The sequence below is a fragment of the Bifidobacterium sp. LH_558 genome (assembly GCF_056356295.1).
The window spans coordinates 288123-518808 of record NZ_JBKETZ010000001.1 but is presented as its reverse complement, the minus strand read 5'-3'; the positions used below and the strand labels follow the sequence as shown (position 1 = coordinate 518808).

225 protein-coding genes, 4 tRNA genes, 1 pseudogene and 1 riboswitch (2 of these 231 only partly in view) are annotated in these 230686 nt (G+C 62.8%); of the genes and pseudogenes, 155 read left to right on the top strand and 75 right to left on the bottom strand.

All coding sequences use genetic code 11. The features are described from left to right. Positions 1–935 carry the 3' portion of an aldehyde dehydrogenase family protein gene (locus tag AC1AV0_RS02475; protein WP_476570817.1) on the top strand. 445 nt of this gene lie to the left of the window's left edge, so 935 of the gene's 1380 nt are visible here — the last part of the coding sequence; the start codon falls outside the window, past its left edge; it ends in the stop codon at positions 933–935. A gap of 138 nt (positions 936–1073) precedes the next feature. Here the strand turns inward: AC1AV0_RS02475 and purD are convergent, their stop codons facing one another. From purD to purF, 3 genes are read right to left on the bottom strand one after another with little or no spacing between them, the layout of a single operon-like run. Then, positions 1074–2342: a phosphoribosylamine--glycine ligase gene (purD, locus tag AC1AV0_RS02470; protein ID WP_476570942.1), complete on the bottom strand. Its 1269-nt coding sequence runs from the start codon at positions 2340–2342 to the stop codon at positions 1074–1076. Between the two features lie 18 nt (positions 2343–2360). Next, a complete protein-coding gene (gene purM / locus AC1AV0_RS02465; RefSeq protein ID WP_476570816.1) occupies positions 2361–3395 on the bottom strand; it encodes a phosphoribosylformylglycinamidine cyclo-ligase in 1035 nt (344 codons plus the stop codon). A 48-nt stretch (positions 3396–3443) separates the two neighbouring features. Continuing rightward, positions 3444–4976, bottom strand: coding sequence for an amidophosphoribosyltransferase (purF, locus tag AC1AV0_RS02460; protein ID WP_476570815.1), 1533 nt, complete (start codon positions 4974–4976; stop codon positions 3444–3446). Between the two features lie 233 nt (positions 4977–5209). Here purF and AC1AV0_RS02455 point away from each other — a divergent pair, with 233 nt between their 5' ends. Further along, on the top strand, positions 5210–6898 hold the full coding sequence (locus AC1AV0_RS02455; RefSeq protein WP_476570814.1) for a Y-family DNA polymerase: 1689 nt from the start codon (positions 5210–5212) through the stop codon (positions 6896–6898). Continuing rightward, positions 6895–7113, top strand: a complete 219-nt coding sequence (locus tag AC1AV0_RS02450) for a hypothetical protein (protein ID WP_476570813.1) — start codon at positions 6895–6897, stop codon at positions 7111–7113. The genes AC1AV0_RS02455 and AC1AV0_RS02450 overlap by 4 nt, the downstream gene beginning before the upstream one ends. A gap of 270 nt (positions 7114–7383) precedes the next feature. On the opposite strand, the gene AC1AV0_RS02445 is transcribed toward AC1AV0_RS02450, so the two are convergent. Further along, positions 7384–11121, bottom strand: a complete 3738-nt coding sequence (locus tag AC1AV0_RS02445) for a phosphoribosylformylglycinamidine synthase (protein ID WP_476570812.1) — start codon at positions 11119–11121, stop codon at positions 7384–7386. Between the two features lie 97 nt (positions 11122–11218). Beyond that, complete coding sequence (gene purC / locus AC1AV0_RS02440; RefSeq protein ID WP_476570811.1) at positions 11219–11971, bottom strand: phosphoribosylaminoimidazolesuccinocarboxamide synthase; 753 nt, start codon at positions 11969–11971, stop codon at positions 11219–11221. A 241-nt stretch (positions 11972–12212) separates the two neighbouring features. Here purC and zwf point away from each other — a divergent pair, with 241 nt between their 5' ends. From zwf to pgl, 3 genes are all read left to right on the top strand, one after another. Beyond that, on the top strand, positions 12213–13775 hold the full coding sequence (gene zwf / locus AC1AV0_RS02435; RefSeq protein ID WP_476570810.1) for a glucose-6-phosphate dehydrogenase: 1563 nt from the start codon (positions 12213–12215) through the stop codon (positions 13773–13775). Beyond that, entirely contained in the window at positions 13772–14842 is a 1071-nt protein-coding gene (locus tag AC1AV0_RS02430) for a glucose-6-phosphate dehydrogenase assembly protein OpcA (RefSeq protein ID WP_476570809.1), read from the top strand. The genes zwf and AC1AV0_RS02430 overlap by 4 nt, the downstream gene beginning before the upstream one ends. 121 nt (positions 14843–14963) lie before the next feature. Then, positions 14964–15758 carry a 6-phosphogluconolactonase gene (gene pgl / locus AC1AV0_RS02425; protein ID WP_476570808.1) on the top strand — a complete coding sequence of 265 codons (795 nt, stop codon included), beginning with the start codon at positions 14964–14966 and terminating at the stop codon, positions 15756–15758. Positions 15759–16014: 256 nt separating this feature from the next. Here the strand turns inward: pgl and AC1AV0_RS02420 are convergent, their stop codons facing one another. From AC1AV0_RS02420 to purT, 8 genes are all read right to left on the bottom strand, one after another. Then, positions 16015–16557, bottom strand: coding sequence for a hypothetical protein (locus AC1AV0_RS02420; RefSeq protein ID WP_476570807.1), 543 nt, complete (start codon positions 16555–16557; stop codon positions 16015–16017). A 44-nt stretch (positions 16558–16601) separates the two neighbouring features. Continuing rightward, positions 16602–17786: an ABC transporter permease gene (locus AC1AV0_RS02415; protein WP_476570806.1), complete on the bottom strand. Its 1185-nt coding sequence runs from the start codon at positions 17784–17786 to the stop codon at positions 16602–16604. Beyond that, complete coding sequence (locus tag AC1AV0_RS02410) at positions 17780–18466, bottom strand: ABC transporter ATP-binding protein (protein WP_476570805.1); 687 nt, start codon at positions 18464–18466, stop codon at positions 17780–17782. The genes AC1AV0_RS02415 and AC1AV0_RS02410 overlap by 7 nt, the downstream gene beginning before the upstream one ends. A 9-nt stretch (positions 18467–18475) precedes the next feature. Continuing rightward, positions 18476–19567 carry a hypothetical protein gene (locus AC1AV0_RS02405; RefSeq protein WP_476570804.1) on the bottom strand — a complete coding sequence of 364 codons (1092 nt, stop codon included), beginning with the start codon at positions 19565–19567 and terminating at the stop codon, positions 18476–18478. Positions 19568–19791: 224 nt separating this feature from the next. Further along, positions 19792–20688, bottom strand: a complete 897-nt coding sequence (locus AC1AV0_RS02400) for a sensor histidine kinase (RefSeq protein ID WP_476570803.1) — start codon at positions 20686–20688, stop codon at positions 19792–19794. Positions 20689–20989: 301 nt separating this feature from the next. Beyond that, positions 20990–21649: a response regulator gene (locus AC1AV0_RS02395; protein WP_476570802.1), complete on the bottom strand. Its 660-nt coding sequence runs from the start codon at positions 21647–21649 to the stop codon at positions 20990–20992. Between the two features lie 231 nt (positions 21650–21880). After that, positions 21881–23329, bottom strand: coding sequence for an NADP-dependent phosphogluconate dehydrogenase (gndA, locus tag AC1AV0_RS02390; protein ID WP_476570801.1), 1449 nt, complete (start codon positions 23327–23329; stop codon positions 21881–21883). Between the two features lie 111 nt (positions 23330–23440). Then, a complete protein-coding gene (gene purT, locus AC1AV0_RS02385) occupies positions 23441–24694 on the bottom strand; it encodes a formate-dependent phosphoribosylglycinamide formyltransferase (RefSeq protein ID WP_476570800.1) in 1254 nt (417 codons plus the stop codon). A gap of 201 nt (positions 24695–24895) precedes the next feature. On the opposite strand from purT, the gene AC1AV0_RS02380 reads away from it, so the two are divergent. Next, a tRNA-His gene (locus AC1AV0_RS02380) sits at positions 24896–24971 on the top strand. A 172-nt stretch (positions 24972–25143) separates the two neighbouring features. Here AC1AV0_RS02380 and AC1AV0_RS02375 read toward each other — a convergent pair. The 4 genes from AC1AV0_RS02375 to AC1AV0_RS02360 form a co-directional block, all read right to left on the bottom strand. Then, a complete protein-coding gene (locus AC1AV0_RS02375) occupies positions 25144–25650 on the bottom strand; it encodes a hypothetical protein (protein WP_094636802.1) in 507 nt (168 codons plus the stop codon). Next, positions 25647–25829 carry a hypothetical protein gene (locus tag AC1AV0_RS02370; protein WP_094636803.1) on the bottom strand — a complete coding sequence of 61 codons (183 nt, stop codon included), beginning with the start codon at positions 25827–25829 and terminating at the stop codon, positions 25647–25649. Before AC1AV0_RS02370 ends, AC1AV0_RS02375 begins: the two co-directional genes overlap by 4 nt. Positions 25830–25891: 62 nt before the next feature. Then, a complete protein-coding gene (locus AC1AV0_RS02365) occupies positions 25892–26236 on the bottom strand; it encodes an ImmA/IrrE family metallo-endopeptidase (protein WP_476570799.1) in 345 nt (114 codons plus the stop codon). Positions 26237–26272: 36 nt separating this feature from the next. After that, entirely contained in the window at positions 26273–26740 is a 468-nt protein-coding gene (locus AC1AV0_RS02360) for a helix-turn-helix domain-containing protein (RefSeq protein WP_094636805.1), read from the bottom strand. A 151-nt stretch (positions 26741–26891) separates the two neighbouring features. On the opposite strand from AC1AV0_RS02360, the gene AC1AV0_RS02355 reads away from it, so the two are divergent. The 39 genes from AC1AV0_RS02355 (at position 26892) to AC1AV0_RS02165 (ending at position 44624) form a co-directional block, all read left to right on the top strand. Then, complete coding sequence (locus tag AC1AV0_RS02355) at positions 26892–27155, top strand: hypothetical protein (protein ID WP_094636806.1); 264 nt, start codon at positions 26892–26894, stop codon at positions 27153–27155. Further along, a complete protein-coding gene (locus AC1AV0_RS02350) occupies positions 27152–27613 on the top strand; it encodes a hypothetical protein (RefSeq protein ID WP_094636807.1) in 462 nt (153 codons plus the stop codon). The genes AC1AV0_RS02355 and AC1AV0_RS02350 overlap by 4 nt, the downstream gene beginning before the upstream one ends. Continuing rightward, entirely contained in the window at positions 27610–28407 is a 798-nt protein-coding gene (locus AC1AV0_RS02345; RefSeq protein WP_158217200.1) for a phage antirepressor KilAC domain-containing protein, read from the top strand. Before AC1AV0_RS02350 ends, AC1AV0_RS02345 begins: the two co-directional genes overlap by 4 nt. Positions 28408–28870: 463 nt before the next feature. Next, positions 28871–29269 carry a hypothetical protein gene (locus AC1AV0_RS02340; RefSeq protein ID WP_094636808.1) on the top strand — a complete coding sequence of 133 codons (399 nt, stop codon included), beginning with the start codon at positions 28871–28873 and terminating at the stop codon, positions 29267–29269. Beyond that, positions 29266–29481, top strand: a complete 216-nt coding sequence (locus AC1AV0_RS02335; protein WP_094636809.1) for a hypothetical protein — start codon at positions 29266–29268, stop codon at positions 29479–29481. The genes AC1AV0_RS02340 and AC1AV0_RS02335 overlap by 4 nt, the downstream gene beginning before the upstream one ends. A gap of 20 nt (positions 29482–29501) precedes the next feature. Continuing rightward, positions 29502–29897, top strand: coding sequence for a hypothetical protein (locus tag AC1AV0_RS02330; protein ID WP_094636810.1), 396 nt, complete (start codon positions 29502–29504; stop codon positions 29895–29897). Then, positions 29875–30015 (top strand): hypothetical protein, encoded by a 141-nt coding sequence (locus AC1AV0_RS02325; protein ID WP_476570798.1) that lies wholly within the window; start codon positions 29875–29877, stop codon positions 30013–30015. Before AC1AV0_RS02330 ends, AC1AV0_RS02325 begins: the two co-directional genes overlap by 23 nt. 150 nt (positions 30016–30165) lie before the next feature. Beyond that, entirely contained in the window at positions 30166–30699 is a 534-nt protein-coding gene (locus AC1AV0_RS02320) for a hypothetical protein (protein ID WP_094636811.1), read from the top strand. Beyond that, positions 30699–31346, top strand: a complete 648-nt coding sequence (locus AC1AV0_RS02315; protein ID WP_094636812.1) for an ERF family protein — start codon at positions 30699–30701, stop codon at positions 31344–31346. Before AC1AV0_RS02320 ends, AC1AV0_RS02315 begins: the two co-directional genes overlap by 1 nt. After that, complete coding sequence (locus AC1AV0_RS02310) at positions 31330–32049, top strand: hypothetical protein (RefSeq protein ID WP_143249297.1); 720 nt, start codon at positions 31330–31332, stop codon at positions 32047–32049. Before AC1AV0_RS02315 ends, AC1AV0_RS02310 begins: the two co-directional genes overlap by 17 nt. A 160-nt stretch (positions 32050–32209) precedes the next feature. Beyond that, the gene (locus AC1AV0_RS02305) at positions 32210–32794 is read left to right on the top strand and encodes a hypothetical protein (RefSeq protein WP_094636814.1); all 585 of its coding nucleotides are present in this window, start codon (positions 32210–32212) and stop codon (positions 32792–32794) included. A gap of 14 nt (positions 32795–32808) precedes the next feature. Further along, positions 32809–33444, top strand: coding sequence for a single-stranded DNA-binding protein (locus AC1AV0_RS02300; protein WP_094636815.1), 636 nt, complete (start codon positions 32809–32811; stop codon positions 33442–33444). A 13-nt stretch (positions 33445–33457) separates the two neighbouring features. Then, positions 33458–33619, top strand: a complete 162-nt coding sequence (locus AC1AV0_RS02295; protein ID WP_143249298.1) for a ferredoxin — start codon at positions 33458–33460, stop codon at positions 33617–33619. Next, a complete protein-coding gene (locus tag AC1AV0_RS02290) occupies positions 33619–33861 on the top strand; it encodes a hypothetical protein (RefSeq protein ID WP_094636816.1) in 243 nt (80 codons plus the stop codon). Before AC1AV0_RS02295 ends, AC1AV0_RS02290 begins: the two co-directional genes overlap by 1 nt. Beyond that, positions 33858–34358, top strand: coding sequence for a hypothetical protein (locus AC1AV0_RS02285; RefSeq protein ID WP_094636817.1), 501 nt, complete (start codon positions 33858–33860; stop codon positions 34356–34358). The genes AC1AV0_RS02290 and AC1AV0_RS02285 overlap by 4 nt, the downstream gene beginning before the upstream one ends. Beyond that, on the top strand, positions 34355–34699 hold the full coding sequence (locus AC1AV0_RS02280) for a hypothetical protein (protein ID WP_094636818.1): 345 nt from the start codon (positions 34355–34357) through the stop codon (positions 34697–34699). The genes AC1AV0_RS02285 and AC1AV0_RS02280 overlap by 4 nt, the downstream gene beginning before the upstream one ends. A gap of 67 nt (positions 34700–34766) precedes the next feature. Continuing rightward, complete coding sequence (locus tag AC1AV0_RS02275) at positions 34767–34976, top strand: hypothetical protein (RefSeq protein ID WP_094636819.1); 210 nt, start codon at positions 34767–34769, stop codon at positions 34974–34976. A gap of 11 nt (positions 34977–34987) precedes the next feature. Next, the gene (locus AC1AV0_RS02270; RefSeq protein WP_158217202.1) at positions 34988–35302 is read left to right on the top strand and encodes a hypothetical protein; all 315 of its coding nucleotides are present in this window, start codon (positions 34988–34990) and stop codon (positions 35300–35302) included. 11 nt (positions 35303–35313) lie between these two features. Continuing rightward, positions 35314–35877, top strand: coding sequence for an HNH endonuclease (locus tag AC1AV0_RS02265; protein ID WP_158217203.1), 564 nt, complete (start codon positions 35314–35316; stop codon positions 35875–35877). Positions 35878–35884: 7 nt separating this feature from the next. Then, positions 35885–36829, top strand: a complete 945-nt coding sequence (locus AC1AV0_RS02260) for a hypothetical protein (protein WP_094636821.1) — start codon at positions 35885–35887, stop codon at positions 36827–36829. Continuing rightward, on the top strand, positions 36813–37325 hold the full coding sequence (locus AC1AV0_RS02255) for a hypothetical protein (protein WP_158217204.1): 513 nt from the start codon (positions 36813–36815) through the stop codon (positions 37323–37325). The genes AC1AV0_RS02260 and AC1AV0_RS02255 overlap by 17 nt, the downstream gene beginning before the upstream one ends. Further along, positions 37322–37624, top strand: a complete 303-nt coding sequence (locus tag AC1AV0_RS02250; protein WP_158217205.1) for a hypothetical protein — start codon at positions 37322–37324, stop codon at positions 37622–37624. The genes AC1AV0_RS02255 and AC1AV0_RS02250 overlap by 4 nt, the downstream gene beginning before the upstream one ends. A gap of 116 nt (positions 37625–37740) precedes the next feature. After that, positions 37741–38004 (top strand): WhiB family transcriptional regulator, encoded by a 264-nt coding sequence (locus AC1AV0_RS02245; RefSeq protein ID WP_158217206.1) that lies wholly within the window; start codon positions 37741–37743, stop codon positions 38002–38004. Next, complete coding sequence (locus AC1AV0_RS02240; protein WP_094636822.1) at positions 37997–38260, top strand: hypothetical protein; 264 nt, start codon at positions 37997–37999, stop codon at positions 38258–38260. The genes AC1AV0_RS02245 and AC1AV0_RS02240 overlap by 8 nt, the downstream gene beginning before the upstream one ends. After that, positions 38257–38406: a hypothetical protein gene (locus tag AC1AV0_RS02235; RefSeq protein WP_158217207.1), complete on the top strand. Its 150-nt coding sequence runs from the start codon at positions 38257–38259 to the stop codon at positions 38404–38406. The genes AC1AV0_RS02240 and AC1AV0_RS02235 overlap by 4 nt, the downstream gene beginning before the upstream one ends. After that, on the top strand, positions 38403–38771 hold the full coding sequence (locus AC1AV0_RS02230; protein WP_094636823.1) for a hypothetical protein: 369 nt from the start codon (positions 38403–38405) through the stop codon (positions 38769–38771). The genes AC1AV0_RS02235 and AC1AV0_RS02230 overlap by 4 nt, the downstream gene beginning before the upstream one ends. Beyond that, entirely contained in the window at positions 38768–38986 is a 219-nt protein-coding gene (locus tag AC1AV0_RS02225; protein WP_094636824.1) for a hypothetical protein, read from the top strand. Before AC1AV0_RS02230 ends, AC1AV0_RS02225 begins: the two co-directional genes overlap by 4 nt. Beyond that, entirely contained in the window at positions 38983–39258 is a 276-nt protein-coding gene (locus tag AC1AV0_RS02220) for a hypothetical protein (RefSeq protein ID WP_094636825.1), read from the top strand. The genes AC1AV0_RS02225 and AC1AV0_RS02220 overlap by 4 nt, the downstream gene beginning before the upstream one ends. Next, on the top strand, positions 39255–39623 hold the full coding sequence (locus AC1AV0_RS02215) for a DUF3310 domain-containing protein (protein ID WP_211279922.1): 369 nt from the start codon (positions 39255–39257) through the stop codon (positions 39621–39623). The genes AC1AV0_RS02220 and AC1AV0_RS02215 overlap by 4 nt, the downstream gene beginning before the upstream one ends. Then, positions 39620–39985, top strand: coding sequence for a hypothetical protein (locus AC1AV0_RS02210; RefSeq protein WP_094636827.1), 366 nt, complete (start codon positions 39620–39622; stop codon positions 39983–39985). The genes AC1AV0_RS02215 and AC1AV0_RS02210 overlap by 4 nt, the downstream gene beginning before the upstream one ends. Next, complete coding sequence (locus tag AC1AV0_RS02205; protein ID WP_476570797.1) at positions 39982–40290, top strand: hypothetical protein; 309 nt, start codon at positions 39982–39984, stop codon at positions 40288–40290. The genes AC1AV0_RS02210 and AC1AV0_RS02205 overlap by 4 nt, the downstream gene beginning before the upstream one ends. Next, positions 40287–40529, top strand: coding sequence for a hypothetical protein (locus AC1AV0_RS02200; protein WP_094636829.1), 243 nt, complete (start codon positions 40287–40289; stop codon positions 40527–40529). Before AC1AV0_RS02205 ends, AC1AV0_RS02200 begins: the two co-directional genes overlap by 4 nt. Then, positions 40526–40888: a hypothetical protein gene (locus AC1AV0_RS02195; protein WP_143249299.1), complete on the top strand. Its 363-nt coding sequence runs from the start codon at positions 40526–40528 to the stop codon at positions 40886–40888. Before AC1AV0_RS02200 ends, AC1AV0_RS02195 begins: the two co-directional genes overlap by 4 nt. Before the next feature lie 2 nt (positions 40889–40890). Next, positions 40891–41454, top strand: coding sequence for a 3'-5' exonuclease family protein (locus AC1AV0_RS02190; RefSeq protein WP_094636831.1), 564 nt, complete (start codon positions 40891–40893; stop codon positions 41452–41454). 115 nt (positions 41455–41569) lie between these two features. Then, entirely contained in the window at positions 41570–42505 is a 936-nt protein-coding gene (locus AC1AV0_RS02185) for an MJ0042-type zinc finger domain-containing protein (RefSeq protein ID WP_094636832.1), read from the top strand. Continuing rightward, the gene (locus tag AC1AV0_RS02180; protein WP_094636833.1) at positions 42477–43109 is read left to right on the top strand and encodes a hypothetical protein; all 633 of its coding nucleotides are present in this window, start codon (positions 42477–42479) and stop codon (positions 43107–43109) included. The genes AC1AV0_RS02185 and AC1AV0_RS02180 overlap by 29 nt, the downstream gene beginning before the upstream one ends. Continuing rightward, on the top strand, positions 43106–43768 hold the full coding sequence (locus AC1AV0_RS02175) for a hypothetical protein (protein WP_094636834.1): 663 nt from the start codon (positions 43106–43108) through the stop codon (positions 43766–43768). The genes AC1AV0_RS02180 and AC1AV0_RS02175 overlap by 4 nt, the downstream gene beginning before the upstream one ends. Continuing rightward, a complete protein-coding gene (locus tag AC1AV0_RS02170; RefSeq protein ID WP_094636835.1) occupies positions 43765–44274 on the top strand; it encodes a hypothetical protein in 510 nt (169 codons plus the stop codon). Before AC1AV0_RS02175 ends, AC1AV0_RS02170 begins: the two co-directional genes overlap by 4 nt. Beyond that, entirely contained in the window at positions 44274–44624 is a 351-nt protein-coding gene (locus tag AC1AV0_RS02165; RefSeq protein WP_094636836.1) for a hypothetical protein, read from the top strand. Before AC1AV0_RS02170 ends, AC1AV0_RS02165 begins: the two co-directional genes overlap by 1 nt. Positions 44625–44705: 81 nt before the next feature. On the opposite strand, the gene AC1AV0_RS02160 is transcribed toward AC1AV0_RS02165, so the two are convergent. From AC1AV0_RS02160 to AC1AV0_RS02060, 21 genes are all read right to left on the bottom strand, one after another. Beyond that, positions 44706–44897: a hypothetical protein gene (locus tag AC1AV0_RS02160; RefSeq protein ID WP_143249302.1), complete on the bottom strand. Its 192-nt coding sequence runs from the start codon at positions 44895–44897 to the stop codon at positions 44706–44708. A 79-nt stretch (positions 44898–44976) separates the two neighbouring features. Beyond that, a complete protein-coding gene (locus tag AC1AV0_RS02155; protein WP_094636837.1) occupies positions 44977–45558 on the bottom strand; it encodes a hypothetical protein in 582 nt (193 codons plus the stop codon). 721 nt (positions 45559–46279) lie between these two features. Beyond that, entirely contained in the window at positions 46280–46594 is a 315-nt protein-coding gene (locus AC1AV0_RS02150; protein WP_476570796.1) for a hypothetical protein, read from the bottom strand. Between the two features lie 12 nt (positions 46595–46606). Beyond that, positions 46607–46939, bottom strand: a complete 333-nt coding sequence (locus AC1AV0_RS02145) for a hypothetical protein (RefSeq protein WP_143249303.1) — start codon at positions 46937–46939, stop codon at positions 46607–46609. Further along, positions 46917–47282, bottom strand: a complete 366-nt coding sequence (locus tag AC1AV0_RS02140; protein WP_094636839.1) for a hypothetical protein — start codon at positions 47280–47282, stop codon at positions 46917–46919. The genes AC1AV0_RS02145 and AC1AV0_RS02140 overlap by 23 nt, the downstream gene beginning before the upstream one ends. Before the next feature lie 173 nt (positions 47283–47455). Then, a complete protein-coding gene (locus AC1AV0_RS02135) occupies positions 47456–47854 on the bottom strand; it encodes a hypothetical protein (protein ID WP_094636840.1) in 399 nt (132 codons plus the stop codon). A gap of 348 nt (positions 47855–48202) precedes the next feature. Further along, entirely contained in the window at positions 48203–48376 is a 174-nt protein-coding gene (locus AC1AV0_RS02130) for a hypothetical protein (protein ID WP_158217208.1), read from the bottom strand. Positions 48377–48384: 8 nt separating this feature from the next. Then, on the bottom strand, positions 48385–48705 hold the full coding sequence (locus tag AC1AV0_RS02125) for a hypothetical protein (RefSeq protein ID WP_094636841.1): 321 nt from the start codon (positions 48703–48705) through the stop codon (positions 48385–48387). A gap of 20 nt (positions 48706–48725) precedes the next feature. Further along, on the bottom strand, positions 48726–48956 hold the full coding sequence (locus AC1AV0_RS02120) for a hypothetical protein (protein ID WP_094636842.1): 231 nt from the start codon (positions 48954–48956) through the stop codon (positions 48726–48728). A gap of 243 nt (positions 48957–49199) precedes the next feature. Next, entirely contained in the window at positions 49200–49520 is a 321-nt protein-coding gene (locus tag AC1AV0_RS02115) for a hypothetical protein (RefSeq protein ID WP_094636843.1), read from the bottom strand. 13 nt (positions 49521–49533) lie between these two features. Continuing rightward, complete coding sequence (locus tag AC1AV0_RS02110; RefSeq protein ID WP_094636844.1) at positions 49534–49719, bottom strand: hypothetical protein; 186 nt, start codon at positions 49717–49719, stop codon at positions 49534–49536. Positions 49720–49721: 2 nt separating this feature from the next. Further along, on the bottom strand, positions 49722–50087 hold the full coding sequence (locus AC1AV0_RS02105) for a hypothetical protein (RefSeq protein ID WP_143249304.1): 366 nt from the start codon (positions 50085–50087) through the stop codon (positions 49722–49724). 3 nt (positions 50088–50090) lie between these two features. Next, complete coding sequence (locus AC1AV0_RS02100) at positions 50091–50852, bottom strand: hypothetical protein (RefSeq protein WP_094636846.1); 762 nt, start codon at positions 50850–50852, stop codon at positions 50091–50093. Further along, complete coding sequence (locus tag AC1AV0_RS02095; RefSeq protein WP_094636847.1) at positions 50852–51199, bottom strand: hypothetical protein; 348 nt, start codon at positions 51197–51199, stop codon at positions 50852–50854. Before AC1AV0_RS02095 ends, AC1AV0_RS02100 begins: the two co-directional genes overlap by 1 nt. Positions 51200–51211: 12 nt before the next feature. Next, positions 51212–51346, bottom strand: coding sequence for a hypothetical protein (locus AC1AV0_RS02090; protein ID WP_264299044.1), 135 nt, complete (start codon positions 51344–51346; stop codon positions 51212–51214). Then, a complete protein-coding gene (locus tag AC1AV0_RS02085; RefSeq protein WP_094636848.1) occupies positions 51343–51624 on the bottom strand; it encodes a hypothetical protein in 282 nt (93 codons plus the stop codon). The genes AC1AV0_RS02090 and AC1AV0_RS02085 overlap by 4 nt, the downstream gene beginning before the upstream one ends. Further along, complete coding sequence (locus tag AC1AV0_RS02080; RefSeq protein WP_094636849.1) at positions 51611–51937, bottom strand: hypothetical protein; 327 nt, start codon at positions 51935–51937, stop codon at positions 51611–51613. The genes AC1AV0_RS02085 and AC1AV0_RS02080 overlap by 14 nt, the downstream gene beginning before the upstream one ends. Before the next feature lies 1 nt (position 51938). After that, positions 51939–52115: a hypothetical protein gene (locus AC1AV0_RS02075; RefSeq protein ID WP_158217209.1), complete on the bottom strand. Its 177-nt coding sequence runs from the start codon at positions 52113–52115 to the stop codon at positions 51939–51941. Positions 52116–52117: 2 nt separating this feature from the next. Continuing rightward, positions 52118–52708, bottom strand: a complete 591-nt coding sequence (locus AC1AV0_RS02070) for a hypothetical protein (protein WP_094636851.1) — start codon at positions 52706–52708, stop codon at positions 52118–52120. Positions 52709–52815: 107 nt separating this feature from the next. Further along, positions 52816–52980: a hypothetical protein gene (locus AC1AV0_RS02065; RefSeq protein ID WP_158217210.1), complete on the bottom strand. Its 165-nt coding sequence runs from the start codon at positions 52978–52980 to the stop codon at positions 52816–52818. Between the two features lie 184 nt (positions 52981–53164). Continuing rightward, entirely contained in the window at positions 53165–53395 is a 231-nt protein-coding gene (locus AC1AV0_RS02060) for a helix-turn-helix transcriptional regulator (protein WP_094636852.1), read from the bottom strand. A gap of 1097 nt (positions 53396–54492) precedes the next feature. Between AC1AV0_RS02060 and AC1AV0_RS02055 the strand changes: the two genes are divergently transcribed. The 4 genes from AC1AV0_RS02055 (at position 54493) to AC1AV0_RS02040 (ending at position 55336) form a co-directional block, all read left to right on the top strand. After that, positions 54493–54563: transfer RNA gene (locus AC1AV0_RS02055), tRNA-Gly, on the top strand. A 117-nt stretch (positions 54564–54680) separates the two neighbouring features. Next, positions 54681–54751, top strand: a tRNA-Trp gene (locus AC1AV0_RS02050). A gap of 5 nt (positions 54752–54756) precedes the next feature. Beyond that, positions 54757–54841, top strand: a tRNA-Ser gene (locus tag AC1AV0_RS02045). A 162-nt stretch (positions 54842–55003) separates the two neighbouring features. Beyond that, the gene (locus AC1AV0_RS02040) at positions 55004–55336 is read left to right on the top strand and encodes an HNH endonuclease (protein WP_094636853.1); all 333 of its coding nucleotides are present in this window, start codon (positions 55004–55006) and stop codon (positions 55334–55336) included. Positions 55337–55463: 127 nt separating this feature from the next. Here AC1AV0_RS02040 and AC1AV0_RS02035 read toward each other — a convergent pair whose 3' ends face one another. Continuing rightward, complete coding sequence (locus AC1AV0_RS02035) at positions 55464–55652, bottom strand: hypothetical protein (RefSeq protein WP_094636854.1); 189 nt, start codon at positions 55650–55652, stop codon at positions 55464–55466. A 182-nt stretch (positions 55653–55834) separates the two neighbouring features. Between AC1AV0_RS02035 and AC1AV0_RS02030 the strand changes: the two genes are divergently transcribed. The 24 genes from AC1AV0_RS02030 (at position 55835) to AC1AV0_RS01915 (ending at position 83250) form a co-directional block, all read left to right on the top strand. Continuing rightward, complete coding sequence (locus AC1AV0_RS02030; protein WP_169714264.1) at positions 55835–56284, top strand: phage terminase small subunit; 450 nt, start codon at positions 55835–55837, stop codon at positions 56282–56284. Continuing rightward, positions 56284–58158 carry a hypothetical protein gene (locus AC1AV0_RS02025; protein ID WP_094636855.1) on the top strand — a complete coding sequence of 625 codons (1875 nt, stop codon included), beginning with the start codon at positions 56284–56286 and terminating at the stop codon, positions 58156–58158. The genes AC1AV0_RS02030 and AC1AV0_RS02025 overlap by 1 nt, the downstream gene beginning before the upstream one ends. Positions 58159–58170: 12 nt before the next feature. Further along, the gene (locus tag AC1AV0_RS02020) at positions 58171–59760 is read left to right on the top strand and encodes a hypothetical protein (RefSeq protein ID WP_094636856.1); all 1590 of its coding nucleotides are present in this window, start codon (positions 58171–58173) and stop codon (positions 59758–59760) included. Beyond that, positions 59760–60851, top strand: coding sequence for a hypothetical protein (locus AC1AV0_RS02015; protein ID WP_226805690.1), 1092 nt, complete (start codon positions 59760–59762; stop codon positions 60849–60851). Before AC1AV0_RS02020 ends, AC1AV0_RS02015 begins: the two co-directional genes overlap by 1 nt. 21 nt (positions 60852–60872) lie before the next feature. Further along, complete coding sequence (locus tag AC1AV0_RS02010; RefSeq protein WP_094636857.1) at positions 60873–61472, top strand: hypothetical protein; 600 nt, start codon at positions 60873–60875, stop codon at positions 61470–61472. A gap of 4 nt (positions 61473–61476) precedes the next feature. Further along, positions 61477–62163 carry a hypothetical protein gene (locus AC1AV0_RS02005; RefSeq protein WP_094636858.1) on the top strand — a complete coding sequence of 229 codons (687 nt, stop codon included), beginning with the start codon at positions 61477–61479 and terminating at the stop codon, positions 62161–62163. 66 nt (positions 62164–62229) lie between these two features. Then, a complete protein-coding gene (locus AC1AV0_RS02000) occupies positions 62230–63294 on the top strand; it encodes a major capsid protein (RefSeq protein ID WP_094636859.1) in 1065 nt (354 codons plus the stop codon). 12 nt (positions 63295–63306) lie between these two features. Then, positions 63307–63741 (top strand): hypothetical protein, encoded by a 435-nt coding sequence (locus tag AC1AV0_RS01995; protein WP_094636860.1) that lies wholly within the window; start codon positions 63307–63309, stop codon positions 63739–63741. A 2-nt stretch (positions 63742–63743) separates the two neighbouring features. Next, on the top strand, positions 63744–64268 hold the full coding sequence (locus AC1AV0_RS01990) for a hypothetical protein (protein WP_226805689.1): 525 nt from the start codon (positions 63744–63746) through the stop codon (positions 64266–64268). Next, positions 64256–64615, top strand: a complete 360-nt coding sequence (locus AC1AV0_RS01985) for a hypothetical protein (protein WP_094636861.1) — start codon at positions 64256–64258, stop codon at positions 64613–64615. Before AC1AV0_RS01990 ends, AC1AV0_RS01985 begins: the two co-directional genes overlap by 13 nt. After that, entirely contained in the window at positions 64599–65120 is a 522-nt protein-coding gene (locus AC1AV0_RS01980) for a hypothetical protein (RefSeq protein ID WP_094636862.1), read from the top strand. The genes AC1AV0_RS01985 and AC1AV0_RS01980 overlap by 17 nt, the downstream gene beginning before the upstream one ends. Before the next feature lie 113 nt (positions 65121–65233). After that, positions 65234–65857: a phage tail tube protein gene (locus AC1AV0_RS01975; protein WP_094636863.1), complete on the top strand. Its 624-nt coding sequence runs from the start codon at positions 65234–65236 to the stop codon at positions 65855–65857. A gap of 104 nt (positions 65858–65961) precedes the next feature. Continuing rightward, positions 65962–66441 (top strand): hypothetical protein, encoded by a 480-nt coding sequence (locus AC1AV0_RS01970; RefSeq protein WP_094636864.1) that lies wholly within the window; start codon positions 65962–65964, stop codon positions 66439–66441. Positions 66442–66485: 44 nt separating this feature from the next. Then, positions 66486–66881, top strand: coding sequence for a hypothetical protein (locus tag AC1AV0_RS01965; protein ID WP_143249305.1), 396 nt, complete (start codon positions 66486–66488; stop codon positions 66879–66881). Between the two features lie 147 nt (positions 66882–67028). After that, positions 67029–72368 carry a hypothetical protein gene (locus AC1AV0_RS01960; RefSeq protein WP_094636866.1) on the top strand — a complete coding sequence of 1780 codons (5340 nt, stop codon included), beginning with the start codon at positions 67029–67031 and terminating at the stop codon, positions 72366–72368. Positions 72369–72442: 74 nt separating this feature from the next. Beyond that, positions 72443–73537 (top strand): fibronectin type III domain-containing protein, encoded by a 1095-nt coding sequence (locus AC1AV0_RS01955; protein ID WP_476570795.1) that lies wholly within the window; start codon positions 72443–72445, stop codon positions 73535–73537. A 216-nt stretch (positions 73538–73753) separates the two neighbouring features. Further along, a complete protein-coding gene (locus AC1AV0_RS01950; RefSeq protein ID WP_476570794.1) occupies positions 73754–75274 on the top strand; it encodes a hypothetical protein in 1521 nt (506 codons plus the stop codon). Beyond that, on the top strand, positions 75274–76380 hold the full coding sequence (locus AC1AV0_RS01945) for a hypothetical protein (protein ID WP_094636868.1): 1107 nt from the start codon (positions 75274–75276) through the stop codon (positions 76378–76380). Before AC1AV0_RS01950 ends, AC1AV0_RS01945 begins: the two co-directional genes overlap by 1 nt. Before the next feature lie 26 nt (positions 76381–76406). Then, positions 76407–77006: a hypothetical protein gene (locus AC1AV0_RS01940; protein WP_476570793.1), complete on the top strand. Its 600-nt coding sequence runs from the start codon at positions 76407–76409 to the stop codon at positions 77004–77006. A 331-nt stretch (positions 77007–77337) separates the two neighbouring features. After that, on the top strand, positions 77338–77781 hold the full coding sequence (locus tag AC1AV0_RS01935) for a PRTRC system protein E (protein ID WP_094636871.1): 444 nt from the start codon (positions 77338–77340) through the stop codon (positions 77779–77781). Between the two features lie 2 nt (positions 77782–77783). Next, positions 77784–79037, top strand: a complete 1254-nt coding sequence (locus AC1AV0_RS01930; protein WP_094636872.1) for a hypothetical protein — start codon at positions 77784–77786, stop codon at positions 79035–79037. After that, positions 79037–81916, top strand: coding sequence for a hypothetical protein (locus tag AC1AV0_RS01925; protein ID WP_476570792.1), 2880 nt, complete (start codon positions 79037–79039; stop codon positions 81914–81916). Before AC1AV0_RS01930 ends, AC1AV0_RS01925 begins: the two co-directional genes overlap by 1 nt. 297 nt (positions 81917–82213) lie before the next feature. Beyond that, positions 82214–82921 (top strand): SH3 domain-containing protein, encoded by a 708-nt coding sequence (locus AC1AV0_RS01920; RefSeq protein ID WP_094636876.1) that lies wholly within the window; start codon positions 82214–82216, stop codon positions 82919–82921. Positions 82922–82974: 53 nt separating this feature from the next. Next, positions 82975–83250: a holin gene (locus tag AC1AV0_RS01915; RefSeq protein WP_094636877.1), complete on the top strand. Its 276-nt coding sequence runs from the start codon at positions 82975–82977 to the stop codon at positions 83248–83250. Positions 83251–83345: 95 nt separating this feature from the next. Here AC1AV0_RS01915 and AC1AV0_RS01910 read toward each other — a convergent pair whose 3' ends face one another. Further along, positions 83346–84770 carry a tyrosine-type recombinase/integrase gene (locus AC1AV0_RS01910; RefSeq protein ID WP_094636878.1) on the bottom strand — a complete coding sequence of 475 codons (1425 nt, stop codon included), beginning with the start codon at positions 84768–84770 and terminating at the stop codon, positions 83346–83348. Positions 84771–85427: 657 nt separating this feature from the next. Next, positions 85428–85982 (bottom strand): hypothetical protein, encoded by a 555-nt coding sequence (locus AC1AV0_RS01905; RefSeq protein ID WP_476570791.1) that lies wholly within the window; start codon positions 85980–85982, stop codon positions 85428–85430. A gap of 484 nt (positions 85983–86466) precedes the next feature. Here AC1AV0_RS01905 and AC1AV0_RS01900 point away from each other — a divergent pair, with 484 nt between their 5' ends. Together AC1AV0_RS01900 and AC1AV0_RS01895 are read left to right on the top strand one after the other, a co-directional pair. Then, positions 86467–87282: a DUF1206 domain-containing protein gene (locus tag AC1AV0_RS01900; RefSeq protein WP_476570790.1), complete on the top strand. Its 816-nt coding sequence runs from the start codon at positions 86467–86469 to the stop codon at positions 87280–87282. 78 nt (positions 87283–87360) lie between these two features. Continuing rightward, positions 87361–88386 carry a threonine aldolase family protein gene (locus AC1AV0_RS01895; RefSeq protein WP_476570789.1) on the top strand — a complete coding sequence of 342 codons (1026 nt, stop codon included), beginning with the start codon at positions 87361–87363 and terminating at the stop codon, positions 88384–88386. A 121-nt stretch (positions 88387–88507) separates the two neighbouring features. Here the strand turns inward: AC1AV0_RS01895 and AC1AV0_RS01890 are convergent, their stop codons facing one another. Then, a complete protein-coding gene (locus AC1AV0_RS01890) occupies positions 88508–89674 on the bottom strand; it encodes a glycosyltransferase (protein WP_476570788.1) in 1167 nt (388 codons plus the stop codon). A gap of 819 nt (positions 89675–90493) precedes the next feature. On the opposite strand from AC1AV0_RS01890, the gene rpsL reads away from it, so the two are divergent. From rpsL to gmk, 15 genes and pseudogenes are all read left to right on the top strand, one after another. Continuing rightward, positions 90494–90865, top strand: a complete 372-nt coding sequence (gene rpsL, locus AC1AV0_RS01885) for a 30S ribosomal protein S12 (RefSeq protein ID WP_003813881.1) — start codon at positions 90494–90496, stop codon at positions 90863–90865. Between the two features lie 5 nt (positions 90866–90870). Continuing rightward, on the top strand, positions 90871–91341 hold the full coding sequence (gene rpsG / locus AC1AV0_RS01880) for a 30S ribosomal protein S7 (RefSeq protein WP_172143806.1): 471 nt from the start codon (positions 90871–90873) through the stop codon (positions 91339–91341). 30 nt (positions 91342–91371) lie between these two features. After that, on the top strand, positions 91372–93498 hold the full coding sequence (fusA, locus tag AC1AV0_RS01875) for an elongation factor G (protein WP_476570787.1): 2127 nt from the start codon (positions 91372–91374) through the stop codon (positions 93496–93498). 134 nt (positions 93499–93632) lie between these two features. Continuing rightward, entirely contained in the window at positions 93633–94832 is a 1200-nt protein-coding gene (gene tuf, locus AC1AV0_RS01870) for an elongation factor Tu (RefSeq protein ID WP_476570786.1), read from the top strand. A gap of 227 nt (positions 94833–95059) precedes the next feature. After that, positions 95060–95662: an RNA polymerase sigma factor gene (locus AC1AV0_RS01865; RefSeq protein WP_476570785.1), complete on the top strand. Its 603-nt coding sequence runs from the start codon at positions 95060–95062 to the stop codon at positions 95660–95662. Further along, a complete protein-coding gene (locus AC1AV0_RS01860) occupies positions 95646–96650 on the top strand; it encodes a hypothetical protein (RefSeq protein ID WP_476570784.1) in 1005 nt (334 codons plus the stop codon). The genes AC1AV0_RS01865 and AC1AV0_RS01860 overlap by 17 nt, the downstream gene beginning before the upstream one ends. Continuing rightward, on the top strand, positions 96650–97510 hold the full coding sequence (locus tag AC1AV0_RS01855) for an ABC transporter ATP-binding protein (RefSeq protein ID WP_476570783.1): 861 nt from the start codon (positions 96650–96652) through the stop codon (positions 97508–97510). Before AC1AV0_RS01860 ends, AC1AV0_RS01855 begins: the two co-directional genes overlap by 1 nt. 30 nt (positions 97511–97540) lie before the next feature. Further along, positions 97541–98953 carry a hypothetical protein gene (locus AC1AV0_RS01850; RefSeq protein ID WP_476570782.1) on the top strand — a complete coding sequence of 471 codons (1413 nt, stop codon included), beginning with the start codon at positions 97541–97543 and terminating at the stop codon, positions 98951–98953. Then, positions 98950–100194: a hypothetical protein gene (locus AC1AV0_RS01845; protein WP_476570781.1), complete on the top strand. Its 1245-nt coding sequence runs from the start codon at positions 98950–98952 to the stop codon at positions 100192–100194. The genes AC1AV0_RS01850 and AC1AV0_RS01845 overlap by 4 nt, the downstream gene beginning before the upstream one ends. A 107-nt stretch (positions 100195–100301) precedes the next feature. Next, the gene (gene efp, locus AC1AV0_RS01840; RefSeq protein WP_476570780.1) at positions 100302–100868 is read left to right on the top strand and encodes an elongation factor P; all 567 of its coding nucleotides are present in this window, start codon (positions 100302–100304) and stop codon (positions 100866–100868) included. A gap of 81 nt (positions 100869–100949) precedes the next feature. Further along, positions 100950–101504 (top strand): transcription antitermination factor NusB, encoded by a 555-nt coding sequence (nusB, locus tag AC1AV0_RS01835; protein WP_476570779.1) that lies wholly within the window; start codon positions 100950–100952, stop codon positions 101502–101504. A gap of 113 nt (positions 101505–101617) precedes the next feature. After that, the gene (gene carA, locus AC1AV0_RS01830) at positions 101618–102814 is read left to right on the top strand and encodes a glutamine-hydrolyzing carbamoyl-phosphate synthase small subunit (RefSeq protein WP_476570778.1); all 1197 of its coding nucleotides are present in this window, start codon (positions 101618–101620) and stop codon (positions 102812–102814) included. A 1-nt stretch (position 102815) separates the two neighbouring features. Beyond that, the gene (gene carB, locus AC1AV0_RS01825; protein ID WP_476570777.1) at positions 102816–106199 is read left to right on the top strand and encodes a carbamoyl-phosphate synthase large subunit; all 3384 of its coding nucleotides are present in this window, start codon (positions 102816–102818) and stop codon (positions 106197–106199) included. 1 nt (position 106200) lies between these two features. After that, positions 106201–107112, top strand: a pseudogene (gene pyrF, locus AC1AV0_RS01820) (orotidine-5'-phosphate decarboxylase); the annotation flags it as partial. A 161-nt stretch (positions 107113–107273) separates the two neighbouring features. Further along, the gene (gene gmk, locus AC1AV0_RS01815; protein ID WP_476570940.1) at positions 107274–107894 is read left to right on the top strand and encodes a guanylate kinase; all 621 of its coding nucleotides are present in this window, start codon (positions 107274–107276) and stop codon (positions 107892–107894) included. Positions 107895–108173: 279 nt separating this feature from the next. On the opposite strand, the gene ilvD is transcribed toward gmk, so the two are convergent. Further along, positions 108174–110033 carry a dihydroxy-acid dehydratase gene (ilvD, locus tag AC1AV0_RS01810; RefSeq protein WP_476570776.1) on the bottom strand — a complete coding sequence of 620 codons (1860 nt, stop codon included), beginning with the start codon at positions 110031–110033 and terminating at the stop codon, positions 108174–108176. A 275-nt stretch (positions 110034–110308) separates the two neighbouring features. Between ilvD and rpoZ the strand changes: the two genes are divergently transcribed. From rpoZ to fmt, 5 genes are all read left to right on the top strand, one after another. Further along, positions 110309–110593 (top strand): DNA-directed RNA polymerase subunit omega, encoded by a 285-nt coding sequence (gene rpoZ / locus AC1AV0_RS01805; RefSeq protein WP_072726508.1) that lies wholly within the window; start codon positions 110309–110311, stop codon positions 110591–110593. Between the two features lie 284 nt (positions 110594–110877). Then, on the top strand, positions 110878–112089 hold the full coding sequence (metK, locus tag AC1AV0_RS01800) for a methionine adenosyltransferase (protein ID WP_476570775.1): 1212 nt from the start codon (positions 110878–110880) through the stop codon (positions 112087–112089). Between the two features lie 195 nt (positions 112090–112284). After that, the gene (locus AC1AV0_RS01795) at positions 112285–114543 is read left to right on the top strand and encodes a primosomal protein N' (protein ID WP_476570774.1); all 2259 of its coding nucleotides are present in this window, start codon (positions 112285–112287) and stop codon (positions 114541–114543) included. Between the two features lie 73 nt (positions 114544–114616). Further along, positions 114617–115321 carry an HAD family hydrolase gene (locus AC1AV0_RS01790; protein WP_476570773.1) on the top strand — a complete coding sequence of 235 codons (705 nt, stop codon included), beginning with the start codon at positions 114617–114619 and terminating at the stop codon, positions 115319–115321. A 9-nt stretch (positions 115322–115330) separates the two neighbouring features. Next, on the top strand, positions 115331–116347 hold the full coding sequence (gene fmt / locus AC1AV0_RS01785) for a methionyl-tRNA formyltransferase (RefSeq protein ID WP_476570772.1): 1017 nt from the start codon (positions 115331–115333) through the stop codon (positions 116345–116347). Here the strand turns inward: fmt and serB are convergent. After that, positions 116335–117045, bottom strand: coding sequence for a phosphoserine phosphatase SerB (gene serB, locus AC1AV0_RS01780; RefSeq protein WP_476570771.1), 711 nt, complete (start codon positions 117043–117045; stop codon positions 116335–116337). The two genes, fmt and serB, sit on opposite strands and share 13 nt — an antisense overlap. 38 nt (positions 117046–117083) lie before the next feature. Between serB and AC1AV0_RS01775 the strand changes: the two genes are divergently transcribed. The 6 genes from AC1AV0_RS01775 (at position 117084) to AC1AV0_RS01750 (ending at position 124248) form a co-directional block, all read left to right on the top strand. Continuing rightward, on the top strand, positions 117084–117833 hold the full coding sequence (locus AC1AV0_RS01775; protein WP_476570770.1) for a DedA family protein: 750 nt from the start codon (positions 117084–117086) through the stop codon (positions 117831–117833). Further along, a complete protein-coding gene (arc, locus tag AC1AV0_RS01770; RefSeq protein WP_476570769.1) occupies positions 117820–119352 on the top strand; it encodes a proteasome ATPase in 1533 nt (510 codons plus the stop codon). Before AC1AV0_RS01775 ends, arc begins: the two co-directional genes overlap by 14 nt. A gap of 367 nt (positions 119353–119719) precedes the next feature. Continuing rightward, on the top strand, positions 119720–121417 hold the full coding sequence (dop, locus tag AC1AV0_RS01765; protein ID WP_476570768.1) for a depupylase/deamidase Dop: 1698 nt from the start codon (positions 119720–119722) through the stop codon (positions 121415–121417). A gap of 11 nt (positions 121418–121428) precedes the next feature. After that, positions 121429–122280, top strand: a complete 852-nt coding sequence (locus tag AC1AV0_RS01760) for an inositol monophosphatase family protein (RefSeq protein WP_476570767.1) — start codon at positions 121429–121431, stop codon at positions 122278–122280. A gap of 166 nt (positions 122281–122446) precedes the next feature. Next, a complete protein-coding gene (locus AC1AV0_RS01755) occupies positions 122447–122638 on the top strand; it encodes a ubiquitin-like protein Pup (protein WP_476570766.1) in 192 nt (63 codons plus the stop codon). Continuing rightward, on the top strand, positions 122638–124248 hold the full coding sequence (locus AC1AV0_RS01750) for a proteasome accessory factor PafA2 family protein (protein ID WP_476570765.1): 1611 nt from the start codon (positions 122638–122640) through the stop codon (positions 124246–124248). The genes AC1AV0_RS01755 and AC1AV0_RS01750 overlap by 1 nt, the downstream gene beginning before the upstream one ends. 32 nt (positions 124249–124280) lie before the next feature. On the opposite strand, the gene AC1AV0_RS01745 is transcribed toward AC1AV0_RS01750, so the two are convergent. The 3 genes from AC1AV0_RS01745 to purB form a co-directional block, all read right to left on the bottom strand. Then, a complete protein-coding gene (locus AC1AV0_RS01745; protein WP_072726362.1) occupies positions 124281–124562 on the bottom strand; it encodes an HU family DNA-binding protein in 282 nt (93 codons plus the stop codon). Between the two features lie 159 nt (positions 124563–124721). Continuing rightward, positions 124722–127220 (bottom strand): lysylphosphatidylglycerol synthase transmembrane domain-containing protein, encoded by a 2499-nt coding sequence (locus tag AC1AV0_RS01740; RefSeq protein WP_476570764.1) that lies wholly within the window; start codon positions 127218–127220, stop codon positions 124722–124724. 137 nt (positions 127221–127357) lie between these two features. Next, positions 127358–128800 (bottom strand): adenylosuccinate lyase, encoded by a 1443-nt coding sequence (purB, locus tag AC1AV0_RS01735; RefSeq protein WP_476570763.1) that lies wholly within the window; start codon positions 128798–128800, stop codon positions 127358–127360. Between the two features lie 264 nt (positions 128801–129064). On the opposite strand from purB, the gene AC1AV0_RS01730 reads away from it, so the two are divergent. From AC1AV0_RS01730 to AC1AV0_RS01715, 4 genes are all read left to right on the top strand, one after another. Next, on the top strand, positions 129065–129847 hold the full coding sequence (locus AC1AV0_RS01730; protein ID WP_476570762.1) for a response regulator transcription factor: 783 nt from the start codon (positions 129065–129067) through the stop codon (positions 129845–129847). A 234-nt stretch (positions 129848–130081) separates the two neighbouring features. Beyond that, positions 130082–131026 carry an ATP-binding cassette domain-containing protein gene (locus tag AC1AV0_RS01725; RefSeq protein WP_476570761.1) on the top strand — a complete coding sequence of 315 codons (945 nt, stop codon included), beginning with the start codon at positions 130082–130084 and terminating at the stop codon, positions 131024–131026. Between the two features lie 17 nt (positions 131027–131043). Then, positions 131044–131856, top strand: a complete 813-nt coding sequence (locus tag AC1AV0_RS01720; protein WP_476570760.1) for an ABC transporter permease — start codon at positions 131044–131046, stop codon at positions 131854–131856. Positions 131857–131889: 33 nt separating this feature from the next. Then, positions 131890–132816, top strand: a complete 927-nt coding sequence (locus AC1AV0_RS01715; protein ID WP_476570759.1) for a sensor histidine kinase — start codon at positions 131890–131892, stop codon at positions 132814–132816. On the opposite strand, the gene AC1AV0_RS01710 is transcribed toward AC1AV0_RS01715, so the two are convergent. Next, a complete protein-coding gene (locus AC1AV0_RS01710; RefSeq protein ID WP_476570758.1) occupies positions 132813–134372 on the bottom strand; it encodes an alpha/beta fold hydrolase in 1560 nt (519 codons plus the stop codon). The two genes, AC1AV0_RS01715 and AC1AV0_RS01710, sit on opposite strands and share 4 nt — an antisense overlap. Further along, positions 134369–134689: a hypothetical protein gene (locus AC1AV0_RS01705; RefSeq protein ID WP_476570757.1), complete on the bottom strand. Its 321-nt coding sequence runs from the start codon at positions 134687–134689 to the stop codon at positions 134369–134371. The genes AC1AV0_RS01710 and AC1AV0_RS01705 overlap by 4 nt, the downstream gene beginning before the upstream one ends. A 377-nt stretch (positions 134690–135066) precedes the next feature. On the opposite strand from AC1AV0_RS01705, the gene AC1AV0_RS01700 reads away from it, so the two are divergent. Next, the gene (locus AC1AV0_RS01700; RefSeq protein ID WP_476570756.1) at positions 135067–135297 is read left to right on the top strand and encodes a hypothetical protein; all 231 of its coding nucleotides are present in this window, start codon (positions 135067–135069) and stop codon (positions 135295–135297) included. Positions 135298–135308: 11 nt separating this feature from the next. Further along, positions 135309–136205 carry a family 43 glycosylhydrolase gene (locus AC1AV0_RS01695; protein ID WP_476570755.1) on the top strand — a complete coding sequence of 299 codons (897 nt, stop codon included), beginning with the start codon at positions 135309–135311 and terminating at the stop codon, positions 136203–136205. Between the two features lie 103 nt (positions 136206–136308). Here the strand turns inward: AC1AV0_RS01695 and AC1AV0_RS01690 are convergent, their stop codons facing one another. The 7 genes from AC1AV0_RS01690 to AC1AV0_RS01660 form a co-directional block, all read right to left on the bottom strand. Next, on the bottom strand, positions 136309–136935 hold the full coding sequence (locus tag AC1AV0_RS01690; RefSeq protein ID WP_476570754.1) for a DUF6466 family protein: 627 nt from the start codon (positions 136933–136935) through the stop codon (positions 136309–136311). Beyond that, positions 136932–137957 carry a VWA domain-containing protein gene (locus AC1AV0_RS01685; RefSeq protein ID WP_476570753.1) on the bottom strand — a complete coding sequence of 342 codons (1026 nt, stop codon included), beginning with the start codon at positions 137955–137957 and terminating at the stop codon, positions 136932–136934. The genes AC1AV0_RS01690 and AC1AV0_RS01685 overlap by 4 nt, the downstream gene beginning before the upstream one ends. Continuing rightward, positions 137954–139021 (bottom strand): vWA domain-containing protein, encoded by a 1068-nt coding sequence (locus AC1AV0_RS01680; protein ID WP_476570752.1) that lies wholly within the window; start codon positions 139019–139021, stop codon positions 137954–137956. Before AC1AV0_RS01680 ends, AC1AV0_RS01685 begins: the two co-directional genes overlap by 4 nt. Beyond that, complete coding sequence (locus AC1AV0_RS01675) at positions 139018–139542, bottom strand: hypothetical protein (protein WP_476570751.1); 525 nt, start codon at positions 139540–139542, stop codon at positions 139018–139020. Before AC1AV0_RS01675 ends, AC1AV0_RS01680 begins: the two co-directional genes overlap by 4 nt. Next, positions 139539–140516: a DUF58 domain-containing protein gene (locus AC1AV0_RS01670; protein ID WP_476570750.1), complete on the bottom strand. Its 978-nt coding sequence runs from the start codon at positions 140514–140516 to the stop codon at positions 139539–139541. The genes AC1AV0_RS01675 and AC1AV0_RS01670 overlap by 4 nt, the downstream gene beginning before the upstream one ends. After that, entirely contained in the window at positions 140513–141589 is a 1077-nt protein-coding gene (locus tag AC1AV0_RS01665; protein WP_476570749.1) for an AAA family ATPase, read from the bottom strand. Before AC1AV0_RS01665 ends, AC1AV0_RS01670 begins: the two co-directional genes overlap by 4 nt. 63 nt (positions 141590–141652) lie before the next feature. Then, positions 141653–142360, bottom strand: a complete 708-nt coding sequence (locus AC1AV0_RS01660) for a uracil-DNA glycosylase (protein WP_476570748.1) — start codon at positions 142358–142360, stop codon at positions 141653–141655. A gap of 125 nt (positions 142361–142485) precedes the next feature. On the opposite strand from AC1AV0_RS01660, the gene AC1AV0_RS01655 reads away from it, so the two are divergent. The 3 genes from AC1AV0_RS01655 (at position 142486) to groL (ending at position 145436) form a co-directional block, all read left to right on the top strand. Next, the gene (locus AC1AV0_RS01655) at positions 142486–143148 is read left to right on the top strand and encodes a LytR C-terminal domain-containing protein (RefSeq protein WP_476570747.1); all 663 of its coding nucleotides are present in this window, start codon (positions 142486–142488) and stop codon (positions 143146–143148) included. Positions 143149–143312: 164 nt separating this feature from the next. Beyond that, positions 143313–143552 (top strand): cold-shock protein, encoded by a 240-nt coding sequence (locus tag AC1AV0_RS01650; protein WP_476570746.1) that lies wholly within the window; start codon positions 143313–143315, stop codon positions 143550–143552. Between the two features lie 261 nt (positions 143553–143813). Beyond that, the gene (gene groL / locus AC1AV0_RS01645) at positions 143814–145436 is read left to right on the top strand and encodes a chaperonin GroEL (protein WP_476570745.1); all 1623 of its coding nucleotides are present in this window, start codon (positions 143814–143816) and stop codon (positions 145434–145436) included. A 151-nt stretch (positions 145437–145587) separates the two neighbouring features. Here groL and AC1AV0_RS01640 read toward each other — a convergent pair whose 3' ends face one another. Then, positions 145588–145881 carry a WXG100 family type VII secretion target gene (locus AC1AV0_RS01640; protein WP_476570744.1) on the bottom strand — a complete coding sequence of 98 codons (294 nt, stop codon included), beginning with the start codon at positions 145879–145881 and terminating at the stop codon, positions 145588–145590. Between the two features lie 73 nt (positions 145882–145954). On the opposite strand from AC1AV0_RS01640, the gene AC1AV0_RS01635 reads away from it, so the two are divergent. From AC1AV0_RS01635 to AC1AV0_RS01615, 5 genes are all read left to right on the top strand, one after another. Beyond that, a complete protein-coding gene (locus tag AC1AV0_RS01635; protein ID WP_476570743.1) occupies positions 145955–146851 on the top strand; it encodes a TPM domain-containing protein in 897 nt (298 codons plus the stop codon). 88 nt (positions 146852–146939) lie between these two features. Beyond that, positions 146940–147671 carry a response regulator transcription factor gene (locus AC1AV0_RS01630; protein ID WP_072726404.1) on the top strand — a complete coding sequence of 244 codons (732 nt, stop codon included), beginning with the start codon at positions 146940–146942 and terminating at the stop codon, positions 147669–147671. Between the two features lie 155 nt (positions 147672–147826). Further along, positions 147827–149605, top strand: a complete 1779-nt coding sequence (locus tag AC1AV0_RS01625) for a HAMP domain-containing sensor histidine kinase (protein ID WP_476570938.1) — start codon at positions 147827–147829, stop codon at positions 149603–149605. A 51-nt stretch (positions 149606–149656) separates the two neighbouring features. Then, entirely contained in the window at positions 149657–150046 is a 390-nt protein-coding gene (locus tag AC1AV0_RS01620; RefSeq protein ID WP_072726406.1) for a cold shock domain-containing protein, read from the top strand. Positions 150047–150051: 5 nt separating this feature from the next. Next, positions 150052–151425, top strand: a complete 1374-nt coding sequence (locus AC1AV0_RS01615) for a DUF3027 domain-containing protein (RefSeq protein WP_476570742.1) — start codon at positions 150052–150054, stop codon at positions 151423–151425. A gap of 276 nt (positions 151426–151701) precedes the next feature. Here the strand turns inward: AC1AV0_RS01615 and AC1AV0_RS01610 are convergent, their stop codons facing one another. Then, positions 151702–152673 (bottom strand): universal stress protein, encoded by a 972-nt coding sequence (locus tag AC1AV0_RS01610; RefSeq protein WP_476570741.1) that lies wholly within the window; start codon positions 152671–152673, stop codon positions 151702–151704. 147 nt (positions 152674–152820) lie between these two features. Between AC1AV0_RS01610 and AC1AV0_RS01605 the strand changes: the two genes are divergently transcribed. After that, positions 152821–155442, top strand: coding sequence for an ATP-dependent Clp protease ATP-binding subunit (locus AC1AV0_RS01605; protein ID WP_476570740.1), 2622 nt, complete (start codon positions 152821–152823; stop codon positions 155440–155442). A gap of 450 nt (positions 155443–155892) precedes the next feature. On the opposite strand, the gene AC1AV0_RS01600 is transcribed toward AC1AV0_RS01605, so the two are convergent. Further along, a complete protein-coding gene (locus AC1AV0_RS01600; RefSeq protein WP_476570739.1) occupies positions 155893–156756 on the bottom strand; it encodes a Fic family protein in 864 nt (287 codons plus the stop codon). 79 nt (positions 156757–156835) lie between these two features. Next, on the bottom strand, positions 156836–158257 hold the full coding sequence (locus AC1AV0_RS01595) for a DUF349 domain-containing protein (RefSeq protein ID WP_476570738.1): 1422 nt from the start codon (positions 158255–158257) through the stop codon (positions 156836–156838). Between the two features lie 100 nt (positions 158258–158357). On the opposite strand from AC1AV0_RS01595, the gene hisS reads away from it, so the two are divergent. From hisS to AC1AV0_RS01555, 8 genes are all read left to right on the top strand, one after another. Beyond that, on the top strand, positions 158358–159743 hold the full coding sequence (hisS, locus tag AC1AV0_RS01590) for a histidine--tRNA ligase (RefSeq protein ID WP_476570737.1): 1386 nt from the start codon (positions 158358–158360) through the stop codon (positions 159741–159743). A gap of 93 nt (positions 159744–159836) precedes the next feature. Next, positions 159837–161633, top strand: coding sequence for an aspartate--tRNA ligase (gene aspS / locus AC1AV0_RS01585; RefSeq protein ID WP_476570736.1), 1797 nt, complete (start codon positions 159837–159839; stop codon positions 161631–161633). Between the two features lie 155 nt (positions 161634–161788). After that, complete coding sequence (locus AC1AV0_RS01580) at positions 161789–161926, top strand: hypothetical protein (RefSeq protein ID WP_476570735.1); 138 nt, start codon at positions 161789–161791, stop codon at positions 161924–161926. A 193-nt stretch (positions 161927–162119) separates the two neighbouring features. Then, complete coding sequence (locus AC1AV0_RS01575; RefSeq protein WP_476570734.1) at positions 162120–162926, top strand: amino acid ABC transporter ATP-binding protein; 807 nt, start codon at positions 162120–162122, stop codon at positions 162924–162926. A 92-nt stretch (positions 162927–163018) separates the two neighbouring features. Continuing rightward, positions 163019–163843 (top strand): glutamate ABC transporter substrate-binding protein, encoded by an 825-nt coding sequence (locus tag AC1AV0_RS01570; RefSeq protein ID WP_476570733.1) that lies wholly within the window; start codon positions 163019–163021, stop codon positions 163841–163843. Between the two features lies 1 nt (position 163844). After that, positions 163845–164522 (top strand): amino acid ABC transporter permease, encoded by a 678-nt coding sequence (locus AC1AV0_RS01565; RefSeq protein WP_476570732.1) that lies wholly within the window; start codon positions 163845–163847, stop codon positions 164520–164522. A 3-nt stretch (positions 164523–164525) separates the two neighbouring features. After that, positions 164526–165593, top strand: a complete 1068-nt coding sequence (locus tag AC1AV0_RS01560; RefSeq protein ID WP_476570731.1) for an amino acid ABC transporter permease — start codon at positions 164526–164528, stop codon at positions 165591–165593. Between the two features lie 230 nt (positions 165594–165823). Further along, complete coding sequence (locus AC1AV0_RS01555) at positions 165824–167920, top strand: bifunctional metallophosphatase/5'-nucleotidase (RefSeq protein ID WP_476570730.1); 2097 nt, start codon at positions 165824–165826, stop codon at positions 167918–167920. On the opposite strand, the gene AC1AV0_RS01550 is transcribed toward AC1AV0_RS01555, so the two are convergent. From AC1AV0_RS01550 to AC1AV0_RS01540, 3 genes are all read right to left on the bottom strand, one after another. Next, entirely contained in the window at positions 167884–168228 is a 345-nt protein-coding gene (locus AC1AV0_RS01550; protein ID WP_476570729.1) for a carboxymuconolactone decarboxylase family protein, read from the bottom strand. The two genes, AC1AV0_RS01555 and AC1AV0_RS01550, sit on opposite strands and share 37 nt — an antisense overlap. A gap of 23 nt (positions 168229–168251) precedes the next feature. Beyond that, positions 168252–169160, bottom strand: coding sequence for an alpha/beta hydrolase (locus AC1AV0_RS01545; RefSeq protein ID WP_476570728.1), 909 nt, complete (start codon positions 169158–169160; stop codon positions 168252–168254). A gap of 162 nt (positions 169161–169322) precedes the next feature. Next, complete coding sequence (locus tag AC1AV0_RS01540) at positions 169323–169763, bottom strand: MarR family winged helix-turn-helix transcriptional regulator (RefSeq protein ID WP_476570727.1); 441 nt, start codon at positions 169761–169763, stop codon at positions 169323–169325. Between the two features lie 229 nt (positions 169764–169992). On the opposite strand from AC1AV0_RS01540, the gene AC1AV0_RS01535 reads away from it, so the two are divergent. The 11 genes from AC1AV0_RS01535 to AC1AV0_RS01485 all read left to right on the top strand — a co-directional run bounded on the left by AC1AV0_RS01535 (position 169993) and on the right by AC1AV0_RS01485 (position 186215). Next, positions 169993–170937: a PPK2 family polyphosphate kinase gene (locus AC1AV0_RS01535; RefSeq protein ID WP_476570936.1), complete on the top strand. Its 945-nt coding sequence runs from the start codon at positions 169993–169995 to the stop codon at positions 170935–170937. Between the two features lie 41 nt (positions 170938–170978). Beyond that, entirely contained in the window at positions 170979–173549 is a 2571-nt protein-coding gene (locus AC1AV0_RS01530; RefSeq protein WP_476570726.1) for a DEAD/DEAH box helicase, read from the top strand. A 69-nt stretch (positions 173550–173618) separates the two neighbouring features. After that, positions 173619–174986: a replication-associated recombination protein A gene (locus AC1AV0_RS01525; RefSeq protein WP_476570725.1), complete on the top strand. Its 1368-nt coding sequence runs from the start codon at positions 173619–173621 to the stop codon at positions 174984–174986. 138 nt (positions 174987–175124) lie between these two features. Next, on the top strand, positions 175125–175862 hold the full coding sequence (gene mtrA, locus AC1AV0_RS01520) for an MtrAB system response regulator MtrA (protein WP_476570934.1): 738 nt from the start codon (positions 175125–175127) through the stop codon (positions 175860–175862). A gap of 18 nt (positions 175863–175880) precedes the next feature. Beyond that, complete coding sequence (gene mtrB, locus AC1AV0_RS01515; protein ID WP_476570724.1) at positions 175881–177554, top strand: MtrAB system histidine kinase MtrB; 1674 nt, start codon at positions 175881–175883, stop codon at positions 177552–177554. Next, the gene (locus AC1AV0_RS01510) at positions 177544–179274 is read left to right on the top strand and encodes an LpqB family beta-propeller domain-containing protein (RefSeq protein ID WP_476570723.1); all 1731 of its coding nucleotides are present in this window, start codon (positions 177544–177546) and stop codon (positions 179272–179274) included. The genes mtrB and AC1AV0_RS01510 overlap by 11 nt, the downstream gene beginning before the upstream one ends. Positions 179275–179474: 200 nt before the next feature. Next, the gene (fruE, locus tag AC1AV0_RS01505) at positions 179475–180467 is read left to right on the top strand and encodes a fructose ABC transporter ATP-binding protein FruE (RefSeq protein ID WP_476570722.1); all 993 of its coding nucleotides are present in this window, start codon (positions 179475–179477) and stop codon (positions 180465–180467) included. Positions 180468–180605: 138 nt separating this feature from the next. After that, positions 180606–182147, top strand: a complete 1542-nt coding sequence (fruK, locus tag AC1AV0_RS01500) for a fructose ABC transporter ATP-binding protein FruK (protein ID WP_476570721.1) — start codon at positions 180606–180608, stop codon at positions 182145–182147. Continuing rightward, on the top strand, positions 182147–183220 hold the full coding sequence (fruF, locus tag AC1AV0_RS01495; protein ID WP_476570720.1) for a fructose ABC transporter permease FruF: 1074 nt from the start codon (positions 182147–182149) through the stop codon (positions 183218–183220). Before fruK ends, fruF begins: the two co-directional genes overlap by 1 nt. Further along, complete coding sequence (gene fruG / locus AC1AV0_RS01490) at positions 183217–184239, top strand: fructose ABC transporter permease FruG (RefSeq protein ID WP_476570719.1); 1023 nt, start codon at positions 183217–183219, stop codon at positions 184237–184239. Before fruF ends, fruG begins: the two co-directional genes overlap by 4 nt. A gap of 485 nt (positions 184240–184724) precedes the next feature. Continuing rightward, positions 184725–186215, top strand: coding sequence for an MFS transporter (locus AC1AV0_RS01485; protein WP_476570718.1), 1491 nt, complete (start codon positions 184725–184727; stop codon positions 186213–186215). Positions 186216–186456: 241 nt separating this feature from the next. On the opposite strand, the gene AC1AV0_RS01480 is transcribed toward AC1AV0_RS01485, so the two are convergent. Next, positions 186457–187077, bottom strand: coding sequence for a TM2 domain-containing protein (locus AC1AV0_RS01480; RefSeq protein WP_476570717.1), 621 nt, complete (start codon positions 187075–187077; stop codon positions 186457–186459). 102 nt (positions 187078–187179) lie between these two features. Further along, positions 187180–187485 (bottom strand): YhbY family RNA-binding protein, encoded by a 306-nt coding sequence (locus AC1AV0_RS01475; protein WP_476570716.1) that lies wholly within the window; start codon positions 187483–187485, stop codon positions 187180–187182. A 310-nt stretch (positions 187486–187795) separates the two neighbouring features. Further along, positions 187796–187948, top strand: a riboswitch (FMN riboswitch). Positions 187949–187977: 29 nt separating this feature from the next. Between AC1AV0_RS01475 and AC1AV0_RS01470 the strand changes: the two genes are divergently transcribed. From AC1AV0_RS01470 to AC1AV0_RS01450, 5 genes are all read left to right on the top strand, one after another. Then, on the top strand, positions 187978–188574 hold the full coding sequence (locus AC1AV0_RS01470; RefSeq protein WP_476570932.1) for an ECF transporter S component: 597 nt from the start codon (positions 187978–187980) through the stop codon (positions 188572–188574). Further along, positions 188571–191087, top strand: a complete 2517-nt coding sequence (locus AC1AV0_RS01465; protein WP_476570715.1) for an energy-coupling factor transporter ATPase — start codon at positions 188571–188573, stop codon at positions 191085–191087. The genes AC1AV0_RS01470 and AC1AV0_RS01465 overlap by 4 nt, the downstream gene beginning before the upstream one ends. 73 nt (positions 191088–191160) lie before the next feature. After that, positions 191161–192177, top strand: coding sequence for a glycosyltransferase family 2 protein (locus AC1AV0_RS01460; protein WP_476570714.1), 1017 nt, complete (start codon positions 191161–191163; stop codon positions 192175–192177). Between the two features lie 384 nt (positions 192178–192561). Next, entirely contained in the window at positions 192562–193329 is a 768-nt protein-coding gene (ppgK, locus tag AC1AV0_RS01455) for a polyphosphate--glucose phosphotransferase (RefSeq protein ID WP_476570930.1), read from the top strand. Between the two features lie 298 nt (positions 193330–193627). Then, positions 193628–194884: a pyridoxal phosphate-dependent aminotransferase gene (locus AC1AV0_RS01450; RefSeq protein WP_476570928.1), complete on the top strand. Its 1257-nt coding sequence runs from the start codon at positions 193628–193630 to the stop codon at positions 194882–194884. A 145-nt stretch (positions 194885–195029) separates the two neighbouring features. Here AC1AV0_RS01450 and AC1AV0_RS01445 read toward each other — a convergent pair whose 3' ends face one another. The 3 genes from AC1AV0_RS01445 to AC1AV0_RS01435 form a co-directional block, all read right to left on the bottom strand. Then, entirely contained in the window at positions 195030–195854 is an 825-nt protein-coding gene (locus AC1AV0_RS01445) for an ATP-binding cassette domain-containing protein (protein ID WP_476570713.1), read from the bottom strand. Between the two features lie 59 nt (positions 195855–195913). Then, positions 195914–197578, bottom strand: a complete 1665-nt coding sequence (locus AC1AV0_RS01440) for an aryl-sulfate sulfotransferase (protein ID WP_476570712.1) — start codon at positions 197576–197578, stop codon at positions 195914–195916. Positions 197579–197774: 196 nt separating this feature from the next. Then, positions 197775–199976 (bottom strand): hypothetical protein, encoded by a 2202-nt coding sequence (locus AC1AV0_RS01435; RefSeq protein WP_476570926.1) that lies wholly within the window; start codon positions 199974–199976, stop codon positions 197775–197777. A gap of 161 nt (positions 199977–200137) precedes the next feature. Here AC1AV0_RS01435 and AC1AV0_RS01430 point away from each other — a divergent pair, with 161 nt between their 5' ends. Together AC1AV0_RS01430 and ligA are read left to right on the top strand one after the other, a co-directional pair. Next, on the top strand, positions 200138–203536 hold the full coding sequence (locus AC1AV0_RS01430) for a tetratricopeptide repeat protein (protein ID WP_476570711.1): 3399 nt from the start codon (positions 200138–200140) through the stop codon (positions 203534–203536). 113 nt (positions 203537–203649) lie between these two features. Further along, on the top strand, positions 203650–206295 hold the full coding sequence (ligA, locus tag AC1AV0_RS01425; RefSeq protein ID WP_476570710.1) for an NAD-dependent DNA ligase LigA: 2646 nt from the start codon (positions 203650–203652) through the stop codon (positions 206293–206295). 147 nt (positions 206296–206442) lie between these two features. Here the strand turns inward: ligA and AC1AV0_RS01420 are convergent, their stop codons facing one another. Then, a complete protein-coding gene (locus tag AC1AV0_RS01420) occupies positions 206443–207570 on the bottom strand; it encodes an Mrp/NBP35 family ATP-binding protein (RefSeq protein ID WP_476570709.1) in 1128 nt (375 codons plus the stop codon). Between the two features lie 269 nt (positions 207571–207839). Between AC1AV0_RS01420 and AC1AV0_RS01415 the strand changes: the two genes are divergently transcribed. Both AC1AV0_RS01415 and AC1AV0_RS01410 read left to right on the top strand, forming a co-directional pair. Next, a complete protein-coding gene (locus AC1AV0_RS01415) occupies positions 207840–208931 on the top strand; it encodes a glycerol dehydrogenase (RefSeq protein ID WP_476570708.1) in 1092 nt (363 codons plus the stop codon). A 324-nt stretch (positions 208932–209255) separates the two neighbouring features. Then, a complete protein-coding gene (locus AC1AV0_RS01410; RefSeq protein WP_476570707.1) occupies positions 209256–210911 on the top strand; it encodes an ATP-binding cassette domain-containing protein in 1656 nt (551 codons plus the stop codon). A gap of 86 nt (positions 210912–210997) precedes the next feature. Here the strand turns inward: AC1AV0_RS01410 and glnA are convergent, their stop codons facing one another. The 4 genes from glnA to AC1AV0_RS01390 all read right to left on the bottom strand — a co-directional run bounded on the left by glnA (position 210998) and on the right by AC1AV0_RS01390 (position 215690). Beyond that, positions 210998–212434: a type I glutamate--ammonia ligase gene (gene glnA, locus AC1AV0_RS01405; RefSeq protein WP_476570706.1), complete on the bottom strand. Its 1437-nt coding sequence runs from the start codon at positions 212432–212434 to the stop codon at positions 210998–211000. A gap of 250 nt (positions 212435–212684) precedes the next feature. Further along, complete coding sequence (locus AC1AV0_RS01400; RefSeq protein WP_476570705.1) at positions 212685–213470, bottom strand: DUF4191 domain-containing protein; 786 nt, start codon at positions 213468–213470, stop codon at positions 212685–212687. A gap of 68 nt (positions 213471–213538) precedes the next feature. Further along, positions 213539–214981: a dihydrolipoyl dehydrogenase gene (lpdA, locus tag AC1AV0_RS01395; protein WP_476570704.1), complete on the bottom strand. Its 1443-nt coding sequence runs from the start codon at positions 214979–214981 to the stop codon at positions 213539–213541. Positions 214982–215078: 97 nt separating this feature from the next. Continuing rightward, entirely contained in the window at positions 215079–215690 is a 612-nt protein-coding gene (locus AC1AV0_RS01390) for a DUF3043 domain-containing protein (protein WP_476570703.1), read from the bottom strand. Between the two features lie 146 nt (positions 215691–215836). Between AC1AV0_RS01390 and AC1AV0_RS01385 the strand changes: the two genes are divergently transcribed. From AC1AV0_RS01385 to AC1AV0_RS01375, 3 genes are all read left to right on the top strand, one after another. Beyond that, the gene (locus AC1AV0_RS01385) at positions 215837–217204 is read left to right on the top strand and encodes a M20/M25/M40 family metallo-hydrolase (protein ID WP_476570702.1); all 1368 of its coding nucleotides are present in this window, start codon (positions 215837–215839) and stop codon (positions 217202–217204) included. A 175-nt stretch (positions 217205–217379) separates the two neighbouring features. After that, the gene (locus AC1AV0_RS01380; protein WP_476570701.1) at positions 217380–217994 is read left to right on the top strand and encodes an ECF transporter S component; all 615 of its coding nucleotides are present in this window, start codon (positions 217380–217382) and stop codon (positions 217992–217994) included. Positions 217995–218092: 98 nt separating this feature from the next. Continuing rightward, a complete protein-coding gene (locus AC1AV0_RS01375; protein ID WP_476570700.1) occupies positions 218093–220567 on the top strand; it encodes an ATP-binding cassette domain-containing protein in 2475 nt (824 codons plus the stop codon). A 27-nt stretch (positions 220568–220594) separates the two neighbouring features. Here AC1AV0_RS01375 and AC1AV0_RS01370 read toward each other — a convergent pair whose 3' ends face one another. Continuing rightward, positions 220595–221734 carry a sensor histidine kinase gene (locus tag AC1AV0_RS01370; RefSeq protein WP_476570699.1) on the bottom strand — a complete coding sequence of 380 codons (1140 nt, stop codon included), beginning with the start codon at positions 221732–221734 and terminating at the stop codon, positions 220595–220597. A gap of 6 nt (positions 221735–221740) precedes the next feature. After that, positions 221741–222418 carry a response regulator gene (locus AC1AV0_RS01365; protein WP_476570698.1) on the bottom strand — a complete coding sequence of 226 codons (678 nt, stop codon included), beginning with the start codon at positions 222416–222418 and terminating at the stop codon, positions 221741–221743. Between the two features lie 219 nt (positions 222419–222637). On the opposite strand from AC1AV0_RS01365, the gene AC1AV0_RS01360 reads away from it, so the two are divergent. The 7 genes from AC1AV0_RS01360 to AC1AV0_RS01330 form a co-directional block, all read left to right on the top strand. Further along, positions 222638–223381 (top strand): hypothetical protein, encoded by a 744-nt coding sequence (locus AC1AV0_RS01360; RefSeq protein ID WP_476570697.1) that lies wholly within the window; start codon positions 222638–222640, stop codon positions 223379–223381. Positions 223382–223693: 312 nt separating this feature from the next. After that, positions 223694–224332, top strand: a complete 639-nt coding sequence (locus AC1AV0_RS01355; protein WP_476570696.1) for a response regulator transcription factor — start codon at positions 223694–223696, stop codon at positions 224330–224332. 4 nt (positions 224333–224336) lie between these two features. Next, the gene (locus tag AC1AV0_RS01350; protein ID WP_476570695.1) at positions 224337–225590 is read left to right on the top strand and encodes a sensor histidine kinase; all 1254 of its coding nucleotides are present in this window, start codon (positions 224337–224339) and stop codon (positions 225588–225590) included. Positions 225591–225608: 18 nt separating this feature from the next. Further along, the gene (locus AC1AV0_RS01345; RefSeq protein ID WP_476570694.1) at positions 225609–226481 is read left to right on the top strand and encodes a TrmH family RNA methyltransferase; all 873 of its coding nucleotides are present in this window, start codon (positions 225609–225611) and stop codon (positions 226479–226481) included. Between the two features lie 139 nt (positions 226482–226620). Next, entirely contained in the window at positions 226621–227676 is a 1056-nt protein-coding gene (gene pheS / locus AC1AV0_RS01340; RefSeq protein ID WP_476570924.1) for a phenylalanine--tRNA ligase subunit alpha, read from the top strand. 7 nt (positions 227677–227683) lie between these two features. Continuing rightward, positions 227684–230299: a phenylalanine--tRNA ligase subunit beta gene (gene pheT, locus AC1AV0_RS01335; protein ID WP_476570693.1), complete on the top strand. Its 2616-nt coding sequence runs from the start codon at positions 227684–227686 to the stop codon at positions 230297–230299. Positions 230300–230323: 24 nt separating this feature from the next. Beyond that, positions 230324–230686 carry the 5' portion of a hypothetical protein gene (locus AC1AV0_RS01330; protein WP_476570692.1) on the top strand. Its footprint extends 309 nt past the window's final position, so 363 of the gene's 672 nt are visible here — the first part of the coding sequence; the start codon lies at positions 230324–230326; its stop codon lies off the right edge, out of view.

Below are 230686 nucleotides of genomic sequence, written 5' to 3'. Positions count from 1 at the left end.
CCGATCTGATCGACCGCTACCTCGACCCCGACGCCTTCGCCGTGGTCGAGGGCGGTCCGGACGAGACGACCGCATTGCTGGACATGCCCTTCGACCATATCTTCTACACCGGTGGCGGCCGCGTCGGTAAGATCGTCATGGAAGCCGCCGCGAAGCATCTGACGCCGGTCACGCTGGAGCTGGGCGGCAAGTCACCATGCTTCGTGGACCATACGGTGAACCTCAACACCGCCGCGCGCCGCATCGCCTGGGGTAAGTTCACCAACGCCGGGCAGACCTGCGTGGCCCCGGACTATGTGCTCGCCACGCCGGGCGTCGCCCAGATGCTCGCCGACCGCATCGCCCTCGCCATTACGGAGTTCTATGGTGATGATCCGCGCCAATCCGCCGATTTCGCGCGCGTCATCAACGAACGTCATTTCGACCGTCTGTCCGCGCTGCTGGCGGACGGAGGGCGGCTGGTCTGCGGAGGCCAGACCGACCGTGCCGACCGTTATATCGCGCCCACAGTGCTGCTCGGCACCTCGCCCGACGCGCCGGTGATGCGTGAGGAGATTTTTGGTCCGATTCTGCCGATTCTCGTGGTGCGCGACGCCGACGCCGCCATCGACTTCATCAACGAACGCAGCCGTCCGCTGGCGGCCTACGTGTTCTCGCGCGACACCGAGACGCGTCGGCGTTTCGAACGCGACACCAGCTCCGGCGCGTTGGGATATGCGATTCCGCTCGGCCACCTCATCTCCAGCCGTCTGCCCTTCGGCGGCGTGGGCGGCTCCGGTATGGGCGCCTACCACGGCAAAGAGGGATTCAAGGTGTTCAGCCATGTCAAAACCGTGGTCGATAAGCCGCAATTCCCCGACACGCTGCGGCTGGTCTATCCGCCGTTCACCGCGCTGCGTCAGACGCTGATCCGCATCATCGCCAAACTCAGCTAGCGCGCGGGCCACAGGCCGGCGCGCTAGCGTCAAAGGGCCGGTCCTTCGCATCATGACGAAGGAACAATCCGATATGAAAATCCCCTGCGAAGATTCTTCGCAGGGGATTTCGCTATTGCCTGATCGGCGGGGGAGAGGTTAGGCGTTCAATGCTTTGGCGCCGATGTCGTGGCGGTAGAACATGCCGTCGGTGACCAGCGGGTCGATGATCGCGTAGACCTTGTCCTGCGCGGCCTTGATATCATCGGCGGTCGCCTCCACCAGCAGCACGCGACCGGAGGACGCGACCAAGCCGTTCGGGCTGTTGGCCACACCCGCGTAATACACGTGGGAATCCTCGTCCACGGTGATTTCGGGGATGGCGGCGCCCTTGACCACCTGCACCGGGTATCCTTCGGCGGCGAGCACCACACCCAGCGTCGCACGCTGGTCATCCCAAGTGAACTCGGGAGTTCCGCCATTCAGCAGCGTCCAGATGCCCTCGCCCAGATCGGAGGTGAGCTTCGGCAGCACAACCTCGGTTTCGGGGTCGCCGAAGCGCGCGTTGAATTCAATCACCTTCGGGCCGTCGGCGGTGGCGATCAGGCCTGCGTAGAGGATGCCGGTGAACGGCGTGCCCTCGTCGGCCATGGCCTGGACGGTGGGGCGCACGATGGTCTCGATCGCGGCATCGACCACATCCTGCCCAATCTGCGGCACCGGGCTGTACGCGCCCATGCCGCCCGTGTTCGGGCCTTCGTCGTTGTCGTAGGCGCGCTTGTGGTCCTGCGAGATCGGCATGGGCCAGAAGTCGGTGCCGTTCACAAAGCTCATCAGCGAGAACTCCTGACCCTCCAGGAACTCCTCGATCACGACTTTGGCGCCGGCCGCGCCGAAGCGGTGGTCCACGAAGATATCCTCCAACGCGGCGTTCGCGGTGTCGATATCCATGGCCACGGTCACGCCCTTGCCGGCGGCCAGACCGTCGGCCTTGATCACGATCGGCGCGCCCTGCTCGGCCACATAACGCTTGGCGGGCTCCAGCTCGTCGAAGGTCTGGTAGCGGGCGGTCGGAATATCATGGCGGGCCATAAGCTTCTTGGCGAAGTCCTTCGATCCCTCAATCTGGGCGGCGGCCTTGCTCGGGCCGAACGCCTTGATGCCGACGGCGGCGAAGGCGTCGACGATGCCTTCGATCAGCGGCACTTCGGGGCCGACGAACACCCAGTCATAATCGTTCTTCTGCACGAAGTCGATCAGCGCCGCATGGTTGGAGGCGCTCAGTGAGGTGGTGTTGATGCCGTCGAGCTCCATACCCGGATTGCCGGGGGCAACGGTCACCTCGTCGACGGAGCCGCCGCGCAACAGCGCATGAGCGATGGCGTGCTCGCGCGCGCCGGAACCAATGACCAGAACCTTCATAACGATGTTTCCTTTCCGGAGATGTCAGACGAGTTCCACGTCGTCGTCGGCTTTGGCCACGACTTCGCCGACCTTGTAGGCCGCCTCGCCGTTGGCCTCGAGCAGGGCGAGCGTCTCGTCGGCGCGGGCCGCGTCCACGGCCAGCACCATGCCCAGACCCATGTTGAAGATGTTGAACATCTCCATATGGTCGATTTCGCCGGCCTGCTCCAGCACGTCGAAAATCGGCAGCACCGGCCACGAGCCGAGCTCGATGCGCGCGGCGAGGCCGTCGGGGAGCATGCGCGGGATGTTCTCGATGAACCCGCCGCCGGTGATATGCGCGACGCCCTTGACCACACCCGCGGCGAACAGGGGTTTCAGCGCCTTGACGTAGATCGTGGTGGGGGTGAGCAGCACATCGCCGAGCTTGGCGCCGTCGAGCGCCTCCAGCTCGGTGTCCACGGTGTAGCCGGCCTGCTCGAACAGGGCTTTGCGCACCAGGGAGAATCCGTTGGAATGCACGCCGGAGGAGGGCAGGCCGATCAGCACGTCGCCCTGGGCGATGGTCGATCCGTCCACAATGGCGGACTTCTCGGCCACACCGACCGCGAAGCCGGCCAAGTCGTATTCGTCCTCGTCGTACATGCCCGGCATTTCGGCGGTCTCGCCGCCGATCAGACCGGAACCGGCCTGAACGCAACCGTCGGCCACACCGGCCACCACCTGCTCCAGCAGCGCCGGATCGTTCTTGCCGCAGGCGATGTAATCGAGGAAGAACAGCGGTTCGGCACCCTGCGCGGCGATGTCGTTGACACACATGGCCACGCAGTCGATGCCGATGGTGTCGTGCTTGCCGGCCATCTTGGCCACCATCAGCTTGGTGCCCACGCCGTCGGTGCCGGAGATCAGCACCGGCTCCTTGTATCCGAGCGAGGCGAGGTCGAACAGGCCGCCGAAGCCGCCGATGCCGCCCACCACACCCGGGCGGTCGGTGCGGGCCACGTGCGACTTGATGCGTTTGACGACTTCGTAGCCGGCTTCGACGCTGACTCCAGCGTTCTCATATGCTTTGGGCATGAGTGGACCTTTCTTGGTGGGTATTCGTATGGGTTGGAATGGTGTGGTTCACAGCTTCGGCTGCCATTCGCCGGGCTTCAGGCCCTTCTGGCAGGAGTATTCGTTGCCTTCGTACTCGCTGGCGTCGAGCGCGAAACGGGGCAGGCGCACGCGGTCCTCCGGGGTGATCGAGGCGAGGAAGTCCTGCTCATAGTCATCCAGCGCGGTGGGGTAGTCGCCGTTGAAGTAGGCGACGCACAGGCCGCCGTAGGGCGCGGCCGCATTCAGGCCGATCGATTCGACCAGCCCGTCGAGCGAGAGGAAGGCGAGCGAGTCGGCGCCGATGAAATCGCGAATTTCATCCACGCTTTGCTTGCTGGCGATGAGCTCCTTGGTGGTGGAGATGTCGATGCCGTAGAAGCAGGGGTATTTGAGCGGCGGGGAGCTGATGCGCATATGCACTTCGGCCGCGCCCGCCTCTTTGAGCAGCTGCACGATGCGGCGCGAGGTGGTGCCGCGCACGATGGAATCGTCGATGACGATCACGCGCTTGCCCTTGACCACGCCGCGCACGGCGGAAAGCTTCATGCGCACGCCCTGCTCGCGCAGCTCCTGCGTGGGCTGGATGAAGGTGCGGGCCACGTACTGGTTCTTGATCAGGCCCATCTCATTGGGCAGTCCGGAGGCTTCGGCGTAACCGGAGGCGGCGGACAGCGAGGAGTTCGGCACGCCGATCACCATATCGGCTTCGACGGGCGATTCGGCGGCGAGGCGCGCGCCCATGCGCTTGCGGGCGGAATGCACGTTGACGCCGTAGATATTCGAGTCGGGGCGGGCGAAGTAGATGAACTCCATCGAGCAGATCGCCAGCTGCGTCTCGTTCGTGTACTGCACGATTTTGTAGCCGTGCTCGTTGACCACCACGATTTCGCCGGGGCGGATGTCGCGCACGAGTTCCGCGCCCACCACGTCGAGCGCGCAGGTTTCGGAGGCGAGCACATAGGCGCCGTTCTTCATCTTGCCCAGGCTCAACGGGCGGAATCCGTTCGGGTCGAGCGCGCCGATCATCGCGTCGGGCGTCATCAGCAGGTAGGCGAAACCGCCGTGCACGGTGTTGAGTGCCTCCTTGAGCTTGTCCATGAAGGTCGGCTTGTCGGAGCGGCGGATGAGATGCATCAGCACTTCGGTGTCGGAATTCGAGTGGAAGATCGCGCCCTCATCCTCCAGTTTGCGGCGCAGCGACGGGCAGTTGGTGAGGTTGCCGTTGTGGCATAGGGCCACATCGCCATCGTGGAAGCGGAAGATGAACGGCTGGATGTTGTCGGTGGTGCCGGAACCGGAGGTGGCGTAGCGCACATGGCCGATGGCCTTGTCGCCCTTGAGGCGTTGGATTTGGCGTTCGTCGGCGAACACTTGGGTCAGGAGGCCCAGTCCGCGGTGGCCGATCAGCGTGCCGTTGTCGTTGGAGACGATGCCCGCGCCCTCCTGGCCGCGGTGCTGCAGCGCGTGCAGACCGAAATAGGTGAGACGGGACGCGTCCGGGTGCCCCCAGACGCCGAAAATACCGCATTCCTCGTGGATATCTTCGAGCTCAGCAGACATGCCCAGCGACTTCCTTCCGTGTGGTGAAAGTTGTAAGAAGTACCGCCTGTTCGATACCCCATCACCTTACCAATCGGGGCTAACAACACGGGGCGTGTGGGCCGATGGGCGGGTGTGCGGCCGCATGCTTTCGTCGGGCGGTTCACTTAGGACACGGGTGTCGAACAAATGTTCGACTGCTGTGGTATGGTGTTGGGCACCGAATACGGAGGAGCGGGGCTGAAAGGAGGTGGATGATGCGCGGCGTGGGCGATGGCGGTGGCACTGTCGGCGGCGGTACTGCGGGCGGCGGAGCATTCGGTGAGGGCGCGTTCGCCGGTGGCGCGTTCGCCGGTGGAGCGTTCGCCGGGCGTGCGCATGCCTATCTCGCCATCGACCTTAAGTCTTTCTATGCCTCGGTGGAATGTCAGGAGCTTGGGCGTGACCCGCTGACCACGCATCTGGTGGTGGCCGATCGCGAACGCACGTCGAAAACCATTTGTTTGGCAGTCTCTCCGTCACTGAAGATGTATGGACTGCCGGGGCGTGCGCGGCTGTTCGAAGTCGAACAGAGAATCAACGAAATCAACGCGGAGCGCCGGTTGCGCGCGCCGGGGCGTCGCTTCGTGGGTTCATCCACCGATGCCGACGAATTGGCCTCGCATCCCGAACTCGCGGTGGATTTCATCGCCGCCAAGCCGCGTATGTCGCATTATCTCGACCATAGCGCGCGTATCTACGGCGTGTATCTGAAATACGCGGCGCCCGAGCATATCCACGTGTACTCCATCGACGAGGTGTTCATCGATGCGACGCCGTATCTGCGCGCTCTGAAGATGACCCCGCATGAGCTGGCTACCACAATCGTGCGCGATATCGCCGAAACCACCGGCATCACCGCCACCGCGGGCATCGGCACGAATCTGTATTTGGCCAAGGTCGCAATGGATATCGTGGCCAAGCATGTGCCGGCCGACGAGCAGGGCGTGCGCGTGGCCGAGCTTGACGAGATGTCGTATCGGCGGCTGCTGTGGGAGCACCGTCCGATCACCGATTTCTGGCGGGTTGGCCGGGGATACGCGAAAAAGCTTGCCGCGCACGGACTCGACACCATGGGCGATATCGCACGATGCTCGCTCGGCCGCGCCTCCGACTATCACAATGAGGACCTGCTATATCGGCTGTTCGGTGTGAATGCGGAGTTGCTCATCGACCACGCTTGGGGTTGGGAGCCGTGCACGATGACCGACATCAAGTCGTATCGGCCAGAAGGGCATTCCATCAGCTCGGGCCAAGTGCTGCAGGGGCCTGCGGATTTTGACACCGCGCGGCTGATCGTGCGCGAGATGGCCGACGCGATGTCGCTGGACTTGGTGGAGAAGGGACTGGTGGCCCGGCATTTGGGGTTGACTGTGGGGTACGACATCAGCAGTCTCGACCCGTCCAAAGCCGAATGTGGGCCGGTCAAACCGAAAGTGCCGGCCAGCGAATACCGTGGGCCCGTCGCCGTGGATTATTACGGGCGACGCGTGCCCAAACCGGCGAACAGTTCGTGTGATCTGGGCGGGCATACCGCCTCGTCCGCGCGTATTCGCGAGGCGATGATGGCGCTGTATGACCGCATCGTCGACCCTTCCTTGTTGGTGCGGCGCATCACCGTGGTCGCCGCCGGACTGGCGGCTCGGGACGAAGCGAAAGCCGCCGCGGCAGCCTCCTACGAGCAGCCGGATCTCTTCGGTGCGAGTGATGATACGGTCGCGAATTCAGCCGACGCGCGTGCGGTGGAGAGCAAGGTGCCCACTGAGGCCGAGTCGGAGGTGCAGCGCGCCATCGTTGATATCAAACATAAATTCGGGCGCAGCGCCATTATCAAAGGTATGAACCTCGAACCCGGTGCGACCGGGCTACAACGCAACCGCCAGATCGGAGGTCATGCCGCATGAGCTTGAAGGAAACCCACCGCTACGACGACATCATCGACCTGCCGCACCACGTCTCGCCGCGTCGCCCGCAGATGCCGCGGCAGAACCGCGCCGCCCAATTCATGCCCTTCGCCGCGCTTTCCGGCTACGAGAACGTCATCGCCGAAGCCGACCGCCGCAACGCCGAAGCCGTCGCCCAAGCCAACGCCCCCACACCCCTTATCGACGGAGCCTGACGGCTTTCGATGCGTCGATCATGAAGGCCGTGCGCGAAGTTTTCTATCTATATTTCGAAAACAGCGTAGTGGAGTCGAAACATCTCGGACTTGAGATGCCTCGACTACGCTCGGCATGACGACGGGTGGGGCACTCGGTACGACAGGAAGGACACTTGACATACCGACAGGTGTGGCACTCGGCATGACGAATGAACAACGACGTGATATGAAAATGTCCGGCATCGTAGGTGATGCCGGACACGTGACATAGGCGGTTGACGCGACGCGTCAGGCGGTGAAGTATTCCACGCCGGCTTCGAACAGCGGCTGGTACTTGTTGCCGGGCACGTTCACGTACAGGCCGTTGCCGGAACGCTCCGAATGGCCCATCTTGCCAAACACGCGGCCGTCGGGGCTGGTGATGCCTTCGATGGCGAGCAGCGAGCCGTTCGGGTTCACGTCGAGATCCATGCCGGGCATGCCCGCCTCGTCCACGTACTGCGTGGCGATTTGGCCGTTGGCCTTCAGGTTCGCCAGCACATCGTCGGAGGCCACGAAACGGCCTTCGCCGTGGGAGATCGCCACCGTGTGCACATCGCCCACGGAGGTCTTCGCCAGCCACGGCGAGAGGTTCGACGCCACGCGGGTGCGCACCAGACGGGACTGGTGGCGGCCGATGGTGTTGAACGTCAGCGTCGGGCATTCGGCGGTCATCGGCACGATGTCGCCATACGGCACGAGACCCAGCTTGATCAGCGCCTGGAAGCCGTTGCAGATGCCGAGCATCAGACCGTCGCGGTTCTGCAGAAGGTCACGCACGGCCTCGGTCACCTCGGGGGCGCGGAAGAACGCGGTGATGAACTTCGCGGAACCGTCCGGCTCGTCGCCGCCGGAGAAGCCGCCGGGAATCATCACAATCTGGCTGGAGCGGATCGCCTCGGCCAGCGCATGCGTGGACTCGACGACATCGGCAGGGGAGAGGTTGTTGATCACCAGCGTGCTCGCCTCGGCACCCGCGCGTTCGAACGCGGCCGCCGTGTCGTACTCGCAGTTGTTGCCGGGGAACACGGGGATGATCACGCGCGGCTTGGCCACGCCCGCACCCGTGTACACGGTCTTCTTCTCCACCTCGAACGAGACGGTCTCCACCACGGCGTCCTTATCCTCGCCATGCGAACGGTAGGGGAACACGGATTCGATGCCGGACTCCCACGCCTCCTGCACCTGGGCCAAGTCCAGCGCCTCACCGGCGGCCACGAACTCGTAGGCCTTGGTCGTCACGCCGACCTCGCCGATCTCGACGAGATTCGAGGCGGCCGGCACCTTCGCGCCGTCGGCCAGCTCCACGAAGAACGAGCCGTACGCCGGGGCGAACAGATCATCCACGGTCACGGCAGGAACAAGCGTGACGCCGATCTGGTTGCCGAGCGTCATCTTGAACAGCGCTTCGGCCGCGGCACCGTATCCGCAGGTGGACACGGCCAGCGCGTCGCCGAAATCGGTGAGCTCCTCGACCACGGAGAACGCCTCGAGCAGACCATCCTTATCCGGAGTGAGCCCATCGGCCTGGTAACGCGGCGCGATACGCACCACGCGGTGGCCGGCCCCCTTGAGCTCGGGGGAGGTGGCGCGCTTCATATTGCCCACGGCCACGGCGAAGGAGACCAGCGTCGGCGGCACGTCGAGATCCTCGAACGAGCCGGACATGGAATCCTTGCCGCCGATCGCGCCCGCGCCAAGGTCGACCTGCGCCATCAGCGCGCCGAGCACGGCGGCCATCGGCTTGCCCCAACGGGTCGGCTCGTCGCGCAGCTTCTCGAAATACTCCTGGAAGCTCAGGTACGCTTTCTCATGCTCGAAACCGGCCGCGACCAGCTTGGAGAGCGATTCGACCACCGACAGATACGCGCCGGTGAACTGGTTCTTCGCCATGATGTACGGGTTGAAGCCCCACGCCATCGCCGAAGCGGTGGTGGTCTCGCCGAACACCGGGAGCTTGGCCACCATGGCCATATTCGGGGTGAGCTGCTTCTTGCCGCCGAAGGGCATAAGCACGGTGCCCGCGCCGATGGTGGAATCGAAACGCTCGGACAGGCCCTTGTTGGAGGCCACGTTGATGTCGGTGACCATGGCGTTCATACGCTCGGCCAGCGAGCCGTCGGTCCACGGCGTCTCATACGTGCCCTGCGCCTCGACGTGCGCGGCCTGCGTCTTTGGCGCGCCGTTGGAGGCGAGGAACTCGCGGGTGAGGTTCACGATCTCGTCGCCGTCCCACGTCATCACCATGCGCGGGTCCTCGGTGACGGTGCCCACCACTACGGCCTCGAGATTCTCCTCGCGGGCGTAGGCGAGGAACTCGTCCACATCCTCGGCGGCCACATCCACGGCCATGCGCTCCTGCGATTCGGAGATCGCCAGCTCGGTGCCGTCCAGGCCCTCGTACTTCTTGGGCACGGTGTTCAGATCGACGGTCAGGCCGTCGGCGATCTCGCCGCACGCCACGGACACGCCGCCCGCGCCGAAGTCGTTGCAGCGCTTGATCAGACGGCAGGCGTCGCCGCGGCGGAACAGACGCTGCAGCTTGCGCTCCACGGGCGCGTTGCCCTTCTGCACCTCCGCGCCGTCGAGTTCCAGCGACTCCACGTTATGCGCCTTGGACGAGCCGGTGGCGCCGCCGATGCCGTCGCGGCCGGTACGTCCGCCCAGCAGGATGAGCTTGTCGCCGGGCGCCGGGGTTTCGCGGCGCACATGGTCGGCCGGGGTGGCGGCCACAACCGCGCCCACCTCCATACGCTTGGCCACATAGCCCGGATGGTAGATCTCGTCGACCTGGCCGGTCGCCAGACCGATCTGGTTGCCGTAGGAGCTGTAGCCCGCGGCTGCGGTGGTGACGAGCTTGCGCTGGGGGAGCTTGCCCTTGAGGGTTTCGCTCACCGGCACGGTCGGGTCGCCGGCACCGGTCACGCGCATCGCCTGATACACGTAGGAGCGGCCCGACAGGGGATCACGGATGCAGCCGCCGATGCAGGTGGCCGCGCCGCCGAAGGGTTCGATTTCGGTGGGATGGTTGTGGGTTTCGTTCTTGAAGAGGAACAGCCAGTCCTCATCCTCGCCGTTGACGTCCACCCTCACCTTGACGGTGCAGGCGTTGATCTCCTCGGATTCGTCGAGATTGGTCAGAATGCCGTGCTTCTTCAGCCACTTGGCGCCGATGGTGCCCATATCCATCAGGCACACGGGCTTGCCGTCGCGGCCCAGCTCGTGGCGCATGGCCAGATACTTCTCGAACGCGGCCTTGACGGCGGGCTCGTCGATTTCGATGTCGGTCAGTTCGGTGCCGAAGGTGGTGTGGCGGCAGTGGTCGGACCAGTAGGTGTCGATCACCTTGATTTCGGTGATTGTGGGGTCGCGCTGCTGCTCGGTGAAGTAGCGCTGGCAGAACTTGAGGTCGGCCAGATCCATGGCCAGGCCGCGCGAGGCGATGAACTCGGCAGCGGCGGCCTCGTCCATTTCGCGGAAGCCCGCGATGATCTCCACCTTGGCGGGCGTGGGCACGGCGGTGCGCAGCGTCTCCTTGGCCTCCAGTCCGGCTTCGCGCGCTTCGACCGGGTTGATCACATAGCGCTTGATGGCGGCCACGTCCTCGTCGGTCAGGTTCATGCCGGCCAGCGCATACACTTTGGCGGAACGCACGGTGGGGCGCTCGCCCTGCGAGATAAGCTGGATGCATTCGGAGGCGGAGTCGGCGCGCTGGTCGAACTGGCCAGGCAGGAACTCCGTGGCGAACACCTTGTCGCCTCCGAAGTCTGGCATGTCGGTCGAGGCGTTGTCCACCGGCGGCTCGCTGAACACGACCGGCACGGTCTGCTCGAACAGTTCGGCGGAGATGCCCTCCACGTCGTAACGGTTGACGATGCGCACGCCCTCAAGCGCCTCGATGCCGAGAATCGTCTTCAATTCGGTGCCAAGCTGCTGCGCTTCGACGTCAAAGCCCGGCTTCTTCTCCACATATACGCGATAAACCACTGATACTCCTGTACTTGCCAATAAGTGGTGCTGGTTCGGATTCCCGGTAAGGGAGGAAAAGCCCGCATCCGATCTTCGGGTGCGGGCTGGGTACGGATTAGTCGTTGACTGCGATGCCTTCGGATTCGGCCAGGGACTTGAGTCGGCCGTAGATCTCCTCATAGGCGGGGATGATGTTGCCCAGGTCGCGGCGGAACAGATCCTTGTCGAGATGCTCGATCTTGCCGGACTTATCCTTGGTGTCCCACAGGCGGCAGGTGTCGGGGGTGATCTCGTCGGCGAGCAGAATCGCGCCGTCGGAGGTCTTGCCCTCCTCGATCTTGAAGTCCACGAGCTTGACGTCGATCTTCGAGAAGATGTCGAGCAGGGCGGCGTTCACGGCGCGCGCCTGCTTGGAGATCTCGGCCATCTCCTCCTCGGAGGCCAGTCCCAGCGCCACCACGCCGTCTTCGGTGATGAACGGGTCGCCCAGCGCGTCGGACTTCACGCAGAACTCGAGGATCGGCTTCTTAAGCGGGGTGCCCTCCTCCACGCCGTAACGCTTGGCGAAGGAGCCGGCGGCCGTGTTGCGCATGATGATCTCAAGCGGGAACATGTCCATCTTCCTCACCAGCTGCTCGGTGTCGGAGAGCTTCTTGACAAAGTGGGAGTCCACGCCGCGGGCCTTGAGCAGGTCGAAGATCACGGAGGTGATGTGGTTGTTCAGGCTGCCCTTGCCCTCGATCTGGGCCTTCTTCTCGCCGTTGCCGGCGGTGGCCTGGTTCATGTAGTCGACCCACAGAACATCCGGGTCGTCCGTCGCGTACAGTTTCTTGGCCTTGCCCTCGTAGAGCTTCTCCAACTTCTCCATGATTCGCCTTCCTGATGCGCCAAATAGGAGTGGAAATACGGTGAACTAACGGAGAATAGGTTACCAAGCGCCGGCTACATTGCGGCAGAAGATGCGAGTGCAATAAATCCGATATTGCGGGATGCGCGTTTTGTTTGGTGGTGAGGCTTGCGATGACCCGCAAGGTTGAATTGAACGAAATGGGTGGCAACATCGTGAAACGAATAGGCTGTGGGATGAACGCGGCGGCTAGACTAGGACCATGACTCAACCCACTAGCAATACGGCAACGATGGCCGAAGAGTGGTCCAACCCGTTGCGCGATCCGCGCGATCTGCGTTTGCCGCGCATCGCGGGCCCCTGCGGCATCGTGATCTTCGGCGTGACCGGCGATCTGTCACGCAAGAAGCTGCTGCCAGCCATCTACGACCTGGCCAACCGAGGCCTTCTGCCGCCGAGTTTCGGCCTGACCGGCTTCGCCCGACGCGACTGGAGCGAAGATGAGTTCCGCGCGTTCGTGCGTGAGAACGTCGAAACGCACTGCCGCACGCCGTTCCGCGAAAGCACATGGAAGCAACTGGCCGCGGGCATCCGCTTCGTGCAGGGCACCTTCGACGATCCGGAGGCGTTCGCACGCCTGTCCGACACGGTCTCCCAGCTCGACCGCGAACGCGGCACGCGCGGCAACCACGCCTTCTACATGTCGGTGCCGCCGCGCGCCTTCCCCATCGTCTCCCGCCAGCTGGCTGATTGCGGTCTGGCGAAGTCCGAAGACGACGCGTGGCGTCGCGTGATCATCGAGAAGCCTTTCGGCCATGACCTCGACAGCGCGCGCGAGCTTGACCGCGTCGTCTCCGAGGTGTTCGACCCCTCCAGCGTGTTCCGCATCGACCACTATCTGGGCAAGGAGACCGTGCAGAACCTGCTGGCTCTGCGCTTCGCCAACGCGATGTACGAGCCGATCTGGAACGCCAACTATGTGGACCATGTGCAGATCACCATGGCCGAGGACATCGGCGTGGCCGGTCGCGCGGGCTATTACGACGGCATCGGCGCGGCCCGCGACGTGATCCAGAACCATCTGCTGCAGCTGCTTGCGCTCACCGCCATGGAGGAGCCGGTGAGTTTCGCGGCCTCCGACCTGACCGCGGAGAAAACCAAGGTGCTGTCCGCCGTCAAACTGCCCAAGGACCTCGCCGCCCACACGGCCCGCGGCCAATACGCCGCCGGCTGGCAGGGCTCGCATGAGGTGGTGGGCTATCTCGACGAGAAGGGCATCGACCCGAACTCCACCACCGAAACCTATGCGGCGATCCGTCTCGACGTCGACACCCGACGCTGGGCCGGCGTGCCGTTCTACCTGCGCTGCGGCAAACGCTTGGGCAAGCGCGTGACCGAAATCGCGGTGGTGTTCAAACGCGCCCCGCATCTGCCGTTCGAATCGACCGCCACACGCGAGCTGGGCAAGAACGCGATCGTGATCCGCGTGCAGCCCGACGAGGGCGTGACCATCCGCTTCGGCGCGAAGGTTCCCGGCGGCACCTCGATGGAGGTGCGCGACGTGTCGATGGACTTCAGCTACGGCCGTTCCTTCACCGAAAGCTCGCCCGAAGCCTACGAGAGGCTGATTCTCGACGTGCTGCTCGGCGATCCGCCGCTGTTCCCGACCACCCGCGAGGTGGAACTGTCTTGGGAGATCCTCGACCCGATCGAGGAGTTCTGGTCCACGCTCGGCCAGCCGCAGCCCTACCGTTCCGGAACGTGGGGACCGGCTGAAGCCGATGAGATGCTCGCCCGCGACGGACGCCAGTGGAGGATGCCATGATCATCGAACTCAACAACACACGAACCCGCGAGATCGCTGCGAAAATCGACGAACTGCACGAGGAGCGCGGCGAAGCCGCCTTGGGTCGCGTGCTCACCCTGCTTATCGCCACCAACGAGGGCGAACTGGAGCACGCGCTTGAGCTCGCGAACAACGCCAGCCGCGAACATCCCTGCCGTGTGATCGCCGTGGTGCCGCATGCCGGCAAAGCCCGCGCGGCGGCGAAATCCGAATCCACGACCAGCGCCGACGGGCAGACCTCACAGGCCGCACAGGGCGCGCAGACGGGCAAAGCCCAAGTTTTCGTCGACACGCAGGGCGGTATGGCTGCCGACGCGGCCAGCGAATCCGGGCGGTCGAATCTGGACGCGGAGATTCGTTTCGGCGCGGATGCCGGTGCCGGCGAGATCATCGTGCTGCGCCCGCGCGGCGGACTCATCCACCATCCGGACACATTGGTGATTCCGCTGCTGGTTCCCGACGCGCCCGTGGTCGCCTGGTGGCCGACCGAGGCGCCGGCCAATCCGAAAGCCGACCTGCTCGGCGCGATGGCCCGCCGCCGCATCACCGACGCCAAACGTTCCAGCAATCCGGCCCGCACCATCGAGGATCTGCGCCGCAACTGGTCGAGCCAGAACATCGACATGTCGTGGACCCGGCTGACCGTATGGCGCGCGATGATCGCCACCATGCTGGACCAGCCGCCGCATCTGCCGATCATCTCCGCGAAGGTGAGCGGGCCGAAGGACTTCATTTCGATGACCATGCTTGCCGCATGGCTGCGGCTGAAGCTCGGCGTGTCCGTCACCATCGAGGATGTGCCCGGCTCAGACGCGGTCACCGGCGTGTATCTGACCCGCGCGGACGGCGTGCTCAGCTTGGAACGCCCCTCCGTCGAGGAGGGCGTGGCCACGATCAGCACCCCCGGTCAGGCGCCGCAGACCATCTCCGTGCCGGCCCGCACCTTGGAGGAATGCCTGAGCGAGGAGCTGCGCCGTCTCGACCCCGACGAGGTCTACGCCGAAGTGCTCACCCGCGGCTGGGACCTCATCCACCCGCAGCGATAAACGGCCATGCCGACGTGCATCGGGCATGTGCGTCGGCAACATCGTGTTTACGGGTAAGAGGCGCGGCTGTGTGCTCCGTGCCATTGCGAACCAACGGTACAACCGCCGAAAGGAAACAGATATGAGCGTTCGACAGACCATCGTCTATCCGGATCCGGAAACGCTGGCGCAGGCCGTGGCCGCGCGCACGCTGCTCACCATCACCGACCTGCTGGCCGAACCGGGCCGCACGCGCGTCGACCTCGGCGTGACCGGCGGCACGGACGGCATCTACGTGCTCAAAGTGATGGGGGAGAGCCCGCTCGCCGCGGCCGTCGACTGGTCCCGCGTGCATATCTGGTGGGGCGACGAGCGTTTCGTGGCCGCCGACAGCGACGACCGCAACGCCAAGCAGGCGCGAGAGGCGCTGTTCGACGCGCTGGTGGAATCGGGTCGCCTGCCTGAATCAAATATCCATGAGATGCCGGCGGACGTGCGTTCGGCGGATGAAATCGCCGCCGCCGACGAGGAGCGGACCGACGCCGTGCTGGCCCAGGCCGCGGCCGCCTACCAGCGAGAACTGGTTGAGGAATTGGGGGAGAATCCGCAACTGGACATCCTCATGTTCGGCGTCGGGCCGGATGCGCATTTCGCCTCGCTGTTCCCCGGCAAGCAGGAGGTGCTGATCGACGATCCGCACACGCTGGTCGCCGGCGTGCGCGATTCGCCCAAGCCGCCGCCGCTGCGCGTCACGCTCACCGTGCCGATGATCGCCAAGGCGCACCGCACTTGGGTGTTCACCTCCGAAACCCGCAAGGCCGAAGCCGTGGCCAAAGCGTTCGCCGCGCCGCGCAATCCGGACGCGCCCAGTTCCTACGCCGACGCCGCCGACGAACTGCTCTGGCTGATCGACACCGCCGCCGCCAGTCAACTGTAGAAATTCCTGCGCTCGTCATTCTGAGCGGAGCGTACCTGTTTTCCGTCATTCTGAGTGGAGCGTAGCGGAGTCGAAGAATCTCATACCGGCAAAGGCAAGAGATCCTTCGACTCCGGCCTAACGGCCTCCGCTCAGGATGACAGGGAAAAGGTCGCCTGCTGCGCTCAGGATGACGGCGGTACTGGTTATTCGTCATGCTGAGCGGAGCGCAGCGTAGTCGAAGCATCTCCGCAGGACGACAGGAAAGACGGAACCGCTACTGCGCGGAGCAGTTCAGATCCACATCCTGCTGCATGCCGGAGGGGTCCGCCATGGCCGCTTTATCAAGCCTGCTCTGCAGCATGTCGCGGGTCGGCTCGTCGACCCGGTCCGACTGCATGAACGGCATGTCTTTGGCCTTGTTCAACTGCTGCAAAGCAGAGCTCGCCTCCTGCTCGTTGGTGGCGTAGCTGTTCAGCCAATCCTTCTCCCACGCGCACATCCATATGAACGAGGCCGAGGATTCTCCGGAACCCTGTTCGAATTGGGTCGCGCCGGAAGTGTCCATTGTGGCCGGCGGAGTGTATCCGTCGGGGAATTCGAGGCTTTCCAGCGTCGAAGCGTATTCCTTCTGTATGCCGTCCGCATCGAGGAACTTCGATGTCGAGCCATCTGCCGAGCCGTCCTCGGTGGTCTGCTGGTCCGCTGTCGAGGCGCTGCTGTTCGTCTGCCCGCCGATCGTGCATCCGGCGAGGCCAAGGGCCATGCAGAGAGCGATTGCTGTGGCCGCGATACCGTGCGTGTGTGATATGCGCATCATATTCTCCTTAGGTTGGATTGGTTATTGCGACAGATGGTGACTTGCTAGCGCAACGCCATCGCGGGTTCGAGCCGTGCGGCCTTGACCGCGGGAACGGCGCTGCCAAGCAGCGCGGTGACTACGGCGCCGGCAAGGGCATAGCCTGCGGCGTCATACGGATATGAGGGATGCGGTATGGGACTGTCCGCCGGCAATATCGAAGGAATGAACGCAACGAACGCCACGGACAACGAGATCGCCACCGCCGCGACGATAAGGGACAGAATGACGCTTGAACCGGAAACCAGCAGCATCACATGCGTTCTGGACGCTCCCAAAGCCCGGCGGATCAGCAGTTCGTGGCTGCGTTGCTTGATATCGGACAAGCCGATGTTCAGCAGTCCCAGCGCCGCCATGGCCAACAACAGCGCGGCGCACGCCGCGAACGCGGTTTGCAGGTAACTCAACACTTCGGTATACGAATCGCTGTTGTCGATGCGCTGCACTCCGGTCGCGGATCCCGAGAACGAGTCATACGCGATGTCTGACACCAGCGATGAGATGTCGTTGGCCGTGCCTTCTAAGGATTGCGGATGCGCATACACGTCGACGGATTGCGGCTCCCATAATTGGGGTTCGAACATGGCGAACGAGGTGGCGTTGATATAGACGCGGGGCGAGTCGTCGGCGTCGTTGATGACTCCGACCACCGTGGCGGAGGTCACGGTCTGCGTGCCCTGCGAGGTGAGGGAGAGCATGCTGCCGACTCCGCCATACCGGTTCTGCCCGGCCTCGTTGACGACGATCTGCAGTCCTGCGGCGTCGGATTCCGCCGAGAACCATTGCCCTGAGACAAGAGGAAGCAGGTAGACGTCGCGGTACCTCGACGTGGTGAGCACGGTTTCGGACACGGTGCTGGGAATGATGGTTCCTCCGCTGTCTGAGGGGACGATGGTCAGACCTTCCGACAATGTGACCACCGGTGCCATCGCCACGCCATCCGCATCGGCCAATGCCGCGGCGAATGCCTGCATCTGGTCGGCATCCAGTCCTTTCGGAGCTTCGACCGACACCAGGTAGGAGGCCGGTCGTCCCGCTATCTGAGCGTTCGTCGCTTCAAGGAAGGTGCTGCCTATGGTGCCCACCAGCGACGCGCCGACGACCGCGATCACACCGATGAGCATGCTGAAGGCGGTCAGCGCCGTGCGGATAGGGGCCAGACGCAGGTCCCGCAGCATCATGATCAACATGGTGTGATCATCCCCCTGTCCATGCGCAGCTGATGCTGGCAAAGCTTGGCGATATCGGTGTCGTGGGTCACCATGACCAACGTGCGCCCTTCCGTCCGTACCAGCCGCATCAGCAGCTCCATCACGGCGTCCCCCGTATCCTTGTCCAGCGCTCCGGTCGGTTCGTCGCAGATCAGCAGGTCGGGAGCGCATACCATCGCCCGCGCGATGGCCACACGCTGCTGTTCGCCTCCCGACAGCGTGCGGGGCCGATCCGCGGCGCGAGCGTCCAATCCCACCTGTCGCAAGCAATCCAAGGCGCGGTGTCTGCGGCGCGAGGATGATCCTTTGCGCGCGTACTGCATGGGAAGTGCGACGTTCTGCCACACATTGATCTGGGGAATCAGAGAATAGTTCTGAAATACGAATCCGATGCGCGTGGAGCGGACCACGGCGCGTTCACGGTCCGACATGGAGCGCATATTCTTGCCGTCGAACATGAGCTCGCCGGAATAGCGCGCGTTCAGCAGGCCGAGAATCGAAATCAGCGAGGTCTTGCCTGAACCGGATTTGCCTACGATTGCATAGGATTCGCCTCGTTGGATGTCGAGCGACACGTCGTTCACAATGCGCAGCGTGTGTTTGCCCGTCGACGCGACATGCGCGGTGAGATGACGCGCGGAAATCAGCATATCGTTCATGTCGGTTGGCTACTGGGTTTGTTTGACGGTCAGATTCGGTGCGGTGGCGAGCACCGTGTCGCCTTCCGACAAGCCGGAGGTGATGACGATGCGCGCGCCGTCGCTGGCACCCAATTCGACGGATACCTGCTCCTGGCCGTCGTCGGTGACTTTGGTCACGGTGCCTTTTCCGCTGCGTCCCGCCACTGCGGACACAGGCAGCAGAAGCGACGGTTGGGTTGCGGACGCGGTGAGTACCAACGTGCCGCTTTCCCCTTCACGCACATCGATGTCTTTGCCGACCAGACAGGCCATGGTGGTGGATGACGACGGCGCTGCGGAGGCGGAATCACCACTGGCGGCAGCGTCGTTGTCGGAGGCCGAATCACCGTTCGAGGATGCTTCGCCGCCATCGCTGGTTCCGCCGGATGCGCTCGCGTCATCTGGGTCTTTGACATACGCGGAGATGGGGATGATACGCGACGGTTCCGCCGCCGGTGTATAGGCGATGCTGCCGGCCGTCGATTGGTCGCCGCTGCTGTCCGTGGTGCTGCTGTCCGTGGAGTTGCCGTCTGCGGTGCCGCTGCTTGAGTCCGTTGAGGATTCCGCCGCCTGCCGTGAAGGGACGACGGCCGCGCAGGAGGTCGGTCCTTGGCCGTTGGTGATTTGGAATTTGCCGCTGAGATTGTCGGATGAATCCGTCATGCGCAGCAGACGGGTCGCGTCGGTTTGCAGCGCGAACCCGCTGTATGTCAGTGTGACGACGGGATAGTTGCGCGGGACCGTCACGCCGGAGCCCGCGACCGAGACGATGGTTCCCTCGACCGGTGACGTGATGGGAGTCGAATCCACCCAACCCAGCACCTGCTGGGCCTTGACGACGTCGCCGACCTTCGCCGAGGCTTGGAACACACCTTGCGCCGAGGCCGTGAGCGTGAACGCCGTATTCGATGTGACGGTGGCCTGCGCGGAGATTGTGGGTGCCAGCGTGCCGCTGGTCACCGTCACCGTATTCGTCGAATCGGAATTCACCGTTGGGTCCGTGACCTGGTCGGAGTCCGAAGTGGGATTTCCGCAGGCCGCGCATCCCGACAGCAGCAACGCGGACAACGCTGCAGCCACTAATTTGTTGCTATTCTTCATAATTCTACGGTTCTGGGTGGCGATGCGATCGCCAACGGGGATGTCCCTCGATCAGTCGGACCGCTGCGGAATGCGTGCGGTCACACCGATCGTGGACGATGGTCGTCCGTCACACGATAGATGGGTGTGATGCGGCGAATGAAATGCCTGTAGTGAAATCTCTGTAGGGTGAACACGCCACAGCACAGATGCCGGTGAACCCATTACCGCTGCTGTGACGTACGTTCCGATGCCGTCGACTCCGGCGAATGATCATCGATAGGGAAGACGGCATGCAGCGTCCATGTGTTGTCTTCCGCTTGTGTGGTCAACGAGCCGCCGAATGACCGGATGATTTCATGGTGCAGCTCTAGTCCGTGACCACGGGAAAGCGCGTGTGCTGTTGGAGAGATGGTGTTCATCTGGATGAGATCCACCATGCGCGGCCGGCAGCGAAGGATGAAAAGGAATTCTTTATGAACGGTGTCGGCATGCTTGGATACGTTTTTGAAAATCTCGCTGATGAGTTGCGCCATCTCATGGCGAATCTCTTCGGTGAGAATGTTCTCGTCGAACTGATCCACTTCATAGTATCCATGGATGTCAAGCTGCTCTAATTCCGCACGTTGTTGTTGGATCAGCGAATGAATGGTTCCCTGAAATAGTGTTGGCTTGGCGTTGGCATCATGCAACAGTCGGATAACCTCATGCGTGGCATCGAATGATTCATTGGCCTTCGTGGAAATATTTCTCCACATCGGCCCTTCCTGTGCGTCGGCTATGGAGATGATGTAACTGAGATTGTTCGCAACCGTATCATGCAGATTTCGAGCTAAACGTAGGTTGCGCTGGTATATGTGCAGTTGAGCATGCAGCTCGGCTTCCTTTTTGGCGTTCTGCTCTCTAGCCAATGAGATTTCCCGATTAAGCTTGCAAGTGTATCCAACCACGATGGCAATAAGATAAATTGGAACTGTTACTAATGCGGCAGATAATGTTTTTTCGTAATATATTTCTGAAAAGAACAGGATTGCAGCTGTTAACGCAGAAATGATTCCTACGGCAAAAATCGGCATAGTATATGCGAATATACCGAATGTAATGATGATGCCAGCAAACATGTACTGGTTATCGCCAAGATCAGGGAATAGACAAAGTATTGATAACAGCAAGATTATTGCACTGCTGGAAAAACGAGGAAATTTCGAAAGTAATGAGCAAAGCAACATGTATATGCAAAACCAGCACCAATCCTCTGTGCTAATAGGCTGAGTCAATCTTGCGATAATGATGACATACCCGTCGAAAACCATTGCCAATATTGAGAAAAAAAGTATGTAAGGGTGTTTAATGTGAGGGGATGATATGACAGGAATAAGCCTGCTCAATTTTTTTCGAATCGATATCAGAGAAGGTTTATTTTTAATTGCCATAATGATGCTGCCGTTCGAGCCATAGGACGACTAGATGCGTGCGGTTGCGCGCTTCGGTTTTTTCCAATGCGCGTTGCAGATGCGTATTGACCGTGGCGACGGCTTTGCCGAGCGTGTGGGCGATTTCGACGGAGGTCATTCCTTGGGCGCATAATTCCACGATTCTCGATTCCATGGGGGAGAGTGTGTCGATGCCTGTGGGCTGGCTTGCCGCCGCAATGTCAAATGCTTGTTGCGCTGTCGGGAAGGTGATTTCGCCAATGGGTTCGCCTACTCCGCCTTGTCCCACGGATAACACCGCCTCCGCGATCTTTTGAGGGTACTGTTTACTGACCAGCGCCTGGCCTCCGGCTTGTGCGACGGCGCGGGCGTACTGTTCCATCGGAAAAGCGGTTATGGCAACGACGCCGAGATGGGAGTCTCGCTGGCGAATCCGGTGGATAAGTTCAATGCCTGATACGTTTCCCATTGAAATGTCGGTCAACAGAACATTCGGACGTTGCCCATTGTGCAGTTTTTGCAGCGCACTACCGGCATCGGTCGCCGTCCATATGATATCGAGCTGCGGAAACCGTGCGCTGAAGAAAGACATCAGACCGGACAGCACCCATACGTCGTTATCCACAATGGCCAACGTGTTCGCCCGCATGCATTCCCCCTTCACATGTCCGCGGATGATTATAGCCGTGCATCCACAGAGCAAAAAGCGATGTAGTCATTTTTCATGACGGGCGTTCAGGGCTTGGTGGGTGACGTCAGAATGTGCCGTGAAATACGAGCGTCCGCCATGCTTTACGGGATCTCCTGACGTTGAACGTCAGAATGTGCCGTGAAACATGGCGGACGGTGGCTGCGGAACTATCCGACGACGAGGCCGGTGTCAGGCCTCGATCTCCTCGCGGTCTTCGGTGGCCCACAGCGTGTGGAACACGCCGGGGGTGTCGATGCGGCCATAGGTGTGCGCGCCGAAGAAGTCGCGCTGACCCTGGATCAGGGCCGCGGGCAGGCGCTTGGAGCGCAGGCCGTCGAAGTAGGAGAGCGACGAGGCGAACACCGGGGTCGGCACACCGTATTCGGCGGCGCGGGCCACTACGCGACGCCATGCGGCCTGCGCGTTCTCGATGGCCTCCTTAAAGTAAGGCGCGAACAGCAGCGACACATTCGCCTCACCCGATTCGAAGGCGTCGGAGATGCGGTTGAGGAACTTCGCGCGGATGATGCAGCCGCCGCGCCAGATGCGCGCCACCGCGGCCAGATCGATATCCCAATCATGTTCCTTCGCGGCGGCTGTGATCTCATTGAAGCCCTGCGCGTAGGCGACGATCTTGGAGGCATACAGCGCCTGACGAATATCGTCGATGAACGCCTGACGGTCGGCCTCGGCCACGTTCAGCGAACCGTCGGGGCCGGCGAAACCACGCTTGGCGGCCTCATCGCGCAGCTCGGTCTGCGAGGAGAGGCCACGGGCGAACACGGCCTCGCCGATGCCGGTGACCGGCACGGCCAGATTCAGCGCGGACTGCACGGTCCACGTGCCGGTGCCCTTCATGCCCGCATGGTCCACGATCACATCGACCAGCGGCTTGCCGGTCTTCTTGTCGACCTGATGCAGCACCTCGGCGGTGATCTCGATCAGATAGGAGTCCAGCTCGGTGGAGTTCCACTGTTCGAACACGTCGCCGATTTCGGCCGGTTCCATGCCCAAACCGCGGCGCATGAGGTCGTAGCTTTCAGCGATCAGCTGCATATCGGAGTATTCGATGCCGTTGTGCACCATCTTGACGAAGTGACCAGCGCCGTCCGCGCCGATATGCGTCACGCAGGGCTCGCCTTCCGCCTTGGCGGCGATGGATTCGAAAATCGGCTTCAGTGTGGTCCAGGACTCCTCGGTGCCGCCGGGCATCATGGAGGGGCCGCGCAGCGCGCCCTCTTCGCCGCCGGACACGCCGCAGCCCACGAAATGCAGTCCACGGGCGCGGATCGCCTTCTCACGGCGGATTGTATCGGGGAAGTACGCGTTGCCGGCGTCGACGATGATGTCGCCCGGCTCCATCAGGTCGGCCAGAGCGTCGATCATCCGGTCGGTCGGCTCGCCGGCCTTCACCATGATGATCGCGGTGCGCGGCTTGGCGAGGCTGGCGACGAACTCCTCCAACGTCTCGGCGGGGCGGAACTCACCTTCGGAACCGTGCTCGGCGATGAGCTTCTCCGTGCGGCCGTAGGAGCGGTTGTACACCGCCACGGTGTTGCCGTGATGGGCGAGATTGCGTGCGAGGCTGCCGCCCATGGCGGCCAGACCGACTACTCCGACGTTTGCTTCAGCGGTCATGCTGAATCCTTCCATGTCAAAAAGAGTACTTTTCGATATCCAGTCTATAACTCGCCCCGCCCGCACGTCCGACGACGTACACAGTGCGGACAAGTGGTATGGAATATGGAATCAGTCCACGGTGATGGTCAGCGCGTCGGCCACACGACCGGCCTTCGCGCGGGCATCCGCCTCGTCCGTGCCAATCGCCAACGCCACCGCCATACGGCGATGCCCATGCACTTCGGGCTTGGCGAAAATACGCAGATCGGTATCCGGCGCGGCCAACGCCTGCGCGACATTGCCGAACACCGCCTCGCCGTCGCCCGCGACCACAATCGCATGACTGGCGGCCACCGCGCCCTCCGGCATCGCCAACGCCACATGCCCCTCGGCAACCGGCAATCCCAGAATCGCACGGGCATGCAAGGCGAACTCACTCAACCGCTGCGAAGCCATCGTCACCATGCCGGTGTCGTGCGGACGTGGCGACACCTCATTAAACAGCACCGAACCATCGGTGAGCACGAACAACTCCACACCGAACACACCCCACCCGGTCTCGCCGGAGGCCTTGGCCTTGGCCACCAAACCCTCCACGGCGGCGCGGGCGATGCGACGAGCCTCATCCAACACAGCGCCAGGCGTAGAGGCAGGCTGCCAGGATTCGCGGTAATCCCCGCTTTCCTGACGCTGGCCGATCGGTACGCAGGTCGCGATACCGGCGCTGGAACTCACCGTCAGCACCGTCAGCTCATAGTCGAGCGGCGCCAACGCCTCCACAATCACCCGCGACACATCACCCTCGCCGGCGGCTCGGCGACCCTCCTGCGCCTCGGTCCACGCGGCGTCGATCGCGTCGGCCCCGCGCACAATGGACTGGCCGTGACCGGAGGAACTCATCACCGGCTTGACCACGCACGGATAGCCCACAGCCAGCGCCCCCTCGCGCAACTCGTCGAGCGAACCCGCGAAACGATACGGCGTCGTCGGCAACCCCAACTCATCATGCGCCAGCACACGCAGACGCTCACGATCCATGCAGATCCCCGCGATCTCGGCGCTCGGCACCACCTGCGCGCCATGGGCCGCCGCGCTCGCCAACACCTCGGTGGCGATGGCCTCCACCTCGGGCACGATGATATCCGGACGAACCTCGTCGAACAGCGCTTGCAGCTCGTGGGCGTTCGCCATATCCAGTACGCGGGACTCGTGGGCCACCTGCTGCGCGGGCGCGCCCGCATAGGAGTCGGCCGCGCACACCCATGCGCCAAGCCGCATCAGCTCGATGGTGACCTCTTTGCCCAGCTCGCCGGAGCCGAGGAACAGGACGCGGGTCGGACGGGAACCAAGGGGAGTGCCCAGCGGGCGGTCGATTTCACTCATACGCAATATTGTGCCATGCGCCCTGTGCAGGCCGCGCGTGGGCGTTGGAGGGAGGCATCTGGCTGATTGGGACTGGATTGAGGTGGCATGGAAGAAGGCGCGACACGACACGTAACACGCCGTGGTCGTGCACGTCCGAGAAATCATGTATAGTATCCATCTGTTGTGTGGATTTCGGTTCACCGAAATAACTCAATAATGGTGGATATAGCTCAGTCGGTAGAGCATCTGATTGTGGTTCAGAAGGTCGCGCGTTCGAGCCGCGTTATCCACCCCACTAGGAAACCCAGTGTTTCCAACGATTAAGCCCCTCTTGGACGATATTCCGAGAGGGGCTTTTTCGTATCCGTGTTTGACAAACGCATGACAAATGACGCGGGAGTGCGGCGCGACACGCCCGGACATGCGAGAAAGGCCCCGCCGAAGCGGGGCCGGGTGAATCTGGCTCATCAGTAGTTCTCGAAGAACCATTCAGTGCATTTCGATGGGTCTCCGCCGACCATCTCTTGCCGGAGGCATCTGCCGTAACTGTCGCTCACCTGCTCCTCGTGGCGCTTCTGCGCGACCGTCGAACCGATCGTTACCGCCAGTGCGATGAACACGATGATGCCGAGTGTGGCGAGGGCCATCGTCAGCTGTTTCCTGTTCTTTCGCGTCTGTGCCGCGGTCGGGGACGCCTCCACCGCACGTATGATGCCGTCGAACACGATGGGCGCTATGGTCGGGTCGTTGATCGTGACCACGCAGTCGTCGCCGTTCGGGAATATGGACGCGGTGAAGCTCCTGCCGTTGATGGTGGCCGACAGTTCCATCGTCACGTCGCTGGCGGACGGGTTCTCCGTATGTTGTTCCGCCCATTGTTTGAGCGCTTGGAACACGGCTTGGGCCGGGCGCGTGTAGTATTTCTGCGCTGGCTGCTGGGGAGTGGGTGCCGGTTGCTGCGTCGGCTCGGTCATTTCTTCTCACCTTTGTTTGCGGCGGGCGGTGCCATGCGTTCGAGCGCGTCGGCGGCGCGGCGCATGTCCTTCGCGAGTCCGCTTTCCCTGATCGAGTCCATGACCGCCTGCTTGACGATGACGAACATGACGCCCAACGCCACGACGGCCACGATCAACGCGATTACGAGTGTCTCCATGTCGGCTCCTTCTCTCTGATATGGGAATGCCCCGCGCGGTGGCGGGGCGCTTGCTGGATATTTTATATGAGGATGCTGAGTTGTTGCCGGTAGTCCTCCAAGACTTGCACGGTGACGCCGAGTTCGCCGGCCATGTGCCATACGTCGGCCTCGTACATTTGTTCGACGGTGGCATAGTCGGCCTGGCTTATAAGCCGTAGGGCTGTCTCCTTGCGGGTGAGGCGTTCCTCCCTCAACGTGCCCACCTGCATGCCTCGTCGGTGGTGTTCGGCGTGGATGATCTCGTGCTGCAGCGCGCAGAGTCTTTGGTTCGGGCTGAGTCCGTCGTGCAGGTAGATGACGCCGTGCCGTGAATCATATAGGCCGTTGCCTCGCGCAAGGGGCTGTTCGATGATGAGCAACCCCATTCGCATGGCCTTCTTCTCCAATTCCCCCTGTCTCAATCAGCCCTCCGTCGGTGTCTCCGATTCGATGTCCCTGTTCTCGTCGATGTTAGCGGCGATTCCGTAGGTTGGAAAATCTTTACCGTCGATGGTGGTCGGGTCCACCTCCATGTCGGGCTCGACGTGGATGGTCTCGCTGTCGAACGAGCTGCTGTAGTCGCCTTGCGAATGGTAGTCGTTGATGCGTCGGGCCATTTCGTTGATCAGCTCGTCGTTCGTCGCGTTTCGTAGGGCGCTTGTCATGGCGGACATGTTGCGTTCCGATTCCTCTAGGTATCCGAAGGCGATCAGTCCATCAACGGGGTCAGCGCCGAAGGCGCGGGCGATTTTAATGACGTTCTCGGCTGAGAAGTTCAGGTCATCATTCCACTGACGCCAAGCGGTCGATCGGGTGATGCCGGTTTTGGCGGCTATCACGTTGGCATTGTCTGCATGTGTTACGGCTTCAAGCCATGTTTTTTTACTCATGTGTTTCATTATGAAACATTTATTGATTCTTGTCAAGACACGCCGGCGTGTGATTTATCTTGACACAAAACGTTTCATGGTGGTACATTCTGTTGCAGAACGAATCACGAAATGATTCACTCTAAGACTACCGCACAAGGAAAGGGGTGTTATGGCAGAAGCAAAGCTCATGTTCAATGACGGTTTTCTCGACCGTGCCCAGAAGATGAGCGGCCTACGGACAGTCGAGGCGTTCGCCGGCGCTATAGGCGTAAGCGAAAGCGTTCTCAACAATGCTCGAAAAACGAACGTGGCTACTCCGGCGATGATCGTCGGCCTGTACAAGGCGTTCGGTTTCCAGCCGGGCGAGGTGTGCAAGGTTCGACCGACCACGCTCGCCAACGCCAGCCAGATGGAAACGGAAGTGGCCGCATGAACGCCGCGAATACCGTAGCCGTCTCCAATCGAACTGGCATCATCAAACGCATTCAAGGCTTCATGGAAGGCGTTGAATACAGGTCTTTGCGGTTCCGTCCACTGGCTAACTCCAAGGAGAACATGCGCGTCTACCGCAACGGGGTTGACATGGTTGCCGACTCGCTGGTTGGAATCAAGAAGACGCTTAACAACGGGGAGTTGGACAAGCTGCTGCCGCTCGTGAGGTCTTTCGGGATTCTATCGACGGTCTGCCTTGAAATGCGCCTTATGGCCGTGGCGGCGAACAACCGCGTTCCGAAGCGGCTTCATTCGGACTACTGCACCAACGCCGATTGCGAAATGAAGAAACTCGACAGGCGGTTCAATCAGGCGCTGGACGATCTTACCGAAACGCTTGCGGTCCACGAGGACATTCTGACCATCGAACAATACGCGAATGGAAAGGAGATTCGATGAGCAGCGAACTGACTCTCACGTTCGAGGGCGTGGATATCACCGCCCTTGAAGTGGACACCGACGAACCGCTGTTCGTGGCAGGCCCCATCGCCAAGAAACTCGGCTATGAATCCGCGAAGGATATGCTCCGTAATTTAGATGCCGATGAAAAGGGTAGGCACATTGTGCCCACCCTTGGCGGACCGCAGGAAGCCAGCGTAATCACGCTCCCCGGATTGAACCACGCTCTCAACAACCGTCGATCCGGCGCGATCAAAGACGAGGCCACGCGCAATATGGTGGTTCGTTTCCAACGCTGGGTGAACCACGAGGTGCTGCCGAGCATCCAGAGGCATGGTGCTTACGCGACGCCGGCGACCATCGAGAACGTGCTGAACGATCCCGAGTTCGGCATCAGGCTGCTGACTGCGTTAAAAGAAGAACGCGACGAGAACCGCACGCTCACGGCACGTAACCGTGAGTTGGAGCCGAAGGCCGCGTTGGGCGACGTGTTCCTCTCCACGGACGGCACATTGAGCATCACCGAGGCCGCGAGGCATTTCCGCACGCTCGACAAGGACATGACCCGGGACAAGGTGTATGGCCTGCTGCAAGGCAGCGGATACATCGTCATGAAGGGCAGGGCTCCGACAGTGAAGGCCATCGAGCCCGGATATCTGGTGCAGCGCCAGTTCGTCCGCAGGGACGGGAGGAAGTGCGCGCCTTACGCGAGGTTCACCCCCAAGGGCATCGACTGGTTCATCCGCCGTTTCATCTACGGCACAAGCCAAGGCGAATTGGATGTGGCGGCATGATTCCGAACATCATCGAACATATCGGCGATAACGGCATTCCAGCCCTCATATGAGGGCCTTGCCCGGAACCGGCGTCACAGCCGGTACGTGGACGCGCCCAGAACGTCGCGCCACCTCTCAACAGGTGTCACTCCTAACTCCGCCGCCATCCCGAACCTTGTCCGGATGGCGGGCATTGCCAATAACCGGAAACGGTGCGGCGAGGGCGCTCGCGGTTCGAATCCGCGTCCGGGCACTCCCGTGAGGGAACCCATAACTGAATATCTTGCCGCCATGCGGTGGCGGGCGGGAAGCATGGCTAGCCGCCGTCCGGCAGCGTTCCGGTTTGGGACTGTCGGCCGGCACACCGTTCGAATCGGTGCCCGTCCACGCTCGAATACAAGTGAACCCCGTGCCAGCGGGGTTCGGTATCCACTTGAAAGGAGATTGAAAGTGAACAGCCCCATTCTACAGGAATACGACGATGAGTAGCCAGCCGTCGTTCGATGAGATAGCGCACGCACGTGCGGGTGATCCCGAGACCTCGTTCATCGCGGCGGAATCGGTGGACGTGAAGGCCAACAGGAGGCTTGTGGTCCTCGCTCTTCATTCGCTGTTGCAGTCCAGCGGGGAACCGCAGATAGCGCCCGACATATCAAAGAAGGCCGAAGAGCTAGGCAACGCCGAGCATCCGAACAAGAAGATTCGTTACGGGGACAGCACCATGCGAAGCCGACTGCCTGAACTGAAACGCAAGGGCTATGTGGAGGTCGTTGACCGTGACGGGCGGGTGAAGGACAGCAGCAGGCCATTCAGCCGCTACCGGCTCACCCAGCAGGGCGTCAGACTCGCGGAACAACTACGCAGAAAGGACATGGAATGAGCGACGAGCCAATAGCGTTCGAAGCGTTGAACGAAAGCGAAGCCGCGAAACGATGCGGCATGAGCCTCAAATCGTTCAAGAAAGTGTATGGCGACCTATGCCGCACGCCGGTGGATCTCGACGGAAGAGAGCTTCGCATGAAGCAGTATTCCAGCGTTCAACTCGCGCAACGGTTCAACGCTTTCAAGTACGCCGAACCGGGAACCTATTAGACATTTAAGGAGAAACGATTATGAATCCGAACGAAACCGCGCACGTGGACGTGACCGCATTGCAGGCGGGCGACCTGTACGAGCGCATGGACGGCGAGGATACCGTCGTGCTCGGCAAGGTCCTAGACCGTGTGGTCGAAGGCTCCGGGCGAATTATCGTGACCGTGATCGAGGCCCGCCAGACGCAGGACGACCTGCATCTGTATACGGAACGCCGCCTTCTGTCCGCGATGGATATGACCGAGGTCGTGCCGGTGAATCTGCAGCAGGCGCTGCAGTTGGCATACCAGTGGCGCGAACCGGTCGAGCACGCCATCGAATTTTTGGAACGTCGGAGCATGGCCGCTCAGGGCATGCTGGCCGAACTGGTGTCGATGACCAAGGAGTGGCCTGATGTTGCGCCGCCAATGGGATGAGGGCATGGAGCAGTTGGAACGCATGGTCAACACCCACGCGGCGCAGCGTGAAACGGTCGTCCTGCCGGTGGAGCGGGTCATGGCGCTCGCCGAAACCGTCGGGAGCCACGCGTTGTGAGACCGCGTAGGCCGGACGTGTTCACGCGCATTCTCTGGCATTTCACGTTCGACAAGGACTTCAGGTACGCGCTCAGGCTTTCGGATCCGGTCATGTACCAGCGGCTCGAAGAACACAAACTCACCACAGTAAGGAAAGGCAGAAACGACAATGAATGAGACATATCCGGACAACGTCCGGGTCATCGACCTGACCGGCCCCGAGGACACGCGCAGCCGAAGCGAGATCCTGGCGGAACTCGCGGCCGGCACCGCCATCGAACGACGGGCCAAGGAACTCAACAAGGCCAACAAGGAGAAGCTGGCCGACATGCTGGATCCCGGCGAGACCGTGAACGCGATGATCGGCAATAAGGTCGGCGCTAAGGTCACGCTCACGCGCGGCTCCGCCGGCGGCGGCTACAAGGTCAAGGACGAGATGGCCTACGGCGTGTGGCTCGCCAATCATGGTCGCGAGAACGACGTGTACGCGGTGCCCATGCCGACCGAACCGGCCAAGAAGAAAGGCTACATCGACTCCCTCGTACAGGAGAACGGCGGCGAACTGCCCGACGGCGTGGAACTCTACACGGGTTCCCTGCCGACGGTCAAGGTCACGATGGACAAGCAGGTCGAGGCCGAGATGTGGGAGCGCAGCGAACTGCCCGAGGCGAACGTGCTGCTCACCGCGGGAGGCGAACTCTGATGGCCGCGCCGATCGTAGAGAAATCACAGACCGCGAACGCGGGCAAATACCAGTACAAGTACGCGTCCCTCGCGGACACGCTGCGCGTCGCCGACGAACAGTACCACGTGCGCGTCGATAACGACATGCAGATGATGGACTGGATGGACCTGCAAGGCGTCATCCGCCGAATGCCGGTCATGATGACCCGCTACAGGGAACGCGACAAGCCCGACGCGGAATGGTCCGAATGGAGCGGCCACGTACCCGTGATGCCGACGGGCGGCTCGAACCCGATGCAGGCGTGGGGCGTGGCCATGAGCTACGCGAAACGATACAGCATCCAACTCGCCCTCGGCATGGCATCCGAAGACTCCGACAGCCAGCCAGCACCGAAACCCCGCCAGCCGAAACCCAGCACCGAACAACAAACCCAAACCATCAACGCCCTCCTGAAAACCGTCGGCATCACCGACGTGCAAGGCGCGCACGACGCCTACCTGAACGCGCTCGCGGGCCAACAGGTGCATAAGGCGAGCGATCTGAACGACATGCAGGCCGAGCAGGTCATCGCGTATCTGAACGCGATGATGCAGCGGATGGCGCAGCAGAACGCGCAGAGGACCATCGAACAAGCGAAGGAGAACAGCAATGAGCAATCGGGTTGATTTTAGGTGTGCGAAGCGTGGCATGTGGGCCGAGTTCGACCATGACGGCGAGCATTGCGCCGGCACCATCGAACTGTTCAATGGTCCGAACGGCGTGTGCCAGTGCGCCGCATGCCAAGTGGCGTACGAGGATAACGTGCACACGTACGGCGTGGTGACGCGTGACGCCGATGGGCTGGCCGACGAGTTCGTCGTACTGTTCGCGAATACCACCGGTTTCGCGACGACCGCCGAACACCTCACCAAGGACGTGCAGAACCTCGTGGTGTGGGATGCGAAGCCCGAGCCGGACGAACCTGCCGTCGAACCCGAAGAGCCTGAGATGGAGCGCATCGAGGACTGGGAGCAGGTGCGGGAAGGCGACATCGTGCACTTCTTCCGTGACAGCGAACCGCTCGCCAAGCTCAGCGGCCCTATGGAAAGACCGCTTTTCGAAGAGCATTGGTGCAACATCGGTGGACAGCATGTCAGCAAACACTGGGTGTTCGATTATGCGCTGCGTCCGAAAACGACCGAACCCGATACGCCTGCGATGCCAACCGAACCGGGCTTGTACAAGGACAAGGACGGCGACGTTTGGATTCTGGACCAAGCCAAAGACTGGTATTTGCTGGGGGGCGCAGGCGGATGGGCGAGCTTAGACAATCGGCGACATCATGTGCCCATTTTCTTTGCCCCGTTCACGCGGATCGAGGTGGACTAGTGGCCTTCAACGACAAGCGTAACGGATGCAGCTGCATCAACTGCCTTCCTCCCGGCGTGACTCCATTGTGTCCGGACTGCGGGCGCATGGATTGCGCGAAACGGTGGGGTCATTGGCTCAGCTGCCAGCACAAGGACGAAGCGAAACAAGGGAGGCGATCATGAGCGAGAACACCGGTGTGAGGAACGGCAACGCCGTGCTGAACCACCGTCAAGGAAAGGCCCTGCTGAAACTGTTGAAGGCCGGCAATCTTTGCAAGCTGTTAAACATCTGGCATATCGGCGGGAAGGCGTATGCGTCGAACCGTTTCGTATGCATCCGCTGGGATCTCAAAGGCGTGCCCGAATTGCCGGATGGCGCGTACATTCCGCTCGACATGGACGGCTCCTGCCGGTTCATGGACTGGCTGCACGGCGAATCCAAAGAGCCGTTCCCATTGTACGACGCGGCCTACTGGCATGAGCCGGACGAGCATCACACGGGATGGCGCGACATGGGCAACGGGCGGACGATGGCCGACCTGTTCAAGAAAGACAAGACGATCAAACGGTTCGAACACGTCGCGTTCGAACCGGAGTTCCTACATCTGATCGACAAGATCATCAACCCGTTCAGGAATCAGGGCGTGTTGAGGCTTTCCCCGACGAAGAAGGGGCTCAAGACGACCAAGGCGCACTGCGTGTGGCATGTGGGCGGCCAACTGGATTCGGTGGACGCGGTCATAGTGCCTTTGCGCGGCAACTAGGAAAGGAGACAATCATGGCTAACGAGACGATTCTCACGATCATCGGCAATCTGACCGGCGATCCCGAGGTCAGGCAGGCGGGACAGTCGCAGGTCGCGAACTTCAGCATCGCTTCGACCCCGAGGGCGTTCAACCGGCAGACGAACTCTTGGGAGGACGGGCAGGCGTTGTTCATGCGCTGCAGCGCGTGGAACGACATGGCGTCCCATTGCGCGCAATCCCTGCGCAAGGGTATGCGCGTCATCGCGCAGGGCCGGTTGCAGCAGCGTTCCTATCAGGCGAACGACGGAAGCAACCGCACCGTGATGGAGTTGCAGGTGGACGAGATCGGCCCGTCCCTCAGGTATGCGACCGCCCAAGTGCAACGCCAACAGGCGGGCAACAACGGTCAGGGCTATTCGGGCGGTGCGGGCTTCGGCGGTAATCCGGGATTCTCGAACAACAGTCCGTTCGGTGGCGCTCAGCCCGCGCAAGGCCAGCAGACGCTGCCGAACACGCCACAGGATCCGTTCAGCCAACAGGCCGCGATGGCCGAGGCGTCACGTCCCGCCGCGTCGGACCCGTGGGGCCAGCAGTCTGGCGGGTTCAGCACGTTCGGCGGAGCCGCGGACTTCGGCGCGCCGGCCGGCAGCGAAGAACCGGAATTTTAGGACGGTGGGAGCAATGAGCCGACCGTTTGAACCGCCGTTGGACGAGCCGGATGTGTGCCCGAAGCACGGATGCGGCCTGTATCCGTTCCGTTCGCAGCCGTGCCCGGAATGCGAAGAGGAAGCACTCGAATACCATGCGTCGTTCAACGACGCGCACGACCTAGGAGGCTGGTGATGGCGCGGACCACATTGGAAAGACCGAAACTCGAACCCGGATTCTACCAAGACGAGGACGGCGACTACTGGCTCAAAACAACCGAAGGCATATGGCTGTACGCGGACATGCTGTGGGGCGACCAGTGGACGGTCGCGACCAGCGACAAAATCCACGTCAACCCGGAAGAGACCCATCTGGAACGCATCAACCCCGCCGAGTTGGACTGTCTCATCTCAGACAAGGAAAGGGACGCTCAATGAGCAAGTCGAAAAAGAAGGGCACCGCGTGGGAATCGGCCGTGGTCGAATACCTTCAATGGGCATTGGACGACAGGCAGATCCAACGCATGGTGCTGTCAGGCAACAAAGACAAAGGCGACCTGACCAACGTGTGGCATCACGGCCAGCGTGTGTGCGTCGAATGCAAGGACACTCAGGAGCTTGCAGTCGATAAGCAATGGTCCGAAGCGGTGGACGAGGCCGGCAACCTCGATGCCACGCTCGCCGTGCTCATCAAACACCGCGAGGGATTCGGCGTCAAGAAGATGGGATCCCAATACGCGATTATGCAGGACATCATGCTCGACCGGTTCCTCGAGCGCAGCGAACCGTCGTTCGCGACGCTCGCGCGCACCGTAAGCCAGCCGTTGAAGTCGTCCAAGCTCGGCCTTGTGTGGATACCGCTGCGCGTGTTCGCGGTCATCCTCAACGACGGATTGCCGTTGGGGCCGGAAGAGGAAACCAAGGAGGAATCATGAACGACAATCGCAAACCTTGGATGAAGGCCATGGACGCTTTCGACCGCGGCTTCAGCTGGGTGCGCCGGCATTACGTGTTGGAGTTCGCGTGGACGCTGCTCGCGCTGACAGGACTCGTGGTCAAAACCATCAACGGCGATACGGGCATGGCCGTGTTCTACATGTTCGTGCTCTGCTGGTTCCTCACCGCCCTCGGCATCGAAGCGTTCTTGGACCATGTGATGCCCGACCTGATCCGCGAAGCGCGGGAAGAGGCGTGGGCCGAGGGCTTTTACGCGGGCGGACGCCACATGTTCAGCATGAGTTCGGCCGTCAACCCGTACACGGAGGCGGAGGAATGATGCAGACCGTCATAGCCGTGCTATTGGTCGGCCTGACCGTGCTCATCGCATGGATTGGAGGCCGATCATGAGCTTGGGTGAAATCATTGCGCCCATACTCGCGGCACTGACCACGCTGATCCTGCTCGCTGGTGGTCTGGCGCTCATATTCATGGCCGCATTGGGCTGCTTCGAGAACACCGCCGGCGCGTTCGATTTGGCTATGGCGTTCGGGTTCCTGATGATCCTGGGCGCGTTCTTCCTCACCATATGCGTCGCCACCTTCCTCACATGCTGAAAGGAACTCGTATGAGACTGCTCCCATGCCCCTACTGCGGGCAGATGCCGAAGCTCGCCTATCAGAAGCGCTGTCTGCCATTCATCGTAGGCGGAATGGTCTGGCATCTTCCTTCGTCCCAGTACTTCTACAACTGGACGTGGATGCGCCGCGACGATCGTCTGCGGGGCATGCGCATCGGCACCTACGGATGGTATCTGCACTGTCCATGCGGCGAATCCGACTGGGCCACGGGATTCCAGAAGTCAAGCCGCAAGGCGTTGGGCCTATACAACCGGTGGGCCGCATACCACTACCGGCACGACGACGATCCAGACATTTTCTAAGGAGAACAAGAATGGCTGTTTCCAAAAGATTGAGATTCGAAATCCTTCGACGTGACAACTACACGTGCAAGTACTGCCATAGGAGCGATGTGGAACTGACCATCGACCACGTGGTGCCACAAGCGCTCGGAGGGCTGGACGAGGCTGAGAACCTTGTGGCGTGCTGCATGGAATGTAATTCAGGCAAATCGTCCATCAACCCGGACGAGCCGCTGGTGTCCGATGTGTCGGAAAGCGCGTTGAAATTCAGGGACTTGCTGAGAATGACGCGCTCATGGGTGGAGGCGGACATTGAGAACGAGGGTGATTACGTCTCGATGGTGTTGGACATGTGGCAATCGATCACCGCCGTGGATGACACGCATTGCTTCGTTCTGCCTGATAACTGGAAAAGCACTGCGCGCTACTGGTTCAAGATCGATGTTCCCGAATCGTACATCGAATACGCGTTCCAGATAGCCAGGGAGAAAAGCGACAACGGTCGATTGCCGCGATACAAGGTGTTCAGGTATGCGGCCGGGGTTGTCGGCAACCGTATGGATGAGGCCATGCGTCTTGCGCAGGAAAGAATGTGAGCGAACCATGAGAATACGAACCATCCGCCCTGAGTTCTACGAGAGCGAAAGCATGGGCAACGTGTCGTGGGATGCGAGATTCGTGTTCGAATGCCTGTGGAGCTATGTGCAGGACAACGGCGTGAACCGTGACAACGCGCGTCTCATCAGAGGCGCGTGCATGCCCTACGACGGCAACGAGGCGCTGCCGCGAATCGAGGCCGCGTTGGACGAATTGGAGCGTGTGGGATGCATCGTCCGATACGAGTATGCGGGGAAGCGGCTGTTGTGGATACCGACGTTCCGCGAGTATCAGAAGATATCGAATCCGAGCGCGTGCCCGCTCAAGTCACCCCCGGAACTGGGGATCGAACCAAGCCGATTCTGTGAGGAACGCGCAGACACTGTGAGTTCCTCACAGACACTCACAGACCCTGACACAAATCCCTACAGCGAAAACGGCGGAATTTCAACGACTGTGAGTTCCTCACAGACACTCACAGACCCTGACACAAATCCGTCTAGTAGTAGTAAAGGGAGTAGTAGTGATAGTGGGAGTGGTAATAACCCTTCCTACGCGCGTGCGCGCGATGTCATTCCCCGCGATCCCGACTTCGAGAAGTTCTGGGCGGTGTATCCGAACCACGACTACGAGGACGCGGCCCGCCGCGAGTTCCACAAGGTCATCCACCGCACGGAGGACCGTCCGTCGATAGCGGCGCTCATCGCGGGCGCTCAGCTCGCCGCCCAATTGGACAATCCGCCGCAGGCCCGCTGGTGGCTGCACGACGGCGGGTGGAAGAACAAGCCCAAACCGGCGCGCAAACCCACCGGCGGCGGCTATGTGCCGAAGGCGCAGCGGGCGCAGGCGGAATGGGACGAGGACCGGCGCATCCGCGAACAACTCGTCCAGCAGGAACAACAACAGCTACAGAACCAGATCGGAGGTGGTTTCGATGCTCTCACAGGTTGACGCGTGGGACCTGATGACCGCGATCAAGCATTTGGACCATCGCAACGCGACCCTTGAGGACGCGGTGCTGTTCGCGCAGGTCGTCAACGGCAAGCTGCCGGACGTGACGAAGGCGGAATGTTTGGACGCGGTGGCGGACTGGTACGGCACGCCGCATGAGTTCGGCATGGTCAGGCCGGGCGATTTGGTGGAGCTGATCGTCAAACGCCGTCCCGCGTCGAAGCTGTCGGACTATGACGTGCAGCGGGCGCTGGAGCGTGCCGGCGCGACCCCTGACCAGTCATGGCCGGGCGCGGCACCGAAATTGGTGCGCGAGGCGGTCAACAGGGGAGTGCCGTTCGAGCGGGCGGTGCGCGAGGCGGTGGAGCGCACGCGAGGTTTCAGTCTCGAATCGGCCCCGCCGAAACCGAAGCCCAAGCGTATCGGCCCGGGCTTCGCGGGCGCGGCCCGCAGCAATGGTTTGTCCCTGTCGGATGTGTTGGGAGGCGAAGCATGAGCGGGTTGACGGAGTTGTGCATGGCGCAGACCGAGCTGATCGAGCGGATGCGCGCGGGCGAATACGAGTACAAGCCGGCCGGCCGGGTCGTGCCGGCCGTGGCGGACCCGAGTCTGATGGTCGGCCAGTTGGATCCCGATACGCGCGAGCTGGTGGCGGTGTTCCCGTCGGCGAACGCGGCGGCGAGGGCGTTCGGACGCGAGGGGCGCGACGCGGGCGCTTCCATCCGCGAGGCGATCTGCACCCGCGGCCTGCGCTACGGCTACCGGTGGATTCGCGGAGTGGAGGACATCATATGAACGCGAATCCTATGGGCGGCCCTCTGAACGGCGTTTACGACCCGACCCTAGCAAGGAGTCGTGTTCGACGGGAACGGCGAACGACACGCATAAAGAATCACGAAACGGGGCATGTGGTGGCCGACCGTGGAAACGGAAACTCGGATTGGTGGACGCGGGCCGCGTGCCTGGGCATGGACACCGACCTGTTCTTCCCCGAACTGGGCGACACCATGGGCGGCGTTCGCGCCGCGTTGGACACGTGCAAAGACTGTCCCGTGAGCGTGGAATGCGGACGCTACGCCGATATGACGCGCGCCTGCGGCTATGCCACGTGCGGCGTGTGGGGCGGACGGCTCAGAAAACAGATACCGGACAAACGAAAGGAAACCGATGGGTGAGAACTGGACGATAGCGGCCAAGGTCGCGGTCGTGGTCGTGTTCATACAGGCGCTCGTGCTGAGCGTCGTGGGCGGCTACCTGCTGGCCGAGGCGAGCGTGCGACCCGCGCAGACGATGGGCGTGCATTCCACGGTCGTGGACGGTGTGGAATACACGTGCCTGACCGTCGAGGAGCCGAATTTCAAATGGCAGGACAACAGCGTCGCGGCGATGAGCTGCACGCCCGACGGGATTCTGGAAGGAGACGAACGATGAGCGGCTATGACGCGAAGATCTTCACGCGCGCGCAGCTCAGCAAGGCGATATCGCGCGCGTTGGACGACGGGATCTACGAGGCGGACTCGCTGGCCGACGCGGTGTACGACGGCGAACTCGGCACCTACACGGAGGTGCTGGAATGAGCATCGACCTGTACGTGCATAGGCCCGACCTGCCCGACGACACGGTGTCCACCCTCTGCAAGGAGGAGGATTACGGCGAATGGTCGGACGCCCGCCAGTTCGGCCGGCGCATCACCGTCAGCATCAACGACTACAGGCCGTGGGCCGACCACGGCTTGGACATCAAGGACTTGGACGGATTGACCGGCCAGCAGGCCGTGAACCGGATCCGTCCCGTGTTGGACGCGTGGCCCGCCACCAGCGTGCCCATCGCATTGCCGCGCGAAACGGCATGGTATCGGGACCATCATTCGCGTTCCGTGCTGGCCGAAATCGAAGCGGTGTGCCGGACGAATCCCGACTGGATCATCTTGGAGGAATCATGAACATCACGGAAAACGAGTTCGACGCGATCATGCAGCGTCTCCACGACGAAATGACCGAAAACGACGATGCGCAGATGAACGCCTGGCTGCGCATGGGCTTCTACATCTGTGAATACCGCGGTTACCCCGAAGAGACGTGGAACGACTGCGAGGACGAGCTGCGCGCGTCCATGCGCCGCATCCTCGACATGGAAGACGTGAAGGAGGAAGTGTGAGCGACGTGCTGTATCTCGACGCGATGAACTCCCGCGGCGTGTACGCGGACCTGAGGCGGCTCGGATTCCGCAAATCGCCGACGGGCGGTGTCATCTGGTATCTGCATCAACGGTTCTTCGGCATACCGGTGCGCCTCATCGCATGGGCGTACGTCTACGAAGACGGCAAATACGTCAGGATCACGAACGAGATGACCAGAGAACACAGAATCTTCTATCCGAGCGAACTCGAAGCGATCGACCATATCGAAATCAGGAAAGGCGGCGAATGATGGGCGACCCGGTCAACCATCCCGAACACTACGAACTGGGCCCGTTCGAATGCATCGAACTGTCCGGACTGTACGACTTCTGCCTAGGCAACGCGGTCAAATACGTGTGGCGGCACCGCCACAAGGGCCAGCCCATGCAGGACCTGAACAAGGCGTTGTGGTATCTGCGCCGGGAACGCATGCACGCCGGCCCGAACCTTCTCGCCTACATGCCGGAGGGCGGCTGCTCCGAAATGGCCGACAAGTTCGACATGTTGCGCGAATCCCATTGGGCCGGAGCCGACCGCTTCTGGACCGCGTTGGAGAACGACGACCTCGAAGCCTGCATCCAAGCGGTCGAACAGCTCATCAAGGAGGAATCATGACCAGTCCGATCGAAACGCTCGCCGAACAGGTCGCGGAGGAGCGCTATCCGGCGCAATACTGGCTGGGCCGTGAGCCGTCCGGCGACCGTCCGGGCAGGCTCCGCTACCTCGAGGGCGTCACCAGCGAGGACATGCGGGAGGCGTTCGTCCAAGGAGCCGTCTGGTGGGCGCGGCACGAGCCGACCAGTGAGGAGTTGGACGTCGCCGCGCTGGCGTTGTTCGTCGGAAACAACATCGGATTCGACGAGGACGACGGCAGGGGACTGTTCGAGCGGTTGCCTCTCTGGCGCGAAGGCTACCGCGTGCAAGCCGGACGCATCCTGCGGGCGGCGCGAAACACGCTTCTCAAGGAGGAATCATGAGACACCGTTACCGTCGCATCAGCCGCTGCCCCGACTGCGGGCGCAAACCCAAGGCCATGCTCAGAACCGTGTCCGTGGACACGATGGACATCCCGCCACGTGTGGAAAACGCATGGTGCTGGCGCATCGAATGCAGGTGCGGATTCAAAAAATGGATGCTCGTGACCCTCCTGCTGGCGAACTATGGCTTCGCGGAGATGATGGCCCGTTCCGAAGCGATGCGCGACAAAGCGATCCGCTACTGGAACATCTGGGTCACCGACGGAACGGGCGGCGCATTGCGCAGATGGAATGAGTGGGCATGACCAGCATCTCGCAAACCGAAGCTAAAGAATACGTCAGTGGCTTGGAGGAATACTACGGCGACCTTGAGATCGCCTCGATGCAGGAGGCCTACGAGGCCGGCCGTCTCTCCGACCCGACCGACACTGAGGTGGAAGCCGCCGCCGAGGCGATGCACGATGCCACGGAATCGCTGACATGGCACGACTGCCGCGACCTCGCGCGCATAGCCCTCGCCGCCGCGCGAAAGGCGGTGGTGTGATGCAGGTGACCAGTGACGAAATCGATGTCGCGTTGAAGGAGCAGGCCGCGCACGCTTGGATGCACAGCGAGGACGGGCGTGCGTGGCGATGCGAGTGCGGGTGGACGTGCGAAAGCCGATTCAACGCGCACGAACTCCAGGAACGGCATCGGATGACGAAAATCCTCGAAGCCGTGAAGGACGTGGCGTGCGGGCCGGAATGCTCGGGCAGGGACGAACCGCACGAACTCATGCCATCCCTTGGCCCGTGGTGCGGCTGCTGCGGCACCATCGTCGAACCATGCGACCCGATCGACGGTTCGCCGGCTTGGGAATGCGAGACATGCCAGCAGGTCTGGCTCGAACAGGAGGAAGGATAATCATGAACGAACGGGACAAGCCGGAACGACTGCTCTGGCTGGATGTGGAGACCAGCGGACTCAACCCCGCCAAGCACCAGCTGCTGGAGGTCGGCATGACCGTCACCGACATGCAAGGCAACCGCGTCGAACACAAGGCCGACTATCGGGCCGTGCTCAACATTCCCAAATGGAAGGTCGGACTCGACGGCGACAACTTCTCATTGTGGGCGTTGCGCGCGCACATGGGCAACGGGCTGATCGACGAAAGCCTCGAACAGGGGAAGACGTTGGTCTCCGTGGCGAGCGACGCGCGCATGTGGCTTTCCGGCCATGCGGGGGAGACGCTGCATCCGGCGGGCACGAACGTGCAGTTCGACCTCGACTGGCTCAAACCCACCGGCATCCTCGACAACGTGAAACTGTCGCACCGCCGTTTGGACGTGACCGCGTTCCGCCTGGCCGACATCGCGCTCGAACGGGATCCGTACAATGACGCGCACCACACGACCCACCGCGTATCCGACTGCATCGAACGCGACCTGCGCGACTACAGGCATTATCTGGAAGCCCTCGGCGAACGATAACGCACGACCCGTTGCAGGACGCGTTGCGGATGGTATAGTGGTGGCCGAGATATTCAGCCATGGTCCCATTGCGGGGAGAGTCAAACACGCTCCAAACCGCGAAAGGACCCGTCTCTTGGCCACCACCTGCCCCAACTGCCATCGCGACAAACCCGACGAACACCGCGTCTGCGAACGATGCGAAACCAAGTTCACCGACGACCTCAAATGGCTGCAAGAGCATCTGCCGGACCTCGAATACCGGCTCAACAAGGCCAACAAGGACGAAGGCAAAGGTTCGGGCGGCGCAAGCCGCGCCAACGCGCCCTCCCCGGTACGCGAGAACATCTGGACGTACCTGTACGGCGTGGACGACAAAGGCAACGACGGCGTGGAGACCACACTGCGCGTCATCCTCCGCTGCCTCGGCAACCCCATGCATGACCGTATGGAACTCACCGACATGGTGCAGCTGATCGCCCAAGCGGCATGCGGATACGACTTCAGAGGCGGCGTGTTGGTGATCCTGCCGCCTAATATCACGCCGGCCATCCTCACCAGTCCCGCGTTCCCCGCGCACGTCGATGAGATCCACCGTCTTCGCGTCACCGGCCACCGGCTGCTCGACACGCGCGACGAGGAACACGTCATCCTCGGCCCCTGCGCCAACAGCGAATGCGGCATCCAACTCAGCGCCCCCATCGACGAACGTGAGGTCAAATGCCCCCGCTGCGGCAACGTGTGGACCGTAGGATACCTCACCCATCTGCGCGAACAACGCATCCTCAACAGCGGCATCACCGCCGGCCAGGCCCGCCTCATCGAACTATTGGCCGAAGTCGCCGGCCTCGCCGTCAACAAAAGCACCATGCGCAGCTGGGTCCACCGCAACCAGCTCAAACAGGCGGGGGAGGACGAATTCAGCAAGCCCGTCTACCGGCTCGCCGACGCGTACCAGCTCGCCACCAAGGATCGCAAGGAAAACGCGGGGGAGGAGAACACGAACCTCTGGAACCTCGTCAACGCCGAATGGAGGAATCACAATGAGAGGACCTCTACCGTCGAGGGATGACATCGAATCAGACGCATACAAGCCGCTGGGCCACGTCAACGACCTCATCGAGGAAGTGATGGAACTATATCCAAACACCATGCGCCTGCTCGCCCACGACGACGGCCCATACCTCCCGGAACCGCACGGTCCGAACCCGCACGTCATCCACGGATTCAAATACTCCGCGAACTGCGAGGTCACGTATCAACGCTGGCATGCGATCCGCATGAAAGGCACGATCAACGAGGGCGACGAAATCATATACCGCATCGACTATCCGGACGTGAACCGGCTTGATCCACGAGACCTTGAATGGCGACGCGGCATCCTCCACGCAAGCTACGAATACAGCTGCGACTGCTGCGACGACGACGTGCTGTTCACCGGCTGGTGGCTCGAAAGCCACGCCCCGCACTATTCGCAGTACATCCAAGACGCGATACTCCCGAATAACCGCATACGCCCGCTCGACGGACCCTTGCGCGTGGCCGCGATCATCCACCCGCCCGAAACCGGCTGGTGTTGCACGCCGGACGGGCCGAGGGAAACCGTCGGCTTCGAAATCACGGAAGTCAATCACGAACTCATACGCGAACTCTACGGAAAGGACAACGACCGATGACGGACGGCCACTACAGCGTCATCACGAACTTCGGATGCCATTGGAAATGCCCCTACTGCGTGGTCAAAACCACCGGCATCGACGTGCCCGAAACCGACATGAACGAGACGACACGAACCATCGAACGCCTCCTGCCGAACATGCGGTTCCTCAGCTTCAGCGGCGGCGGCGACCCGTTGTGGCGCATCGACGACGAACGGCGCGCATGGTACCGGCGAATCACCGAACAATGCAAACAGAAAGGCGTGGCAACCGAAATGCACACCAGCATGATCGCGGCCCCGCACCTCCTGCACGCTGGCACGCCGGACGAACCCATGTTCGACCGCATCGTCTACCACATCCGCCACGAACGCCTCATACCCCGCATCCAACGCATCCAAGGCACGGCCAACCGTGTGGTGTTCGTCGTCGCACCAGATTTCACACCCGACCGCATCGACCGCATCGACCGCATGTGCTCGGGCGTTCAGAACGTGGACGAACTCAGCTTCAGACAGATGATAAACCCCGACTACAGCATCGATCGCACCTGCGAGGACCATCTGCTCGAAGGACATGGGAAACGCTGGCATTACATCACACAAGGCGACTACAACACGTACATTCTCAACGACCAGACAGCCGACACCTACGAATCACTCAGGAGAACCGCATGAACGTCAGCAAACCCAGCAAGCACCGGTGGCAGCCACAGATCATGCCGCACATGAACACGATCCTCGACGGCGACTTCGCCATCCGCGACGGTAAGGTCACGTGCACGAACCCGCGCGCCCTCAGCGTCGAAACCGACGATCCACGATGGTGGGTCAAAGAAACGGCCGAACTCATCTGCCGAGAATACTACGAATCCGCACGAGCCGCCGGATCCCATCGGCGCTGGAAGCAAGCGGTGGAACGCGAATCCGCGCTCCGCATGCGACTGGCCAAACTCGAGAAGCATCCCCTCGGCACCAGTCCCGTCGAACTCGAAATAGACCGTCATGCCGTCATAGGCACCAGTTTCCCCGGCTTCCACGGCATCAACGCCGGAATCACCGAAACCCTCACCGGCACCATCCACTATCTAAACCCCAACGGCATAGATTACGAACCCGACACCACCATCACCATTCCGATCAAATCCATAATCATCCGAAACCACGAAATCGAGGACTACTGATGGCGGGCATCTTCGCGAACTATTGGCGTAGCGTCCTCGGCTTGCCGTTCGACCCGGAAGGAGCAAGCATGAACGGCACCATCGAAGCCGAAAACATCCTCGACCTGAGCGAACCGCCGAAAAACACCATGTCATACCATCTCAACAGGCTCGGCTTCGAGCCTGACCAGAGGCTCGGCTGGTGGGAGATGCGCCGCGGAATCCTCAACAGGATACAAGCCGAAGCGCACGTCGAATGCAGTGCGTGGACGGCGTCCGACATCGTGAAAATCTTCAACCTGCGCAACGGCGTGACCGCGATCCTCACTCTCGAACAACTCGCCGAAATCGACTCGATCAAACTCGCCTGAGTATGACAACGCCACGATAGAACGCCACGCCACCGGCCTCTATTGTTCCTTTTTGACGTTTTGGAACAATAGAGGCCGTTTTCAACGGTTCAAACGCTCTCGCAAATGGTCGAAGAACAACGGGTCGCCCAACTGTTCGACCGTGGGCGCGACACCGCTCAGTTCGATCAACTCCGTCGCATCCTCAGGCCACACACGCCCATCAGGCAACACGCCCTCGGACACGCGCACGTCGAACGGATCCACCACGCCCTCGATAATCCCATCACACATGGGATCGAATGATACTAGACAAGAGAGCCGCCCATAAGGACGGCTCTCCGATTGTTCCCACAAACCAATTAACAACCAATCACTTTTCGGCCGTTTCGGCCAGCAACGCGTCGATCTCCGCGACACGCTCCAACAACCTTGCGCGCTCGGCACGCAACGCCGTCACGTCGGGCGCGTTCGACACCAGCTCATACAAGCCAGTGTCCACGCCCTCCAACACGCTCGCGGGCAGACCACGCGCCTCCAACACGATACCCTCCGTATCGCCGACGCTGGGATTCTTCGCGGAGCCGCCGCTATCCCCGAACCGGCCCTCGACCACGACCACACCCACGGCGAAATGAACCGGCCTGTCACGATCCGTGCGCCACACCAACCGCCTGTCGCCGACACGGATCTCACCCGCATGATAGAAATCCTCGGCCTTGAACCGCACATCAACCAACTCACCCTCACCGGCCGCGCCGGAGGAGGGCGTGTATCCGAAATACTTCGCCGCGATCCGCTCCACACGTTCCATGTCGCGCTTGTCGAACGCCCACGCGCGCCGGCCCGAATCCCATTTCCCGCCCATCTGGCGGCAGTCCTTCACACACTCCGCGTCGTACGGACTGTACAGCAGCACCTTGTCGCCGTCGGCGACCACATTCACATCGACCATGACCCACTCCAATCAGTCAAGCCCGCGGCCATCACCGGCCACGGGCGGCGGAAAGAACAAAACCCACGATGGGCGACCCGCGCGAACGGCGGAAGCCCACGACTAAGAAACGGGCGGAGCCCGAAGACCCCGCCCGACAATGCCACGACCATTCACCATAGCACTCATATAGTTTCGATCCACGCCCGCCTTACGGCGGGCGACACGCGCCCAAGGCTCACGCCCCGAACGTCGCAGATGCACCGCTACATGTACTTGGCATCCTATTTCGATCCACTCGCAAGGAAAGTCGCCCCTCCTTGCGAGACAGCCGGGCGGAGTCCGAGGACCCCGACCGGCGGCGATAAACATATCGTCTATCAGCATGCCTCACGTATGTTTTCGATCCACTCGCAGGAAAGTCACCCCTCCCTGCGAGACAACCAGTCGGAATCCGAGAATCCCATCCGGCATGACACACGCTTCCGCAATGTATAATCCTTAATTTCGATCCGCTCACAGGGGAGTCGCCTCCCCTATGAGACATTCGGTCAAAACCGAATCGGCAACACCGGTGGCGTCGCTTTTTCCATTTCGATCCGCACACGGCCGAAACCGTGAGACATTGGACGGCCGAAACCATCCAAACCACACTATAGCACACGTTGCAACAAACGTTGCGCAAGCATGCGAGACACCAGACAACGGCCTAGACCCTGCTGCAGCCCGACAGTCCAACGCTCTAACAGCGGCTCCTCCAATTGCCTCGACCGGCACGCCAGCCATTGCTCAAAGCATCCATGACCGCCTCGGTCTTCGTGTCGAACATGCCTCCATACCGGTAACTGAACCGCTGCTCACCGATGCCATACTTCACGCCGTCATCCGAATTCACGAACCACACGCGGCGGAACTTAATGTCATCACCGCCATCCTCATACGGGCCAAGACGGGGAACTCTTTCAATCAGATCGAAGCGCTCCGCCATATTCCACGCGCTGCGAACATCATCCACCGACACACCGCACTCGTTGGCAATCTCCACAAACGACAACATTTCGTAACCCTTTCATTTATTCGCACGCCTCAATGCGCGCTCCAACTTCGCGTGAGCCTCGCACAGGCCACGCGACTTCACCGGCCTGTCGCAGCCGCGCTCGCGGCACGTCACATTATGCTTCGCATACCAGGCGGACGGGGCGATGCCGTGATGATGCCTCATATGGTTCGACAGGTTGCCCAACCGTTCGCCGCAGATCGGACACGGCCACCCATCCGGAACGTCGCCCGGAACACGGTACATCGACTGGCCGTAATGGCGGTTGCAGTAGTCGCCGCACTCCCTAGGACGGATGCAGCCGGACACCGCGCACATGCCGCTAACAGGCGCTGTACGAGCCATCGTCGCACCCCTTGCACAGCCAGCAGGGCAACCCGCTCATATCATGCGCCTGATGGGCACCGTGGCGGCCGCACGAATCGCAGCGATGCCCCTTACGGCGGGTGGGATAGCGGCGGCGTTCCTCCCGCTTGGGATAGCCGAACACGTATTCGACGCCATCCCTGCCGGTGAACGGCTTGCTGTATCCGGTGACCTCCACGATCTGCGTGTCGCCGTTGGCCTTTTGGACGGTGAATTCGCTTTCGCCCGCCTCCTCATAGTTGTCCCGCATCCGACGCGGAATGCGGATGATCCAGTCGCCGTCGCGCCCTTTGGCCCATGTGCAACGCGAATCGTTTCCCATGAGAGACTCCTTTCCTTTGTTTCCTCAATGAAGTGCCATGCGCGTCAAGGCATGGCAAGCCCCGTAAAACCGTCCGTCGCACCATTCAAGCCGTGCCAGCGAAGTCCCCGGACAAAGGAAAGGCGGACACGATACTATCGCATCCGCCCCGAAGAAAGCAAACCAACGCCACGTCACAAGCGGCGCAAATCCTCCTCATCCTGCTCTTCCAATTCGCGCAGCACCTGCCGCTCGGCATCCCAATCGTCCGCGTCACGCACATGCTTGGCCTTCCAACGATTGTTCAACGTCTTTTTCACACCCTGATCCAAATGGGACAGCTGTAACTGCAACGTGCCGCGCGTCTGACGATACTCGACGCCCAACGGCGTCTCCACACGCTTGAACTCGCCCTCACCGGCCCTGTTCGTCGTGACCGACACGACATGACCCCACGGGTCAGTGGCCGTCACGGTCGGATACGCCACACGATTGTCGTACGGCTCATTCAACTCCGACAAATCGTATTCCAGCTTCGGCAACGCCTCCACACGACGCATCTCGAAACCGTTGTCATCAAGAATCACGAACATAAGAAACACCTCCATAGTGCAAGCCGTCCGACACGCAAACACGCGTCGAACGGCAATCAGCAATCACAAACCCCACAAGCGTGGGGAACACTATGCGACCCGAAGAATCGACACACATCTTCAAGGGGTCATCCCCGCGTGAGCGGGGAACACATGTATTCCTACATCATATCGGGGTCATCCCCGCCAAGGCGGGGAGCACCATGTAACCCAACATGTTCAGGGGTTCATCCCCACAAGTGCGGGGAACACCACGTAATCCCAATTTTTCAATGGGTCATCCCCACTCGCGTGGGGAACAGGTACCAGCAACGCTACCACCAGGCGCGAGGACACGCCAAACCGGCATCACAACAGACGATACGACGTATCCGCCACGCCCAGATACCGGTCGGCCTGCTCCTCCCACTCGTCGCGATGATCGTCCAACCATTCCTCGACAAGCTCGGCGGGCATGTCGGGAACGTCAAGCACGGCCACGCCCTCCAGCCGCTGCTCATACCACACTTTGACACGCATCACCGCACCTCCTAATCGTTCATGTTCAACTGCAAGCTCATTTCGGTGAGCTGCATGCACACGCCCAGCTCGGTCATCAGATTGACCGCGCCGGACCAATTACCCGCATCCCACCTATGCCGAAACAGATCGGCTCGCTCGACGGCATCCGAGACGCCCTGCCCGGCCAGCCAGTCCGCCAACGGGAACTTGGCGCACCCGCATGCACTCGGCACCGGCATCACCGCATAATCCTCGCCGTCAGCCGACCAGAACCTCAGCTGGGCATCGCAGCTCCACCCGTCCGCCAGCAACCCCAGCAGACAATCCGCATCACCATGCACATCAGCCATTTTCGACCACTCTTCCTTTCCTAAACGATCTCAACATCGACGGGCAGCATGTCCGCCGGCAGCACGTCGCCACGCCACCTGACCATGACATACATCCAGCTCGCGAAACCAAGCCGCGCATGATTCGCGTCGCGCACGACATCACGCAGCCAGTCCAACCACAAGCGGGGGAGACGTACGCGCCGCCACCGTTCACGATTGTTCATAACATCGAACCCGACGTAACGGTAAAATCTTTCACGCCTTAACATCAGCGAACCTCCTTTCGCGCGCAATCCACACACCGGAACACACCCAACGAATCCATCTCACTGCATTCAACGCACAGGAACCGCTTGCATTCCACGCATTCGCAACAGCCGTTCCACTCCAATCCGTCATCCTCGCGAACGACTCGGGAACACCGGTCACACGCCAAACACTCCATAAGACACTCCTTAACCAATGAGGGCCACGCCCACGCGCGACCCTCGAACCAATAAACAACGAAACGGTCAACGTTTCACCAGATGGCAGTCATCCACCCAATCAGGCCAATCAGGCAAATCAAGCGCCGCAGATGACGCGATATCATCCACGGTCAACTCGCCGGCCTCATACTCGGCGGCCAACACCGGCGGCACCAACACCTCAGCGCCCGTCACCCCGTTCACCAGCCAATACCGTTCCTCACCCACGTATTCGCCCTTGAACCAGTGCGCGAAAACGCTCTCGCCCCTGCCGCACACGGCGCAATAGAAATTGCCAACCAAACCACACTCGACACGCGCGGGAACATCCCCGCACATTTCCGTCTCGACAGCTATCTCAGACATAGCCAAAATCCTTTCAGAACAACGCCTCGGCGACGGCCTTGCACGGCAAATCCACCGAAGCCACCAGCGAATCCAACAACGCCGCCGTGGTGGACGGCAACGCCTTGCGAATCCGCCGCACGTTCGACTCGGTGGTCGCGAATCCCGCCCGCTCCAAAGCGTTCACGATGCTCACATCCGTAACGACAATGTTCGCCATGGTCACACCCTCGCCTTCAGCTCACGCGCCCGCCTCTCGGCAAGCATGTCCACATGCTCAAGCCACAACGACAGGCGACACAACACGTCACGCTCACAAGCGCGTTTCCGCGGCTCGGCAAGCACCCGCCACCAACGGTAGGCATCCAACACGGCACGCCACGACGAACGACAGAACGCAAGCAGATGATCGCAATTGAGGACCGAATAGCCACCACGCCCATCCCTGAGCACGAGGACACCATTCAATTCGTCACCGAACACGCAGACGCGCTCCACGTCGTACTCATTGCAGAAACCGCACCTGCCATAGGTCAGCTCTTCGCAACCATCACCGCACACGCGGCAATACAGCATATCGTCTTCCATCTTTCACGCTCCCAACTCGAAACCAATGGAACGAACGTAATCGGCCACGCGGGCCTCTAATTCAGCGTCGCCGCCCGTGTACGTCTCACGCCACGCGACAACACACCTGCCATCGTCATGCGCGACATACACCAGCTTGCGGCCCCTCGCGTCCCGGAAATGCTTCGGACGTTTCAGCCCCGCAAGCTGAGGCAGCTCTTTGGCCGGAATCATGGCCGGCACCGTGCAACGAACAGCCGCCCTACCGTTAACCGTGGGCGGCACTTCGGGAATCTCAGCCGTCACCGGCTCAGGCTCAACAACAACGGCAGCATCAGGCGCGCCACGCAACCGGCCAACGTCGCTGATGTCGCCAACGACATCGTTCACGTCGATCACCCACCGCGCCGGCACCTCATACGCCACCGTATCCGCGCTGGGCTGCACAATCTCAGCCGCAAGATACGTCCAGCCGCCGCTCTCACACGTGGAACCCGACAACAACGCGTCGGGAAACGGCAGCTTGGGTAACGCCTGGAACTGCTTGCTGAACCCGTCGGGCTGCTGCACGCACGACCATCCTTGTGAACGCAGCACCGCAAGATAACCGGCGAACCCATATTCCTTCAGCTCATTCGTGAGCGCGCCGCGCACGTCCCGCCACTCATAGCTATCGAAATTGTCGAACAGTTCCCAAAGCTCAGAACGCTTGTCGGAACCGTTGTCACGCGCCCACAACACGCGCGTATTGCCGGGATTAACCCAAAAACCGGTCTTGACAACCATCAGCAACTCCCATCATCATTGGCCGTCGTGTAAAACACGCAATCGGGGTCCTCACGTATGAACGAGTCGGTCAGACGACGGTCCAAAGCGTCCACGCCGCCCGTGTTGTACAGCCGGCACCACTCGCCGGCCTCATCGGGACGATTCCCGTCCAGCATGTACACCGTCGCAGCCCACTCGGGCTCAGGCTCGAAAGCGGCCAGATAATCATCCTCACGGACATAGCCCCAGTCCCCAAGACGGTAGATGCCCTCGCACGGCTCGAAACCGCCACGCCGCGCCAACGGATACAGCCGGGCGTCAACACGCCCAACCATCTCCTCCACCATTTGTTCCGTCAAAACCATGACCGCTCCCTCTCATTTAATCGACACGCGCCATTTCGCGCGCCCATACCGTTCCACGCCCACCGTGTGGCCGTGCGCCTCAGCGTATGAGGCGTAGGCCACGGCCACAGGCAAACCCGACACCACAACCGACTCAGGCAGCATCACGCATACCCCCTATCGTCGGCCTCGGTGCCGAACGCGCCGGTCTCCGACAAGTACGTCGCCTCAGCCCACTCAGGCTCACCGGCGAACGCCCCATCCCACTCGGCCTCGGTCACATACCCGCCGAAAAACCCGCCAATCCGATACACCCACTCGCACGGTTCGAAACCACCGAACCGCGACACCGGCATCAGACGCGAGTCCACACGCTCCACCATCGCCTGAACCACTTCGGGCGCGACAGCCTCGCAACCATCATCGTCAAGCTCAGAAGCCGACATAAGCCATCTCCTCCTCACGCATGGCACGCCACGCGGCCACAAGCTCACCATCCCCGTAATGACGGCCACCGACATCCCACCCCTCATACAGGGCGCGATTATGGAAATTCAAATCAGACCGCATGAGCGGCAGCACGAACCCGCGCGACTCGGCCGAACGATGCCAATTCTGGTCGAACCGGTCAGCGTCCACCCAAGCGTCACGCTCTTGTTTGGAATCGAACACGCGCACGCTGCACACCGGCGAGTTATCCTCGCTGTGGCGCACGCCCACACCAAACGGCCAATACGCCGCATACCAACACCTGGCCATCTCACACCTCGTTTTCCTCGTAGTAGGCCCGACATTGGGCCACCGTCGTAAAAGGACTGCTGCCGTCCGCTACGGACGCCTCGCAATAATCGGCCGCGCCGACAACACCCGACGCGGCGAGAACAAGAAAGGCGACGGCCATCACAGCCGCCGCCACCAACGTCTGACGATCGGACACGCTCACCACGCCCAACCGTCCACCGGCACACCGTCCACAAGCACATAGGACGCGCCCGCACCGTTGCCCATCGTCAAACCATCCCAATAGCACACCGGCATATAATCGCCGGTGGCCGGGTCTGAACCATCCTCGAACACGCACGCCGGAATCCCCGCAGCCGAAGGCGACGACGCCACCGGCTCAGGCTCAGGCGCGGGTTCCGGAACCGCCGGCTCAACGACGACGGGCGCGGCAACCGGCGCGGACCCCACCACCGGCGCGGGTGCGGGCATCAGCGAATCCACCAACGCCTGAACCTCGTCGTACCGGTCCCCAAGCGCGTCCCTACGCGCCTGACCATTCCCGTACTCGCCGCGAATCACAGCCGCCGCCAATTCCTCAACGGACGGCACCGGCGCGGGTTCCGGCTCCGGCGCGGGCGCGGGCTCCGACACCGGTTCAGGTTCAGGTTCCGGCGCGGGTTCCGGCTCGGGTGCGGGAGCCGCCACCACCGGTTCAGACACCACCGGCCCCGACGCGTCAGCCTCGCCGCACGCGGCAACCGACACCACCAACGACAGCGCCACAACAGCGCCAACGAATCTACGCATGATTACACTACCCCCTAGCAGATAGACGGATTGATCAGAATGTTTGTTTGGAATAACGCCCGAACGGGCAAAGCGGGGTGCGAAGCGCCCCGCGACGCTACAGACGGTCAGTCGTCAGATTCCTGACCGAAATACCGGTAGCCGGATACGGCGTACAGCACGTCACACATGGTGTCCTCGCTGAAGCCGTTGATATCCGTCACCACTTGCAAAGTCTGCTCAGACACGCCGTACCGTTCGCGCAGTGCGTCCCACATGTCCTCTTTGGTCATGATTACCTCACTTCCTTGTGAGGCGTGATAGAATCTACCACGCCTCAAAACTTGTATTCGCATTCAGTTTTCAGGGCAAACACAACGCGGCTAGAGGTACCAGCTCTAGCCGCGTTATTCATTCACCCCACAGTGCGCCCCACGTCCCATAAAGAGACCCGAAGCGCCAAAGGGCACACACAACCTACTCAGTAGGCTTGTTTTCTTTTGGACTCTCCATAGAGTCCTCAACAAGTTTGCGCGGATTACTGACCCGCAAGGCGTCGCAAATCTTAAGCGACGTGCCTAACGTCATATTCTCAGCCGGAATCGCACCAATCTCGTAGGCGCTAATGCGTCCGCGAGTGGTGCCGACACGTTCGGCTAGCTGCTGTTGGGTCAGTCCGCGTTTCTCTCGCAATTCCCTAAGTCCCATATCATTCCCACCTCACTATGTCAGGTGGGAACAATCATACCCAGTATCAAACTCATTCACGCGCGGGCCAATTCCATGGCGGAAACCGCGCAACCTTAACCACTCAGCAAGCGTTCAACGTCCCGACCGGTGAGGATGCCGGCCGACACCGAAGCAGTCGCTTGCGTCTCTGTGATATCCACTGTTCAGTTCTCAAGCTTTGGGACCGTCTGCCTCCGACTCTCTCACCGTCTGAGGTGTCCCGTTCCGTTTGGCTGTCTGCCTTGCGGTAATTACGACTATACACGCTACAGTACTGTAGCGCAAGCTGAGACTGAGAAACGTTGCAAACACTGGCATCTATCGGCGTGTCGCAACACAAAAACGCGACGCGAGACAGACGGATAGGGCGACGTGGATAGGCGAGACAGATAGCCAGGGCGACGATCACGGCAGACGGCACACAGACACGCATAGACGGCGCATAGACGCGCTTACAGAGACTGACACGCACACAGAGGCAGACAGAGGCGCAAGCACGCTCACAGAGGCGCACGCGAGGGCGTATAGAGAGATAACGATAACCAATATCGGTAAGAACAGCCACGATAAAGAGAATCGTTATCAATAACGGGGTGGGGGAGGCTCCCCCCGGGTGTTCGGACCGAGGCCGCTGTGCCTCTGGTTCTGACGCTGAATGCGTTCCCCAGACTTTTTGAGCTATCCGTCACATGTCAAAAACCGGGCGTTCGGCGATCTATTCCATGCAACGTAACTCGCCTATATTGTGCAACGTTTGCGGCAACACGGTTCCTGAGTACGCTTACGCTTGTCGGATGTTGATGGGATGGCGTAGCGGTCGTATCAATGTTCTTCGGCTTGGTAGCTCAGATGGCTAGAGCATTCCCCTCGTAAGGGTTGTGTCGCGGGTTCGAGTCCCGCCCTTGCCTCGATAGGCGTGTATCTGCTCGTCGCGGGAACGGCGGGCGGACGCGTCGAGTGCCGGCCTTGCCCTGTCGAAGGGGCGTGGGTTTCCTAAAGTTGACAGCCTTGGTGCAACTGGCGCGTAATACGGGGCGGGCCTTCCGGTCGGCGCGACACAATAAGTGGGCCGGAATGCACTGGTGGCGTAATGGTAGCGTCTCAGCCTTCCAAGCTGATGGTGCGGGTTCGATTCCCGCTCGGTGCTCTGCCCGTCTGCCTAGTTGCAGAACTGGGTCTCCTGGGTCGCCGCGGCGATCCTTGCATTAGCTCATCCACGGGTTGTGGAGGGAGTCTCTGGCATCGTCTTTTGGGCGGTGCCTGTATGCCGGTGGTCCAGTGGTAGGATGGCGGTCTCCAAAACCGCAAGCGGGAGTTCGATTCTCTCTCGGTGTGCTCTTGGATGGTTGGCAGAGTGGTTTAATGCGGCATCTTGCTAAGGTGCTGACGCTTCGGTGTCCGCGAGTTCAAATCTCGCACCGTCCGCTTGGGATTGGCCGGTGAATCAACAACGGAATAACGTGTGGTTCGTCAGCGGCCGGCCGGTCCTGTTTATGTGCGCGCCCTTGTGCCCATGTCTCTCGATATCCCATTGTTCCATTTCTGTTGACGGTGGAGCCGGGCGCGCATGTTCTTAAAGGGGTGGTTATGGCGTGGTCGAGCAGTCGTCGTAAGGAGCGGTTCGACCCGTCGTGGCCGCGCACCCGTCAGATGATCTTGGAACGGGATGGCTGGCGGTGCCAGTGGCCCGTCAAGGATGAGTTCGGGGTGGAGAGCAAATGCTTGGCCCCGTCGAATGAGGTGGACCACAAGGAGCGTGCCGAGAACGGTATGCCTGATGATGATTCGCCTGAGAACCTGTGGGCGTTGTGCCACTGGCATCATTCGTATAAGACGGAGTTGGAGTCGGCCGACGCGCGCGCTAAGTATCGTGAGCGTCGGAAGGAGAAGCGATGGTATTCTCACCCGGCCTTCCTCTGATGTGCGGTGTCGCCGGTTGCGGCGGTCCGGTGTGTTCCAAAGGCTTGTGCAGGCGTCACTACGATATGGCGCGCAGGAACGGCGCGCCTGTTGAGTTGTCTCGCCAGCGGTTGTGCGCCGCCTGTCATCAGTGGTTCGAGCCGAAGCGTTCCGACCAGTTGTATTGCTCGCATCGTTGCAGGCAGCGGTATTTGCGGTTGAACAGGATGGATGCGGAACGGTATCCGAAGAATCCTCGCACGAAGCTGTTCGTCGCGCCTGTGAGCGCCGCGAGCGTGGATGGCGCGCCGGTGGTGGTGGAGCCGTTCACGGACATGCAGGTGTTCGACCGTTCCGATGGTTTGTGCGCCGTGTGCGGTGGTGCCATCGATGTTGAGGTTGATGTGTTCGATCCGGATGGCTTGTCTTCGCAGTGGCTTGTGCCGGTCGATATGGGAGGGGTGCCGGCGTTGTCGAATCGTGTGCCGGTGCATAGGCGTTGCAAGGGAGGTGTGTCCGATGGCAGGAAACGGAAGAAAGTCGAAGAAGGGCGCGATTCCCGTGCTGAGAAGCGACGGTGAGAAACGCGGCCCTAATCTGCCGTCCACGCGGCCTGACGGAGAGGAATGGTTGGAGCGCACCGTCAAGGAGTATGAGGCGTGGCGGACGAGTCCGCAGGCGCAGCGTATGGGCACCGAACCGGACTGGTATGCGCTGCAGGATCTGATGTTCATCAAGGATCTCTTCTATAGGCGTCCTAGCGCCATTCTGGCTTCGGAGATTCGCATGCGCGAGGCGTTGTTCGGTGGCAGTCCGGCCGCGCGTCAGGCGTTGAAGTTCGATGCGCCGCAGCCTGACGATATGGCCGCGTCCACTGGATTGTCGGACACTCAGGGCGCTCGTAACGAGCGTGTGAACCATGTGCGCGCCGCCGCGTTGGGATTGAGGGTCGTTAACGGAGGTGGCTGATGCATGACCGCATTCCGAACCTTCAAGGCGAGGAACTGTCTCGTTCGATGGGTTGGTTTGCGGTCTGGTGGATCGAGACGTTCTTCCGTGTTGGGCGCGGTGGCGGCGTGGGTTTGCCTGAACGGTTCGACATGGACGAGACGGTGTTCATGCTGAACGCCTACGCGCTGACCAAAACGGGTTCACGCCGGTTCAACCGTGTGTTCTATTCGCGTGCCAAGGGCAAGAACAAAAGCGGTAAGGCTGCGGGCACCGCGGCTTTCGAGGGTCTTGCCCCGTGCAGGTTCGACCATTGGGCCGAAGAGGGCGAGACGTACGAGTTTCTAGGGGAAACATACCATTACCGTCCTGGCGAGCCGGTGGGTCGTATGGTGCAGATGCCCGAGATCATCTGCTTGGCGACCGCCGAGGGGCAGACGGGCAACATCTTCGATTCGATCTACTACAACTGCGACGAAGGCCCGTTGAGCCAGCTCAAGGGCGTCGGCTTGGACGTGGGGCGCACCCGCATCGGTCTGCCGGAGGGCGGCGAGATCATTCCGTCCACGTCCGGCGCGGCGTCGAAGGACGGCGGCTTGGAGACGTTCGCTTGCTGTGACGAAACGCACCTGTACAACACTCCGAAGCTGCGCAACATGTACAAGACGGTGCAACGCAACCTTGGCAAGCGTAAGGGCGATGCCGACCCGTGGATATTGGAGACATCCACCATGTACCGGCCGGGTGAGGATTCCGTGGCCGAATCCTCGTACAAGTACGCTTGGGACACCGCGTCGGGCAAGGTCAGGCATCGTTCGGGCATCTACTTCGACCATGTGTACGCGAACCTCGACATCGAGGATTTCGCCGACGAGAAGAAAACGTTGCGGGCCTTGCAGGTCGCGTACGGCGCTTCGGCGAAAAGCGATGACGGGAAGGATTATCTGATTCTCCCCGACGGGCGCATGACCGTGTTGGATGAGAACGGTTTCGACGCCGAGGGGCATTCGTATTGGGATGGCGAGCTTGGCCCGTCGAAGGACGGGTGGATCGACCTGAACGGGCAGATGGACCAGATCTATCAGCCGGACTCCGATCCGGCCGATTCCATCCGCTACTACATGAACAACCTTTCCAGCGTGCACGACTCATGGCTCACGGAGTCCGACATCCAATCGCACCTGCTGTACAGGGACGAGATGAGCGCAGCTCAGTCGAACTTCAAGCTCGACGACGCTTGGCAGTCCATCATCTCTCCGAAGGAGCCCATCACGTTGGGCTTCGATGGTTCCGTGTCGGACGATTCAACCGCGTTGGTCGGATGCAGGGTGAAGGACGGGATGCTGTTCCTCATCAAACTGCAGCAGTGTCCTGACGGGCCGGAGAAGGCTACATGGCGTGTGGACCGTGATTCATTCGACGGGAAGGCGCGTTGGATGCTTGAGCATTACAACGTGGTCGGTTTCTTCGCCGACGCCGCCCGTTTCGAGAGCATGATCGGCGGCTGGGAGTCGGACTACGACAAACAGCTCAAGATCGGTCCGCGCAAGAGCGGCGACAAGATCAAGTTCTGGACGAACAGTTGGACGCATGACATGCACCGCGCGTTGGAGAACGCGCACACCGGCTTCCGCTACCCGTACGAGAAGCCGACCGGACCGCACGTCAAGGGCGATATAGCGCTTCTGGCGGACCCGCGGCTGGTGAACCATTTCCGTAACGCGCGCCGCCGCGAACGCAGCTTCGGCTATCTCATCTTCAAGGAGACGCCGAACAGTCCCGACAAGATCGACGCGTGCATGGCGGGCGTGCTCGCCTACCACGCGCGATGCAAGTACTTGGAACTGGCCGAGGAAAAAGCGAAACCGAAGGCAGCGCCGCGAAGGCTCTACTAGGAAGGAACGGTCATGGACGCTTCCAATCTGGTCGTTCAGGAGGAATCCGAGGACGCTTTCGTTCTCACGAATCTGGCCCGCCAGCTCGGCCGCAACATTCCGCGTTTCGCCGAATTGAAGGCGTTCAAGGACGGGCGCGAGATGGTGGACGAGTCGAGCGTCCCGCAGGGTGTGGATCCCGATGCGGCACCCGTGTATCAGAAGATACGCCATTTCGGCTCGTTGAATCTGGCCCGCCGCATCAGCGAGGCGGTGACGGACCATCAGCAGCCGAATGGTTTCCGCCGCATAGGTGACGAGGATTCGGAGAGCGAAGCGGTGGACGGCATGTATCGCAGGTGCAGGATGGCGACCATGCTGCGACGCGACACGTTCCCCGACGCCGGCGACTACGGCTGCGCCTACGGATACGTCGGCAGAGGCATGGGAGGTCGGTATATCAGGTCCGTCAGCCCGTGGGAATGCGTGATGAGCGACGACGGAGACAGCGCCGTCATGTATACGTTCGACGCCATGAACCAGCGGGAGTGCATGGACTTGTTCAGGCTCTCCCGCGACGATAGCGGCTATCCGGTGAAAGTGTATTCGCGGACCGCGGTGCGCGAAGCGGAATCCCGTTCCCTGCTCGCCGAATCGGACGATGAGGGGATCGACAAAATACTCGATGACAACAAGGAATGGGACCCCGGCAACGATTGGGAATGGGAAGGCGACGAGAACAACGATTTCGACTACGCGCTCCGATGCGGCTCTCTTCCCATCGTCCAGTATTCGACGCCTGACGGTAAAGGGCTGTTCGAGCCGCATCTTCCCACGTTGAAGCGTATCGACCGGCAGTTGTTCGACCGGTTGTGCATCACGATGATGCAGGCGTTCCGCCAGCGCGCCCTCAAGGGCGAACTGCCGCAGGCGTATGCGGAGGACGATCCGCTCGTATTGTCCGGACAGGTGAACGCAGGCGACCCAATCGACTATTCGAACGCTTTCAGGATGGCTCCCGCGGCGATGTGGAATCTGCCGGAAGGCGTGGACGTGTGGGAGTCGCAGGTCACGGAAACGACCTCTCTGCAGGCCAACATCGTCGGCGACATCAAGCAGCTCGCGGCCACGTCCGGCATTCCGCTGGACGTGCTCAGCCCCGACGTGCAGGGTTCGGCGGCTGGCGCTGACCTGAAACGCGAGGGGTTGAAGTTCAAGGTCGAGAATCTGAACATGCTCGCCGCCGACGCGATCACGCTCATGCTTCGCATGGCCATGGTGCTTGACGGCGACGCTTCGGCCGCTGACGCGGATTTCGAGATGATGTGGAAGCCGGTTGACACGACTTCCCAGCTTGAACTCGCCCAAGCCGCCCAGCTCGAATATTCGACCGGGTTGAAGTCCCGCAAGACGATCCTCACCCACTCGTATGGATTCACGGCGCAGGACATCGCCGAGGACGACATGAACCGTCTGAGCGACCAGTTCAATCTACAGCCCGTCACGACGGGCGCGCAGCCTGCCACGTCGGCGGCGGCGACGCCCGCCACCGGATGGGACGTGGGAACGCTGGGGACGGATGACATGCAGGCCGTTGACGATGGTCTTCCGGAGGCGTTCTGATGGCGTCGGCGACGACACGGTTAGCGCAGCTGAGCGACATGCAGCAGCAGCTGCACAGCCAGCTCGTGGAGACGTACGTGGCCGCATGCCGGAAGATGTGGCTGAGCCTCACGCCGCAGGACTGGTGGAACGACGCGGTGGTCATGGGCGCGGCATCACGCACGGCGATGCTCGAACTGCAGATGGTCGCCGCCGCCCGACGCGCGGGAATCGAATACGCCGACCAGACGCTGCGACTCATAGGCCAATTGCCGCAGGGCGTCGTGCAGCAGCTCGTGTATCCGCGCGTGAACACGGACCCATGGCTCGTGGCCGCGCGTCCGGCCGACTCGTATCGAAGCGAGGCCGTCAAGAATCCGTCCGTAAGACCGGACGAATGGCCCTCCTCGGACGATGCCGCCTATGAGACGGTGAGCGAGTGGATACAGGCCGCGTTGGGCCGCATCGACGCCACGTCGTCAATAGACGTGCAGATGGCCGGAACGCAGGCCACTATAGACCGCTACCGCGGCAGCAAGGTCCTCTCATACAGGCGCGTCCTGCATCCCGAACTGTCGAAGTCCGGCTCATGCGGCCTGTGCATCGTCGCCGCGGACCGGTGGTATTCCACCGCGAACCTCATGCCGTTGCACGTGCGCTGCAAATGCGGCGTCGCGCCGGCCGGCTCAGACGAGGATCCCGGACTCGACCTGAACAAGGCAGACCTCGACCGCCTCTACGCGGAAGCCGGAAGCAACAAGGCCGAAGACCTCGTGAACGTGCGAGTCAAGACGATATCGCACGGGGAACTCGGTCCGGTGCTCACCGCGGCCGAGGCGAGGGAAACGGACAATCCGGTACCCGGCGTCGAATCGAAGGAATGGCGTACGCCCGACAGGGCGACGACCGTCGAACAGCTTCAACGCATGAAAAACCGCGCCATCGAATTCTCCAAACACTACAAGGAGGTTCGCGACGGCGGAAAAGAAGTCTCGTTCAGATACGAAGGCAGAACATACGTGTTCAAACCGTCGTCGCATCTGAACCAAGCGTGGGCGTACCAGCGCTCCATGCTCAACCAAGTCACGGCCCTGCTTGACAAGGCCGCATAACACAAAAGCAAAGGAATACAAATGTCTGGAATCGAAGAACCCGACAAGACGGAAACCGTCGAGAAGGCTGAGCCGGAAACCGGCAACGACGATACCACCCATACCGACGAGCCTGACACGGCCAAGAAGCCGGACCGGTCCGAGGATGCGGAAGGTCTGACCGACGAGGCCGCGAAGTGGCGCACCCTCAGCAGGAAGAACGAGGCGGAGAAGGTCGAGAACAGGAAACGCGCCGAAACCGCCGAAGCCAAGACCGCCGAAGTGGAGTCGCAGCTCGCCGCCGCCAACGCGCGTATCGCACGTCTCGAGGCGCAGGCCGCCTATCCGCAAATCAGCGACGAGGCATTCGAAGCCCTGTGCAAGGAGACCACCCCCGACGGCATCAAGGCGTGGGCCGAAGCGTATTCCCGAATCAATCCCGTCAACGTCGCCGCCGAACCCGAAACGGGCAAGCCCGACGAATCCCACACACAGTCGGGCGACAACCCGTCGCCCATCTCCCAGCGCGTGATGAGCAAGGGAATGCCCCAACCGACTCCGCCCGCAAAGGGCACGGAGAAGTCCGGGTACGACTACGCGGTCAAGCATTGCGCGCCAAACACCAACACTAAGAAGGAGTAAAACCATGGCAGAAACCGCCAACAATCTCGTGCAGTACGAGAACTCCGCCGCCCCCGCGGACAAGCAGGATTGGCTGCTGAACCGCATCACGGATGGGATTCAGGAAGCCACGTTCGACGTGAACCTGTTCCTCGGAGGCGACAACGAAAGCCTGTATTGGGCTTCCCTGACCGACACCGACACCGTTGGCTGGCTGCGTTCCGGCATCCCGGTCGCCCGCGCCGACAGCGGTTATTACGGTCCGTATGATCCGAACGCCACCGACGGCCGTCAGAACGGCGTGGCCGGCTTCCTCGAAAGCCAGCTCAAGGTCGAGTTCGGACGCAAGGGCGTCAAGCAGCCCATCGTGACCACCGGCGTGCGCTACATGGCCGTCATCAACAAGCGCAAGCTGCCCGTCACCCTTGCCGACGGCACCTCCATCGCCGGTCTGATCCTCGACTACGACAAGGAGGCGGGCGGCGCTGTCACCGTGCTTTCCGGTCAGGGAGGCGCTTCCACGGCTTCTGTCACTTGGGATCAGGTGCAGGACAAGCCGACCATCCCCGCAGCCGCGTCCAATGCGACCGCATCCAAGGCCGGTCTGGTGAAGATGGGCGCGAAGGTCGATGACGCGACCTCCGACACGCTGCTCACCCAGTTCAACGCGCTGCTCGCGTCGCTGCGCGCGTCCGGCGCTCTCGCCAAGTAGGCCAGCGAACCAACGTAAACAACCCGCCTTCCATGGCGGGTTTTCTCATATTAGGAAGGAAACACGATGGCCCTTATCAATCAGGACTTCATCACGCCGGCCGAAGCGTCCGGCATCGTGTTGGGAGCCTACCAGACGGTGACGGCCCAGTTGCCGTTCTCTCAGGTGCTTCCCGACATCAACAATCCGACCGGCCTGCGCGTCGATTGGATTCCGAATCAGGCCCGTCCCGAAGAGGACGAGATGCACTTCGGTGCTTGGGACGCCGAGGCCGAATACGGTCAGACCAAGGGCGGCGAGAAGATCGCGTACACGAAGATGCTGCCGCTGCGTAAGCGCATGCGCATCAGTGAATACGACATCGCCGAAGGCAAGGTCGATCTGAACGGAAGCAACGTCGCGGACTCTCTGCGCGAATACTTCCTGCAGCTCGGCAAGGAGCTCGCGTTCCGTTTGGAGCGCGCCCGTGTGACCGTTACGGTGGACGCCGCGCTGTCCGTTGACGAGCATGACGTGAAGGCCACTTGGGACTACCAGCGCGACGCATCCCTGACCGTCACGGCCGCGCAGAAGTGGAACGTCGACGGCGACCCGGTGGCCGACACCCGCCTGTGGGCCGATGTCATCGACGCGGTTGACGGCTACGCGCCGACCGTGATGCTCATGACCCGCAAGGTCATGCGCGCCCTTGAGGCGAACCCCGTCATCATCCGCTACGCGTTCCAAGGTCAGGGCGACACGCTGCCCAACCTCGTCGGCGAGAACGTCGTGCGCAACGTCATGCAGCAGATGGCCGGCATCGACAACATTCTCATCGTCGATGACGTGTACAAGAAGTACGCGCAGGCGCAGAAGATCCAGCTTCCGGGTGGCGTCAAGTCGTTCTTCCCGGAGGACACGGTTCTGCTGCTGCCCGACCTCGGCGGAACCGACATGGGCTACACGGCCCTCGGTCCGACCGCCGAAGCCAAGGCCAAGGCCAACGGCATCAGCCGCGAACACGACGCCGGCCCGGTCGGCTTGGTGACGGACATCGCCGCCAGTACGCCCGGCTACGAGGCGTACGCCACGGCCACGGCACTGCCGGTGCTCATCCAGTCGAACAGCACGCTCAAGGCGACCGTTCTGTAAAAGGAGACGCGCATGGCTGCGAACATCGAAAACATCGACTGGCTCAAGCACATGCGCGTCGCCGCACTGGTCGAACCCGAACTGTTCGACGAACGACTGCCGACCGAATGGGTGTTGCGCGAATGCAGGCTCGCCGCGGCGCTCGCGGTGTCCGAATGTCCGGCGGCGTCGGTGCGTTTGCGTGCCGGGCGGCTCACGGAGGACGAGTTCGCCGGTGTGGTGTGCGACATGGTGATGCGCGTCGCACGCTGGCATCGGATGAAAACCGAATCGAACGGGTCGTACTCGTACACCGAGCATGACCCGCAGTCGAACACTCCGGGCTACGATCCGTCTCCGCGCCTGTTCATTTCCAAGGGCGAACGAGCGTTGTTGAACGGATATTCGGGGTCGTCCGGTCGCATCGGAACCATCAGCATGGGCTTCGACACTGGCTTCGGAGGATAAGCATGGCGGGCGGTTTCCTATACGACGGCGAGGATATGACCTCGTTGGGCGGCGGTGGCCTGTACGACGGTGTGGACGTGCCCGAAACGGTGCCGGACACATTGCTGTACAGGGATCTGATCGTGGTGGAGCTGACCTCGTTCGAGCAGACTCCGTATGGGACGCGGGTCACGCCGACCGGTGAGGTGTTCGGCTGCTACTGCTCGGTGGAGGGCCGCACGCAGAAGAACAGCGTGTTCTCGGATAACTGGGCGCAGGATGATACGCCGACGAGCACGGGCGGTCTGCGTGAGGTGAACATGGTGAAGGTTCTCGCGCCGGAATGGCACGGGGACATCTACACGCGCTTCTGGACCGCTGACGGCTCCTGTTGGCAGGTGGACGGTTCACCCGTGGACATGCCGCATTCGACCGACGTGGCCCGTCATTGGGAGATGCAGGCGCGACGCGTCTACGCGCCCGAATTGGCGCGCAACAGGATCGACCCGCCTGCGATTCCCGAAGGGAGCCGCGTATGGGGTACGTGAAGCTCAAACCACAGAAGCAGTTGAACATCGAGGTCGCGCTGGCGTTCGGTGCCGAGGTGACGCGTCCGAAGGCGTTGAAGGTCGCCGCCAGGGCGAAGGCGTTGGCGGACGCGAAGGCGAAGCATTCGAGCGTGGCCGACCGTATCGACATCAGCGTGCACGGCGTGGGCATCCACCATGCGGTCGTGATGAGCGTCACGGGTCGTGACGGCAGTCAGGTCGCCGGCCATTTGGAGTTCGGCTACTTCAACAAATGGTTGGAGAACAAGTATGGAATCCGCAGCCCGCGCGCTTGGATGCCGGGCTTGTTCATCATGAGCGAGGCGAAATATGCGGCAGTCGGATAGTGACCTCAATGTGGTGCGCGTGGGCGTCGAGACCGTGGATTTGAGCATCCGTGAGGATTTGGACGCGGATGCGCTCGTGTACGACATGCTCCATCGCATCGACTTCGACGCGGCGGGCTTGCCGAACGTGGTCGTCCAGTCCGAAATCGATCCGGCGACGGAATCCCTGCTGCTCGACCATGACGTGGTGTTGTACTCGTGCGGTGCGCCCGAACAGCCCGACTGGAACCTCAAAGCGTGGATATGGCGGTTCACGCTCTCGCTGACCGTGCTCAGCAGCGATCCCATGCGCTGCCGGCGCATCAGCGCCCTGCTGAACCGTCGGATAGCCTCATGGCCGTATGAGGAACCCACCGATCATGGCAAGGTCGGCCGTCTCGTGGACAATCCCGGCTTCCGCAAGATAAGCGCTGGCGACATGACGACCAGCAAGACGATCACGGCGCGGACCAGCACGAAACTCGTTCAGGCCGCGTCCCCCACGAACACGACCATGCCCGCATAGGCGTGGCCCCGATATTCTTTCCCTTTTCCAAAACCACTCTCCGCATACGAAGCCCCGAAACCATCCGACGGTTTCGGGGCTTTCCCATTGCGGCATACCAGAAGGAGTTCATCATGGCAGTCGATCCCATCGGCATCCACGACAACGACGTACTGTCCTCAACGCGAGGCGCGATCTTCATTTCCAAGGCCGGCAACATTCCCGCCGTGTCCCTGCTCAAGCAGTTCGACATCGAGGTGGAAACCCTCGGCACCGACGACGACCTGTGGTCCAACATCGGCCACACGTCCAACGACACGCTGCCCGAGTTCGCTTTGGACGGCGGCGACGCGACGGAACTGTCCACATGGCTCAAGGCCCAGTTCCGCACCCGCTACGACGAAACCACCGGAACGGTGACGTTCAACTCGGTGCAGGGCGACGCGGCGAGCCTCGAACTGATCTACAACGGCGTCGTGGACACCGACGGCGGAGTCGCCCTCAGCTTGGAGAAGTCCAACAACCCGTACGCCGTGCTCATCCTGTTCAAGGACACCAACATCAACAAGAAGTTCGCGATCCTCATGCCCAACGTGGACCTGACGTTCAGCAACCTTCCCGCCCTGAGCAGCGGCGACGACGGCTTCGTGGAATACGGCGTGTCCGGCACGATCAAAACGTCCGACGCGCTGCCGAAGGACAAGTCCGGCAAGACCACTTCCGTCAAGCTGTACCCGCAGACCGCACTCGCGGCCTGACGGTTCCTGATTCCTCCCACGGCCGCGGCGTTCCTCCATGCGCCCGCCGTGGGATTCCCTTTCTTTCGTTTCATGGAGGATTTTCTTTTCATGGAGGAACAATCATGGTTGCGAAGAACACCGCTAAGAGCACCGAAAACATTGAGAACGTTGAAGCCGTGGAGACGGAGGCTTCGAACACGTTCCCCGAGACGTGGAACGAACTGAAGGGGAATCCTCTGTTCGAGGGCGTGCCGGATATGGTGCAGGCCGCTGATTTCTCGCCGACCGTTTCGGCTCGTTTCGCGGTCATGCGCGCGCACGTGCAGGAGCGCGCGGACCTGCTGGATAAGATGGGCGCGTTGGGCGGCGATCATACCGATTCGTATGATGCGACCGCGGAGGTCATCGCCGTCGCCGAGACCATCGAATACGCCAACTATTTCTACGAGTCCATCGCCGTGAGCGAGGAAGCCTACCATACGTGGGTGAAGGGCCGCACCGCGGTGGACATGTTCTATCTGATGCTGCTGCTGACCCGATTCTATGAGCGCGCACTGGGAAAATCCAGCGCCTCGAAGGTGCGCTTCGAGACTGCCGAATAGAGGTCACGGCGGACTTCCGCCGTTTCTACAATCTCGACCTGCCGTTGATTCTGCATGATTACGACCCCTCGTATCTGTGCGACCTGTTGGACGGGTTGGAGGGGTATGACGGGAGCCTGTATCGGGCGTGGATGATGGAGCATCATCCCTTGTCCCCGAACGGCGGTGGGAACGCCGCGCGTCGTCAACTGGGGTGGCTCGGCTATTCGCAGACGAACATGCTGCTGTTGGATGTGGCGAACATGCTTGAGGTCATCCGCGTGCAGTTGGCCCGGTTGGGCGGCGACGGTAAGACGAAGCCCGACATGATTTTCCCGCCCGGCGTGGAACCCCCGTCGGAGCGTAGGCGTTCGGGCGTGGTCAAGACCGCGGGCATGGGTTTCGACGAACTGTACGAGACGATGCTGGCGATGTGGGGCGGCAACGGTTTGGCCGACTAGCCCCCTTTTCGTTCCGGTTTGAAGCGGTTCCGCAACCACGGTTGCGGGGCTGCTTGGAACCTTTTGGAACGGTTCTTCTCTCTTTCAGCCCCTCGAATTTCGAGGGGTTTTCTCATATTCCCTCATTCTCGCGAAGGCGGTGCTTCCATGGCCGGAAATCTGCTGAGCGCCGGTCAGGTCGGCGTCGATATCGTTCCCGACACGACGTTGTTCTGGGCGCGGTTGAACGGCGAACTCCATCGTCGTAATCCCGAGGTCGAGGTCGGGTTCGTGCCCGACACGACCCGCGTGTCCGCGGAGATGAAACGCATCGACTCGAAGGATGTCGATGTGGATGTGGAGTTCAAGGGCGACAGCAGGAAGATCGACCGCATCATCAAGGACTTGGACGATGCGAAGGTGTCGCCCGAGCTGGACGCGAAGAACATGCTCAGACAGCTCGACAAGGTGTCGAAGGAGCTGGACGAGACGCGCAGCAAGCTCAGCTGGCAGAAGTATTGGGACAAGAACGAGCAGGGCGTCGAGGACTACAACAAGCTGCTCGACAAGTCGAACAAGCTCGCCAAGGAGCAGTCGCGGCTTCTTGAGACGGAGGCGAAGCGCCGCGTCAAACTGTTGGACGACTACCAGCGGGCCATTCTGAGGCTCAAGCCGTTGGGCGCGGACAATCTGCTCGACCAGCAGGCCGCTACCGACATTCGCAAGCGTCTCGACAAGCTCGTGGCCGACTTCAACGACGGCAAGGTGTCCGCCGCGAAGGTGCGTATGGAGTTGGACGATTCGTCCTACCAGCACGTCGCGAACCATCTTGAACGGACGATGCGCGACATCAGGGAGGTGAACAGCACCGCGGCCCGCGTGCGCTTCTATGAAGAGGGCGCTGACCGTCTTGAACGTCGGCTCCGCCGGTTGAACGCCACCCATGTGGACATCCCGGCGAGCATCCAGCTCGATCAGGAAGACCTTATCAAACGGCTTCGCGAGACGGCTGAGATAGTCAGGCGCGATCCCGACTACGTGTTCGAGACGAATCTCGACCTCGACATGCGCCGCGCCGAGGAACGCATCAAGGACTTCCAGAAGAAGAACGACGAGCTGAAGATGGATCTCGATATCGAGACCCTGACGGCGCGCGCGCATCTGGCGTATTTCACCCGCCCCCGCACCATCGATGTCTTCGCCCGCTTCCGTGGTACGGACTTGGGCAAGATACTCAACGGCATCACGTCCGGTGCCACCGGTCTGAAGGGCGTGCAGAACCAGTTCGACAAGCTCGTGAACACGTTCGACAAACTCGACGACGTGGTGCCGAAGCTCAGCCTCGTCGGCGCGGCCATGACCACGTTGGGCGCTGGTGCGCTCAACCTGGGCCGCACCGTCGGCGGCGTCGGCACGAGCCTTGTGAGCCTGAGCAAGGCCGCGCTGGCCGCTCCCGCCGTGTTGGGCGGATTGGCTTCGGCCGGCTACGGCGTGTACGCGGCGGTCAAGACCGCGGGCGACGAGTTCGACATCACGAAGACGAAGCTCAACGGATTGCAATCCGAGGTCGGCACGGCGTTCTGGGACGAGTCGCGTGACGCGATCTACCGGATGGCCGACACCATCGACGGGAAACTGCGTACCGGCTTGGTTAACGTCGCGAAGGCCGAGGGCGAGGCCGCCGCGGGTTTAGCTGACCTCGTGTCGCAGGAGACAAGCCTGAGTCGCTTGGAAGGAATCTTCCAAAATACAGAGAAGGCCGTGGGCGAACTGTCGCCCGGCATCAGTGACGCGGCGAGGGCGATGCTCGACTTGGGTGACACCACGTCGCAGTATCTGCCGAGGGCCGCCGCCTACATGTCCGATCTGGCCGAACAGTTCGCGAACTGGGTGGAGCGCGCGCGTGAGACCGGCGCGATCACGCAGGCCATGGAAGGCGTGATCGAACAGGCCGGCTATCTGAAGTCCAGCATCAAGGACTTGGGTGGCATACTGTCCGGCACGTTCGGCACGCTCGCCGCCGAAGAGAACGGCTTGGAAGGCTTCGCCGACGCGATCCACAAGGCCAACGACGCGGTGCAGTCGGCCAAGTTCCAAGAGACGTTGAAGGCGTGGTCGAAGGGAGCGCAGGACGCGCAGGACAACATGCGCGGCTCGTTTGGCGCTATCGGCGACGCCGCGTATGAGCTGCGGGACGCGACGAGGCAGGTGTTCGGCGATTCGGGCGACATCATCGGCAACGCGGCGAAGAACATCAGCCGCGTGTTGGGCAATTCCGAACAGGGCGTCAGGAACTTCAGTTCCGGCGTGCGCGAGGGCTTCACGCAGGTGTTCGACGCTGTGGGTGACTCGTCCGATATGTTCGACCAACTGTTGACGATGGTCGGCAAACTGTCCAGCACGTTCGGCGGCACGTTCGCGAACACGCTGCGCGCGTCCGCGCCGCTCATCGAATCGTTGGCGACCGCTGCGGGTGCCGTGGCGGATGCGTTCGCTGCGTTGCCCGAACCCATTCAAGCGGCTATCGGCTTGTACGCCACGTTCGGCAAGGCCGGCATCAATGCGTTCGACGCATTGAAAACCGGCATGATGGAGAGCACCCTTCAGTCGATCCAATATCGTAGGGCGTTGGCCGAACTCGGCGTGGACACCACCGACACCATTCTGAGCATGCGGTACGCCGTGGATGGTTTCGTGGCGGCTCACCCGTCTCTGCAGAACGTGACCAACGGCGTTAAGGACGCGACCGGCGTGATGGGCAAGATGGGCGCGGCCGCTAAGGGCGCTGGCAGCGCTTTGCTGTCCGCGTTCGGAGGTGGCGCGGGTCTGGCCATCACGGCCGGTGTGGGAATGGCCATCACCGCGTACGCGGACTACAACCGCAAGGCGTCGGCCACGAAGCAGGCGTCCGAGGAACTGGCTTCGGCGATGCGTGAGATACCCGATTCCGCGCAGGCCGCGGCGGACGGCATCGGCGCTGTGGGCAAGGCCATTCAGGCGAACTTCGAGAACACGGACTTCGGAGAGACCGGTTTTGCATGGTTGAACGACCTGCGCACCGGTTTCGATGATGCCGAATCCGCGGCGAAGGAGCTTGGCTATTCCACGCAGGACCTCGCGAACATCGTCATGGAAGGCGGCACCGCCTACGAGAATCTGCAAGCGCATCTCGCTGACGTGGCTCAGGCCGGAACGTATTACGGCAACACGATTCTCGATGTGATTTTCCCGAGTATGACGAAGCAGGCGAAGGCCGCTGAGAAGCTGTCGAACGCTTTGGCTGAGAACGAGAAGCAGTATCGGGAGAATTGGGAGCAGGTCGCCGTCGCCAACGGCTATACCGCGGAGTACGCGGACGAGCTGATTGATGCGGGTGAGAGCGCCGAAGCGTTGAGTGTGATTCTCGGCACGACGGCGCAGCGTCAGGAGATGCTTTCCAAGGCGCAGCAGATCGCGACGGAATGGAGCCAACGTCAGGCGGACGCTCAGAAGAACCTGCTGAACGCAATGAGCGACTACGGCGAAACCTACTCGAATATGGGCGACGCGATATCGCACGTTCAGGAGCTGGTCGCCAACGGCGAGCACGTGTGGGATGAGACCGCGAACGCCATCAGCGGCGTGACCGGCTCGTTCGACGTGATGAGCGAGGCCGGACGGTACGCTCAGGAGGCCATCGCGAACCTTGGCGAATCCGGGCATGACCTGTTGGAAAGCATGGTCGCGTCGGGCGCTTCGGTGGACGATGTGAACGCGAAGCAGCAGGAACTCGCGAAACAGCTGTACGACACCGCGACCGCGTTCAAGGTGCCGGAAGAAGCCGCCGAACAGTTGCAGAAGGTGTACGGTCTCACCCCGGAAGAGGTGACGACCCTGTTCAAGGCCGAGGCTGAGGAATCGAAGCAGACGCTCACCCAATATTTGAGCTATCTGCGTGCGATATTCCCCGAAGAGGGCAATACGGCCGTGTTCCAGACGGTCCTCGAAGGCATCAACTCGGGGGCCATCGAAAGCACCGAGCAGGTGTACGACGAGCTGCAGAAGCTCACCGGCAAGGATTACGTGACCGTGTTGGACGCCGATGGCGATCAGGTGCGGATCAAGAAGTCCGATGCCGATAAGCTGGGCTTGGAGTTCGAGAACGAAAAGTACACGACCACGCTTGACGCCGAGGATCTCGCTTCAGGCAAGATCGAACAGGTCATCGCGCTCAAGGACAAGGGATTGTCCGACAGGGCGGTCACTCTGCTGCTCAACGCCGACGGCGACGCATTGTGGAAGACGGAGAACGTCGAGAAGAATCTCCAGAAACTCGGCATGAGCCAGAAGACCTACGAATGGCTGCTCAACGGCAGTGGTACCGCCGAAGAGCGGATGCAGAAGGTCCGTGAGGAACTGTCCGAGCTGAATCTGACTGACAAGCAGATTCAGTGGATATTGGACGCGGTCGACAACGCCAGCGAAAAGATGGACACCATTGAGAAAAACAAGGTTCCTCTTGCGAATGGCGTGAGCTTCATCATCGAAGCGGACAACCAGCCCGCGTTCGACAGTATGGATGAGGTGCGCGCCTACGACGGGAAGACCATTGCCGAGCCTTGGACTCGCGTGCAGGGCGAATGGGACGGTGCCAACACGGCCATCCAAGCGTCCGCCGCCTATGATGGCGTGACCGTTTCGGAACCTTGGGCGCGCGTTCAGGGTGAATGGTCGTCCGCCGACCGGGCGATTCAGGATACCGTTTGGTATGACAAGCGCACGATCTCACAGCCTTGGGGCCGCGTGCTGGGCGAGAACAACGGGGCGCGTCAGGCGTTCCGTGATACCGCCGCGTATGACGGGCGCACGATCTCCGAACCGTGGGGTCGCGTCAAGGGTGAGAACAACAGTGCGAGGAAGGCGTTCCAGGATACCGCTTGGTATGACAAGCGCACGATCTCACAGCCTTGGGGCCGCGTGCTGGGCGATGATTCGAATGTGTGGAACGTGTTCCGCAACATCGCGAACACGAACGGAAGCATCCTCGCGACCCGCTACGTGGATATCGTCACCCGTTCGTCGGGCACCGTGCAGGCCGCTACGGGCGGTCGTATCTACGGTGCTGGCACGTCCACGTCGGATTCGATTCCCGCGATGCTGTCGAACGGTGAGGCGGTGCTTCGCGCGGCCAGTTTGAAGAAGCTGGATGCGAAGTACGGCCGCGGCTGGTTCGACTATGTGAACCGGTACGGGGATGTTCCGGATGGTTCGAGGCCGAGCGCGACCGCGCTCTCGTATCGGCGTAATTCCTTCGCGTATGCCGATGGCGGGCGTGTTAAGGCGGTCGAGGGCATGGTGAACGTGACGGTGAATCCGGTGGTGAAGGTCGAGGTTCCGGGTATGGAGCGCGCTTCGACATCGAATTACAGCGTGACGGTGAACGGTGTGGGCGTCGGTTCCGACGCTCAGGCGATGGAGTTGGTCGATCGGCTCGTCGCGTATGTGGGGCGTCAGCGTCGTATGCGCTGACGTGGGACGGGGAGGACGTGTGTTCTCCCCGTTCGTTTTTCTCTTTCTTTTCCGATTGTCGTGAGGAGGCTCGTATGGCCGACGGTTATGGTGCGATTCAATATGGTGCGTGGCGTTTGCATTTGGCGGCGTGGGTCATCGCGTATACGGACACGACGGATACGATTCGAGTCGAGACGCGCTTCCAGTCGGTGAATAACTGGTACCACTCCGGCATGAACTGTTCGGTGAGTCTGAACTGCAACGGGCAGAAGGATTCGTGGAGCGGCACCGCTTCGACGAGCACGAACGGCGAGGCCACTATCCGCCGTTATGATTTCGTGGTCGCGAAGGCCGATACGGACAGGAATGTTTCGGTGAGCGCGTCGATGACCACGACCGGCTATCAGGCCGGTACGAGCTCGGCGAGCTGTCAGGTGTTCACCGGCGCGAAGACCTGCCGCAAGCCCGACGCGCCGAAGAACGTGTCGGTGGCGACTTCGGGCGACACGCAGATCAACATGTCGTGGCAGTCGGCGGCTAACGCGGGCGCGTTCAAACCGTGGGCGAACGTCATGGTCGATATCCAGACGTGCGACGGGGCCGGCAGCCAGAACGGTTGGGGTCATCTGACCACGTTGTCGGGGTCCGCGACGAGCCATAGCTTCACGGGACTCTCCGCGAACCACCGCTACTATCTGGCCGTGTACTCCAAAAACAGGGCGGGCGAGTCGGATCATGTGAATCTCGGCTGGGTGCAGATGACGCCCGCCGCGCCCACGATCAGCGCGACGAAGACCGGCGACACGAGCGTGAAGGTCAGCGTGAAGGGCACCACACGGTGGACGAACACGACCGACATCTACCGCAGCGCGAACGGCGGCGGCTGGACGCTCGTCGCCGGAGGATTGTCCGCGCCCGACGTGGAATGGACCGACAATTCGGCTCCAGGCGGCACGGTGCGGTACATGGCCCGCCAGTATGCCATCAAGTACACGTGGATAGGCTGGTCGGGCGGCAGCGTCCATTCCTCGGACGCGGCGACGGGCAGCATCACGACGACGCTTACGCCGGACCCGCCGAAGAACGTGACGTTCACGCGCGAGTCGGACAGCGCGATCAGCGTGTCGTGGCAGAGTGCGGCGAACGCGGGCGCGTCGAAGCCGTGGAGTCAGATCATCCTCGCGTAGCGGCGTTCGTCGGGCGGTGCGGACTGGGGCCAGTGGGCCGATCAGGGCGGCACGCCCGTCTACCTGTCCGGTACGACCATCAACTACCGGTTCACGAATCTGCAGGCGAACACGCGCTGGCAGTGCGCGGTCTACGCGCGTAACGCGGCCGGCGACAGCACGCACGTCGGCCATGATGTCATCTACACCACGCCGAAGGCTCCGACGGTCACGGCGGTGAAGGCGTCGAACACGAGCGTGCAGGTCGGCGTGAACTGTTCCGGCAGCTACGCGAACGGCTTCCAGATCGAACGCCTCGCGGCGGGCGGCTCGTGGACGCTCGTGCATACCGGCTCGTGGTCTTCGGGCACCGTGCATTGGACCGACACGAACGCTCCGGCCGGTCAGGTCACGTACCGCGCCCGCGCCACACGCCCCATCTACGGCGACGACTCGTCTAAGGGCGTCCTCTATTCGGCGTACACCACGTCGAATCAGGTGATGACGGCGACGCCTCCGCTCGCGCCGACCATCACCGCGCCGGCCAACGGCAGCGCATGGCCGACGGGTTCGACCGTGCGCGTCGCGTGGACGCCGAACCATCCCGACGGGTCGGGCCAGTCGGCCGCGCAGGGCGAGCTGACGAATCCGGACGGCACGACCACGACCATCGACCTCAACGGCACGGCCACGTCCACGACGGTCACGGCCTCGGTGATAGGCAAGTATTCGTTCCGTGTCCGCACGAAGGGCGTGCACGCCGACTGGGGCGAATGGTCCACGCTGACCACGGTCACGGTCGCCGACCCTCCGAACGTGGTCATCACCGGCCCGTTGACGGAGATACAGGAGAGTCCGTTCACGGTCGCGTGGAGCGTGCTCGACGATACGGGCGTTTCGGAACAGTCGTTGGAGATCGTGCGTTCCGGCAATGTGGTGTTCTCCACGCGCGTGGACGCCGGGGCGCGGAGCCTCACGGTCACGTCGGGCATGTTCCTTCCGTTGGATGGGGACCTGCTGACGTTCAGACTGACGGTGCGTGGCGGCAGCACGCTGTCGAGCACGGTGAGTTCCGACGCGCCCGTACTGTTCGTGGCTCCGCCCGAACCGCGCGTGTCGGTCACGTATGACGACGCTTACGCGGCGCATCTGACGGTCCTGTTCGGTTCCGGCGCGGACGTGCCGCCGACGCGGCGCATCCTCGTGTATCGGGTCATGCCGGACGCTTCCGAACTGCTGCTCGACGGGAACCTGTCTGACGGACAATCGACGATCGACCGTCTGCCGCCGTTGAACACGGACTATTCGTATCGCATCGTCGCCCAGGCGGAGTCGGGAGCGGTGAGCGACATCACGCAAGAGGCGCGTGTCGAAGCCCATTACGGGATTTTGAACTTCGGCCGTGACGCGAGCGTGGCCGTGACGCTCGGATTCAATATGAGCGCGCGTCACAATCGCGTGCATGCGTCCAGCGAGATGCATTTCGCGCGCGGCGACAACACGCTGCCGGTCAGCTATTCGATGCGCCAACTGCAATCGACGGCGACGGTGCGCGGATTGTTCGAATGGGATTCGGCGTTGTATTCGCGGCTTGTGGCGACGGCGGACGCCTACACGTACGCATGGTATCGGGAGCCGAGCGGGTTGCGCTGGTATGCGAAGGTCGATCAGGAATGGGCCGTGGACACCACGGAATATAAGGATATCGAGTATGCGGTCGATTTGACGCAGCTCGCATGGGAGGAACCGGTGAGGTAATGGCTGATTGGTCGAAACCGTATGAGGTGGCGTATCGGGTGATGCGCGTGAAGCGTGGCTCGTATGAAGAGACTGCCGTGTTGGACCGTGTGCTCACGGGCGGCAGCATCGAACGCAATCAGGACACGAGCGTCACGGAGTCCGGGTCGATCGTGTACGAGGGTTCGTTGGATTTGGGTACGGATTGGCTGCGCGTGTGGGCCGACTGCGAATGGCATGACGGCAGTGTCGAGTCGGTGCCGTTGGGCACGTTCGAGCCGTCGATTCCGTCGCGTGCGGTGAACGGTTCGGAGAGCCAGTCGCAGATCGAACTGTCCGGGCTGTTGCAGGATCTCGCGGATGACATGTTCGAGAATCCCATCACGATGGGCAAGGGGTTGAAGGCGGTGGACTGCGCGGCCCGCATATGCCGTGAGGCTGGTTTGCAGGTCGCCGCCTATGATCCCGGCTCGTATGTGTTGAAGGAGAATTGGACGTTCGGTTTGCGGTCGGACAAGGATCCCGGCCGGGGGTCGAGCAAGTTGGACGCGGTGAACGATTTGTTGGATTTGGCGGGGTTTTGGAACGCTCGCACGAATCCGTATGGGCAGGTCGTGTTCGCCCCGTATGCGGAGCCTTCGGACCGTCAGCCCGCGTGGAGTTTCGTGGAGGGTGAGAACGCGACGTTTCTGGCGGAGATGACCGACGAGTTGGACACTTCCGGTGTGAAGAACGTCGTGAAGGTCATCTATTACGACACGGACCGTGAGTATGTGGGCATCGTCGTGGATTCCGATCCGAAGAGCCGGTGGAGCACGGTGTCGTTGGGTCGTAGGAAGGGCACGACGGTCGAGTATTCGAGCATTCCGGAGTCGGTCAAGACGGACGCGCAGGGGAAGGCGTTGGCGGAGTCGAAGGCGCGTGAGTTGTTGCGCACGAGCCAGTCGGTCATCCATCGTGTGACGTTCACGCACGCTTACGCGCCTTGCACGATCAGCGACGCGGTGGAGGTCGAGTATCCCACGGGTGGCGTGTCGGGCAAGTATGCGGTTCGTTCGCAGCATATCGAATTGGATGCGGGCATTCCCACGCAGACCGAGGCGCGTATGTATCAGCGTCCCTCATAGGACAAGGGATTTCGTAGGGAGGTTTCATGGTTTCGGATATGGATGTCGCCCGTGCTGGCCGGTTGCTGGCGGAGGAATTGGACGATGAGAACGTGGAGGTGCCGGTCGTGTCGTTGGGCACGGTCACGGCCGTGTCGAACGCGCGTTGCACGGTGAGCGTGCAGGGTGGTTCGTTGGAGGATATTCCGATGACGACCGCGTGTTTGGGTGTGCGTGTGGGGTCGCGTGTGGTGGTCGAGACGAGCCGGCGTATCTCCGTCGTAACGGGCGTTATCGGTAGTGACTGGACGATGCCGCGGCAGACCACACTCACCGGCTATCCAACCTCCGGAGGGTTCGCCCGGTTCGACCTCCGACGCATGGGCGACCTCGTATGCTGCTACTCCACGATGAACAACATCACCGGCGACGGATTCAATTCCTTGAACCTGACCGTTCCCGTTGGATGGAGGCCCCCGCACGGCGAATTGCCGCCTGTTCTGATGCGCACCGACAGAACGGCGAACGAGGTCGTGCTGAACGTGGACACCAACAACGGCTACAAAATCACCTACTACAGCGGCATATCCACCGTGAACACCTACCACACGGGCTTCGGCCTATGGAAGACGCACGACTACCTGTGATTTCACGCGGTGCGTATCCATGCGTGGTACGTGTGGTCGCCGACCCTGAGACACCATTGCTGCGCGGCGGTGTTGTTGAACTCGTACAACTGTATGTTCTGCCCGCTTGATAACACAGCGCTTTCGATGTCGATCGCATAGCCGGGGTCGTACGCGCTCACGATGTTGACGTACGCTATGGCCCACGTGCCGTGATAGCCGACGGATTCCGGCGTGACGCCATCCTGGAGCCATATCAGTTGCCCTATGTTCGCGAGTGAGCCGATAACGCCCGTTATGTTCCCGCCAATAGGCGGGTTTTTCTTTACTTTTCTTTGAAAGCGAGGGGCAGATGCCGCCTTTCCAGCAATTGTTTTCGTCCAACGAGTTCTGGACCAGCGTCATCGTCGCATTGGTCAGCGGCGGCGGCGTCGGCGGACTGATAGGCGCGTGGTCCAGTCGCAGGAAGGACGCGGCCGATGTGGCGCGCATGGCTACGGACATCCTCACGAAGGATGTCGTGCAACCGTTGCGTGACCAATTGGACTATCAGGAGTCGCAGATCACGCATTTGGAGACCGTGCAGGAGCGGTATTTCAAAAGCGTCGCCTATACGCGGCGCTTGTTCCACTGGCTGCAGGATTTCTGCGAGCTGGTGAATCCGGATTTTCTGGCGCGTCATCCGAAACCGGCTCTGCCTGACGAGCTGCGCGCCGATGTAGCGCCGGAGACGATAGCGGCCGTCCATAAGGACATCCGCGGTAAAGATTCCATTCCCGTTATTAAGGAGGATTAGTCATGACGAACATTCATGTCAGCATCCGCGTGCCTGTTGATGGCGGTACGGAGGCGGCGGTGGGTAGGCTGCGTTTCTCGCCGGTGCGTCGCCATTACGACGCGGCGAAGAACGTGGTCGTCGCCCAGGGTTTCGACATCGCGTTGGCGGATGGTCAGGCGACGGTGGATTTGCTGCCCACGTCGAACAATGGGTTCGTGTGGCGTGTGACGGAGTTGGCGGACACGCCGCAGGCTTACGACCGGTATGTGGAGGTGCCGGAGTCGGAGGCGCTGTTGGAGTATGTGGATCTCGTGGATGTGGATCCGAAGACTCTTGTTCCGTCCGCGTTGGTGGATAATTCCGACATTCTGAAGGTGCGGTATGCGGCGGATTCGGTGGAGGCGGCGGCGTTGAGCGCGCAGTTTCCGAACGTGTTGGTGTTCTTCGGTGAGGATGGCACGGCGACCATGTTGAACGAGACGGTGGCGTTCGCTTTGCGTGCTCGGAGTGAGGCTGAGGATGCTGCCGTGGCGGCGAAGTCGGCCGCGAATGAGTCGCAGACTGTCGCGAATCAGTCCGCGAGCATCGTTCAGAAGACGACGCAGGATGCTGCGGCGGTCGCGGCGAAGACCGATGAGGTCGGGCGTTTGAGCGCGGCGGCGGTGTCGTATGCGCAGACCGCTACGAAGCGTGCCGACGAGTTGGTTGATGGGATGGGCACGCAGGCGGCTTCGGTGGAGACCGCGGCCACTGAGGCGGCGAATCGTATCAGTGAGTCCGTTTCGGATGTGGAGTCGAAGGCTTCGACCGCGGCTGCTGCGATTGACGCGGCGGCGGCGAGTGTGCCGACGGTGCTTCCCGAGACCGGTGAGACCGGGGACGGTGGCGAGACCGGAGACGCCGGTGAGACCGGTGAGACGGGTGACGCCGGGGATGTGACGGTGCCTGACGATGGCGAATCCCAGCCCGAAACGGAAACCGGCTCGAATACCGGAACGGACACCGGCGTGGATACCGAAACGAACACCGAAACAGGCACCGAAACGGAAGGCGACGCGGATGGCGACGCGAACGCCGACACGGATACCAGCGTGGCACCGGACACGGAGGCCGATAAGACCACCGGCACGGACAGTGAGGAAACCACCGACATGAACGCCGATGCCGACGTGAACCCGGACTCCGACGCGACCGCCGCCGAACCCGCCGAAACCGAAACGAAGGACACTACCCCGGCCGACGAGGCTGACGGAACCGATGCGAAGGAGGCGTGATGCCCGCGTATCTCAATGGCAAGCTGATCGAATCGCCGCCCCTGATGAACGGCGTGCAGGTCAACGCTTTGTACAACGGGCTGATGGTGTGGCCGTACCGTTTCCCCGCCTTGTTCATACGGGTCATGGCCCGCGTGGACGGTCAATCGTTGATGGTCGAACAGTCGGTCATGGCGAAATGCCATCGCCGCTATCTCATCACCGACGCCGGTTCCGAACCGATCGTGGAGTATGACACGGTGTGCCGTAAAGCGGACGGTTGGACCGACTGGCCCGAGAGCGGTGAGGTCAGCGGCGCTGAGGGTCAGATTGTGTCGGTGGTGGATTGCACCACGGCGGGCGCGAAGGCGCGAGCCTACGGTACCGCCGTCCTGCCGAAACCCCTGTCCCGCAACCTGCTGCAGTACGGTCCTGTCGCCGAGACCGATGGTGTGACGGTCGGCGTGGACGGTGAGGGCGCGGTCACGCTGACCGGCACCACCACCAAGGCATGGCAGACCGTCAAATGGGATCTCGATAAAAGCAAGTTCGTTCCCGGAGGAACGTATACGCTTTCTCAGAATCCGAAGGTTGACGGGTATAGGAATATTCAGACGTGGATTTATGTGGACGGGGTTACTGTCGGCCGGACGGACTTGCTTTCCGGCGAGGAGGCTAAGGAACGCGACACTTTCACCTTGCCCGACGTGATCGGAACCATTTCGCTGAATCTGCGAATGATTAACAACAATACGGACCAAGGTGGAGTGGCCTACAAGCTCCAGCTCGAAGCCGGGGACGTTGCGACCGCTTGGCAGCGTCCGGACGTGACGGATTTGGACCAAGGAGTCATCGCTGCGGTCAATCTCCTGAGCGTCGGCCCTGTCGCTGACGGTGATAAGAGCGTGGCCGTGGCGGCTGACGGTCTGACCGCCACCGGATTGGCTGCGGGCGACAAGGCCGTATGGTCGAATCAGGTGAGCCTGCCGGCCGGCACGTACACGATGGGCAATCTCGCCCCGAGCGGCACGGTGGTATTGTCCGGCACGGGCATGGGCACGGAGATAGTCAACGGCGGCGCGAGCCGCACCATCACCATCGCCGAGGATGTCGCCGACGCCACGGCCGAGGTGCAGTTCTGGAATTTCGGCCAGCCGGTGAAGCCGTATCTCGTGTCCGGCGACACCGCGCCCGCGGAATACATCCGCCCGATTTCGGAAACGAACGGGGGGGGGGCTATTGATTTACGCACAAACCTCCTCCGATACGGAGACGCCACGGAAAACGGTCTGACATGCACGGTGTTGGACGATGGCGGGGTCCATATCACGGGAACCGCTGTCGGTTCGTGGGGCGGTGTGAGATGGTTCCTTGACAACGCTCTCTTTCAACCGGGCGCGACCTATACGCTCTCCGGTGGAGTCTATGACGCTCCGGCAGGCGCATTGCTGGGCAGCATCGTCGTGAAGACCACAAGCGGCGCAGCCGCTGTGGATACGAGTTTCTCATACGAGAGCAGATCGACGCGATTCACGATGCCGGATGACTTCTCGTCCATTGAGTTTCGGATTCGCAGCGGCAGCGCTCCAGCAAGTGTCGATGTGGTTCTCCATCCACAGCTTGAGATTGGCACAGTGGTAACGACGTGGGAGCCGGGCGAGGTCGTCGCGGGGGGGCAGGCGGTTAGCCTCAATCTCTTCCCCCACACGGATAGTGCCACCGTCAATGGAGTGACGTTCACCGACAACGGCGACGGCACCTTCTCGTCGGGCGGGACCAGCACCAACGGCGACTGGTGGATAATAGTCGCCGAAAGCGAGATAATCACGCTGCCGGCGGGGGATTACGTGCACTACTTCCGCGACATCGACGGACTGGGCCGTAATCCGACGTGCGAGTTCCGCAACGCCGACACGAACGCCGTCATAGCGTATTTCAGCGTCAACGCGCAGAAGATCACGCTCGCCCAGGACACCCGCATGCGCGCGCGGTTCGTCTGCCCTCCGCTCGGCACGTGGCCGGAAGGGCGCTACGAGCCCGTTCTCATTCCCGCCTCGCTCTGGGGGGGCGTTGAGTTCGACGACCATAACCTCTTCCCCGTCGACGAGCTTCCCGACAGAACCGTCGACGGCGTGACGTTCGTCAACAACCATGACGGCACGTGCATGGTCGGCGGCACCAACACGGGCTCGAACCAATACAACGGCGTCGGAACGTTTTTTGCGTTGGAGGCCGGCTGGTATTCCATGGAGGCGACCACGGTCGATGGTGATTATTCCGACACCACGGTCGGCGTCACGGACAACACGAAGTATGCGTGCGAGTACGGCAGGTATAACTCCCGGTCGTGGCTGCCCGCGAACACGTACAACGCCGTGGTCCGCAGGGGCCTTTCCTCCGACGGTGGGGAAGTCACCATCCGGCCCGTGCTGGTCAAGCTCGCCGACGGGCCAAACCCAGAATCGGGGGAGCTTCTCGTTAACGGCGGATTCGAGTCCGGCGACCTGACCGGTTGGACGCAAACTGCCGGCAACGATTCGAACGTGGTCGGCGCTGCAGACGCGGACTGGATCGCCCCGCATTCGGGCGATTGGATGCTTCGTTCCTCGCAGGGTGGGCGTGCGGCGTCCTTCGACCAGACGGTCAAGGTGCCGACGGGTGTGCCCTTGCGTCTTACCCTGTGGTCGGCGCACTACAACTCCGAACGAACACTCGCGGTCGAGGTCGGGCCGGACGTGCAGCATCTCACGCGGATACTCTTCACGTCCGGCGATGGGCTCAACTGGCACGAGAGCATGGTGGACATCCCCGCGCAGGAGGCGGACGTTATGCTCCTGCGCATCATCACGGACAATGTGGTGCGCGTCGATGACGTGAGCCTCACGCAAACCATCCTCTAACCCACGGTCCCGCCCGATCACGGGCGGGACCGGTCTTGTATTCACAGCCCGCCGGCGCAAACCGGTGGGCTAACCCATTTAAGGAGGCATTATGCCGAGGCATTGGAATGGTCGGCGTAAACGTCCGCCGCCGCGGGATGACCCGGTGGAGGATGCCCGCCGTGACCGCTTGTGGGAGCGCTTGTTGTGCGCGCTTCTGGTTCTTCTTCTCACCCTTACGGGGTCCTATGCCGCCGCGTGTCTTATCACGTGGACGGTGTTCACATTATCCACCTGAGTATTTAAGGAGCAACAACAATGAATGTGGATCAGTTCGTAAACACGTATAACGGTCGCGTCGTGGACGTGGACGGAGCCTATGGAGGCCAGTGTTGGGATTTGTGGTCTCGTTATGCGCAGGATGTGTGCGGCGTGCCGCAGTCGGCCACGAACACGATGGTCGGCAGTGGTCTGGCCGATAGCGTCTACTATTCGACATACGGCCGTCAGCCCCAGCTGCAGGCGGCGTTCTCCAAGCTGGGGGCGGGTGAGTCGGCCCGTAAGGGTGATGTGGCGTTCTGGGCGGACAATAGTGCCGCCTATCCCGATTCGCACGTCGCGATCGTGTTGGAGGACAGGGGCAACAGTCTCTACTGTTTGACGCAGAATCCGGGCGCTACGAAGAAGGCGCTGTTGACGAAGAGCGGCCTGCTCGGGTATTTCCGTCCGAAGAAGGACGTGGGCGGAGGCACCACCGCATCCAACGGCAATAGCGCGTCCAGTAATCCGGTGGTCGTCGCCGGAAACTACCGGTGCGTGGTGGACGTGCTGAACGTGCGCGACCAGCCGACCGTGAAGGGTGCGACCGTGGCCCAATACAAGAAGGGCCAGACGGTCAACCTCGAAGGCTGGGGCGTGTACGCGGACGGCTACCTGTGGGGCCGCTACAAGGGCGGTTCAGGCAAGACCCGTTATATCGCCATCGGCACGCAGTCGGGCGAATGGTATCTCGCCCTCAACAAGTAACCACCCATCCATTCGGAACGCTGACGAACCACGTTGATTGAAAGGAACAGATTATGGCTGAGAACGACGGAAATCTCGACATCGAGGACGTCATCACCGGAAGCGAGGCGGAGAGGATCGTCTCATGGGGCAAGGCCGCGTTCGTGCGCGCGGTCAAGACCGCCGCGCAGACCGCGGTCGCGACCATCGGCACCACGGTCGTCGCCATCGGAGACGTGCAGTGGGGCATGGTGGCCGGAGCCGCCGCCCTCGCCGCCGTATTGAGCGTGCTGACAAGCGTCGCCGGCGTGCCCGAGGCGGACGACGGCAAGAGCCCCCTGACCGCGTGAACGCCTGACCGTCTGAACGACATAAACCTCTGAACGATGAAGCCCCTCCCTGAGCATGATGCTTGGGGAGGGGCTTTTCGTCGTTTGTATGGCATCTAGGAGGTAAGATTCAACCGTTCTCCGACTCGCTCCATCGCACGGAGTCGTTCGCCCGATCCCGCATGACGGTAGTGGGCGACCATCGCGTCTGACGAATGGCCGACGATTTCCTTGATGAGCTGGAAATCGACGCCGCATTGGGCGAGCAGCGTCACCATCGCATGACGTGTGCCGTGCCCTCTGTGGAGCTCGGGGTCGATTCCGCTCATCTCCATCAGCCTGTCGAAGCCTGCGCTGTCCTCTTTCGGGCCGAGAGGCGTTCCATCCGGCCGTCTAAATATCAGCCCGTGAGGATTGGGCCAATCACGGGTCGCTTTCTCGTACTGTCGCATCTTCGCCGCGAGCATGGGGATGATCGGCACCTTCTTGCCGGTCTTCGACTTCGGTCGCGCGAGGATCCACCGCCCCTGCAATTCAACGAAGGAATAGTTGTCCGGCAGCCTCCATTGCTTCAAGTCGCAGAACGCGGCCTTCTTGTATCCGCATGGATATACGCCGTCCACGTCCGGCTCACCGCAGCCGTGAACTCTCGCCGCCTCGTTGAGCTGCCATTCGACCGTGTATTCACCGACCGTCATCTTTCGCTTCACCGGTATGGTCTCCGTCGTCGTGATGGTACCCTGTCTGACGATGCCGTTTTCGTCGGTGAAATCGACGGTCTTTTCGACCTCGTGCTGTTCGAGAACGTCCATCGTGTCGGTGTAGGTGCGCAGGTGCGACCATTGCGCTCCCAGTATCTCCATCTGCCTCATGCCTGTGAGCAGACGCCACCACCATATCGCCCCTTGTTCCACCGGCATCCTGTCGGCGATTTGGAGCATCATCATCAGTTCGGCCGCGCTGAACGACTGGGCTTCGGCTTGTCGTTCGAGTTCGTACTGCATGTCTTTCGTCTTGCCTATCGTGATCGCCACGACCGGCGAATGGTTCACGAGACCGTCCCTTACGGCCATTTCGTAGACCTGTTTCACGACGGTAAGAATCTTCTCCTTCAGCGATACGCCCGCAGGACCGTTCTCCGTTCCGCGTTGCGTGTACGACTTCGCGTTGTCGATGAGGCTCTGCACCATGCCGGGCGTGATTTCGTTCAGCGGGTACGGGCGCAGGGGCGTGAGGTGGCGTGCGTTCACCGTCATGTAGCTTTCGTAGGTCTTGCGTCGCACCTCGTTGAACTTGTGTTCCAGCCATCGGTCGGCGTATTCGCCGAACCTTGGTGTGTCTGAACTGTTGACGGGCAGTCCCTTCTTGAGGGATTCCCTGAGTGCGACCATGTTCGTGCGGCATTCCTGTTTGCTGTTGCCGCGCGCGTACTTGTAGCGTTTGCGCCCGTTCGGGTATCTTCCGTTCTCGACGGCCCCTAGCCAGACGCCGCTTTCCGTCTTGAAGGGTTTGTATGCGCCGTTGACGCTTCTCTTCGACATTCCACGCCGCCTTCGATTGACAAATGATTGACAAATACATACCCAGTAAGTATTGGGTATGTACTTTCCAAGTATAGGAAAAGCGTTGGAATTTCAACGTTTCTTTCGCTTAAATGCTGAGTTTTCGAAGTGTGAAAAACAGTGTAGCAGATAATTGTGGTTCAGAAGGTCGCGCGTTCGAGCCGCGTTATCCACCCCACTAGGAAACCCAGTGTTTCCAACGATTAAGCCCCTTCCGGACGATATTCCGCGAGGGGCTTTCCTGTATCCGGATTCGATAAACGTTCGATAAATGTCACGGGAGCGCGGCGCGACACGCCCGGACATACGAGAAAGGCCCCGCCGAAGCGGGGTGTCGATGCCAGCTTGATAAGGCAGTGGCTGTCTTTTCTTTATCAAACAGCCCCCATCTAATCGCCGTTTTTGCCTGTTAGGGTCGGCACCATTCGATAATCGTTGGAATCATGCGGTTTTGTTGGGGTGAAAGCGTGTTTTTGGCTGGTTTCGGCACCATCTGTTTCATTGAAATCAAGCCATTCTTGTGTTCGTGTGCTCGATGGATTCAGACATGGTTTCTTTATCAAAATACATCGTGGCTAATCCGCTTTCCGGCATATATAAGTAAGCCCCGCCGAAGCGGGGCCGAAGAACTCTGGGTCAGCGCACGTCGTTCACGTCGATCCACAATGCGTCTCCGATGTACTCCCACGTCACATGCGCGTGGCCCCACGTCATGTCTCCCTCGGAATCTCCCGTCAGCATCTCCGTCTGCACGGTCTCGGGGATGCTCAGCGCCTTGGCGGCGCAGTCGAACATGCGACGGTCCACGGACGGGACGGACTTCACGGACGCTTTGCTTGTTGAGTCATTGCTCATGACGGAATACACTTGGGCTTCCGAATCGGCCATCTTCTCCGGGTCCGGATATCCGTCCATGAGCTTGGAGCATGACGTGATGAGGTGTGTGGACGGGTGCAGCGCCGCGTCGCGGCGATCCATGACGGCGGATGCCACGGTGGTGGTGAGGATGATGGCGAGGATGATGGCGAGGGCGGCGGCCATGCCGATCTTCATGTTCCTCGGCATCATCCTGATGTACGTGGGTATGTCCATTTGAGGCTTCTGCTGCTGGGGTGCCGGCGGTTCCATGGCGGGTTGCGGGGCGTACGCGCCGTATTGCGGCTGCTCCGGCTGCTGCGTCGGTTCGGTCATGGTCGCTCCTTCTCTCTTGATACGAAAATGCCCCGCGCGATGGCGGGGCGCTTGCTGGATATTCTATATGAGCACGCTGAGTTGCTGCCGGTAGTCCTCCAACACTTGCACGGTGACGCCCAGCTCGCCGGCCATGTGCCATACGTCGGCTTCGTGCATGCGTTCGATTAGCCGGAACAACATCCGGCAAGGGGCTTTTCGCATCCCGTCTGACAAACGGATGAGACAAACAACAAACGATGCGGCTCTATTTGCGTTAGCGGTAGTGCCTGAGAGACTTCGCGAAGGTCGATTTGCGTTAGCGGTAGTGCCTTTATGAGCCAACGGAGTGTATAAACCAGGGAATGCCGGTCCTAACAGATGAAGTAGGGTCGAGAGTCCACTACCGCTAACGCAGTTATCCGCTTGTGGCCAAGATCACATCAGAAGGCTGCACGGTTTTCAGCAACGGAGGTAGGCCCAGAAGACAGTATGACTTTCGAAGATGGCAGATTGCGACAGGGTATGGCCTGTTTCTGACACGCACGGGGCCATGGGTGGCGACGATATGCTGTATCCGCATATATCATTGACGATGATGACACTTCGAATAGATGATGCGGAACTTAAAAGTCTGCTGGTCGAACACTCCAAGCAGATAGGGCATGGGTCATGGGCATCGGGAGCCGCAGATGTGGTTGCGGGAGCCGGGTGGCCGATGGCCGCATTCGCCGCTCCGTGGCCGGCTTTCGTACAATGGCCGCTAGGTATGCTCGGCTTCGCCTATTCGATATACGGTGGATATGAGATTGTACGTGCATGCCGGAAGCCGTATGATCATGTGAAACTTCTGGAGGATATCAAGAGCATGGACAGAACCGAGAAACGGAGCTCTATTGTAGCCGTCCGTGACGCCTCCGGTGACACGCGCAACAAGTTCCTGCTGTATTGGGATGTTCGTTGGGAATGTGATTTCTTCCCGAACAACGACACTGAGGGAACGGTTCCCATGGAGAAGCCAGAACTCTCGAAATGGTTGTCCGGGACATTCGGAATACCGGAATCATCGTTCGAGCTGACCTATATCCGTGAGATGACGCACTCCAAGCCGTCCCTTTCGCATGGCGGGAAGATGCGCGACTATGTGTACCGGCTATGGACGGCGGATGTCACGGTCATGCCTGAGGCGTGGAAGTGTGAGACATTTACCGCCGGAGGATACCGTTGCCGTTGGGATACCATCGCGGGAATGGAATCCAATTCGAGGATTATGGAAGTGAATGAGGACGTGGTCGGCATGGTGAAGGGATACGTCCACTAACGGCGTTTCACTTACATAGGTCGGTTGTCTCGTGCGAAATCCGGGCGAAAAAATGTATGAAACGGAAAGGCTTTGCTGATGCTGGCTTTTGAGAACGACTACTCCCGTGCGGCGCATCCCGCAATCCTCGAAGCGTTGGAACGCACCTCGGAGAACCTCTACTCCGGCTACGGTTCGGACGAGATCTGCGCGTCCGCCAAAGAGAAGATCAAGGCCGCGTGCGGCAGCCCCGACGCGGACGTGTGGTTCCTGGTCGGCGGCACGCAGGCCAACCAAGTCGCCATCGATACGATCACCCCGGCTTGGGCGGGCGTGGTGGCAGTCGAATCCGGCCATCCGAACGTGCATGAGGCCGGCGCGATCGAATACGCCGGACACAAGGTACTCACCCTGCCGCATCACAACGGCCTGATGGACGCGCATGAACTCGACGACTACTGCGCCACGTTCTACGCGGACGCCAACCACGAGCATATGGTGTTCCCCGGCTGCGTCTACATCTCCTTGCCCACCGAATACGGCACGATGTACACCAAGGCCGAGTTGGAGGCGCTCGCCGCCGTGGCCCACAAATACGATATGCCGCTGTTCGTGGACGGCGCGCGCCTGGGCTATGGCCTGACCTCCACCGGCTGCGACATCACCCTGCCCGATCTGGCCGCCATCGCCGATGTGTTCTACATCGGCGGCACGAAAGTGGGCGCGATGTTCGGCGAGGCCGTGGTGTTCACGCGCGGCAACACGCCCAAGCATTTCCTCACCTCGATCAAGCAGCATGGCGCGCTGTTGGCCAAAGGCTGGCTGCTGGGATTGCAGTTCGACACGCTGTTCACCGACGATCTGTATCTCAAAATTGCCCGCAACGCCAACGCCGCGGCGGACCGCATTCGCGCCGCGCTGCGTGAGAAGGGCTACATGCTCACCTTCGACGCACCGACGAACCAGATTTTCATCACCCTCGACCGACCGACCATCGAACGTTTGGAGCGCGACGTGCGGCTTGGGTTCATGGAGAAGGCCGACGACACGCATACGGTGATGCGCATCTGCACCAGCTGGTCCACAACCGACGAGCAGGTCGACCAGCTGATCGCGCTGCTCTAATCCGTCATTCGCGCATATTGGGCGTTGGTCGGCCGATCAGGCGCGCAACTACGTAATCGCGCCGTGCGTGGAGGCGCCGGTTCCGACGTGTCGCACGGTATGCCGGACCGTTGCCGTTCCGTTATTTGACGGCGTCGGCGATCGCTTCGCGCTCCATGGCCACGAAGCGGCGCACGGAGGACTCCACCGAATAATGCGATTCGGTGTGTTCCGCGTACCGCGCGCCCCACGCCGCCAATTCCTCGGGATGATCGAACCACCAGTCGATGCGCCGGGCCAGCATCGCCGCGTTGCGCACGGGGAACAATGATTCGTCCAGCAACGCGAACTGGCTGGCCGCGCTGAGTTCGGAGGCGGCGATCACCGGCACCAGCCCGCAGGCCATGGCTTCGATCACGCTCACCGATTCGATGTCGGCGATGGAGCAGTGCACGAACAGATTGCAGGAACGCAGCAGCGCCGGCATGTCGGCGTTCTTGTGGAAGCCGATATGCGCTTTGCGTGCCAGCATCAGGTCGGCGCGGAATTGCAGGTAGCGTCGCAGCGGCCCGGTGCCGGCGATGATGAGTTGGATGTCGCTGGCGTATCGGCTCATGGACACCGCTTTGATCAGGGTGATCTGGTCTTTCTCGTGGGCCAGCCGCCCCGAGGCGACGATGGTGAGCGGCTTGCGCACGGCCTCCTGCGCGTTAAGCGGCTTGCGTGCCGAGAATCGCGGCGAATATCCGTTGGAGATCACATGCATTGTGCCGCGGTATCCGTGGGAGCGCAGCAGACTCGCGGTCATCTCGGTGGGAGTGTGGATGTGGTCGATGCGCCGATATAACCACAGATGGAACAGCCGGTAGAGCAGGTTCTGCATGCCGGGGATATGGCGCAACGGGCCGGCCGAATACAGGACGTTCTCGGGTTGCAGATGGAATCCGGCGGTGACGGGAATGCCCATGTCGCGTGCGATTTTGGCGGCGCGGCGGCCGAATTTGAAGGGCATATAGATATGGACGACGTCCACGCCGGCGAACGCGGTGCGGAACAGGGTGTCGCTCGGTTCGGCGAACTGCATCTGCTGTTTGGCCGCCACCCAGGAGACCAGCGGCACTTTGTTCACTCGGGCCGGATATTCCGGCGCGCCGACGCCGACCAGCCGCACATGATGCCCCTGCCGTTCCAATTCCGAGGCCCATTGCAACGCCGAATTCGAGGTGCCATTGCCTTGGTTGCCGATTGAATCGACCACCAAGGCGATGGTCAGCGGACGTTCGTCATATTCCGACTCGTTGCAAAGCATTGCTCCATACTACGCCCTGAGATCCTTCGACTGCGGCTCCGCCTCCGCTCAGGATGACCTGAGAGGGGAGCGGATTCCATTTGGGAGGGGTGCAGTTGAAGGACTGTTTTTCTTACTGCGGATTGGCGTTTCGCGTGATTGCGAGCTATACTGAGAGTGCTGGAAGCGGCAAAGGTAGTACGGCAAAGAGGCCGGGCCGCAGCGGATATACAAGACGAACAAGAGCAACAGATAACACAGAATAGCGGATGTGGCGAAAAGGAAATCTCCCTCCTTCCCGATAGCGGTGGCCCCGGGTGACATAGTCTCCCCGGGGCCACTTGCTGCGTGCCTTCACTTCCGATTTGTAGGCCCAAATCGGGTGGGCAAATAGGGCGATAACGAGTTTGGTGTGTCGGATTCGCCTGACAAGGCCGATTGCGCACACCAAACTTGAGAATCAATCGTTTTACATGAGCAAGGCTCGAAGGCCCGACACACCAAACTCCCATCCTGGTTTGAATCGGTATCGTTGTGGTCGGTGGATTCAGGCTGATTGGGGCGGCTCGGCGAGCCGTTGTCTGACTTGCGTGTATTATGGGCATTTGTGTGTGCCAGCGGCATGCCTTATGTGACAGGCGTGCGCGTTGGGATATCCCGCCCGTCCGGCGAGAACCACGCAGTAATGCGGCGGTTGGAGGACGGCGGGCCATCGGGCCGGTGGGCAGTGGCTATCTTTTCCGATTCGGACCTTAAAGGGTCTCGGAGGTAAGGGGAAGTGTGGCTGCGGTGCGGCGGCCTCACGAAGCCAAGAGAAACCACTGAATCGGAGAATTCAAGTTGCCTACGATTGAACAGCTCGTCCGTAAGGGACGTCAGGCCAAGCCGAAGAAGTCGAAGACTTTGGCCCTGAAGGGCAGCCCGCTGCGCCGCGGCGTGTGCACCCGTGTGTATACCACCACCCCGAAGAAGCCGAACTCGGCTCTGCGTAAGGTCGCCCGTGTGCGCCTGAGCTCGGGCATCGAAGTCACCGCCTACATCCCGGGCGAGGGCCACAACCTGCAGGAGCACTCCATCGTGCTCGTGCGCGGCGGCCGTGTCAAGGATCTGCCGGGCGTGCGCTACCACATCGTGCGTGGCGCGCTTGATACCCAGGGCGTCAAGGACCGCAAGCAGGGTCGTTCCCTGTACGGAGCAAAGAAGGCGAAGTAAGAGATATGTCACGTAAAGGACCCGCTAAGAAGCACCAGCTGCTGCCCGATCCGATCTACGGCTCGACCGTGGTGGCCCAGCTCATCAACAAGATTCTGCTCGACGGCAAGAAGTCGATCGCCGAGGACATCGTCTACTCCGCGCTCGATATGGTCAAGGAAAAGACCGAGCAGGAGCCCGTGGCCGTGCTCAAGCGCGCGCTGGACAACATCCGTCCGTCCCTCGAGGTGCGTTCCCGCCGCGTCGGTGGCGCCACCTACCAGGTGCCGGTCGAGGTGAAGCCCGCCCGTGCCAACACGCTGTCGCTGCGCTGGCTGACCGACTTCTCCCGCGCCCGTCGCGAGAAGACCATGGCCGAGCGTCTCGCCAACGAGATCCTCGACGCCTCCAACGGCCTCGGCGCTTCCGTGAAGCGTCGCGAGGACACCCACAAGATGGCCGAGGCCAACAAGGCCTTCGCCCATTACCGCTGGTAATCACTCGAACCACAAGCTTAAGGAAAAACAATGGCTGAAGAGGTGCTTTCGGACCTTAACCACGTCCGCAACATCGGCATCATGGCGCACATCGATGCCGGTAAGACCACCACCACCGAGCGCATCCTGTTCTACACCGGTAAGAACTACAAGATCGGCGAGACCCACGACGGCGCCTCGACGATGGACTTCATGGAGCAGGAGCAGGAGCGCGGCATCACCATCCAGTCCGCCGCCACCACCTGCTTCTGGAGCCGCCAGTCCCACGACACCAAGGACAAGTTCCAGATCAACATCATCGACACCCCCGGCCACGTGGACTTCACGGCCGAGGTGGAGCGCTCCCTGCGCGTGCTCGATGGCGCCGTTGCCGTGTTCGACGGCAAGGAAGGCGTGGAGCCCCAGTCCGAAACCGTGTGGCGTCAGGCCGACAAGTACGGCGTTCCGCGTATCTGCTTCATCAACAAGATGGATAAGCTGGGCGCGAACTTCTACTACTCCGTCGACACCATCAAGGACAAGCTGGGCGCCACCCCGCTGGTCATGCAGCTGCCGATCGGCTCCGAGAACGAGTTCACCGGCGTGGTCGACCTGGTCGAGATGCAGGCCTACGTGTGGAACGGTCTCGAGGAGCTCGGTGCCAAGTACGACACCACCGAGATTCCGGACGACCTCAAGGACAAGGCTCAGGAATACCACGAGCAGCTGGTCGAGGCCGCCGCTGAGGCGAACGACGACCTGATGAACAAGTTCTTCGAGGACGGCGACCTGTCCAAGGAAGACATCCGCGCCGGCGTTCGCGAGCTGACCATCAACAAGGAAGCCTTCCCGGTCTTCTGCGGCTCCGCGTTCAAGGACAAGGGCGTGCAGCCCATGCTCGACGGCGTGATCGACTACCTGCCGAGCCCCGAGGACGTGCCCGCCATCCAGGGCTACGATCCGAAGGACGAAACCGTTGAGATCGACCGCAAGCCGGTCAAGTCCGATCCGTTCTCGGCTCTGGTCTTCAAGATCTCGACCCACCCGTTCTACGGCAAGCTCGTGTTCGTGCGCGTCTACTCCGGCGCCGTCAAGCAGGGCGATTCCGTGCTCGACTCCACCCGCTCCAAGAAGGAGCGCGTCGGCAAGATCTTCCAGATGCACGCCGACAAGGAGAACCCGGTGGACGAGGCTTCGGCCGGCAACATCTACACCTTCGTGGGCCTGAAGAACGTCACCACGGGCGACACCCTGTGCGCCCTCGACGCTCCGATCACCCTCGACTCCATGACCTTCCCGGATCCCGTGATCCAGGTGGCCGTCGAGCCGAAGACCAAGGCCGACCAGGAGAAGATGGGCATCGCCCTCGCCAAGCTCTCCGAAGAGGATCCGACCTTCCAGGTCTCCACCGACGAAGAGTCCGGACAGACGCTGATCGCCGGCATGGGCGAGCTCCAGCTCGACATCATCGTCGACCGTATGCGCCGCGAGTTCAAGGTTGAGTGCAACCAGGGCAAGCCGCAGGTCGCCTACCGCGAGACGATCCGCAAGGCCGTCATGGATCAGGGCTACACGCACAAGAAGCAGACCGGTGGTTCCGGCCAGTTCGCGAAGGTCCTGATGAACTTCGAGCCGCTCGACACCACCGAGGGCAAGACCTTCGAGTTCGAGAACGCCGTCACCGGCGGCCACATCTCCAACGAGTTCATCGGCCCGATCGAGGCCGGTGTCAAGGAAGCCATGGAATCCGGCATCCTCGCCGGCTTCCCGGTCGTGGGCGTCAAGGCCACCGTCACCGACGGCCAGATGCACCCGGTCGATTCCTCGGAAATGGCCTTCAAGCTCGCTGGCTCCATGTGCTTCAAGGAGGCCGCTCCCAAGGCGAAGCCGGTCATCCTCGAGCCCATCATGGCCGTCGAAGTGCGTACGCCCGAAGACTACATGGGCGAGGTCATCGGCGATCTGAACCAGCGCCGCGGCAACATCACCAAGATGTCTGACGCGACCGGTGTGAAGGTCATCGACGCCAAGGTGCCGCTGTCCGAGATGTTCGGCTACATCGGCGACCTGCGCTCCAAGACCCAGGGCCGCGCCATGTTCACCATGCAGATGGATTCCTACGACGAGGTGCCCAAGAGCGTCTCCGAGGAAATCATCAAGTCGCAGCGCGGCGAGTGACACGCGTAGCCGCATTGGTGGCGTCAGTCCCCAGTCAGCGGTAATATGTTGTACCGCTGACTGGGTTCTGGCACCAATGTGGCACGAAACCCAGAAACCCAGTAACCCTACGAAACGTCCAGGAGGACAAAGTAATGGCAAAGGAAAAGTACGAGCGTACTAAGCCGCACGTTAACATCGGCACCATCGGCCACGTCGATCACGGTAAGACCACCCTGACCGCGGCCATCTCCAAGGTGCTGCACGAAGAGTACCCGGATGTCAACCCGGCCTACGACTTCAACCAGATTGATGCCGCTCCGGAAGAGCAGCAGCGTGGTATCACCATCAACATCGCCCACATCGAGTACCAGACCGCTGAGCGTCACTACGCTCACGTGGACTGCCCGGGCCACGCCGACTTCGTGAAGAACATGATCACCGGCGCCGCTCAGATGGATGGCGCCATCCTCGTTGTGGCCGCCACCGACGGCCCGATGGCCCAGACCCGCGAGCACGTGCTGCTCGCCCGCCAGGTGGGCGTGCCGCGCATCCTCGTCGCCCTGAACAAGTGCGACATGGTTGAGGATGAGGAGCTCATCGAGCTCGTCGAAGAAGAGGTCCGCGACCTCCTCGACGAGAACGGCTTCGACCGTGACTGCCCGGTGATCCACACCTCCGCCTACGGCGCTCTGCACGACGATGCGGACGACCACGACAAGTGGGTTGAGACCGTCAAGGACCTCATGAAGGCCGTCGACGAGTACATCCCGACCCCGACCCACGATCTGGACAAGCCGTTCCTGATGCCGATCGAGGACGTCTTCACCATCTCCGGCCGTGGCACCGTGGTGACCGGCCGTGTGGAGCGAGGCCAGCTGGCCGTCAACTCCCCGGTCGAGATCGTCGGTATCCGCGAGACCCAGAGCACCACCGTGACCTCCATCGAGACGTTCCACAAGACCATGGACGCCTGCGAGGCCGGCGACAACACCGGTCTGCTGCTCCGCGGCATCAACCGTACCGATGTTGAGCGTGGTCAGGTTCTGGCTCTGCCGGGCTCCGTCACCCCGCACACCAAGTTCGAGGGCGAAGTCTACGTGCTGACCAAGGACGAGGGCGGCCGTCACTCGCCGTTCTTCTCCAACTACCGTCCGCAGTTCTACTTCCGTACCACCGACGTGACCGGCGTCATCGAGCTGCCGGAAGGCGTCGAGATGGTGCAGCCGGGCGACCACGCCACCTTCACCGTTGAGCTGATCCAGCCCATCGCTATGGAGGAAGGCCTGACCTTCGCTGTGCGCGAGGGTGGCCACACCGTCGGCTCCGGCCGTGTCACCAAGATCCTCGGCTGATTTTCATCACCGGATCTGACACGCGCTAGAACGTAGCGTTCACGAGACCCCAGTCCTTTCGGGCTGGGGTCTCGTCGTATTCAGCCATATCCCCGCACGATGGGGTGCCGAACCGATGGTCGGATGCGGAACATGCCGGGAAATAATTTTGATGGTGCTGCAACGAATCGCATGGCTCGTGCGTATATATCAGTACAGGAAAGCAACTGGAAGAACGGGCTGAGGCGATGACAAGCGAACGCAGGCAAGAACGCGAGATCAGGCGTCTGATTGACGCCATCGTGGTCAGGCGTTCGCATCGTGCCGCCGACAAGCTGGTGCGCACCTACTATTCCATGGTCTACCGCAGCGTGTTCATCCATGTCACATCCCTCGAAGAAGCGGAGAACCTGACTCAGGAGACGTCCATCGCCGCATTGCGCGCGCTGGAATCATACGATGCGAGCAAAGGCGCGTTCGCCACATGGCTGTTGCGCATCGCCTCCAACAAAGTGATCGATTCCCACCGACGAACCAGACCTGTCGTTTCGCTGGAATCGTCATCGACCGTAACAGACGACAATCACAGCGGCTCGAAGGCCGAACTGCCGGACGCGCGTGCCGATCCATACACCGCAACCATGAACATCGACCTGTTGCACCGCATCGAACGGTTCATCACATTGGAAGACGAACAGTCGCAGACAATCTATCGCATGCGGATATACGGGCAGTGCCCATTCCAAGACATCGCTGCGGCATTGGACATGCCCGAACCCGCCGTGAAAGCGCGGTACTACCGACTGATCGCCAAGTTGAGAAAGGAGTTCGGCAATGAACGGGAGCCATAATCACAGCGTCGATGCAAGCGATTCGTATGTCGTGCCGGACAGTCGAATGGTTGAGGATCCCGCGATTCCTCACTCGTCGCTTCAGTTTGAAGAGCTGCTGGTGAACGCATACGAGACGGTCGGCGGGACGCATGTTCCCATGCGGATCGATGCGCAGGACGTGAACGCCATAGTGGAGCGTGCGTTGCCTCAGCACGTGCGATTACGCGATCTTATCGCCGACACCGCGCGCATGCTCAGCGTACGGAACCTGTTTTTCGGTGTTGGGGATTGCGTGTTCCTCGCGGTGATGTGCGGTGGCATGGTGTGGGGTCTGCTCGCCATGACGTTCCTATCGCAGACTGGCTCGGAGTTTGCCAGCGTCACGACGGGCATAACGGCCGGCGCTCCGGATGGTGGTTTAGCCGTTGATGCCATCGTCTCGGGAACCGCATCCGATTGGCGGGTGCAGGCCTTGTTCGTTCCCACCTTCGTTTTTTCCCCACTCATCTACGAATTCGTCCACTTGCTGATCTCGTTCAAGGAGCGTTCGTTGCGCACCGCCCAGGTGTTGCGCGCCTGCCGGTGGTCGTTCCGCCGTATCGCGGCGATGCGCATGTTGGTGTTTGGTGGAATTTCGATGGTGATGTCGACCGTGTTCTCCGTAACCGTCGCTTGGATGTCATCGTTGCGGTTCGACCTGCTGACGCTGCTGGGACTGTCGTTCGCCGCATTGTTCCTGTTCGCGTTGGGGCAGCTGCTCGTGGATATGCATCTGAGATGGCCCATTTCGGTCATACTGATGCCGGCGCTCTGGGTGGTGTTGAGCATCGGCATGGTTTGGCACCACACATTGGTCGAACCATGGCTTGCCAGCCTGCCTCCGGCTCTTACCGTGGGACTCGCCTTTTTCTCCGCCATCGCCTTCTTCGCCGCTCTACGACGATACTGCGCCATGCGCCCCACTGAATTCAGAACTTTCGCATACGGCACGGAAAGGAGCCGATAATGCTTACGTTGCACCATGTGTCCAAACATCTTGGCGGACGCACCATTCTGCATGACATTGATCTCGAACTCACCCAAGGGGTGATAGGTCTGCTCGCGCCGAACGGCGCCGGAAAAACCACACTGCTGAACATGATCGCCACACTGCTCTATCCGACCAGCGGCTCGATCCAATGGAACGGCGAGGATATCGTAGCCATGGATGACCTGTATCGAGGCTTGTTGGGGTATCTGCCGCAACATTTCGGATATTATCCGAACTACTCTCCACGTCGGTTCCTCAAATACATCGCCACCTTGCAATCGGTCAGACCGTCCCGCGTCGACGGCCGCGTCGACGAACTGCTACGGCTGGTGGGGCTCGCCGACGTGGCGGATAAGAGAATGCGCACATTCTCAGGCGGCATGATCCAACGCGTCGGCATCGCCCAGGCGCTGATCCACGATCCGGACCTCGTCATCCTGGACGAACCGACCGCCGGGCTTGACCCCAAGGAACGCGTGCGGTTCCGCAACATCATCCACGAACTGGCGGCTGACCGTACGGTGATCCTCTCCACACACATCGTGTCCGACCTCTCCACCATCGCCGGGCGCATCGTCATGCTCAAAGACGGCACGGTGCACACCAACAGCACACCAGAGACACTGATCTCCACATTGCATGAGCATGTTTTCGAAATGCCCGCCGCTATGCCGTTGTTGCCCGGCCAACGGCTGCTGTCGGAAGTGCAATACGGAACGGAGACCCGGCAGCGCGTCTGGTCGCCGACGCCCGTCACGGATGCCGCAGGCGTAGGGCGCGTGATGATGGTCCAGCCGAATCTCGAGGACGTGTTCCTCGTCACCTACGGCGAATGACAAGTCGCCTCACGAATAAGGAGGGAAACAATGATGTTCGCCATATTCCGCGCCCAATTGCGCAATGTGTTCCGTCTGCCGGCTCTACTCGCGGCACTGGTGTTCCTAGCGCTGTGGTCGGGGCTGATGTTGGGCGGAGTGCCCGCCAGTCTCAATGCGACCTCGACCTTCCATTCGCTCGGAGCCAATGATCCGGGTGACCAATACGCCGCCCATCTGGCTAGGCGTTATGGCGCACGGCTCACGCCTTCCACGCGCGAACGACTGAATGATGAACTGGAATCGGAGAAACGGCATTTCGCCGACGACTTGGCCGAACTGCCCGCGGCCGTGGAAGCGGGCGTCACAGATTGGGAATCCTACCAGGCCTATCTGAACCAAGCGCAGCGCAGCGAGGAAGGCATGGCAGTCTCCGGCTACGACGACGAAGGTGGGGATGTATATCAAGATCCGGTGCTGCAAGCCATCAATGTGGGTGCGTACTCGTCGCGCGTGAGGGTGGAGTATCTTACCCAGCTGGTCGATCCGTTGACTATGTATACGGGCGGTGACGTTGGCACGAGCGATGCGGAGGCGGTTGAAGCGGCGAAAACCGACGCGTTGTCCACATTGCTCATGACTCGCGAGCAGCCGCTGATCGGTAGGCAATCCAGCGGTTCCGTCACGTGGGATGAACAGGATTCGTCCGAGGATGGGAACGCGACGATATCTGCGTCGCTTCCTCCAACGATGGTGGAGCGGGTGGATGCCTTGTTCGCCCAGCTCGATACCGAAGACTGCCAATTCGGGTATCTGCCCGCGCAGGCCCGCAACGCTGCCGTCAATACGGTTGTCGCCCTGCTGGTCGGTCTGCCCATTGCCACTATGATTGTGGTCGTTCCGGTTCGCACGCGGGACCGGCGATATGGGATTGTCGCTCTGCAGTTCGCTTCGCGTGTGGGACGTGGCATCGTCTGGCCTCAGATATTGGCCCTGTTCGCTGCTGCGTTGCTGGTTTCGTTAGTCGCCGGCTTGATTGTGCTGTTGCCTATGCTGTGGGTGTTCCGGGATTTTCTCGCGTTTCCGATGCTGGATGTCACGAGTGTGTTCAACGCCGGGAACATGCTGTGGTTCGATGTGGATCTTGCGCAGTTTCTGGTGCTGGGCTGCCTGTTGGCGACGCTGTTCGCCTCGGCCTGCGCCATGCTGTCGGCATGGCTGGTGCGGTTCGTTGACTCATTGATTCCCATGCTGCTGCGTGTGGTGCCGTTCACGGCGGTGTGCGTACTGGCCGGAATGATCGGCATGGGCATCGATGTGTTCCAGTTGGACGCGCTGTTGAACCGCTGGATACCGATGCCCGGTTGCGAGTATCTGGTCTGCGCCGCCATTCTCATCGTCACACTGGCATTGTGGTGCGTCACCGGCATACGTTCCCGCACCCGCGAGCTGGTGGCGCGATGAAGCGGATGCGGCGCGGGCGTAAACCGGTTATGCGCCGGCTGTTGGCGGCGGAATGGCGCAAATTAGTCGGCGTGCGCGTGCTGTGGGGATTGCTTGGACTGTGCATGCTCGCGAACGTCGCGCTTGTCGCGGTGTATGCCGAATCGGCGGCTCCCACGATTCGAGCGGCCAGTGAGACGACGCACGTCATCGGAACAACCGTCGACGATGATGCCAAACAACGGTTCTCGGCTTGGTATGCGACGCGTGAATCCAATGGAGAAGACACCGCTGAGGAACGCGCGTTGGCGGCTCTGGCATCCGCGGTCGAATCCGTTCGCGACCCGTTCACGGGCTATGACGCGCAAGCCGTCGCGCGACGGTATGCGGCCGCGGCTGGCGATACTATCGACCGGGAATCCTCACGCAGCGGCCTTACCGAACTGATATATGGCAAATATGATCTGGTCGAAACCCAATCGGTCCGACTGTCGGATGCCCAGGCCGGACTGAGCCTGTACGCAGGCGCGGAAACGCCATCCATACATGGCGGGTTGTGCGTCACGATCATCGGGGGAGTGACCTGGGAAGCGATCATAGCCGCCGTGCTTGCCATGGCGCTGCTGCTTGGTATGGAGCATGCCACCGGTGCCGAACCGGTGGTGATGGCGTCTCTTGCGGGGCGGCGACGGGTGTTCGCTGCGAAATTGATCGTAGGGTTGACGATTGGTGTGGTGGGGTTCATCGCTCTTATGGCATCGGCGCTGGTGCCGTACGCGATGCTCACCGGCGTAACGGGTCTGTGGGCTGCGAATGTGGCGAGCGGTTTCAACACGATGACGACCGAACTCGCCGACCTCCAGCCGTTTCTGACCTGGGCTGATCTCACCGTCGGCCAGTACGTGGCCCTGTCGGTGGCGATGTCGTGTGCCGCCATAGTATCGTTCGCGCTGCTTGCCGGCATCTGCGGTGTATGCTGCCGCAATTCCTATGCCGCCGTCGGATTGGTCGCAGGTTTGTCGTTGACAATGGCTGCTGTGTTGACCATCTGCGCCGACAACGGATGGTGGGTCGCATACCATCTGCTCAGCCTGAACCCCATGTATGCGCTCGACACCCGAGCGCGATGGTTCACGGATATGGGATTGAAGGAGCTCGTGCCTTGGCAGGAGACCATCGTCATGACGCTGTCCCTGCTATATCTGGCCGTGGCGTTGACCGTCGCACTGAGATGGGTCGTCACACGCCGAGACCTGAGTTGAATTGGGTCAGTCGGACGGAGACGATGAATTCTAGGGGATATGGCATAATTGGCAAGGCATTTTTGCAAGGTCGGCCCTATGTGGCCAGAACGATTAAGGTGACTCAAGTGGCACAGACTACCAATGACATCAAGAACGGTTCCGTCCTGAACCTCGACGGCCAGCTGTGGGCCGTCACCAAGTTCCAGCACGTCAAGCCGGGCAAGGGCCCCGCTTTCGTGCGCACCACCATCAAGAACGTGCTCTCGGGCAAGATCGTCGACAAGACCTTCAACGCGGGCATGAAGATCGACTTCGAGACCGTGGACAACCGCACGCTGCAGTACTCCTACGAGGACGGCGACAACTTCGTGTTCATGGATATGACCACCTACGACCAGGTGATGGTTCCCAAGACCCTCGTGGGCGATCAGGCCAAGTTCCTGCTCGAAGGCACCGACTGCATCGTGTCCTTCAACAACGACGTGCCGCTGTCCGTCGAACTGCCGGGCTCCGTGGTGCTGACCATCACCCACACCGAGCCGGGCCTGCAGGGCAACCGCTCCAACGCCGGCACCAAGCCCGCCACCGTCGAGACCGGCGCCGAGATTCAGGTGCCGCTGTTCATCAACGAGGGCGACCGCGTCAAGGTGAACACCTCCGACGGCTCCTACACCGGCCGCGAAAACGGCTGATCGCCGATCACCTGATCTTCTCAGGCGCATCGCGCGCCGCGAACCAGACGCACGAACGACTACACAAGGAGAAGGCCATACATGGCACGTTCCACCGCTCGCAAAAGGGCTCTGAACACGCTGTATGAGGCGGACGAGAAGTCGCAGAGCTTCACGTCGCTGCTTGAGGAGCGCATCAAGGAGCCCGGCGCGCAGACGCCGCTTCCCGAATACGCCATCGAGATCGTGCGCGGCGTCGCCGAGCACGGCCGCGAGATCGACTCCATGCTGGACGAGCATTCCACCGGCTGGAAGGTGCGTCGTATGGCGGTTGTGGACCGCAACATCCTGCGCATCGCCGTGTGGGAGATCCTCTTCAACGAGGAGGTTCCCGACAAGGTGGCCATCGATGAGGCCCTGTCGTTGGCGAAAACGCTGAGCGACGACGATTCGCCGGCCTTCATCCACGGATTGCTGTCCGCCGTGTGCTACGCCAAGGATCATCCCGTGGCCGAGTCCGCTTCTCAGGACGCGGACGATACGCCCGATGCATCCGGTGCGTCTGATCCGGATGCGCCGTCCGTTTCGGATGAGCCGACGGATTCGTCCGCATCCGCAGATCCGGTGTCCGAACCGTCCGACGAGACGGTCGACTGATTGTTTTCATAAACGCCTCCCCTCAACACGGGAGGCGTTCTTTTGAGCGGTCGCAGCGTCTGCGCCGGCCGCTAATCTTGGTACGAATACCCGAACTTGACAAGGGGGCTTTGGTGAGCCAGAACGCGAATTATTCGCAGGATGATGCAGTTCTTGTGTTGGAGGATGGGCAGGTCTACGTCGGCGAGCCGTATGGCGCGCAAGGCAGGACCACCGGTGAGATCGTGTTCGCGACCGGCATGACCGGTTATCAGGAGACGTTGACCGATCCCAGCTATGACCGCCAGATCGTCGTGCAGACCTTCCCGCATATCGGTGATACCGGCATCAACCAGGAGGATCCCGAATCCTCCCGCATCTGGGTGGCCGGTTATGTGGTGCGCGACCCCAGCCCGAACGTGAGCAACTGGCGCGCCACCGGCAGCCTTGACGACGATCTCGTCGCGCAGGGCATCGTCGGCATCAGCCATATCGACACCCGCAAACTCGTGCGCCACCTGCGTTCGGCGGGCGTGATGCGCGCCGGCATCTACTCTGGAGAGGCGCTGCTCGACGAATCCGGCGCGCTCAAAACCATCGACGCGCTGCTCGCCGATGTGAAGACCACCCCGCAGATGCAGGGGCTGAGCCTGTACGACGAGGTCAGCACCAAGGAGACCTACACCATCGAACCGGCCGGCGAATTCGAAGGCCAGGAGCCGCTGTTCACCGTCGCCGCCGTGGATCTGGGCATCAAGGCGATGACCCCGCAGCGTATGGCCGAGCGCGGCTGCCGCGTGCATGTCGTGCCGTCCACCGTCACCTTCGACGAAATCGAGGAGCTGCATCCCGACGGCGTGTTCTTCTCCAACGGCCCCGGCGACCCCGAACAGGCCGACCCGGAGGTGGAGCTGCTGCGTCGCGTGCTCGACGCGGGCTACCCCTTCTTCGGCATCTGCTTCGGCAACCAGCTGCTCGGCCGCGCGCTCGGCTTCGGCACCTACAAGCTCAAGTTCGGCCATCGCGGCATCAACCAGCCCGTCAAGGACGTGACCACCGGCAAGGTCGAGGTCACCGCGCACAACCACGGCTTCGCCGTCGACGCCCCGATCGGCGACCCGGTGCCCGCCCCGCACGAGCACGGCAAATACGGCAAGGTGTTCGTCAGCCACATTGATCTGAACGACGACGTGGTCGAGGGCCTGCAGTGCGTGGACATTCCCGCGTTCTCCGTGCAGTACCATCCGGAGGCCGCCGCCGGCCCGCATGATGCCGCCTATCTGTTCGACCGTTTCGTTGATCTTATGAAGAGCAACAAGGAAGGTAAGTGATATGCCGAAGCGCACCGACATCAAATCCGTGATGGTCATCGGTTCCGGTCCGATCGTCATCGGACAGGCCGCCGAGTTCGACTATTCGGGAACCCAGGCATGCCGAGTGTTGCGCGAGGAAGGCATTCGCGTGATCCTCGTCAACTCCAACCCGGCCACCATCATGACCGATCCGGAGATGGCCGACGCCACCTACATCGAGCCGATCGCCACGCCGATCCTCGAGCAGATCATCGCCAAGGAACGCCCCGACGCGCTGCTGCCCACGCTGGGCGGCCAGACCGCGCTCAACGCCGCCATGGCGCTGGGTGAGGCCGGCGTGCTCAAGAAGTACGGCGTCGAACTGATCGGCGCCTCGCTGGAGGCCATCGACCGCGGCGAGGACCGCGAGCTGTTCAAGAAGGTCGTGGATGAGGCCGGCGCCGAATCCGCCCGCTCCTTCATCGCGCACTCGCTCGAGGAATGCGACCGCATCGCCGACGAGCTCGGCTATCCGCTGGTCGTGCGTCCGAGCTTCACCATGGGCGGCCTCGGCTCCGGCATCGCCCACGACGAGGAGGAGCTGCACCGCATCGCCGGCGCGGGCATCCACTATTCGCCCACCGACGAGGTGCTGATCGAAGAGGGCATCGAAGGCTGGAAGGAATTCGAGCTCGAGCTGATGCGCGACCGCAACGACAACGTCGTGGTCGTCTGCCCGATCGAGAACGTCGACCCCGTCGGCGTGCACACCGGCGATTCGATCACCGTGGCCCCCTGCTTCACCCTGACCGACCGCGAATACCAGAAGCTGCGCGACATCGGCATCGCCATCATCCGCGGCGTGGGCGTGGACACCGGCGGCTGCAACATCCAGTTCGCCATCCACCCGGACACCGGCCGCATCATCGTCATCGAGATGAACCCGCGCGTGAGCCGTTCCTCCGCGCTGGCGTCCAAGGCCACCGGCTTCCCGATTGCGAAGATCGCCACCAAGCTGGCCCTCGGCTACACGCTCGACGAGATCCGCAACGACATCACCCAGTCCACCCCGGCCTCCTTCGAGCCGACCATCGACTACGTGGTCACCAAGGTGCCGCGTTTCGCCTTCGAGAAGTTCCCCGGCGCCGACCCCACCCTGACCACCTCCATGAAGTCCGTGGGCGAGGCCATGGCTCTGGCCGGCAACTTCCAGGAATCGCTCGGCAAGGCCATGCGCTCCATCGACAAGCGCCACATGGGCTTCAACTGGGACGGAGAGAAGCCCGCCCAGGCCGAGGTCGACGCCCTGCTTGAGGCGATCAAGGTGCCGAACGAGAACCGCTATCTCGACCTGATGCGCGCCATCTGGGGCGGCGCCACCATCGAGCAGCTGTTCGCCGTGACCAAGATCGACCCGTGGTTCCTGAAGCAGCTCACGCTGATCAACGATATGGCGCTCGCCGTGCGCGCGTCCGAAACCCTGGACGCCCGCCTGCTGAAGAAGGCCAAGCTCGCCGGCCTGTCCGATCTGCAGATCGCGCATCTGCGCGGCCTGGGCGACGAGGGCGAGAACACCGTGCGCGAGCTGCGTTGGAACTACGGTCTGCGTCCCGTGTACAAGACGGTCGACACCTGCGCCGCCGAGTTCGACGCGGCCACGCCGTACTACTACTCCTGCTACGCGGACGAGACCGAGCTCAAGCAGCGCGACCGCGAGGCCGTGATCATCCTCGGCTCCGGTCCGAACCGCATCGGCCAGGGCATCGAGTTCGACTACACCTGCGTGCATGCGGTGCAGGAGCTCGGCAAGGACTATGACACAATCATGGTCAACTGCAACCCCGAGACCGTCTCCACCGATTACGACATCTCCGACCGCCTCTACTTCGAGCCGCTCACCTTCGAGGATGTGCTCGAGATCTACGAGGCCGAGAAGAAGATGGGCCCCGTCAAGGGCGTGATCGTGCAGCTCGGCGGCCAGACCCCGCTGTCGCTCGCCGCGCGTCTGAAGGCCGCGGGCGTGCCGATCCTCGGCACCACTCCGGAGGCCATCGATCTGGCCGAGAACCGCGAGCTGTTCGGCGAGGTGCTCAAGAAGGCAAAGATGAACGCGCCGCGCTACGGCACCGCGCTCAGCCTTGAGGAGGCGCAGACCGCCGCCCACAACATCGGATATCCGGTGCTGGTACGCCCCAGCTACGTGCTCGGCGGCCGCGGCATGGAAATCGTCTACGACGACGCCCAGCTGGAGAAGTATGTCGAGCGCGCGCTCAACGAGGCACAGGCCGACACGGTCGTCTCCGGACGCCTGCCCTCGCCGCTGCTCATCGACAAGTTCCTGCAGGACGCCATCGAAATCGACGTGGACGCGCTGTTCGACGGCGAGGAGCTGTACATCGGCGGCATCATGGAGCATGTCGAGGAGGCCGGCGTGCACTCCGGCGACGCGGCCTGCACCCTGCCGCCCTCCACACTGTCCGACGACCAGATCCGCCGCCTGCGCGAAGGCACCTACGCCATCGCCAAGGGCTGCAACGTGCAGGGCCTGATCAACGTGCAGTACGCCTTCATGGCCAACACCCTGTATGTGATTGAAGCCAACCCGCGCGCCTCGCGCACCGTGCCGTTCGCATCCAAGGCCACCGGCGTGGCGCTGGCCAAGGCCGCCGCGCGCATCATGGCGGGGGAGACCATCGCCGACCAGCGCGCCAATGGACTGCTGTTGCCCAAGGGTGACGGCGGTGTGATGCACCGCGGCCAGCAGGTGGCCGTCAAGGAGTCCGTGCTGCCGTTCAAGCGTTTCCGCACGCCTGTGGGCAAGACGGTCGACGTGCTGCTCGGACCCGAGATGCGCTCCACCGGTGAGGTGATGGGCTTCGACCGCGACTTCCCGCACGCCTTCGCCAAGAGCCAGCTGGCCGCCTACGACGGAGGTCTGCCGACCAGCGGCAACGTGTTCATCTCCGTGAACGACACCGACAAGCGCCAGCTGCCGTTGGTGGCCGTGCGTCTGATCGAGCTCGGCTTCACGCTGTGGGCCACGGAGGGTACCGCTTCGGTGCTCAGCCGCTACGGCATCGAGTCGAACGTCGTCGACAAGATCACCACGCGCATCGACACCGATCCCGAAGCGCCGGTGAAGGTGGAACGCGCCGAAGGCTCCATCGGCAAGAACGTGGTCGAGCTGATCGAGGACGGCAAGATTGATATGATCATCAACACGCCCAACTCGCGCGGCTCCCGTTCCGACGGTTACGCCATCCGCGCGGCCGCCATCGCCTCGGACCTGCCGCAGTTCACGACCTTCACCGAATTCCAGGCGGCGTTGCTTGCCATCGAGGCTGTGAAGCATAATGATTACCAGATCATGAGCATTCAGGATCACTCGAAGCAGCTGTTCGCGTTGGAAAAGCAGGGAGACTGACATGACCACGGCACCCACCAGTGAGGAGATCCAGGCGTTGCGCTCCGATTTCGGATTGCGCCTGAGCAATTCCATGGCCAAATACGGGCCGCTATGCGTCGGCATCGACCCGCATAGGAAGCTTCTCACTGACTGGGGCTACAACGTCGACGCCGACGGCGCGGAAATGTTCGCGATGCGTATGCTGCAGGCCGCGAACGGCCGCGCCGCCGCCGTCAAATTCCAGATGCCCATGTTCGAGCGGTACGGCGCCAAGGGTTTCGCCGCGCTCGAGCGTGTGCTGTACGCGGCCCGGCAGATGGGCATGATCACCATCGTGGACTGCCTGCACGGCGGCCTGTCCACCACCATCTCCGCCATCGCCGACGCCTACTTCAAGCCGGGCGCGCCGTTGCTGGCCGACGCGATCACCCTGCTGCCGTATTACGGCGCGCGTTCGTTGGCCAATCTGATCGACGACGCGCTCGACAACGGACGCGGCGTGTTCATCGCCTCCCTGACCTCGAACGAGGAGGGGCGAAGCCTGCAAAGCGCGATTCGCCAGCGTGGCGAATATAACGGCAAAACCGTGGCCTTCGGCATCGCCAGCACCGCGCAGAAGCATAACGTCGGCATCGAAGGCATGGGTTCGGTCGGCCTGATCGTGGGCGCGACCATCGGCAAGTGGATTAAGGAGACCGGCATCGACCCGGCGAAATTCACCGGCCCCATCCTCTCTCCCGGATTCGGCTGGCAGGGTGCCGAAGCCGAGGATCTGAAAACCGTGTTCAAAGGCACCCGCGGCAATGTGCTGGTCACCGTCTCGCGTTCGATCGCCTCGCAGGGACCCGACATCGCCGACCTCGCCGCCGCCACCGAATCGATCGCGCTCGACGTGCGGCAGGCGTTGATGGAGGCCATGGACGGCGATGAAGAGGATAAGCATGATAAGCGTGGCGAGCGCGATAACAATGGCGCTTCCCGTGTGATGCCCGTCGCCACCAGCCGGTCCGCGGTTCGGCCGTAGCGCCAGCTGAGCGGCTCAATTCCGCCCTTCCCAAGGAGATTGTCATCGTGCACAGCGATCTGCAGAATATCCAAGCCTCCCATAGCGATGCCGCCGGCTCTCGTGGCGCTGGCGGCCGTCTGATCGTGCTGTCCGGACCCACCGCGGTGGGCAAGGGCACTGTTGAGGCGAAGTTGCGCGAGGAGCATCCCGAGATCTGGATGTCGGTGTCCGCGACCACCCGCGATCCTCGCCCCGGCGAGGTGGACGGCGTGAACTACCACTTCATGACCGAGGCGGAATTCGTCGCCAAAGAGAAGGCAGGGGAGTTCCTGGAAACCGCCTTGGTGCATGGTATGGCGCATTACGGTACGCCGCTGGGGCCTGTCGAGGAGCATCTGGCCTCCGGAGTGCCCACGATTCTGGAGATCGACTTGCAGGGCGCGCGTCGAGTGCGCGAGCGTGCCGCCGAGCTTGGATTGGATGTGGTGACCGTGTTCATCGCACCGCCGAGTTTCGAGGAACTCAAGCGTCGCTTGATCGGACGCGGCACCGAAACGCCGGAACAGCAGGCCAAGCGTTTGGAAACCGCCAAGGTGGAGCTTGCCGCCGAACCGGAATTCGACATCGTCATCGTCAACGAAACGGTCGATAAGGCCGCCGCCGACCTCTGGAACGTCATCGCCGACGAATACGGCATCGCGCGATAGTGCGGTGGTGCGTGTAATCACTGTAGTGCGGTGGTGCGTGTAATCACTGTAGTGCGGTGGTGCGTGTAGTCACGGCAGTGCGACAATGCGGTAGTTGGCTGAATGCTCTTCTTCGCTACCTCAGCGTGGATGAAATGGCAGTAGGTGACGTTCCTGCCACGCTAAGCATGGCCTCAGTGTGGATGGATTGATGGTAGGTGACGGGGCATCCACGACAAAAGCCCCGCATGTGCGGGGCTTGCTGTTTGAAGGGGAGGAGAGACGAAGCTCTCCGGTTGGTTATGCGAGACCCGAGAGCTTGTTGATCAGTTCGGGATCGCGGGTGGCGCCTTTATCGGCGGAGCGGGCGAAGGCCGCGTAGGCCTTAAGCGCCTGGCTCACCTGACGGTCGCGGTGGGCGCGGTAGCCGTCGCCGGCCTCCAGTTCGGCGCGACGCTGGGTGAGCTCCTCATCACTCACTTCCACATTCACCGTGCGGTTCGGAATGTCGATGTTGATGATGTCGCCGTTGCGCACGAGCGCGATCGGTCCCTTGTTCGCGGCTTCGGGGGCGATGTGTCCGATGGACAGGCCGGAGGATCCGCCGGAATAGCGGCCGTCGGTGAGCAATGCCACTTCTTTGCCGATGCCCTTGCCCTTGACGAAGGAGGTCGGGTACAGCATCTCCTGCATGCCCGGGCCGCCCTTGGGTCCCTCATAGCGGATGATCAGCGCCATGCCGGGCTTCAGGGTGTCGTTGAGGATGACCTCGATGGCCTGCTCCTGCGATTCGACGACCAGCGCGGGGCCACGGAACGTCCAGATCTCCTTGGGCACGCCGGCGGTTTTCACCACGCAGCCGTCGGGAGCGAGGTTGCCGCGCAGCACGGCCAGACCGCCTTCGGTGACGGCCGGATGGTCGATGTCGTGGATGGCGCCGTTTTCGCGGTCGTGGTCCAGTTCGTCGAACAGGGTCTCATGCGTCCACGGGTCGGGGGAGACGATATGGCCCGGCGCGGCGCGGTACAGGTCCTTGGCCTTGTCGGTGCAGGTGTCGCGCATGATGTCCCAGTCGGCGAGCTTCGCCTCCAGAGTCGGATAGTCGATTGAGCTGACGTTGCGGTGCAGCTTGCCTGCACGGTCGAGCTCGCCCATGATGCCGGTGATGCCACCGGCGCGATGCACGTCGGAGATCTCCCACTGGCCGGAAGGGGAGGCCTTGCAGATACAGGGAACGGTGTGCGAGATGCGTTCGATGTCGTCGAGCGTGAAGTCCACGTCGGCGGACTGCGCCATCGCGAGGATATGCAGCACGGTGTTGGACGAGCCGCCCATGGCCACATCCATGGTCATCGCGTTCTCGAACGCCTCCTTGGTGGCGATGGAGCGCGGCAGCACCGACTCGTCGTCCTCGTGGTAGTAGCGGTTGGCGATGTCGACCACCTGCTTGGCGGCGTCCTCGAACAGACGCTTGCGGTAGGCGTGCGAGGCGAGGATGGTGCCGTTGCCGGGCAGAGCCAGACCGATCGCCTCGGTCAGGCAGTTCATCGAATTCGCGGTGAACATGCCGGCGCAGGAGCCGCAGGTCGGGCACACGCTCTTCTCGTAGGCGAGCAGATCCTCGTCGGAGATGGAGTCGTCGGCGGTGGCGTACATCACGTCGATCAGATCGGTGTTCTTCTTGACCGTGCCGTCGGAGAGCACCGTGGTGCCGGCCTCCATCGGGCCACCGGAGACGAACACGGTGGGGATGTTCAGACGCAGCGCGGCCATAAGCATGCCCGGCACGACCTTGTCGCAGTTCGGGATGCAGATAAGCGCGTCGGCGCAGTGCGCGTTCACCTGGTATTCCACGGTGTCGGCGATGATGTCGCGGCTGGGCAGCGAGTAGAGCATGCCGGTGTGGCCCATGGCGATGCCGTCGTCCACGGCCATGGTGTTGAACTCGCGCGGGATGCCGCCGGCGGCCTTGACGGCCTCGGCGACCAGACGGCCCACCTTGTTCAGATGCACATGTCCGGGGAGGAATTCGTCAAAGGAGTTGGCGATGGCGATGATCGGCTTGCCGAAGTCCTTGCCGTCGACGCCGGCGGCGCGATAGAGGGAGCGGGCGCCCGCGAATACGCGGCCATTCATGATTTTTGCAGATCGCATTTCCATACCCTCTATTCAATCGCTCCAGCGGGACACGAACCCTCCCCGCGATTCGTGCGGTGGGATGGGGCGTATTGCGCGCCATGTGAGATCCCTCGACTCCGCGCTTCGCGCTCCGCTCGGGATGACGAGAAGGGCGTGCTCCTCTCTGCCATCCCGAGCGAAGTCGAGGGATCTCAAGTGGTTCGCACGGTGGATGACCGTGTATTGCGCAGCGTCGGGGCTCGCGGCTATACTTGCTTCGGATTAGATGGATTCCCTATTGTTTGGAGAATAACACCATGGCTTTTGGCACCGCGCCTACCCCCACCGGACTTGCGAACCCGCCCATCGACGATCTTATGGAGCATGCCGACTCCAAGTACGCGCTGGCGATTTTCGCCGCGAAGCGCGCACGCCAGATCAACTCCTACTTCACCCAGCTCAACGAGGGCCTGCTGCAGAACGTCGGCCCGCTGGTCGAATACCAGAACCAGGAGAAGCCGCTGTCCATCGCGTTCCGCGAAATCGACGAAGGCCTGCTGGAGGAGACCCTCGGCGAGGACGACCTGTCCGAAGGCAACTGACCTCCATCGTCTCCGCCTGATAACCGGCTATCGGAATAACCGGTAGCGGCGGCCGGCAAGCGCCATTGCCAACCGGCCTGATATCAGCTACAACGAGACATGGAACCTGGAGCGAACAAACCTGAAGGCTCGCGCCAACCATCCAAGGCTGGCGCGAGCCTTTTTCTATAGCGCTCCTGTGAGGCCCAATCCCGTTCGAGTCGCCGCCCACACCCAATCAGCGTCAAAACCATAGGCCGCCGAGCCGCAAGCCGGCACCAACCGCCCGAAACAAAGGACCTAAGATGAGCGAACCACGATTGATCAGCGCCGAATCGGTGACCGAAGGCCACCCCGACAAGGTCTGCGACCAGATCTCCGACGCGATCCTCGACGACCTGCTGCGTCAGGACCCGCAATCCCACGTCGCGGTGGAGACCTCCGCGGCGACCGGTACTTTCCTCGTATTCGGCGAGGTGACCTCCGAAGGCTACGTGGACGTGCAGTCCAAGGTGCGTGAGGTGCTGCGCCGCATCGGCTACACCAGCTCCGCCATCGGCCTGGACGCCGACTCCTGCGGCGTGCTCGTGGCCATCAGCGAGCAGAGCGCCGAAATCAACCAAGGTGTGGCCCGACTGAGCGGCGAACGCGAATCCGCCGCCTCGCGCGAGGAACGCTACGAGGCGCAGGGTGCCGGCGATCAAGGCGTGATGTTCGGCTATGCGACCGACGAAACCGATACGCTGATGCCGCTGCCAATCTACCTGGCGCATAAGCTCTCCCAGCGTCTGGCCCAGGTGCGCCATGACGGCACGGTGCCGCATCTGCGCCCCGACGGCAAAACGCAGGTCACCATCGAATACGACGAGAACAACACGCCCAGCCGCGTGGACACGGTGCTGATCTCCACCCAGCATGACCCCGAAGCCACCCACGAATGGTTGGAGGCGCAGCTCAAGGCGCATGTGATCGACCCCGTGCTTGATGAGGTGCTGGGCGGCGGTGTGGAGCACGACTCTTACCGTCAGCTGGTGAATCCCACCGGCTCCTTCGTGCTGGGCGGCCCGGCCGCCGATGCGGGACTGACTGGCCGCAAGATCATCGTCGACACGTACGGCGGTGCCGCGCATCACGGCGGCGGCGCGTTCTCCGGCAAGGACCCGAGCAAGGTGGACCGTTCCGCCGCCTACGCGACCCGTTGGGTGGCGAAGAACATCGTGGCGGCCGGGCTCGCGCACCGCGTCGAAGTGCAGGTCGCCTACGCGATCGGCGTGGCCGACCCGGTGAGCGTGAACGTGGAGACCTTCTGCACCGAAATCGGCGTGAGCCGCGACCAGATCGCCGCCGCCGTGCGCCGGGTGTTCGACCTGCGCCCCGCCGCGATCATCGACGAGCTCGACCTGAAACGCCCGATCTACGAGCACACCGCCGCCTACGGCCACTTCGGCCGCACCGACGTGGAATTCCCCTGGGAGCGCGTCAACAAGGTCGAGGAGCTCAAAGCCGCCGTTCGCTAACGGAATACACCCATCGGCGAAACGAAACATCGCCCCATCCGAGCGTCTCGGGTGGGGCGATGCCATGCGACCGTATGAAAGCCGGTATGAATTCGCATGGTTTTTCGCAGGCAGGGCATCGGATACGTGTTGCAACGCGCCGTCTTATCGGCATGCGTGCGTGATCGGCGATCTGCGCGCGTTACAGTGGAAGGCATGAGTATGAGCGACGCCGAGCAGTTGGCGCTTGACGGGCTGGCCCCGCGCAAGCGTCGCCGCCGCGCGCCCGCCGAGCACACGCCTGCGACCCGCGATCCCATCGCCCACGTGGTGCTCGACGTGCAGGCCATGCATCTGGGGCAGACCTTCGACTATCTCATCGACGAGAAGGATGCGGAGGCGGCCGTGCCCGGCGCGTTGGTGCGCGTGCGTTTCGGCGGCCAGCGCGTCAACGGCGTGATCTGGAGTAGAACCGCCGCCAGCGACACGCCTCGATCCTCCCTACGCTATCTCGAACGCGTGCTCGGCGGTGACGTGCTGGTGCCCGCCTCGATGCGCGACGACATCGCCGCCATCGCCGAAGCGTACGGCGGCACACGGGCCAATATCCTGCGGTTGGCGGTGCCTCCGCGTGTGGTCAAAATCGAACGCGAGCAACGACTGGCCGCGTCCTTCAACCGCAGGCCTTCCCCAACCCTGACCCAAGCCGTGCAACGTCGCGGCGAGATGATGGAGGCCTCATACGGCCAGTGGAGCGCGCTGCGTGACGCGCTTGACGGCACGGGTTTCCGCTCCTTCGTCTTCGATTCGCTGCCCGGCGTGGGGGAGCAGGCGCGCTGCGTCGCATGGATGATCGCGCGGTCGTATCTGGCGGGGCATGGCGCGGTGGTGGTGCTGCCCACCATGCGCGAGGTTGGCGATGTGATGCTTGCCCTGCGTGAGTTGGGACTGCGTCCCTTCGGTCCATCTGCGGATGCCTCACAGGCTGCTTCTTCGGGTATGGGCGCGTGGCGTGGCGATGTGGCGGTGCTGACCGCCGCCACCGCCCCCGCCGACCGATACCGCGCCTACTTCGCCACCGCCATCGGACAGGTGCGTTGCGTGATCGGCACGCGCGCCGCCATGTACGCGCCGGTCGACGGTCCCGCCTTGTTCGCCATCGTCGACGACGTCGCCTACCAGCAGGCCGACGGCATGATGCCTTACGCCCAAGCCCGCGGCGTGCTGCGTCTGCGCGCCGAACGTCATGGCGGCGTGTTCGTCGCCATCGCCAATGCACGCAGCCCCATCAGCCACGCGGAGGTCGAAGGCATCGGCGCGGCCACCGCGACTTCAGGGCCGGCCACGACGATCCACGCGCTGCCCACGGTGACACGGGAACGCATGCCATGGGTGCGTTGGCTCAACCGCGACGAACTGGCCCGACTGGCGGATCCCTCCATCGGCGCGCGCGTGCCGCACACCGCCGTGAACAACATCCGTCAGGCGCTTGACAGCGGTCCCGTACTGTTCTCCATCCCCTCCGACGGTGTGAGCGAGGCGTTGAGCTGCGCCGCATGCCACCGTCAGGCGCGATGCCGGCGCTGCTCGGGCCCCTTGGCGGCTGTGGTCGGCAACCGCACGCCCCGATGCCGCTGGTGTGGCGCGGCGGCGGTGAACTGGGTCTGCCCGGGATGCAAAGGCGAACGTCTGCGTGTGGTGCGCGTGGGTGCGGCCGGCACCGCGGACGAACTGCGCAAACTGTTCCGCGGCGTGCCGATGCTGCTCTCCAGCCCCAGCCAGCCCAAAGGCGTGATCCATGAGATCACCGCGCAGCGGATGATCGTGATCGCCACGCCGGGCGCCGAACCGCGCGTGAACCCCGTCACCGACGAGCAGGGTGCGGCCGGGCACGAATACAGCACGGTCGCGATTCTCGACGCGTGGACCAGCCTGTATTCGCCCGGTATGGACGCGCGCGTGGACACGCTGACCGCGTGGATGCGCGTGGCCGCCATGTGCGCGCCACGTTCGCGCGGCGGCCAGGTGCTGATTCTCGGTGAGACGGATCCCGCCATCGCGCAATCGATGATGACGTGGAATTCCGCGTTGCTCGCCACCAAAGACGTTGAGGAGCGCGGCGAAATCGGACTGCCTCCCGTGGTCACCGCCGCCTGTGTGTGGGGACAGCGTGACGCGGTGCGTTCGCTGCTGCTCAGCATCGGCGCGATGGACGGCGGCGATATGGCCGTATGCACCGCCCCCGATGGCAGGGAACTGCCGGCCGTGCTGGGGCCGGTGCCGATTCCGCCGCCGCGTACGGTGGATGCGCGCGAGCTGGAGGTCACCGCCGACCGCGTCAAAGCGGTGGTGCTTGTGCCGCGGTCGCGCCGCGGGGAACTCGCCCGTCGGCTGCATCTGCAGGTTGCCCGTCATGTGGCCGCCCGCAAGCCCGGCGAGCTGCGTTTCCAGATCGATCCCAAGGATCTGATCTGAATTATCCCTCGAATCGTCCTCTTGGCATGGGACGATGGTGGCGGATGATCCCCGTGACTTTGAGGAGGAAACCATGAAGGGATGGCCCGGCGAACCGGACATGGACTATGACGTGATGATGGCGCAGGGCGAGGCCGCGGCGAACGCCGGCAAGCCCGTCACCGACGTGATCTTCGACTTCGGCAATGTACTGATCTACTGGGATCCGGCGGCAGTGCTGGTGCCCCGCTACAGTCAGGAGACCATCGACCAGTTCCTCGACAACGACATCTCCGGCTTCTACGACGGCAACGACATGATGGACGGCGGCATGACCCCCGCCGAAGGCATCGAATGGATGCGCCGCACGCATGGCGATAAATGGGCCGACATCCTCGAATACTACATTGCGAACTTCCGCGACTCCCTGACCGGCATCGTGCCGGGCGCTCGCGTGCTCGTCAACGATCTGAAAGCCGCCGGCGTGCGCGTGTGGGGCCTGAGCAACTGGGAGAAGGAGCTGTTCTCCGTGGCCGAGGAGCAGTGCGACATCCTGCGCGAGCTCGACGGCAAAATCGTCTCCGGCTTCGTCGGCATGCGCAAGCCGCATAAGGACATCTACGAGCGCGCCCTGCAGGAGTTCGGCATCACGGCCGAAGGAGCCGTGTTCATCGACGACAAGGCGATGAACATCGTGGGCGCGAACGAGGCCGGCATCCGCGGTGTGCGCTTCCAAGACCCGGTGAAGCTGCGCGAACTGCTTATCGCCTCCGGCGTGAACATTCCCGCGCTGCAGTAAAGGAGAATCATGCTCAGACTGGTGTTCGCCGGCACGCCCGACGTGGCGGTGCCGTCCCTGAAGGCCTTCGCCGCCGATCCACGTTTCGACGTGGTCGGCGTGATCACCCGCCCCGACGCCCCCACCGGGCGCGGCCGCAAACTCATGCCCAGCCCGGTCAAAGCCGCGGCGCTCGAACTTGGCGTGCCGGTGATCGACCTGAAACCCCGCAGCGACGAATTCCTCGAGGCTTTGCGCGAGCTGCGCGCCGACATCGCCGCCGTGATCGCCTACGGCAACATCCTTCCCTCACCGGTGCTCGACGCGGTGCCGCTCGGCTGGTACAACCTGCACTTCTCGAATCTGCCCAAGTGGCGCGGCGCGGCCCCCGTGCAGCGCGCCATCTGGGCGGGCGACGCCACCTGCGGCGCCGACGTGTTCAAAGTCGGCGAAGGATTGGACGACGGTCCCGTCATCGCCTCGATGAGCGTGGACCTCACCGGACGTGAGACCTCCGGCGAACTGCTCGACCGTTTGGCGGCCGACGGCGCGCCGATGTATGTGGACGCTCTGGCCGCAGTGGGGGAGGGCACCGCTGAATTCACGCCCCAGCCGGATGAGGGCGTGGAATACGCGCATAAGATCACCACCGAGGACGCGCATATCGCTTTCGCCGACGACGTGGAATCCATCGACCGGCAGGTGCGCGCCTGCACGCCCGCGCCCGGAGCATGGTGTGTTCTGCACGCTGACGGCGTTGGCAATGCTGATGACGTTGACAGCGCTGACGGCGAGAACGCCGCAGGCGGCGACGACAAGGGCACGACCCTGCATGTGTTGTCAGCACGTCCCGCCGATTTGGGCAATCCCAACACTCCTGCGGATCTTGGTGCCGGCGCGATTCGCGCGGGCAAGAAGAACGTGTGGGTCGGCACCGGCACCACACCGTTGGAACTACTCGAGGTCAAAGCGCAGGGCAAAAAAGCCATGCGCGCCGCCGATTGGGCGCGAGGCGCGCGTCTGACCGATGCCGCCTACTGCGACTGACGCATCAAGTCGAGTACTAGCCGCAGGTCGCGTTCGTTGATGGCAGCGGGCGCGGCGAGCTGCGTTTTCGGCTTGGCACAGAAGGCGATGCCCAAACCTGCGGCCTGAATCATCGGGATATCGTTCGCGCCATCGCCCACCGCCACGGTCTGGGACATGGGCACGCCGCATCGCCGCGCCCACTCCTGCAAGGCCTGCAATTTGACGGTTTTGCATACAATCTCGCCCAGCACGCGGCCGGTGAGACGCCCATCCACCACCTGCAGCCGATTCGCCATCCAATAGTCGATATGCGCCTCTTCGGCCAGATGATCCACCACCTCATGGAACCCGCCGGAAACCACGCCGACCTTCCAACCATGCGCGTGCAAGGTGTCGATCAGCTCCAACGCGCCGGTGGTGAAGTGGATGCGTTCGCGCACTGCGTCGAACACCGACACGTCCAAGCCCTCCAGCAATGCCACGCGCGCACGCAACGCCTCGCAGAACTCCAATTCGCCGCGCATCGCCCGCTCGGTCACCTCGGCGATCCGCTCGCCGCAGCCCGCCGCCTCGCCCAGCTCGTCAATAACTTCCTCGTCGATCAGCGTGGAATCCACATCCATCACCAACAGGCCGGGTTCCGACAGCGTAGGGGAAGCGAAGGACTGGTCAGGGGAGGTCGTCTCGTCAACAAACTGCGCATATTCTTCGGACATGCTTTTGATTGTCGGAAAACATTGGGACAATGGCCGGTATGGCTTTTTCCGATTCCGTAACTCTCGCACTTGCCACCGCCGCGCCGACGCCGATCTGCACCGCGGAAAGCACAGGATTGATCGGCATGATCACCGACTGGCTGGTGAGCCTGATGGAGACGATCGGCGGCATCGGCGTCGCATTCGCCATCGCTTTGGAATCCGTCTTTCCGCCCATCCCCAGCGAGGTGATTCTGCCACTGGCCGGATTCACCGCCGCGCGCGGCTCGCTCAACCTCGCCGAGGCGATTATCTGGGCCACCATCGGCTCCGTCTTAGGCGCGTGGGCGTTGTATGGCATCTCTCGCTGGGTGGGATTGCGCCGCATCAACCGCGCCGCCGACAAAATCCCCGGCGTCAGCCGCAAGGACGTGGGCAAGGCGAACGACTGGTTCACCAAGTACGGCACATGGTCGGTGCTGCTCGGCCGTGTGATTCCCGTGGTGCGTTCGCTGATCTCCATTCCCGCGGGATTCAACCGCATGAACTTCCTGCAGTTCACCGGATGGACGCTGCTCGGCTCGGCCATTTGGAACACGATTCTCGTTTCGGCCGGCTATCTGCTCGGCGACCAGTGGTGTTCGATCCAAGGCGCGTTGGGTGTGTTCGAGGACGTGGTCATCGCCGTCGTGGTTGTGGGCATCGTGTGGTACGCGGTGCGCAAAGTGCGTAGTGTGGTGCTGAGAAGACGCGCGGCTGCACAGGACAGCGCGACGCAAGGCACTGAGGAGAGCGATGAGCGAGCATGAGATGGCGGCCGACTACGACCGTCTGCGCGAGAAGAACCATGCGCTGGCGCAGGCGCTGAACCGCGCGGGCAAGGAGCTCGCCAAAGCCAAGGCGCAGCTGGCGCAGATCGCCCAACCGCCGCTGACCTTCGCCACCATGGTCAAAATCGACCGCGCCACAACCGACGAGCAGGGCGTGCAGCACGCGTCGGCCGAGGTGATCGCGGGCACACGCCGCATCGTCGTGCCGATCGCCACGAACGTGAACGCGGCACGCCTGAGCGCCGGCGCCACTGTGGTGCTCAACGAGCAGATGGTTCTGGTCGAACAGCGCGACGTCGACACCGTGGGGCAGATCCGCACGGTTCGTGAGATTGTGGACGACGGCCGCGTCATCGTGCAGGATGGCGGCGGCAATCCCGTTGTGGTGCGCCGGTCCAGCGCGTTGGCGAACGCCGCCATGCGCCGAGGCGACCGCGTGATCGTCGACCCGTCCGTGCGACTGGCTTTGGAACTCCTGCCCGGCGAAGATGACCAGAATCTGGTATTGGAGGAGACTCCGGACGTCGCCTTCACGGATATCGGCGGCCTTGATACCGAAATCGAACGCATCCGAGACGCCGTGCAACTGCCGTTCCTGCACCGCGCGCTATTCGAACGCTACAACCTGCAACCGCCCAAAGGCGTGCTGCTGTACGGCCCTCCCGGCAACGGCAAAACGATGATCGCCAAAGCCATCGCCAACGCGCTGTGCGAAGGCAGCGGCGACGGCACGGGCGTGTTCCTGTCGGTCAAAGGCCCCGAACTGCTCAACAAATTCGTCGGCGAATCCGAACGGCTGATCCGCCAGATCTTCCAACGCGCCCGCGAACGCGCCGCCGACGGCAGTCCCGTCATCGTGTTCATCGATGAGATGGATTCGCTGCTGCGCACGCGCGGCTCCGGCGTCTCCAGCGACGTGGAGACCACCATCGTGCCGCAGTTCCTCGCCGAACTCGACGGCGTGGAAAACCTCGCCAACGTGATGGTGATCGGCGCCTCCAACCGTGTGGACATGATCGACCCCGCCGTGCTGCGCCCCGGCCGCCTCGACGTGAAGATCCGCGTGGACCGCCCCGACGCGGAACAGGCGGTTTCCATCATCCGGCACTACCTCACCGACGATCTGCCCTTGCAATCCGGTGTGGACGCGGCCGCGCTTGCCGGCGTGCTGGCGCATGACATCTACGTGCGCGACGAACGCCGCCATCTGGCCGATATCTGCGACGAACACGGCCAATGGTCCGCGCTGTTCCTCGCCGACGTGGTCTCCGGTGCGATGCTCAAGAACATCGTGGACAGGGCTAAGACGCGGGCCGTCAAAGCCTCCATCACATCGGGTTCCGACGTGGCGTTGGATGTGGATCTGCTCGCCGCCGCCGTCGAAGAGGAATTCCGTGAGACGCGCGATTCCGTGCTCGACGCCGACCCCGCGCAATGGGCCCGCGTCAACGGCATGGACGCCGGCCGAGTCGCCCGCATCCGTTCCATCGCCTCCTGACCTAGGCCTCCGCTCTGCTGAGTGGAACGCCCCCTCTCTTGTTGCGCTGAGCGTAGCGCCCCTCCTTCGTCACGCTGAGCGGAGTGACCTTCACCCCGTCATGCTGAGCGGAGCGTAGCGGAGTCGAAGCATCTTATTGCGTGTGGTGAGATCCTTCGACTCCGGCCTACGGCCTCCGCTCAGGATGACGGTGGGTAGAGGGGTTGTGCGTTCCGTCAGGATGACGGTGGGGCTTGAGGCCTTTGCTCAAGATGTTGGATGGTGGCCTGATGTCCTTCGATCAGGATGACTGGGTTATATAGTGTGATCAGTTGAGTCGGGCGGAGCGGGCCTTGCTGACCGCATGCTTTGGGAAGGAGAACGCGGGATGAGCGTCAAGCGGGTGATGGGGACGGAAACCGAATATGCGGTGTCGCAGCCGGGCATGGCCTACTATCAGCCGGTGCAACTGTCGTTCGACGTGGTCAAGGCGGCATCCGATCCGCGAACCGCGCATATCCGCTGGGACTACCGGCAGGAGGATCCGGTCAACGACGCACGCGGCACCCGCCTCGATCGAGCCGCCGCCCGCCCTGACATGCTCACCGACGAGCCACAGCTCAACATCACCAACGTGATCGCCCCCAACGGCGGGCGTATCTACGTGGACCACGCGCATCCCGAATATTCCGCGCCGGAAACCCTCGACCCCTTCGAAGCCGTGGCATACGACCATGCCGGCGACCGTTTGATGCTCGCCGCCGCCCAAGCCGCCAGCGCCACCGCCGCACACCCCATCGTGCTGCACCGCAACAACGTGGACGGCAAAGGCGCGAGCTGGGGCACGCATGAGAACTACATGATGGACCGCTCCGTGCCGTTCGGGCAGGTGGCGCGCCTGATGACCCTGCATTTCGTCTCCCGTCAGATCTACGCCGGATCGGGCCGTGTGGGCTTGGGGGAGCGAGGCGAGACGCCAGGCTACCAGCTGAGCCAGCGGGCCGACTACATCCAGTCGAAAATCGGCCTGCAGACCACCTTCGACCGACCGATCATCAACACGCGCGACGAACCGCACGGTCCGGCATCCAGCCGCCGCCTGCATGTGATCGTCGGCGACGCGAACCGTATGGAAGTGCCGCAGGCGCTTAAACTCGGCGTCACCTCCATGCTGCTGTGGCTGCTCGAACACGCCGAAGAAACAGGTTTCGAACTCGACGCGCTGCTGGACGAACTTGCGCTGGCCGACCCGGTCGAGGCTTTGCACACCGTGTCGCGCGACCTGTCTCTGGCGGCCGAACTGCCGCTCGAATCCGGTGAGATGACCACCGCGTGGATCATTCAAGTGCGGCTGCGTATGGCTGTGTATCAGGTGGCGGCGGTCGCGTACGGCATCGACGCGGCTGGAGAGCCGGCATGGCCGGACAGGGCCACGCGCTCGGTGATGGCGATGTGGGGGCAGGCTCTCGCCGACGTGGCCGCCATCCGCCATGCCGACGACGACGCGCGATTGGCGATGAGCGGCGAGGCCTCGCGTGTGGAATGGCTGCTCAAATGGCAGCTGCTGGAGAAGTTGCGCCGCAAAATCACGGCGACCGCAACGCCCGCGGCCAATGGTTGGGATGATCCGCGGATCGCCGCCATTGATTTGAAGTGGGCGGCGCTCGACCCTGCGGACAGTGTGTTCGATCGTCTGCGCGCCCGCACCGAACGGGTGCTGACGGGCGGCGAGGTGGCGCATGCGGCTGCCGAACCGCCCGAGGACACGCGCGCCTGGCTGCGTGCCATGATGGTGCGCCGATACCCCGAACAGATGGTGGCGGCGAGCTGGTCGCATCTGACCGCAGGAACGCGGAACTCCGGCGAGCCCGGCGGCGACGTCTACGGCAACGCCAGCCGAAGCGCCGCTCAACGCACCGCCCCTCATGCCACGGACCTGTTTTCGCTGGATATCGCCGATCCAGAAGCCTTCACGCGCGCGGATTGCGAGCCTGTGCTGGAGCAATGCGAACAGGCCGTGCAGGTCTTGCGCAGGCTTGCCGAGACGCACACTGCGACTGTTCGGAACATCACCGGTAGCCGGTAGAATCCTGAACCATGGAAACCAGAGAGGAAACACCCAACGATCTGCGCGCTCTGGCGATGCAGGTCGCGAAGATTCTTGAACAGGCCGGCAAGCACGCCCTGCAGGACCAGCTCAATCCCCACGATCTGCACCTGCCGGACATCAGCGACGGCCGCCGCCAACATGTGGAGACCGACACCCGCGTGCTGCGTTATGTGAGCGCGCGTATCGCCGACACCATGCGTTTCGACGGCTTCTGGAGCGCGCGTCCCGCGACCAGCCGCCCCGGCCAGCGCTACTGGTACATCGGCAAAATCGACGGTGTGATCAACTTCATCCGCAATATGAGCGAATGGACGCTGACCACCGCCCTGTTTGAATTCAACGAGGACTGCCGCCCCGTGCCCATCCTCGGCGTCGTGCACGCCCCGGCATTGGGCCTGACCTATCTGGCCGCGCGCGACGCGGGCGCCATCCGCATCCGCACCAGCCCGATTGGCGAGAAGCGCGAGAAGGTCGTGCCTTCGGTGACCCCTTCGCTGGACGGCGCGATCATCAGCTACGGCATGTCGTTCATCCCCGAGGAGTCCAAGCGCGCGCTGGAGACGGTGGTCGCCATCGCCGGCCGCCCGGCCGACATCAAGCGTGTGGGTCCCGCCTCGCTCGACCTGTGCAAGGTGGCGGACGGCACGTACGACGCCTACTTCGAGCCGATGCTGCATGACTGGGATATTCCCGCCATCGCCGCCGGCACCGTGGTGGTGTGGGAGGCGCAGGGCACCCTGCATCGTTGGAACGGCGACTACATCCACTGGCGCCATGACAACGACGTGGTGGCCACCAACGGCCTGATCTACCGCGATCTGAAGCAGTATCTCGACTAACCGCAATACCAATCGCAATACCAAAGATGAGGCTGCGGCGGGATGCCCGTGGGATATATGGTTCCAAGGCGTCCGCCGCACGCCTCTTGTCTGAGACGATTCGCGCCGCCGACCCGACGGCCGCGCTAGACTTGCGTCACATACACAGCAGGAATGAGGAGGGCGTATGCCTCAGGAATTTGAACAGGCGCAGGCCGCGACCGAAGCCGTCGCCGAGCAGGAGGCCACAGCCGTCGCCGCGCAGGAGTCGAGCGACCAGCTCGACGTGCTTGACGCGGTGCTCGACGACATCGAATCGACCTTGGCCACCAACGCCGAGGAATACGTGAGCAGCTTCGTGCAGAAAGGCGGCGAGTGATGCCGCAGCTGCGCGACAGCTCCACCAGCGCGAACGCCCAGGAACCCGTATCATCCGCCGCGATGAGCGGGTTCTGCCGTATTTTCGGTGTGGAAACCGAATATGGCGTGTCTGTCACCGGCGCGGATAAGCCCGTGGATGCGGGGCAGGTGGCGATGACGATGTTCCAGCCGGTCGTTTCGCGTTCGCGCTCCACCAACACCTACCTGACCAACGGGTCGCGGCTGTATCTCGACGTCGGTTCGCATCCGGAATACGCCACCGCCGAAGCGCGCGACCCGTTCGGCGCGCTGGTCCAAGACCTGGCGGGGGAGCGCGTGATGCGTAGGCTCGCCATGCAGGCGCAGGAACGGCTGCGCGAATCGCACGGCACGAACGCCGCCATCCATGTGTTTAAAAACAACGTGGACTCGGCTGGGCATGCCTTCGGATGCCATGAGAACTATCTGGTGCGTCGTTTCGTGCCGTTGGAGAACGTGGAGCGCGAGCTGCTGCCGTTCCTTATCACCCGCCAGCTGTTCACCGGCGCTGGGCGGGTCACCGACGAGGGATTGCAGATCACGCAGCGCGCGGATTTTCTGGACGAGGCCGTCTCATCGGCCACCACACGCGCCAGACCCATGGTGAACACGCGCGACGAACCGCATGCCGACCCGGACAGCTTCCGCCGCCTGCATGTGATCATCGGGGATTCCAACCGCTCGCAGTGGGCCACATGGATGAAGCTCGCCACCACGCATCTGGTGCTGTGCGTGATGGAATACGCCGCGCGCGCCGGCGTGCCGTCGGGATTCGAGCCGATGGCGCTGGCTGATCCGGCCGCGGCGAACCGCGCCGTCAGCCGGTATCTGATGCGGAGCGATATCGCGTTGGAGACGACTGATGGCATGATGTCACCGCTGGCCATGCAGCGCCGGTACCTGAGCGTGGTCGAGGCTTTCGCCGCCGAACGGGCGGATGCGTTGAACGACGCGCTGAGTGGTGCGTTGGGTGCCGTTTCCGGAGGTTCTTCGGGTTCCGCGGATGACTCGTCAGAAGAGACCTTCGGTGGCGCTGTGGGCGATGCCAATGCGAACGGTGCGAACGACGTGCCGTATGTGCTGGAGCAGTGGCGCGAAGCGTTGGACGTGTTGGAATCCGGCGATTTCGACGTGCTCGCCGACCGTGTGGATTGGGCGGCGAAACGACGTCTGTTCGCGGCCTTGAAAGCTCGTCATCCTGGAATCGGCCGCTCTCGTCTGGAGCATCTTGAATTGGATTATCACGACGTGGCCAACGGTCGGGTCTATGAGTCGCTGCTCGCCCGCGGGCAGATGCGCGTTCTGGTTGATGACGAGACCGCGTTCCGTGCGATGAACGAGCCTCCGGCGGGCACCAGGGCCGCGCTGCGTGGCGCGTTCGTCGACGCCGCGCTGAACGCCGGCGCGCAGTTCTCCTGCGACTGGACGCGACTGGTGGTCAGCGCTCCGACACGCCACGAGGTCGCGCTGCTCGACCCGTTCCGCGCCGAACCCACCGAAGAATACCTTCGCATGATGCGCACGTTGGGCAGAGAACGCCGGGAATGGAAAATCCCCCCGATTCCATATGAATCGAGGGGATTTTCCTAATACGTCAGTAGACGATGCCAAACTGGCCGATCTTACTTGGTGACGGCCTTCTTCAGCAGGGAGCCGGCGGAGATGCGGACACCGTAGGAAGCCGGGATGTTGATGGTCTCGCCGGTGCGCGGGTTACGGCCGGTGCGGGCGGCGCGCTTGACACGCTCAGCGGAGAAGAGACCGGTCAGCTTCAGGCCTTCGCCGGACTGCATGGCCTCGACGAACACATCCTGGAAAGCGTTGACGGCGGCTTCGGCCTGGGCCTTGGTCAGGTTGGACTTCTGAGCGATCTTCGAGACGAGATCAGACTTGTTGTATGCCATAAAGCATCCTTCTTTGTTTCCGGGGACCTGCTCTATTCGTTGCAAGGTCCATCGTCATCAATGATATTAGCGCACGGTCTACCGAAAACCCGCATTGCGTAAGGGTTTTTGCCGCATAATCACAGGTTTTGGCCCCTTCGTGCCCCTTGAGGGGCAAAATCAGACGAGATTACGCTTCGACAACCACCGCATTGCCAACGCTCCCAACGGAATACGCAGCCAGTAGAACACGACGCGGTACAGCAGTGTGGCCGAGAGCGCCACGCCTTGGGGAACGCCCACGGCCACGAACGCGAAGGTCAATGCCGCCTCCACGCCGCCCAGGCCGCCCGGTGTGGGCACGGCCGAGCCAAGTGCGTTGGCGAGCATGAACACGAACATCGTCTCGATGGGATTCGTGGTGGTGCCGAACGCCAGCAATGCCGCCCAAAACGCCAAGCCAAGCGCCATGTTCTGCACCAGCACGCCGACGGCGCTGCACGCCAGCGCGCGAGGTTGGGAAAGCACATCCCACAACTGGCTGGTATACGACTTGACGATGGGCACCAGCCTGCGTGCGATCAGCCTGCGGACCGGCGGAATCATCATCGCCACCGAACAGACGATCACCACCACGCCAAGCACGATGATCAGCGTGTTGGTGGGAATCATGCCGGAAAGCATGTCGCGGCCGGTGAACAGGCCGATGATCACCAGCATCGTCACATACACCGCGTAATACACCACCAGCACCGCGCTGATGATGGCGGTGGCCGGCGTGTTGCGGTAGCCGCTGCGGCGCAGGAACTGCAGGTTCACGAACGAGGGGCCTACGCCGGCCGGCATGGACACGGTGGCGAAACCGGCCGCCACCTGCGACATGAACACACCCATGGCATTGCGGCGGTCGTGGTCGATGAACGCGCCCAACGACAGGGACGAACCCAGCCAGGCGATAACGCTGAGCAGCAGGCAGAACGCGGCCATGGAGGGCCTCGCGTTGGTGACCGCGGCGATCACCTCGTCCGGCTTGAGCTGGGTGAACACCACGGCCACTGCCACGATCAGCAGCGCCATCGCGATGAACGAGCGCGGCGAGAAACGGGCCAGCGCCACGGGCTCCATCGATTCGGCGATCTCCTGCGGGCCCAAGGCGAGCAGCTGCTTGCGCAGGCGGTCGATCAGTTGGCGATCCCACGAGGGCAGCGCGCGGATGTCGGAGGGGACGGCGACCTTCTGGACGAACGGTGCGAGCTCGACCAGCGTGTCGGTGCCCCACGCGACCCGTGCGGACTCAATGGTGCGGTCGATGCCGATCAGCGCGCTCATCAGCGCGAACATCTGCACCTTGTCCAACGCGATGTTGGCGGGCATCGAAGCGTTGTCGCCGTTATGCCATCCAGCGATGATCGGCGTGCCGTCATCCAAGCGGGCGAGCGTGTCCGGAGTGATGCGGCGATGCGTGTACCCGCGGCGGTTGGCGACATCGAGATAGCGCATATAGGCGATGGCGTCGTCGTTGGTGAGCGTATTGAGATTGCAGGGCAGCGCCTGGGTGTTGGCGTCGAGCACCAGCACCGAGGAATCCTCGGTGTCGGCGATGCCATAGGGGCGTGAGACCGGCAGCCCCGCATGCTCCAAGCCCAACAGCATGGCCTGATGATGCTGGGTGGCATCGCGTGTGGAACGGTCGCGGCGCATGGAGACGCCGGTGAAACGCATCCACTGCCACAGCTGTTTGAGATAGCCGGCGGTATGGCGCTGGCCGTCGAGCACGGAGACGAGATAGCGGCGGCCATTGCGGGTCTGCATATCGTAGATGCGTGAGCCCTCGACCAGATCGTCGTCCAATACGGCGGTCAGGGCGTTGCCGGTGACGACGGGATCATGACGGCGCACCAGCGAGACGGGATTGAGCCCGATGCCTTTGAGCGCGACCACCAGCTGCTCGCCCCACACTCCGGTGTTGCGCGTGCCGACGATGAAGCGGATCAGCATGCCGATCACACGACCGGTTGCCAGCGCCACCACCATGCCCGCCACCGAATGCCACGACAGCACCACCATGATCGCGGCCAGCGCGTAAAGGATGTTCCACGCCCATTTGACGCTGGAACGGATGCGACGCGGGCCGGCGACGGTGAGGAACGCGCCGATGCCGGCGTAGACGTCCGGCAGCAGTCCAATGCCGGTCGCGGTCGCCGCGGAAGACATCGCAGCAATCAGCGCGGGACTGCCATTGATGCTGATCAGCGCGGAAATACCCCAGATCGCGCCATAGCCGACCAGCATGGCGACGGCCGAAACGGCGGCCTGCAACCATTCTCGCGAGATCAGCAATTGGGCGAGCACCATCACCACGATCACGATGGTGGCCAGCTGCTGCAGCACGGACGACGGCACGTCGGCCAACCATTCGATGGCCTGCGCCGCGGTATGCGCGTCGGATTCCACGCCGGCGGTCAGTCCGCGCATCGTGGCCGCGCACACCACCGCGACGATCGCGACGATCACCGACAGCGCCGCACGCGTCAGATCGCCGAAATCGCGGGTGCGGTGTGGCGCGATGTCATCGATATGCACGCCGTCCGCGGATCGCGCGGACGGCGAGTTCAACCCCGCCTCGAGGGATTCGGTCGTCTCCGAAGCGTGCCGATTGCTTTCGATGCCGTTCGTCATGCTGTGAACAGGTTGCTCCTTATGCAGAGGATTCGAGTGGGCTGGGCGGCCCCGGGTGTGGAGTCTCGGACCATAACGCCGTTGAGATGCGAGGGGTCGATCTCAACGGCGTCGGTTATGTGTGCGGTTGGCGCCCGTCAGCGGTCGAAGGCGACCAGCTGGTCGGCGACGCCGGTGTAGGTGGCGGGGGTGAGCGCCTTGAGGTACGCGGCGGTCGCCTCGTCGAAGGCGAGGGAATCGATGAACGACTCCACGTCCTTCTGGCTGATCTCGTGTCCGCGCATCAGCTCCTTGACCTTCTCGTACGGCTTCTCCATACCGGGCAGGCCCCTGAGCTCGCAGGCGCGCATGGCGGTCTGGATCGGCTCGCCGAGCACCTCCCAGTTCTCATCGAGCTCGCGCGCGATGACGATGTCGTTCGGGTGGATGGACTTCAGGCCTCCCATGAGATTGTTCAGGGCGAGCAGGCTGTAGCCCAATGCGGAGCCGATGTTGCGCTGCGTGGTGGAGTCGGTCAGATCGCGCTGCCAGCGGGATTCGACCAGCGTTGCGGCGAGCGTGTCGAGCAGCGAGCAGGAGAGTTCGAAGTTCGCCTCGGCGTTCTCGAAGCGGATCGGGTTCACCTTGTGCGGCATGGTGGACGAGCCGGTCGCGCCCTTGACGGGCACCTGCGCGAACACGCCGCGCGAAATGTACATCCACACGTCCACGCACAGGTTGTGCATGATGCGGTTGGCATGCGCCACCGTGCCGTAGAGCTCGGCCTGCCAGTCATGGCTTTCGATCTGCGTGGTCAGCGGATTCCAAGTAAGTCCCATGCGGTTGGTGACGAACTCGCGTGAGACGGCCACCCAATCCACGTTCGGCAGAGCGGCCAGATGCGCGCCGAAGGTGCCGGTCGCGCCGTTGATCTTGCCCAGATACTCCTGCGCCTTCAGATGCTTGAGCTGGCGGTTCAGGCGGTACACGTAGACGGCGAGCTCCTTGCCCAGCGTCGTCGGCGTGGCCGGCTGACCGTGGGTGAGGGAGAGCATGGCCATGCTCTTGTATTCCTCGGCCTTGGCGGCGAGGTGGTCGATGATCGCCTCGAAGTTCGGCAGCCACACCTGTTCCATCGCGTCCTTGACGCAACGGGCGGTGGAGAGGTTGTTGATGTCTTCGGAGGTGCAGGCGAAATGCACCAGGGTCTTGATGTTCGGCAGCTGCGTGTCGGCGCCGAGGGTTTCGGGCGCTTTGTCGAGCTGGTCGTCGATGTAGTATTCCACGGCCTTGACGTCGTGGTGGGTCACGGCCTCATGTGCGGCGTGGGCCGCGATGCCTTCGGCGCCGAAGTTCTCGGGGATGGCGCGCAGGAACGCGATCTCGGCGTCGGTGAAGGGCTTGACGCCTTCGACGATGGGCTGGTTGCCGTTGCCGTCGAAGCCGTTGGCGAGCAGAATCATCCACTCGACCTCGACGCGCATGCGCTCGCGGTTCAGGGCGGGTTCGCTCAAATATTCAACGAGGTCGGCGGTCTGCGCGTGATAACGGCCGTCGAGCGGAGTCAATGCGATTGCGGGGTAGATATCAGTAAGCTTCATAACTCTCTAGGGTACTTCCAGCCCAAGAATTGGAAAAGCGGTTCGTCGTCATTGCGCGCAGGTTTCTCGTCATCCCGAGCGAAGTCGAGGGATCTCGTCATTCCGGTTGAGATGCCTCGACTTCGCTTCGCTCCGCTCGGCATGACGAAGAAGGCGCGGATATGCCATTGTCATCCCGAGCCTTTCCTTTGTCATCCCGAGCGAAGTCGAGGGATCTCATAATCCTGTGAAGAAACGTCCATGGAAGGTCGGAGGTGACGGCGGATGGCAGGCGCGCGGATTCTGGTGGTCGAGGACGACGCGGACATTAACGAGGTGGTGTGCGCGCGGCTCACCCGCGCCGGATACGGCATGACGGCCGCATACTCGGGTTCCGAAGCCCGCATGCTGCTGGAACGCGAATCCTTCGATCTGATCGTCACCGACCTGATGCTGCCCGGTGTCTCCGGCGAATGGCTGATTGCCGACCTGCGCGAGCACGGTTCCGGCGCGCCGATTATCGTGATCTCCGCGCGCGGCACGGTGGGCGACCGTGTATCCGTGCTGGCGATGGGGGCGGACGATTATCTGGTCAAACCCTTCGACCTCGACGAACTCGCCGCCCGCGTCGAATCCCAGCTGCGCGGCCGTTCCTATGCTCTCGCCACGCTGGGTGACCGCGATGGCGTCACCCAAGATACGGAGCTGTTGGTCCGCCGAGGTGGTCAAACAGACGGCTCGAATTTGCGAACGGGGAGCCTCGGACATGACCTGTTAAGGGTCGGTCGTTGGTCGGTGAACGCGGCCGCCAGAGTGTTCTCCGTCGACGATGAGCCGGTGCCGTTGACCAACATCGAATTCAATATCGTCGAACTGCTGGCAGCCCACCCCAACCAGGTGTTCACCAAACAGCAGGTGTACGAGCTGTGTTGGGGTGAATCGTATCTGGTCGACGACAACACCGTCACCGCGCATATCTCGAAGATCCGCGCCAAACTCAAAGCCTCCGGCACGGACTCCTACATTCGTACCGTCTGGGGGTTGGGCGTCAAATTGACCGTCGAATAACCCCGATGTGAAGTTTGGTGTTTCGAGGTGCGGAGAAAACGGCTATGTGAACGCTACCATTGCAACATCAATCGTTTGACGCGGCCTTGTCTCGAAAGCCTGACACACCAAACTCGAAAAGCGTTCGTCCGGCATGCGGGAAACATCACGCTTTGGTAAGAAATAGGCGCTGATTGCGCAAGAAACGCATCGTAGCGTGAAACCATCGGCAATGAACGCAATGTGAATGGAGTGATGGCTATGGAAGCGGTGAGGGTTCGCGCGCTCGCCAAGCGATACGCGGGCAGACGGGTGATCGACGACTTCGAGATGCACGTGCCGCAAGGCGCGATCTACGGATTCGTCGGCAAGAACGGCGCCGGCAAATCCACGGTAATGAAGATGATCGCCGGATTGGTGACGCCGACCGACGGACAGATCACACTGTTCGGCGGGCAGACGCCCGATGTGCGACGTATCGGCGCGTTGATCGAGAATCCGGGTCTGCTGCCGAACCTGAACGCCTACGACATGATGATGACGCAGGCGCTCGCCCTCGGAGTCCCCGACCCCAAAACCGCCTGCCGCGACCTATTGGCGCAGGTGGGGCTCGGCGAGGCCGGACGCAAACCAATCAAAGGCTTTTCGCTGGGTATGAAGCAACGGCTCGGCATCGCCTTGGCGTTGTTGGGAGGTCCGGATCTGCTGCTGCTCGACGAGCCGCTGAACGGCCTCGACCCCGAAGGGGCCCGCGCCATGCGCAACTATCTGGTGAATCTCAACCAGACCCGCGGCATCACCATCGTGATCAGCTCGCACGTGCTCGACCAGTTGGAGCGCATGTGCACGCATTACGGCGTGATCGCAAACGGCCGCATGACGCGCGAGATGACCGCCGGCGACGTGGAACGCGAATGCGGGCAAAGCCTGCGCGTGCGCACCGCCGAGCCGACGAGGACATTGGCTCTGTTGGAGGATGCCCTCGATCTGAGGAATTCACTCACGAATGGTGACGGCATAGGCGAGACGACGCGTCTCGTCGCCGAACCTGACGGGTCGATCATCATCTCCGGCGCATTTGATGCCGACCGGATATCGGGCATCCTGCACGCCAATGGGCAGGAGGTTCGCGAGATGTCCATGCAATCCAAGGACATGGAGGAATACTTTGTGTCTCTCATGGAATCGCGCGGACGCTGAAGAGGAGGGAACAAGCCATGATCAACATATTCAAATCCGATATCTATCGTCTGATTCACGGGCGCAAACTCTGGGTGATGACCGCGCTGATCGCCGTGATGAATATCGGTCTGATTGCCCTGAGCTTCTATATGGTCCGGCATGTGGAGGGCGAACTCGATGCCGATACCGCGATATTCGATTCCATGCGATTCGACAGCCATGCCATGCTGTTGAGCGAATTGGGCATCACCGACGCCGCGTTGAGTGTTCTGGCGACGATTTTCGCGGTGTTGGTCGTCAACGAGGATTTCGAAACCGGCTTCGTCAAAAACCTCGCAGCCGGACGGCCCATGGGAGGCTACTATGTCGGCAGGCTGCTGACGTTGGCGGCACTGACGGTGTGGCATACGCTGGTGTACATCGTGTCCGCGGAGATCGGATTTGGCATCTTGGGATTCCGTTTCGACCAACGGGAGGATTGGGGCATCTACCTCGGTTTTGTGGGGTTGGTGATGCTGGGCGTGTTCGCGATGTCCTCCGTCGTTGCATTCGCCACATGGCTGTTTCGCAGCAGGGGAGTGGGCATCGTCACGATGATTGTGGTACAGCCAACGGGTCCTGCGGAAGTCGCGTTGTTCACTGCCGCTCAGTTGTTCGATAAGCCGGACTCGCCATGGTTCGCAAACGCGATGGAATGGCTGCCCTCCTACAATTTCTCACAGCTCGACGCCACCGCCACAATCGGCGGCATGCCGGTGTGGCTGCATGCGTTGATTGCCTTCGTCGGATGGGTCGCGCTCGCCGGCGGCGCCGCGGTGCTGGTCAACCGCCGCCGCGACGTGTGCTGAGGTGAGGAAGCATGCGGCGGTTAGGATGGGCGTATGGGATATGTGCTGGTGCTGGTCGTGGGAATCGCGTGCGGCGCGCTGGGCGTGGCGGCGGTGGTCGCCCATGAGCATCGGCGCGCGGCGCGGTTCCTCACGCGTCGGCCGGCCGACGGCAACGCCCGCCTGGACGTGCGTGTATCCGGGATGGCCTGGGGCGAGCTGGCCGCTTCAATCAACGCCGCGCTCGATGAGATCCAGTCGGAACGCATCCAATCCATCGGTGATCGGCAGGAGTTCCAGCGGGGCATGTCGGCCCTCGCCCACGATGTGCGCACGCCTTTGATGGGCGCGCAGGGCCATATCCAGCTCGCGTTGGACGGAGTCGACGAGTCGCCCTGCGGAAAGGAGCCGTCCCGGCATTTGACCGCGGCACTCAACCGTCTGAACGATATGCGCGATCTGCTTGACCAACTGTTCTCCTATGCGCGCGCCAACGACCCCGACCGGGCGCTCGAGATCGAATCAGTGGCCGTGCATCCGCTGGTCGCCGGCGTTCTGGTGGGCCATTACCCCGAGTTCGAGGAGCGCGGCTGGGAGCCGTCCGTGGATTTCGAGGACGAGGCGTTCTCGGTCGAGGCGGACAGGGCCGCGCTGGTGCGCATCGTCGACAATCTCGTCATCAACATGCTGCGTCATGGCGAGGGCGCGCCGACGATCGTCCAGCGTGGGGGAGTCGTCTCGTTCTCCAACGCCGTGGACGGACCGGCTGTGGCGTCGCTCGATCCCGACCGTTTGTTCGCCCGGTTCTACCAAGCCGATGACGCCCGTTCGTCCGGCGGCTCCGGATTGGGTCTTTCGGTCGCCCAATCCTTGGCCCAATCCATGGGCATGTCCCTGACAGCACGGCTGGAGCGTGCAGACGGTGATGTCGCTGGCGCGGACACCCTGCCCCAATTGGTGATCGACCTACGCGTTCACTAGCTGGTACGCGCGTTGGTGGAACGGGTCATGCGGCCTTCGAAGTAGCGGGTTTCCTTGAGTTCTCCGGCGATGGTCTCCTGAAAATGCTGCTCGTGTCGTTGCAGTGCGGGCGATCCCAGGTCGGTGGCGTTCTGATAGGCCGCCTGATGGTATTTGAGCCAGTGGCTCAGCTCGCGCTGCGTGGTGGAACCCAATACGGGTGCCGCATCGAAGGGCGTCGCTCCGGCGACCGGCGTGGATCCCGGCGTGCACGACCCATTCTCGTCGACGCTCGCTTCGGTTGCGTTCGGCGCGAGGGAGACGTGCCCGCGCACCGTCAGCCAATTATCGGTGGCGGGATTCTCTGCTCCATCCAACGCCGCCACCAACTCGTCGTCGATTTCGATGCTGGTGACCCACGTGTTCTCGCCGATGGGGTGGTTGGCCACCGGCGAGCCGGCCGTCACCACATGTTGGATGTTGTAGTCATCCGCCTTGTCTGCGGCGATGGCCGCGGCCACGATGCCACCCTGCGAGTGCCCGATCAACGCCACCGGATCGTTCTCGCCGATTCCCGCCTGCTCCATCGCCTCCACGACCATGCGCGCGCTGTCCGCCTTCATGCGTCGATCCGCGTCGGAACTCATCAACTCCACGTTCTGCGCCCATCCGAACGGCGAATCCGCTTGTCCGTCGGTACCGGGAATGGTGACCAGCCATGCATTCGACCCGTCGGCCCGCTCATAGCGTTGGATGGCGATGGTGGCGTATTCGAGTCCGCTGTCGAGATCCACCTTGCCCAACCGCTCCTCGGCAAGCCGCCGCAGGTTCTCCAAGGAATCGCCCACCGACGTGCTGGCCCGTACCACCGATGTCCGCGACGTGACCTCGCGCACATGCAGTTGGTCGCCTTGTGCGAGGTTCTTCACCGGAGCGGACACGCCGGCGATGCGCCCCGCCGCCGTGTTGACCTCGTCGGTGCGGGCCAATCCCACTCCGACTGGCACGCCGCCGACCTTCGCGCCGATGCCCGACATCATGCCCTCCTGGAATCTCGCCGTGGTGGTGGACATCCATGCGGGATTCGGTTTGCCTTCGACCGCCCATCCGGCGAGCAGTCCGCCGGCCGCCAACGCGCCCGTGCCGGCGGCCGCGTATCCGGGTTTGATCTGGGTGCCCACCTGCATCATTTCGGTGAGGATGCGGCGCGAGGCGAGTTCGGCGTCGGCGTACAGCGAGTGGGCGCGGACCAGAAGCTGCGCCATATCGGACAGCGCATCACCCAGCCGTCGGCAGTCGACGGCATGGTTCGAGCAGCGCGAGGACAACGTCTGATAGGGGAGCGTCGTGTGCTGCGCGTTTGAGGCGGTGATATCGCCCGAGGCGAGCGTCGGGCACATCGGCGCGCTGGCGCGATGTGAGCCGAGCTGCACGCCCGTGGAACTCCACGAGGACGACAGCGCACCCAACGCGCAGGCCTCACTGTCCAACGCGCGGGCGATACGGGCGTATTCCTCCACGGTGGCGGGCGTGAAACCCTTACCGCCGTAGATATGCGAAGTGACTTGCCAGCTCATGGCGCACCTGCCGACAATGAAAGCCGTATGGTGGCGTCCATCTCGCCTGACAACGCGGCGGCTTCACGCGCCACATTATCGAGCCGCGTGCGGAACAGGGTGGCCGCGCGGCCCTGCCATGAGATGTCTCGCGATTGCGCGATGGCCGTCGCGGCGCGTTCGAGCGCGGCTTCGGTGGAACGTGCCGTGACGGCGATGAGATCCCGGCTGGACTGGACCGCCGCATGGCATGGGCATGAGGAGTCGAAGGCCGTGACCGTATTGCCGGCGAGCCCCGACCAGGGCGAATACGACTGGGGTGTGGGTAATGCGTTCATGATTCCAGTCAAAGGGGAAACGAGTGCCGTTGTCCAGCCGGAACGGGTTATGTGGTTCGAGCCTCGAAGTTATCCACATTGTCGGCGAAGACGTACCCCCATGCATCTTGGAATTGCGCTAGCGGGTTATCCTCCAATGCTCCAGCGCATATGGCGTTGGATGAAAAGATTGGCTGCGTGGCAAATGCCCCCGCAAGCATTGCGGCGGGATGATTCGGAATCCCTCCGCAATTGGCGTGTCACGCCGAACGTATGAACATCAGTTCTCAACAAGGCTGCGAAACTCGCTTTTTCATGGATGTTGACGTTAACATCATCAAAGTGTTAACGTAAACATCAATGGAGGAAGCAATTCTTCCAAAGGAACGGGGAACTCCGTGGTCGTGGTTGATCTCTGCGGAGTTCCCGCGCATCGTTCCACCCGAATAATCGGAAAATTCGAAGGAGAAATCGACGAGAGCGTCGGCAAGCCGTACAACGACGCCGCATGGACCAACGTGCTGTCGGCGACGACATCCACGTCCATCCCCCAGGATCAGGCACCGATCGCCGCATGGCGGCGTACCGGCATCCTCGAGCGGTACGGCCCCGACATCCCGACCACATGAAAGGCTTCATCATGACAACAGTGACTATGTCCGGCGTCCGTCTGGCGCATGACGACCGTGGAGAGGTCGCCCAGCTCCACGGTTTGGGCATCCAAAAATTCGGCGACCTGTACTACGCCTATGGCGAGAACAAGGTGAAGGGCAATCTCTTCCAAGGCGTCGCCTGCTACACCTCGCCGGACTTGCGGGATTGGACGAATCAGGGCATCGTGCTGCCGGTTCGCGACGAAGGTCTGCTTGCGGCGAACACTATCGCGGAGCGCCCCAAAGTGCTGCGGTGCCCGTCCACCGGCGAATATGTGATGTACATTCACGCGGAACGCCATGACTACAGCTACGCGCATGTGGCGGTGGCCGTGGCCGACAATCCGCTCGGCCCGTTCCGATTCCTGTTCTCGATGCAGCCGTTCGGCAATATCAGCCGCGACATCGGCGTGTTCCAGGACGAGGACGGCGAAGGCTACCTGCTGTCCGAGGACCGCGAACATGGCACGCATATCTATCGTCTGTCCGCCGACTACCACAGCGTGGTCGAGGACGTCGTGTGTCTCAAAGGCACCAACTATGTGTTTGGATATGAATCCCCGACCATGATTCGCCATGAGGGGCTGTACTACTGGTTCGGCTCGCAGCTGACCGGTTGGGATTGCAACGACAATATGTTCGCCACCGCGCCGGCCATCGAAGGCCCGTGGAGCGATTGGAAGCCGTTCACTCCGGAAGGCTCGCGCACTTTCGACTCCCAATGCGATCTGGTGCTGCCGTTGCCTGATGGGCAGTTCCTGTACATCGGCGATCGCTGGAATCCCGACGATCTGGGCAATTCTCCCACGCTATGGCTGCCGATTCGCATCGGCGACGGCAATGCCAGCCTCGAATGGCATGACGAATGGCAGTACGAGGCGTGACGCGTCAGTCGCTTGGCGCTTGATACGCATGATGCCGTGGGCGACGGTTGACCGTCATCCACGGCATCATGCTATGCGGGCGAAATCACGACATCGAGCGTGATCACCACGGTTTGGGGGTTTGAGTGCCGCCGGACTGACCTTCCTGCTGAGTGTCGGAGGAATCGGAGGTGTCGGAATCCTGTGAGCCGGTGGACGACTGGTTGGATTGCAGCAGTTCCTCCACCTGTGCCCGCTGTTCCTCGGTCAGTCCGCCACCCTGCTCCGTCGAATCCTGGTTCGACGAGTCGGTGTCGGCATTATCGGAGGAGCCGTTCTGCTGCTGGTCGAGCTGCTCGCGGGCAAGGGTCGTCAGCGAACGCGAGGCCTCGCTGTTCGCATCGATGGCTTCGCGGATCTGGCTGAGCAGCAGTGGACGGAATGTGTTCGCCTCGTCGAATTGGGCGTCGGTCTGCTCCTGCAAAGCACTTAACGTATCGTAGTCGACCGTCTCCTCGGAGGCCGAGGCGAGGTTCTCCTGCAGACTGCGGGTGGCCGCGTTGAAGGTGAGTACGGCGGCGAGATTCACCGCGGCCACGCAGGCACCCAGCGCCAGCACCGCCGCCGCGGCGATCAGCGCGATACGCACGCCCAACGGCGCATGTGACGCACGCGACGTCTGGGACGCGCGGGGCGTGGACTTGCCCATACCATCGCCCGTGCCATTGCCCGTATTGCCCATACGGCTCATATCAGCCTCCTTGACGTGGCGATCCACGCGCCGGCCTCCATGGCCAGCAACGCCAGCAGCACGATCGCCTCGGGCCATACCACCGGGGTGGTGCGCAGGCGTTCCTTGGTGGTGCTGGTGACGCGCCACTGGTTTGATGCTTCGGCCGAAACGCCGTTCGCCAGCGTCTGCTCGGCGGACAGGATGATGGTGGTGCCGCTCATCTCGTCGGCGAGTTCGTTCAGCGTGGTCTCGTCCATCGTGGAGATGCCGGGCTCGCCCGTATCCGGGTCGGTGACCCAATTCTCGGAGTCCGGATCGATCGCGCCCACACCATCCGAGACCACGGGGATGCGCCCGCCCTCGGTGGAACCCACGCCCACGGCGAAGGCGTCATCCAAGTACTGGCGCAGCGATGAGAACGTGCGTCGGGTCCCGGTCGAGGTCTGCTCGCCGTCGGTGATGAGGTACAGCACGATGGCATCGTCGGGATGCTGCTCGCGAATCGACTTCAAGGTGAGCAGCAGCTGGTCGATCGGCTCGTCCAAGCTGGAGCCGGCCGAAACCGAAGTGGATTCCACCGACAGGGTGTCGGCCCAATTGTCGATCGCCAGCGCGTCGGGCGTCAGCGGCACGTCCAGCGTCGCGGACGCGCCGAAGCGCAGGGCCGCGAAGCTCGCGTCGGCATACTGTTCGGTCAGGTCATGCACGGCCTGTTTGGCGGCGTCCAGCCGGCTGACTGTCTCGTCGGCCCCGTAATGCGCGTCCGTGACGGCCATGGATCCGGTCACATCGACGGCGACCACCACGTCGGTGGCGTTCACCGCGCGGCTGGTGGTGGAGGAGACCACGCTGGGGGTGAGCACCATCAGCGCCAACGTCAGGCAGATCAGCACGCGCCGCACGCAGGCGAACAGCGTTTCGTCGCTGTCGGCGCGCCGCACATGCAGCACCACCTGAACCACGGCCATCACGCACAACAGCGCGACCAACGCGATCGCGACCGGCCATCCGAGCTCGGGGGAGAAGGTGAACTGACTCATCGACGCAACCTCCAAGCTGCCAGCAGCCACAGCACGACCATCACCACCAACGCCAGCACCCACCAGCCGGGCGCGTCGACCATGGCGGCCTTGCTGGCCTCATCGTTCTGGGCGTCGCGGCGCTGCTGGATCTCACGCACCAATTCCTCGACCGAAGAGCCGTTGGATTGGGTGAGGAACACGCCGCCGTGCGCTTCGATCTGCTCGCGCATGGCGAGGGTGTCCTCGTCGCCTTCGCTGGAGCGGGGGCCGGAATACAGGCCGTCGACCGTGATGTCCGCGCTGCTGGTCAGGTCCAACGCCTGCTCGAGCGTGTAGGTGGGGTCTCCCGACACCACATTGTCGGTGGCGAGCACGATCGACGCGGCGCGTTGGCGTTCGGCGTTCGCCTCGTTCGCCTCGCCGTAGGCGAAGCCGGGCAGCATGGCCGCGCAGGAGACCACGCCGTCGCCGATCAGCGAAGTGGCGTTCTGCTTGTTCTGCGTGCCCTCCAGCCAGTCGGCGATGCTCTGGTATTGGATGTCGGTCATCTGGTCGATGTCGTCCTGCGTCTGTACGCCTTCGAGCACTTCGCTCGCCTTGGTGAGCTGGTCGGTGACCAGTTCGTAGTCGTCGGTCAGGGGGAAGACGGTGCGCGAGGTCGAGTTGAAGATGCTCAGGCCGATGCGTTCGCCCTCGAAACTCTCCACCAAGCTCAGGTAGGTGTCGATCACCTCGCGGTCGTAGGGCAGGGTGGAGCCGGACACGTCCAAGCACAGCACGATATCGCGTCCGCTGGCCTGCTCCTGCCCTTGGTCGACGCGCAAGGGGCGCGCGACCAGCACGATCGCCACCGCGATCATCACGGCGAGCAGCGCGATGCCGATCCGGCTGAGCATACGCCACTGGCCCATCAGGCGCGAGGCCTCATCGGTGGCGAGATCGTCATCCAGCGAGAACACCGCATCGTCGCCCATATCGTCGGGTTTCGTGCGCGTGGCGAACACCACGGCCAGCACGATGACGGCCACCGCCGCCAGCACGGCGGCCAGCGCGGCCCACGGCCATTGCCATTGCATGCTCATCGCCGCCACCTTTCCACCAGATTCGACACCCAACCGGCCGCCTCATCGACCTCGACGCCGCGGGCGCGGCTGTTCACCGCGGCATTGGCGAATTCGGGCGGATACAAGGCCTCGATGGTCTGGCGCAACAGTTGCAATCCTCCGCGCGCGGTGCCGGCGTGCTGCGACGCCAGATCGGTCAGCGTGCTCGCGACCAGGTCGCGGCCGCTGGAGAGGGAGGCGAATTCGCGGGCGATCTGCGCCAACGCCACGAATGCTTCCTCACGGGAGATTTCGCCGTCGTGGTACGCGCGCGTCACCTTGGCAATACGTGCGCGCCACTGCGCCTTATCCGAAGCGTGGGTGTGCGCTCCGCGGGCGGGTTTCGTCGCCACCCGGCGCGGGCGCGACAGCAGCACCGCAACGGCCGCCAGCACGGCGGCCAACAGCAGGCAAACCGCCAGGAACACCAGCAGCGGCGTGGCCAGCGACAGTTCGCCGACGGTGTTGATTTCGTTCAGATCCGTAGCGACACCCCTCATGCCCGACCTCCCGGTGAGACGGCCGCGCCGGCCAGATTCAGCGTGGGGGCGGCGTTGAGATGGTTGCGCGTGGAATACGCCAGCGCGCGCGACATCAGCGCCACGAACGCGGAGAACATCTGCTCGCTGGAGACGGCGCGGATCATATGCGAACCCGTTTTGCGCAGCTCGCGCTCCAACGCCGCGGCCATATACTCGCGGTGCGTGTCGACCTCGCGCGCGGCGCGGGCAGCGCGCAAAAACGCGGGCACCCGGCGTTCGCTGGTGCCGTCCAGCGGGGATTTGCGGCCCGGAGCCAACGGCTGGAAGGGATTCATCGTGGCCACGTCGATCAGCACGATCGGATGCGTGCGCGCGATGCGGCGAATCTGTTCCAGATGGCGTTCGGCCAACGCATGCTCGTCGGTGGCGAGCACGATCAGCGCCTCGCGGTCCTTGATACGACGGGCGTATTCCAACATCGCGTCGATATTGCGCCCATGCTTCCAATCGCGGTCCAACGCTTGGTCCAGCGTGCGCTCGAACTGGGCGAATCCGCCGTTGAACGGCACTCGTGTGATGCTCGCCTCATGGCACATCACCAGCGACACCTCGTCGGACCGGCGCAGCGACAGGGCCGCGAACATACGCAACGCGTTGGCGGCGACCTCGTACGCGCGTTCGCCCGAAACGCAGGTGCCGCGCATCTGGATCCCCACATCCATCAGCAGCCACACATGCGAGGTCGCGGGCCTCTCGCGCTGCACCACCATGGGGCGGCCCATGCGCGCGCTCGCCTTCCAGTCGATAAGGCGCGATTCGTCGCCTGGCTCGTAGACGCGCACATCCAGCGCGTCATCCGCGCCGCCGCGCTGGTCGGAGGAGTGTTCGCCCTCCAGCACGCCCAACGCCCGTCGAACTGTGGGCAGACTCAATTGGGTGCCGAGGGCCTCGATCTTCCTGCGGATCGGGTCGTCGTTACCGGTTGAACTCATGGAACGGGAACCGTTTCGACGATGCGGTCGACGATCTGGTCGGTGCTCACGCCGTCGGCCAGCGCCTCGAAGGTAAGCATGATGCGGTGGCGCAGCACCTCGTGGGCGAAGGCCTTGATGTCCTCCGGCACCACATAGTCGCGTCCGGCCAGCAGCGCGTTGGCCTGGCCGATGCGAATCAGGGCGATCGAGGCGCGCGGGCTGGCGCCCAAACGCACCAGCGAGGCGAGTCCTTGGATCGGGCGCGATCCCGCGCCGCGCGAGGTGGCGGCCAGATCGACCGCGTAACGCATGATCGCGTCGGAGACGTGCACGCGCCGGGCGGCCGAACGCAGGAACTCCACATCGTTTAAGGAGATCTTCTCGCCGGTGATGGTGTCGGGGCCGATCATATCGGATCCGCGGCGGGTGAGCATCGCCAGCATGCGCGTCTCATCCTCGGCGGAGGGATAGGTCATGACGGCCTTCATCATAAAGCGGTCCATCTGGGCTTCAGGCAGGTTGAAGGTGCCCTCCTCCTCGATGGGGTTCTCGGTGGCGATCACCATGAACGGCCGCGGCAGGGCGATGCGCTGTCCACCGACGGTGGTGGCGCCTTCGGCCATCGCCTCAAGCATGGCGGACTGGGTTTTCGCGTTGGAACGGTTGATCTCGTCCAACAGCACGAAATTCGCGTGGATCGGGCCGATCTGCGTGGTGAACTTCTGCGTGGAGAAGTCGAACACCTGCGTGCCCACCAGATCGGAGGGCATCAGGTCGGGCGTGCACTGCACGCGCTTGAACGTGCCGGAGACGCAGGTGGCCAGCGTCTGCGCCGCGGTGGTTTTGGCCAGACCGGGCACGGATTCGATCAGCACATGGCCGCCGGCGACCAGCGTGACGATCAGGGATTCACGCAGACTCGTCTGCCCGACCAGCGTGAGTGCGAAACGCGAGCGGATCGTATCCGCCAGCGCGCGGGCTCGCTTGACATCGGCGGGAGCGAGCGCGGCGGCTGCCTGAGGCGCGGGAGCTGCGGTCGGTGCCACGGCCGGTTTCGGGGGCATCTGCGGTTGTGTGGGGAATAAAGCCATGCCCACCACGGTAACAAGTCTTGCTGACGGAAGCCGAAAAATGGCGGAATACAGCCGCTTTCGTCAGGCCGTGGGCAGCGACCAATCCACGGGTTCGGCCCCCATGGCGGCCAACGCGGCATTGGCGCGCGAGAACGGCCTGGAGCCGAAGAATCCACGCGAGGCCGACAGCGGGCTCGGATGCGGCGACTTGATGATGGCGGCGTTCGTCAGCAGCGGTTCGAGGCTTTGCGCGTTGCGTCCCCACAGAATCGCCACCAGCGGGCGCGGGCGGCCCTGCTCGTCGACGCGGGCGTTCAACGCGCGGATCGCGGCCTCGGTCACCTCCTCCCACCCCTTGCCCTGATGGCTGTTGGGCTGGCCCACACCGACGGTGAGGCATCTGTTGAGCAGCATCACCCCGCGTTCGGTCCACGGCGTCAGATCGCCGTTGGCGGGCGCGGGCAGACCCAGGTCGGAGGCGAGCTCCTTATAGATATTGATCAGGCTTTTCGGCAGCGGCCGCACGTCGGGCGCCACGGAGAAGCTCAATCCCACCGGATGGCCCGGCGTGGGGTAGGGGTCCTGGCCCACGATCAGCACTTTGATCGAATCGAAGGGCAAGGTGAAGGCGCGCAGGATATTCGCGCTTGCCGGCAGCCAGGGGCGGCCCGCGGCGGTTTCGGCCCGCAGGAAGTCGCCCATGCGGTGGACCGTGGGCTCCACATCGGCCAAGGCCTGGGCCCAACCCGGTTCGATCAGCTGCTGTAGCGGTTTGACATGCGCGTTCATGCGCTCCACTGTAGAAGAAGCACGGGGCAAAACGTGCATATCCGGTGCATGCCGCGTGCCGTGAGATGCCGATTTCGGTCAATCCGGTTACACTCGTGGATAGTTTGAACGGAAGGGTGACGATTATGGCACGCACTGATAAAACGACGTATGAGGACTACAACAGGGACGCGTTCGACAATCCGCCGAAGGGTCCTGTCGGTGTGCACCGCGGACCGCGCTCGCTGGGTTCGCGTGTGATGCCGTATATCGTCGTCGTGCTGGTCGCCGCCCTGTTCGGCCTCGGCGCGTGGGGCGTGTTCTCGGGCGAGTTGGCGAATGTGCGCTTCCCGTGGCAGTCCTCCGACACTTCGCAGACCGCCGACGACCAGACCGATGCGGATGACTCGGCCACCACCGACGGCACGGACGCCTCGGATGGAACGGATGCCGCCGACTCGGATGCGCAGACCGGCACGGACGGTTCCACCGACGGCGAGCAGCAGGATCAGACCACCACCGAGGATCAGACCCAGTCCACTGTGAACAAAGAAACCGCCGTGAGCGTGGTCAACGCCACCGGCATCCAGGGATACGCCGCCCAGCAGGCGGGCGTGCTGCAATCCGCAGGATATGCCAACGTCACCGCGGAGAATCCTGCGGGCACGGTGCCGGCGTCCACGGTGGTGTGGTACCAGAACGAGACCGACCGCGCCACCGCCGAGGATGTGGCGGCCACACTGGGCATCACCGCCGTCGAGCAGGCGGAAGGACTTACGTCTCCCATCACCGTGATGCTGCTGAGCTGAGGTTTTTCGTGGGACCCACCCCCGTTTATCTCCGACACGCCCTGTGACACGCTGTCAGACACGCTACAATGGGGCATCAGTCGCGAGGTAGGGGGAGCGCGATGCGGTTCTTTCTACATTCCCTGACATGAGTCGCGCAAATGGGAACGAAGGAAAGATCAACTATGACGCAGGGTACCGTGAAATTCTTTCTAGCCAAGAAGGGATTTGGATTCATCCACCCCGACGATGGCGGCGAGGATGTGTTCGTGCACTACTCGGAAATCAAAGAAGACGGCGGTGACGGCAAGTTCAAAATGCTCTATGAGGGCGATCGCGTGGAATATAGGCCCGCTGCCGGTGGCAAGGGCGCCCAGGCCGAGGAGGTCGTCAAAATCGCCTCCGCCGAAGAGACGGAGAGCTGAACGCGCAGGCGTCTGCATTAAGCCATAATCATGTTGTGAAGTCCCGGTTCGCCTTGAGCGACCGGGGCTTTTTCTATGTCTGTTTTCATGCCCTTGGCGCAATCGTCGCGCGCGATGTTGGCACTCGAGTGTCGAGAGTGCTAATCTCCTCAATTAGCACTCGAGGCGTGAGAGTGACAATCGGTGGCTGACGGCCGGTTGCCGCCCCGCTGTCCGTCGGGTGAGAACCAGTCCATTAGCCATTTGGAGGAACAACACACCATGGCAAAGATCATTGCGTATCAAGAGGATGCCCGTCAGGGAATGCTCGCGGGCCTCGACAAGCTCGCCAACACCGTGAAGGTCACGCTGGGACCCAAGGGCCGCAACGTCGTGCTCGACAAGGCCTACGGCGCGCCGACCATCACCAATGACGGCGTTTCCATCGCCAAGGAGATCGATCTGGATGATCCGTTCGAGCGCATCGGCGCCGAGCTGGTCAAGGAAGTCGCCAAGAAGACCGACGACGTCGCCGGCGACGGCACCACCACCGCCACCGTGCTCGCCCAGTCCCTCGTGCATGAGGGCCTGAAGAACGTGGTCGCCGGTTCCAACCCGATCGCGCTGCGCCGCGGCATCGAGAAGGCCACCGAAACCATCGTCAAGGAACTCGTCGCCGCCGCCAAGGACGTCGAGACCAAGGAGCAGATCGCCGCCACCGCGACCATCTCCGCCGCCGATCCGGAAGTCGGCGAGAAGATCGCCGAAGCGCTCGACAAGGTCGGCCAGGACGGCGTCGTGACCGTCGAGGACAACAACCGCTTCGGCCTGGACCTCGACTTCACCGAGGGCATGCGCTTCGACAAGGGCTACATCGCCCCCTACTTCGTGACCAACGCCGAGGACCAGACCGCCGTTCTGGACGAGCCCTACATCCTGCTGACCTCCGGCAAGGTGAGCTCCCAGCAGGACATCGTGCACGTGGCCGAGCTGGTCATGAAGTCCGGCAAGCCGCTGCTGATCATCGCCGAGGACGTCGACGGCGAGGCGCTGCCGACCCTGATCCTCAACAACATCCGCGGCACCTTCAAGTCTTGCGCCGTCAAGGCTCCGGGCTTCGGCGACCGCCGCAAGGCCATGCTGCAGGATATGGCCATCCTGACCGGCGCCCAGGTGGTGTCCGACGAGCTGGGTCTGAAGCTCGACTCCGTCGACGTCTCCGTGCTCGGCTCCGCCAAGAAGGTCATCGTCTCCAAGGATGAGACCACCATCGTCTCCGGCGCCGGCTCCACCGAGGATGTCGCCGCCCGCGTGGCCCAGATCCGCGCCGAGATCGAGAACACCGACTCCGACTACGACCGCGAGAAGCTGCAGGAGCGCCTGGCCAAGCTGGCCGGCGGTGTGGCCGTCATCAAGGTCGGCGCCGCCACCGAGGTGGAGGCCAAGGAGCGCAAGCACCGCATCGAGGATGCCGTGCGCAACGCCAAGGCCGCCATCGAGGAAGGCCTGCTGCCCGGCGGTGGCGTGGCCCTCGTCCAGGCCGCCAAGAAGGCCGAGTCCGATGCGGCCATCACCTCGCTGACCGGCGAGGAGGCCACCGGCGCCGCCATCGTGTTCCGCGCCATCGAGGCCCCGATCAAGCAGATCGCCGAGAACTCCGGCGTCTCCGGCGACGTGGTGTTCAACAAGGTGCGCGAGCTGCCCGAGGGCACCGGCTTCAACGCCGCCACCAACGAGTACGAGGACCTGCTGGCCGCCGGCGTCGCCGACCCGGTCAAGGTGACCCGTTCCGCCCTGCAGAACGCCGCCTCCATCGCCGGCCTGTTCCTGACTACCGAAGCCGTGGTGGCCAACAAGCCGGAACCGCCGGCGGCTCCCGCTCCGGGCGCCGACATGGGCTACTAAACCCAGATCGTCTCACATCGTGCGGCTGAGCGCACGGTGTAAGTGATTCATAACGAAGCCCGCTTTCCCGACAAAGGGGAGGCGGGCTTCGTCATATCCGGGCGGATTTCGCCATTGAGCGGCCGTCTTTGTGGGGCCGGCCAAACGTGGGTCATCCGACCGTGAACAGGCGCGATGCCTGGGTTTCCGCCTCGGCGTACACGGCGGAGGCTTGGGTGAGCGCGCGTTGAATGGATTCCAGCGAGGCTTCCATCTGCTGTTGCGCGGCACGCCATTGCGCCGCCACGGTGGTGAACTGGGTGGCCGCCGAACCCCGCCAAGCGTTCTGCAGCTCGTTGAGATTGGCGTACATGCCGCCCACCGCCTGTCTGATCTGCGAGATCGAGGCGCATACCGCGGCCGATGAGGATTGGATGCGTTCCGAATCCACCTGATACTGGGGCATGACTGCTCCTTTCCATGCCAAAAGTCGTTTTCGACGGTCGGCGTTGGCATCACCGGCCGCTAAGGTGGAGCGTATGACAGAAACGATTCGCACGGTGGAAAAAACGACCATGGTGGTTCCAGCCTCGCCCTTCGGCGTGTCCCTTCGACGCGAAAAAGGTTCGAAATGGCTGTATACGGCCGTTTGCGCGTTGTTGGCCGCGGTATTGTGCATGTGGATAACTCCCGGTGCCTTCGCGGACGAGGCGACGGATACCGTGGACGACAGCCAGAGCAGCGGCATCACGGTTACGGAGAACATCACCGACACGGGCAACCTGCTGGGCACGCATGTGGCCGAAGTCACCGACGCCATCGACCAGGTCAAGGAAACCACCGGTGTGACGGTGCGTCTGATGTATCTGTCGAGCTTCAACAGCGAGGAGGATCCCGCCACATGGGCCGGCGATGTGCTGGAATACCTCGATCCGGACCCCAATACGGTGATGCTGGCCGTCGCCTCCAACGACGGCAATCTGGTGGTGGCGGTGTCGTCCAACTCCGAGGAATGGCTCAAAAGCCAGACCGCCGTGGACGCGCTGTCCGACGCGGCGCAGCAGCCGCTGATGGAAAGCACGCCCAACTGGTCGCAGTCGGCCATCGCCATGATGGATGAGATCACCGTGCTGCATACGAGTTCGGCCAACGCGCCGATTATGCTCGGCGTGGCCATCGCCGGAGGCGTGGTGGCGTTGCTTCTGGTGGCTGCCGTCGTGGTCGTCGTGATGCGCCGCCGTGGTTCGGGCAAGCGCCGCCGGAGGCATGGGCGTCGTAAGAATTCGGCGAAGTCCGAAGAATCCGACGAATCCGATGCGACCGACGAAATCGACGAGCCAGACGATGCTGGCGAAATCGGCGAAACCGATGCCTCCGAGGCATCTGAAGAGGCCGGTGAACCCGGTGAATCCGCCGTCGATTCAGCTGAATCCTAGACTCCCGGCGAGTCCATCGAGATGGAAGATACGGAACTTCAAGACGGTATTCAGGAAACGTTCAGTCAGACGGACCACTCTTGAACCCATGAGCAAGCCTATTGAAGCATCGATTGTAGTTGTCGACGACGAGCCCTCCATCCGCGAACTGCTGGTGGCCTCCCTGCATTTCGCAGGGTTCGAGGTGAGCACCGCCGCCTCCGGCTCCCAAGCCATCGAAGTGATCGAAAAGGTCCAGCCCGACCTGATCGTGCTCGATGTGATGCTCCCGGACATCGACGGATTCACCGTGACCCGTCGTATCCGCCAGGAGGGCATCGACGCGCCCGTGTTGTTCCTCACAGCGCGCGACGACACCCAAGACAAGGTGATGGGCCTGACCGTCGGCGGCGACGACTACGTCACCAAGCCGTTCAGTCTTGAGGAGGTCGTGGCCCGCATCCGCGCCATCCTGCGTCGCACCCGTGAGCAGATCGAGGACGATCCGATCATCCGCGTGGCCGACCTGGAGATCAACGAGGATTCGCACGACGTGACCCGCGCCGGCCAGCCCGTCGACCTGAGCCCCACCGAATACAAGCTGCTGCGCTATCTGATGGACAACGAGGGCCGCGTGCTCTCCAAAGCGCAGATCCTCGACCATGTGTGGCAGTATGACTGGGGCGGGGATGCGGCCATCGTCGAAAGCTACATCTCCTACCTGCGCAAGAAGGTCGACGGCGTGGAATTCACCGACGAGAACGGCGAGACGCGCAAAGTCACCCCGCTGATCGAAACCAAGCGTGGCATCGGCTATATGATCCGCGAACCCAAGGGCTAAGGCGAGACGCAGTGACGACGCCGCAGCAGCAGTCAGCCCCGGACGACGCGACCAAGCAGCAGCCTCGCACGCCCAACTGGTTCCAGCGTTTGTTCTTCGGTCATTTCGACCGGGTGTCGCTGAGCACCAAACTCGTGGTGTGCACGGTGGTGGTGATGCTGGTCGGCATCTCCGTCATCACCCTGTCGATCCGCACGCTGGTCGGCAGCTACGTGCTGGAACGCACCGACCGACAGTTGGTGCAGCAGCGCGATCTGGTGTTCCGCAACATCGACCTGCTCAGCCAAACCACCGGCGGCACCAGCGGACTGAACTCGTATTTTCTGCAGATCCAATACACCGACGGCACCGTGGACGACAACGGCAACCCCAAAACGGTGGTCGCGCTGCTGCCGCGTCTGAAAGACGACATCGTCTCCATGCCGGCCCTGCCGACCAGCGGAGACACCTCCGACATCACGCTAGGCGAGCCGTTCACCACCTCGGCGATCGTGCAGCGCTTCGTGTTCCCCAGCTCCGACAACCGCAGCGATTCAAACGAATCAGACGGCGCGAACGATGAGGAAAGCAGCGGCCTGCTGACCAGCTCCCTCGGCTCCGTGGACCGATCCACCCTCAACGCCGCCCGAGCCCCCTGGCGCGTGCTGGCCATGCAATGGGTGGAGAACAACCAGGTGCGCGGCATCGTCTACATCGGCCTGTCCTTAAGCGACCAGATCGACACGATGAACACGCTTACCCGCTACTGCGTGATCGTCGGCATCGCGGTGATGCTGCTCGGCGGATCCATCGCCACGTTGGTGATGCAACGCACGATGGCGCCGCTGAAACGCATCGAGAAAACCGCCGCAAAAATCGCCGCCGGCGACTTAAGCCAACGCGTGCCCGAAGCGCCGGAGAACACGGAGGTCGGCTCCCTCTCCGCCTCGCTGAACACCATGCTCACCCGCATCGAATCCAGCTTCCATGAGCAGGAGGAGACGACGGCGAAAATGAAACGCTTCGTCTCCGACGCCAGCCACGAGCTGCGCACCCCGCTGGCCGCCATCCACGGCTACGCCGAGCTGTACACCATGCAGCGCGACATGCCGGGAGCGCTGGAGCGCGCCGACGAATCCATCAGCCATATCGAGAAATCCAGCGCGCGCATGACCGTGCTCGTAGAAGACCTGCTGTCGCTGGCCCGCCTCGACGAAGGCCGCGGCATCGACGTGACCGGCACGGTGAAGCTCACCTCCGTGGTGCGCGACGCCACCGACGACCTGCACGCTCTCGACCCCGAGCGCGGCATCAGCCTTGGCACTCTGCGATTGGATACGACGGGCGCAGCGAGTGCGGCGGGCTCATCACAGGGCGCGCAACTGATGTTCACCGACGACGAACCGCTCCAGGTAACGGTGCCGGGAGACGCCTCGCGCCTGCGCCAGGTCGTCACCAACATCGTGGGCAACATCCATCGATACACGCCCGCCGACTCCCCGGCCGAGGCGGGAGTGGGCGTGATCACGGCCGCCATCGACCCGATCCAGCTGGCGAAACTGCCCTCCAGCGACCAGTCGCTGCGGCGCTTCATCGAAGCCGCGGAAGTGGCCGAATCCATGCCCATCGGCTATCGGTACGCCGTGGTCCGTTTCTCCGACCATGGCCCGGGCGTGCCGGACGAGTCGCGCTCGCAGATCTTCGAACGTTTCTACACCGCCGACCCTTCGCGCGCCCGCGACAAGGGAGGCACCGGATTGGGCCTGGCCATCGCGCAGTCGGTGGTCAAGGCGCACCGCGGTTTCATCTGCGCCACGGCCACCCCCGGTGGCGGTCTGACCTTCACCGTGGTGCTGCCCATCGAACAGGTGGTGCCGAGTACTGCTATGGCCTCCGCCGCAGCCTCCGCCGCGGTTCGCCCAAAGCGTCGACGTGGCGCAGGTCAGGAGATGTGAGGTAGAATAGCCTGTCGGTTCTATTCGCATTGAGATAAGAGAGGTCTGGACATGCCCACCGGTCGAGTTCGTTGGTTCGACGCAGCCAAAGGTTATGGCTTCATCACCAGTGAGGAAGGTAAGGATGTGTTCCTGCCGGCGACCGCTTTGCCCGCCGGCGTCACCACGTTGCGCAAGGGCGCGAAGGTGGAGTATTCCGTTGTGGAGGGCCGCCGAGGGCCGCAGGTGATGGGATTGACGCTGGTGGCGTCCGCTCCCTCGCTGGTCAAGGCCACGCGCCCCAAGCCCGACGATATGGCCGCGATCTGCGAGGATCTGATCAAGCTGTTGGATGACGCCGGCAACACGCTGCGCCGCCATCATTACCCGAACGCCCAGGAAAGCAAGAAGCTGGCCACGCTGCTGCGCGCCGTGGCGGACAACTTCGACGTACAGGACTGAAACGTATGACCGATACCGCACTCGACCCCCAAGCCATCGCCCAGGCGGTGGCTATCGAAGTCGCCGACGAGCCCGAGCATGTGGGCGGCTTCGTCACCGCCGTCGCACTGGATGACCACGTCACCGACTATCGATTCCAGTCGAATGTTCGCGGGTATGAGGGCTGGCAGTGGTCGGTCACGCTGTACCACGACGAGGAGCTCGACAACTGGACCGTGAACGAATCCTCGTTGGTGCCCACCGACCAGGCGCTGATGCCGCCGGCGTGGATTCCGTGGAAGGACCGTTTGGAGCCCACCGATCTCTCCCCGACGGATGCGCTCGGCACCGAGCCCGACGATCCGCGTTTGGAGGATGGGGTTGCCTCCGCCGAAGCCGAGGGTGATTCCGCTGCTGAGGCTGATGCTGCTTCTGATGAGGCTGACGGAACTTTCCGTGCGACGGAACCGGTGGTCGGGGGAGAGACCGCGGAGGAATCAGCGTCTTCGGGCGAGGAACCTTCTGACGGGACTGAATCCGCTGGTGAATCTGCATCCGTGGGTGAGGCTGTCCGCGAGGGCGAGTCCGAATCCGTCACCTCGCCTGAGGATATGGCCGAGGCCGTCGAGGCCTTCGAACTGTCGCGCCGCCGCGTGCTCACCCCGTTGGGGCGCGCCCAGACGGCGAAGCGCTGGTATGAGGGTCCGCGTGGTCCGAAGTCGCTTTCGACCAAAACCGCCAGCGGCAACTTGTGCTCCACCTGCGGCTTCTTCGTGCCGCTGCAGGGCGAGCTGAACCTGATGTTCGGCGTATGCGCCAACAAGTGGAGCCCGGACGACGGACGTGTGGTCTCGCTCGACCATGGCTGCGGCGAACATTCCGAAATCGAGCCTCCCGAGCCGGGGCGTTTGTGGGTGCAGTCCAAGCCCGCCTACGACGATCTGCATATCGATGTGGTGGCCCAAGCGCCGCGCGAGGAACGCGTGCAGGTCGAACTGCTTGAGGAGGAGTTGGACGAGGAGGCCGAGGCCACCGAAGCGGATATCGAAGCGCAGGCCGTGCCCGCCTCCGCCGTGGAGGATGAGGATTCCGCCGAGTCGAACGACGAGCCCGCTGTGGAAGCCGTCATCGATCTGGCCGAAAACGATGAGCCCTCCGAGTCCGACGAGAGTGACGATTCCGAGGATTCCAGCGACTCCGATGAGTCGGATGACTCCGATGACGTTGATGGTGCCGGTGATTCCGACGAAGCCGATAGCGCCGATGGAATCGATGAGGCTGAGGACTCCGGCGATATCGACGTCCCCGCTGAGTCGGATGACTCCGCCGTTGCGTCTGAAGCCGAAAACAAGGACGATGCGGCTCCGATGAAAGAATCCGACGAATCCGTCGAAGAGTAAACGGATTCCTCGTTATATGTGTAAGCCGCCGTGCGAGTGATTGCACGGCGGCTTCTATGTTATGCGCCCCAATATGCGTCCCAGCCATCCGGATTATGAGGTGATGACGAGTTTGGTGTGTCGGATTTGCTGGACGCGGCCGATTTTCCACACCAAACTCGAGAATCAATCGTTCTACACGAGTGGGTCTCAAAGCCCCGACACACCAAACTCTCAGAACCCGTTGGAGGGATGGGGTTTACGCCATCCCCGGAGGGAATGTGCGGGGCATAATCGTTAGTGGACGACGGTGACGGTGCATTCGGCGAAATTGACGATCTGCTTGGACACCGATCCCAGGAAGTGCGCGTCCAAACCGGACAGGCCTCGAGATCCGACGACCAGATGGCTCGCGTACCGCGAGGCCGCGATCAGACCTTTGGACGCCGGAATATGGAACGCATTCGTGGTGACCGGCACATCGCCGGGGATCTCCGTCTGCGCAACCATCTGCGCGAGGATTTCCTCGGCGCGACGCTGCCCGACCTCAACCGGCGCGACCGCGTTCTCATAGCCGGGAATCGCACCCAAATCCTTCAACTGCCAGCAGAACATAACATTCAACGGCGCGTGATGCAGATGCGCCTCGTTAACGGCGAACCGCAACGCGTGATGCGAGGTGGATGAGCCATCCACCCCCACCACCACGGGCCGCACGCCCTCGACCGGCGGGCGTTGGGGCTGCACGTGACGCACGGTCACATCGGTGGGAGTCAGCGCGTTGGCGATCTCATCCTGCACGGAGGCGTCCTCGTCGTCCATAATGCGCACCACAGTCACCGGAACCTGCGCCTCCTGCGCGAGCGAGGCCGACAGCGAACCCATAAACCAGCGCATCACACGGCCCAAGGAGCGGCGGCCAACCACGATCTGCTGGGCGTTCTCGCCGATCTGCAACAGCGCCGATGTTCCCGAAGCCTTCACCGACGTGAGTTTGAGGTTCTCCGGGTCGAAATCAATGTCGGTGGAGGCCTTATCCACCCATTCGCGCAGCTCCGAGGCGATTTCATGGCGCAGATTGGCCCACGCCTCGTCGCTATCCGGCTCCGAACCCATATCCCACGAATGCGTCCAGCCGAACACGGCGTTGACCTTCTGCCCGGACAGGCCGGCCTCTTTCAGCGCCCATTTCAGCGCCGCGAAGGATTCATCGGATCCGTCCACACCGACGACGATGTCGGCCATGGCGTTGGTTAGTTCAGTCATCATGCCCTCCCTAGAACACGTCAATACCCCAAGCATAACGTTCCTTGGGCCCACTTCTTTGCGTTGTCAGCGCAATTCGTGGAATACCGGGAAGAAACGTCACCGTGAATCGGTAGAGTAAAACGGAATGTCATTTGAGGAAGGACAAGCATGTTCGAACGGTTTACCGACCGTGCACGGCGCGTGATCGTGTTGGCGCAGGAGGAGGCTCGTGCCCTCCAGCACAACTACATCGGCACCGAACACCTGCTGCTCGGCCTGATCCGCGAGGGCGAAGGCGTGGCCGCCAAGGCGCTCGCCTCCAAGGGCGTGGATCTCGACGCGACGCGCAAGCAGGTCGAAGAGATGATCGGCAAAGGCAATGCGGCGCCGAACGGGCACATCCCCTTCACGCCGCACGCCAAGCAGGTGCTCGAGTTCTCGTTGCGCGAGGCACTGCAGTTGGGACACAGCTATATCGGCACCGAACACATCCTGCTCGGCCTGATTCGCGAGGGCGAAGGCGTCGGCACGCAGGTGCTGATCAAAATGGACGTCGACCTGGGCGAGCTGCGCGGCGCCACCATCGACCTGATCCGCGGCAATTCCGGCAACGGAGCGGACGGCAAGGGCGAACTCGCGAACGCGGGCAGCGTGTCTGACAAGAGCAACAAAACCGGCTCCGCGATTCTCGACCAGTTCGGCCGCAATCTGACAGCCGAAGCCGCCGAAGGCAAGCTGGACCCGGTGATCGGCCGCACCAACGAGATCGAACGCGTGATGGTGGTGCTTTCCCGCCGCACCAAGAACAATCCGGTGCTGATCGGCGAACCCGGCGTGGGCAAAACCGCCGTGGTCGAAGGACTCGCGCAGAAGATCCAGGCCGGCGACGTGCCGGAGACCCTGCGGGGCAAGCAGGTCTACTCGCTGGACCTCGGCTCCATGGTGGCCGGCTCGCGCTACCGCGGCGACTTCGAGGAACGCCTGAAGAAGGTCTTGAAGGAGATCAAGACGCGCGGCGACATCGTGCTGTTCATCGACGAGATCCACACCATCGTGGGCGCGGGCTCCGCGGACGGCGCTCTGGGCGCCTCCGACATGCTCAAGCCCATGCTGGCGCGCGGCGAACTCCAGACCATCGGCGCCACCACCACCGACGAGTACCGCAAGTACATCGAGAAGGACGCGGCACTGGAGCGTCGATTCCAGCCCATCCAGGTGCAGGAACCGACCATCGCCGAAACCATCGAGATCTTGAAGGGTCTGCGCTCGCGTTACGAGAACCACCACCACGTGACCATCACGGACGGTGCCATCCAGTCCTCCGCGGAGCTGTCGTCGCGCTACATCCAGGACCGCAACCTGCCGGACAAGGCCATCGACCTGATCGACGAGGCCGGCGCGCGCCTGCGCATCAAGCGCCTCACCGCCCCGCCCGAGCTCAAGGAACTGGACGACAAGGTGGCCAAGCTCTCCAAAGACAAGGACGAGGCCATCAAGAACCAGGACTTCGAGAAGGCCGCCGAATTGCGCGACAGCCAGGAGAAGCTGGAGCAGGAGCGCAAGGAGAAGGAGAACGCCTGGCGTGAGGGCGAATCCGACGTCAAGATGGTTGTGGACGAGGACGTGATCGCCGAGGTGATCTCCGCCACCACAGGCATCCCGGTGTTCAAGCTCACCCAGGCAGAGTCCAAGAAGCTGCTCGGCATGGAGGCGGAGCTGCACAAGCGCATCATCGGCCAGGACGAGGCCGTGAGCGCGCTGAGCCGCTCGATCCGCCGCACCCGCGTGGGCCTCAAGGATCCGAAGCGCCCCTCCGGTTCGTTCATCTTCGCCGGCCCCACCGGCGTGGGTAAAACCGAGCTGGCCAAGACGCTCGCCGAATTCCTGTTCGACGACGAGGACGCGCTGATCCGTGTGGATATGTCGGAGTTCTCCGAGAAGTACGCGGCCTCGCGACTCTTCGGCGCGCCTCCGGGCTACGTGGGCTACGAGGAGGGCGGCGAACTCACCGAGAAGGTGCGTCGCAAGCCGTTCTCCGTGGTGCTGTTCGACGAGATCGAAAAGGCGCATCCGGACATCTTCAACACGCTGTTGCAGGTGCTGGACGACGGTCACCTGACCGACGGCCAGGGACGCAAGGTGGACTTCAAGAACACCATCATCATCCTGACCACCAACCTGGGTACGCGCGACATCGCGAAGGCCGCCAACACGGGCTTCAACCTGGGCGCGAACACTGAGTCGAGCTACCAGCGCATGAAGGATCAGGTCTCCAGCGAGCTCAAGCAGCAGTTCCGCCCCGAGTTCCTCAACCGCCTGGACGACATCATCGTGTTCAAGCAGCTCACCGAGCCCGAAGTGCGTCAGATCGTCGATTTGGACGTCAAGCAGCTCAACGATCGTCTGTTCGACCGCCACATGTCGCTGGAACTGACCACCGGCGCCAAGGACCTGCTCGCGCAGAAGGGCTTCGACCCGCTGCTCGGCGCGCGTCCGCTGCGCCGCGTGATCCAGCGCGACATCGAGGACGCCATTTCGGAGAAGATCCTCATGGGTGAGCTGCAGGACGGTCAGCGTGTGCTGGTCGACGCGGAAGGCGAAGGCATCCTCGGCGAGTTCGTTTTCAAGGGCGAGGCTTTTGAAGACGCGACTCCTGCGGATGGTGGCGATGGTGCCGGTGCCGGTGCCGGTGACGGTGCCGAAGCGGGGGAGACCACTCCGTCCGAACTCGTCAACGCCGCCGCAGCCAACGAATCCGCCGAAGGTGATTCCGCCCCGTCGCAGGAGTAGTCATTTCCTGTGCCAAGTCCATGCGGCCGGCGCGGAACCTCAACAAACGGGAGTCCTTCGTGTGATCACCACGCGAGGGGCTCCCGTCGTATGAGTGCCATCTGTCCGAGCCGCTATGTATTCATCTAGGCGATTACGCCATTCCTTCGGGTGGTCGCAATCAGCCGCCGGGCGGTTCCAATGCCTTTCGGGCGGTTTCAACATCGCTTGGGCGGTTGGTGTTTATGCGTATTCCTTGTCGTTTATTCGCAGCAAGAGTCAAAAACGTTGAAATTCCGCCATTCTTGATTTCAGTAAATGGCCAGACAACAAGGAATCTCCAATCCTGCAACCGCCCGAGAGATATTGGAACCGCCCGAAGGATGTTGGAACCGCCCAAAGGGTATTGAAGCAGCCCGAAGTGATGGCATAACCGCCCGTCCGATGAGGCGTTCAAAAACGCCGACGTGATTACGGTCTGCGCACGAGTCCGTTGAACAAGTCGTCGGGGTCGGTGTCGGTGATGTCTGTGCGCTGCGCGGTCAATGCGCGCAGGTCGGGCAGCGGTTCATCCGCGCTGAACAGAACGTGCTGTTCGAAGGCTTGCAGCTCGTCCGATGAGCGGAGTATGCGCGAGCTGGCGTTGCGCAAGGCCAACGCGTCGCGGAAATACTGCGCATGGTCTTGAAATGGTCGGTTGTCGACGGCGAACCCGAGGAATCGCAGATACTGGATGGCGAATACGGCGCAGGTGCGGGTGTTGCCTTCGCGGAACGGATGGATCTGCCACAGGCCGGAGATGAACGCGAACACACTGTCCGCGGTCTGCTGATCATCGAGCCGGTCGTAGTCGCGCTGGCGTTTGCGCTCCTCCTGAAAGTCGTAGTCGAGCGTCGGCTCGATATCCGCGGGAGCGGCGTAGGCCACGGACTTGCCCAGCAGCACGGGCTCGCGTTTGACGATGACCTCATCGCGCCATGCTCCCACCCAAGTCGGGTCAAGCATGTCGGCGAACAGAAAACGGTGAATGGTGCGCAGCGTGGCGGGGGAGAAGGAGAACGTGGGGGACTGCAGAATCCGGCTGATGCGCGACGCAACGATATCGGCCTCCGCATGCGCCACCTCGTCGGGATTGGCCGCATGATAGTCGCGAAGCATGGCGTCCACGGTCTGATAGTCGATGTCGCCCGCGATATTCGCCTCCGCGGCTTCCCTCGCATACGCGGAGGGACTGAGTCCGTCCGCACGTTGCAAGCCGAAGCCGACGGACCAGCCGTACGCGCGGCTGCGCGCGGTGCCTTCCAAAGACTGCACGATATATTCGTCGTTATTCATATGATCTTCCTTAAATCGATGAGGGCCGACATCCATTCCATGCGATGTCGGCCCTCATCGATTGTTGTAATCTCGAAGACTACTTGATGGCGTTGAGCCACTGCTCCTTGGTGGCCTTTTCGGCCTCGAGCTTGGCCTTCTTCTTGGCGTCGGTCTCGGCGGCGATCTTCTCATCCAGCTCGGCGAGCTGAGCGGTCAGCTGCACTTCGAAGCTGGACTTGCGGGCGTCGGCTTCGGGATCGGTCTGCTTCCAGGCGGCGTCTTCGATGGCCTTGATCTGCTTGTCGACCGCGTCGAGACGGTTCTCGATGCGGCGCATGTCGTCGCGCGGCACATAGCCGATCTGGTCCCACTCCTCCTGGATGGCGGCGAGGGCCTGACGCGCCTGCTTGGCGGCCTTCTCATCGGACACCGGCACCAGCGCCTCGGCCTTGACCAGCAGGGCCTCCTTCTTGGCGAGGTTCTCCTTCTCGGAGGACGAGATCTGCTCGCGGTCGGCCTGACGGGCGTTGAAGAACGCGTCGGCGGCCTCGCGGAACTTCGCCCACAGGGCGTCATCCTCGTTGCGTCCGGCGCGACCGGCCTTCTTCCAACGGTCCATCAGATCGTTGAACTTGCGGGAGGTCTCGCCCCAAGCGGTGGAGTCCTTCAGTTCGTTCGCCTCGGCGATGATCGCTTCCTTGATGTCCTTGGCCTGGTTGCGCTCGTTGTCGCGCGCCTGAGCCCACTTGCGGCGGGCCTGGTTGAAGGTGGTGCGGGCGGAGGAGAAACGCTTCCACAGCGCGTCCGCGTCGGTTTTATCGATGCGGACGGTGGAACGCTGGTGCTGCTGCCACTCGTCGAACAGGGCGCGGAACTTGTCGGCGGTGGAACGCCAGTTGGTGTTGTCACCCAGAGAGGCGGCCAACTCCTCGGCCTTCTCGACGATCTTCGTGCGCTCCTCGACGGCCTTGGCCACCGCGGCCTTGCGGGCCTCGGAAATCTCCGTCTTCTTGGCTTCGGCCGCGGCCTTCAGCTCCTCGAACTGGGCCTTCAGCGCGGCGATGTCGCCCACGACGGCCGGTTCGGCGGTCTCCTCGGCCAGCGTCTTGAGCGAATCGTCGATCTCACGGGTCTTGACGTTCGGGGAGGCCAGACGGGTCGCCAGCAGATCAAGCTTGGCCTTCAGGTCCAGGAAGCGGCGGGCGTACAGCGCCAGCGCCTCCTCCTTGGAGGCGTCGGGGAACTGGCCCACCTCGCGTTCGGCCTCGCCCTCCTTGACGAAGACGGTGCCATTGTCATCCACACGACCGAACGCCTCGGCCTCCTTCACCTGCGCGTCGGTGTACGTGCCGGTGGCCGGAGCGGCGACATGCGCCACCGCGGCCGGCTTCTTCGCGAAAGCGGCGGGGGAGGGCGCGTGCGGCTTGGGCATGGCGGCGGGCGTCGGCACGGCGGGCGACGTTGCCTGCACGGCGGTCTCAGTGGTGTTCTCGGTTTCGGTGACGTTCTCGTCGGCCATGGGGTCAGCTCCTTTAAGGCTTGAGCGGTGTGTGCGGCTGCGAATCGCATCATGGGAAAGCCGTGATGTTTTCCGTAACCTCACCTATTATATTGATACCGTGGCTAAAGGTGCATCAATATCAGGATTTCCAGAGTGGCTCCCCTCTGAACGCGTAGTGGAGCAGCGTGTTATCGACACGCTTCGTGAGGTTTTCGAACTCAACGGATTCGTAGGAATCGAGACGAGAGCCGTGGAAACAGGCGCAAGTCTGCTCAAAAAAGGCGAGACCAGCAAAGAGATCTATCTGCTGAGCCGCCTGCAGGAGGTCGGTCACGAATCCGACACTCCGGTGGAGGAGCGATTGGGTCTGCATTTCGATCTGACCGTGCCGCTGAGCCGGTATGTGGTCGAGAATTCCGGCGCGCTCGCCTTCCCGTTCAAGCGTTGGCAGATCCAGAAGGTGTGGCGCGGCGAACGCCCGCAGGAGGGACGCTTCCGCGAGTTCGTGCAGGCCGATATCGACGTAATCGGCAACGGCGACCTGCCCGACCACTACGAGGTCGAGCTGCCGCTGGTGATGGTCGCCGCGTTGGAACGCCTGCGCGAGTACGGCCTGCCCAAGGCGACCGTGCATGCGAACAACCGCAAGCTCTCCGAGGGTTTCTACCGCGGACTGGGCCTGACGGACGTCGAAGGCGTGCTGCGCGAGATCGACAAGCTCGATAAGATCGGCGCCGACGAGGTGGCCAAGCTGCTGGTCAGCGAATGCGGCGCGGACGAGAACCAGGCGCGCGCCTGTCTCGAACTCGCCTCCCTCACCGCGGCCGACGGCGCGGAACTCGCGGAGCGCTTCGACGAGCTCGCCGCGGCCCACGGCATCACCGCCGAAGGCGAGACGGCCGAAGCCTACGCGCTGGCCAAGCAGGGACTCAACACGCTCGCCATGATCGTGGACGAAGCCGCCGCCATCCGCCCCGGCTCCGTGATCGCGGACCTGAAAATCGCCCGCGGACTCGACTACTACACCGGCTCCGTCTACGAGACCTTCCTCGACGGTGCGGCCTCGCTCGGCTCGATCTGCTCGGGCGGCCGCTACGACAACCTCGCCTCGCAGGGCAACAAGAAGTACCCCGGTGTGGGTCTGTCCATCGGCCTGTCGCGACTCGTGTCGTACATGCTGCACACCGCCGGCGCGCACGCCAGCCGCGTCTCCCCGGCCGTGGTGATGGTGGCCGTGTGGAGCGAGGAGGAGCGCGCGGCGTCCAACCGCATCGCCAACACGCTGCGTTCGCGCGGCATCGCGGCCGATGTGGCGCCCACCGCGGCCAAGCTCGGCAAGCAGATCAAATACGCCGACAAACTCGGCATCCCCTATGTGTGGTTCCCCGGACAGGAGGGCGCGGGCGACGAGGTGAAGAACATCGTCTCCGGCGACCAGCTCGCGGCCGACGCCACGTCGTGGGAGCCGGATACTGTTAATGCCCGGCAAACCGTTGTAATGTAACAACTTTTCGCCGTCGCGCGTGCGGATGGGCGGCCCTGCGGTTGCGGGGCCCAGCCGGCGCGCGGCGGCGGTTCACAAGGAAAACGAGGAAGCATGAGCCAGACGGCTTACAGAACACATCACGCCACCGAGGTGACGGAAGCCCTCGCCGGCAGCAAGGTGACGCTGAGCGGTTGGGTCGACCGTCGCCGCGACCACGGCGGCGTGGCCTTCATCGACCTGCGCGACACCACCGGCCTGGTGCAGGTCGTCATCTACGACGAGGATATGGCCCGCCCGCTGCGTTCCGAATTCGTGATCCAGGTCACCGGTGAGGTGCGCCTGCGTCCGGAAGGCAACGAGAACGAGCATCTGGCCACCGGCAAGATCGAGGTCGTGGCCGAAAGCATCGACGTGCTCGCCAAGTCCGACGCGCTGCCGTTCCAGGTCTCCACCGCGCTCGAGAACGAGTCCGAGAACAAGCTGCCCGGCGAGGAGGTGCGTCTGAAGTACCGCTACCTCGACCTGCGCCGCCCTTCCATGCAGCGCAACCTGAAGCTGCGCTCCGACATGAGCAAGGCCGCCCGCCAGGCCCTCGACGAGATGGGCTTCACCGAGGTCGAAACCCCCACCATGATCAAGTCCACGCCGGAAGGCGCGCGCGACTTCGTGGTGCCGGCCCGCCTGGTGCCCGGCTCCTGGTACGCCCTGCCGCAGTCCCCGCAGCTGTTGAAGCAGCTGCTGATGGTCTCCGGTGTGGAGCGCTACTACCAGCTCGCCCGCTGCTACCGCGACGAGGACTTCCGCGCCGACCGCCAGCCCGAGTTCACCCAGCTCGATATGGAGATGGCGTTCGTGGACCAGGAGGATGTGATGGCCATGGCCGAGAAGGTCATCGCCGCCATCTGGAAGGCCGCCGGCTATGAGATCCAGCTGCCGATCCAGCGCATCACCTGGCAGGAGGCCATGGATAAGTACGGCTCCGACAAGCCGGATCTGCGCTTCGGCAACCCGCTGGTCGAGCTCACCGACTTCTTCAAGAACACCCCGTTCCGCGTGTTCCAGGCCCCGTATGTGGGTGCCGTCTTGTTCAAGGGCGGCGCCGCCACCCCGCGTCGTCAGTTCGACGCCTGGCAGGAGTGGGCCAAGCAGCGCGGAGCGAAGGGCCTGGCCTATGTGGTGTTCGCCGAGGACGGCGAGCTGAAGGGCCCCGTGGCCAAGAACCTCTCCGACGAGGAGCGCGCCGGCCTGCGTGAGGCCGTCGGTGCCGAAGAGGGCGATGCCGTGTTCTTCGCCGCCGGTGCCCGCACCACCGCGCAGGCGCTGCTCGGTGCCGTGCGTGTCGAGCTCGCCGACCGTGCCGGCCTGCTCAAGCCTGACGAGTTCGCCTTCACCTGGGTGGTGGACTTCCCGATGTTCAAGTCCACCGATGATCCGGACGACGACGATGTGGCGATCGGCCACTCCAAGTGGACCGCCATGCACCACCCGTTCACCATGCCGTCCAAGGATTGGGTCGATTCCTTCGACAAGGATCCCGAGCACGCCATGTCCGACGCGTACGACATCGTCTGCAACGGCAACGAGATGGGCGGCGGCTCCGTGCGTATCCACCGCGACGACATCCAGGACCGTGTGCTCGACGTGCTGGGCATCACCGCCGAGGAAGCCGCCGACAAGTTCGGCTTCCTGCTTGAGGCCTTCAAGTACGGCGCGCCCCCGCACGCCGGCATCGCCCTCGGCTGGGACCGTGCCGCGGCCATCCTCGCCGGCGCCGAATCCATCCGCGACGTCATCGCCTTCCCGAAGGCCGGCGGCGGCCGCGACCCGCTGACCGGCGCTCCGGCCCCGATCTCGGCCGAACAGCGCGCCGAAACCGGCGTCGACTACGAGCCGGACGACGAAGAGTAGTCGCTCGCATAGCGCATTCAAGCCCTCTGACCTTACAGTCAGAGGGCTTTTCATGTTGTGAAGGCGTGGGATCGCCGGCAAAAATTGGGGGAGAGTTCACCATGCGTTTGCCCACGGTCGGCGTCTCGTGCGCGACGGAGGCCTAGCGTGGAGATATGAGTGAACATGCGTGGTGGCGACGGCTGCATGACGGGTTCGTCGCGAAGGTTCCCGAACGACTGGTGTTCGGTGCGGTGGCGGCGCTGACGGTGATCGGGGTGCTGGCGATCGAACTGCCGCGCCTGTTCGGCTGACGGCAATCCACATTTCGGATGGGTTCAGGAGGGCGGTCGAGGCAACCGTTGCCTGCACACGTAGGGCATGGCGAATACGGCTGGATTCGGGCGGTTGACCGGTGAGGGACGAGGGAATCCGAAGCGCTCTGGTTAGCATTCAGATAATACTCAGATATTGTTTGCGAAACATTTGCAGGTATACTGACCTTCTATGTCTGAAATGAAGAACAACGCAACCGCCCGTCCGCTGGCGCCGCTGGTGCCGGGGCAGGACGATCCGAACAAGGCCCTCGTCGAGCTCGCCCACGTGGAGAAGCATTTCGGCGATCTGCACGTCCTCAAGGACATCAACCTCACCGTGACCAAAGGCGAGGTGCTCGTCGTGGTCGGTCCGTCCGGCTCCGGCAAGTCCACGATGTGCCGCACCATCAACCGCCTGGAGACCATCGACTCCGGCGTGATCCGCATCGACGGCAAGCCGCTGCCTCAGGAAGGCAAGGAACTCGCCGCCCTGCGCGCCGAAGTGGGTATGGTGTTCCAGTCCTTCAATCTGTTCGCCAACAAGACGATCCTCGAGAACGTGACGCTCGCCCCGATCAAGGTGCGTCATATGGACAAGAAAGAGGCCGAGGATCTGGCCATGGACCTGCTCGCCCGCGTGGGCGTGGACAGCCAGGCCAACAAGATGCCCAGCCAGCTTTCCGGCGGCCAGCAGCAGCGTGTCGCCATCGCCCGCGCGCTCGCCATGCGTCCCAAGGTGATGCTGTTCGACGAGCCGACCTCCGCCCTCGACCCGGAGATGGTCAACGAGGTGCTCGACGTGATGGTGGAGCTCGCCCGCGAAGGCATGACGATGATCTGCGTCACCCACGAGATGGGCTTCGCTCGCAAGGCGGCCAACCGCATCGTGTTCATGGCCGACGGCCGCATCCTCGAAGAAGGCACGCCCGACGAGTTCTTCGAGAATCCGAAGACCGCGCGCGCCCAGGACTTCCTCTCGAAGATCCTCACGCACTAGGGCGCGCTCCGCACTCCGTACTCCATCACCATTCCGCCGTCATGCGTGGCCGCCGCCGTTTCGGCCGGGCCGGCCGCGCCAAAGGAAGAGCTATGAAGAACACACTTATCAAACGGTGCGTCGCCGCCGTCTGCGCGCTCGCATGCGTGGCCTCGCTGGCCTCCTGCGGTGCCGAAAGCGAGGCCGGCAAAATCCGCATCGGCATCAAATTCGACCAGCCGGGCCTAGGCTTCAAGAAGTCCGGTACCTACGTCGGTTTCGACGTGGACGTGGCGACGTACATCGCCCGCTATCTGGGCTACTCCGAGGACCAGATCGTCTGGAAGGAATCGCCGTCGAAGCAGCGTGAGGCCATGTTGCAGAACGGCGACGTGGATATGATCGTCGCCAGCTATTCGATCACCGACGAACGCAAGAAAACCGTCTCCTTCGCCGGGCCCTATTTCGTGGCCGGCCAGGACCTGCTGGTGCGCAAGGACGACGACAGCATCAAGGGTCCGGAGGACCTCAACGGCAAACGTCTGTGCACCGCCACCGGTTCGACCTCCGCCGCCACCGTCAAGGAGCGGTTCGCCTCCGAAGTGCAGCTGATGGAGCAGCCGGGCTTCGCCGAATGCGCGACCGCCCTGTTCTCCGGCATCGTGGACGCGGTCACCACCGACGACATCATCCTCGCGGGCCTCGCCTCCGCCTCACGCGGCAAACTCAAGGTCGTGGGCTCCCCGTTCACGCAGGAGTATTACGGCGTGGGCATCCAGCAGGGCAACACCGCATTCGCCAAGCAGATCAACGACGCGATCGAGCAGATGATCGAGGACGGCTCCTGGCAGCGCGCGATCGAGGAGAACACCTCTGGTACGGGGTATGCGCCGAACAGCGAATACAATCCGCCGGAACCGACCGAAGGGGAGGAGTGAGATGGACGGATTCATCGAACTGTTCAGCGAATACGATGTGGTCGGCGCGTTCCTCGTGAACATCGAGATCACCCTGTGGTCGGCTCTGTTCTCGCTGGTGCTCGGCGTGGTGCTCGTGATGATGCGCATCTCGCCGATTTCCTCGATGCGGGCCGTGGCCGGCGCCTATGTGGAGCTGTTCAAAAACCTGCCGCTGACCATCATCATGGTGTTCATGGTGCTGGGCGCCTACGCGCAGCTCAAGCTCGCCTTCTCCGACATCTTCGCCACGAACTTCTTCTGGCTGGCGGTGACGGGCCTGAGCCTGTACACGGCGGCGTTCGTGTGCGAATCCCTGCGCAGCGGCATCAACACCGTGCCGCTCGGCCAGGCCGAGGCGGCGCGCGCGTTGGGCTTGGGCTTCATGCAGTCGGCCAGCCAGATCATTCTGCCGCAGGCCTTCCGCGGCTCCGTGGCCCCGCTGGGCAACACGCTGATCGCCCTGCTCAAGAACTCGACGGTCGCGGCCGCCGCGTCGGTCTCCACCGAAACCTCCTCGCTGATGAGCGAGATGATCGAGTTCCGCCCCGACGTGATCATCCAGATCTTCCTGATCTTCGCCATCGGCTATGTGATCCTCATCATTCCGATCGGCATGATCACCACGTTCCTGTCCAACAAACTCGCCGTGAGGAGGTGACCCATGGCCGCAAACGAAAGCGCCGTACTGTTCGACCAGCCCGGCCCCAAGGGCCGCAGAACCATCCACATCGTCAATTGGATCGCCGGAGTGATCTTCGCGGTCGTGGTGGTGCTGATCCTCATGCGTCTGCACAATCCGCCGGATGGCGAGAACCAGCTGAGTTGGGAATTGTGGAAGCCCGCGCTCGAACGCGAGGCGTGGACCGACTTCTACCTGCCCGGCCTGTGGATGACCGTGCAAGCCTCCATCGTGGCCGTGGTCGGCTCGGTGGTGTTCGGTCTGGTGTTCGGCATCGGCCGACTGCTGCCGAACGCGCTGCTGCGCGCCGTCTCCGCGCTGATCGTCGAGTTCTGCCGCGCCGTGCCCGTGCTGTTGATGATGATTTTCTTCTGGCGATGGTTCGCGTTCGCCGGCCTGGCAAGCCCGTCCTATTGGGCTGTGGTTGTGGCTCTGGTGCTGTACAACGGTTCCGTGGTGGCCGAGCTGGTGCGCTCCGGCGTCGGCAACCTGCCGAACGGCCAGCGTGAGGCCTCGCTGGCGTTGGGTCTGACCGAAACGCAGTCGCTGATGCAGATCGAGGTGCCGCAGGCCGTGTTCGCCATGTTGCCCGCCGCCGTGACCCAGCTGGTTGTGGTGGTCAAGGACACCGCGCTCGGTTCTATCATTATGTATACGGATCTGCTGCAGGAGTCGCGCCGACTGGGCTCGATGTACTTCAACATCCTGCAGACGCTGGTGGTTGCCGCGGTGGTGTATTTCATCGTCTGCTGGCTGCTGTCCCGTCTGGCGGAATGGCTGCCCGAGCATATGCAGCACCATACGGCCGCGCCGATCGAGCCGGAGGCGGTGGCGCCCATCGCGATTATGGATCCCTCGAATGTGAACCAGATCGCCGTGGCCAAGGAGGTCGAGGAGCGTCCGTTCGGCGGCGCGCCGCGTCAGTACCATGTGCATCATCGCGGCACCAACGCCTCGATCCGCAACTGGCGCCGCACCCGCTACGAGCAGGGATACGACGAATTCCAGCAAGGAAAGGACGCTGAGGATACGGAGCAGACGGAACGGTAACGCCGTCCGTTCGCTCTGAGACTCTCACGCACGCATCGCGGGGGCGGTGGGACGCATGGTCGTCCCACCGCCCCCGCGGCGTATTCGGATGGACGGATGGGGTGAGATAGCGGGAAGGTGGTAGATTACAAGGCGTATGCCGATTCGGGGAACGACCTTGGATGACGGCCTACCATGAGGGAAAGAAGTCTGCGATTATGCGTTTGACCATGTGTAGGAAATTCGTCGCCATGGCGACGACCGCGCTCACCATCGGAGCGATGTCGCTCACCGTCGGCGCCGCGATGGCGGATGAGGGCGCGAGTCCCTCCGTCTCGTCCGGCGACGCCACCACCGTCACGATTTTCGGCCTGTCCGACTTCCACGGGCATATCGAAAACGGCGGCTATCTGGCCACCGCATTGAAACAGACCCAAGCCAAGAATCCGAACACCATTTTCGCCGCGGCCGGCGATATGGTCGGCGCCTCCGCGTTCGCCTCGTCCATCGCCAACGATGTGCCTGCCATGGAACAGCTGACGACGATGAACATGGTCGTCTCCGCCACCGGCAACCACGAATACGACCAAGGCACGGCCGACCTGGTGGACCGCATCATGCCGGGAATGGGCACGGCGCAGTACATTGTGGCGAATGTGAGCGGCGGCGCGCTGGACGGCAAGATCCAGCCGTACTTCATCACCGAAAGCGGCGGCAAGCGTGTCGCCTTCATCGGCGGCGTGTACGAGACGCTGCTTGACTCGGTCTCGCCGGCCGGTATGGCGGGTGTGACGGTCAGCGATCCGGTTGAGGCGATCAACTCCTACGCCGACCAGCTTTCCGACGGCGACGCGGGCAATGGCGAGGCCGACGCGGTGGTGGCCCTAGTGCATGCCGACGCGCACCAGCTCACCGGCCTGAACGCGAATGTGGACGCGGTGGTCGCGGGACACACGCATATGGATCAGGAGACGCAGACCACATCCGGCGCTCCGATCGAACAGACCAAGAACTACGGCGAATCCTACGCCACCATCAATCTGACGATCACCGGCAGCGGCAAGGACGCGCAGGTGATCGCGAACGGCCAACTGAACCAGATCTTCGATGACAAAGGCAACGCGCTGTATGCGGCCGACCCGGATGTGAACGCGATCTACGAGAGCGCGCAGGCCGCCGCCGACGAGCAGGGCAACACCGTGCTCGGCTCCATCGCCGCCGACTCCACCTTCAACCGCGGGCGCGATGTTCCGGGCGATCTGGCAAGCGAGGAGAACCGCGGCGTCGAATCCACGCTGGGTGTGCTCAACGCCGACGCGGCGATGTGGTCGGCCAACGAACACGGCCAGCAGGCCGATATCGGCGTGATCAACGCGGGCGGACTGCGCGCCGACCTCGATCCGAACGGCGACAAGATCATCACCTTGAAGGAAGCCCATGACGTGCTGCCTTTCGGCAACAGTACGGCGGTCATTACCCTGACCGGCGCGCAGCTCAAGGCGCTGCTCGAACAGCAGTGGCAGCCGGCCGGCGCGTCGCGCCCGGTGCAGTGGCTCGGCCTGTCCAGCAACGTGAGCTACCACTACAACCTGTACGCCGAAACCATCAATGGAACCACCGTGCCGCGTGGCAAGGTGTTCGACCTGACCGTGAACGGCAAGGCCGTGCAAGACGCGGACACCTTTACCATCGCGGGCAACCCCTTCCTGCTCACCGGCGGCGACAACTTCACCGTATTCCAGCAGGGCGTGAACTATGTGGACACCGGCTATATCGATTTCGACGGCTTGTCGGACTATCTCAAAGCCCATCCGAACCTGGAGGCCGTGGGCACCCGCGGCAGCGCCGGATTCTCGGCGGTTGAGGTTGAAGGCAACACCGTGAACTTCACGGTGAGCGGCCTCGCCTTCACCACCGACGAGCAGCGTCCGAAGGCCATTAAGCTCACCGCCAACGGCGTGGACTTCGGCACGGTGGGCGGCCTCGATTTCACCGGCGAGGCGCAGGGACCGGGCGCGGGTTCGGTGACGGTGTCGAAGGCGCTGTCTGACGCGGATCTGGCGACTTTCCTCGCCGGAGCGACGGCTGATGCCGCGACGATTCGCACCGCCGAGGTCGAGGTGCTGTTCACCGATGTCGCAGCCGGCGAAGACACCGGCGATGGCGAAGGCACGGGCAACACCGGTGCCGCCACCGGCGGCGCGAATGACTCAGGCACGTTGCCCCCCACAGGTGCCGCCACCAGCGCCATCGCGGCCGTGGCGATGCTGCTGCTCGCCGGTGGCGTGACGATCAAGCGCCGCAGCGCCGCCTATTGCGCATCCGACGTGCCATCTGACGCGGAATAAACCGTTTGCGCCAAACTGAACGCGGCCCAACCTTTCGGCCAGCCGGTGTAGAACGCCAGCTGGGTGATGATCTCTACCATCTCATCCTTGGTCACGCCGTTCTCTTTGGCTTTTTCCAGGTGCCCTTGCAATGAGGCGTCGGTGATTCCGGCGCCCATCAGGGCCGCCACCGTGATCATGCTGCGGTCGCGGGGCGAAAGCTGCTGTTCCCGGCTCCAAACCTGTCCGAACAGCACATCGTCGTTCAAGGCGGCAAACTGCGGGGCGAACGCGCCGAGATAGTCCCTGCCTGCGGTTGTCGTGCTCATATGGCTCTCCTTGCTTTGGTTTTTTAGTGGCTGATGCGGTTGAGATGCCCGTCGAAGAACTCGGTGAGTTTCTCCACCGCCTGCTCGACGAACCGGTCCTTGTAATACAGGTCCATATGCGAAGCTCCCTCGATGTCGAACAGTTCCGCCGTGGGACCGACAGTCCTGACGGCATCCTCGGAGAAGTGTCGCGTGTCCGCCTCGGTGCCCACAATCATCAGCAGAGGGCGCGGGGCGATCCAATCCATATGCTCGAACGGCTGGAAATGCGCCAGCATATCGTATTGCAACAGTCCCCATCCGGTGGAATTGGGGTGCTTGCCCGGACCTTCCACGTAGTAGTCGTAGCATTCGCGGAACATGCTGCGTTCCGGATACGCTTCGGCTTCGGCCCTCGTTCCCGGATTGACATGGGTGAGGAACGCGCCTTCGCCACTCATCTCCAGATTTCGCAGCAGTCCGGCCTGATTGAGCAGGAAGTCGCGCATATCCGGATCCTGCAGAAGTTCGCCCGCCGGGTCCACGGCGCTGACGGTGGCCACCGCCTTCATCCGGCGGTCCGTCTGCGCCGTGTACGAGACGTAGCTGCCGCCCGCGCACACACCCAGAATGCCGATGCGGTTCTCGTCCACGTAGCTGCGCGTCGACAGATACGACACTGCGGAGCGGATGTCTTCGGCGCGTTGGAACGGGTCCTCCAATCCTCGGGGTTCGCCTTCGCTCTCGCCTTGCCGCGCCGCGTCGAATGTCAGCGTCGCGAAGCCTCGTTTGGAGAGTTCCTCGGCGTATCGTCCCGCGGTCTGCTCTTTGACGCCGCCCGCCGGATGGCAGACGACGACTCCGGAGAGCGTGCGGCCGTCGAAATCGTCGGGAATGTAGAGCACTCCCGCGATGTTGAGACCGTGGCTGGTGAAGGTGACGGATGTTTTCATGGATTCCTCCTTGTGGTATGGATTTTGTATCGTCCAAAAATGGACTATTGGGAACAATGATTGGTGCACATCTGCGCGAGACGGGTGGGGCGGATGCCGTTGGTGGCAGCGGCCTGTTGCCCAGGTCGGCGCATATCTGCGCGAGATGGGGAGATTTGTTGGCTAGGCGTTGCTCATGGCGGTGATGCACTGGGTGATGTAGGTTTTGGTCAGCTCGATCAGCGCCTCCTGCTGGTCGTCTGTCAGCCCTTCCATCGCCTTGCGTTCGCTTTCGCGCACGCGCGACAGGATTTCGTCCGCTGCGGTTTTGCCCTCCGGTGTGAAGGCGATGGTTTTGTTGCGGCGATCCTGCGGCATCTCCTCAAGCCTCACCCATCCCTTTTTCCGGAAGGTGGTGATCACCGCGTTCACCGTCTGCTTCGGCAGGAAGCATAGTTCAGCCAATTCTTTCTGCGTGCGATGTTCCGCCGCGTGAAGTTCGCTGAGGATGGTGAGCGCGGTATGGGAGAGCCCGACCGACTTGGCGTATTCCTCGTAGGCCGCGTTCCATTCGTGCAGATACGCGCAATATCGCGCGATCTGCGCCTGTGTTGTTTGCTGCATATGTCATCCCGCCAGTAGGTCTGCAATCAGTACCGTCTATTATTGGATCAATGTAGTCATGTCGGTCGACATGTCAGAGGAACCGCGGCCGTTGCGATGTGTCGCCGCTGTCTAGCCCGCCGGCGGAAGGCATAGTGTCGCAAGTCGTCGGGGTATAGGATGTGAATCATCGAACAAGGAGGTTGCCGTGGGGGAGAACGCGCGTGGCGGGCGCGGCAAGGGCGTTGCCGTGGATCGAACCTTGGATGACGCGCGGCGGGGGATAGCGCGCATCGATAAGGGGACCACGGTGGCCGAGCGGCTGGCGTTGGCGGCCAAATCCTCCGAACTGCTCAGCTCGGTGTGGTCCCTCCCGCCGGCGCAGTTGCTGATGTTTCATCAGGGCACGCGGCTTACCGCGGTCGAGGCAGACTCGACCCCCGGTTTCGACGGAGACAAGGACGATGCCGAGCGCTTTATCGAAATCAGTTCCAGCGAGATCTCACGCTACCAGCGGCTGCTGTATGCGAACGGCACGCGCCGCTCGAACAGGCGCGTGCTGATCGTGCTGCAGGGCATGGACGCTTCGGGCAAGGGCGGCATCGTCAAGCATGTGTTCCGGCAGGGCAATCCGATGGGCATCCACTACCATGGCTTCGGCGCGCCGAGCGACGAGGAGCTGACGCATGATTTCCTGTGGCGTGTGGAGCGCGAACTGCCCAAGCCCGGATGGATCGCCGTGTTCGACCGTTCGCATTATGAAGACATCGTGATGCCCCGCGTGTGGGGCACGCTTCCCGAAGAGGCCTGGCGAGCGCGATACGAACAGGTGGTTGAGTTCGAGCGGGCGCTGCAGGCCGATGGCTGCGCGATTATGAAGATCTTCCTCGTCGTGAGCCGCGAGGAGCAGAAACGGCATTTTCTCGGACGGCTCGATGATCCGACGAAACATTGGAAATTCGATGCCTCCGATCTTGACGCGCGTGAGCATTGGGATGACTATATGGACGCCTGGCAGGAGGTGTTCGAGCGCACCAGCACTCCGGAAGCGCCCTGGTATCTGGTGCCCGCCGACAACCGATGGTATTCGCGGGCCGTGGTCTCGGAACTGCTGCGCACCACCATCAAAAACATGAACCTCACATGGCCGCCGCTCGACTGCGATCGTGATGAGATGCGCCGCCGTCTCGCATAACGGCGAGCCCGCGGTATTCGCCGCCTTGTAGACTGCGAATCATGACAGACGAACAGGGAAGCAATCGGTACGGCTCATTGGGTGCGCTGGCGCCGGACTGGTACGACGACGGCGCGCGCAACCTCGCCGCCGACGACATCTACGAGCGTTTCTTCGACTGGGTGGTCGAGACCAAAGGCATCGAACCATGGCCTCATCAGGAAGAGGCGATTATGGATTTGCTCGCCGGCGACCACGTGATCCTCAACACGCCCACCGGCTCGGGCAAATCCCTCGTGGCGCTCGGCATGCATTTCGCCGCCCTATGCACCGGTCGCCGCTCTTATTACACCGCGCCCATCAAAGCGTTGGTCAGCGAGAAGTTCTTCGATTTGGTGGAGGTGTTCGGCCGTGACCTGGTGGGCATGATCACCGGAGACACGCATATCAACGCGGACGCGCCGATCATCTGCTGCACCGCCGAAATCCTCGCCAACCAGGCCCTGCGCGAGGGCCGCCGCGCCGACGTGGGCTGCGTGGCCATGGATGAATTCCACTACTACGGCGATCCCGAACGTGGCTGGGCCTGGCAGGTGCCGCTGCTCACCCTGCCGCGCACGCAGTTCCTGCTTATGAGCGCCACGCTCGGCAACGTCGACTCCATCGCCGACAAACTTGAATCCATGACCGACACGGATGTGGACGTGATCGCCGACGCGCCCCGCCCCGTACCATTGACCTACGAATACACGCTCGACCCGCTGGAACGCACGGTCGAACTCGCCTTCAACGAAGGATCCACCCCGATTTACGTGGTGCATTTCTCGCAGGACGCGGCGCTGGAAACCGCGCAGGCGCTCGCCTCCACCGGTGTGAGCAGCAAGGAGCAGCGTTCGGCAATCGCCGAAGCCATCAAAGGCACGAAATTCACCACGGCCTTCGGCAAAATCCTGCAGCGGCTGCTGCGCACCGGCGTGGGCATCCACCACGCTGGCATGCTGCCGCGATACCGACGCTTGGTCGAACAGCTCGCCCAGCAGGGCCTGCTGCCGGTGATCTGCGGCACCGACACGCTCGGCGTGGGCATCAACGTGCCCATCCACTCCGTGGTGCTGACCGCGCTGACCAAATTCGACGGATCCAAAATGCGCCGTCTGCGCGCCCGCGAATTCCACCAGATCGCAGGCCGTGCCGGACGCATGGGCTTCGACACCGAAGGACTGGTGATCGCCGAAGCCCCCGAATTCGAGATCGAAAACCAGAAAGCCGTGGCCAAAGCCGGCGGCGACCCGAAGAAACTCAAGAAAATCAAACGCAAGAAAGCACCCGAAGGTTTCGTGACGTGGAATGAGAACACCTTCGACAAGCTCATCGACGCGGACCCCGAAACCCTCGTGCCGCACATGAAGATCACCCACGCCATGGTGCTCAACGAAGTCACGCAGGGAGGCGACGCGCGGCGACGTGTGGACCGGCTTATCGACGACTCCGCGCAAAGCCCGGACCAGAAGGAGCGGCTGCACCAGCGCGCCGACGAGATCTTCCAGACATTGTTCGACACCGACGTAATCGAAACCGAAGACCGTGACGACGGCGGCAAAGACTACTTCCTCACCGTCGACGTGCCCGACGACTTCGCGCTCGACCAGCCATTGAGCCCCTTCCTGCTGGCCGCGCTGGAACTGCTCGACCCGGCGAGCCCCACCTACGCGCTCGACGTGATCTCCATGGTGGAGGCCACCCTCGAAGACCCCAAGCAGGTGCTGCGCGCCCAGGAACGTGCCGCCCGCGACAAAGCCATGGCCGACATGAAGGCCGACGGGCTCGACTACGACGAGCGCATGGACCGCCTGCAGGACATCACCTATCCCAAACCCTTGGAAGACATGCTCGACGCGGCCTTCACCCAATACCGTCGCGACGTGCCCTGGGCCAACGACTACTGGCTCAGCCCCAAATCGGTGATTCGAGACATGGTGGAAACCGCCTCCGACTTCACCGGATACATCGGCCGCTACAACATCGCCCGCTCCGAAGGCACGCTGCTGCGGTATTTGTCCGACGCCTACCGCTCGCTCGCCCGCACCGTGCCCGTCGACAAGCGCGATGAACAGCTGAGCGACATCATCGCCTGGTTGCGCGTGCTTGTGCGCTCCATCGACTCCAGTCTGGTGGACGAATGGGAGAACGCGGGCTCGGCCGACGCCAGCGAGGCCGCCGCCGCGCTCGCCGCTCCGGGCCGGCGCGACGAGGTGATCGAGGACCGCCGAGGACTCACCGTGCTGGTGCGCAACGCCCTGTTCCGCCGCGTGCAGCTGATGGACCTCGACCGTCCCGAAGAGCTGGGCGCTCTCGACAAGGACTGGGGCTACGGCGTGCACGAATGGGAGGACGCGCTCGACGACTACTACGACGCGCACGAATACGTCGGCGTCGATGCGGCCGCACGCTCCGCCGACCTGTTCGTGCTCGACGATTCGCACGAGCGAGATGAGCACACCTGGAAGGTGCGGCAAATCATCGACGACTCCGACGGCGACCATGATTGGGCCATCGTCGGCGTGGTGGATCTCGACGCCACCCAGGAAAGCGGCGAGGTCGTGTTCGTCGACTATTCGGTGGCCGCCGCATAGCCTCTCTGCCGTGCCATATGCCACGCCTATGAGTCGAACAAGTGTTCGACGTGGGGTACAGTGGTGCGTATGAGCGATCAGGATTTGTTTGGGGCGACGGACGCTCCCGAGGATATGACGCGGCCGCTGGCGGTGCGCATGCGCCCGACCACCGTGGACGAGGTGGTCGGGCAGCGCCATGTGCTGGGGGAGGGATCCCCATTGCGCAGGCTCGCGAATCCGGCATCCAAAGGATCGCTGACCGCGCCGAGCTCCATCATCATGTTCGGACCTCCCGGCGTGGGCAAAACCACGCTCGCCACCATTGTGGCGCGCCAATCCGGTCGTGTGTTCGAGGAACTGTCCGCGGTGACCAGCGGTGTGAAGGACGTGCGCGACGTGCTGCAGCGCGCGCACGACCGGCTGGTGAGTCGGGGCGAGGAGACCGTGCTGTTCATCGACGAGGTGCACCGTTTCTCCAAATCACAGCAGGACGCGCTGCTTCCGGCGGTGGAGAACCGCGATGTGACCTTCATCGGCGCGACCACCGAAAACCCGAGCTTCTCCGTGATCAAGCCGCTGCTCAGCCGCTCCGTGGTGGTCAAACTCGAATCGCTGGAGCCCGACCAGCTGACCGAACTCGTCAGACGCGCCCTGGAATCCGAGAAGGGGCTTAAAGGCGAGGTCAAAGCCAGCGACGAGGCCATCGACGAAATCGTGCGCATGGCCGGTGGCGACGCGCGCAAAAGCCTGACCATCCTCGAGGCCGCAGCGGGGGCCGTGACTCATGACGAGGCGCGCAAGAAGGGCGCTCGCCGCCCCATCATCACCCCCGAGATCGTCGGCACCGTGATGGACACGGCCACCGTGCGCTATGACAAGGACGGCGACGACCATTACGACGTGATCTCCGCGTTCATCAAATCCATGCGCGGCTCCGACCCTGACGCGGCCATCCACTATCTCGCCCGCATGATCCGGGCGGGGGAGGACCCGCGTTTCATCGCCCGTCGTATCATGATCGCCGCGGCCGAGGAGGTGGGCATGGCCGCCCCGCAGATCCTGCAGGTCACTGTGGCCGCCGCGCAGGCCGTGGCGCTGATCGGCATGCCCGAGGCGCGCATCATCCTCGCCGAGGCGACCATCGCCGTGGCCACCGCACCGAAGTCCAACGCCAGCTATATGGCCATCAACGAGGCGCTCGCCGACGTGGACGCCGGGCGTATCGGCCAAGTGCCGCTGCACCTGCGCAACGCGCCCACCGCGCTGATGAAGCAGTGGGGCAACCACGAGGGATACCAGTACGCGCATGACGCGCCCGGTGCCGTGGCCCCCCAGCAGTACATGCCGGACGAATTGCGCGGCCGCGAATACTACCATCCCAACGATCGCGGCTACGAGCACGAGGTGGGCCCGCGTCTGGAGAAGATCCGCGCCATCCTGCGCCAAGCGCAATAGCCGAGAGACGGAAGTCCGGGCTGTGCTCCCCTCTTGGGCAGTGCGGGGGAGCGATGGTGCCGTACAATATCGTGTGGGCCACGGGGAACACCCGCGTAAGGCGAGAACGTGACGCACAGGAACATCGAAGGGGACGTGATGGCGCAGGACGAGAACGGTGAGACGCGGACGATTCTGATCGTCGACGATGATCAGGCGTTGGGGGAGATGCTGTCCATTGTGCTGGAGAACGAGGGCTACCGCACCGTCGTCTGTCTGGACGGTCTGCGCGCCACGGAGATGTTCCCCATCGTGCAGCCGGATCTCATCCTGCTGGATGTGATGCTGCCGGGACTCGACGGCACCGAGGTGGCGCGGCGCGTCAGGCAGACCTCGAACGTGCCCATCATCATGCTGACCGCCAAATCCGACACCACCGATGTGGTGGTCGGCTTGGAGGCCGGTGCCGACGATTACGTGGCCAAACCGTTCAAAGTGGCCGAACTGCTGGCTCGTATCCGCACGCGGTTCCGCATCGCGCGCCCGGCCGTCATAGGCGAGGGTGATGGCGCGTCGGATACGCAGCATATCGAACGCGGTGCCATCACCATCGACCGGCTGACCCACACCGCCGTCAAAAACGGCGAGGACCTGCAATTGACTCCTATGGAATTCGAGCTGCTGTTCGTGCTTGCCGTCAACGCCGGCGAGGCGATCAGCCGTTCCAGCCTGCTCAAAAAGGTTTGGGGATATGAGAATTCGGGAGACACCCGGCTGGTGAACGTGCATGTGCAGCGTCTGCGGGCCAAGGTGGAGGACGACCCCGAGAATCCCAAGATCGTGCAAACCGTGCGCGGCATCGGCTACAAGTTCGTCCAGCCGGCCATGCCGGTGTAGCGGCCGGAGGGGTGAACGATGACGCCGCGGGCTCCACGTCGTTTCCGTTTGCGCAATCTGCTGCGTCGCGGACGGGCCGAAGTGCGCCGGTCGCTGCAGGCGCGCACCGTGGCCGTGGTGGTTCTGGTCGCGTTGGTGGTGGCCGTCGTGTTCTCGGCCGTCTCGATGGTTTCGGCCCGCAACTCGTTGCTCAACCAGGTCTCCACCCAGTCGCGCAACGACTTCACCAACCAGATTCTGCGCGCCCAGGATAGCCTCAACTCCGCGGACGTCTCGCCGAACGCGCAATACCAGCGGCTGGTGAACGACGTGGCCTCCACGATGCAAAGCGAAGGCGCGTCGAACCTCATCGGCGTGTACATGTGGAGCCGAAGCACGTCCAGCAACGCCATCATTCCGGTCTCCACCGAACCCACGTATACGGCGCTGGTCTCCGACGAGATGCGTTCCGGAGTCACCAACGACACCGAAGGCAACGTGCTGTACCAGCCGGTGGAATTCGACCAAGGCACGACCACCTATCCGGGGGCGGTGCTGGGCACCACGCTGCAGTTCGGCAATGTGGGCAATCTCGAGGTGTATGCCCTCTACTCCTACGAAAGCGAGCAGAAGTCGCTGACGCAGATCCAACGCAATCTGCTGATCGTCTGCGTGCTGCTGAGTGTGATGATGGGTCTGCTGGTGTGGTGGGTGATGCGCGGCATCATCCGCCCGGTCGAGTATGTCGCCGTGGCCGCCGAAACGCTGGCCTCCGGCGATCTGAACGCGCGCGTGGCGGAGAACCGCAACGACGAAATCGGCACGCTGCAGCGCTCCTTCAATGCGATGGCCGACACGATCACCCAGAAAATCGACGAATTGGAGGAGGCCGGCGCCGGGCAGCGTCGGTTCGTCTCGGATGTGAGCCACGAGCTGCGCACGCCGGTGACCACCATGCGCATGGCCTCCGACCTGCTGGAATCACGCAGAGACGAGTACGATCCCACCACCAAACGCACGGTGGAGCTGCTGTCCGGGCAGATTGGGCGCTTCCAGGACATGCTCGCCGATCTTCTGGAGATCTCGCGCTACGACGCCGGGTACGCGGCGCTCGACCTGGTGGAGACCGACGTGCGCGAGCTTATCGAAAACGCAGTGGATCAGGTGTCCGGCATCGCCGCGGCCAAACGGGTTCCGATCCATGTGGACGTGCCGCATGTGCAGGTGCTGGCGCGCGTCGACGGCCGCCGCGTGATCCGCATCATCCGCAATCTGCTGTCCAACGCCGTCGACTTCGCCATGGACAATCCCGTCGAGGTGAGGCTGGCGGCGAACCGCAAGGCGGCGGTGATCAGCGTGCGCGACCATGGCGTCGGCATGAGCGCGGAGCAGTTGGAGCATGTGTTCGACCGATTCTGGCGCGCCGACCCCGCCCGGGCCCGCACCACAGGCGGATCGGGCTTGGGGCTTTCGATCGCGATGGCCGACGTGAGGCTGCATCAGGGCGATATCCGCGTGCGTTCCGAAATGGACGAGGGCACGTGGTTCCTCGTCGTGCTGCCGCGCGACCCGGACGGCGGTGCCGTGGCCGATGGCGACCTGCCGGTGCGTTTCGTCGACGATCCCAGACGGATGCGCATCGAGGGCGGTTTCGGCTTGGCGGACAACCGCATGTCCGACTACCGGGTGAGAGGGGACGACCATGACGAATAGACGTATCGCGCGCGCGGCGCGGGTGGCGCTCGCCATACCGCTGGTGTGCGGCCTGTTGTGCGCATGCTCCAGCCCGCTGGGCCTGCCGACCCACGGCGACGTGCAGACGATGGCACCGGCCGTGCAGGAAAGCCACCGCGTGTTCACCGAGCCGGAAGGGCCGATGGACGACGCGCAACCCGAAGATATCGTGGAGGGATTCTTCGACGCGATGCCAGCCGGCGTGCAGAACGACGGTTTTCAGGTGGCCCGTGAGTTCCTCTCGCTCGACGCCGCCGAAAGTTGGCAGGGCGACGGCACCGCGATCGTGTATTCCGGAGTCCCGACGTTCGTGCGGCGCGCGAACACCATGGAATCCGCGGCCGGGGGCGCCAGCAGTCTGGTGATCGAAACCACCATGGACGTCGTCGGCACGCTTGACGCGCATGGCGTGTACGTGCCGGCCGACGGCGACGCCTCCGATGTGGTGAGCTTCACGTTGGCCAAGGAGGATGACCAGTGGCGCATCGACGATCCTCCGAACGGGGTGATGATCTCCGAATCCGATTTCGGGCAGGTGTTCCGCCAGGTGTCGCTGTATCAGGTCGGCGCGTCCGGCGACGTGCTGGTGCCGGATGTGCGGTGGTTGAGCTGGCGCAACTGGCGCGTTCGGGCGGTGGTCGAGCTGCTCGCCGGCGGCGCGTCATGGTTGGGCGCGGCGGTGACGTCGGCGAACACGCACAATGTGGAACTCGCCGCCGATTCGGTTCCCGTGGAGGACGGCGTGGCCCGCGTGCGCCTGAGCGACGGGTTCGATGATTTGGACGAGCGCGGCAAAAGCGTGCTGGTGCGCCAGATTTTGCTCACCCTCGGCGAAGGCGATGAAGGCTACGATGTGGAGGTGTTCACCGACGATGGCGCAGGGCGCTATTCATCCGATGACGCCGATATGGAACTGACCGTGGCGCAACCGTCCTCGTCGGTGTATTCGCTGAGCTCCGGCATCATCGTCTCCTTGGATTCGTCCAGTCCCGTGCGCGTGGGGCAGACCGACGGATTCGACGATGCCAAAGGATTCGTCTACGACGGCGACGGCGGGGCGGTGCTGCGCGCCGACGGCATCGTCGAATGCCTGCGCGCCGACGGCACCTCATGCGGCGAAATGTTCGCGGGGAGTCGCATCTCGTCCATCGTCGGCGGATACGACGGCGAGATATGGGCGGTCGGTGAGGACGGGCGCTCGCTGATGGTCTCCCGGGATGGTGCTTCCACGATGGTTCCCGTGCCCTGGCTGGGGGATATGCGGATAACGGCGGTGGCGGTGTCTCCCGAAGGTGCACGTATGGCTCTGGTGCTGCGCGTCGGCGAAGACGGGACGCAGGTGGCGATGTCCGGCGTGGTGCGGGGCGAGGGCGGCGCGGTGATGACCATCGGCGATGGCTATACGCCGATCTCCATGCAGTCCGGGGTGGCGATGCTGACGTTCTACAACGACACGACCGTGGTGTACGCCACCGACGACGCGGATAACCAGCTCGCCTTCCGCCAGCTTGGGCCGGGACCCGAAGAGGCGCAGAAACTGCCCTCGGCCACGGTGACGTCGCTTGCCGCCGGGCAGATCTCCCAATACCGTCGCCTCGCCGTGCTCGACGAACGGGGCATCGTGCGTGCGGTCAGCGGTTCCCTTGACGGCTCCTGGTCCATCGTCGACTCGCAGGTCACCGCGCTTGCCGCGCAGTGAGATGGAGCGGCGAGACCGTGGGGTACAGGCTGTTATCAAGCGTCGTGGGCTGTTATCAATTCGTTATCAAGCTGTTATCGATTCGTTATCGCTGTGGATTGAACGGCAGGGGCGGCCAAACCATAATCGGTGTTATCGATGACACGCAGTCGTCGCAGGGGAACGGTCCCCTGGCAACCACACTCGAGGAGGAGTAACTCATGAAGAATTGGAAGAAGGCCCTTGCCATCGTGGCTTCCGCCGCAACCCTAGTGAGCTTTGCAGCCTGCGGTTCCGCCAACGCCGGTGATTCGGGCGACGGCGGCGATTCCGGCAAGAAGACCATCGGCTTCGTGGCCGTCGGTCCTGAGGGCGGCTTCCGTACCGCCAATGAGAACGATCTGAAAGCCGCGTTCGAGGACGCCGGTTTCGAATTGACCTATTCCCCGACGTCGAACAACGACCAGCAGAAGCAGATCCAAGCGTTCAACAAGTTCATCAATGACGAAGTCGACGCCATCGTGCTCTCCGCCACCGAGGACAAGGGTTGGGACGAGTGCCTGAAGAAGGCCAAGGAGGCTGAGATTCCGGTCTTCACCGTCGACCGCAACGTCTCCGTGGAGGATGAGGACGCCAAGTCCGCCATCGTCTCCCACATCGGACCGTCCAACGAGTGGGCCGGCGAGCAGGCCGCCAACTTCGTCAACGAGAACTTCCCCGACGGCGCCACCGGCTTCATCCTGGAAGGTCCCGCCGGCCTGTCCGTGGTGAACGACCGCCAGGCCGGATGGGACGAGACCATCAACTCCAACGTCACCGTGCTGGAATCCCAGTCCGCCAACTGGTCCACCGATGAGGCCAAGACCGTGACCGCCGGCCTGCTGAGCAACCACAAGTCCGAGAATCCGCAGTTCATCTTCGCCCAGAACGACGAGATGGGTCTCGGCGCGGCCCAGGCCGTTGAGGAAGCCGGTCTGAAGGGCCAGGTCAAGATCATCACCATCGACGGCACCAAGGCCGCCCTGCAGGCCCTGGTCGACGGCGACCTCTCCTTCGTGATCGAATACAACCCGATCTTCGGCGAGGAGACCGCCAACGCCGTCAAGGATTACCTGGATGGCAACGAGATCGAGGCCGACATCGTGATCGACTCCAAGACCTTCGACGCCGAATCCGCCAAGGAAGCCCTCGACGCCGGCACCCGTGCCTACTGATAGCAGGCTCTGAAAGGGCCTGAAGGCCGATAACGCAACATCGTGGTGCGCGCAGCGGAACCGCCCGCTGGCGCACCACAATCATATCCGGCCGAAATATCACAAAACGATAACAATCCTTATCCCAAAGGCAACGACATGACAAGCAACGAACCAATCGTCGTGATGAAAGGCATCACGATCGAATTCCCGGGCGTCAAGGCCTTGGACGGCGTCAACCTCCGCCTGTTCCCGGGCGAGGTCCACGCCCTGATGGGCGAGAACGGCGCCGGCAAGTCGACGATGATCAAAGCGCTCACCGGCGTGTACAAAATCGATGCCGGATCCATCGTGGTCGACGGCAAGCCCCAGACCTTCAACGGCACGCTCGATGCGCAGAACGCGGGCATCGCCACCGTGTACCAGGAAGTGAACCTGTGCACCAACCTCTCCATCGGCGAGAACGTGATGCTCGGCCACGAGAAGCGCGGCCCCTTCGGCATCGACTGGAAGAAAACCCACGCGGCCGCCAAGCAGTACCTCGCCCAGATGGGCTTGGAGCATCTCGACCCGCATGCGCCGCTGAGCTCCATCTCCATCGCCATGCAGCAGCTCGTCGCCATCGCCCGCGCGATGGTGGTCGACGCGAAGGTGCTGATCCTCGACGAGCCGACCTCGTCGCTGGACGCCAACGAGGTGAAGGATCTCTTCGCCATCATGCGCAAGATTCGCGACTCGGGCGTGGCCATCCTCTTCGTCTCGCACTTCCTCGACCAGATCTACGAGATCACCGACCGTCTCACCGTGCTGCGCAACGGCCAGTTCATCGAAGAGGTGATGACCAAGGACACCCCGCGTAACGAGCTCATCGGCATGATGATCGGCAAAAGCGCGCAGGAACTCAGCCAAATCGGCGCCAAGAAGACCCGTCATGAGGTTGGTCAGGGCGAACAGCCGATCGTCTCCGTCAAGGGACTCGGCCGCACCGGCAAAATCAACCCCACCGATCTGGACATCCACAAGGGACAGGTCGTCGGCTTCGCCGGCCTGCTGGGCTCGGGCCGCACCGAGCTGGGCCGTCTGCTCTTCGGCGCGGACAAGCCGGAGACCGGCACCTACGAACTCAACGGCAAGAAGGTCGCCATCAACGATCCCTACACCGCGTTGAAGAACAACATCGCCTACTCCACCGAGAACCGACGCGACGAGGGCATCATCGGCGACCTGACCGTGCGTGAGAACATGCTCATCGCCCTGCAGGCCATCCGCGGCATGTTCAAGCCGATTCCGAAGAAGGAAGCCGATGAGATCGTCGACAAGTACATGAAGGAGCTGAACGTTCGCCCGAACGATCCAAACAAGCTCATCAAGAACCTGTCCGGCGGCAACCAGCAGAAGGTGCTTATCGCGCGCTGGCTGGCCACCCATCCCGAACTGCTTATCCTCGACGAGCCGACCCGAGGCATCGACATCGGCGCCAAGGCCGAGATCCAGCAGACCGTGCTCGATCTGGCCGAACAAGGCATGGGCGTCGTGTTCATCTCCTCGGAGATGGAGGAGGTCGTGCGCCTGTCCGACGAGATCGAAGTGCTTAAGGACCATAACAAAATCGCCGAACTCGACAATGACGAAACCGTTTCGCAGGCGACCATCGTCGAGACCATCGCCAACACCAACGTCAACACCGGAAAGGAGGCATGATGGCTGAGAACGCAACCAAAAAGGCGGGCAATCCGATCGTCAAGAAGCTGCTGAGCTCCAACCTGACCTGGTCGGTTGTGGCGCTGCTCCTTCTAATCGCCATCTGCACCATCTTCCAGCACGACTTCCTCGCGCTGAGCTGGAACACCAACACCGGCGGCCTGTCCGGCCCGCTGATCGTCATGCTGCAGGAATCGGCGCGATATCTGATGATCGCCACCGGTATGACTTTGGTCATCTCCACCGCGGGCATCGACCTTTCCGTCGGCTCCGTGATGGCCGTCGCAGGTGCCTCCGCCATGCAGCTGCTGGTCAACGGCGTGAACGTGTGGGTGGCCATCCTGCTGGCTCTGGTGATCGGTCTGGCCGTCGGCTGCTTCAACGGCGCGCTGATCTCCCTGCTCGGTCTGCAGCCCTTCATCACCACGCTGATCATGATGCTCGCGGGCCGCGGTCTGGCCAAGGTGATCACCTCCGGCGAGAACACCGACGCCGGCTCCGTCGCTGGCGGCGCGCCGCTCAGGTGGATGGCCAACGGCTTCATCCTCGGCATTCCCGCGAACTTCGTGATCGCCGTCGTCATCGTGGCGCTGGTCGGCCTGCTGTGCCGCAAAACCGCCATGGGCATGATGATCGAATCCGTCGGCATCAACGCCGAGGCCTCCCGCATGACCGGCATCAAGCCGAAGAAGATCCTCTTCCTCGTCTACGCCGTCTCCGGTCTGCTGGCCGCGGTCGCCGGCCTGTTCGCCACCGCGTCCGTGATGCGCGTCGACGTGGTCAAAACCGGCCAGGATCTCGAAATGTACGCGATCCTCGCGGTCGTCATCGGCGGCACCTCGCTGCTCGGCGGCAAGTTCTCCCTGCTCGGCAGCGCCCTCGGCGCCGTCATCATCGCCATGATCCGCAAGACCATCATCACCCTCGGCATCGATTCGGCCGCCACTCCGGCCTTCTTCGCCATCGTCGTGATCGTGATCTGCGTGATGCAGGCTCCTAAAATCCATAACCTGAGCGCCGAAATGAAACGCAAGCGCGCGCTCAAGGCCGAAGCGAAGGCGGTGGCAGCATGACCGGTGCAGCAGCGACCAAAGTCAAGAAGTCCGCGGGTACGAAGCGGCGTCTCAATACGCAGATGATCCCGACGATCGCGGCAGTGGTGATCTTCATCCTCATGCTCGTGATGGGGCAGGCCCTGTTCGGCACCTACTCCCGACTCGGTTTCTTCTCATCCCTGTTCATCGACCACGCCTATCTGATCATCCTGGCCGTGGCCATGACCCTGCCGGTGCTCACCGGCGGCATCGACCTGTCGATCGGCGCCATCGTGGCCATCACCGCCGTCGTCGGCGTCAAAATGACCAATGCGGGCGTGCCTTCGTTCGTCGCGCTGATCGCGATGCTGGCCATCGGCATGGTGTTCGGTCTGATAGCCGGCACGCTGATCGAGGAATTCAACATGCAGCCGTTCATCGCGACATTGGCGACGATGTTCCTGGCACGCGGTCTCGCCTCGATCATCTCTACCGACTCGCTGAGCTTCCCGGAAGACAACAACTTCGACTGGATCAGCAACGAGATCAAGATCATCGACAACCCGAAGATCTCCAACGATCTGTCGTTCAACGTGGGTGTCGTCATCGCGATTCTTGTGGTGGTGTTCGGCTACATCCTGCTGCACCACACCCGCACCGGCCGCACCATCTACGCCATCGGCGGCTCCCGTTCCTCCGCGGAGCTTATGGGTCTGCCGGTCAAGCGCACGCAGTATCTGATCTACCTCACTTCCGCCACGCTGGCGGCCCTCGCCTCCATCGTGTACACAGCGAACATCGGTTCTGCCAAGAACACGGTCGGCGTCGGCTGGGAGCTTGACGCGGTCGCCTCCGTGGTCATCGGCGGCACCATCGTCACCGGCGGCTTCGGCTACGTGCTCGGTTCTGTGATCGGCGCTCTGGTGCGCTCCACCATCGACCCGCTGACCTCCGACTTCGGCGTGCCCGCCGAATGGACCAGCATTGTGGTCGGCCTGATGATTCTGGTCTTCGTGGTGCTGCAGCGTGTGATCACCGCGGTGAACAAGAAAGAATAGGGGGAAGGCCGCCCGGTCCGTGCCTTTCGCGATGTAAGTCGCGAAAGGCACGGATGGTGCGCCGCAATCCGATTCATTCCTTCCACATACGTTCTTCTCCTTGTCCATTGCAAGTGAGGGCGCAGTCCGGTTCGTCCGGTCCGCGCCCTCGCGCGTTTACTGGGCATCATCTGACATTGCTTGGCACCATCCGCCACCATCCGCCACCATCCGGCATCGTCCGGAGCGTTGGTCGGAGCATCACCCGGAGCATCGGACGTGCGGTGCGTTCGTGCGGTCGAGTCCACCCGTCGAATCCGCGCGCGACGCGCCCGAAGCAGAGGCGGTATGGTCGGCGCGTGCCGCTACACTTCCTCTTTGGCCATGCTCCAAACGACGCGGAATCCATACGCGGTTCGTACTTCATGGCTTGGTTTGGCGGGCCTTACCGCCGGTTGGCAAACCTGACATTCCATTGAATTCGCAGTCCGAGATAGAGGAGTGGCATGGCCGCATCGACCCCGACAACCGACACCAACACGTCTTCCACGGTAACCTCCGACGCTTCGGAGCGTATCCCGCTCAAACTCATCGGCGCGATCGTCGCCGTGGGATCGCTGGCGTTCATCGGCATCCTCACCGAAACGGTGATGACCGTGCTGTTCCCCGAACTCATGCGCGAGTTCGATGTGGACATGGCCACCGTGCAATGGATCACCACCATCTACCTGCTGGCCGTGGCCGCCACGATGCCGGTCTCGTCGTTCCTCAAGCGCCGCTTCCCGCTTAAGGCCATTTTCCTGGCCGCGGTCGCGCTGGCCGTCGTCGGCTCGCTGATCATGATCGTCGCCGGCGCGTTCCCCATGCTGATCGTGGCGCGCGTCATCCAAGGCATCGGCTCGGGCATCGCCACGCCATTGATGATGAACATCATCCTCGAACAGTCGCCGCGCTCGAAAATCGGCCGACTCATGGGCGTCGGCTCGCTGGTGATCACCGTGGCCCCCGCCATCGGACCGACCGTGGGCGGCGCGGTGACCAGCGTGCTGCCGTGGCGCGCGATTTTCGTGGCCGCCGTGCCCCTGATGCTGATCGCCATGGTCATCGGACTCAAATGCATCGAACAGAAGGCACCCACCGAAGCCGCCTATCTCGATCCGATCCAGCTGCTGAGCATCGTGTTCGCGCTGTGCGGACTGGTGCTCGCGCTCAACCAGGCCGGCGTGGCCGTAAGCGCCGCCATGGCGGGCACCTCCGCGACGCGCAGCGCCATCATCGCCGTCGTCAGTCTCGTTGTGGGATTGGGCTCGCTCGCGCTGTTCGCGTTCAGCTCGCGCAAGGCGTTCTCGCCGCTGCTGCGTCTGGGTATTCTGCGCGACCCCGTCGTGCTGCTGCATCTGGTGGACTATACGATTCTGCCGATCGTCTCCATCGGATTCGGCTATGTGATCACCAATGTGGCGCAGCTCTCGCTGGGAGCCAGCGCCTTCGTCGCTGGCTCGCTGGTGTTGCCCGGCGCGCTGGTCGGCGCGTTCTGCTCGCCGCTCGGCGGCTGGCTATACGACCGTTTCGGCGCGGTGCGGCCGATTCTCATCCCGTTGGGCATTGCCATCCTCGGCCCGGTGCTGTTGCTGGTGTTCTCCATGCGGCTGACTCCGGCGATGCTCGCCGGTTTCTACTTCATCTTCGGTTTCTTCTTCGCGCTCGGCAACCCCAATGTGATGACCAGCGCGTTGAGCTCCATCCCGCGCCAGTTCGCCCCCGACGGCAACGCTATTTTCAACACCTGCCTGCAGTTCGGCGGCGCGGCCGGCACCGCGCTGTTCTCCACGATTCTCGCCGTGGCCCAGGCCGGGCATGGCGAGGAGGGGAGCGCCGAGTTCATGCACGCCACCGCGGTGGGCGGCACGTGGACCTTCGCGGTGATGGTGGTCATCTGCGTGGCCGGATGGGCCTGCCTGGCAGCCGCGTTGCGTATCAGGGCGCGCCGCGGCTAACTGTGATACGGATGCCGTGATGTGGCGCGCATGGCCACGCTGAGTCGATTCGTAGCGTGGCATGCCTGCCGTGATATGGCGTTTATGCCACGGCTAGCGGTGGGGCAGCGTGGTGTGCATGCCATGATGTGACGCGTATGCCACGCTGACGCAATCGTTGTGGAAGCCTCTTACGCACAAGGCCCGGTTCATCCGTTAGAAATCTGACGGATGAACCGGGCCTAATCGAATTCTTCGAAGACTAGTCGGCGAGTTCCCTGCCGTTGGCGTCGCGGTGCCACGGGCTGCCGGGCTGGCTGCACAGGATGAGAATCGCCTCGACCAGCGCCCAGATGCCCGAGACGAGCGGTCCGACGATGACGATCCAGCCGACCAGCGTCAGCAGCAACTGCGCGACCGCCTTACCGGTGTATCCCAGATAGAAGTTGTGCACTCCCAACGAGCCTAGGAAGATGCCGAGCAGACCGGCGGCCAGCTTCGACTTGCCGCCATAGACGGGCATATACGGCTGGCCGTAGGGCTGTCCGTACGGCTGCTGGCCATACGGTTGGCCGGTGTATTGGGTGTACGGCTGCTGCCCATAGGGTTGGCCTGAGTATTGGGTGTAGGCCTGCTGCCCGTAGGGTTGCTGTTGCTGGGCGTATCCCTGCTGCGGGTCATAGCCCTGCGGCTGCTCATACTGCGGCTGCGTATAGCCTTGGGTCGGCTGCTCGTATTGCGGTTGGCTGGTGCCGCCCTGCGGAGCATAGGAGTTCTGCGTCGACGCGTAGGAGTCGGCCTGACCGTAGCCGGACTGCTGCGCGCCATAGCCCGCGTTCTGCTCGTTGTCGGGTTGGGGGACCTGCTGCTGGTAATCGGTCATGGCCTCGCTCCTTTTCTTGATGATGCCGAGACGCTGTCGTCGGCCGTTACGCTCCATCCTCTCACGAGGAAAGTCGCTTATGCCACTGGTGTAGTCGCGCGTCTACTCGCGCACCAGTCGGATGTGCTCCACATCGTCGCGGTGCGAACGGCGGAACAGTACGAAGCGATTGCCGATGGTCTGCACGACCTCGGCGTCGAGCCGCTCGGCGAGTTCGGCGGCCGCCTCTTTGGCGGTCAGCTCGGAGCCGTTCTGCACGGCGCATTTGATGAGCTCGCGGCGTTCGATCAGATCGTCGGCCTGCTCTACGGCCGCGTCGGTCAGATCGTTCTTGCCCACGTGGAACACGGGGTTGAGCTGGTTTGCAAGCGCGCGCAGCTGCTTGGTCTGCTTTTTGGTCAATGCCATGTGAATCAAGTCCTGACTGTTGTGTTCGTTGGCTGATGGAATGTCTGGTTTCTCAGCTTAGCGGCACCCCATCCTTGGGACTCAGCGGAGGACGGAATGAGATGTTTCGGGTGGTGCGCGGCAGGTGGGATGGGATGCCTCGGCTTCGCTCGGCATGACGGAGGGTGAGGGTGTGATGGGAGTGGTCTGGCATGGTGAGAGAGCGATGGTCGGGAAGAGATGCCTCGACTTCGCTCGGCATGACGGATAGGTCAGGGCGACGGAAAGGGTGCGGGGTTGGAATTGTCGGGTGCGGGTTTTACTTTGGAGGGGCAAGTTTCAGGGAAGGTGCAATTCCTTACTGGCGGTGACCCGCGTTCCTCGCTTCCATAATGACGAACACGGCAGCCCGCGACCCGCGCAAGCGGCTGATCCGGTGAGATTCCGGGGCCAACGGTTACAGTCCGGATGGAAGAAACGAGGGCTCAAATGAGCGTATCTTCGCATAACCATATGCACACCACCAGCGAATCCATCGCGCATGAGGACGCGCGTCATAATGCGCATTCCACCGGCGTGGCCGATTCGGGGCGCTGGTCCACCAAACGCATCGCCATGTACGCGCTGTTCGTGGCGCTGGCGATGGTGACGAGCTTCATTGAATTTCCTTTGATTCCCGGCGTGCAGTGGCTCAAATACGATCCCAGCGGCATCGTGTGCCTGGTGGCGGGCTTCGCGTTCGGCCCCTCGGCGGCCGTGATCGTCAGCGTGCTGGGCTTCCTGCCGCATGTGTTCACGAATCCGTGGGGCACGCTGATGGCGGTGCTGGTGGCGTTGTGCCTGTCGGTGCCGGCCGCTCTGGTCTACCGCGGCAAGCGCACGCGTTCGCGCGCGCTGGTGGGCATCCTCGTCGGCGCGGTGTGCGCGTTGGCGGCCGCGCTGGTGGGCAATATGCTGATCACGCCGATCTACGCGCATATGACCATGGCGCAGGTGGCGGCGATGATTGTGCCGATTCTGCTGCCGTTCAACCTTATTAAATTCGCCATCCACGCCGTGGTGACCTTCCTGATTTACAAGCCGGTGTCGAATCTGCTGGACCGGTCATGAATTCACCTTCCGCCAACGGGGTCGCGGCCAGCGGCGTGCTTGATTCGCCCGGTGTGACCGAGCACGCTATCGCAAGTCTGGAACACGTTCGCTTCAGTTACGACGCGGGCGTGACCTGGGCGTTGGATGACGTGTCGTTGCTTATCGCCCCTGGCGAATACGTGTGCCTGACCGGAGCGAACGGTTCCGGCAAGTCCACGCTGGCGCGTCTGCTGTGCGCGTTGAGTGCGCCCGACGGCGGCGTCGTGACCCTGCTGGGGCGGCGCGTGTTCGACGAGCATGGCGCGCACGCCGACGAGTATCGGATGGCTCGGCGCGGCATCGGCGCGGTGTTCCAGAATCCTGAGGATCAGATCGTCACCACTATCGTGGAGGACGATGTGGCCTTCGGGCCGGAGAATCTGGCCGTGCCGCGACACGACATCGGCACCCGCATCGCTGACGCATTGCGTGCGGTGGAACTGGGCGACATGCGTGCGGCCGACCCCACGCGCATGAGCGGCGGGCAACAGCAGCGCGTCGCCATCGCCGGCATGCTCGCCATGCGCCCGCGCATGCTGGTGCTCGACGAGCCGACCGCCATGCTCGACCCCGAAGCGCGGGCGGAACTGCTCGCGGTGCTCGACACGCTGCACGGGCAGGGCACGACCATCGTGCACGTCACGCATCACGCCGACGAGGCGGCGCGTGCCTCCCGCGTCATCCGACTGGAGAGCGGGCGCGTCGTTACGGATGGCCGGACGCATACAGCGGGAGCTGCGTCGACGGTCGGCGATATCCCCACAGGCGAACCTCACGGCTTTGCGGAAATGGATGCGTCGGTCGGCGGGCATGACGGGGTGGCGATTGACTTCGCCGAATCCTCCGGGCGTGCGGAACTGAATTCGACCGCATCCCAATCGGCGGGTGAGACGCGCCCGGAATCCGACGCCGAACCCGCCGTCGTGGTGGACCATGTGACCTTCTCCTTCGCCGGTGCCGCGAATCCGACGCTTGACGACGTGTCGTTCGATGTGCGTCGGGGCGAGGTACTGGCCATTATGGGGCGCAACGGTTCCGGCAAGTCCACGCTGATCCGCCTGCTATGCGCGTTGGAGACTCCAAGCCACGGCGATATTACGGTCGGGGGAGTGCCAGTCGCTGTTGGGCGCGCCTCCGGCAAGTCGAAACGCGCGCCGCGCAAGGCCTTGCGCGAACTGCGCCGGCAGGTCGGCTACGTGATGCAGCATCCCGAACGACAGCTGTTCGCCGAAACGGTCGCCGACGATGTGGCCTACGGTCCGCGCAACCAAGGTCTGACGGAGCAGGAGGTCGCCGAGCGCGTCACGCAGGCGTTGTCGATGCTGGACATCGAGCATCTCGCCGAACGTGATCCGTTCAGTCTTTCCGGCGGGCAGCGGCGTCTGGTCGCGATCGCCGGAGTGATCGCCTGCCGCCCGCGCGTGTTGGTGCTCGACGAGCCGACCGCCAGTCTGGATGAGCGGGCGAGCGCCGCGATCCGCAGGCTGGTGCGCGAACTGCGCGCCCAAGGCGCGACGGTGCTGATCGTCACCCATAATGCGGACGAGGCGCGCGAACTCGCCGACCGCGTGCTGGTTATGCGGCACGGGCGGGTGGCGTCGCTGCTGGCGGTGGATGATGCCTTCGCGGACAGTGGCAAGCTGAATGACAGTGGTGAGCTGAATGACGGCGACGGGTGTGAGCAGTCGTCCCGCGAAGGGGAGTCACGCACGGACTTGTCTCGCGCGCCGCTGGCCCAAGTGGACCCGCGCGTGAAGATGGTCGCGTTCCTGGCAATGATGTTCACCGCCTTCGCCATCACCACACCGGCGCAACTGGTGTTGTGCGCGACGATGACGGTCGGACTGCTCGCCGCGGCACGTCTGCATCCGATGCGACTGCTCGCCTCGGTGCGTGCGTTCCTTGCCCTGTTCGTCATCATGGGACTGCTAAACGTGTTCTTCGTGCGCAGCGGCACGCCGATCGCCCACCTCGGTCCGATTGTGATTACCGACGACGGCGTGGGCATCGCCGTGCTGTACGCGTGCCGTTTCGCGCTGGTCATCATCATGGGTGCGATTTTTCTGGAAACCACCACCCCCACGCGGATGACCGACGCGTTCTCGTCGCTGCTGAGCCCATTGCGCCGGCTTGGCGTGCACACGCAGGAACTGTCGCTGGTGCTGAGCCTCGCCCTGCGGTTCATTCCCACGCTGATGCAGGAGACCATGGCCGTCATTGACGCGCAGTCGGCGCGCGGCGGAAACGTCGAAAGCGGCTCGCCGACGCGGCGGATCGCGGCTCTGGTCGCCATCATCGTGCCGGTGTTCGCCGGAACCCTGCGCCATGCGGGTAACCTCGGTCTTGCCTTGGACGCGCGCTGCTACGAGGAGGGGATTCGCCGCACGCAATGGCATGCGATGCGCGTCGGCTTCCGCGATATCGTGTTCGCGGCGCTCGCCGTGGTCTATATCGCGGCATTGCTGGCGATTCCCGCATTCCCCGTGCGGTGACGGGCCCATGTTCGGCCCGCAATCGGGATCGGTCATCTCGGCGGGTTGCCGTTCGCCCATGGTGGATGCAACAATGGAGGGCATGACTCAAGCCAAGAAGACCATCGACAAGCTTGCCCTCATCGTCACCACGTATAAGCGCCAGCAGCTGCTCGGCACCCTGTTCGACTCGATTCTGGAGTTGGAGCAGGCTCCGTGGCGCATCGTCATCGTCGACAACGAGCATGCCGATGAGACGGCCGCCATGGTGGACGACTTCTCAGACAAGGTCACCGCCCAGTGGGGCGCCACCGTTGCCGATAAAAGCGGCAACGAATCCCGTGTGGTGTACGCGCCGCAGACGGAGAATCTCGGTGGCGCGGGCGGTTTCTCCGCCGGTGTGAAGAAAGCCTACGAGCTGGGTGCCGAATGGTTTTGGGTGATGGATGACGACGTGGCCGTGCTGCCTGGCGCCATCGCCAAACTCGCCAAGTGGACCGACCGTCACGAGGTGATCCAAGGATCGCGCTTCGACTACGACGGTGGGCCGTTCTACTGGCAGTACGACTTCATCGTGCCGTTGGGCATCCCCAATCCGATCGCGCCGGCCGCGTTCGGCCACGCGGGCTACCGTGTGATGAACACGCTGTGCTTCGAGGGCGGCCTGTTCTCCCGCAATGTGGTCAAGCGCATCGGTTTGCCCGACCCACGCTTCTTCATCTACTGGGACGATACGATCTACGGCTACCGCGCCAGCAAGGTGACCAACCCGATCGTCGTGCCGGACGTGATCCTGCGCCGCACCCGCGAAATCGGCAACTGGGATATCGCCGGTGTGCGCCAGCTCAACTCCACCTCCGATATGAACCGCTACCACATCATGCGCAACCGCGGCTATATGGCCCGCTATTTCATGGTGCACGGCGACTTCCACCCCTTCCTGTTCGGCGTGGGCACGCTCGCCACCGCCGCCAAGGAGCTGATCCGACTGGTGATGGTGGATCGCGAGCATGTGAAAACCGGCATCGTGAAGATCGCGCAGGGATGGTGGGATTCGCGCAAGCTGCTGCATGATCCCTCATGGAAGCCGATGCCTGCGCTGGAAGGCTGACCGACCGCCATGCCGACAGGCCAATTGACCGACTGATTGGCGGATTGATTGGCCAGTCGGCCGAACGCTTGACTGACTGATTGGCGGATTGTCTGATTGTCCGGCATCCCGCCTTTCGTTTGCATCCCACGCGTTGGACATGCCACCGACGGTCCCGCCGGGCTGACCATTGTTTTACCGTTTTCGACTCGTGTGTCGGGTATGTGCGATTTGGCCTATGCGTATCGTTGGCGGTGCTGGGACACGCGTTGACGCGGCGTCGGTATGACAGGTTATGCAATCGTTCGCACCGTTTATGCTTCAGCGCCCGCGTGTTGGGCATGAGGCGAGTTAGAATTCCCCTACCGGTTCGATAACACCCACACCCCTGAAGAGAGGTCAATGATGATTGAAACAGCACAGGCCTTCGGCGTTGATATTGGAGGCTCCGGCATCAAGGCCGCGCCCGTCAACCTGGAGAAGGGCGAATTCGCCGAGCCGCGTCTGAAGATCCTCACCCCGGAGGTTTCCACCCCGCAGGCGGTGGCGGCCATCGTGCGCCAGCAGCTTGAGCACTTCGAGGTTCCTGAGTCCGCGCCCGTCGGCATTGCCTTCCCCGCCCCGATCAAGCCCGGCAAGAAGCTTGACTTCATGGCCAACCTCGACCAGTCCTGGATTGGTGTGGATGTCACCGAAGTGTTCTCCGAGGCATGCGGCCGCCCGGTCGTCGTGGTGAACGACGCCGACGCCGCCGGTCTGGCCGAACAGCAGTTCGGCGCCGCCCAGGGCCAGGACGGTCTGGTCGTGGCCACCACGCTCGGCACCGGCATCGGCACCGCCCTGATCTACAACGGCGTGCTGATCCCCAACAGCGAGCTCGGCCACATCATCCTCGACGAGAAGCATCTGGACGCCGAGAAGTACGCCGCCTCCTCGGTCCGCGAGCAGAAGGACCTCGGCTACAAGAAGTGGGCGAAGCGTCTGACCAAGTACTACGGTCTGATGGAAACCTACCTCAACCCCGACCTGTTCGTGGTCGGCGGTGGCGTGAGCCGCATGAGCGACCGCTTCCTGCCGTACATCGATATCAAGACCCCGATCGTGCCGGCCAAGCTGCGCAACGAGGCGGGCATCGTGGGCGCCGCCTACTACGCCAGCACCAAGCAGGCCTGACCCACTCGTCAGACGCGACGCGCCTGACGACGTAATCCGAAAGCGAATGCCACCCAATCCGGGTGGCATTCGTCGTATTCGGTCCGTACTCACATATCGACGATGTCATTCACTATCGTCTCAGATGAGGCAACATCGCAGATTTCGCACTTCGACGGACGGTGTGCGAAATCCACGACGTTTCGCAATCATGAAACGTTGTCGATTTCGCACAACCTTCGTCCAAGTGCGAAATCCACGACGTCGCTTATGGGCAGACGACATGGGATTGACGGACATCTTCGCTACAGTGGGGCGCATGAACGTGCGTTTTTCGTCCCGCGTGGACATCCGCGAACCCAATCCGATCGCTTTGGCCGAAGCCCGCGCCAAAGCCGAAGGCATGCCGCTCGACCGGCTTAACGACTCCAATCCCACACGGCATGGATTGGCACCGGCCTTGGTTCCGGGAACATACACCGCCGACCCGCGCGGCCCACGCAAAGCGCGCGAATCCCTAGCCTCCTTCCTTACCGTCTGTATGGCGGGACGCCAGGATTCTTCCGACGAAATTTCATTGGATGGTGGGGGCGACGCGCGTAACAGTGCCACCGTTGGGACAGAGGTCAATCCGGACGATCTGTATCTGCTCAGCTCCACATCGCAGGCGTACTCGTGGCTGTTCAAACTGTTGTGCGATCCGGGGGATGCGGTGCTCGCACCCAAGCCCGGCTATCCGCTGATCGAATCCATCGCCGCGCTCGAATGCGTGGACACCATCGCCTATCAACTGCGCTATGACGGTTCGTGGTATATCGACACGGGCGAGCTCGCCGCCCTGCTCGACTCCGAAGCCGGCTCCCGCGTGCGCGCGCTGGTGCTCATCAACCCCAACAATCCCACCGGCTCCTATGTCAAGCCCGAAGAACGCGAAAGGTTGGTTGCGCTATGCGCCGCGCATGGCGTGGCCCTGATCGCCGACGAGGTGTTCTACGACTACACGCTCGAACCGTTCAACGGCAACGCGCGTATGGCGGGGGAGCGTGGCGCTCTCACGTTCGCGCTGGACGGATTCTCGAAAATGCTGGCCGCGCCGCACGCCAAAGTCGGCTGGATCCAGGTTTCCGGCCCCGACCGTGATGTGGCGGAGGCGAAGTGGCGACTGGACGTTATCGCCGACGACTATCTGCCCATGAGCGATTTGATCGCGCAGGCCATTCCCGACCTGCTGGAGGCGGCCGAGGGCCAGACCGCGCGGGTTCGCGACCGGGTGCGAGGCAATCTTGCACGATTGCATGAGCTGCTTGACGGGGATGAATGCGGTGTGGCCAGCGTGCTGCGCGCCGAGGGCGGCTGGAATGTGCTGGTGCGCGTGCCGTCGGTGATCGACGAAAACGCGCTGGTGCTGCGCCTGATCGAGGAATATCACATCACCGGCCAGCCCGGCTACTTCTTCGATATGGAATCCAATGGCTACCTCGCCGTCTCCCTACTGCCCGAAGCGCAGGAATTCGAGCGGTTGATCCGCTCGATGCTCTCGGTTATCAACGCGATGACACGGGAAATAATGGCGTAATGAAGTTTGGTGTGTCGGGCTTCGAACCCTCGCTTATGTAAAACGATTGATTCTCAAGTTTGGTGTGCGAAATCGGCCTTGTTGGGAAAATCCGACACACCAAACTCGTTTTCCCTGTCGAAGACAGAGGAAAACCTAGATTGGTTTAGGCGCGTAACGCCGCCGCTTTCTCGCGGATGAGCTGGTCGTAGAAGGCGACGGCTTCGTCCGGCGCGCCGTCGAACGCGATGGTGCCTTCGTCAAGCACCAGCGTGCGGTCGATTGCGTATTCGGGGCGTGTGATCAGCGCCGTGTCATGCGTGGCGAACACCACCTGCTTGTCGTAGCTGAACAGCGCCTCGGCCACATGTCTGGTGCCGATCTCGTCCAAACCCTTGCTCGGCTCGTCGGCGACGATGGCGCTCGGATCGAAACTCAACGCGGCCGCGATGGCCAGCAGATGCCGTTTTTCGGAATCCAATTCATCGGCGCGGCGGCGGGACACGTCGGCCAACGCGAAATGCGCGAACAGATTGCCGATACGCGCCTGACGTTCCGACTGCGGCACCTTGTGCTTCTTCAACGCCTCGTCCACGGCGTCGCCGATGGTAGCCGCCCGGTAGAAGGCGTTGGGAATCTCCTCGCGGCGCACGCGGCCGATCAACTGGTCGATACGTTTCCTGTCACGTTTGGAGGCAGTATCCAACGTTTCATCGGTCGAAGTCTTGTCGTCCGAAGTCTCGCTGGAACCGCGGATTCCTTGGATCGTCACCGTGCCGCGGGTCGCGGCGAGCGAGCCGTCCAGCAAGCCCAGAAGCGTGGATTTGCCCGAGCCGTTCAATCCGATGATTCCGACGCGTCGTTCCGTGATAGTGAGCGAGATGGGTTCGAGTCCCATCTGTCCATCCTCATAGGTGTGGCCTGCGCCGTCGAGCGTGAAACGCAAGGCGGCGGGGCGGGGCAAGTCGCGAGCGGTGAAGAACAATCCCATGCCTCCCCATTGTAGGGCGTGCGCGAACCTGGGCGAACCGAATCGAACTTAGACGAACCTCAAGCGAAGTAGAAGCCGGAGAAGTCGTAGCTGTACACGCGGTAAATATATGTGGTGTTCAGCGCCATGGAATACTGCGCCTTGAGCGTGCCGTCCTCGCCGTAAACGCCGAACAGGCCCTGCATGCCCGAATCGATGAGAATCTCCCCTCCGTCGAGCTCCTGCGCGGAACTCACGTACGCCGAATACGGCACGTCGAAACTCGACACTTCGGTGTAGGTGCCGGCCGTCTCGTCGACCAGATAACGGCGGTAACGCGAGGTCGCGCCTTCGGTGGCCGGGCTGTAGGCGGTGTTGATGCCCTCGATTACGGTCCAGTCATAGTCCGGCCGGGTCATCGCGTAGCCGAAGTTGTTGTCGAACATGTACAGGTAGTACTGGCCGTCGTCCAGCGAATCGTCGGCCACGTAGGTGATGGAATGCTGGCCGCCCGTGTCGGGGAAGTCGCCGTCTTTGGTGAGGAACGCCGCCTGATACGTGGTGCCGTCCCACACGGAGTCCTCGCCGATCATATACTCCAGCGTCGGCGTTCCCTCGATGTCGGCGACCTTGATGATCGTGGAGGTTTCGCGCGCCGACAGCAGCGCCGAACCGTCCGGCAGCAGCTGGATGGTGTTGATATGAATCCAATCCCAACGGTTCGTGGCGTCCGGATCGGATTCGTCAGTGCCCGCGTGGTCGGTGGACTCCTTATAGTCGGGGAACATGTCGCCCAGGTCGAGCAGCAAATCCACCTCGCCCGAATCGGTGTCGAGACGTACGATCTGGTCCTGCACGGTATGGTCCTCGCGCGTCAGATCGGTGGCAAGCAGCACGATGTCGCCGTCGCTATCCAGCGCATAGTCATGATGCAAAATGAACTGGTCGCCCAGATCGTAGATTTTCTCCAGTTTGCCGAGATTGTTCATGCCGACCATCAGATGCGTGGACGCGGAGAACCACATGAGGCCCTCGTCATCGAAAAGGATGCGGTGCGAACGGTAGAAGGGGATGGGCACTTCGCCGCGTAGCACGCCGTCGGTGTCGTAGTAGAGCATGAAATCCTGCTCGTCGCTGTCGTTGCCGAGGATCGCGTAGAGGCCGTCGCCCAGGTCGGTGCCGTCGTCGGCGGTGACGGTCCGCTCGAGCCGCATCTCCTCGTTGCCCAGCAGTTGCGCTCCCGTGCGCGTGGTGGTGCTGGTGGTCGTCTCGCCGTTTTCGTCTTCGATGGTGAAGACGATGGTGTTCGTCTCCTGTGGGATCAGGCCGATGACGGTGAACTCATGCTCCGTCTGGTAGGTTTCGTCCTGCGCGACCGTGCGCGTGAAATCCGGGTAGCCCTCCGCCGAAATCGTGTAGCTGACGCTGGCGGGCTCGTCGGTGGTGAAATACACGTACAGCGATGTGGTGTTCGTGCCGTAGGGGTTCTCTTCGATGAGCATGCTGTCGACGGTATGCTCGCCGTCCGCGCGGGCTTCGGCGAGCCGCTCGTCCGCCTCCTGCTGGTAGTCGTCGGTGTAGATATTTTCCACATAGTCGTTCAGCAGGTCCAAGCGGCGCTCCTGAAGCGCTTCGGACACGTCGGACTGGGTGATCAGGCACATGCTGACGGCGATAAGCGTGGTGACCACGGCGGTGGTCCAGGTGAGGACGCGTTTACGACTGATGCCATGCGTGGAACTCATGGGGATGGTGCGCTTTCTTTTATCTGAGGTGGGGCGGACGGGACGAGTCGAATCCACGGTATGACCGTTGTCTTGGGAAAACTCACTCGCCCGCTCAAAAAACGCTGAAAAGGTGATTGGTCCGTGGAAAGGGGATTGGCCCATCAGTAGGGAGAACCAGACTGCTGTCGGAAGTCCCGCAGCTGGTGCAAGCCGCTTAGTCCATCAACAAAGAGAACCAGGACTGCACCTCGTGGAACAGGCCCGCGTTGTTGTTGATCAACGCGTCGCTGCGGCCGATCACGAAACAGGAGACTATGGCGATCAGCAGCATCCACACCAGCGCCAGCATCACCAGCACGCGGGCCAGCCAACGCGCCGGCGTCACCACACCCGCGGCGGAGGCCTCCACATTGGCCGCCCCCAATCCGGTATTCGGCACCACCGACGGTTCCGTGAGCAGCACGTCGGCGGCGCGCGACTGGCGGCCGTTGACCGCACGCAGCACCACCGGCAGGGCCGCCAACGCCACCAGCCAGGCGAAATCGGCCATATAACGCCATCCCAAACCGGCGACGGCACTATCGAAGATGACGAGCACCCCGGCCAACATAAGGCATGTGAGCAGGAATGGGCGGTATCCGCGCAATTCAAGCCGGCGCATGAACGGCAACAGCAACGCGGCGAGCAGTAGCGGGCACAGGCAGAACAATCCGCCCACCATCGGCTCGTAATAGCTCCATTCGGGCATGGGGGCGGGGGAGACGGCGAGGAAGGGGAAATCCTCGGTGAAACGCAACGGCAGGAACAGGTAGTAGCCGACCACCAGCGGCATATCCGCCCACGGGGTGGTGTAGCGCGTCATATCGGCCACCGTGATCTGATAGGCGTTGCCGAAATCGAGCGGGGAGCCGAAACGCACGATATTCCACGCCATCAGCGGCACCAGCACCACCACGGCGGGGATGACCATCGCAAGGGGGGCGCGCAACGCCGTGGAGACGCGTATGCTTCCGGCGCGCAGACCGGCGACCATGGCGCGGATTTGAGGCCAGAACAGGGGGAAGGCGAGCAACGCGGTCAACGCGAATGTGGGGCGGCAGCCGAAATTCGCCGCGATGCACAACGCGCCGGCCGCCAGACGCGGCAACGACAACGGTTTGGCGTCACCCGCCCGCCAACGGTTGGCGGGATGCAGCGGCCGTTTGTCGGTGTCCGCGCCAAGCCAGAACCACAATCCCAAACAGGTGAGCGTCAGCGAAGCGACGAACGGCACCTGATAGAAATTCGTGCGGAACAGCAGATATCCGGTCTGTGCGCCGAGCAGCACCATCGTCACCATCATGGAGGCGGCCGCCAGCGAGGTGTGCGGGGCGATGCGGCGGATCAGACGGATCACCAGCAGCGTGGCGCACAGGATGAACGTGAACGCCAACAGCTGTTCGGCGGCGGCGGTCGGCAGCATACTGCCGGTGATCAGGCGGAACGGCACGAACAGCAGCGCCGCGGGCAGCACGCCGAAATACGAATACCAATGCCCCTCATAGAAGGCGTAATCCCAGTAAATCGGGCTCACGCCCTGCGCCAGCAGCTCCTCGCGCTGCGTGACGTCGTACGGGTTGCTCGCCGACGCGAGCGCGTCCGGCACATCCAGATCCAACCACGGGCGGCCTGCGATCAGCGAATCGGCCACATGCGCGTACTGGTCGAAATCATACGTGTAATTGCCGGCAGTATGGAACGTCAACGGCGAGGAGTAGGCGACCTGCATGCCCACCGACACGGCGGTGAACACGGCGGGAACCGCCATCAGAGCGGCGAACCCGACGCGCTGCGACAAGCGCGAAGGGTCAAGCGGAATGCGCCACAGACACGAACGCGGCCGCCACGCGGCGACCAAAGCCAACACGGCCAACATCGCCGCCACGCGAAGCATGTTGAATTCGAATGGCACGCGCACATTCGCCCGGGCTGCCTCGAACGCGACCCGCGTGCCCTTCGCCTCCTGAATCCACACGCGCACATCGCCCGCGCCCGAGGCCTTGACGATCAGACTGCGGGGAGCGTCCGCCGACACCGACGCCGTACGGCCAGACTCGCCCGCCACATCGACCCGCACACGCATGCTTGTGCGGGGAACCGCCTCCTCCTCGTCGTCGCTCTCCTGCAAGCGTTGCAACGACTGCTTCAGAACCTCATCCGACACCGGATCGATGCGCAGATAATCGGAGGTGCCGTCCGCGGTCAAACGCAGATACGCCTGCGTAGGATCGGTGACGGTCAGCAGTCCGTCCTCATCACGTGTGAGGCCCGGTCCCAGCGTGTTGTACGCGGCGTTCGTGTCGGTGCTCGCGCCCAACGAACGCCAGAACGGCAGATTGAACACCGCGCATTCCACCAGCAGCACCGCCGCCAGCATCAGCGCGGCGACGGCGATGCGACGCTTGGCCGCGCGGGACGGTCTGCGGCGGCGGGACACGCGCACGCGCTCGGCCCCACCGGCGCGAGGATGACGATTCCATAACAACACCCCATTATTCTAACGGCTTCATGTCGGGGAAACAGGAGAGAATGTGAACCATGCCTCAACGAACACCGAACACCCATGCACGGGGGGAGGGCCGCGGCATACGTGACCTGCTGCATTCGGTGGGTGCGCTCGCCGGCTCCCTGACGGGCCCGAGCGAGCCGCCATCGGCCAACCCTTTCGGCGACGCGCTGCGTGAATCCAGCGAATCGCCCGACGGGCTGATCGCCCAGCTGACCAAACACGCCATCGTGCTCAATCCGATGGTGAAGCGGCGTCTGTTTCCCGACTTGCAGAACGTGCCCGAGGGACTGACCCTCGGGTGGGCGCAGGTGCCGCGGACCAACGGCCGCGGGTTCAGCCTGGGCGTGTTCCCCGACCGGAACCATTTCGCGCAGATCGCGTTCGCCGACCACCGCGGGCGCGTGTTCGCCGGCACCGACCCGCAGATGGACACGCAGCCGCTCGAGCCGCGCTTCATGTTCGGCAAGGAGCAGGATCCCGTGCTCGCCGACGGCGCGCGTCTGGGCCGGCGTGACCTCGCTGAGCCGACGCGCGTGGTGACCGGCGGGGTGGTCGGCCGCGACGACACCGGCCGAATGACATGGCTGGCCGCATGGTTGAAGAACGGCAAACGCTACACGTTGGAGCAGAGCCGCGCCGACCTGCCCGCCGAAATGCGCCAGAATCTCGAATACCGCGACGCCATCGCCATCGCGTTCTTCGCCTGCTATCTGCTGCCGCAGATGAACGGCCTGCTGGTGGGATTCGGTTCGGGCAACATCTTCCGCAGACTCAACCGTGAGGCGCCGATCGGTGCGATCCGTCGTTCGGTGCGCGACACGCTTGAGGCGCGCGCCCACGGCCTGCGCGCCTCCGGATTGGAGGACCATTTCGCCGATCTGATGCGCGAAGCCGGCGCGATGGATTCCCTGGACGGACTGGAGGCGGTGCATGGCGCGGAGCCGCTGCACCTGTACACCTCCAGCTATTCGGGAAGCTACTTCTTCGCCTGGGATAAGTCGCTGCCGTTCGGCTCCGCGTTGAAATCCCTGAAAATCGAAGGCAATCTCAACCGTTTCGCCGCGGTGAGCGCCTGGCTGGAGAACAACGCGGCGCAAGGCCTCAATCCCACCGAAGACACGGTGACGCGCGCCGAAGCCGCGCAGATCGACATGCGTCTGCTGGAGAATCCCGCCATCATCGCCCTCAAACCCTACGGCGACGGCGATGTGACCCGGTTGGTGGGGCTGGCCGGACGCACCGCCGAAGAGATGAGGAAGGCGCATCCCGACCCCATCGGCGGCGAACGACGGCCCTCCGAATGGGTGAGCCGACAGGCGTTGTCGTCCTTGCTGCGGCGGTTGCGTCTGCCGTACCGCTTCGATGTGGAGTTCCGCGCCAATCTCGCCCAGCATAATGTGGCGATCGGCTTCACCTCCGCCGGCACTTCCATGATGCCCGACAGCCGATATGACGAGAAACGCCATACGTGGCGCGCGCTGAACGACGCCGACCGCGCCGCGATGAGCGCCGCCTACAATCTGCGCGTCGGCCTGATCATGGCCGCGCTCAGCTTCGGGGTCGACCCGCAGGTGGAGCAGGTGTCGCTGCATATCGACTCCATCGGTTTGGAGGAGGCCGTCGCCGAGCAGGATTCGGCCATCGAACGGCTGATGAGCGAAGCGTTGAGCGCCTTCGAGCATTTGCGCAACGGCGACGTGGGCCGTGCCCGCACCAAAGCCGATCCGAAGGACGGCGACATGCATGGCGATCCCACGCGCCCCATCACCCGCGACGAGCCGCGCGCCTCAATCACCTCCGATTCGTTGGACACGGTCTCAGAAATGGCGCAGGCCGAAGAGACGGCCGAAACCACGGCGTCATCAGCTTCCGCCGATCTGGACAGGCAGAGCGTGGACTCGCGCTTCGAGGACCTCATGCGCGACATCGACATCGATGCCATGACCTTCGCCTCAACCGACTTCGCCGGGGATCGCGACGATTTCGACGATGACTACGACGATGACTTCGATGACGATTTCGACGATGACCTTGACGACGATTTCGACGAGGTGGCGCGCAGCGGCTCCGGCAGCCTTGAGGATCCGATGAGCGTGCTGCGCCGCAACCCCACCGTGCGCAATATGGTCTCCGTGACCTTCACCAGGGAGGAGTTCCTCGCGCGTCTCGCCGAGGATGGGCTGGAGCATCCGAACGAGACGTACCGCATGTTCGACGCCGTCATGGACGTGGACGAGCAGGGCGGATTGCGGCCCGTGAACGCCGGATTCGACCTGCGTGACGCGCGCTTCTCCCCGTTGGGATCGCAGGAGGAGCCGGAACTCGTCCAAGAGGACTTCTCCCCGGCGGTGGCCCGTGTGCTCGGCACCGCGGACAGCTCGGGTCTGTCCATCCAACGCGAGGACCTGCTGCAGCGCGCCGTCGGCGACTTCCATAGCATCGCGGCGGACCAGTCGCTGGATGCGGTGTCCAAAGCGCAGCAGGCGATGCGTGTGGTCGAGAAAATCTCCGATCCGGAACTGACCGAACTGGCGCCGCGCGTCACCAGCGCGCTTATCGACGGCAAGGACACCCCCGACATCGAGTTCACGATGGCCGATGATTTGGACAAGGAACGCGTGCGTGCGCGCGACCTGCTGTTCTCCGGGCAGACCGAACAGGCGGTCGCCATCATCGAAGAGGCGTTGGGGCGGCTCGACGCGATCATCGACGCCAACCCCGGCATGCCCCGATACTTCAACTCATATGCAGAGCGTGTGGTCTACAACCGCCTGTTCGCCACGTCGGGCGAGCATACGGTGCTGATTCCCGACAACCTGTTCTACGCGCATATGGAGTTAGGCGACATCCTCGCCCAGCTCAAAGGACCGAAGGCCTCCCTGCCGCATCTCAACCGCATGGTCGCCTTCGCGCCCGCGTATCCGTTGACGCATCTGCGTCTGGCCATCCAACTGGCCCGCAGCGAGGACTGGAATTCCGCCCGTGCGGCCTGTCTCAACGCCTTGCGTGTGGCGTTGGACCGTTCTGACGCGGCGTTCGCCTACTACCGCTTCGCCTACTCCGAGTGGATGCAGGATCGTTTCGACACCGCCGTGGCCGCCTACATCATGAGCGAGCACATCAGCCCCGGTCAGATCGGCGCGCTGGAAACCGAATTGCAGGAGTTGGTGGCGCGCGCGGATTCGCAATGCGTGCGCGTGCCCGAATCCGTATCCGATGCGATCGCGCTGCTCGAATCGCGCGACCTGCCCGTCTGGCCGCACACCGAAGTCGCTTCGATCGTGCGCGACGCGGCGCGTGTATGCGTGGATGAAGGCATGTTCGTGCCCGCCCGCACGCTTTCGGTCGCGGCGGCGCGTATGAACGACGGCGAAGGCGACAACATCGACGTGGTCCAGGCGCAGTTCCTCCGCTCGCTCAGCGCCTGAATCCAGTTGTGACGTCGCGCTTCCCACGCGCCTCCTGTGTGCCTCAGGGCGAGTCGGGCGTGCGCGTCGGTCAGTACAATAACCGGAAGTGAACGTATGAAAGGGGAGTGACCATGACGGACGAGCAGCTGGCTTGGGATTTCGACGGTATGCTGGGCGACGCCCCTGTGGTGCCCAGCTCGTCGATCTCCCGTTTCGAGCCGGGCAGCGCGCCTTGGATCGCCGCACTGCAGCCTGACGATGACGATGCGATGCGCCTCGACCGCCTGGACGTGGCGGCCATGGACGCCGACGACGCGGCCCGCCTGTGGGCGCGCGTGGCCGCATGGGTGGAATCCGACCAGATCGCCTACTATATCGACGACGCTCCGGTGAGCTCCGACGCCGCCTATGACGCGCGCATGCGCTGCTTGGAACGGTTGGAGGCGTCCTTCCCCGCATTGGACAACCCGCAGTCGCCCACGCATCGCGTCGGCGGCACCTTCTCGAACGAATTCACGTCGGTGCGCCATCCCTCGCGCATGATGAGCCTGGACGACGTGTTCTCCATCGAGGAATTGCGCGACTGGTACGAATCCGTGCTGCGCGACCTCGACTGGCCAGAAGGCAAGCCGCTGCCGATGAGCTGCGAGGTGAAAATCGACGGTCTGGCCCTGAACCTCATCTACCGGGGCGGCGTGCTCGAGCAGGGATTGACGCGCGGCGACGGCGTCACCGGCGAGGACATCACCCTCAATGTGCGCACCATCGGCTCCATTCCGGCCAATCTCGGCGGACCGGCAGAGGACGTTCCGCAATTCGTGGAGATCCGCGGCGAGGTGTTCATGCGTTGGGATGATTTCCGCACGCTGAACGCCGAACAGGAGGAGGCGGGCAACAACCCCTTCGCCAATCCACGCAACGCGGCCGCGGGATCCCTGCGCCAGAAGGATCCGCGCGTCACCGCCACCCGCCGCCTGAGCTTCTACGCGCACGGACTGGGCCAACTCGACTGGGGCGAGGGGCGTGCGGCCGATTCGCACGACGAAGTGGCCGACCAGTCGCAGGCCTACGCGCTGTACTCCAAGTGGGGCGTGCCCGTCTCGCCGCACAACCGCGCGGTGGGCTCCTTCGACGATGTGCTGGCGATGATCGACTATTACGGCGAGCATCGAGGCGACATCGAGCACGCGCTCGACGGCATCGTCGTCAAAGTGGACGATCTGGCGTTGCAACGCACGCTGGGCGCCACCTCGCGCGCGCCGCGTTGGGCCGTCGCCTACAAGTATCCGCCCGAGGAAGTCAACACCGAACTGCTCGACATCACCGTGCAGGTGGGCCGCACCGGGCGCGTGACACCGGTCGCGATTCTGAAGCCCGTGCATGTGGCCGGCTCCACCGTGGCCCGCACCACTCTGCACAACGGCTTTGAGGTGGCACGCAAAGGCGTGCTCATCGGCGACACCGTGGTGGTACGCAAGGCGGGCGATGTGATTCCCGAACTCGTCGGACCGGTGCTGGAGAGACGCAAAGGACGCGAGGATTCGCTGCGGGAATTCGTCATGCCCACCCGATGCCCCTCCTGCGGCACCGAACTCGCCCCCGCCAAGGAAGGTGACAAGGACATCCGCTGCCCGAACGTGGAAAGCTGCCCCGCACAGCTGACCGAGCGGGTGATCTCGCTGTCGATGCGCAAGGCCTTCGACATCGAGCATCTGGGCGAGCAGAGCGCCATCGCCCTGACCAATCCGGAGGAGAACCGCCCCGAATCGACCGCCACCTACGCGCCCGACATCACCGAAATACTGGTGGGACCGGGGGAGGAACCGGAAGGATACGTGCCGCCCGCCGGACTGGAACTGCCCGCGCCACAGACTCCGGTGTTGCGTTCGGAGGCCGGATTGTTCTCGCTGGGCGTGGACGATCTGCGCGACGTGCGCGTGTGGCGTGAGGCCGCGATCATCGAAGTGCGCGAGACCGTGGATGCGAAAGGCAAGCGCAAGAAAGTGCGCAAACGTTTGGGCGGGTCGGGCTTGTGGCATCAGGTGCCCGCTTTCTGGACCGCACCCGCGCCGGCGAGCAAGCGCAAAGAAGGCGGCTATGATGTGCCGACGGACGCGGTGGTGGTGCGTGAGGAGACGAAAACCTCGCGCGACGGCACGGTGACGCGCGTTCCTGTGCTGGTCAAGCCGATGGAGAACACGCGCAAAATGCTCGACGAGATCGATAAGGCGCGGCACGCCGACCTATGGCGCGTGCTGGTGGCGCTGTCCATCCGCCGGCTCGGTCCGCCCACGGCACGCACCATCGCCTCCGCTTTCGGTTCGTTGGATGCCATCGCGTCGGCCAGTGTGGAGGAGCTGTCCGTGATCGACGGCATCGGGCCGGAGATCGCGCAGTCCGTGGTCGATTGGTTCGCGGCCGCCCGTGAGCCGGGGGACTGGCGCGGTGAGACGCTGCGCGCATGGCAGGCCGCCGGAGTCGGTGCCGCAGTGGCCGAGACGAGCGTATTGGAGCAGACGTTGGCCGGACTGACCGTGGTGGTGACCGGCTCGTTGGAAGGATTCTCGCGTGATTCCGCCAAAGAGGCGATTATCTCGCGCGGAGGCAAGGCCGCCGGCTCGGTGAGTAAGAAAACCGACTATGTGGTCGTCGGCGAGAACGCTGGATCCAAAGCCGCCAAAGCCGAGGAGCTCGGCGTCCCGATCCTCGATGAGGCCGGGTTCGTGGCGCTTTTGGAGAATGGTCCTCTCGCGGATTCGTCATCATCGTCATCCTGAGCGACACGCCTTCCTTCTTCGTCATCCCGAGCGGAGTCGAGGGATCTCCGCGAAGCGGCGGATGAGATCCTTCGACTCCGCTGCGCTCCGCTCAGGATGACGAGGAAAGCCACGTCGGGATACCGAGGAACGTCGTATACGGCGAAATCATCGTTTCATAAGAGCGCTGGCTAGGCTCCGGAACGTATCGGCCAACGGCGTATCAGCCAGCGAGCCATCCTCAGCCAATACGGCCGGGCAGCCATCCTCACCGGTCTCACGCATCTCAGGCAGCAACGGCAGCTGCGCCATCAGCGGCACCTCATATCCCAGCGCCTCGGTCAGCTGGTCGGAGACGCGCTGGCCGCCACCCGCGCCGAAAATCTCCAAACGCTCGCCCTTATGCTCGTAAAAACTCATATTCTCCACCACGCCACGCACCTTCATCGGCACCTGCAGGGCCACCAAGCCGGACCTCACGGCGATGTCAGAGGCGGAGGGCTGCGGCGTGGTGACCACCACCAGTTCCGCATTCGGCAGAGCCTGCGCCACCGAAATCGCCATATCGCCCGTGCCCGGCGCCAAGTCGAGCAGCAGCACGTCGGGCTCGCCCCACCACACGTCGGAGAGGAACTGCTCCAGCGAGCGCTGCAGACGCGGCCCGCGCCACAGAATCGCACGGTCGGCCCCAGCGAACATACCGATGGAAATCAGCTTGACCCCCCACGCGGTCACCGGCATCAGCATGCCGTTGAGATTGGTGGGTTGGGTGCGCACACCGAACAGGCGCGGCAGGGAGAAACCGTAGATATCCGCGTCGATGGCGGCGGTGTCGTAGCCCATCGCGGCGAAGGTGGCGGCCAGATTCGCCGTCACCGAGGATTTGCCCACGCCGCCCTTGCCCGAGGCGATGGCGAAGATGCGGGTTTTGACGCCCGGCTTGGTGAAGGGGTTCTGTCTGCGTTCCGCCTTGAGGTCGGCGACCAGGTCGGCGAGTTTGTCTTGGCTCATCGAGGAGACTTCGATATGTGGGGTGAGCGCGGCGTTCGGATAGGAGGCGACCGCGCCGTTGATCTGGTTGGTGATCGTCTCGCTTAAGGGGCAGCCTTCGACCGTGAGCTCCACGCGTACCGTCACGTCGTAGGACTGGGGCTCGGGCTGGTCTGATTGGGTGGACGGGACGGCCTGAATGGCGGCGATCATACCCAAATCGGTGATCGAACGGCCGAGTTCGGGGTCGATCACCCGGCTGAGGCGTTCGTAGATTTCGGCTTCGATCTGGCGTGCGTCGACCATAAGGTTCCTCCTTCACAACAACGCATCCCACCCTAGCGGCAAGCCACGCGGCTTTCCAGAGCGCGACGCGGGGATTTTGCGAAATTCGCCATCCCCGAGTCTTTCGGGGAGCATGGACGGGCGAAATCAAGCCGTAGGCAGAACTGTCACCGCTTCGCCATAGGCTGGACGCACCGCCGCAATTCCGCGGTGGTCCGACGTCAGGTGTTTCCCGTGTCGAAGACGACACCCGTTGCCGCGCGTCGGTACTTCCATGAAAGACAACCATTATGAGAAAAGTTCTCGCCGCTCCAGGCACATATATCCAACACGAAGGCGCGCTTTCCGCACTGGCGGACGAATGCGAGGGGCTGGGCGCCTCCAAAGCGTATCTGATCGTCGATTCGTTCATCGACGGCATGTATCGCGACAGCATCGTGTCCAGTTTCGAGTCCAAAGGCATGCCGTACGTCTACGCGGTGTTCGGTGGGGAATGCTCCGACGATGAGATCACCAAGCATCGCGAAGCCCTGAACGGTTCGGATATCGTGTTCGGCATCGGCGGTGGCAAAAGCATCGATACCGCCAAGGCGGTCGGCTATTACGCCGGCGGCCTCGACGTGGCCATCGTGCCGACCGCCGCATCATCCGACGCGCCCTGCTCGCGCCTGTCCGTGATCTACACCCCCGACGGACAGTTCGACCATTATCTGCCGCTGGTCAGCAATCCGACAGCGGTGATTATGGACGTCGAACTCATCGCGAAAGCGCCGATCCGACTGCTGGTGTCGGGACTGGGCGACGCGTTCGCCACATATTATGAAGCCGCGGCCTGTGTGCGGTCGAACGCCATGACCATGGTCGGCGGGCATCCGACGCACGCCGCGTTCGCCATGGCCAAACTGTGCCACGAACTGGTCACCGGCGAAGGCGCGAAGGCCGTCGCCGCGGTCCGCAAGGGCGCGCGCACCCCGGCCGTGGAAAGCGTGATCGAAGCGAACACCCTGCTCAGCGGACTCGGATTCGAAAGCAGCGGACTTGCCGCCGCGCACGCCATCCACAACGGTCTGACCGCGCTGGCCGGCACCCACCGGTATCTGCACGGCGAGAAGGTGGCGTACGGCACGCTCGCCCAGCTGGTGCTGGACGATCAGCCGCTGGATGTGTTGCGGAAGGAATACCGGTTCTTCCGCACGGTCGGACTGCCGACCACGCTGGAGGGCATCGGCATCGCGGACGCCACCGACGAGGATCTGCTCAAGGTCGGCGAACTGGCCTGCGCTCCGGACGACACCATGGGCAACATGCCCTTTGCGGTCGCTCCGGGTGATGTCGCCGCCGCCCTGCGCGCCGTCGACGAGCTGAACGGCATTATCGACTGAGATTGGGCAGGTCGCACGGAGCGAGTCCCACCCTCCCTCCGTGTGACCTGCCACGCTGTTCGGTTGAAGCGTGCAGGCATATAGCCAATGTTCTTCGTGAGGGGTTGGAGAGGATTTCAGTTGTCGCAAAATTTGCGATAACTGCCTCGCGCTACTCTGGGGTGAGATCAGATTGAGAAAGGAACCGCGGAACGATGTGGCTGTGACGGTGACGGATTGCGCTGAAGAGGAGCGTGCGCGTTGATGCGCACTGCCGCGCGTCGCCTGCCGCTGCCGTCGTAATCGTGGAATCGTCACAGTGCGCCCAGGCATCAAGGAGATGCTATGGCACAGTATTCCGTACTTTCGTTATCACATATCTCATTCGCGTATGAAGGCGCTCCGGAACCGTTGTTCGAAGACGTCAACGCGACTTTCCCGCGCGGCTGGAGCGCGATATTGGGCGACAACGGTATCGGCAAATCGACTCTGGCGAATATCGCCGCTGGGCGTTTGGCTCCGGACCAAGGCACGGTCAGTCCGTCGCCGCGCGGAATGATCATCGCCTACTGTCCGCAGCGCACCGACGAGACTCCCGAAGGACTGGAGGATTTCGCCGCCGATTGGTCGCCCGAAGCGATGATGGTGCGCGAAACGCTCGGCATCGACGACGAATGGTGCTACCGATACGACACCCTGTCAGGAGGCGAAGCCAAACGTTTGCAGGTGGCCTGCGCGCTCGCCGCACGTCCCGACGTGTTGGTGCTGGACGAGCCGACCAACCATGTGGACGGTCCGACCCGAAACTCCATCGCACGCGCCATGCGTACGTTCCGCGGCATCGGCATCGTCATCTCCCACGATGTCGCGCTGATTGACGCGACCTGCGAGCGGTGCGTCTGTTTCGAGCGGCGGCATATTCGCGGACGCAACGTCACGCAGGTCATCACCTATGCCGGAGGATATTCTCAGATGATTCAGTCGCGTCGGGAGCGGGAACGGAGCGAGTCGGACGCTCTGTCCGCGGCCCGTCGCGAATCCGCCCGTCTGGCTGATATCCAGACGGCGCGCCACACCAAGGTGCAGCAGGTGGAGGCGGCCAAACGTCAGGGTCGGCGGGTCGATCCCAAAGACCATGACGCGCGTGCCGCCCGCAAACTGGCGCGCTCCACCAGTCTGGACTCCGGCGTGGGACGCTCATATTCCCAGCTCGATGGGCGCGTCGCCGCGGTCCGCGCCCAAGCGGAGAATCTGACGACCGCGGCGAAACGGTACGGCGGAAACATCTGGCTGGATATCGAACCGAGCCATCGCGCCGAACTGGTGCGTCTGGAATCCGGGGTGATTCGTTATGGCGGCGGAACGGACGCTGCCGAGCGGAATGTGGGTCCGTCCTGCGGCGGGGCGGACTCGGCTGTTGGCCAGCCTGTGGTTGCGAACGCCCGGTTGCTTGTTGATCCCGATGGCGTTTGGCGGGTCGAGCCGGCGGGACTTTCTCAGGGCCAATCGAAAGACTTTTGCGGAACCGGCGGCATAGCGATTCCGACGTTGAGTGTGGGGCCGCGCGACCATATCACCATCACCGGTCCCAACGGATTGGGCAAGTCGACGCTGGTCCGCGCGCTGGTGCGGGCGGTGTCCGGCGACGTGCCGTACCTTTATATCGCACAGAGAGTGGCGCAGTCCGAATGCGATGCGGCGGTGGCGGAGCTGGGGCGACTGACGGCGGAGGACAGGACGCGTGTGCTTGCCGCCTTCGCGCAACTCAACGCCGACCCCGACGTGCTGGTGTCGGGGCGGCCCCTGTCGCCGGGGGAGTCGCGCAAACTGCTGTTGTGCCTTGGATTGGTCCGCGGTCCGCAGCTGATCGTTATGGACGAGCCGACCAATCATTTGGATTTGAGTTCGAAAGAGGTACTGAACCGGGTGTTGCGTGACTTCCGGGGCGCGGTGATTGTGGTGAGCCATGAGGTGGGTTCGCACGGAGCGTGGGGCGACTGAGTTCCGTGCGCTGGCAGCAGATATAAAAAGGTCCCCTTCCCGAAAGGAAGGGGACCGAATGACTCATAAAGTCACGAGACTCTCTATCAGATGTGGAAGTAGAGCTCGTACTCCAGCGGGGTCGGGGCCAGACGGGACTGGTCGATCTCGTCGCGCTTGAGGCCGATCCAGGTCTCGATCAGGTCGTCGGTGAAGACGTCGCCCGCGGTGAGGAAGTCGTGATCCTCCTCCAGCGCGTCCATGGCCTCGGCCAGGGAGCTCGGCACTTGCTTGATGCCCGCGTGCTCTTCCGGCGGCAGCTCGTAGAGGTCCTTGTCGACCGGCTCCGGCGGCTCGATGTGGTTGAGGATACCGTCGAGACCAGCCATGAGCTGGGCGGAGAAGGCCAGGAACGGGTTGCAGGAGGGATCCGGCGCGCGGAACTCGATACGCTTGGCGGCGGGGGAGGTGCCGGCCAGCGGGATACGGATGGCTGCGGAACGGTTGCGGGCCGAGTACACCAGGTTGACGGGCGCTTCGAAGCCCGGCACCAGACGGTGGTAGGAGTTCAGCGACGGGTTGGTGAAGGCGAGCACCGCGGAGGAGTGCTTGATCAGACCGCCGATGTACCAGCGGGCCAGATCGGACAGGCCGGCGTAGCCCTTCTCATCGTAGAACAGCGGCTTGCCGTCCTTCCACAGCGACTGGTGGCAGTGCATGCCGGTGCCGTTGTCGCCAGCCATGGGCTTGGGCATGAAGGTGGCGGCCTTGCCGGCCAGAGCGGCGGTCTCGTGGATGACGTACTTGTACTTCATCAGGTCGTCGCCCGCGTGCTGCAGGGAGTTGAAGCGGTAGTTGATCTCCTGCTGGCCCGCGCCGGCCACCTCGTGGTGGGCGCGTTCCAGGGTCAGGCCGACCTTCTGCAGGTTGGCGACCATGTCGTCGCGCAGATCCTGGTTGTGGTCGATCGGCGGCACGGGGAAGTAGCCGCGCTTGACGCGGTTCTTGAAGCCGATGTTCGGGGTGCCGTCCTCTTCGGTGTCCACGCCGGAGTTCCACGGGGCCTCGATGGAGTCCACCTCGTAGAAGGAGCGGTTCATGTCGTTGGAGAAGCGCACCTTGTCGAAGATGAAGAACTCGGCCTCGGGAGCGAAGGAGGCGGTGTCGGCGATGCCGGTGGACTTCAGGTAGGCCTCGGCCTTGCCGGCGACCTGACGCGGATCGCGGGAGTAGGGCTCGTCGGTCAGCGGGTCCACGATGGAGAAGGAGACGTTCAGCGTCTTATGCTTGCGGAACGGGTCGATGAAGGCGGTCTCGATATCCGGAACCAGCTTCATGTCGGACTCGTTGATGGCCTGGAAGCCCTGCACGGAGGAGCCATCGAACGGCATGCCCTCGTCGAAGGCGTCCTTGAGGAATTCGCTGGCCGGCACGTTGAAGTGCTGCTGGACGCCGATGAGATCGGTGAAGCGGATGGAGACGTACTCCACGCCTTCCTGGTTGATCAGAGCCTCGGCATCGGCCTTGGATTTGAGTTCGGTCACGGGACCGCTCCTTTCGTGAGAAACGTTACGAGTGTTAAGCATAGGAATATGCGTTTCGCTCACTCGCGAGTTGGGTTACGAGAGTGTTACATCATGGTTCGCCATGGTGCGAAAGGCGCGTGATGACGCGGTTTCGCCGGGTTTTGCGAGAGAGTGCGTTTTTCAGGTTGTGGACGCAGGAATACGAAAATCCCCGCGGCGCGTGGGGCATCGCGGGGATCTGTAAGAGATTTTCGAGGGGCCGTGCCGATCAGCGGCCGCGCATGGCGCGACGGCTCACACGCTGCGGATGCGTGGGGTCGATGCCCTTGGGGATACCGTATCCGCCCTTGGTCTGCAGGGTGCGCAGACGGTCGTTAAGCGTGTCGAGCTCGGTTTTGGTCAGCAGGAAACGACGACGCGGGTGGATCTTGGCAAGCAGCGGATTGCTGTGGTTGGTCTGCTCGTAAGCCTTCTTCTTGGTGACGGCCTTGCGCACGTCCTTCAGCGGCACCTGATGCTCGCCGTTGCCCACCGCGATGCGGTACACGGGGATGGCGGAGCCGGCGGTCACGCCCTTGATGCTGTGCTCCTGACGGTCCATCGCCTTGGACACGCGGCCGTAGTCGCCCTCGCCGATCAGATAGATGCCGTTGATGGAGGTGCCGCGCCAGATCGCATCCTTGGTTTTGGCATCGATCCACACCGGCTGCTCGGGGAAGGTGAAGCCGGCCTTCTTCATATTGCTCAGTACGCTGACGGCCGCGCCCGGGCGGCCTTCCAGCTGGCGGTATCCGACGCGGTCGGCGCGGTGGGTGAGCATCATGGTGGCGAACAGCAGACCCAGCATGATCGCTGTGATCATCAGGAAGATCCAGCTCATCACCGACCAGTGGAAGACGATGCCGGCGATCACCATCACGACGATCGGAGCCACGAACACGCCCGCCAACAGCCAGGGCAGCTGCTTGTCCTGCGCGTAGGTGTACTTGAAAATCTGGATGATCTGCTTGATAGTGCCGGGCTTCTTCTCGGCCTTAGCGTCGTTCTGAGCCATCTCTTTCCTTCACTGCAATATGGATGAACACACTGGGCAACAAGTCTATCAGCATCGCCGCCCATGCGTCAGCGCGTGTGCAAGGGGCGGCCGTCGGCTTTGAGCAGGGCCTCGCCGAGCGTCTCGCTGAATGTGGGGTGGGGGTGGATAAGCCGCGCGGCCTCGGACAGAGGCGTGCGCGCGCCGACCAACTGCTGCGCTTCGGCGATCAGATCGGAGGCGCCGGGGGCGACGATATGCACGCCGAGCACCACGGGCACGCCCGCCCGGTCGGTCGTCTCGCCGCTGACCACGCTCATCGATCCTCCCGCGCCGCTCATCATCATGCGCGCGTTGCCCAGCATGGGGTATGCGGTCTGCCTCACTTCGCGCAGGTCGTCACGCTGCTTGGCCTGCTCTTCGGTCAGTCCGACCGTGGCCGCTTCGGGGGAGGAGAACACGATGCCGGGCACGGTAGCCTCGTCCACGGGGCGGGGGTTGAGTCCCGCGATGGCTTCGGCCACCACGATGCCCTGTTCGAAGGCGCGGTGGGCGAGGGCATGGCCGGGAGTGATGTCGCCCACCGCCCACACGCCCGGAACCGAGGTGCGGCCCAGCTCGTCGACCTCCACCAACCCGTGCGCGTCGCGATTGACGCCCAGCGCGTCGAACCAGGGCGCGTTGGTGTTCGGGTCGCGGCCGATGGCGGCCAGCACCACGTCGGCCTCCACGTCGCTTTCGCCACCGTCAGCCTTCGTGTAGCGCACGGTCGCGCCGGTGCCGGAGTCGGTGTCGACAGCGGTGATGGAGGCGTTGGCGACGACGGTGACGCCCTGACGTTTGAGTTCGCGGGTGAGCGTCATGCCGGTGCGTTTGTCCCATGCGGATAGCACGCGGTCCTTGCGGATGATCAGCGTGACCTCGCAGCCTGCGGCGTTCCACATGGAGGCGAATTCAAGGGCGATGGCACCCGCGCCGACGATCGCCGCGTGCGAGGGGAACTCGTCGAGTTCCAGCGCCTGAGTGGAGTCGATCAGCGCGCCACGGAACGGCTCTCCCGGCAAAGGTCGGGGCCGCCCTCCGGTGGCGAGCACAATATGTTCGGCGGTGATCGTCGAGACTCGCGGGGCTTCGCCGTCGGCGGAATCGACCGCAAGGATGCGGATGGTGTGCGCGTCCGTCGGCTCCGCCTCACCGCGCAGCACCTCGATGTTGCGTTGGGCGAGCAGTCCCGCCAGTCCCTTGGTCATGGTCGCGACGGCGCCGACGCGATACTCTTTCAGACGGTCGTAGTCGATTCCGGACACGCTCGCCCGCACGCCGAACACGTCGGCGTGACGCGCGGCGTCCATGGCATGCATGGCGGTGATCAGCGCCTTCGAGGGGATGCATCCGCGGTTCAGGCAGGTGCCTCCCACAGTGTTTTCGCGCTCGACCAACGCGACCGACATCCCCAATTCGGCCGCGCGCAGGGCGGTCGCGTAACCGCCCGGTCCCGCGCCTACGATCGCCACGTCATACTGCTGGGTCATCTTGTCTCCTTGGGCTCGGGTGCGGGTCGCGCCCCGCGTCTGACGTCCATCGTAAAGCAAAAAGCCGCCCGAGTCGGGCGGCTTCGATGGATGGGAATCAGTCCTGGGGGTATTCGCCACGCTTGTTGCGCGCCTTGGGAAGACGCCAGCGGCGCATCTGGATGGCGCGACTCCACGCGTAGGTGCCGGAGCGCGAACCCTTGGCCACGGAGGCCTCGCCGAATTTGGCGACCAGCTTCTTCTTGAGCTTGCGCCACATGAGCCACGTGTCGATGATCACGGCGAACAGATAGCCGTACATGAGAATCATCATGGCCATCGAGATGGCGACGTTCTGCACGAACACGGACAGAATCATGGACAGGATCAGAATGCCGAAGGCGACCGGAATGAAGAACTCGCCGATATTCCAGCGGGCGTCCACATAGTCGCGGATATAGATGCGCCAGGGCAGACGTTCCGCTTTGGGCATACGGCTCAGGTCGCCCTTCTGCATCGCCTCGTATTCGGCGTTCTCCTTTTCGCGCATGCGTGCCTTGGCGGCCTTCGCGCTGGCCTTGCGATCCACCGGCACCAACGGGCGCAGATTGGCCGCCTGCGCCTCCTTGCGCTTGGGGGTGGCGTGTCCTTTGCCCTGGGAGGAATCGGGTTTGGGGGACTCATTGACAGGCTCCTGGGCCTGCTCCTTTTTGAACGGGTTCCATGTCATGATTGCAGGTTACGGTGACGTATAGACGCATGAATACAAGGTGTCAGGCGCTGTGATTCCGCGGATACAGGTGCACCGGAGGCACCCGTCGCGGCCGGCGCGCGCATCCGCGCCAACCCGAGAACATGAGGAAAGGACCATCATCTATGGCAGATCTCACCGCACAGGACATCCGCTCGCGGGTGGAATCCGATTGGGAGCGCATCGTCGGCGTGCTGCGTGACAAAATCGCGATCCAGGCGATTTCCGCGCACGGCATCACCGGCGAGCATATGAAGCGTTCGGCTGAATTCGTGGCCGAGCAGATGCGCGAGGTGGGTGTGGACGCGAAGGTCGCCCAGGCGCATAATCCCGACGGCACCCCCGGCGCGTGGGAGGTGATCGGTTCGAAGATCGTCGACCCGAACGCGCCCACCGTGCTGCTGTACGCGCATCATGACGTGCAGCCGGTGCCGGATCCGAGCGAATGGAACACCGACCCCTTCGTGGCCACCGAAATCGATACGCGCCTGTACGGCCGTGGCGCGGCCGACGACGGCGGCGGCATCGCCATCCATTCCGGCGCGCTCAAAGCGCTCGGCGACGACCTCAAGGTGAACATCAAGGTGTTCATCGAAGGCGAGGAGGAGATGGGTTCGCCGAGCTTCATCCCCTTCATCGAGGAGCATCGCGAGGAATTCGAAGCCGATGTGATCATCGTGGCCGATTCGGGCAACTGGTCCGCCGAAATCCCCAGCCTGACCACCTCGCTGCGCGGCAACTCCTGCGTGGACGTGACCGTCAAGGCCTTGGAGCATCCCGTGCATTCCGGCCAGTTCGGCGGCCCGATCCTCGACGCGAACACGCTGGCGGCCATGCTGATCGCCTCCATGTACGACGCCAACGGCGATCTGGCGGTGCCGGGAGTGGCCGCCGAGGAGCCGATCGGCGGCCTGCAGCGCGACCTCGACGAGGCGGATGTGCGTGCCGACGCGGGTGTCGTCGACGGCTACCGTTTCGCCGGCACCGGCTCGCTCGCCGCGCGCATGTGGACCAAGCCGAGCGTGAGCGTGATCGGCTTCGACGCGCATCCGGTCGAAGGCTCGTTCAATGTGATCGCCCCCGAAACCACCTTCCGTCTTTCCATGCGCACCGCGCCGAACCAGCGCCCCGAGGAGGCGCAGGACGCGCTGGCCGAGTTCCTCGTCTCGCACGCCCCCTTCGGTGCCCAGGTGCGCGTGGACAAGATTGAGAACGGCATGGGCTGGGCCATGGATCCGAACGCCGAAGCCACCAAGGATGCGCTTGAGGCGATGGAGGAGGCCTTCGGCGTGGCCCCGATCAACAAGGGCGAGGGCGGGTCGATTCCGTTCATCCCCGAACTGCAGCGCATCTTCCCCGAAGCCCAGGTGCTCGTCACCGGACCGGAGGATCCGAAGGCCAACGCGCACAGCCCCAACGAGTCCCTCTCCCTGCCGGGCCTGAAGAGCAACGTGGTCACCGAAGCGTTGCTGCTTGACAAATTGGGCAGGTGATGTTTTACACTATGTGAGTTGACACGGGGGCTGCTGTCCAAAGCGGCTGAGATGAGGGGTTTCCCTCGACCGAATGAACGTGAGTCCAGATAATGCTGGTGCACGGACGTCGCTCTTTTCCCGTGCCTGAGAACACGCGCCGAACGCCGGCGTGTGACGAGAGAAAGGCACATCAATGTCTCAAACCATCGCCAAAGCCAACTATAAGTGGCGTGTCGTCGATATCGCCGTCGCATCCGTGATCGGCGTCGCCTCCGCCCTGATCTACTGGGGCGTTGCCACCGCGACCTATGCTCCCTGGGAGGCCATGGACGTGCTGGTTCCGGGTCTGCCCGGCCTGTTCAACGGACTGTGGCTGTTCGCCGGACCTCTGGCCGCCGTGGTCGTGCGCAAGCCCGGAGCGGCCATCTACGCCGAGGTCGTGGCCGGCGTGCTCGAAGCTCTGATGGGCAACCTGTGGGGCGGCATCGACACCTTCCTGATCGCCTTGTTGCAGGGCCTGTTCGCAGAAATCGCCTTCCTGATCTTCGCCTATAAGAAGTGGAACCTTTCGGTGATGCTGCTGTCCGGCGCGCTTTCCGGCCTCGCCTGCTGGGGCTACACCTTCTTCACCCACCTGCAGGGCATGAGCGTCACCGGCTCCTACGGACTGTTCTATCTGGTCACCACCGTCATCTCCGGCCTTGTGTTCGCCGGCGTGTGCATGTGGTACCTGTACCTCGCCATCGCCAGGACGGGCGCGCTCGACAAGTTCGCCTCGGGCCGTGAGGTGCGCGGAGTCACCGCCTGACCATCCAAGAACCAGCCGTCCGCGCGTGGCCGATCGCGACCGCGGTCCGCCGCGTGCGGTACGGACGGGTTTTCTCCCCAAGACTTTGGAGCGGCATTATGATCGACAACGCGACCCTGCGGTTCGACAACTGGGGGTATCGTCATGCGTCCCGCAGGCATTTCGCCGTACGGGGATTGAATCTCAGCATTGAAGCCGGGCAGCGGGTGCTGCTGTTGGGGGCGTCCGGCATCGGCAAATCCACCATTCTCGAAGGCGCGGCCGGACTGCTCGGCGGTAGTGATGAGGATGGAACCGCCCAAGAGGAGGGAACAGGCGTCGTCACCGACGCGGAAGGCGGTGTGACCGAGGGGTGCGTGCTTGTCGACGACGTGCCCGTGCATCAGGCGCGCGGCCGTGTGGGACTGGTGCTGCAGGACCCGGACGCGCAGGCCGTGTTCCAACGCTTGGGCGACAATGTGGCGTTCGGACCGGAGAATATGAACGTGCCGCGCGAGGAGATCTGGCCCCGCGTGGACGACAGCCTCGCCGCCGTGGGGCTCGCCGGCGTGCAGCTGCACCGTTCCGTGCTGCATTTGAGCGGCGGACAGATGCAGCGTCTCTCCCTGGCCGGAGCGCTCGCGATGCGTCCGGGCGTGCTGCTGCTCGACGAACCCACCGCCAACCTCGATCCCGACGGCGTCGAACAGATCGTCGACGCGGTGCGCATGGTGCTGGCCGAACAACACTCCACCATGGTGCTGGTCGAACATCGCGCCGGCCCGTGGATCGACCTCATCGACCGCGTGGTCGTGCTCGGCCTGGCCGATGACGGCGCGGATGCGACCCGGGTCACCCAAGGTGACGACGACGAGGAGATCGACCACGCCGTTTCCAGCCGCACGGTGGTTGTGGCCGACGGCACACCCGACGAGGTGTTCCGCGATCCCACCCTCGACTTCGCGGCGCTCGGCATCTGGCTGCCGGAACGCTACCGTGGGCCGAACGACGAGATCCGACGCATCCACACCGATGACGAGCCCGAATATCCGGCCGATGCCGGCAACGGCGAGGTGCTGCTTTCGGCCCGCGACCTGGCGATCGGGCGCAACGGTGAAGCCATCGGCGAGCATATCGACCTGGACTTCAACGCGGGGCAGATCACCGCATTGGTCGGCGCGAACGGCGCCGGCAAATCCACGCTGTCGCTGACCTTGGCCGGTCTGCTCGAACCCGTCGGCGGACGGGTCGAAGCCGCTCCGGCGTTGGCGTCGGGCGCACGCGGCGACGCACCCATCGCATGGCGATCCACCGAACTGGCCTCGCGCATCTCCTACGTCTTTCAGAATCCCGAACACCAGTTCGCCTGCGGCAGCGTGCTCGAAGAAGTGATGCTGGGGCCGCTGCGCGCCGGCGTGCCGCAGCCCGAAGCCGAGTCTCGCGCCCGCGAGCTGCTCGAACGCTTCAATCTCAGCCGCTACGAACAGGCGAATCCGTACACGCTTTCCGGCGGTGAAAAACGCCGTCTCACCGTGGCTTCGAGTCTGGCCGCCGCACCCCGCGTGCTCATCCTCGACGAGCCGACCTTCGGGCAGGACCGCCGCACATGGATGCAGATCGTGCGGTTGATCCACTCGCTTCGCGGCGACGGCGTGAGCATCATCGTCGTCACCCACGACCGCGAACTCGTCACCGCGTTGGGCGCGCGTCTGGTCGAACTCGTGCCGGACGGCGCCTCGGGGGAGTGGAACGAACGGCGGGCGGACGACTCGTCCCGCGACCGTATCGCGGTCTCGCCGGTGAACGAACGCGAGGAGGAGGCCCGGGCTTCCAGCCGTTCGCCCTTCCTCGCCTCGCTGAATCCCGCCTATCGTCTGATCGGCGCGTTCCTCGTCTCCCTGCCCATGCTGCTCAGTCTCGACTGGGTGTCCGCGGGAGTGGCATTGGCATTGGAAGTCGCCGTGCTGATGGTCATAGGCTTCACGCCATGGCGCATCGTGCGATCCACATGGCCGATTTTCATCGGCGCGCCCGGCTCGGCGCTCGCCGTCTGGCTGTACGGCAAACAGGGCGGCGACACCTGGTTCCAATGGGGCATGATCCACGTCACCGACCGTTCCACCGAACTCGCCGTGGCCACCGGCCTGCGCATCCTCGCCATCGGCATCCCCGCCATCATCACGATTCTGGGAGTGGATGCCACCGATCTGGCCGACGCGTTCAGCCAGATCCTGCGTCTGCCCGACCGCTTCGTGTACGGCGGACTGGCCGGCATGCGCCTGTTCTCCGTATTGCAGGACGATTGGGCGGCGCTCACCGCCTCACGTCGCTCCCGCGGACTCGGCGACGACAGCAAGGTCAAGGCCTTCTTCCCGCAGGCCTTCGCGCTGCTGGTGCTGTCGATCAGACGCTCCACCACGCTCGCCACCGCCATGGAGGCGCGCGGATTCGGCGGCGCCGGCCCGCGCAGCCACGCGCGCGTCAGCGAAGTGCATACGCGCGACCGCATGTTCCTCGTCGGATGCCTCGCATTGCCGATTGTGGCGCTGGCTGTGGCGGTGTTTGCCGGCAGCTTCTCCTTCCTCGGCAACTGACGCACAGGACCAGCTGATTTCCTCGTCCTAAGCGTCTTCGCCATCGGCGGGCAGGAATGCGAAGACGACCCACATGTCGCCTTCGCATTCGGCGCTCAGCGTCCCGCCGTATGCGGAGAAGTCCTGCTGCAGCCCGTGCAAGCCGTATCGTCCGACGGGAAGATCCGTGATGGATTCGTGCGCGGCGAGAGGATTGATCTGGGTGACCTCCACGCCCTGTCGGGTGAGAAGGACGGAAAGCTCGTAATGACATCCATGAGGTGCATGCCGGACGATATTGGTGTGGATTTCATGCAGTAGCGTGAGAATAAGGTGTTGTTTGTCGGCGCTGAGCTTTACAGGTGTGTCCGTCTGAGTGGTGACGCTGCCGGAAAAACCGAGGGCACGAAGATTCCCGCCGTCCTCTTCCATCATGCGTGTGATGCCCTTCACAAGGTCCTCATGGGAGGAGTCCTTCTCGGACGTGGCGTCGCCATTGACCTGTTGGAGGTATTCGATGGCTCGGTGGGTGTTCGACAGGGCTTCCATCGCCGCGTCATTGATTATCGCCCAAGGTTGTTGATCGCCATCCAATCCAAGCCGTATCTGTCGTTGGGCGATCCGCGCGATTGACGACATCTGGTTGGTGACGGCGCTATGGATTTCGTTGGCCGCTCGAATGGCTTTCTCGCTGTCCCGCAGCCGTATGCTCGCCACCTGTGCCGCATGCTGGTTTGCCACGAACTGCTCACGCCACCGCAATGCGCTGCCCAGTAGGGCGGCGAACACGAAAGTCACCAGGAAGGCGACCAACGCGCGGCCTCCTGATGCGCCGCCGGCGGCCGTCTCCAGAAGTTGGGCGATGGATGCCGCGCATAGCGCCGCGAATGTGGTCGCATTGTTCGTCTGATAGGCGAGGAATCCGATCACGGTGACCAGCGCGTATATGGGAGTGGCCGCGGTGTCGGTATACAGCATCGTCATGCTGGCGTCGCAGACGAGAGCGATCACAAACACCATACGAGGACGAATCGGCGCAAGCACGATCAGCACGCATTGCGCGGCGGACAGCACTATGGCCGGCCATTGCGCCGATGGACGTGCGCACCATTCGGCGATGCATACGAGCTCGACTCCCAGAACGATCGCCCACTGAACGGGATGATGAATGCGTTTCACGATATTCATGGGAGCCTATCTGTTGTTGAGCCATATAGCTACCGCTTGGCGGGAGGTTCGGGCGCCGAGCTTCTTCATGATGTTGTGCATATGCCTGCGGACGGTCGCCTCGGCAATGCCGAGACGGTCGGCGATTTGTCGGTCGACAAGTCCGCATGTCGCCACAAGATCGAGAATCTCTTCCTCCCGTATGCTCAAAATCGCCGGTGCGGGCTCATGCTTCAGTCGTATCTGAGCCATCACAGGGGACTCGAATCCCTCCATGACCTCTCCGCATTGCATCAGATGGATGCCGCGGACGATCTCATCCTCGTCGTTTTTGCTTATCAATCCCTGCGCTCCGGCATGAACGGCCTTGTCATGGTACATGGTTGTGGAAAAACTGGTGATTGCAAGCAAACGGGTTTTAATGTTTCCCAATCGTATATGACGGCATAATGATGGGCCTTGAATGCCTTCGAGAGACATGTCCACCAGTAGCACGTCGGGGACGTCTCGAGGGGTTGAGCAATGCTCCAACGCCTGTCGCGCGGTGGTGGCGGTCCAGATCGGTGATGCGAATCGAATCCGCTCATGGATGATCCGGATGAGCGAGCGTAATGCCATTTCGTCGTTATCGACTATGGCGATACGACAGAACGCCATGGTCTCCGGACGCATATGCGTGGTCGGCGTTTGCTCTTCCGTCCCCATGGTTCAGCCCGTTCCCGTAGTATTCAACGAATTCAACCGCCATACTATCGAAGATGGTTGCAACGCGGAACCTTCGCCGAGGAGCGTATGCACAAATGTTGTAGTGGCGGAAACCCCATGGTCATGCACAAAACAACCATGCGATTGTTGCCCGACGGACCGTAGGCCACATACCCTGAACCAAGAAGACTCCATCGGAGCTGATGAGAAGGGGCAATCATGAAAGGAATGATCCGGTTTGGCGCGGCCGCCGTCGCCGTTATGACGCTGGCGGGCATGTCCGGCTGTTCGCAGACGGCGGACGGTGGGCAGCGAGAAGCGGATGGTGCGGCAGGGGAGTCCAGCGGCCAGACCTCTGGCGGGGGCGCGCCGCAGAACAGCGGCCGGGACATCGGTTCGGGCGTAGCAGGCGAGAAACTGGCGAACTCGCTGGACGAATACATCGACGTGTTCATCTCGAACCAATTCGAGCCCGCGTCCGATTACGAGAAAACCGTGATGGAGCATGCCAAGGCCGATGGCGGCGTGACGGCGGCTGACTACGAGGACGCGTGGTCGACCTATAAGTCGTGCATGCTCGACAAGGGATATAAGGAGATCATTTTGATCAAATATCCCAACGGCATCTACGAGGAGGCGGTGCATTATTCGGGCACCGACTCCCAGGAGGAGAAATACGATGCCGATCAGGCGTCGTGCTTCGGTAATGTGAACATCGTGGCGGAAATCTACGCCGTGCAGCAGGGCAACGGTTCGCTGCTGTCCAACCGGGACGAGGCGATCGTGGACTGCCTGCGCCGTAACGATCTGGTGCCGAAGGACTACACCGCGGAACAGTACGCGCGTGAGCGCGCGGATGGCGAACTCAGCTATGACGCGCAGGATATGGGCGTGCGGGGTTGCCAGGCCGCCAATAATTCGTTCGTGGGATTCGCCGATGATCCCGTGGAGAAGCTGTGGTGAGACGCAAGGTGTCCGGCACATGGGTGCGGGAATCGCAGCTGTTCCGTTTTTTCAAGCGGCGATGAGCCGTAATGACGTCGGCTATGCGACGGTTCTTCCCTATGCTCAACCTGCTTGTTTCGCTCCGTCGAATAATGCTCGCGTCCGATTCATACGTCGCGCTGCTCGCGGCTCGTGTGCGCGAAATCTTCCCCTTTCGGGGAATGCGGGAAAGGGAATGTCGGATGTGGGAGCCTTGCTTTTTGTTAGGATTGTTTTCAGAAAACCCCCAGAAGAGGGGAGGGGCCCCACCTGAAGTGCGACGGAGGCAGTATGGACCACGAAGTGACCATTGGCATAGTGGACAACGACCGGTTCGTGCTGCCCAGCCTGAAGACCAGCATCACTGAATTGCTGCCCGACGCGAAGGTCATCTGGACCACTGCGGACGGCGGCGAGGCCGTGCAGTATTGTCTGCGCGCCTCCACTCGGCCCAAGGTGCTGCTGGTCGATATGAGTATGGAAGGGGTATCCGGCATTTCCGTTTGCCGCCGCATCCGCGCGCGCATCAGTAAGGTGGGTATTCTGGCGATGGCCGCCTATTCGTTGGACAAGTACGCGGAGAAGGCTTCGCTCGCCGGCGCGCAGGGCATTGTGGGCAAGGCCGACGAGCAGCTGATTATCACCGCGCTGCGCACCGTCGCGTCGGGTGGCACTTGGGGAGACGGATTCGAATCCCCTTTGACCGCGCATGTGCGTCTGAAAAACCAGTCGGGTATGAGCGCGGTGCTCACCGACCGCGAATTCGAGATCATGGATTCCTTCGCGGCGGGCATGTCAATCAAAGCGATCTCCGAAACGTTGAACATCACCCCGGAGACGGTGAAGAAGCACGGCCAGCGCGCGATGCACAAGCTGGGCGCGACCTCGCGTTGGCAGGCCGTGGCGATGTGGCTGAACTCCGAGGCGTAAAGCCATGGAACGGGAGCGTTTCACACGCGGAGGGGACGGCCATCTCGCCGGGTCGGTGCCGCTGGCGCTCAACCCCGTAAAACATCCGATTCGCATCGCCCAAACACTCGTTCTGCTGCTCTGCGGATTCTGGGAGTGGTATTTCACGCCACCGCAGACCATGTCCGGAGTGGTCACCGCCACTATATTCATGATATTGCTGCCTCTTGCGGGAGTGTTCCCCGTGCCGGCCAATCTGGCGCTGCTGCTCAACTTCTGCGTGACCTGCCTGTTCTTCCACGTCGAGGGACCATCCCAACTGCTTGGAGTCTCCTATGCCCTGGGCGTCCTCACCTATGACATCAGCACGAAGGCGGGCGTGGTGCTGGCCATACCCGTGGTGTGCTCGCTGGCGTACCACAGTTCCCATTACCCCGATTTCCGCTGGTTCTCCGGCTATGCGCAGGTGCCGATTCTGATTCTGCTGCTCACGCTGCTGCTGTTCTTCAGCCATACCAGCCGCCGCCATTCGCTGCTGTACGAGGCGCAACGCAAGATTGAGGAGGCCGACGCGCTCAAACGCCGCGTCACCGTGGCCCGCATCGTGCATGATTCGGTGACCGGCGATCTGTCGAATATCGCACGCATCGCCCAGCGGAGAATCCGCCGCGTCGAATCCGAGGAGGACCGCGAGGCGTGGCGGCAGATCAACGATCGTTGCCTGCGCGTGCTCGACAGCGTGTACGCGGTGATCCGCCAGTTAAGCGACGAGGACGAGACGGAACTGAGCAGCGAACGCGGGCGCGTCGGCGCGGACGGTCGCCGGTTCGTGGACGTGCTGCGAGAACGGACGGAGGAATGGACCGCCTCGCTCGCGCAATCCGGATTCATCGGCGTCTCGCGCGTCATCGACCATGTGCATGGTTTCCAAACCGACAATCCGAGCGATATCCGCGAGCGCAAAGCCTGCGTGCTCGACATGCTCGACGAGGCGTATGCGAACATCATCCGGCATGGGGTGCCGGGCGATGATTCCTTTTCCGTAGTGGTCACCGTGGAGAAGAACCAGATCGAAATCGTCGCCACGAATCCGCTGGCCGATAACGCGCAACTCGACGAAATCGACGATGACGCGGATTTGCTGCCGCTGCCAGGCGGGCATGGATTGAAGATGCACCGCGCCGAAGTGGAGCGGCTCGGCGGCGTGCTGTCCGCCGACGCCGAGGACGAGCATTGGATCCTGTATGTGCGTGTCCCTCGGCTGGTCGGAGCGCGGTAGTGCGGTAGTGTGGAGGGCATGCCCATCAATGCACAGCTTGTCGATAATCCCAAATCCGAACGGGTGCGCCGTCTCGCCGACCTGACGAACCGTAGATCCCGGTACCGCATCGGCCGATTTCTGATCGAAGGGCCGCAGTCGGTGCGCGAGGCCGTCGTCTGTCGTCCGGATGTGGTGCGCGACCTGTACGTCGAAGTCGCGGACGATGGTGGCGAACGCCATGCCGCGACGGATACGCTGCAGCGCATCGTGGATCAGGCGTTGGAATCCGACATCTATGTGCATTGGGCCACCGGCGAGGTGATTCGCCGCATCAGCGCCGACGCCCAAGGCATAGTCGCCGTGGGTGATATCGAGGTCGTCCGCTCCACGTCGGACATACCGCATGCCGATCTCTCCGATTCGCATGACCTGCGTCTGGCCGCGCTCTGGCAGGTGCGCGACCCCGGCAACGCCGGTGCGGTGATTCGCGCCGCCGATGCCGCCGGATGCGATGCGGTGATTTTCGTGGACGACTGCGTGGACCTGTTCAATCCCAAAGTGGTGCGTTCCACCGCCGGCTCCCTGTTCCACCTGCCGGTGGTGCTTATGGGAACCGGCGACCTGCTCTCTTGGTCGTGGTTGCGGGGCATCAAAGTCATCGCCGCGGACGTGTACGGCACCGAGGATCGCGAGCCCCGTTCGCTGCCCGACGTGTTGGCGGAACGTTCCTTGGTCTCGGGTTCCTCGGCGGTGCTGTTCGGCAACGAGGCCCGCGGGTTGCCCGAGGACGTGCTGGATCAAGTGGACGAGATCGTGTCGATTCCGCTGTACGGCAAGGCCGAATCGCTTAATCTCGCCACCAGCGCCGCCGTCATGCTGATGAGTCTGGCGATGGCCTCCCACGCCTAGCCCTGGCTTACGGGCGGATGCCGGAACGATAAGCGTTGTCGAGTCATATTGAAAGAATGTGAAGTCGGTAAAACGCTGGAAATCATAAGGTTTGTAGGTTTTTACAACATACTCGGAAAGGGTTCTCGTGTCGCAGAACATGGTGTTCGACGCCCAGGCGGTGACCGCAGCGGTCGCCGAAGGCATCGAGAAAATCCAACAGGCCTCCACGCTGGAGGAATTGAAGACCATCAGAACGCAGTATTCCGGAGCTGACTCCGCGATGACCCAAGCCAGCAAGGCCATCGGATCGCTGCCCGCCGACCAGAAGAAGGACGCGGGCAAGCTGCTGGGTCAGCTGCGCGCCGACTTTGGACGCGCCTACGGCCCCAAAGAGGCCGAGCTCAAGGCGCAGGCCGAGGCCGCGGCCCTGGCCGCCGAAACGGTGGACATGACCCTGCCGGTCAACCGCAAGCCGTTGGGCGCCCGCCATCCGCTGCCCAAGCTGATGGAGGACGTCGAGGACTTCTTCGTCTCCATGGGCTGGCAGATCTCCACCGGCCCCGAAGTGGAAACCGAATGGTACGACTTCGACGCGCTGAACTTCGGCCCCGACCATCCCGCCCGCCAGATGCAGGACACCTTCTACGTCAAGGGCAACCAGGCCAAGGACGCGGCCGGCTTCGTCGGATCGAATATGGTGCTGCGCACGCAGACCTCCTCCGACCAGGTGCGCGCGCTGCTCACCCGCGGCGTGCCGCTGTACATCGCCTGCCCGGGCCGCGTGTTCCGCACCGACGAGCTCGACGCCACCCACACCCCGGTGTTCCACCAGTGCGAGGCGCTCGCCGTCGACAAGAACCTGACCATGGCGGACCTGAAGGGCGTGCTCGACAAGCTCGCGGTCGCCATGTTCGGCCCTGAGGCCAAGACGCGCCTGCGTCCCAGCTACTTCCCGTTCACCGAGCCGAGCGCCGAACTCGACCTGTGGTTCCCCGATAAGAAGGGCGGCCCGGGCTGGCTTGAATGGGGTGGCTGCGGCATGGTGAACCCGAACGTGCTCAAGTCCGCCGGACTCGACCCGAACGTGTACACCGGCTTCGCCTTCGGCGTGGGCATGGAGCGCACGCTGCTGCTGCGCCACGACATCAATGACATGCACGACCTCGTCGAGGGCGACGTGCGATTCAGCGAACAGTTTGTGATGGGGGAGTGATTGACCCATGCCTATGATCGATATCGATTGGCTTAACGACCATGTCGAGGTGCCCGAGGGACTGACCTACGAGCAGCTCGCCCAAGACCTGGTGCAGGTCGGTCTGGAAGAGGAGGAGATCCACTCCTCGCAGCTCACCGGCCCGATCGTCGTCGGCTACGTGGTGGACGCCACCCCGGAGCCGCAGAAGAACGGCAAGATCATCAACTGGTGCCATGTGGACGTCGGTGACGAATACAACGACGTCGACGAGAACGGCAACAAGGTGCCGCGCGGCATCGTGTGCGGCGCGCCCAATATGGCCGCCGGCGAGAAGGTCGTCGTGACCCTGCCCGGCGCCGTGCTGCCCGGCGATTTCAAAATCGAGCCGCGCAAGACCTACGGCCACATCTCCGACGGCATGTGCGCCTCCGAGCGCGAGCTGGGCCTGGGCAACGACCACAACGGCATCATCCTGCTGCGCGACTACGGCTTCACCGAAGAGGAATACGAGGCCCTGAAGCCCGGCGACGACGCGATGGGTCTGCTGCATCTCGACCAGCCGGTGCTGGAGATCAACATCACTCCCGACCGCGGCTACGCCTTCTCCTACCGCGGCGTCGCCCGCGAATACCACCACTCCACGGGCGCGGCGTACGTCGACCCGGCCGTGGAGCTGGGTGCCAAGGCACCGGAACCGGCCGATTACGCGCCCGGCACCGTCACCGATATGGAAATCATCATCGACGACGACAATCCGATCCACGGAGTGCCCGGCTGCGACCGCTACTACGCGCGCGCAGTGCGCGGATTCGACCCGGCGTCGCGCACGCCCAACTGGATGCGCCGCCGCCTCACCCGCGCCGGACAGCGTTCGATCTCGCTGGCCGTGGATGTGACCAACTATGTGATGATGGACCTGGGCCAGCCGATGCACGCCTACGATCTCGACAAGATCGAAGGGCCGATCGTGGTGCGCCGCGCGAAGGAAGGCGAGAAGCTCACCACGCTCGACGGCAAGGAGCACGAGCTGAGCGTCGAGGACCTGCTCATCACCGATTCCCCGAACGGCGAGCAGGGTTCGCGCATCCTCGGTCTGGCCGGCGTGATGGGCGGCCTGTACGGCGAAGTGACCGCGGAAACCAAGAACATCCTGCTCGAGGCCGCGCATTTCGACCAGGTGACCATCGCCCGTTCCGCACGCCGCCACAAGATCCCCTCCGAGGCGTCGCGCCGCTTCGAACGCGGCGTGGACACCGCGCTGCAGCCGGCCGCCGCCCAGATGGCCGCCGAACTGCTCACCAAGTACGGCAACGGCGAGGCCAGCAAGCATCCGAACGACGTGAACACCACCACGCACCGCAAGGCGATCGCCTTCAAAGCCACCGAAGTGGGCCGCGTGGCCGGCCTGGACGTGGACATCAACCGCATCAGCGACATCCTCACCGATATCGGCTGCGTGGTGGCCGGCGGCGGCAACGGCGAATTCTCCGTCACCGCGCCGACTTGGCGCCCTGACCTGAACGAGCCGTGCGATCTGGTCGAAGAGGTGGCCCGTCTGGTCGGCTACGACCAGATTCCGGTCACCGTGCCGCCCGCGCCGACCGAAGGCATGGTGGGATTGACCGCCGACCAGCGCCGCCGCCGCGAAGTGGCGCAGGAGCTCGCCGAATACGGCATGGTGGAGACGCTGAGCTATCCGTTCGTCGGAGACGAGGACTTCAAGGCCTTCGCCTACGGCAGCGATATGGACGCCATCAAGCGCGTCAGCGTCGAGATCGCCAACCCGCTGTACGGCGACCGCCCGTATTTGCGCCGCGACATCCTGCCCACGCTCGCCACCACCGTGCAGCGCAACCTGCGCCGCGGCATCGAGAACGTGGCCCTGTATGAGCTGGGACATGTGTATCTGTGGGATCCTGAAGCCCCCGCCATCCCGGCCCTGCCCGGCGGCGTGAAGCCGACCGACGAGCAGCTCGCCGCGCTCGACGCGGGCCTGCCCCAGCAGCCCGACCATGTGGCCGGCATCCTGGCTGGTCTGGCCGAAGACACCGGTTGGATGGGCGGCAAGCGCGCCGTCGACTGGTCCGACGCGGTTGAGGCGGTGCGTCGCATCGCCGATCGCATCGGCGCAGACATCACCCTGGACCAGCCGAAGGCCGACGAGATGCCCGCCCAGTGGCATCCGGGCCGCGCCGCCCGCGTGCTCGTCGGCGAGGAATTCGTCGGCTTCGTGGGCGAGCTGCATCCGCAGGTCAACGAGGCGCTGGGCTTCCCCGCGCATTCCGCCGCCTTCGAGCTGAACCTCACCGCCCTGTTCGCCACATTGGACGGCAAGCCGGTGCAGGCCAAGCCGATCTCCACCTTCCCGCCGGTCAAGCAGGATCTCGCCTTCACCGTGGCCGACACGGTGACCGCCGCCCAACTGGAGCGGGCGATCCGCGAAGCCGCGGGCAGCGACCTCGAATCCGTCGAACTCTTCGACGTGTTCACCGGCGAGCAGCTGGGCGAGGGCATGAAATCCCTGGCCTTCGCGGTCACCTTCCGTTCGCGCAGCAAGACGCTGGCCGCCGAGGACAGCGAGGCCATCCGCGAGGCGATCGTGGCCAAGGCCGCCGAGCTGGGCGCCCAGCTGCGCGCCTGAAGCAAACCCAATCAAAGGAGTTCGATGAGCGATACGGGCAAGCCGGAGTACGGCGAGTACCACGAGCCGGAATACGGTGCGAACGCGAGCCAGTACGGGGCGAATTACAATCCGTACATCTACGGCGCGCCCGATCCCGAACCCACCGCCGAGCAGACGGGCGCACCCGCGTCGCCATACGCCCAGCCGTATGGCGCGCCGGTGCAGTCCCAAGGTGCGCCCGGACAGCAGGGCCAGTTCGGCCAGCCCACGCAATACGGAGGGCAGAACGGCCCCTACGCCGGCGCGCCCCAAGGCCAGCCTTGGCAGCAGGGCCAAAGTCAGCAATGGCAGCAGCCAGGCCAGCCTTCGCATACGCCCCGCTTGTTCAACGGCATCGATCTGAAC

Coding starts and splice junctions, on each gene's coding strand:
- purM (WP_476570816.1), bottom strand. CDS start 3,395: ATGCCCAAAGCATATGAGAACGCTGGAGTCAGCGTCGAAGCCGGCTAC.
- purF (WP_476570815.1), bottom strand. CDS start 4,976: ATGTCTGCTGAGCTCGAAGATATCCACGAGGAATGCGGTATTTTCGGC.
- AC1AV0_RS02455 (WP_476570814.1), top strand. CDS start 5,210: ATGATGCGCGGCGTGGGCGATGGCGGTGGCACTGTCGGCGGCGGTACT.
- AC1AV0_RS02450 (WP_476570813.1), top strand. CDS start 6,895: ATGAGCTTGAAGGAAACCCACCGCTACGACGACATCATCGACCTGCCG.
- purC (WP_476570811.1), bottom strand. CDS start 11,971: ATGGAGAAGTTGGAGAAGCTCTACGAGGGCAAGGCCAAGAAACTGTAC.
- zwf (WP_476570810.1), top strand. CDS start 12,213: ATGACTCAACCCACTAGCAATACGGCAACGATGGCCGAAGAGTGGTCC.
- AC1AV0_RS02430 (WP_476570809.1), top strand. CDS start 13,772: ATGATCATCGAACTCAACAACACACGAACCCGCGAGATCGCTGCGAAA.
- pgl (WP_476570808.1), top strand. CDS start 14,964: ATGAGCGTTCGACAGACCATCGTCTATCCGGATCCGGAAACGCTGGCG.
- AC1AV0_RS02420 (WP_476570807.1), bottom strand. CDS start 16,557: ATGATGCGCATATCACACACGCACGGTATCGCGGCCACAGCAATCGCT.
- AC1AV0_RS02415 (WP_476570806.1), bottom strand. CDS start 17,786: ATGTTGATCATGATGCTGCGGGACCTGCGTCTGGCCCCTATCCGCACG.
- AC1AV0_RS02410 (WP_476570805.1), bottom strand. CDS start 18,466: ATGAACGATATGCTGATTTCCGCGCGTCATCTCACCGCGCATGTCGCG.
- AC1AV0_RS02400 (WP_476570803.1), bottom strand. CDS start 20,688: ATGTTTGCTGGCATCATCATTACATTCGGTATATTCGCATATACTATG.
- AC1AV0_RS02395 (WP_476570802.1), bottom strand. CDS start 21,649: ATGCGGGCGAACACGTTGGCCATTGTGGATAACGACGTATGGGTGCTG.
- gndA (WP_476570801.1), bottom strand. CDS start 23,329: ATGACCGCTGAAGCAAACGTCGGAGTAGTCGGTCTGGCCGCCATGGGC.
- purT (WP_476570800.1), bottom strand. CDS start 24,694: ATGAGTGAAATCGACCGCCCGCTGGGCACTCCCCTTGGTTCCCGTCCG.
- AC1AV0_RS02375 (WP_094636802.1), bottom strand. CDS start 25,650: ATGACCGAGCCGACGCAGCAACCGGCACCCACTCCCCAGCAGCCAGCG.
- AC1AV0_RS02370 (WP_094636803.1), bottom strand. CDS start 25,829: ATGGAGACACTCGTAATCGCGTTGATCGTGGCCGTCGTGGCGTTGGGC.
- AC1AV0_RS02365 (WP_476570799.1), bottom strand. CDS start 26,236: ATGGGGTTGCTCATCATCGAACAGCCCCTTGCGCGAGGCAACGGCCTA.
- AC1AV0_RS02360 (WP_094636805.1), bottom strand. CDS start 26,740: ATGAGTAAAAAAACATGGCTTGAAGCCGTAACACATGCAGACAATGCC.
- AC1AV0_RS02355 (WP_094636806.1), top strand. CDS start 26,892: ATGGCAGAAGCAAAGCTCATGTTCAATGACGGTTTTCTCGACCGTGCC.
- AC1AV0_RS02350 (WP_094636807.1), top strand. CDS start 27,152: ATGAACGCCGCGAATACCGTAGCCGTCTCCAATCGAACTGGCATCATC.
- AC1AV0_RS02345 (WP_158217200.1), top strand. CDS start 27,610: ATGAGCAGCGAACTGACTCTCACGTTCGAGGGCGTGGATATCACCGCC.
- AC1AV0_RS02340 (WP_094636808.1), top strand. CDS start 28,871: ATGAGTAGCCAGCCGTCGTTCGATGAGATAGCGCACGCACGTGCGGGT.
- AC1AV0_RS02335 (WP_094636809.1), top strand. CDS start 29,266: ATGAGCGACGAGCCAATAGCGTTCGAAGCGTTGAACGAAAGCGAAGCC.
- AC1AV0_RS02330 (WP_094636810.1), top strand. CDS start 29,502: ATGAATCCGAACGAAACCGCGCACGTGGACGTGACCGCATTGCAGGCG.
- AC1AV0_RS02325 (WP_476570798.1), top strand. CDS start 29,875: ATGTTGCGCCGCCAATGGGATGAGGGCATGGAGCAGTTGGAACGCATG.
- AC1AV0_RS02320 (WP_094636811.1), top strand. CDS start 30,166: ATGAATGAGACATATCCGGACAACGTCCGGGTCATCGACCTGACCGGC.
- AC1AV0_RS02315 (WP_094636812.1), top strand. CDS start 30,699: ATGGCCGCGCCGATCGTAGAGAAATCACAGACCGCGAACGCGGGCAAA.
- AC1AV0_RS02310 (WP_143249297.1), top strand. CDS start 31,330: ATGAGCAATCGGGTTGATTTTAGGTGTGCGAAGCGTGGCATGTGGGCC.
- AC1AV0_RS02305 (WP_094636814.1), top strand. CDS start 32,210: ATGAGCGAGAACACCGGTGTGAGGAACGGCAACGCCGTGCTGAACCAC.
- AC1AV0_RS02300 (WP_094636815.1), top strand. CDS start 32,809: ATGGCTAACGAGACGATTCTCACGATCATCGGCAATCTGACCGGCGAT.
- AC1AV0_RS02295 (WP_143249298.1), top strand. CDS start 33,458: ATGAGCCGACCGTTTGAACCGCCGTTGGACGAGCCGGATGTGTGCCCG.
- AC1AV0_RS02290 (WP_094636816.1), top strand. CDS start 33,619: ATGGCGCGGACCACATTGGAAAGACCGAAACTCGAACCCGGATTCTAC.
- AC1AV0_RS02285 (WP_094636817.1), top strand. CDS start 33,858: ATGAGCAAGTCGAAAAAGAAGGGCACCGCGTGGGAATCGGCCGTGGTC.
- AC1AV0_RS02280 (WP_094636818.1), top strand. CDS start 34,355: ATGAACGACAATCGCAAACCTTGGATGAAGGCCATGGACGCTTTCGAC.
- AC1AV0_RS02275 (WP_094636819.1), top strand. CDS start 34,767: ATGAGCTTGGGTGAAATCATTGCGCCCATACTCGCGGCACTGACCACG.
- AC1AV0_RS02270 (WP_158217202.1), top strand. CDS start 34,988: ATGAGACTGCTCCCATGCCCCTACTGCGGGCAGATGCCGAAGCTCGCC.
- AC1AV0_RS02265 (WP_158217203.1), top strand. CDS start 35,314: ATGGCTGTTTCCAAAAGATTGAGATTCGAAATCCTTCGACGTGACAAC.
- AC1AV0_RS02260 (WP_094636821.1), top strand. CDS start 35,885: ATGAGAATACGAACCATCCGCCCTGAGTTCTACGAGAGCGAAAGCATG.
- AC1AV0_RS02255 (WP_158217204.1), top strand. CDS start 36,813: ATGCTCTCACAGGTTGACGCGTGGGACCTGATGACCGCGATCAAGCAT.
- AC1AV0_RS02250 (WP_158217205.1), top strand. CDS start 37,322: ATGAGCGGGTTGACGGAGTTGTGCATGGCGCAGACCGAGCTGATCGAG.
- AC1AV0_RS02240 (WP_094636822.1), top strand. CDS start 37,997: ATGGGTGAGAACTGGACGATAGCGGCCAAGGTCGCGGTCGTGGTCGTG.
- AC1AV0_RS02235 (WP_158217207.1), top strand. CDS start 38,257: ATGAGCGGCTATGACGCGAAGATCTTCACGCGCGCGCAGCTCAGCAAG.
- AC1AV0_RS02230 (WP_094636823.1), top strand. CDS start 38,403: ATGAGCATCGACCTGTACGTGCATAGGCCCGACCTGCCCGACGACACG.
- AC1AV0_RS02225 (WP_094636824.1), top strand. CDS start 38,768: ATGAACATCACGGAAAACGAGTTCGACGCGATCATGCAGCGTCTCCAC.
- AC1AV0_RS02215 (WP_211279922.1), top strand. CDS start 39,255: ATGATGGGCGACCCGGTCAACCATCCCGAACACTACGAACTGGGCCCG.
- AC1AV0_RS02210 (WP_094636827.1), top strand. CDS start 39,620: ATGACCAGTCCGATCGAAACGCTCGCCGAACAGGTCGCGGAGGAGCGC.
- AC1AV0_RS02205 (WP_476570797.1), top strand. CDS start 39,982: ATGAGACACCGTTACCGTCGCATCAGCCGCTGCCCCGACTGCGGGCGC.
- AC1AV0_RS02200 (WP_094636829.1), top strand. CDS start 40,287: ATGACCAGCATCTCGCAAACCGAAGCTAAAGAATACGTCAGTGGCTTG.
- AC1AV0_RS02190 (WP_094636831.1), top strand. CDS start 40,891: ATGAACGAACGGGACAAGCCGGAACGACTGCTCTGGCTGGATGTGGAG.
- AC1AV0_RS02180 (WP_094636833.1), top strand. CDS start 42,477: ATGAGAGGACCTCTACCGTCGAGGGATGACATCGAATCAGACGCATAC.
- AC1AV0_RS02175 (WP_094636834.1), top strand. CDS start 43,106: ATGACGGACGGCCACTACAGCGTCATCACGAACTTCGGATGCCATTGG.
- AC1AV0_RS02170 (WP_094636835.1), top strand. CDS start 43,765: ATGAACGTCAGCAAACCCAGCAAGCACCGGTGGCAGCCACAGATCATG.
- AC1AV0_RS02165 (WP_094636836.1), top strand. CDS start 44,274: ATGGCGGGCATCTTCGCGAACTATTGGCGTAGCGTCCTCGGCTTGCCG.
- AC1AV0_RS02160 (WP_143249302.1), bottom strand. CDS start 44,897: ATGTGTGATGGGATTATCGAGGGCGTGGTGGATCCGTTCGACGTGCGC.
- AC1AV0_RS02155 (WP_094636837.1), bottom strand. CDS start 45,558: ATGGTCGATGTGAATGTGGTCGCCGACGGCGACAAGGTGCTGCTGTAC.
- AC1AV0_RS02150 (WP_476570796.1), bottom strand. CDS start 46,594: ATGTTGTCGTTTGTGGAGATTGCCAACGAGTGCGGTGTGTCGGTGGAT.
- AC1AV0_RS02145 (WP_143249303.1), bottom strand. CDS start 46,939: ATGGCTCGTACAGCGCCTGTTAGCGGCATGTGCGCGGTGTCCGGCTGC.
- AC1AV0_RS02140 (WP_094636839.1), bottom strand. CDS start 47,282: ATGGGAAACGATTCGCGTTGCACATGGGCCAAAGGGCGCGACGGCGAC.
- AC1AV0_RS02135 (WP_094636840.1), bottom strand. CDS start 47,854: ATGTTCGTGATTCTTGATGACAACGGTTTCGAGATGCGTCGTGTGGAG.
- AC1AV0_RS02125 (WP_094636841.1), bottom strand. CDS start 48,705: ATGGCTGATGTGCATGGTGATGCGGATTGTCTGCTGGGGTTGCTGGCG.
- AC1AV0_RS02120 (WP_094636842.1), bottom strand. CDS start 48,956: ATGTTAAGGCGTGAAAGATTTTACCGTTACGTCGGGTTCGATGTTATG.
- AC1AV0_RS02115 (WP_094636843.1), bottom strand. CDS start 49,520: ATGTCTGAGATAGCTGTCGAGACGGAAATGTGCGGGGATGTTCCCGCG.
- AC1AV0_RS02110 (WP_094636844.1), bottom strand. CDS start 49,719: ATGGCGAACATTGTCGTTACGGATGTGAGCATCGTGAACGCTTTGGAG.
- AC1AV0_RS02105 (WP_143249304.1), bottom strand. CDS start 50,087: ATGGAAGACGATATGCTGTATTGCCGCGTGTGCGGTGATGGTTGCGAA.
- AC1AV0_RS02100 (WP_094636846.1), bottom strand. CDS start 50,852: ATGGTTGTCAAGACCGGTTTTTGGGTTAATCCCGGCAATACGCGCGTG.
- AC1AV0_RS02095 (WP_094636847.1), bottom strand. CDS start 51,199: ATGGTTTTGACGGAACAAATGGTGGAGGAGATGGTTGGGCGTGTTGAC.
- AC1AV0_RS02085 (WP_094636848.1), bottom strand. CDS start 51,624: ATGTCGGCTTCTGAGCTTGACGATGATGGTTGCGAGGCTGTCGCGCCC.
- AC1AV0_RS02080 (WP_094636849.1), bottom strand. CDS start 51,937: ATGGCCAGGTGTTGGTATGCGGCGTATTGGCCGTTTGGTGTGGGCGTG.
- AC1AV0_RS02070 (WP_094636851.1), bottom strand. CDS start 52,708: ATGCGTAGATTCGTTGGCGCTGTTGTGGCGCTGTCGTTGGTGGTGTCG.
- AC1AV0_RS02065 (WP_158217210.1), bottom strand. CDS start 52,980: ATGACCAAAGAGGACATGTGGGACGCACTGCGCGAACGGTACGGCGTG.
- AC1AV0_RS02060 (WP_094636852.1), bottom strand. CDS start 53,395: ATGGGACTTAGGGAATTGCGAGAGAAACGCGGACTGACCCAACAGCAG.
- AC1AV0_RS02040 (WP_094636853.1), top strand. CDS start 55,004: ATGGCGTGGTCGAGCAGTCGTCGTAAGGAGCGGTTCGACCCGTCGTGG.
- AC1AV0_RS02035 (WP_094636854.1), bottom strand. CDS start 55,652: ATGTCCGTGAACGGCTCCACCACCACCGGCGCGCCATCCACGCTCGCG.
- AC1AV0_RS02030 (WP_169714264.1), top strand. CDS start 55,835: ATGGCAGGAAACGGAAGAAAGTCGAAGAAGGGCGCGATTCCCGTGCTG.
- AC1AV0_RS02025 (WP_094636855.1), top strand. CDS start 56,284: ATGCATGACCGCATTCCGAACCTTCAAGGCGAGGAACTGTCTCGTTCG.
- AC1AV0_RS02020 (WP_094636856.1), top strand. CDS start 58,171: ATGGACGCTTCCAATCTGGTCGTTCAGGAGGAATCCGAGGACGCTTTC.
- AC1AV0_RS02015 (WP_226805690.1), top strand. CDS start 59,760: ATGGCGTCGGCGACGACACGGTTAGCGCAGCTGAGCGACATGCAGCAG.
- AC1AV0_RS02010 (WP_094636857.1), top strand. CDS start 60,873: ATGTCTGGAATCGAAGAACCCGACAAGACGGAAACCGTCGAGAAGGCT.
- AC1AV0_RS02005 (WP_094636858.1), top strand. CDS start 61,477: ATGGCAGAAACCGCCAACAATCTCGTGCAGTACGAGAACTCCGCCGCC.
- AC1AV0_RS02000 (WP_094636859.1), top strand. CDS start 62,230: ATGGCCCTTATCAATCAGGACTTCATCACGCCGGCCGAAGCGTCCGGC.
- AC1AV0_RS01995 (WP_094636860.1), top strand. CDS start 63,307: ATGGCTGCGAACATCGAAAACATCGACTGGCTCAAGCACATGCGCGTC.
- AC1AV0_RS01990 (WP_226805689.1), top strand. CDS start 63,744: ATGGCGGGCGGTTTCCTATACGACGGCGAGGATATGACCTCGTTGGGC.
- AC1AV0_RS01985 (WP_094636861.1), top strand. CDS start 64,256: ATGGGGTACGTGAAGCTCAAACCACAGAAGCAGTTGAACATCGAGGTC.
- AC1AV0_RS01980 (WP_094636862.1), top strand. CDS start 64,599: ATGCGGCAGTCGGATAGTGACCTCAATGTGGTGCGCGTGGGCGTCGAG.
- AC1AV0_RS01975 (WP_094636863.1), top strand. CDS start 65,234: ATGGCAGTCGATCCCATCGGCATCCACGACAACGACGTACTGTCCTCA.
- AC1AV0_RS01970 (WP_094636864.1), top strand. CDS start 65,962: ATGGTTGCGAAGAACACCGCTAAGAGCACCGAAAACATTGAGAACGTT.
- AC1AV0_RS01960 (WP_094636866.1), top strand. CDS start 67,029: ATGGCCGGAAATCTGCTGAGCGCCGGTCAGGTCGGCGTCGATATCGTT.
- AC1AV0_RS01955 (WP_476570795.1), top strand. CDS start 72,443: ATGGCCGACGGTTATGGTGCGATTCAATATGGTGCGTGGCGTTTGCAT.
- AC1AV0_RS01945 (WP_094636868.1), top strand. CDS start 75,274: ATGGCTGATTGGTCGAAACCGTATGAGGTGGCGTATCGGGTGATGCGC.
- AC1AV0_RS01940 (WP_476570793.1), top strand. CDS start 76,407: ATGGTTTCGGATATGGATGTCGCCCGTGCTGGCCGGTTGCTGGCGGAG.
- AC1AV0_RS01935 (WP_094636871.1), top strand. CDS start 77,338: ATGCCGCCTTTCCAGCAATTGTTTTCGTCCAACGAGTTCTGGACCAGC.
- AC1AV0_RS01930 (WP_094636872.1), top strand. CDS start 77,784: ATGACGAACATTCATGTCAGCATCCGCGTGCCTGTTGATGGCGGTACG.
- AC1AV0_RS01925 (WP_476570792.1), top strand. CDS start 79,037: ATGCCCGCGTATCTCAATGGCAAGCTGATCGAATCGCCGCCCCTGATG.
- AC1AV0_RS01920 (WP_094636876.1), top strand. CDS start 82,214: ATGAATGTGGATCAGTTCGTAAACACGTATAACGGTCGCGTCGTGGAC.
- AC1AV0_RS01915 (WP_094636877.1), top strand. CDS start 82,975: ATGGCTGAGAACGACGGAAATCTCGACATCGAGGACGTCATCACCGGA.
- AC1AV0_RS01910 (WP_094636878.1), bottom strand. CDS start 84,770: ATGTCGAAGAGAAGCGTCAACGGCGCATACAAACCCTTCAAGACGGAA.
- AC1AV0_RS01905 (WP_476570791.1), bottom strand. CDS start 85,982: ATGACCGAACCGACGCAGCAGCCGGAGCAGCCGCAATACGGCGCGTAC.
- AC1AV0_RS01900 (WP_476570790.1), top strand. CDS start 86,467: ATGGCAGATTGCGACAGGGTATGGCCTGTTTCTGACACGCACGGGGCC.
- AC1AV0_RS01895 (WP_476570789.1), top strand. CDS start 87,361: ATGCTGGCTTTTGAGAACGACTACTCCCGTGCGGCGCATCCCGCAATC.
- AC1AV0_RS01890 (WP_476570788.1), bottom strand. CDS start 89,674: ATGCTTTGCAACGAGTCGGAATATGACGAACGTCCGCTGACCATCGCC.
- rpsG (WP_172143806.1), top strand. CDS start 90,871: ATGTCACGTAAAGGACCCGCTAAGAAGCACCAGCTGCTGCCCGATCCG.
- fusA (WP_476570787.1), top strand. CDS start 91,372: ATGGCTGAAGAGGTGCTTTCGGACCTTAACCACGTCCGCAACATCGGC.
- tuf (WP_476570786.1), top strand. CDS start 93,633: ATGGCAAAGGAAAAGTACGAGCGTACTAAGCCGCACGTTAACATCGGC.
- AC1AV0_RS01865 (WP_476570785.1), top strand. CDS start 95,060: ATGACAAGCGAACGCAGGCAAGAACGCGAGATCAGGCGTCTGATTGAC.
- AC1AV0_RS01860 (WP_476570784.1), top strand. CDS start 95,646: ATGAACGGGAGCCATAATCACAGCGTCGATGCAAGCGATTCGTATGTC.
- AC1AV0_RS01855 (WP_476570783.1), top strand. CDS start 96,650: ATGCTTACGTTGCACCATGTGTCCAAACATCTTGGCGGACGCACCATT.
- AC1AV0_RS01850 (WP_476570782.1), top strand. CDS start 97,541: ATGATGTTCGCCATATTCCGCGCCCAATTGCGCAATGTGTTCCGTCTG.
- AC1AV0_RS01845 (WP_476570781.1), top strand. CDS start 98,950: ATGAAGCGGATGCGGCGCGGGCGTAAACCGGTTATGCGCCGGCTGTTG.
- nusB (WP_476570779.1), top strand. CDS start 100,950: ATGGCACGTTCCACCGCTCGCAAAAGGGCTCTGAACACGCTGTATGAG.
- carB (WP_476570777.1), top strand. CDS start 102,816: ATGCCGAAGCGCACCGACATCAAATCCGTGATGGTCATCGGTTCCGGT.
- ilvD (WP_476570776.1), bottom strand. CDS start 110,033: ATGGAAATGCGATCTGCAAAAATCATGAATGGCCGCGTATTCGCGGGC.
- rpoZ (WP_072726508.1), top strand. CDS start 110,309: ATGGCTTTTGGCACCGCGCCTACCCCCACCGGACTTGCGAACCCGCCC.
- metK (WP_476570775.1), top strand. CDS start 110,878: ATGAGCGAACCACGATTGATCAGCGCCGAATCGGTGACCGAAGGCCAC.
- AC1AV0_RS01795 (WP_476570774.1), top strand. CDS start 112,285: ATGAGTATGAGCGACGCCGAGCAGTTGGCGCTTGACGGGCTGGCCCCG.
- AC1AV0_RS01790 (WP_476570773.1), top strand. CDS start 114,617: ATGAAGGGATGGCCCGGCGAACCGGACATGGACTATGACGTGATGATG.
- fmt (WP_476570772.1), top strand. CDS start 115,331: ATGCTCAGACTGGTGTTCGCCGGCACGCCCGACGTGGCGGTGCCGTCC.
- serB (WP_476570771.1), bottom strand. CDS start 117,045: ATGTCCGAAGAATATGCGCAGTTTGTTGACGAGACGACCTCCCCTGAC.
- AC1AV0_RS01775 (WP_476570770.1), top strand. CDS start 117,084: ATGGCTTTTTCCGATTCCGTAACTCTCGCACTTGCCACCGCCGCGCCG.
- arc (WP_476570769.1), top strand. CDS start 117,820: ATGAGCGAGCATGAGATGGCGGCCGACTACGACCGTCTGCGCGAGAAG.
- dop (WP_476570768.1), top strand. CDS start 119,720: ATGAGCGTCAAGCGGGTGATGGGGACGGAAACCGAATATGCGGTGTCG.
- AC1AV0_RS01760 (WP_476570767.1), top strand. CDS start 121,429: ATGGAAACCAGAGAGGAAACACCCAACGATCTGCGCGCTCTGGCGATG.
- AC1AV0_RS01755 (WP_476570766.1), top strand. CDS start 122,447: ATGCCTCAGGAATTTGAACAGGCGCAGGCCGCGACCGAAGCCGTCGCC.
- AC1AV0_RS01750 (WP_476570765.1), top strand. CDS start 122,638: ATGCCGCAGCTGCGCGACAGCTCCACCAGCGCGAACGCCCAGGAACCC.
- AC1AV0_RS01745 (WP_072726362.1), bottom strand. CDS start 124,562: ATGGCATACAACAAGTCTGATCTCGTCTCGAAGATCGCTCAGAAGTCC.
- AC1AV0_RS01740 (WP_476570764.1), bottom strand. CDS start 127,220: ATGACGAACGGCATCGAAAGCAATCGGCACGCTTCGGAGACGACCGAA.
- purB (WP_476570763.1), bottom strand. CDS start 128,800: ATGAAGCTTACTGATATCTACCCCGCAATCGCATTGACTCCGCTCGAC.
- AC1AV0_RS01730 (WP_476570762.1), top strand. CDS start 129,065: ATGGCAGGCGCGCGGATTCTGGTGGTCGAGGACGACGCGGACATTAAC.
- AC1AV0_RS01725 (WP_476570761.1), top strand. CDS start 130,082: ATGGCTATGGAAGCGGTGAGGGTTCGCGCGCTCGCCAAGCGATACGCG.
- AC1AV0_RS01720 (WP_476570760.1), top strand. CDS start 131,044: ATGATCAACATATTCAAATCCGATATCTATCGTCTGATTCACGGGCGC.
- AC1AV0_RS01715 (WP_476570759.1), top strand. CDS start 131,890: ATGGGATATGTGCTGGTGCTGGTCGTGGGAATCGCGTGCGGCGCGCTG.
- AC1AV0_RS01710 (WP_476570758.1), bottom strand. CDS start 134,372: ATGAGCTGGCAAGTCACTTCGCATATCTACGGCGGTAAGGGTTTCACG.
- AC1AV0_RS01705 (WP_476570757.1), bottom strand. CDS start 134,689: ATGAACGCATTACCCACACCCCAGTCGTATTCGCCCTGGTCGGGGCTC.
- AC1AV0_RS01695 (WP_476570755.1), top strand. CDS start 135,309: ATGACAACAGTGACTATGTCCGGCGTCCGTCTGGCGCATGACGACCGT.
- AC1AV0_RS01690 (WP_476570754.1), bottom strand. CDS start 136,935: ATGAGCCGTATGGGCAATACGGGCAATGGCACGGGCGATGGTATGGGC.
- AC1AV0_RS01685 (WP_476570753.1), bottom strand. CDS start 137,957: ATGAGTCAGTTCACCTTCTCCCCCGAGCTCGGATGGCCGGTCGCGATC.
- AC1AV0_RS01680 (WP_476570752.1), bottom strand. CDS start 139,021: ATGAGCATGCAATGGCAATGGCCGTGGGCCGCGCTGGCCGCCGTGCTG.
- AC1AV0_RS01675 (WP_476570751.1), bottom strand. CDS start 139,542: ATGAGGGGTGTCGCTACGGATCTGAACGAAATCAACACCGTCGGCGAA.
- AC1AV0_RS01670 (WP_476570750.1), bottom strand. CDS start 140,516: ATGAGTTCAACCGGTAACGACGACCCGATCCGCAGGAAGATCGAGGCC.
- AC1AV0_RS01665 (WP_476570749.1), bottom strand. CDS start 141,589: ATGGCTTTATTCCCCACACAACCGCAGATGCCCCCGAAACCGGCCGTG.
- AC1AV0_RS01660 (WP_476570748.1), bottom strand. CDS start 142,360: ATGAACGCGCATGTCAAACCGCTACAGCAGCTGATCGAACCGGGTTGG.
- AC1AV0_RS01655 (WP_476570747.1), top strand. CDS start 142,486: ATGGCACGCACTGATAAAACGACGTATGAGGACTACAACAGGGACGCG.
- AC1AV0_RS01650 (WP_476570746.1), top strand. CDS start 143,313: ATGACGCAGGGTACCGTGAAATTCTTTCTAGCCAAGAAGGGATTTGGA.
- groL (WP_476570745.1), top strand. CDS start 143,814: ATGGCAAAGATCATTGCGTATCAAGAGGATGCCCGTCAGGGAATGCTC.
- AC1AV0_RS01640 (WP_476570744.1), bottom strand. CDS start 145,881: ATGCCCCAGTATCAGGTGGATTCGGAACGCATCCAATCCTCATCGGCC.
- AC1AV0_RS01635 (WP_476570743.1), top strand. CDS start 145,955: ATGACAGAAACGATTCGCACGGTGGAAAAAACGACCATGGTGGTTCCA.
- AC1AV0_RS01630 (WP_072726404.1), top strand. CDS start 146,940: ATGAGCAAGCCTATTGAAGCATCGATTGTAGTTGTCGACGACGAGCCC.
- AC1AV0_RS01625 (WP_476570938.1), top strand. CDS start 147,827: ATGCTGGTCGGCATCTCCGTCATCACCCTGTCGATCCGCACGCTGGTC.
- AC1AV0_RS01620 (WP_072726406.1), top strand. CDS start 149,657: ATGCCCACCGGTCGAGTTCGTTGGTTCGACGCAGCCAAAGGTTATGGC.
- AC1AV0_RS01615 (WP_476570742.1), top strand. CDS start 150,052: ATGACCGATACCGCACTCGACCCCCAAGCCATCGCCCAGGCGGTGGCT.
- AC1AV0_RS01610 (WP_476570741.1), bottom strand. CDS start 152,673: ATGATGACTGAACTAACCAACGCCATGGCCGACATCGTCGTCGGTGTG.
- AC1AV0_RS01605 (WP_476570740.1), top strand. CDS start 152,821: ATGTTCGAACGGTTTACCGACCGTGCACGGCGCGTGATCGTGTTGGCG.
- AC1AV0_RS01600 (WP_476570739.1), bottom strand. CDS start 156,756: ATGAATAACGACGAATATATCGTGCAGTCTTTGGAAGGCACCGCGCGC.
- AC1AV0_RS01595 (WP_476570738.1), bottom strand. CDS start 158,257: ATGGCCGACGAGAACGTCACCGAAACCGAGAACACCACTGAGACCGCC.
- aspS (WP_476570736.1), top strand. CDS start 159,837: ATGAGCCAGACGGCTTACAGAACACATCACGCCACCGAGGTGACGGAA.
- AC1AV0_RS01580 (WP_476570735.1), top strand. CDS start 161,789: ATGAGTGAACATGCGTGGTGGCGACGGCTGCATGACGGGTTCGTCGCG.
- AC1AV0_RS01575 (WP_476570734.1), top strand. CDS start 162,120: ATGTCTGAAATGAAGAACAACGCAACCGCCCGTCCGCTGGCGCCGCTG.
- AC1AV0_RS01570 (WP_476570733.1), top strand. CDS start 163,019: ATGAAGAACACACTTATCAAACGGTGCGTCGCCGCCGTCTGCGCGCTC.
- AC1AV0_RS01565 (WP_476570732.1), top strand. CDS start 163,845: ATGGACGGATTCATCGAACTGTTCAGCGAATACGATGTGGTCGGCGCG.
- AC1AV0_RS01560 (WP_476570731.1), top strand. CDS start 164,526: ATGGCCGCAAACGAAAGCGCCGTACTGTTCGACCAGCCCGGCCCCAAG.
- AC1AV0_RS01555 (WP_476570730.1), top strand. CDS start 165,824: ATGGCGACGACCGCGCTCACCATCGGAGCGATGTCGCTCACCGTCGGC.
- AC1AV0_RS01550 (WP_476570729.1), bottom strand. CDS start 168,228: ATGAGCACGACAACCGCAGGCAGGGACTATCTCGGCGCGTTCGCCCCG.
- AC1AV0_RS01545 (WP_476570728.1), bottom strand. CDS start 169,160: ATGAAAACATCCGTCACCTTCACCAGCCACGGTCTCAACATCGCGGGA.
- AC1AV0_RS01540 (WP_476570727.1), bottom strand. CDS start 169,763: ATGCAGCAAACAACACAGGCGCAGATCGCGCGATATTGCGCGTATCTG.
- AC1AV0_RS01530 (WP_476570726.1), top strand. CDS start 170,979: ATGACAGACGAACAGGGAAGCAATCGGTACGGCTCATTGGGTGCGCTG.
- AC1AV0_RS01525 (WP_476570725.1), top strand. CDS start 173,619: ATGAGCGATCAGGATTTGTTTGGGGCGACGGACGCTCCCGAGGATATG.
- mtrA (WP_476570934.1), top strand. CDS start 175,125: ATGGCGCAGGACGAGAACGGTGAGACGCGGACGATTCTGATCGTCGAC.
- mtrB (WP_476570724.1), top strand. CDS start 175,881: ATGACGCCGCGGGCTCCACGTCGTTTCCGTTTGCGCAATCTGCTGCGT.
- AC1AV0_RS01510 (WP_476570723.1), top strand. CDS start 177,544: ATGACGAATAGACGTATCGCGCGCGCGGCGCGGGTGGCGCTCGCCATA.
- fruE (WP_476570722.1), top strand. CDS start 179,475: ATGAAGAATTGGAAGAAGGCCCTTGCCATCGTGGCTTCCGCCGCAACC.
- fruK (WP_476570721.1), top strand. CDS start 180,606: ATGACAAGCAACGAACCAATCGTCGTGATGAAAGGCATCACGATCGAA.
- fruF (WP_476570720.1), top strand. CDS start 182,147: ATGGCTGAGAACGCAACCAAAAAGGCGGGCAATCCGATCGTCAAGAAG.
- fruG (WP_476570719.1), top strand. CDS start 183,217: ATGACCGGTGCAGCAGCGACCAAAGTCAAGAAGTCCGCGGGTACGAAG.
- AC1AV0_RS01485 (WP_476570718.1), top strand. CDS start 184,725: ATGGCCGCATCGACCCCGACAACCGACACCAACACGTCTTCCACGGTA.
- AC1AV0_RS01480 (WP_476570717.1), bottom strand. CDS start 187,077: ATGACCGATTACCAGCAGCAGGTCCCCCAACCCGACAACGAGCAGAAC.
- AC1AV0_RS01475 (WP_476570716.1), bottom strand. CDS start 187,485: ATGGCATTGACCAAAAAGCAGACCAAGCAGCTGCGCGCGCTTGCAAAC.
- AC1AV0_RS01470 (WP_476570932.1), top strand. CDS start 187,978: ATGCACACCACCAGCGAATCCATCGCGCATGAGGACGCGCGTCATAAT.
- AC1AV0_RS01465 (WP_476570715.1), top strand. CDS start 188,571: ATGAATTCACCTTCCGCCAACGGGGTCGCGGCCAGCGGCGTGCTTGAT.
- AC1AV0_RS01460 (WP_476570714.1), top strand. CDS start 191,161: ATGGAGGGCATGACTCAAGCCAAGAAGACCATCGACAAGCTTGCCCTC.
- ppgK (WP_476570930.1), top strand. CDS start 192,562: ATGATTGAAACAGCACAGGCCTTCGGCGTTGATATTGGAGGCTCCGGC.
- AC1AV0_RS01450 (WP_476570928.1), top strand. CDS start 193,628: ATGAACGTGCGTTTTTCGTCCCGCGTGGACATCCGCGAACCCAATCCG.
- AC1AV0_RS01445 (WP_476570713.1), bottom strand. CDS start 195,854: ATGGGATTGTTCTTCACCGCTCGCGACTTGCCCCGCCCCGCCGCCTTG.
- AC1AV0_RS01440 (WP_476570712.1), bottom strand. CDS start 197,578: ATGAGTTCCACGCATGGCATCAGTCGTAAACGCGTCCTCACCTGGACC.
- AC1AV0_RS01435 (WP_476570926.1), bottom strand. CDS start 199,976: ATGCTGGCGGCGGTGCTGCTGGTGGAATGCGCGGTGTTCAATCTGCCG.
- AC1AV0_RS01430 (WP_476570711.1), top strand. CDS start 200,138: ATGCCTCAACGAACACCGAACACCCATGCACGGGGGGAGGGCCGCGGC.
- ligA (WP_476570710.1), top strand. CDS start 203,650: ATGACGGACGAGCAGCTGGCTTGGGATTTCGACGGTATGCTGGGCGAC.
- AC1AV0_RS01420 (WP_476570709.1), bottom strand. CDS start 207,570: ATGGTCGACGCACGCCAGATCGAAGCCGAAATCTACGAACGCCTCAGC.
- AC1AV0_RS01415 (WP_476570708.1), top strand. CDS start 207,840: ATGAGAAAAGTTCTCGCCGCTCCAGGCACATATATCCAACACGAAGGC.
- AC1AV0_RS01410 (WP_476570707.1), top strand. CDS start 209,256: ATGGCACAGTATTCCGTACTTTCGTTATCACATATCTCATTCGCGTAT.
- AC1AV0_RS01400 (WP_476570705.1), bottom strand. CDS start 213,470: ATGGCTCAGAACGACGCTAAGGCCGAGAAGAAGCCCGGCACTATCAAG.
- lpdA (WP_476570704.1), bottom strand. CDS start 214,981: ATGACCCAGCAGTATGACGTGGCGATCGTAGGCGCGGGACCGGGCGGT.
- AC1AV0_RS01390 (WP_476570703.1), bottom strand. CDS start 215,690: ATGACATGGAACCCGTTCAAAAAGGAGCAGGCCCAGGAGCCTGTCAAT.
- AC1AV0_RS01385 (WP_476570702.1), top strand. CDS start 215,837: ATGGCAGATCTCACCGCACAGGACATCCGCTCGCGGGTGGAATCCGAT.
- AC1AV0_RS01380 (WP_476570701.1), top strand. CDS start 217,380: ATGTCTCAAACCATCGCCAAAGCCAACTATAAGTGGCGTGTCGTCGAT.
- AC1AV0_RS01375 (WP_476570700.1), top strand. CDS start 218,093: ATGATCGACAACGCGACCCTGCGGTTCGACAACTGGGGGTATCGTCAT.
- AC1AV0_RS01370 (WP_476570699.1), bottom strand. CDS start 221,734: ATGAATATCGTGAAACGCATTCATCATCCCGTTCAGTGGGCGATCGTT.
- AC1AV0_RS01365 (WP_476570698.1), bottom strand. CDS start 222,418: ATGGGGACGGAAGAGCAAACGCCGACCACGCATATGCGTCCGGAGACC.
- AC1AV0_RS01360 (WP_476570697.1), top strand. CDS start 222,638: ATGAAAGGAATGATCCGGTTTGGCGCGGCCGCCGTCGCCGTTATGACG.
- AC1AV0_RS01355 (WP_476570696.1), top strand. CDS start 223,694: ATGGACCACGAAGTGACCATTGGCATAGTGGACAACGACCGGTTCGTG.
- AC1AV0_RS01350 (WP_476570695.1), top strand. CDS start 224,337: ATGGAACGGGAGCGTTTCACACGCGGAGGGGACGGCCATCTCGCCGGG.
- AC1AV0_RS01345 (WP_476570694.1), top strand. CDS start 225,609: ATGCCCATCAATGCACAGCTTGTCGATAATCCCAAATCCGAACGGGTG.
- pheS (WP_476570924.1), top strand. CDS start 226,621: ATGGTGTTCGACGCCCAGGCGGTGACCGCAGCGGTCGCCGAAGGCATC.
- pheT (WP_476570693.1), top strand. CDS start 227,684: ATGCCTATGATCGATATCGATTGGCTTAACGACCATGTCGAGGTGCCC.